Source organism: Sphaerisporangium aureirubrum (assembly GCF_042658925.1).
GTDB lineage: Bacteria > Actinomycetota > Actinomycetes > Streptosporangiales > Streptosporangiaceae > Sphaerisporangium > Sphaerisporangium aureirubrum.
On the sequence record NZ_JBHSRF010000005.1, the window covers coordinates 1 to 230,686 of the forward strand.

General features: G+C 71.8%; 177 protein-coding genes, 1 pseudogene and 1 riboswitch (1 of these 179 cut by a window edge). Of the genes and pseudogenes, 81 read left to right on the forward strand and 97 right to left on the reverse strand.

The window, feature by feature from the left end:
• Window positions 1–719: 719 nt before the first annotated feature.
• Window positions 720–1,181, reverse strand: coding sequence for an ATP-binding protein (locus ACFP1K_RS04920; RefSeq protein WP_380747317.1), 462 nt, complete (start codon window positions 1,179–1,181; stop codon window positions 720–722).
• A 345-nt stretch (window positions 1,182–1,526) separates the two neighbouring features.
• Here ACFP1K_RS04920 and ACFP1K_RS04925 point away from each other — a divergent pair, with 345 nt between their 5' ends.
• The 3 genes from ACFP1K_RS04925 to ACFP1K_RS04935 all read left to right on the forward strand — a co-directional run bounded on the left by ACFP1K_RS04925 (window position 1,527) and on the right by ACFP1K_RS04935 (window position 4,016).
• Window positions 1,527–2,381 (forward strand): helix-turn-helix domain-containing protein, encoded by an 855-nt coding sequence (locus tag ACFP1K_RS04925; protein WP_380747319.1) that lies wholly within the window; start codon window positions 1,527–1,529, stop codon window positions 2,379–2,381.
• Window positions 2,382–2,393: 12 nt separating this feature from the next.
• Window positions 2,394–2,603 (forward strand): DUF397 domain-containing protein, encoded by a 210-nt coding sequence (locus ACFP1K_RS04930; RefSeq protein ID WP_380747321.1) that lies wholly within the window; start codon window positions 2,394–2,396, stop codon window positions 2,601–2,603.
• 207 nt (window positions 2,604–2,810) lie between these two features.
• Window positions 2,811–4,016, forward strand: coding sequence for a pentapeptide repeat-containing protein (locus ACFP1K_RS04935; RefSeq protein WP_380747323.1), 1,206 nt, complete (start codon window positions 2,811–2,813; stop codon window positions 4,014–4,016).
• Window positions 4,017–4,159: 143 nt separating this feature from the next.
• Here the strand turns inward: ACFP1K_RS04935 and ACFP1K_RS04940 are convergent, their stop codons facing one another.
• The 6 genes from ACFP1K_RS04940 to ACFP1K_RS04965 form a co-directional block, all read right to left on the reverse strand.
• Window positions 4,160–5,911, reverse strand: coding sequence for a pectin acetylesterase-family hydrolase (locus ACFP1K_RS04940; RefSeq protein WP_380747325.1), 1,752 nt, complete (start codon window positions 5,909–5,911; stop codon window positions 4,160–4,162).
• On the reverse strand, window positions 5,911–7,491 hold the full coding sequence (locus tag ACFP1K_RS04945; RefSeq protein WP_380747327.1) for a hypothetical protein: 1,581 nt from the start codon (window positions 7,489–7,491) through the stop codon (window positions 5,911–5,913). Before ACFP1K_RS04945 ends, ACFP1K_RS04940 begins: the two co-directional genes overlap by 1 nt.
• Window positions 7,488–8,342, reverse strand: a complete 855-nt coding sequence (locus ACFP1K_RS04950; RefSeq protein WP_380747329.1) for an ABC transporter ATP-binding protein — start codon at window positions 8,340–8,342, stop codon at window positions 7,488–7,490. Before ACFP1K_RS04950 ends, ACFP1K_RS04945 begins: the two co-directional genes overlap by 4 nt.
• Window positions 8,339–9,205, reverse strand: a complete 867-nt coding sequence (locus ACFP1K_RS04955; RefSeq protein ID WP_380747331.1) for a zf-HC2 domain-containing protein — start codon at window positions 9,203–9,205, stop codon at window positions 8,339–8,341. Before ACFP1K_RS04955 ends, ACFP1K_RS04950 begins: the two co-directional genes overlap by 4 nt.
• A gap of 19 nt (window positions 9,206–9,224) precedes the next feature.
• Window positions 9,225–9,770 (reverse strand): RNA polymerase sigma factor, encoded by a 546-nt coding sequence (locus ACFP1K_RS04960; RefSeq protein WP_380747333.1) that lies wholly within the window; start codon window positions 9,768–9,770, stop codon window positions 9,225–9,227.
• 167 nt (window positions 9,771–9,937) lie between these two features.
• Window positions 9,938–11,026, reverse strand: coding sequence for a glycoside hydrolase family 11 protein (locus tag ACFP1K_RS04965; RefSeq protein WP_380747337.1), 1,089 nt, complete (start codon window positions 11,024–11,026; stop codon window positions 9,938–9,940).
• A 606-nt stretch (window positions 11,027–11,632) separates the two neighbouring features.
• On the opposite strand from ACFP1K_RS04965, the gene ACFP1K_RS04970 reads away from it, so the two are divergent.
• A complete protein-coding gene (locus tag ACFP1K_RS04970) occupies window positions 11,633–13,960 on the forward strand; it encodes a hypothetical protein (protein ID WP_380747340.1) in 2,328 nt (775 codons plus the stop codon).
• A 113-nt stretch (window positions 13,961–14,073) separates the two neighbouring features.
• Here ACFP1K_RS04970 and ACFP1K_RS04975 read toward each other — a convergent pair whose 3' ends face one another.
• Window positions 14,074–16,647 (reverse strand): FAD-dependent oxidoreductase, encoded by a 2,574-nt coding sequence (locus tag ACFP1K_RS04975; protein WP_380747342.1) that lies wholly within the window; start codon window positions 16,645–16,647, stop codon window positions 14,074–14,076.
• Between the two features lie 165 nt (window positions 16,648–16,812).
• Between ACFP1K_RS04975 and ACFP1K_RS04980 the strand changes: the two genes are divergently transcribed.
• On the forward strand, window positions 16,813–17,526 hold the full coding sequence (locus tag ACFP1K_RS04980) for an alpha/beta fold hydrolase (protein WP_380747344.1): 714 nt from the start codon (window positions 16,813–16,815) through the stop codon (window positions 17,524–17,526).
• A gap of 116 nt (window positions 17,527–17,642) precedes the next feature.
• Here ACFP1K_RS04980 and ACFP1K_RS04985 read toward each other — a convergent pair whose 3' ends face one another.
• The 3 genes from ACFP1K_RS04985 to ACFP1K_RS04995 all read right to left on the reverse strand — a co-directional run bounded on the left by ACFP1K_RS04985 (window position 17,643) and on the right by ACFP1K_RS04995 (window position 20,603).
• Window positions 17,643–18,662, reverse strand: a complete 1,020-nt coding sequence (locus ACFP1K_RS04985) for a serine hydrolase domain-containing protein (RefSeq protein WP_380747346.1) — start codon at window positions 18,660–18,662, stop codon at window positions 17,643–17,645.
• A gap of 493 nt (window positions 18,663–19,155) precedes the next feature.
• Window positions 19,156–19,764, reverse strand: a complete 609-nt coding sequence (locus ACFP1K_RS04990; protein WP_380747350.1) for a DUF4386 domain-containing protein — start codon at window positions 19,762–19,764, stop codon at window positions 19,156–19,158.
• 101 nt (window positions 19,765–19,865) lie between these two features.
• On the reverse strand, window positions 19,866–20,603 hold the full coding sequence (locus tag ACFP1K_RS04995; protein WP_380747354.1) for a DUF4386 domain-containing protein: 738 nt from the start codon (window positions 20,601–20,603) through the stop codon (window positions 19,866–19,868).
• Between the two features lie 380 nt (window positions 20,604–20,983).
• On the opposite strand from ACFP1K_RS04995, the gene ACFP1K_RS05000 reads away from it, so the two are divergent.
• The 6 genes from ACFP1K_RS05000 (at window position 20,984) to ACFP1K_RS05025 (ending at window position 26,455) form a co-directional block, all read left to right on the forward strand.
• A complete protein-coding gene (locus ACFP1K_RS05000) occupies window positions 20,984–22,312 on the forward strand; it encodes a protein kinase domain-containing protein (RefSeq protein ID WP_380747356.1) in 1,329 nt (442 codons plus the stop codon).
• A gap of 206 nt (window positions 22,313–22,518) precedes the next feature.
• Window positions 22,519–23,361 carry a YihY/virulence factor BrkB family protein gene (locus ACFP1K_RS05005; RefSeq protein WP_380747358.1) on the forward strand — a complete coding sequence of 281 codons (843 nt, stop codon included), beginning with the start codon at window positions 22,519–22,521 and terminating at the stop codon, window positions 23,359–23,361.
• 273 nt (window positions 23,362–23,634) lie between these two features.
• Complete coding sequence (locus ACFP1K_RS05010) at window positions 23,635–23,829, forward strand: UBP-type zinc finger domain-containing protein (protein WP_380747709.1); 195 nt, start codon at window positions 23,635–23,637, stop codon at window positions 23,827–23,829.
• A gap of 17 nt (window positions 23,830–23,846) precedes the next feature.
• On the forward strand, window positions 23,847–24,836 hold the full coding sequence (locus tag ACFP1K_RS05015; RefSeq protein WP_380747360.1) for an acyl-CoA desaturase: 990 nt from the start codon (window positions 23,847–23,849) through the stop codon (window positions 24,834–24,836).
• Between the two features lie 153 nt (window positions 24,837–24,989).
• Window positions 24,990–25,952 carry a LysR family transcriptional regulator gene (locus ACFP1K_RS05020; RefSeq protein ID WP_380747362.1) on the forward strand — a complete coding sequence of 321 codons (963 nt, stop codon included), beginning with the start codon at window positions 24,990–24,992 and terminating at the stop codon, window positions 25,950–25,952.
• 197 nt (window positions 25,953–26,149) lie between these two features.
• Complete coding sequence (locus ACFP1K_RS05025; protein ID WP_380747364.1) at window positions 26,150–26,455, forward strand: GlsB/YeaQ/YmgE family stress response membrane protein; 306 nt, start codon at window positions 26,150–26,152, stop codon at window positions 26,453–26,455.
• A gap of 114 nt (window positions 26,456–26,569) precedes the next feature.
• On the opposite strand, the gene ACFP1K_RS05030 is transcribed toward ACFP1K_RS05025, so the two are convergent.
• The 3 genes from ACFP1K_RS05030 to ACFP1K_RS05040 all read right to left on the reverse strand — a co-directional run bounded on the left by ACFP1K_RS05030 (window position 26,570) and on the right by ACFP1K_RS05040 (window position 29,350).
• Window positions 26,570–27,211 (reverse strand): class I SAM-dependent methyltransferase, encoded by a 642-nt coding sequence (locus ACFP1K_RS05030; protein ID WP_380747366.1) that lies wholly within the window; start codon window positions 27,209–27,211, stop codon window positions 26,570–26,572.
• Window positions 27,212–27,263: 52 nt separating this feature from the next.
• The gene (locus ACFP1K_RS05035) at window positions 27,264–28,253 is read right to left on the reverse strand and encodes a DUF3616 domain-containing protein (protein WP_380747368.1); all 990 of its coding nucleotides are present in this window, start codon (window positions 28,251–28,253) and stop codon (window positions 27,264–27,266) included.
• A gap of 128 nt (window positions 28,254–28,381) precedes the next feature.
• Complete coding sequence (locus tag ACFP1K_RS05040) at window positions 28,382–29,350, reverse strand: carbohydrate kinase family protein (protein WP_380747370.1); 969 nt, start codon at window positions 29,348–29,350, stop codon at window positions 28,382–28,384.
• Window positions 29,351–29,607: 257 nt separating this feature from the next.
• Here ACFP1K_RS05040 and ACFP1K_RS05045 point away from each other — a divergent pair, with 257 nt between their 5' ends.
• The gene (locus ACFP1K_RS05045; RefSeq protein ID WP_380747372.1) at window positions 29,608–30,726 is read left to right on the forward strand and encodes a YVTN family beta-propeller repeat protein; all 1,119 of its coding nucleotides are present in this window, start codon (window positions 29,608–29,610) and stop codon (window positions 30,724–30,726) included.
• Window positions 30,727–30,738: 12 nt separating this feature from the next.
• Here ACFP1K_RS05045 and ACFP1K_RS05050 read toward each other — a convergent pair whose 3' ends face one another.
• The 5 genes from ACFP1K_RS05050 to ACFP1K_RS05070 all read right to left on the reverse strand — a co-directional run bounded on the left by ACFP1K_RS05050 (window position 30,739) and on the right by ACFP1K_RS05070 (window position 36,063).
• Entirely contained in the window at window positions 30,739–32,016 is a 1,278-nt protein-coding gene (locus tag ACFP1K_RS05050) for an ABC transporter substrate-binding protein (protein WP_380747374.1), read from the reverse strand.
• A 1-nt stretch (window position 32,017) separates the two neighbouring features.
• Window positions 32,018–33,484 carry a branched-chain amino acid ABC transporter permease gene (locus ACFP1K_RS05055; protein ID WP_380747376.1) on the reverse strand — a complete coding sequence of 489 codons (1,467 nt, stop codon included), beginning with the start codon at window positions 33,482–33,484 and terminating at the stop codon, window positions 32,018–32,020.
• Complete coding sequence (locus ACFP1K_RS05060; protein WP_380747378.1) at window positions 33,477–34,367, reverse strand: branched-chain amino acid ABC transporter permease; 891 nt, start codon at window positions 34,365–34,367, stop codon at window positions 33,477–33,479. Before ACFP1K_RS05060 ends, ACFP1K_RS05055 begins: the two co-directional genes overlap by 8 nt.
• Window positions 34,364–35,134 carry an ABC transporter ATP-binding protein gene (locus ACFP1K_RS05065; RefSeq protein ID WP_380747711.1) on the reverse strand — a complete coding sequence of 257 codons (771 nt, stop codon included), beginning with the start codon at window positions 35,132–35,134 and terminating at the stop codon, window positions 34,364–34,366. The genes ACFP1K_RS05060 and ACFP1K_RS05065 overlap by 4 nt, the downstream gene beginning before the upstream one ends.
• A gap of 104 nt (window positions 35,135–35,238) precedes the next feature.
• On the reverse strand, window positions 35,239–36,063 hold the full coding sequence (locus ACFP1K_RS05070; protein ID WP_380747380.1) for an ABC transporter ATP-binding protein: 825 nt from the start codon (window positions 36,061–36,063) through the stop codon (window positions 35,239–35,241).
• Window positions 36,064–36,229: 166 nt separating this feature from the next.
• On the opposite strand from ACFP1K_RS05070, the gene ACFP1K_RS05075 reads away from it, so the two are divergent.
• A complete protein-coding gene (locus ACFP1K_RS05075; protein WP_380747382.1) occupies window positions 36,230–37,480 on the forward strand; it encodes a PucR family transcriptional regulator in 1,251 nt (416 codons plus the stop codon).
• 139 nt (window positions 37,481–37,619) lie between these two features.
• A complete protein-coding gene (locus tag ACFP1K_RS05080) occupies window positions 37,620–38,084 on the forward strand; it encodes an ATP-binding protein (protein ID WP_380747384.1) in 465 nt (154 codons plus the stop codon).
• A 54-nt stretch (window positions 38,085–38,138) separates the two neighbouring features.
• Here the strand turns inward: ACFP1K_RS05080 and ACFP1K_RS05085 are convergent, their stop codons facing one another.
• Window positions 38,139–38,939: a hypothetical protein gene (locus ACFP1K_RS05085; RefSeq protein ID WP_380747386.1), complete on the reverse strand. Its 801-nt coding sequence runs from the start codon at window positions 38,937–38,939 to the stop codon at window positions 38,139–38,141.
• 71 nt (window positions 38,940–39,010) lie between these two features.
• Window positions 39,011–39,985 carry a helix-turn-helix transcriptional regulator gene (locus ACFP1K_RS05090; RefSeq protein WP_380747388.1) on the reverse strand — a complete coding sequence of 325 codons (975 nt, stop codon included), beginning with the start codon at window positions 39,983–39,985 and terminating at the stop codon, window positions 39,011–39,013.
• A gap of 128 nt (window positions 39,986–40,113) precedes the next feature.
• Between ACFP1K_RS05090 and ACFP1K_RS05095 the strand changes: the two genes are divergently transcribed.
• From ACFP1K_RS05095 to ACFP1K_RS05105, 3 genes are read left to right on the forward strand one after another with little or no spacing between them, the layout of a single operon-like run.
• Window positions 40,114–41,721 (forward strand): peptide ABC transporter substrate-binding protein, encoded by a 1,608-nt coding sequence (locus ACFP1K_RS05095; RefSeq protein ID WP_380747390.1) that lies wholly within the window; start codon window positions 40,114–40,116, stop codon window positions 41,719–41,721.
• 55 nt (window positions 41,722–41,776) lie between these two features.
• On the forward strand, window positions 41,777–42,703 hold the full coding sequence (locus ACFP1K_RS05100) for an ABC transporter permease (RefSeq protein WP_380747392.1): 927 nt from the start codon (window positions 41,777–41,779) through the stop codon (window positions 42,701–42,703).
• On the forward strand, window positions 42,696–43,598 hold the full coding sequence (locus ACFP1K_RS05105) for an ABC transporter permease (RefSeq protein ID WP_380747394.1): 903 nt from the start codon (window positions 42,696–42,698) through the stop codon (window positions 43,596–43,598). The genes ACFP1K_RS05100 and ACFP1K_RS05105 overlap by 8 nt, the downstream gene beginning before the upstream one ends.
• A 56-nt stretch (window positions 43,599–43,654) precedes the next feature.
• Here ACFP1K_RS05105 and ACFP1K_RS05110 read toward each other — a convergent pair whose 3' ends face one another.
• A complete protein-coding gene (locus tag ACFP1K_RS05110) occupies window positions 43,655–44,437 on the reverse strand; it encodes a helix-turn-helix domain-containing protein (protein ID WP_380747396.1) in 783 nt (260 codons plus the stop codon).
• Window positions 44,438–44,753: 316 nt separating this feature from the next.
• On the opposite strand from ACFP1K_RS05110, the gene ACFP1K_RS05115 reads away from it, so the two are divergent.
• From ACFP1K_RS05115 to ACFP1K_RS05130, 4 genes are all read left to right on the forward strand, one after another.
• Complete coding sequence (locus tag ACFP1K_RS05115; protein WP_380747398.1) at window positions 44,754–45,206, forward strand: DUF2690 domain-containing protein; 453 nt, start codon at window positions 44,754–44,756, stop codon at window positions 45,204–45,206.
• Between the two features lie 102 nt (window positions 45,207–45,308).
• A complete protein-coding gene (locus tag ACFP1K_RS05120) occupies window positions 45,309–45,875 on the forward strand; it encodes a DUF4166 domain-containing protein (protein ID WP_380747400.1) in 567 nt (188 codons plus the stop codon).
• Between the two features lie 84 nt (window positions 45,876–45,959).
• Window positions 45,960–46,691, forward strand: a complete 732-nt coding sequence (locus ACFP1K_RS05125; RefSeq protein ID WP_380747402.1) for a DUF899 domain-containing protein — start codon at window positions 45,960–45,962, stop codon at window positions 46,689–46,691.
• A gap of 322 nt (window positions 46,692–47,013) precedes the next feature.
• Window positions 47,014–47,685 carry a fasciclin domain-containing protein gene (locus tag ACFP1K_RS05130; protein ID WP_380747403.1) on the forward strand — a complete coding sequence of 224 codons (672 nt, stop codon included), beginning with the start codon at window positions 47,014–47,016 and terminating at the stop codon, window positions 47,683–47,685.
• A 46-nt stretch (window positions 47,686–47,731) separates the two neighbouring features.
• Here the strand turns inward: ACFP1K_RS05130 and ACFP1K_RS05135 are convergent, their stop codons facing one another.
• Genes ACFP1K_RS05135 through ACFP1K_RS05145 form a run of 3 tightly spaced genes read right to left on the reverse strand, consistent with a single transcriptional unit; the run spans window position 47,732 to window position 52,013 of the window.
• A complete protein-coding gene (locus ACFP1K_RS05135) occupies window positions 47,732–49,039 on the reverse strand; it encodes a M20/M25/M40 family metallo-hydrolase (protein ID WP_380747405.1) in 1,308 nt (435 codons plus the stop codon).
• Window positions 49,036–50,898, reverse strand: a complete 1,863-nt coding sequence (locus tag ACFP1K_RS05140; RefSeq protein ID WP_380747407.1) for a S9 family peptidase — start codon at window positions 50,896–50,898, stop codon at window positions 49,036–49,038. Before ACFP1K_RS05140 ends, ACFP1K_RS05135 begins: the two co-directional genes overlap by 4 nt.
• Window positions 50,895–52,013 (reverse strand): C39 family peptidase, encoded by a 1,119-nt coding sequence (locus ACFP1K_RS05145; RefSeq protein ID WP_380747409.1) that lies wholly within the window; start codon window positions 52,011–52,013, stop codon window positions 50,895–50,897. The genes ACFP1K_RS05140 and ACFP1K_RS05145 overlap by 4 nt, the downstream gene beginning before the upstream one ends.
• A 121-nt stretch (window positions 52,014–52,134) precedes the next feature.
• Between ACFP1K_RS05145 and merB the strand changes: the two genes are divergently transcribed.
• From merB to ACFP1K_RS05180, 7 genes are all read left to right on the forward strand, one after another.
• Window positions 52,135–52,860, forward strand: a complete 726-nt coding sequence (merB, locus tag ACFP1K_RS05150; protein ID WP_380747411.1) for an organomercurial lyase — start codon at window positions 52,135–52,137, stop codon at window positions 52,858–52,860.
• Window positions 52,861–53,033: 173 nt separating this feature from the next.
• On the forward strand, window positions 53,034–53,810 hold the full coding sequence (locus ACFP1K_RS05155) for a peptidoglycan recognition protein family protein (protein ID WP_380747413.1): 777 nt from the start codon (window positions 53,034–53,036) through the stop codon (window positions 53,808–53,810).
• 344 nt (window positions 53,811–54,154) lie between these two features.
• Window positions 54,155–55,963: a methylmalonyl-CoA mutase family protein gene (locus ACFP1K_RS05160; protein ID WP_380747415.1), complete on the forward strand. Its 1,809-nt coding sequence runs from the start codon at window positions 54,155–54,157 to the stop codon at window positions 55,961–55,963.
• Window positions 55,960–58,134 carry a methylmalonyl-CoA mutase gene (gene scpA, locus ACFP1K_RS05165; RefSeq protein WP_380747417.1) on the forward strand — a complete coding sequence of 725 codons (2,175 nt, stop codon included), beginning with the start codon at window positions 55,960–55,962 and terminating at the stop codon, window positions 58,132–58,134. The genes ACFP1K_RS05160 and scpA overlap by 4 nt, the downstream gene beginning before the upstream one ends.
• A gap of 8 nt (window positions 58,135–58,142) precedes the next feature.
• Entirely contained in the window at window positions 58,143–59,183 is a 1,041-nt protein-coding gene (gene meaB, locus ACFP1K_RS05170; protein WP_380747419.1) for a methylmalonyl Co-A mutase-associated GTPase MeaB, read from the forward strand.
• A 107-nt stretch (window positions 59,184–59,290) separates the two neighbouring features.
• Window positions 59,291–61,294, forward strand: coding sequence for a CehA/McbA family metallohydrolase (locus tag ACFP1K_RS05175; protein ID WP_380747421.1), 2,004 nt, complete (start codon window positions 59,291–59,293; stop codon window positions 61,292–61,294).
• 38 nt (window positions 61,295–61,332) lie between these two features.
• A complete protein-coding gene (locus tag ACFP1K_RS05180; protein ID WP_380747423.1) occupies window positions 61,333–62,232 on the forward strand; it encodes a phosphatase PAP2 family protein in 900 nt (299 codons plus the stop codon).
• 36 nt (window positions 62,233–62,268) lie between these two features.
• Here the strand turns inward: ACFP1K_RS05180 and ACFP1K_RS05185 are convergent, their stop codons facing one another.
• Window positions 62,269–63,030 (reverse strand): class I SAM-dependent methyltransferase, encoded by a 762-nt coding sequence (locus tag ACFP1K_RS05185; protein ID WP_380747426.1) that lies wholly within the window; start codon window positions 63,028–63,030, stop codon window positions 62,269–62,271.
• A gap of 487 nt (window positions 63,031–63,517) precedes the next feature.
• On the opposite strand from ACFP1K_RS05185, the gene ACFP1K_RS05190 reads away from it, so the two are divergent.
• On the forward strand, window positions 63,518–64,489 hold the full coding sequence (locus tag ACFP1K_RS05190) for a hypothetical protein (RefSeq protein WP_380747428.1): 972 nt from the start codon (window positions 63,518–63,520) through the stop codon (window positions 64,487–64,489).
• A gap of 73 nt (window positions 64,490–64,562) precedes the next feature.
• Here ACFP1K_RS05190 and ACFP1K_RS05195 read toward each other — a convergent pair whose 3' ends face one another.
• Together ACFP1K_RS05195 and ACFP1K_RS05200 are read right to left on the reverse strand one after the other, a co-directional pair.
• Window positions 64,563–64,829, reverse strand: coding sequence for a TFIIB-type zinc ribbon-containing protein (locus tag ACFP1K_RS05195; RefSeq protein ID WP_380747430.1), 267 nt, complete (start codon window positions 64,827–64,829; stop codon window positions 64,563–64,565).
• 35 nt (window positions 64,830–64,864) lie between these two features.
• Window positions 64,865–65,800 carry an aminoglycoside phosphotransferase family protein gene (locus ACFP1K_RS05200; RefSeq protein WP_380747432.1) on the reverse strand — a complete coding sequence of 312 codons (936 nt, stop codon included), beginning with the start codon at window positions 65,798–65,800 and terminating at the stop codon, window positions 64,865–64,867.
• A 103-nt stretch (window positions 65,801–65,903) separates the two neighbouring features.
• On the opposite strand from ACFP1K_RS05200, the gene ACFP1K_RS05205 reads away from it, so the two are divergent.
• The 7 genes from ACFP1K_RS05205 to ACFP1K_RS05235 all read left to right on the forward strand — a co-directional run bounded on the left by ACFP1K_RS05205 (window position 65,904) and on the right by ACFP1K_RS05235 (window position 72,126).
• On the forward strand, window positions 65,904–66,806 hold the full coding sequence (locus ACFP1K_RS05205; RefSeq protein WP_380747434.1) for a TIGR03619 family F420-dependent LLM class oxidoreductase: 903 nt from the start codon (window positions 65,904–65,906) through the stop codon (window positions 66,804–66,806).
• 114 nt (window positions 66,807–66,920) lie between these two features.
• Window positions 66,921–67,703 carry an HAD-IIA family hydrolase gene (locus tag ACFP1K_RS05210; protein ID WP_380747436.1) on the forward strand — a complete coding sequence of 261 codons (783 nt, stop codon included), beginning with the start codon at window positions 66,921–66,923 and terminating at the stop codon, window positions 67,701–67,703.
• 39 nt (window positions 67,704–67,742) lie between these two features.
• Window positions 67,743–68,381, forward strand: a complete 639-nt coding sequence (locus tag ACFP1K_RS05215) for a hypothetical protein (RefSeq protein WP_380747438.1) — start codon at window positions 67,743–67,745, stop codon at window positions 68,379–68,381.
• 162 nt (window positions 68,382–68,543) lie between these two features.
• A complete protein-coding gene (locus ACFP1K_RS05220; RefSeq protein WP_380747440.1) occupies window positions 68,544–69,395 on the forward strand; it encodes a hypothetical protein in 852 nt (283 codons plus the stop codon).
• Between the two features lie 23 nt (window positions 69,396–69,418).
• Window positions 69,419–70,021, forward strand: coding sequence for an HAD family hydrolase (locus ACFP1K_RS05225; RefSeq protein ID WP_380747442.1), 603 nt, complete (start codon window positions 69,419–69,421; stop codon window positions 70,019–70,021).
• Window positions 70,022–70,111: 90 nt separating this feature from the next.
• Window positions 70,112–70,387, forward strand: coding sequence for a GlsB/YeaQ/YmgE family stress response membrane protein (locus ACFP1K_RS05230; protein WP_380747444.1), 276 nt, complete (start codon window positions 70,112–70,114; stop codon window positions 70,385–70,387).
• A gap of 164 nt (window positions 70,388–70,551) precedes the next feature.
• Window positions 70,552–72,126 carry an alkaline phosphatase D family protein gene (locus ACFP1K_RS05235; RefSeq protein WP_380747446.1) on the forward strand — a complete coding sequence of 525 codons (1,575 nt, stop codon included), beginning with the start codon at window positions 70,552–70,554 and terminating at the stop codon, window positions 72,124–72,126.
• Between the two features lie 455 nt (window positions 72,127–72,581).
• Here ACFP1K_RS05235 and ACFP1K_RS05240 read toward each other — a convergent pair whose 3' ends face one another.
• Both ACFP1K_RS05240 and ACFP1K_RS05245 read right to left on the reverse strand, forming a co-directional pair.
• Window positions 72,582–74,012 (reverse strand): FG-GAP repeat protein, encoded by a 1,431-nt coding sequence (locus ACFP1K_RS05240; protein WP_380747448.1) that lies wholly within the window; start codon window positions 74,010–74,012, stop codon window positions 72,582–72,584.
• An 80-nt stretch (window positions 74,013–74,092) separates the two neighbouring features.
• The gene (locus tag ACFP1K_RS05245) at window positions 74,093–74,695 is read right to left on the reverse strand and encodes an ATP-binding protein (protein WP_380747450.1); all 603 of its coding nucleotides are present in this window, start codon (window positions 74,693–74,695) and stop codon (window positions 74,093–74,095) included.
• Window positions 74,696–74,950: 255 nt separating this feature from the next.
• Here ACFP1K_RS05245 and ACFP1K_RS05250 point away from each other — a divergent pair, with 255 nt between their 5' ends.
• The 8 genes from ACFP1K_RS05250 (at window position 74,951) to ACFP1K_RS05285 (ending at window position 88,775) form a co-directional block, all read left to right on the forward strand.
• The gene (locus tag ACFP1K_RS05250; RefSeq protein ID WP_380747452.1) at window positions 74,951–76,300 is read left to right on the forward strand and encodes a helix-turn-helix domain-containing protein; all 1,350 of its coding nucleotides are present in this window, start codon (window positions 74,951–74,953) and stop codon (window positions 76,298–76,300) included.
• Complete coding sequence (locus tag ACFP1K_RS05255) at window positions 76,297–77,208, forward strand: phosphotransferase family protein (RefSeq protein ID WP_380747454.1); 912 nt, start codon at window positions 76,297–76,299, stop codon at window positions 77,206–77,208. Before ACFP1K_RS05250 ends, ACFP1K_RS05255 begins: the two co-directional genes overlap by 4 nt.
• Before the next feature lie 15 nt (window positions 77,209–77,223).
• Window positions 77,224–78,480 carry a cytochrome P450 gene (locus ACFP1K_RS05260; protein ID WP_380747456.1) on the forward strand — a complete coding sequence of 419 codons (1,257 nt, stop codon included), beginning with the start codon at window positions 77,224–77,226 and terminating at the stop codon, window positions 78,478–78,480.
• 49 nt (window positions 78,481–78,529) lie between these two features.
• Window positions 78,530–79,666, forward strand: a complete 1,137-nt coding sequence (locus ACFP1K_RS05265; RefSeq protein ID WP_380747458.1) for an aminotransferase class V-fold PLP-dependent enzyme — start codon at window positions 78,530–78,532, stop codon at window positions 79,664–79,666.
• A gap of 367 nt (window positions 79,667–80,033) precedes the next feature.
• Complete coding sequence (locus ACFP1K_RS05270) at window positions 80,034–87,167, forward strand: RHS repeat-associated core domain-containing protein (protein WP_380747460.1); 7,134 nt, start codon at window positions 80,034–80,036, stop codon at window positions 87,165–87,167.
• 10 nt (window positions 87,168–87,177) lie between these two features.
• Window positions 87,178–87,636, forward strand: a complete 459-nt coding sequence (locus ACFP1K_RS05275; RefSeq protein WP_380747462.1) for a hypothetical protein — start codon at window positions 87,178–87,180, stop codon at window positions 87,634–87,636.
• A gap of 91 nt (window positions 87,637–87,727) precedes the next feature.
• Window positions 87,728–88,294, forward strand: a complete 567-nt coding sequence (locus ACFP1K_RS05280; RefSeq protein WP_380747464.1) for an MOSC domain-containing protein — start codon at window positions 87,728–87,730, stop codon at window positions 88,292–88,294.
• A gap of 100 nt (window positions 88,295–88,394) precedes the next feature.
• Window positions 88,395–88,775, forward strand: coding sequence for a nuclear transport factor 2 family protein (locus ACFP1K_RS05285; protein WP_380747466.1), 381 nt, complete (start codon window positions 88,395–88,397; stop codon window positions 88,773–88,775).
• Between the two features lie 37 nt (window positions 88,776–88,812).
• Here the strand turns inward: ACFP1K_RS05285 and ACFP1K_RS05290 are convergent, their stop codons facing one another.
• Complete coding sequence (locus ACFP1K_RS05290; protein WP_380747468.1) at window positions 88,813–90,255, reverse strand: MFS transporter; 1,443 nt, start codon at window positions 90,253–90,255, stop codon at window positions 88,813–88,815.
• 198 nt (window positions 90,256–90,453) lie between these two features.
• Between ACFP1K_RS05290 and lon the strand changes: the two genes are divergently transcribed.
• The 3 genes from lon to ACFP1K_RS05305 all read left to right on the forward strand — a co-directional run bounded on the left by lon (window position 90,454) and on the right by ACFP1K_RS05305 (window position 96,204).
• Window positions 90,454–92,829 (forward strand): endopeptidase La, encoded by a 2,376-nt coding sequence (gene lon, locus ACFP1K_RS05295; protein WP_380747470.1) that lies wholly within the window; start codon window positions 90,454–90,456, stop codon window positions 92,827–92,829.
• Between the two features lie 118 nt (window positions 92,830–92,947).
• A complete protein-coding gene (locus tag ACFP1K_RS05300; RefSeq protein WP_380747472.1) occupies window positions 92,948–94,492 on the forward strand; it encodes an acyl-CoA synthetase in 1,545 nt (514 codons plus the stop codon).
• A gap of 410 nt (window positions 94,493–94,902) precedes the next feature.
• Window positions 94,903–96,204 carry a S1C family serine protease gene (locus tag ACFP1K_RS05305; RefSeq protein WP_380747474.1) on the forward strand — a complete coding sequence of 434 codons (1,302 nt, stop codon included), beginning with the start codon at window positions 94,903–94,905 and terminating at the stop codon, window positions 96,202–96,204.
• A gap of 146 nt (window positions 96,205–96,350) precedes the next feature.
• On the opposite strand, the gene ACFP1K_RS05310 is transcribed toward ACFP1K_RS05305, so the two are convergent.
• From ACFP1K_RS05310 to ACFP1K_RS05325, 4 genes are read right to left on the reverse strand one after another with little or no spacing between them, the layout of a single operon-like run.
• On the reverse strand, window positions 96,351–97,088 hold the full coding sequence (locus ACFP1K_RS05310; protein ID WP_380747476.1) for an ABC transporter permease: 738 nt from the start codon (window positions 97,086–97,088) through the stop codon (window positions 96,351–96,353).
• 55 nt (window positions 97,089–97,143) lie between these two features.
• On the reverse strand, window positions 97,144–98,046 hold the full coding sequence (locus ACFP1K_RS05315) for an ABC transporter ATP-binding protein (RefSeq protein ID WP_380747478.1): 903 nt from the start codon (window positions 98,044–98,046) through the stop codon (window positions 97,144–97,146).
• Complete coding sequence (locus ACFP1K_RS05320) at window positions 98,043–98,414, reverse strand: winged helix-turn-helix domain-containing protein (protein ID WP_380747480.1); 372 nt, start codon at window positions 98,412–98,414, stop codon at window positions 98,043–98,045. Before ACFP1K_RS05320 ends, ACFP1K_RS05315 begins: the two co-directional genes overlap by 4 nt.
• Window positions 98,411–99,052 (reverse strand): hypothetical protein, encoded by a 642-nt coding sequence (locus tag ACFP1K_RS05325; protein ID WP_380747482.1) that lies wholly within the window; start codon window positions 99,050–99,052, stop codon window positions 98,411–98,413. The genes ACFP1K_RS05320 and ACFP1K_RS05325 overlap by 4 nt, the downstream gene beginning before the upstream one ends.
• Window positions 99,053–100,490: 1,438 nt before the next feature.
• Here ACFP1K_RS05325 and ACFP1K_RS05330 point away from each other — a divergent pair.
• A complete protein-coding gene (locus tag ACFP1K_RS05330) occupies window positions 100,491–101,612 on the forward strand; it encodes a beta-alanine-activating enzyme beta-propeller domain-containing protein (RefSeq protein WP_380747484.1) in 1,122 nt (373 codons plus the stop codon).
• Window positions 101,613–101,667: 55 nt separating this feature from the next.
• Here ACFP1K_RS05330 and cydC read toward each other — a convergent pair whose 3' ends face one another.
• From cydC to ACFP1K_RS05350, 4 genes are read right to left on the reverse strand one after another with little or no spacing between them, the layout of a single operon-like run.
• The gene (gene cydC / locus ACFP1K_RS05335; RefSeq protein ID WP_380747486.1) at window positions 101,668–103,392 is read right to left on the reverse strand and encodes a thiol reductant ABC exporter subunit CydC; all 1,725 of its coding nucleotides are present in this window, start codon (window positions 103,390–103,392) and stop codon (window positions 101,668–101,670) included.
• Window positions 103,393–103,445: 53 nt separating this feature from the next.
• Window positions 103,446–105,203 carry a thiol reductant ABC exporter subunit CydD gene (cydD, locus tag ACFP1K_RS05340; protein ID WP_380747488.1) on the reverse strand — a complete coding sequence of 586 codons (1,758 nt, stop codon included), beginning with the start codon at window positions 105,201–105,203 and terminating at the stop codon, window positions 103,446–103,448.
• A 7-nt stretch (window positions 105,204–105,210) separates the two neighbouring features.
• Window positions 105,211–106,020 carry a cytochrome d ubiquinol oxidase subunit II gene (locus tag ACFP1K_RS05345; RefSeq protein WP_380747490.1) on the reverse strand — a complete coding sequence of 270 codons (810 nt, stop codon included), beginning with the start codon at window positions 106,018–106,020 and terminating at the stop codon, window positions 105,211–105,213.
• A 19-nt stretch (window positions 106,021–106,039) separates the two neighbouring features.
• Window positions 106,040–107,224: a cytochrome ubiquinol oxidase subunit I gene (locus ACFP1K_RS05350; protein ID WP_380747493.1), complete on the reverse strand. Its 1,185-nt coding sequence runs from the start codon at window positions 107,222–107,224 to the stop codon at window positions 106,040–106,042.
• A gap of 94 nt (window positions 107,225–107,318) precedes the next feature.
• On the opposite strand from ACFP1K_RS05350, the gene ACFP1K_RS05355 reads away from it, so the two are divergent.
• Window positions 107,319–107,648, forward strand: coding sequence for a helix-turn-helix transcriptional regulator (locus ACFP1K_RS05355; protein ID WP_380747496.1), 330 nt, complete (start codon window positions 107,319–107,321; stop codon window positions 107,646–107,648).
• 55 nt (window positions 107,649–107,703) lie between these two features.
• On the opposite strand, the gene ACFP1K_RS05360 is transcribed toward ACFP1K_RS05355, so the two are convergent.
• The gene (locus ACFP1K_RS05360) at window positions 107,704–108,420 is read right to left on the reverse strand and encodes a permease prefix domain 1-containing protein (protein ID WP_380747499.1); all 717 of its coding nucleotides are present in this window, start codon (window positions 108,418–108,420) and stop codon (window positions 107,704–107,706) included.
• Window positions 108,421–108,809: 389 nt separating this feature from the next.
• On the opposite strand from ACFP1K_RS05360, the gene ACFP1K_RS05365 reads away from it, so the two are divergent.
• A complete protein-coding gene (locus ACFP1K_RS05365; RefSeq protein WP_380747501.1) occupies window positions 108,810–111,218 on the forward strand; it encodes an ExeM/NucH family extracellular endonuclease in 2,409 nt (802 codons plus the stop codon).
• 223 nt (window positions 111,219–111,441) lie between these two features.
• On the forward strand, window positions 111,442–111,840 hold the full coding sequence (locus ACFP1K_RS05370; RefSeq protein WP_380747503.1) for a hypothetical protein: 399 nt from the start codon (window positions 111,442–111,444) through the stop codon (window positions 111,838–111,840).
• Between the two features lie 198 nt (window positions 111,841–112,038).
• Here ACFP1K_RS05370 and ACFP1K_RS05375 read toward each other — a convergent pair whose 3' ends face one another.
• The 5 genes from ACFP1K_RS05375 to ACFP1K_RS05395 all read right to left on the reverse strand — a co-directional run bounded on the left by ACFP1K_RS05375 (window position 112,039) and on the right by ACFP1K_RS05395 (window position 116,595).
• Entirely contained in the window at window positions 112,039–113,202 is a 1,164-nt protein-coding gene (locus ACFP1K_RS05375) for a hypothetical protein (protein ID WP_380747505.1), read from the reverse strand.
• A gap of 89 nt (window positions 113,203–113,291) precedes the next feature.
• Window positions 113,292–113,444 (reverse strand): hypothetical protein, encoded by a 153-nt coding sequence (locus ACFP1K_RS05380; protein WP_380747507.1) that lies wholly within the window; start codon window positions 113,442–113,444, stop codon window positions 113,292–113,294.
• Window positions 113,445–113,483: 39 nt separating this feature from the next.
• On the reverse strand, window positions 113,484–114,101 hold the full coding sequence (locus ACFP1K_RS05385; protein WP_380747509.1) for a DUF5825 family protein: 618 nt from the start codon (window positions 114,099–114,101) through the stop codon (window positions 113,484–113,486).
• Window positions 114,098–115,984, reverse strand: a complete 1,887-nt coding sequence (locus ACFP1K_RS05390) for a RiPP maturation radical SAM C-methyltransferase (RefSeq protein WP_380747513.1) — start codon at window positions 115,982–115,984, stop codon at window positions 114,098–114,100. The genes ACFP1K_RS05385 and ACFP1K_RS05390 overlap by 4 nt, the downstream gene beginning before the upstream one ends.
• A gap of 110 nt (window positions 115,985–116,094) precedes the next feature.
• Window positions 116,095–116,595, reverse strand: coding sequence for an ATP-binding protein (locus ACFP1K_RS05395; protein WP_380747516.1), 501 nt, complete (start codon window positions 116,593–116,595; stop codon window positions 116,095–116,097).
• Window positions 116,596–116,817: 222 nt separating this feature from the next.
• On the opposite strand from ACFP1K_RS05395, the gene ACFP1K_RS05400 reads away from it, so the two are divergent.
• Together ACFP1K_RS05400 and ACFP1K_RS05405 are read left to right on the forward strand one after the other, a co-directional pair.
• On the forward strand, window positions 116,818–117,642 hold the full coding sequence (locus ACFP1K_RS05400) for a helix-turn-helix domain-containing protein (RefSeq protein WP_380747518.1): 825 nt from the start codon (window positions 116,818–116,820) through the stop codon (window positions 117,640–117,642).
• Window positions 117,626–117,853 carry a DUF397 domain-containing protein gene (locus ACFP1K_RS05405; RefSeq protein ID WP_380747520.1) on the forward strand — a complete coding sequence of 76 codons (228 nt, stop codon included), beginning with the start codon at window positions 117,626–117,628 and terminating at the stop codon, window positions 117,851–117,853. The genes ACFP1K_RS05400 and ACFP1K_RS05405 overlap by 17 nt, the downstream gene beginning before the upstream one ends.
• A gap of 514 nt (window positions 117,854–118,367) precedes the next feature.
• On the opposite strand, the gene ACFP1K_RS05410 is transcribed toward ACFP1K_RS05405, so the two are convergent.
• The 3 genes from ACFP1K_RS05410 to ACFP1K_RS05420 are packed head-to-tail and all read right to left on the reverse strand — an operon-like array spanning window position 118,368 to window position 119,898.
• Entirely contained in the window at window positions 118,368–118,775 is a 408-nt protein-coding gene (locus tag ACFP1K_RS05410) for an arsenate reductase ArsC (RefSeq protein WP_380747522.1), read from the reverse strand.
• A gap of 14 nt (window positions 118,776–118,789) precedes the next feature.
• On the reverse strand, window positions 118,790–119,530 hold the full coding sequence (locus ACFP1K_RS05415; protein WP_380747524.1) for an aquaporin: 741 nt from the start codon (window positions 119,528–119,530) through the stop codon (window positions 118,790–118,792).
• Window positions 119,527–119,898: an ArsR/SmtB family transcription factor gene (locus tag ACFP1K_RS05420; protein ID WP_380747526.1), complete on the reverse strand. Its 372-nt coding sequence runs from the start codon at window positions 119,896–119,898 to the stop codon at window positions 119,527–119,529. Before ACFP1K_RS05420 ends, ACFP1K_RS05415 begins: the two co-directional genes overlap by 4 nt.
• Before the next feature lie 89 nt (window positions 119,899–119,987).
• Between ACFP1K_RS05420 and ACFP1K_RS05425 the strand changes: the two genes are divergently transcribed.
• The 3 genes from ACFP1K_RS05425 (at window position 119,988) to ACFP1K_RS05435 (ending at window position 122,136) form a co-directional block, all read left to right on the forward strand.
• A complete protein-coding gene (locus tag ACFP1K_RS05425) occupies window positions 119,988–120,488 on the forward strand; it encodes an ArsI/CadI family heavy metal resistance metalloenzyme (RefSeq protein WP_380747528.1) in 501 nt (166 codons plus the stop codon).
• 545 nt (window positions 120,489–121,033) lie between these two features.
• A complete protein-coding gene (locus tag ACFP1K_RS05430) occupies window positions 121,034–121,414 on the forward strand; it encodes a hypothetical protein (RefSeq protein WP_380747530.1) in 381 nt (126 codons plus the stop codon).
• Between the two features lie 320 nt (window positions 121,415–121,734).
• A complete protein-coding gene (locus ACFP1K_RS05435) occupies window positions 121,735–122,136 on the forward strand; it encodes a thioredoxin family protein (RefSeq protein ID WP_380747532.1) in 402 nt (133 codons plus the stop codon).
• 198 nt (window positions 122,137–122,334) lie between these two features.
• On the opposite strand, the gene ACFP1K_RS05440 is transcribed toward ACFP1K_RS05435, so the two are convergent.
• Both ACFP1K_RS05440 and ACFP1K_RS05445 read right to left on the reverse strand, forming a co-directional pair.
• Entirely contained in the window at window positions 122,335–123,675 is a 1,341-nt protein-coding gene (locus ACFP1K_RS05440) for a class II 3-deoxy-7-phosphoheptulonate synthase (RefSeq protein WP_380747534.1), read from the reverse strand.
• Window positions 123,676–123,753: 78 nt separating this feature from the next.
• Window positions 123,754–124,974, reverse strand: a complete 1,221-nt coding sequence (locus ACFP1K_RS05445; protein ID WP_380747713.1) for an FAD-dependent oxidoreductase — start codon at window positions 124,972–124,974, stop codon at window positions 123,754–123,756.
• Window positions 124,975–125,108: 134 nt separating this feature from the next.
• Between ACFP1K_RS05445 and ACFP1K_RS05450 the strand changes: the two genes are divergently transcribed.
• Window positions 125,109–125,939: an alpha/beta fold hydrolase gene (locus ACFP1K_RS05450; protein WP_380747536.1), complete on the forward strand. Its 831-nt coding sequence runs from the start codon at window positions 125,109–125,111 to the stop codon at window positions 125,937–125,939.
• Between the two features lie 309 nt (window positions 125,940–126,248).
• Here the strand turns inward: ACFP1K_RS05450 and ACFP1K_RS05455 are convergent, their stop codons facing one another.
• The 4 genes and pseudogenes from ACFP1K_RS05455 to ACFP1K_RS05470 form a co-directional block, all read right to left on the reverse strand.
• Entirely contained in the window at window positions 126,249–128,366 is a 2,118-nt protein-coding gene (locus tag ACFP1K_RS05455) for a hypothetical protein (protein ID WP_380747538.1), read from the reverse strand.
• Between the two features lie 103 nt (window positions 128,367–128,469).
• Window positions 128,470–129,711 carry an ATP-binding protein gene (locus ACFP1K_RS05460; protein WP_380747540.1) on the reverse strand — a complete coding sequence of 414 codons (1,242 nt, stop codon included), beginning with the start codon at window positions 129,709–129,711 and terminating at the stop codon, window positions 128,470–128,472.
• Between the two features lie 2 nt (window positions 129,712–129,713).
• On the reverse strand, window positions 129,714–129,950 hold the full coding sequence (locus ACFP1K_RS05465) for a winged helix-turn-helix domain-containing protein (protein WP_380747715.1): 237 nt from the start codon (window positions 129,948–129,950) through the stop codon (window positions 129,714–129,716).
• Between the two features lie 339 nt (window positions 129,951–130,289).
• Window positions 130,290–130,706 (reverse strand): annotated as a pseudogene (locus ACFP1K_RS05470) (response regulator transcription factor); the annotation flags it as partial.
• Window positions 130,707–130,961: 255 nt separating this feature from the next.
• On the opposite strand from ACFP1K_RS05470, the gene ACFP1K_RS05475 reads away from it, so the two are divergent.
• On the forward strand, window positions 130,962–132,056 hold the full coding sequence (locus ACFP1K_RS05475) for an acyltransferase family protein (RefSeq protein ID WP_380747542.1): 1,095 nt from the start codon (window positions 130,962–130,964) through the stop codon (window positions 132,054–132,056).
• 72 nt (window positions 132,057–132,128) lie between these two features.
• Window positions 132,129–132,638, forward strand: a complete 510-nt coding sequence (locus tag ACFP1K_RS05480) for a hypothetical protein (protein WP_380747544.1) — start codon at window positions 132,129–132,131, stop codon at window positions 132,636–132,638.
• Window positions 132,639–132,890: 252 nt separating this feature from the next.
• On the opposite strand, the gene ACFP1K_RS05485 is transcribed toward ACFP1K_RS05480, so the two are convergent.
• The 9 genes from ACFP1K_RS05485 to ACFP1K_RS05525 form a co-directional block, all read right to left on the reverse strand.
• Entirely contained in the window at window positions 132,891–133,877 is a 987-nt protein-coding gene (locus tag ACFP1K_RS05485) for a phosphotransferase family protein (RefSeq protein ID WP_380747546.1), read from the reverse strand.
• A gap of 101 nt (window positions 133,878–133,978) precedes the next feature.
• On the reverse strand, window positions 133,979–134,875 hold the full coding sequence (locus ACFP1K_RS05490; RefSeq protein WP_380747548.1) for an aldose 1-epimerase family protein: 897 nt from the start codon (window positions 134,873–134,875) through the stop codon (window positions 133,979–133,981).
• Window positions 134,876–135,197: 322 nt separating this feature from the next.
• A complete protein-coding gene (locus tag ACFP1K_RS05495; protein WP_380747551.1) occupies window positions 135,198–136,937 on the reverse strand; it encodes a condensation domain-containing protein in 1,740 nt (579 codons plus the stop codon).
• Window positions 136,934–138,373, reverse strand: a complete 1,440-nt coding sequence (locus tag ACFP1K_RS05500) for a 2-oxo acid dehydrogenase subunit E2 (RefSeq protein WP_380747554.1) — start codon at window positions 138,371–138,373, stop codon at window positions 136,934–136,936. The genes ACFP1K_RS05495 and ACFP1K_RS05500 overlap by 4 nt, the downstream gene beginning before the upstream one ends.
• On the reverse strand, window positions 138,370–139,383 hold the full coding sequence (locus ACFP1K_RS05505; protein WP_380747557.1) for an alpha-ketoacid dehydrogenase subunit beta: 1,014 nt from the start codon (window positions 139,381–139,383) through the stop codon (window positions 138,370–138,372). The genes ACFP1K_RS05500 and ACFP1K_RS05505 overlap by 4 nt, the downstream gene beginning before the upstream one ends.
• Complete coding sequence (locus ACFP1K_RS05510) at window positions 139,380–140,306, reverse strand: thiamine pyrophosphate-dependent dehydrogenase E1 component subunit alpha (RefSeq protein ID WP_380747560.1); 927 nt, start codon at window positions 140,304–140,306, stop codon at window positions 139,380–139,382. The genes ACFP1K_RS05505 and ACFP1K_RS05510 overlap by 4 nt, the downstream gene beginning before the upstream one ends.
• Window positions 140,303–141,679 (reverse strand): glycosyltransferase family 4 protein, encoded by a 1,377-nt coding sequence (locus ACFP1K_RS05515; protein ID WP_380747562.1) that lies wholly within the window; start codon window positions 141,677–141,679, stop codon window positions 140,303–140,305. Before ACFP1K_RS05515 ends, ACFP1K_RS05510 begins: the two co-directional genes overlap by 4 nt.
• A complete protein-coding gene (locus ACFP1K_RS05520) occupies window positions 141,679–143,274 on the reverse strand; it encodes a glycosyltransferase (protein ID WP_380747564.1) in 1,596 nt (531 codons plus the stop codon). Before ACFP1K_RS05520 ends, ACFP1K_RS05515 begins: the two co-directional genes overlap by 1 nt.
• A gap of 8 nt (window positions 143,275–143,282) precedes the next feature.
• On the reverse strand, window positions 143,283–143,606 hold the full coding sequence (locus tag ACFP1K_RS05525) for a phosphopantetheine-binding protein (RefSeq protein ID WP_380747566.1): 324 nt from the start codon (window positions 143,604–143,606) through the stop codon (window positions 143,283–143,285).
• A 394-nt stretch (window positions 143,607–144,000) separates the two neighbouring features.
• Between ACFP1K_RS05525 and ACFP1K_RS05530 the strand changes: the two genes are divergently transcribed.
• The gene (locus ACFP1K_RS05530) at window positions 144,001–150,522 is read left to right on the forward strand and encodes an amino acid adenylation domain-containing protein (RefSeq protein ID WP_380747568.1); all 6,522 of its coding nucleotides are present in this window, start codon (window positions 144,001–144,003) and stop codon (window positions 150,520–150,522) included.
• Window positions 150,519–156,149 (forward strand): non-ribosomal peptide synthetase/MFS transporter, encoded by a 5,631-nt coding sequence (locus ACFP1K_RS05535; protein WP_380747570.1) that lies wholly within the window; start codon window positions 150,519–150,521, stop codon window positions 156,147–156,149. Before ACFP1K_RS05530 ends, ACFP1K_RS05535 begins: the two co-directional genes overlap by 4 nt.
• A gap of 13 nt (window positions 156,150–156,162) precedes the next feature.
• Here the strand turns inward: ACFP1K_RS05535 and ACFP1K_RS05540 are convergent, their stop codons facing one another.
• The 7 genes from ACFP1K_RS05540 to ACFP1K_RS05570 all read right to left on the reverse strand — a co-directional run bounded on the left by ACFP1K_RS05540 (window position 156,163) and on the right by ACFP1K_RS05570 (window position 164,902).
• A complete protein-coding gene (locus ACFP1K_RS05540) occupies window positions 156,163–157,488 on the reverse strand; it encodes a GH1 family beta-glucosidase (protein ID WP_380747572.1) in 1,326 nt (441 codons plus the stop codon).
• A gap of 249 nt (window positions 157,489–157,737) precedes the next feature.
• A complete protein-coding gene (locus ACFP1K_RS05545) occupies window positions 157,738–158,757 on the reverse strand; it encodes a LacI family DNA-binding transcriptional regulator (RefSeq protein ID WP_380747574.1) in 1,020 nt (339 codons plus the stop codon).
• Window positions 158,758–158,787: 30 nt separating this feature from the next.
• Complete coding sequence (locus ACFP1K_RS05550; protein ID WP_380747576.1) at window positions 158,788–160,224, reverse strand: GH1 family beta-glucosidase; 1,437 nt, start codon at window positions 160,222–160,224, stop codon at window positions 158,788–158,790.
• Window positions 160,221–161,093, reverse strand: a complete 873-nt coding sequence (locus tag ACFP1K_RS05555; protein WP_380747717.1) for a carbohydrate ABC transporter permease — start codon at window positions 161,091–161,093, stop codon at window positions 160,221–160,223. Before ACFP1K_RS05555 ends, ACFP1K_RS05550 begins: the two co-directional genes overlap by 4 nt.
• 5 nt (window positions 161,094–161,098) lie before the next feature.
• A complete protein-coding gene (locus ACFP1K_RS05560; RefSeq protein ID WP_380747579.1) occupies window positions 161,099–162,076 on the reverse strand; it encodes a carbohydrate ABC transporter permease in 978 nt (325 codons plus the stop codon).
• A gap of 373 nt (window positions 162,077–162,449) precedes the next feature.
• Entirely contained in the window at window positions 162,450–163,763 is a 1,314-nt protein-coding gene (locus ACFP1K_RS05565; RefSeq protein WP_380747581.1) for an ABC transporter substrate-binding protein, read from the reverse strand.
• 458 nt (window positions 163,764–164,221) lie between these two features.
• A complete protein-coding gene (locus ACFP1K_RS05570) occupies window positions 164,222–164,902 on the reverse strand; it encodes a CHAP domain-containing protein (RefSeq protein WP_380747583.1) in 681 nt (226 codons plus the stop codon).
• Between the two features lie 9 nt (window positions 164,903–164,911).
• Window positions 164,912–165,059: riboswitch (cyclic di-AMP (ydaO/yuaA leader) on the reverse strand.
• A gap of 326 nt (window positions 165,060–165,385) precedes the next feature.
• On the opposite strand from ACFP1K_RS05570, the gene ACFP1K_RS05575 reads away from it, so the two are divergent.
• Both ACFP1K_RS05575 and ACFP1K_RS05580 read left to right on the forward strand, forming a co-directional pair.
• A complete protein-coding gene (locus ACFP1K_RS05575; protein ID WP_380747585.1) occupies window positions 165,386–166,372 on the forward strand; it encodes a hypothetical protein in 987 nt (328 codons plus the stop codon).
• A complete protein-coding gene (locus ACFP1K_RS05580; protein ID WP_380747587.1) occupies window positions 166,369–167,589 on the forward strand; it encodes a DUF6716 putative glycosyltransferase in 1,221 nt (406 codons plus the stop codon). The genes ACFP1K_RS05575 and ACFP1K_RS05580 overlap by 4 nt, the downstream gene beginning before the upstream one ends.
• Window positions 167,590–167,626: 37 nt before the next feature.
• On the opposite strand, the gene ACFP1K_RS05585 is transcribed toward ACFP1K_RS05580, so the two are convergent.
• The 4 genes from ACFP1K_RS05585 to ACFP1K_RS05600 form a co-directional block, all read right to left on the reverse strand.
• The gene (locus ACFP1K_RS05585) at window positions 167,627–168,904 is read right to left on the reverse strand and encodes a polysialyltransferase family glycosyltransferase (protein WP_380747589.1); all 1,278 of its coding nucleotides are present in this window, start codon (window positions 168,902–168,904) and stop codon (window positions 167,627–167,629) included.
• Entirely contained in the window at window positions 168,901–169,860 is a 960-nt protein-coding gene (locus tag ACFP1K_RS05590; protein WP_380747591.1) for a glycosyltransferase family 2 protein, read from the reverse strand. The genes ACFP1K_RS05585 and ACFP1K_RS05590 overlap by 4 nt, the downstream gene beginning before the upstream one ends.
• A gap of 43 nt (window positions 169,861–169,903) precedes the next feature.
• On the reverse strand, window positions 169,904–171,967 hold the full coding sequence (locus ACFP1K_RS05595; RefSeq protein ID WP_380747593.1) for an N-acetylneuraminate synthase family protein: 2,064 nt from the start codon (window positions 171,965–171,967) through the stop codon (window positions 169,904–169,906).
• Window positions 171,968–172,123: 156 nt separating this feature from the next.
• Complete coding sequence (locus ACFP1K_RS05600; protein ID WP_380747595.1) at window positions 172,124–173,479, reverse strand: sensor histidine kinase; 1,356 nt, start codon at window positions 173,477–173,479, stop codon at window positions 172,124–172,126.
• Window positions 173,480–173,719: 240 nt separating this feature from the next.
• Between ACFP1K_RS05600 and ACFP1K_RS05605 the strand changes: the two genes are divergently transcribed.
• On the forward strand, window positions 173,720–175,021 hold the full coding sequence (locus ACFP1K_RS05605; RefSeq protein ID WP_380747597.1) for a hypothetical protein: 1,302 nt from the start codon (window positions 173,720–173,722) through the stop codon (window positions 175,019–175,021).
• 139 nt (window positions 175,022–175,160) lie between these two features.
• Window positions 175,161–175,787 carry an amino acid-binding protein gene (locus ACFP1K_RS05610; RefSeq protein WP_380747599.1) on the forward strand — a complete coding sequence of 209 codons (627 nt, stop codon included), beginning with the start codon at window positions 175,161–175,163 and terminating at the stop codon, window positions 175,785–175,787.
• A 46-nt stretch (window positions 175,788–175,833) separates the two neighbouring features.
• Here the strand turns inward: ACFP1K_RS05610 and ACFP1K_RS05615 are convergent, their stop codons facing one another.
• Window positions 175,834–177,138 carry an ABC transporter ATP-binding protein gene (locus ACFP1K_RS05615; protein ID WP_380747601.1) on the reverse strand — a complete coding sequence of 435 codons (1,305 nt, stop codon included), beginning with the start codon at window positions 177,136–177,138 and terminating at the stop codon, window positions 175,834–175,836.
• A 422-nt stretch (window positions 177,139–177,560) separates the two neighbouring features.
• Here ACFP1K_RS05615 and ACFP1K_RS05620 point away from each other — a divergent pair, with 422 nt between their 5' ends.
• From ACFP1K_RS05620 to ACFP1K_RS05640, 5 genes are read left to right on the forward strand one after another with little or no spacing between them, the layout of a single operon-like run.
• On the forward strand, window positions 177,561–178,856 hold the full coding sequence (locus ACFP1K_RS05620; protein ID WP_380747603.1) for an extracellular solute-binding protein: 1,296 nt from the start codon (window positions 177,561–177,563) through the stop codon (window positions 178,854–178,856).
• Window positions 178,857–178,859: 3 nt separating this feature from the next.
• On the forward strand, window positions 178,860–179,855 hold the full coding sequence (locus ACFP1K_RS05625) for a carbohydrate ABC transporter permease (RefSeq protein ID WP_380747605.1): 996 nt from the start codon (window positions 178,860–178,862) through the stop codon (window positions 179,853–179,855).
• Complete coding sequence (locus ACFP1K_RS05630; protein WP_380747607.1) at window positions 179,849–180,712, forward strand: sugar ABC transporter permease; 864 nt, start codon at window positions 179,849–179,851, stop codon at window positions 180,710–180,712. The genes ACFP1K_RS05625 and ACFP1K_RS05630 overlap by 7 nt, the downstream gene beginning before the upstream one ends.
• A 39-nt stretch (window positions 180,713–180,751) precedes the next feature.
• Window positions 180,752–182,365, forward strand: a complete 1,614-nt coding sequence (locus tag ACFP1K_RS05635; protein ID WP_380747609.1) for a glycoside hydrolase family 13 protein — start codon at window positions 180,752–180,754, stop codon at window positions 182,363–182,365.
• Window positions 182,366–182,375: 10 nt separating this feature from the next.
• The gene (locus ACFP1K_RS05640) at window positions 182,376–183,401 is read left to right on the forward strand and encodes a LacI family DNA-binding transcriptional regulator (protein WP_380747611.1); all 1,026 of its coding nucleotides are present in this window, start codon (window positions 182,376–182,378) and stop codon (window positions 183,399–183,401) included.
• Between the two features lie 34 nt (window positions 183,402–183,435).
• On the opposite strand, the gene ACFP1K_RS05645 is transcribed toward ACFP1K_RS05640, so the two are convergent.
• On the reverse strand, window positions 183,436–187,599 hold the full coding sequence (locus ACFP1K_RS05645) for a tetratricopeptide repeat protein (RefSeq protein ID WP_380747613.1): 4,164 nt from the start codon (window positions 187,597–187,599) through the stop codon (window positions 183,436–183,438).
• Window positions 187,600–188,171: 572 nt separating this feature from the next.
• Here ACFP1K_RS05645 and ACFP1K_RS05650 point away from each other — a divergent pair.
• Both ACFP1K_RS05650 and ACFP1K_RS05655 read left to right on the forward strand, forming a co-directional pair.
• Window positions 188,172–188,579: a toll/interleukin-1 receptor domain-containing protein gene (locus ACFP1K_RS05650; RefSeq protein ID WP_380747615.1), complete on the forward strand. Its 408-nt coding sequence runs from the start codon at window positions 188,172–188,174 to the stop codon at window positions 188,577–188,579.
• A complete protein-coding gene (locus ACFP1K_RS05655; protein ID WP_380747617.1) occupies window positions 188,576–192,532 on the forward strand; it encodes a tetratricopeptide repeat protein in 3,957 nt (1,318 codons plus the stop codon). Before ACFP1K_RS05650 ends, ACFP1K_RS05655 begins: the two co-directional genes overlap by 4 nt.
• Here the strand turns inward: ACFP1K_RS05655 and ACFP1K_RS05660 are convergent.
• From ACFP1K_RS05660 to ACFP1K_RS05710, 11 genes are all read right to left on the reverse strand, one after another.
• The gene (locus tag ACFP1K_RS05660; RefSeq protein WP_380747619.1) at window positions 192,498–193,970 is read right to left on the reverse strand and encodes a glycoside hydrolase family 130 protein; all 1,473 of its coding nucleotides are present in this window, start codon (window positions 193,968–193,970) and stop codon (window positions 192,498–192,500) included. The two genes, ACFP1K_RS05655 and ACFP1K_RS05660, sit on opposite strands and share 35 nt — an antisense overlap.
• The gene (locus tag ACFP1K_RS05665) at window positions 193,967–194,971 is read right to left on the reverse strand and encodes a glycosyltransferase (RefSeq protein WP_380747621.1); all 1,005 of its coding nucleotides are present in this window, start codon (window positions 194,969–194,971) and stop codon (window positions 193,967–193,969) included. The genes ACFP1K_RS05660 and ACFP1K_RS05665 overlap by 4 nt, the downstream gene beginning before the upstream one ends.
• Window positions 194,968–196,101, reverse strand: coding sequence for a glycosyltransferase (locus tag ACFP1K_RS05670; RefSeq protein ID WP_380747623.1), 1,134 nt, complete (start codon window positions 196,099–196,101; stop codon window positions 194,968–194,970). The genes ACFP1K_RS05665 and ACFP1K_RS05670 overlap by 4 nt, the downstream gene beginning before the upstream one ends.
• Before the next feature lie 192 nt (window positions 196,102–196,293).
• A complete protein-coding gene (locus tag ACFP1K_RS05675; protein ID WP_380747625.1) occupies window positions 196,294–197,301 on the reverse strand; it encodes a glycosyltransferase family 4 protein in 1,008 nt (335 codons plus the stop codon).
• A 163-nt stretch (window positions 197,302–197,464) separates the two neighbouring features.
• A complete protein-coding gene (locus tag ACFP1K_RS05680; protein WP_380747627.1) occupies window positions 197,465–198,496 on the reverse strand; it encodes an aminotransferase class V-fold PLP-dependent enzyme in 1,032 nt (343 codons plus the stop codon).
• 47 nt (window positions 198,497–198,543) lie between these two features.
• On the reverse strand, window positions 198,544–204,267 hold the full coding sequence (locus ACFP1K_RS05685; RefSeq protein ID WP_380747629.1) for a non-ribosomal peptide synthetase/MFS transporter: 5,724 nt from the start codon (window positions 204,265–204,267) through the stop codon (window positions 198,544–198,546).
• A complete protein-coding gene (locus tag ACFP1K_RS05690; RefSeq protein ID WP_380747632.1) occupies window positions 204,264–206,069 on the reverse strand; it encodes a non-ribosomal peptide synthetase in 1,806 nt (601 codons plus the stop codon). Before ACFP1K_RS05690 ends, ACFP1K_RS05685 begins: the two co-directional genes overlap by 4 nt.
• Window positions 206,070–206,350: 281 nt before the next feature.
• On the reverse strand, window positions 206,351–208,183 hold the full coding sequence (locus ACFP1K_RS05695) for a hypothetical protein (protein ID WP_380747635.1): 1,833 nt from the start codon (window positions 208,181–208,183) through the stop codon (window positions 206,351–206,353).
• On the reverse strand, window positions 208,168–208,923 hold the full coding sequence (locus tag ACFP1K_RS05700) for an ABC transporter ATP-binding protein (RefSeq protein ID WP_380747638.1): 756 nt from the start codon (window positions 208,921–208,923) through the stop codon (window positions 208,168–208,170). Before ACFP1K_RS05700 ends, ACFP1K_RS05695 begins: the two co-directional genes overlap by 16 nt.
• Window positions 208,920–209,525 (reverse strand): TetR/AcrR family transcriptional regulator, encoded by a 606-nt coding sequence (locus ACFP1K_RS05705; protein WP_380747640.1) that lies wholly within the window; start codon window positions 209,523–209,525, stop codon window positions 208,920–208,922. The genes ACFP1K_RS05700 and ACFP1K_RS05705 overlap by 4 nt, the downstream gene beginning before the upstream one ends.
• 73 nt (window positions 209,526–209,598) lie before the next feature.
• Window positions 209,599–210,522, reverse strand: coding sequence for an alpha/beta fold hydrolase (locus ACFP1K_RS05710; protein WP_380747642.1), 924 nt, complete (start codon window positions 210,520–210,522; stop codon window positions 209,599–209,601).
• A 60-nt stretch (window positions 210,523–210,582) separates the two neighbouring features.
• On the opposite strand from ACFP1K_RS05710, the gene ACFP1K_RS05715 reads away from it, so the two are divergent.
• On the forward strand, window positions 210,583–211,116 hold the full coding sequence (locus ACFP1K_RS05715; RefSeq protein ID WP_380747644.1) for a helix-turn-helix domain-containing protein: 534 nt from the start codon (window positions 210,583–210,585) through the stop codon (window positions 211,114–211,116).
• Between the two features lie 325 nt (window positions 211,117–211,441).
• A complete protein-coding gene (locus tag ACFP1K_RS05720) occupies window positions 211,442–214,897 on the forward strand; it encodes an NACHT and WD40 repeat domain-containing protein (protein ID WP_380747646.1) in 3,456 nt (1,151 codons plus the stop codon).
• A 66-nt stretch (window positions 214,898–214,963) separates the two neighbouring features.
• On the opposite strand, the gene ACFP1K_RS05725 is transcribed toward ACFP1K_RS05720, so the two are convergent.
• On the reverse strand, window positions 214,964–215,341 hold the full coding sequence (locus ACFP1K_RS05725; protein ID WP_380747648.1) for a MerR family transcriptional regulator: 378 nt from the start codon (window positions 215,339–215,341) through the stop codon (window positions 214,964–214,966).
• A gap of 90 nt (window positions 215,342–215,431) precedes the next feature.
• Here ACFP1K_RS05725 and ACFP1K_RS05730 point away from each other — a divergent pair, with 90 nt between their 5' ends.
• Window positions 215,432–215,857, forward strand: a complete 426-nt coding sequence (locus ACFP1K_RS05730; protein ID WP_380747650.1) for a hypothetical protein — start codon at window positions 215,432–215,434, stop codon at window positions 215,855–215,857.
• An 82-nt stretch (window positions 215,858–215,939) separates the two neighbouring features.
• Here the strand turns inward: ACFP1K_RS05730 and ACFP1K_RS05735 are convergent, their stop codons facing one another.
• Entirely contained in the window at window positions 215,940–216,896 is a 957-nt protein-coding gene (locus ACFP1K_RS05735) for an oxidoreductase (RefSeq protein WP_380747652.1), read from the reverse strand.
• Between the two features lie 131 nt (window positions 216,897–217,027).
• Here ACFP1K_RS05735 and ACFP1K_RS05740 point away from each other — a divergent pair, with 131 nt between their 5' ends.
• Window positions 217,028–217,435, forward strand: a complete 408-nt coding sequence (locus ACFP1K_RS05740; RefSeq protein ID WP_380747654.1) for a MerR family transcriptional regulator — start codon at window positions 217,028–217,030, stop codon at window positions 217,433–217,435.
• 43 nt (window positions 217,436–217,478) lie between these two features.
• Here ACFP1K_RS05740 and ACFP1K_RS05745 read toward each other — a convergent pair whose 3' ends face one another.
• The 5 genes from ACFP1K_RS05745 to ACFP1K_RS05765 all read right to left on the reverse strand — a co-directional run bounded on the left by ACFP1K_RS05745 (window position 217,479) and on the right by ACFP1K_RS05765 (window position 221,855).
• On the reverse strand, window positions 217,479–218,063 hold the full coding sequence (locus ACFP1K_RS05745; RefSeq protein WP_380747656.1) for a hypothetical protein: 585 nt from the start codon (window positions 218,061–218,063) through the stop codon (window positions 217,479–217,481).
• Window positions 218,064–218,103: 40 nt separating this feature from the next.
• The gene (locus tag ACFP1K_RS05750) at window positions 218,104–218,466 is read right to left on the reverse strand and encodes a hypothetical protein (RefSeq protein ID WP_380747658.1); all 363 of its coding nucleotides are present in this window, start codon (window positions 218,464–218,466) and stop codon (window positions 218,104–218,106) included.
• 129 nt (window positions 218,467–218,595) lie between these two features.
• Entirely contained in the window at window positions 218,596–219,255 is a 660-nt protein-coding gene (locus tag ACFP1K_RS05755; RefSeq protein WP_380747660.1) for a potassium channel family protein, read from the reverse strand.
• Window positions 219,248–220,600 carry a TrkH family potassium uptake protein gene (locus tag ACFP1K_RS05760; RefSeq protein WP_380747662.1) on the reverse strand — a complete coding sequence of 451 codons (1,353 nt, stop codon included), beginning with the start codon at window positions 220,598–220,600 and terminating at the stop codon, window positions 219,248–219,250. The genes ACFP1K_RS05755 and ACFP1K_RS05760 overlap by 8 nt, the downstream gene beginning before the upstream one ends.
• A gap of 223 nt (window positions 220,601–220,823) precedes the next feature.
• Window positions 220,824–221,855, reverse strand: a complete 1,032-nt coding sequence (locus ACFP1K_RS05765; protein ID WP_380747664.1) for a sigma-70 family RNA polymerase sigma factor — start codon at window positions 221,853–221,855, stop codon at window positions 220,824–220,826.
• Window positions 221,856–221,928: 73 nt separating this feature from the next.
• Between ACFP1K_RS05765 and ACFP1K_RS05770 the strand changes: the two genes are divergently transcribed.
• From ACFP1K_RS05770 to ACFP1K_RS05790, 5 genes are all read left to right on the forward strand, one after another.
• Complete coding sequence (locus ACFP1K_RS05770; RefSeq protein ID WP_380747667.1) at window positions 221,929–222,285, forward strand: VOC family protein; 357 nt, start codon at window positions 221,929–221,931, stop codon at window positions 222,283–222,285.
• A 121-nt stretch (window positions 222,286–222,406) separates the two neighbouring features.
• Window positions 222,407–222,889 carry a cation:proton antiporter regulatory subunit gene (locus tag ACFP1K_RS05775; RefSeq protein WP_380747670.1) on the forward strand — a complete coding sequence of 161 codons (483 nt, stop codon included), beginning with the start codon at window positions 222,407–222,409 and terminating at the stop codon, window positions 222,887–222,889.
• 9 nt (window positions 222,890–222,898) lie between these two features.
• Window positions 222,899–224,059, forward strand: a complete 1,161-nt coding sequence (locus tag ACFP1K_RS05780; RefSeq protein WP_380747673.1) for a cation:proton antiporter — start codon at window positions 222,899–222,901, stop codon at window positions 224,057–224,059.
• A gap of 136 nt (window positions 224,060–224,195) precedes the next feature.
• A complete protein-coding gene (locus tag ACFP1K_RS05785) occupies window positions 224,196–225,659 on the forward strand; it encodes an MFS transporter (RefSeq protein ID WP_380747675.1) in 1,464 nt (487 codons plus the stop codon).
• 95 nt (window positions 225,660–225,754) lie between these two features.
• Window positions 225,755–227,200 (forward strand): MFS transporter, encoded by a 1,446-nt coding sequence (locus tag ACFP1K_RS05790; protein ID WP_380747677.1) that lies wholly within the window; start codon window positions 225,755–225,757, stop codon window positions 227,198–227,200.
• A 132-nt stretch (window positions 227,201–227,332) separates the two neighbouring features.
• Here the strand turns inward: ACFP1K_RS05790 and eda are convergent, their stop codons facing one another.
• The 3 genes in view from eda to edd are tightly spaced (each overlapping or abutting the next) and all read right to left on the reverse strand, a layout consistent with a single transcriptional unit that may run on beyond the window.
• Window positions 227,333–227,947, reverse strand: a complete 615-nt coding sequence (gene eda, locus ACFP1K_RS05795; protein WP_380747679.1) for a bifunctional 4-hydroxy-2-oxoglutarate aldolase/2-dehydro-3-deoxy-phosphogluconate aldolase — start codon at window positions 227,945–227,947, stop codon at window positions 227,333–227,335.
• A complete protein-coding gene (locus tag ACFP1K_RS05800) occupies window positions 227,944–228,987 on the reverse strand; it encodes a glucokinase (RefSeq protein WP_380747681.1) in 1,044 nt (347 codons plus the stop codon). The genes eda and ACFP1K_RS05800 overlap by 4 nt, the downstream gene beginning before the upstream one ends.
• On the reverse strand, window positions 228,984–230,686 hold the 3' portion of the coding sequence (edd, locus tag ACFP1K_RS05805) for a phosphogluconate dehydratase (protein ID WP_380747683.1). The gene runs 241 nt beyond the window's last position; the window shows 1,703 of its 1,944 coding nt (coding positions 242–1,944); its start codon lies off the right edge, out of view — the gene reads right to left on this strand; it ends in the stop codon at window positions 228,984–228,986. Before edd ends, ACFP1K_RS05800 begins: the two co-directional genes overlap by 4 nt.

Here is a 230,686-nt window from a genome sequence, read left to right on the forward strand (position 1 = left end):
CCCCCTGCTCCGCCCCCGCGACCCCGCGACGTAGACGGCGAGCCCAGCACCGCCGCACGGCACCCAACCCGCCAGCGGGGAGTGTAGGTCCGATCGAGCAGGCCGCTAGGCGAGGTGTGCCGGACCGCTCAAGGCATCGTCCTCGCCTCCAGGCGCCAGGGCGCCTTCCGGCTCGGGCTGTGTTTCCCAGGGGGCTTCGCCCCCCTCGCCCCCCGAACCCCCGGACAGTTGGCCACCGCACATCCGTACGCACCGCCCTGTCCTTTCGTACCCCCTGCACCCCCAGACCGGCGCAGACCCAGGCAAGACGATGTATGGCGACTCCCGCCGCCGTCGTACGGAGCCCAACCGGGTCAATGAGGGGGTACCGGGGCGTTCAGGACATGGTCCTCGCCTCCAGGCGCCAGGGCGCCTTCCGGCTCGGGCTGTTTTCCCAGGGGGCTTCGCCCCCCTCGCCCCCCGGACGGTCGGCCACCGCACATCCGTACACACCCCGCCCGACCCTCGTGGTCCCCCCGAACCACCCCGTCTCCGGCGCCGGCGCGCTGAGACGTCGTACGGCGGATTCCGGCGCCGGCGTACGGCGCCTAGCCGGTCAGCGAGGAGCGCCAGACCGGTCAGCGAGAGGGGCATGCCGAGCCGCTCAGGCAGTGGTTCTCGCTTTCAGGCGCCAGGGCGCTCTTTCGGCCCCGGACGAGGGACGGCGAGGTATGCGGGAATCATGGCTCCACCTCGCGGTCAGCGATGACGGGAAGGGACTCGTGGAGGCCGACCGGGAGCGGGGCGGTGAGGATGAACCATACGGTCTTGCCGGGCTTGCCACCCGGTTCAGGCCACACCCCCCAACTGGTGGCCAGAGCGCGGATGATCGCGAGCCCCCGTCCACCGGTGTCGTCAGGGCTGGACGCACGTAGGCACAGGGGATCGCCACCCCCGTCATGCACCGTGCCGGCCAGCATCGCAGGCCCGATGACGTTCAGCGCCAGCACGATCGGTGCGGCGCCGTGCACCAGGGCGTTGGTGACGAGCTCGCTCACGAGCAACTCGGCGTCGGAGATCAGAGCGGGCACCCCCCACTCGGTTAGGGCCGCGCGCACAAGGGCACGAGTCTCGGCCACAGCCTCTGGAGCGTGGGGCACGTCCCAGCAGCGGCCGGGATAAACGGCCAAGAAATCGGTCATACGGTCTCCCTGACGATCCCCACGTGGGGGAGGGACAGCGGGGGATCCCCAGAGAGTGAGCGACCGAGCGCCGGTAAGCCGTCCAGATCGCCACCGCGTCGATGCTCTGATGCCGTCCGGTCGCACGACGCACCAGCGAGCACACCGAATCTCATCGAGATACCGAAAGCCCGCAGTTCACCGAACGCCGTGAGTCACCGGTCGTACACTCCCTGTGGTGTAAGGCGAGACCCATAGTGACTTGCAAATTCCGTCAAGCGCAATACCTAAAGCAAGCAATACCCAAATGTCTGTTAGGCTGCATTTCTTCGCCTTTGGTCCCGTAAGACGGCAATGGGAGCCCGCATGTCGCACAGCCCCACGGTCAGGCGCCGTCGGCTTTCTCTGGCACTACTCCAGTTCAGGGACGCAGCAGGCCTGAACTCCAAGGAAGCCGCGAAACAACTCGGCTGGCAGCCGAGCAAACTGACCCGCATCGAACGCAACGAGTGGCGCAAGCCCACCATCGGCGACGTAATGGACATGCTGGATCTGTACGGCGTCAAAGACGAACGCACCCGAACCGCCATGACCCAGCTAGTACGCGAAAGCAACCGCCGCGGCTGGTGGGAGGAAGAATTCCAAGGCATCCTCGGCGGCGCCCTGGTAGGGCTCGAATGGGAAGCAGCCGAGATCAACAGCTTCGAGATCGTAGTAGTTCCCGGCCTACTCCAAACCGAGGCCTACGCAGCCGCCGTCTTCAGAGGCGGCCGCGTACTACGAGAGGAAGAAATCACCCGTCGAGTCGCCGCCCGCCTGGCCCGCCAACGAATCCTCACCCGCGAGGACCCACCCTCCCTAGCGGTGGTCATCGACGAAGCCGCCCTACGCAAGCACGTAGGCGGCCACACCGTCATGCGCGACCAACTGCAACACCTACGCCAACTCGCCGAGGCCCCCAACATCAGCCTCCAGGTACTCCCCGACGCCGTAGGCGCACACGCCAGCATGGAGGGCAACTTCACGATCCTCAACTACCGCGCCCCGAAAGACGACCCAAGCATCGTCTACGTCGGAATTGGAGTCGCCGGCGACCTGTACCTAGAGCAACCCGAAGATGTCGCCCACTATCGCGAAATGTACGGCTACCTCCGCGCCTCTGCCCTGAGCGCAGTCGACTCGGTGTCATACATTGAAGAGCTGATCAGACACCTGAAGTAGACAGGACCCCCCATGGACCTCACCCAGTCCTCGCTCCCCTGGCGCAAGTCGTCTCACAGCACGGCAAACAGCGAAAACTGCGTCGAGGTAGCACAGCTCGCAGACGGCGCCCGGGCCATACGCGACAGCAAGACCCCTTCAGGCCCAGTACTGATCTTTTCCGGCAAAGAGTGGCGCACATTCGCCGAAGACATCAAGCGCGACGGCCATCACCACATCTGACCCGGCAGGGCGTGGGATGGGCGGCCCAGCGCTGTCCGTGAGGACGTTCCCAGCGCCACTCACGCCTGTTCACAGCCGAAGTCGGACGAGTCACCAAAGTGATAGTTCCGTCGAACGGCTTACATTCGGCATTCACCTTCAGGTCGAATGTTTGCTGTGACATCACGGCAAGCGCGTCTGCGGCGGGCCTGGATCTGGTCGGTCAGCGTGGTCGTCATCGTCGTCATCGCCACCGTGGCCTTCTACCTGCTCGCCGGCGCACCCGACTCCGCCTGGTGGCGTCCGATCCTGGATCGGCTTCCCCGCTACATGGTGCCGCCGTACTCCACAGCGGATCTCCCTTCCGTGGCGCTCACCACTCTCGCGGCCGTCGCCCTCCTGATCGGCGTCGGTTGCTGGTTCGCAGGCGGACTGCGTCAACGCCGCGGCCTGCGGCCACTCGTGCCGGGGGAGATCGAAGCCCGCCTGTCTGAGGAATCCTTCGACGCGCTCATCCCCGAACCGGGGACTCTTCTTCGGCGGATGAGCACCTGGGGCCTCGTCCTCGGGTTGCTGCTGGCGGCAGGGGGTCTGGTCTACGCCGACGCCAGGTCTACGAGGACCTCGCAACAAGGAGAGAGCGCCAACAGGTACACCAAGGCCGTGGAGCAGCTCAGTTCCGCGAAGATCGAGGTCCGCCTGGACGCGATCCACACGCTGCGACGTCTGGCGCGGAATTCTCAACGAGATCGCGTGACGACCGTCAATGTCATGGCCGCATACATACGCGAGCACCATTCGATGTCGAAGCTCCCGTCGCTCGGGCAGCCTGTCACAGACGTACAGATGGCTCTGACCGTACTCGGCAGCGTCTACGACGCGCCGAGCATCGAGCTGGGACACGAATGGGCCTGCGGCTGCGACTTGGCGCATATTCGTGTACCAGGCGCGGATCTGAGCGGCCTGAACCTCGGCACGGCCATCCTGACCCAGGCAGACCTGAGTGGGACCCATCTGAACGGGGCCAACCTGGCCTACACGGACCTGTCCGGCGCCAATCTGCACAAGGCGTATCTGGAGCATGCGGACTTGCCCCACGCGGTCCTGTTCATGGCAGACCTCAGCGAGGCGAACCTGAACGCCGCGGACCTGCGTGGAGTGGACCTGTTCAAGGCGGACCTGACTCAGGCGAACCTGAGCTGGGCGAACCTGAGCGGTGTGGACCTGTTCAGCGCCAACCTGCGCGGGGCAGACCTGCGCCACGCGAACCTGAGTGGAGCGAGCCTACGCGGGGCGGACCTACGTGGGGCGGACCTGAAGGACGTGAACCTCAAGGGCGCGGACCTGACGGGTGCGAACGTGACCAAGACGAACCTGAGCGCGGCCGAGACCGACCACGAGACCAAGCTCCCCGCAGAGGCCCCTGGGATGTGAGTGGGAAGGTCGGACCGGGTTCCGGACTGGTGTCGATGCGCTCTTTACGCAGCCAGACGTAGATGGTCCGGCTAAGACAACCCCACCGAGGCTGGGGCACATCGAAGCCTCCAGCGATCCCGGCGCGGTTCAGTTTCAGATTGTCATTGGTGGCATTTGTCGCAGTGGACGTCGTCGGGGGGATGGTTGGTTGTGAGTTGTTTGAGCCAGTCGGTCAGGCGGGTGTCTTGGACCTTGAGGGTGTAGAAGGTGTCGAACTCGAAGAGGCCGTGGCCGTTGCCGGGGGCTGTGTAGCTGTGGAGAGTCACGCCGGCGGTTTCGATCGCGGCTTCGTTGGTGTTGAGGACGGCCAGGAGGTTCGGGGGGGTTCCGGGCAGCCATTGGGTCACCTCTGCTGTGGCGGCGGGGTCGAAGGCGTGGTCGAAGCGGGACAGGACGAGCCGGGGGGCATGGTGGGCGGCTTGGATCCAGAAACGGGGGATGCTCCAGTCGTGGACGGTGACGCCGTCGACGGCCCATGCGGGGACGGCGTCGTAGGCGCCCCATGCCTTGCCGAGGATCTTGGTGTTGAAGTCGGGGTTGTCGGGCCAGGCGCCGGACTGTGCGGCGAACACCGTGACCTTGGCGTGCGGGAGTCGGTCGGTGACCAGGCCACCGTAGAGGGGGGCGGCGATCGAACCCGCGGTCTTGCCTATGACGACGACCTGAGCGGCGCTCGGATAGTGCGTGGCCAGGTGGTCGAGGGCCGCGGTGCCGTTGACGTAGCCGCGGTGCTGGACGGTCAGGGCCGGTGAGTACTTCTGGGCGACGTCGCCCAGGTGCGCGTCGCCGGTGCAGGAGGTCAGGAAGATGATCGAGTATCCGGCGAACGGGTTGTCGGCGCGGGTCAGGTCGAAGAAGCCGGACTGTTGGTCGTACGGTCTCTCGCCGCCTTGGTCGTTCCAGTCGTAGAACTCGTTCTCGCCCGGCTGGCCGGTGCTGGTGAAGGCGCACATCTCGGCGTCCCAGCAGACGCCCCCGCCGTTCAGGAACAGCACGACCCTGGTCGGATCGGCCTGCCGCTCCCAGAAGGAGAACCTGCTGCCGTCGGCGCACCGGCAGTCGCCTCGCGGCACGATCTGCCTCCACGCGTGCGCTGCGGTGCCGACGACCCCCGGCGGCGGCGCGGTGGGCTGGTCACCGGCACCGCGGAAGGCGAACATCATGGCCCCGCCTACCAGCGGCACCAGAGCGGCGATGACGGTGAGCCGCCATCCGCGCCGCCGTTCCCGCTCACGGCCGGCCCACAGGAACGTCACGAGCGCGGTCGCGAGGACGGCGGTCCAGCGGTGGTGCGACGCCGTCCATTGCGGGTCGGCAGGCGGGAGGATCAGTGCCGCCGGGTGCGGCAGGAGCCAGGCGACGGTCGCGAGCAGCAGCACGGCCGGTGCCGCGATGACGCCGGTGTTCCCGTCGGCGGTGCGGCGTTGCGCGACGGCGGCCAGGGCGAGGGCGGCGGCCAGCAGGGCCGCGGCCTCCAGGGTCAACGCGGCGACGGGCAGGTGTTCGGCGGCGGGGTGGCCGGTCGACGTGGCGAGGCCGAGAGTGAGCGTCCACCACAGCGCGACGACCGGTACGGCCAGAGTGACCCGGATCAGGTTGCGGGCCAGGCGCGGGGTCGGCACGGCGGGGGTGCTGCGGGTGGCGGGGTCGTCGAGGAGGAACGCCGTGCCGAGCGCGACGCAGATCGCCGCGACGCGGGCCAGTGTGGTCAGGTGGGTGCCGGTCAGCCGTTCGGTCAGCGCTCCGGGTATGAGCAGGATGACCGGTCCCAGGGCGGCACCGGCCACCATCGGCCGCCACGTGACGGCGTGCGCGGTGGACCGCAGCAGGGGGTAGAGGGCCCGGGGGTTCATCAGCAGGCTGTGCTCGTGGCCGGGGCGGGTACGCCGAGGATCCGCGCGGCCTGCGCGGCGGTGGTGCCGGGTGCGGTCAGCGTGACCCAGGATCGCCGGACGCGGGCGGCGATGTCGGCGTGGGGGCGGGCCAGCGCGTGCGTCGCCACCGTGAGTTCGGCCGCCGGTACGTGGACGGTGGGGAACAGCTGCGTCTCGTAGAACGAGACGCCGTCTCGTTCACCGCGCGCCTCCTCGGCGAGCAGGCGCAGCCCGGTTTTGGCCTGTGCGCCGGTCTGCCCGGTGAGCCAGACGACGAGTACGCCCGCGCCGCCGCAGACGGTGGTGCCGCCGAGTTCCCCGGCGCGTGCCGCGCCGGTCCGGCCGGTGACCAGCCGGTACGCGACCTGCGCGGCGAGGTCGGCGGTGGCGCGGCCGTCACCCCATTGGGTGCCGACGCCGACCGCCCGGGGGGTTCCGGCGGCGGCGTCGTCCGCCTGCCACGCGGCGAGCAGCTCCGCCGGCCCGGTCCCGCGGTCGAAGGCCAGGACCACGACGCGTTGCCGGACGGTCAGCCGGGTGGACCGGGCCGTAGCGGGTACCTGGGCCACGACGGCCTGTACGACCGTGTTCCACGCCGGGATCCAGCGGGTGAATCCCGCGAAGGCGCAGTAGGTGACGTGTCCGAGCTCCTGGCAGGTCTCGTGCTTGGACGGGTGTTTCATGACCGCGGCCCGTCCGGCGGCGACGGCGGCACTCGGCGGGGACAGCTGTGCCGTACCGCCCGCCACCGTGCAGGCCAGCGCCACCGCCCCGGCCACGGCCACCCGGACGCCACGGGCACCGGCGCGCAGCACGGCGGCGGCGGCCAGCAGCCCGGTCAGGCCGAGGAGATACCCGAGGTGGGCCGCGGCCGGACGGGCCATCAGGGATACCGGCGTGGGCATCTCGTGGGCCGGTCCGCCCTGCGGTGCCAGCCACAGGGCCTTTCCGCCGTGGAAGAGCGGTTCGAGGACGACGAGGCCGGTGAGCAGGACCAGCAGTGCCAGGGGCGCGAGGACCGCCGACCGGGTGAGCCGGCCCAGCAGTACGCCGAGCGCGCCGAGCAGCAGGACGGTGGCCGGCCCGATCGCGAGTTCGTACGGGTTCGGGTGGCCCGCGGCCGGAGCGCAGATCGCGAGGACCGCCATGCGGGCGACGATCAGGACGGCGCCGGCCAGGGCCAGTGGGAGCACGGCGAGCAGGTGCGCGAGGGTACGCGCGTGGTCCGGCAGGACGAGCACCTGGCTCAGGCCCGTGGTGCCGTCGCGCCGTGCCCGCAGCACGGCGAGGTTGCCGACGATCAGCGCCGCGCCGCCGAGCAGGATCATCATGCCTATCGCGCTGTCGCGGTCGAGTTCCTGCAGCACGGGATAGCGGGTGGTCCCGATCGCGAACCAGGCGGACACCCAGCTGCCGGCCAGCAAGAGGGTCGCGGCGAGGGTCACCGGGTGCCGGAGCATCCGTACCGACTCCACCCGGGCCAGGGCCAGGACGGCCCGGCGCGGCGCCGTGGCGTCGGCCGCCGGGGTGCCGGGTGCCTCGGTCAGCACGACGGTCATGCCGCACGTCCATCGAGGCTCGCGGAGTCGAGCAGCATCAGGTAACCGTCCTCGATGCTCGGGTCGACCAGCCGCGCGTCAGGCGGCGGGTCGCCGATGTTGTGGTAGTCACCGTTGCCGGTGCGCCACGCGGCGAGCGCGCCGTCCGCGCGGGCCGGGCTCGTCCACACCCGGTCGCGCGCCACGCCGGCCAGCGCCACCGGCTCGCCCTCGAACCGGATCCGGCCCTGGTTCAGGACGATGACGCGCTGGCATACGGTGGCCACGTCCTCGGTCTGGTGGGTGGACAGCAGCACGGTACGGCCCTCGCCGGTATGCGCGATGAGCTCGCGGAACCGCAGCCGCTGCTCGGGATCCAGGCCGACGGTGGGCTCGTCGAGGATCACCAGTGCCGGGTCGCCGAGCAGTGCCGCGGCAAGCCCGACGCGCTGGCGCATCCCCCCGGACAGGGTTTTGATCTTCTTGCCACGCTGGTCGTCCAGGCCGGCCGCGTGCAGCACTCGGCGTACTTCGTCGTGCCGGCCGTCCACGATCTCCTTGAGGATCGCGATGTAGTCGACGAACTCGAACGCGGTGAAGTGCTGGTGGAAGCCGGGGTTCTGCGGCAGGTACCCGAGGCGGCGCCGGACCGCCAGCCGCCCGGCGGCGCCACGTGGGTCCGCGCCGAGGATGCGCAACCGCCCGGCGTCCGCCGGGATCGCGGTGGCCAGGATGCGCAGCAGCGTGGTCTTGCCCGCGCCGTTCGGCCCGAGCAGCCCGGTGACCCCGTCGTGCAGCGTGAACGACACGTCCTCCAGTGCTGCCGTACGTCCGAACCGCAGTGACAGTCCCTCGGCCCGCACCGTCGTCACATCGTCCTCCTCGTGCTCGGGCCGGCGACGCGGCCCAGGTGGTGGGTGGTGTCGAAGGCGGTGCGGACCTTCCACAGGGCCATCGCCGCCACCGCGGCACCGGCCGCGAGCCCGGCCTGGCCTGGCGCGGTGAACAGGACCGACTCGCCGGTGGTTCCATGCACGGTGGCCCCCAGCAGCGCCAGCCAGCCGAATCCCACGGCGAGCGGCGCCGTGACCGGGCCCAACCGGGGCATCAGGGCCAGGCTCAGCAAGGTCAACGCCAGCGACGGCGCGAGCCAGCCGAGCACCACCGCGCCGTACGCCGGCACCGCGACGCTGGCCACGCCGGTCAGCGCCGTGGTCGTGGACAGCACCGCCGCGCAGCGCAGCAACAGCAGGCGGAAGGTGTGCAACGGCGCGACGACGGCCAGCTCGTGACTGGGGTCCACGCGCGGGCCGAACGAGATCGCCACGCCGATCAGCGGGAGCAGCGGGGCGATCGCCAGCAGCGGGATCGGCACCGTCATCGACCGGGCCAGGTGCGCGGCGCCGGTGGTGACCGCCAAGGTGAGGCCCACCGCGGCGAGCCACGAGCTGCGCAGCCCCGGCGTGCAGGCCAGCAGCCGTGCGGTGTGCGCCGCCACACCCAGCCGCACCAGGAGCGCTTCGACGGGGCCGGGCCGGGGTGCGTCCAGTTCGGCGTCCAGCCGTGCCCAGCCGGCGCGGACCGCGGCCGGGTCGGCGCGCCGGGCCAGCCGTCGGCGGCAGCGCGGGCAGGTCCCGAGGTGCGCCTCGGTCGACCACAGCCACGGCGGCCGCGCCGCGCCGTCGGCGTAGGCCCGCAGGTCATCGTCCGAGACGTGCCAGTCATCGGCGCTCATCGCCCACCTCCCGGCGTCGTCATGTCAGGTGCTCGCGTAGTTGCCGCCGCGCTCGCATCGCCCGGGTCTTGACGGTGCCCACCGGGATACCCAGCAGCGCGGCCGCCTCGTGCGTGCTCAGCCCGTCCAGCACCGTGGCCTGCATGACGGCGCGCAGCTCCGGGGACAGGCGGGTCAGCGCTCCGGCCAGGTCGCCGTACTCCACCCCGAGCAGTAGCTCCTCCTCCGCCGAGGGAGCGGTGCGCCGGCGGCGACCGGCCAGCAGCCGCAGCAGCCTGTCCCGGGAGCGTTGCCCGCGGATCGCGTCGACCAGCCGCCGGAAGCCGATCTGCCACAGCCAGCCGGCGACGTCACCGTTCTCCCGATACCTTGCCGAACCACGCCATACCGCCAGGAACGTCTCCTGCACCGCGTCGTCCACCAGGGCGGCGTCCGGGCACCGGTACCGCAGCCGGACCGCCAGCCACGGCCCGTAGCGCCGGTACAGCGCCTCGAACGCGGCGCGGTCGCCGGCCGTGGTCGCGGCCAGCAGCTCCGCGTCGCTGGGCTCAGGTACGGCGCTCACACCCCATCATCGGAACGAGCCCACGTAACGGTTCCCGTTTCGGTACGCGGAAATGCCGGTGGCCGGCCGCCCCATCGCCGTGCCGGGGGACGCGCTCGCGACGCTCGACAGACGCGGACACGAAGGGAGCGGGCACCACCTGGTGCCCGCTCCCAGTGCTATCGCGGTCAGCCGGCGGTGCAGGCCGAGCCGTTGAGGGTGAAGGAGGTGGGGTTGGGGTTGTTGCCGGTGTGGGTGCCCTGGAAGCCGAAGGAGGTGTTGGCGCCGGGGGCCAGGGAGCCGTTGTAAGCGACGTTGCGGGCCGTGACCGACGAGCCGCTCTGGGTGACGGTGGCGTTCCAGGAGCTGGTGATCTGCTGGCCGCTGGAGAAGGGCCAGGTCAGGGTCCAGCCGTTGATGGCGCTGCTACCGGAGTTGGTGACCGTGACGGTGGCGGTGAAGCCGTTGTTCCACTCGTTCTTGACGTAGGACACGCGGCAGGGGCCGCCTCCGGACGTGGGTGTGACCGAAGGCGACGGGCTGGAGGTGAGGGTCGGAGTGGGCGTGGGGGTGGGGCTGGGGGTGGAGCCGCCCACCGTGATGTTGGAGCTGCCGCTGCTCTGGTAGCCCTCGGTGGCCATGATCTGGTAGTCGTGGTTGCCCAGGCTCATCCCGTAACGGGCCCACGCGTCGAAGTGGTTGCCCGCGGTGATGGTGCCGCCGGTCTTCTTCTGCTGCCGGACACTCCAGTACTGGTTGAACGTCTGGTTGCCGTCGATGGAGGGGGCGTTGTACCGGGTCGTCATGTAGACGTCGTAGGTGCCGCCGTCGCTGGTGACCGTGCCCTTGAAGGTGCCCGTGGGCCGGTAGGTGCCCCAGTTGTCGACGATGTAGTACTCCACCAGCGGGCTTCTGGTCCAGCCGTACAGCGTCAGGTACGCGTTGCCGGAGGGGTTGAAGCTGCCCGAGTAGGTCACGGTCCTGCGGGTGCCGGGCTTCCAGCCCTTGCCGGCGACGAAGTTGTTGGTGTTGCGCCACGAGGTGCTGTAGTTGCCGCCGGACCCCAGCTCCATGGAGACCGTGCCCTGGCTGTCGGTCCAGAACGAGAAGAAGTAGCCGTTGTTGGTGCCGGTCTGGTTGGTCGTCACGGCGGCGTCGGCGGTGCCCGGCAGCATCATCGTGACCGCTACCAGGGTCAGCACGCAGGCGCGGCCGATGAGCAGCAGCCTGCTGGGGCCGCGTCCGCGGCGCTTCGGGTGGGCAGGAGCGTCGTTCATGGGCGTGCTTCCTCCTCGTAAACTTCGGCGCGGGCCAGGTGGCGTGACTCGCCCGGCGGGGCCGATGGCGGCCAGGGGACGGCCCACCGCCACGTCGGAGTCGTGGGACACGGCGGGGTCGGCCTGTAGTCGTGCGGTCGGCGGCCGGCGGACCGTGTCGCGGCGGGGTTACCCGGATCGCCGGTAGTGGGTCGAAAATTTCGGGCCGATGGCGAAAGTGTTGGGGTGACTGCGCTGAGCTGTCAAACGGTCAGTCAGCCCGCCAGCAGGGCCGATGTCCATCGGGATCGGTGGGGCCAGGTTGCGACGGATGCCCCCTCCTGGGTGGCGAGCAGCGCGGCGGCGGGATGGTCCAGCATGCCGAGGGTGCTTCCGAGATCGATCAGGTGAGGCTGAGGAGCTGGTCTGCGGTGAGTTCGGGGCAGAAAGTTTCATCAGGCTGAGCGAGGCTGCGGCTGTGTGGGCGATACCAGGTGGTGCCGTCCCACCGGTAGCCACCGGGGCGGAACAGTGGAGCGGCGCCCAGGTAGTAGGAATGGGCGCCCAACTTCTCGGTGACTCGCTAGGGTTAGGCGCTTTGACGGCTTCACCCCAGATGAGATGGCTATGCGTCGCTACCGTTTCGGCAGGATCGCTACCCTGATCGCGCTCGGCTACCTCGCCGTGGTCGCCGTGCTGGGTGTCCTCGCGCTGACCACCGCCAAGAGTGATCTCCTCTGGACGATCGTCACTCATGACTCCGACATGGACTGGTTTCTCGGGTCCGGTGAAGAAACCCTCACCGTGTCGTGGGGGCTGACGGTCGTCCTGATCCTTATCGGAGCGCTTCAGGCGTGGGCCCTGTGGCAGGTGCTGCGGGGGCGCGTCAGGGGCGAGCTGACGCGGCGGGGCAGGAAGGTCGGGTTGCTGCGGCTCGCCCTGTATCTCGGCGTCGGCTACAGCCTGGTCAGCATCGTCAGCATTCCGCTGGTGCGCGCCTGGGAGATCTACTGGGTCTGGTCGGTGACGGGAATCGCCTCCGGGTGTGTCCAACTGGCCATCGTCTGGCTGTTCTTCCTGGTGCTTCGGGACACCGTCTCGCGCAGGCTGCGGCTGTTCTCCCTCGTCGTCGGGACCATCGCCGCTGTGAGCAGCCTCGGGGAGGAGATCGCCGAGCTGCTCGACCTGCACTCCGTCGAGCGGATCTTGACCCTGGCCGGAGGGTACGGCTACGTCTGGCTGGCGTGGTCGGTGTCGATCCTCATCGCTCAGGCCAAGGATGGCCGCTGGAGCGTGGTGACCGTAGGGACAGGCGTCATCGCTCAGGTGGTGTCGGTTCTCCAGCCCGCCGGGATGGTCTCGTTCGGTGGCGGCGGGTTTCCCAGCATCCTCACGGTTTACACGCTCCTCGGTGCTGCCAGTGTCTTCGGGCTGGTCTGGAATGCCAGGACCGCCCACGAGCTGTCGGGCCCCCTTCCGCGGCCGGACGCGGGACACGTGCCGGAGCGGCCGGCGGCCCGGTGGTGGCCGTTGGCCGCCGTCGCCGTGGCGCTGCCGCTGGTCCCCGCCGCCGTCAACATCGCGTACGGCAGGTACCACTGGATCGGCCCCAGAGGCGTGATCGAGCAGTTCGTCCGCGTGGACGGGGGGAGCGGGAACGCTCTGACCTGGCTCGTCCTGGACGTCTTCGTCGGCGTCGGCGGTCCCGCGCTGCTGATCCTGGCCGCTGTCCTGCGCCGGACCCGCGGCATCCTTCGGTTCACGACGGTGGCGCTGATCGTCGCCGCGGCCGTGGGCTTCGTCAGCGCGCTCACGGCGACGCCCGTGCCGGAGGACTTCGGCGGCTTCTACGAAGGCACGCAGATCTACCCGGAGAGCCTGTTCACCGAGAAGCACGGCGGTGAGATCTTCATCGGCATCTCACCGGCGTGGTACAGCGCGGCCTTGCTCGCCTCCGCCCTGCTCCTGCCGTTCGTGTACCCGACCCCGCTGGCCCGGCGCTCGCGCCGCCGTATGCTCGTCCTGGCCCAGGTCGCCACGCTGGTCGCGCTGGCGTTCGTGCCCGTGGCGGACCTGGTCCGCGGGCCGGTCACCGCGGCCGAAGACTGCGCCCCGCGCGAGGAATGGGAAGCCGAGGGGCCGAAGCTCACCCGGAACCAGCGACTCGTGTGCTCCCTCCGGCAGGCGAACGTGATCAAACTCGCCGCCACCACGCCTGACGCCATGGTCCTCGACCACGCCCGCTGGCTGTGCGGCATCTACACCCGCAACGATCCTCAGGAGGTCGCCCACCTCCGGACGGCACTGGGACTGACGCGCGACGCTCTGACCCACCCCCTCGCGGAGATCTGCCCCGGCGCCGGCGCCGCGGTCAAGGCCGCGGCCGCCGCACAGGACCGGGACATGCGGGAGTGGGAGGCCGACGCGCAGCGCATGTGCGATTCGAGGCCGGCCCACCGTCCGCTCATCGAACCGGTCAAGGCGATCCGGATGAAGGAACCCCAGTGGACGGACTACGGGGTCGTGGAGGCGTACGAGCCGACCGGGGACGACAGCGACCCGTACGAGGACGGCCTGCTCGACAAGGCTCAGGACAACGGTCTGGTGGCCGCCCGCCCCGGCCACCTGACGATCCTGACGCACTCCGACTACGAGCTCTGCGTCACCCTGGAGACCTACACCCGCCGCCCGCCGGTGGAGACCAAAGGCTGGGACCACGTCGCCGAGGTCGGCTACCAGAGCCCCACCGGCGGCATCGTGCTCAGGGACGATCTGAGCGGAACCGAATTCCCCGACCTGTCGCTCAACGGCCGGGCGGGGCACTACCGGATCCGCGTGCACTACGACTGGTTCAAGTGGAAGGGAGAGCGAGGGGGTGGCCAACGTCTGCTGATCATGGCGTTCCCCGGGAAGGGCGACAAACCGGTCACGTACCGCAAGCCGCCTCGGCGGTGACACCCTCCGGCCCTGCACCGCCGGCCGCGAGATGCAGGGAACCGGCCAGCGCCACAGCCTCGTTGAGGAGCTGTTTCTCCGCCTGGCTCAGCGTAGGATTGGCGGCCCGTCGCTCAAGGGATGATCATCAGGTCCTCGGTGGGCAGGGTCTGGCAGGCCAGCCGCCAGCCCGCGGCCAGCTCGTCGCCGGAGAACATCCCCCGGGTGTCGGTCTCGTAGGCGCCGGAGAGGACCCGTACTCGGCAGGTTCCGCAGGCGCCTTCGCCGCACGACTGGGGGAGCGGGACGCCGGCGGCGTTGGCGGCGTCGAGGACCGACTGCCCGGGGTGGCAGGTGAACGAGGGCGCGCCGCCGGCCATGCCGACGGTGAACTCGGTAACCCCGGCGGCCGCGGCGGCCAGGGCGATGGCGTGCGCCTTCTCCCGGCGGGTCTCCTTGCTCCGGCCGGACACGAACGCCTCGGTGTGGATGGCCGCGCGCGGTACCCGCAGTTCCGTCAGGTGACCGATCAGGTCCTGCATCATCGACGCCGGTCCGCAGAGGTGGACCCGGTAGACGTCCTCGATGTACGCGCGGAGCACGTCGACGCCGATCCGGCCTTTCCGCGCGGTCACGAAGATCGACACCTGGAGCCCCGGCAGGCGGTCCCGCAGCGCCTCGATCTCCGGCCGGAAGGCGACCTCGTCCTCGGTCCGGAAACTGGCCAGCAAAACGATCCGCCCGGTGTGACCGGCGTCGGCGGCCGCGGCCAGCACACTCATCAGTGGCGTGATCCCCACGCCCCCGGCGATCAGCAGCAACGTCCCGGCGGTGAGGTCGTGTGCGGGATCGCAGGTGAACTCGCCGTGCGGGCCGCTCACCCGCAACGCCTGGCCGACCGCCAGTTCTCTGTGCAGGAAGGTCGAGCCGAGGCCGTCGGGCTCGTGCTTGACCGCGATCTCGGCGAAGCCGTTCTCCCCGGGGCCACTACAGATCGAGTACGAGCGTTCGATCGGCTCGACGGCGACGGGCAGGTCGGCCTTCAGGTACTGCCCGGCGGTGAACGAGAACGGCATCGCGCCGGTGTCCAGGGCTTCGAGGCGGATCCGCCGGACCGTCGGGGTCAGCGTCTCGATCGCGGCAACCCGCAGGTATCCGTGCCAGGGCGTGGCCGGGTCCGGGAGCGTTCCGCCGGAGCGCACGGCTCGCCACATCGTGCCGAGCTGCCGCGGCCTGAGCACCGCGTTCGCGGCCATCAGACCTCCGGCCAGCGCCCCGACCACGCCGGAGCCCCACGCGTCCTGCCCGGCCACGAAGAGGCCTTTGACGGGCGTGCGGCATCCCGCCCGCGGTGACCGCAGCCGCTGGGGAGTCGCCGCGAGACCGTAGAAGGAGCCGAGAACGCTGTGCTGATAGGTCTCGAACGACAGCGGCGTCGCGAGCTCGGCGAACGCGATCGCCTCCCGGAAGCCGGGCCATCGTTCCTCCAGGCGGGCGATCAACCGCCTGGTCAGGTCGTCCTTGAGCTTGTGGTAGCTTTCCGGCCGCTCCTCCTCGGGGATCCCGCGCCACTGGCCGACCACGCCGGGGTCGACGAGTTCCAGCACCTCCACCGTGTGGAACCGTGCGGCCGGGTTGTTAAGCGAGGCGAACGAGACGTACAGCGTGCCTTCCCCGGGTGGGCGATGGAAGCCGTCGTGGTCGTCGAGGTCCGGCATGAACCAGTGGTTCTCCCCGCGTATCCCGAACGCGGCCGGCGACCGGTCCATCCCGAGGAACAGCATGACCGCCGACGGTTCCCCCGGCAGGTCCGCGAGTTCCCGGCTCCTCCCGATCAGGGCGTACGTGTTGCGCACCCCGGCCGCCGAGACGACGGTGTTCGTCCGTACGCGGTAGCGCCGGCCGGTCGCGGTGTCCTCGACGTCGACACCGGTCACCTTGCCCCGCTCGACGACGATCTCGTTGACCCGTTGCCGGGGGCGCAGCAGTACGCCGTACCGTTCGAGGATCTCCAGGATGATCCGGCTGAGTTCCTTGGGCCCGCCCACGGGGTGCGCCGTCCCTTCCATGAAGAAGGTCAGCGGGACCGCGGCGTGGTAGCCGAACGCGCTCGACGCGGGCGGAGTGCCGTAGAGACCCCACCTCGCGGTGAGAACGGCGCGCAGACGCGGGTCGCGGACGCTGCGGGAGACCTGATCCTTCAACGATCGGTACGTGGACGGGAAGAGCCGCTCGACGACGGGCGAACCCATTTTCCGTACGCCGGCGGGGAAGGACGAGAGGACGTTGCGCGCCGCGAGCCCGGACATGGCCCGGCGCGTGGTCCGGAAGAAGCCGTCGATGGCGTCGGCCTCGGCCGGGAACCGTTCCGCGAGACGGGCCCGGAACCGTTCCTTCGTGGCGGGGACGGCGAAATCGAACCCCGGGAAGTGCAGGACGTCGTAGTCGTCCGGCAGCGGCGAGAGCTGCACGCGCCCGTCCGTCATGAACTCGAGGAACGGACCGGCGTTCGCGCTGATGTAGTGCAGCCCGGTGCCGAACTGGTAGCGCCCGGCCCGGGAGAACTCATGTGTCATCCCGCCGAGCGTGTAGTGCTGCTCGAGGACGAGAACCCGTTTCCCGCCGAACTGCGCGATCGTACGGGCCGCCGCGAGACCACCCATACCCGAACCGATCACCACGACATCGGCTTCCTCGTACGCGACCATCCACGCCCCCTGGCTCGTCCGCCCTCCAGGGGTCACGTTGGCAGAGCCGACTTGACGCGGACGGAACGATCTGGGAATCCCCGCGCGGAACGGCGCTCGTCACGTCCATTCCCCGTTCAGTGCGCTGCCGTAGTTTTCCGCTATCACGTCGTGAGAGGTGGAAACATGGCACACAAGAGACCGACGATCGTGCTCGTGCACGGAGCCTTCGCGGACAGCAGCGGCTTCACCGGCATCGTCAAGCGGCTCGTCGCCGACGGCTATCCAGTCGTCGCCGCGCCGAATCCGCTTCGGGGGCTCTCCTCCGACGCGGAGCAGGTCAAGGCGCTGCTGGACAGCATCGAGGGACCGATCGTGCTGGTCGGACACTCATACGGCGGCGCCGTCATCTCCTCCGCCGCCACCGGGAACCCCGAGGTGAAGGCGCTGGTCTACCTGGCGGCGTTCGTGCCGGAGACGGGCGAGAGCGTCCAGCAGCTGGTCGAGAAGTTCCCGGGCAGCACCGTGGGCGAGTCCCTCAAACCCGTGCCGCTGCCGGGCGGGCAGGTCGACCTCTACATCGACCCGCGGGTGTTCCAGCCCAATTTCGCGGGGGACGTGCCCGCCGAGGAAGCCGCGCTCTTCGCGATCACGCAACGCCCGGCCACCGGCGCCGCCCTCGGCGAGCCCGCCGCCGGCCCGCAGGCCTGGCACACGATCCCGAACTACAACCTGATCAGCGGCGCCGACCGGATCATCCCCCCGGCGGCGCAGGAGTTCATGGCCCAGCGCTCCGGCGCGAAGTTCCAGGTGGTCGAGGGCGCCTCACACCTGGTGTTCGTCTCACGCCCGGGCCCGACCGTGGCACTCATCGAAAAGGCGGCGAACGAGAACGCGTAAAAGCGATCGCGCGATCTGCACACCAGCACGGATACAGCACCGGCCGCCTCAGGAGGTGAGCAGTCCACTCGGCGGCCGATGCCATGTCCGTCGCTTCAAAGCCACGAGGTGGGGACTCAGTCGGCGCAGGCGGAGGAGTCGAGGGCCATTGTGGCGAGGGTGCGGGCGATGCCGTTGGTGTTGGTGTTCTCCACGTTGCTGAGGACGGCGACCTCGATGTCGTCGTCGGGGAGGTACATGTTGCTTGCCGCGTAGCCCTGGAGGAGGCCGGGGTGGTAGCGGAGGCGGTGGCCTTCCAGGCGGTCGACTATCCAGCCGAAGGCGTAGGAGGTGGACGGCAGGTTGAGGCAGCCGCTGGGGGGGCATTCCGCCTGGGGTGTGAATGCCTGCTTGACGGTGGGGCGGGGGGCGACCTTGTACGAGCCGAACGCCCGGTCCCAGCGGACGATGTCGTCGACGGTGGAGTAGATGCCGGTCGCGGAGAACGCCTGGGAGCCGCTGGTGGGCGGGGCCGGTGTGCCGAGCGCGAAGTAGCCCTTCGCGTAACCGGGGGGCGGGTTGCCCCTGCTGTAGCCGGTGTTCCGGAGCTGGAGCGGGCCGGTGATCAACTTGTGCAGGACGGTGCCGTACGGCTTGTGCGTCACGTCCTGGATGATCGCCCCGGCCAGGATGTAGCCGGAATTGCTGTACTTCCAGCAGGTGCCGGGCTTGAAGTCCAGCGGCTTGTGCACGAACCGCTGGATGAGCCTCCGGGTCGTGGTCGGTTGGGAGAGTTTTTCGAAGAAGTCGGGCTGTTCCTGGATGTCGGGGATGCCGGAGGTGTGAGTGATGATCTCGCGGATCGTGATGGGACGCCACGCCTTCGGGCACGCCTTGATGTACGAGGGGACGAGGTACGGGCAGATCGGGTCGTTCAGGCCGAGCAGCCCACGGTCGCGCAGCTTCAGCACGAGCATCGAGGTGAACTGCTTGGTGACCGAGGCGATCCGGTAGACGGTGTCCGGCGTGTTGGGGATGTGGTTCTCCTCGTCGGCCTCACCGGCGGCGAAACGCGCCAGCACCACGCCGCGTCGTACCGCCAGCACCGAGCCGGTGAACTCTTTCTTCGCGGCCAGATCCCGCAGGTACTCCAGCATGGCCGCGGCGGTCTGATCATCCGACGCCGCTGGCGAGGTGATCGGCGGGCCCGATTTCTGGGCTGCCGCACCGCGATCGACACCGAGACCGGTCACGCCGGCGCCCCCGGCGGGTGCGGCGATGGCGGGAGTGGCCAAAGGTACGGCCCCGCCGGCCAATGCGGCGCTGATCGCTAGGAACGCGACAACATTAGGAAACTTGGGCATTTCTCCCCCGTGAACGTCCCACTGCCCCGAAATCCCGACATTTCTTCGAATCGGGCGAGTCCAATTCGAGAAAGCCCCGGCGCCTATTCTTATAGAGGCTTGCCTTCCGTCCCTCAGAGTCACAATCGGCGATCGACGCCTTTTTTCCTCCGTATATCTCGTTGTTGACGCTGCTCGATGGTCGCCGGGCTGCCTCAGCCCGAAATGACAGCCTTTCCCGGATTCGGCCGCAGCCGCCCGGAATTGGATCTGGCTCTGGTGATCGAGCAGGAGGCAGGTAGGGCGGCTACGCCGCGCGAAGCCGTGCGGGCGGAGACGGCTGGGGGGAGGTGAAGCCCTTGGCGAAGAGCCAGATGGGGAGGACCAGGAGTTCGAACAGGCCGCCGGGGGCGAGAAGGATCATGCCGAGGCCCGCGTCCATGTTCAGGACGCCGAGGAGGTCCAGGGGCACTCCCAGCAGGAGGAGGGCGTAGCCGACGAGGCCGAGGACGGCGATGGGCCGGGGGACGATTCGTGAGACGAGGAGCAGGTAGGTGAACACGAGGCCGCCGATGGCGGTGGGTACGTATATCCACAGCATCGCGTCGGGGACGGGTTGCAGCTGGGACAGCAGGTAGAAGCCGCAGACGGCGGAGACCGCGAACTCGGCGATCCTCAATATGGGGTACCAGAGGGCCAGCTTCTTGTTGAAGTCCTTCAGGACCTGGTACATGAGGAGGCCGATTCCCACCACGGCGAGGCCCGAGCACATCATGAGCGCGACGCCCGCCGTCAGCGCCGTCCTGTCGGGATCACCGTCGACGAACGCCTGGGTGAGTGTGGTGCCGATCATGGCCGAGACCATCTGCACGATGAACAAGGCTCCGACCACAACAGCGATTCTTCGGGTGGTCATAACCGAGCCGTCCTTTCTGGGTTCCGCCGCGAATGTGAACGGAGCGATGCCGGGTGAGCGGCATCGCGTCGTTCCCATCGGACGATCAGGTGGCAGGTCGCCTAACCGGCGGTGACCCCATCGGCTGCGATGGGGGAGGGTTTGAAGCCCTTGACGATCAACCAGACACCGAGCGACCCCTCCCAGAGGAAGATCGGGAAGCCCGCGATGGCGGAGGGCGCGGAGACCTGGGCGTAGAGGCCGAACAGCACGGCGGTCGTGGAGAACAGGAGCAGGGGGGCGCCGATGAGGCCCATCGCGGGGATGACGCGGGGTACGAGGCGGGATCGGTACAACACGTAGCCCAGCAACAGGGCGTTCAGGGCCGGGATGACGCCGGGGCCGAGGAGGAACGTCCAGTTGTGGAACGCGACGAGCGCGTTGCCCGTGGTGATGAGGGTGGCCGCGTCGGCCCCGGCGGCGCCGTTCTGCCGCAGGGTGACGACGGTGAAGAGGCTGATGACACCGGCGACGATGATGGCGGCCTCGAGCACGCGAGCGGTGACGAAGCCAAGGGCGGCGACCTCGTTCAGGCGTCTGAGCGTCGGGAACAGCACGACCGCGGTGCCTATGCAGGCGAGGAGGCAGATCATCTCCAGGATGCCGCCCCAGAGCACTCCGGTGTCGGGGCCGGGGCCGACGATGAAGTCCGGATCGTTCAGCACGGGGGCGTAGAGGAGGAGTGCCGGGATCGACGTCACGATGGTGATCAAGTAGAGGACTCCCGCGGCGAGCGCGTTTCGTCGCGTCGAGTCCATCGGGGCGCGTTTCGTTGTCCTGGGCTCGGCGGCGATCGCCATGTCGGTCTCTCTTTTAGTGCAGTCCGCCAGACCTGGCGGCCCACGCGGGATCGAGATGCTCATCGAGGTGGATCTCGGTGCCGTCCGGGACCGGCGACGACGGCCGTTCTTCCGGATCGGTCCAAAACAGGGGGCCTGTCCGCTGCGGAAACCGCCGGCACCGGAGGATGAACGCATTCCCCCTGAATCAACACCCATCCGTACGGGAGGGAAACGGGCGATCAGCAAACGGTTCATCAGTAAAACTGATTACCGGGGCGTGCCCGGTGGAAGTTCGCGAACAGCGTCGGCGAGGGCTCCCCGTTCAGGTGATCACTTCGGGCCTATCCCGCCATATGCTGGGACACGTCCGAACTTCTGCGTATACGTGGAGGGCGAGCATGGATGAATCGTTCGCGGGTGGTTCCAGCCTGGACCTCGTCACCACCCGGGAACAGCTCGCCGCCTCCCTGCGCGAGGTGCACGCGCGCGCCGACCGCCCTTCTCTGCGGTCCCTGGAACGCTGGGCGCGGACGGCGGGCAGACCCGCTCTGTCGAGGTCGACGGTGGCCGGCATGCTGAGCGGCCGGCGCTTCGCGAACCTGACCGTGCTGGTGACCTTCGTCGAGGCCTGCGGGGTGCCCGTGGATCAGATCACCCCCTGGCACCGTGCCTGGGAACGCGTCGCGGCCGGTGACCGTGCCGCGGCGGCCGAGGTGAACGGGCTGCGCCGGCGGGTGCTCGCCGACGCCGAAGCCCAGGCCGCCGCCATCGTGGCGCGGGCACGGGCCGAAGCCGACGAGATCGTCGCCAGGGCGAGGGAACACACACAGGCGGTACGTGAGCCGTTCGGCGCCGGCAGGGCTCCCATCATGGTGCTCAACGAGCGCTGGTACCTGTACGCCTCGCTCAACGCCGACTCCAGCGGCATGGCCACGCTCTACCGGGCCTACGAGCGCGCCGACCCGGGCAGGACGGTCGTGGCCAAGGTCTTCCACCAGGCGCAGAACGATCCGCAGCGGTTCCGCACCTTCCTGCGGGAGGTACGCGGCATGCGGCTGAGCAACCCGCACATCGGGGAGATCATCGACTCGGGCCGGGACGAGAAGTCCAAGGCGGTCTATCTCATCTCACCGCTCTACCTGCCGGGCAGTCTCAACCTGCACGTGCAGGGCCAGCCAGGCGTCGGCGCGCCGCTGAGATGGAGTCTCTGGGTCGTCGACCAGGTCCTGGCCGGGCTGGAGGCCGCCGCCAGGAGCAACATGATCCATCTCGACATCAAGCCGCAGAACATCGTGCTGGACGGCCCGAGCAACATCAGGATCATCGACTGGGGGATGTCGCAGCTGCACGAGGCGGGCAGGAGCGTGTCGACGGTCTTCCCCGGCGGCACCAAATGGTTCGCCAGCCCGGAGCAACTCGGCTACACCTCCGCCGCGCCGAGCAGCCTTTCCGACCTGTACGGGGTGGGCGCCCTGGCCTACTGGCTGCTGACCGGCGCCGCGCCGCTCCGGCGCCAGGCCGGCACCGACGACGCCGGCCTGGTGGAGGTGCTGCACCTGATGCAGGCCGGGGTACGGCCCGAGCGGGCGGACCTCGCCGTCCCGGGCGTGCCCGCACACGTGGGCAGGCTCATCGACAGGTGGCTGAGCTACGATCCCGTGGAGCGGGCTCCCGAAGGAATGGGGCCTTCCGCGGCGCTCGGCTGGGCGCGGCTGGAGCTGGGGTGACCGCCGCACGCGGTACCGGTGCGAGGCGCCCCGAGAATCGAGAAGGTGGATGCCGTCCTCACCAGTGGTTGCCCGGCGCCACCCATGACGCGTCCCGCGCGGGGTAGGGCCTCGGTATGTCAGTCAGTGGGTTAGGCATAAGGCTCGCAGCGGGCTGGGCGGGCGCCCGTCGCCGTCACGGCTGGCTGGATCACCTGTGGCGCGCGGTGAAGCGCTACGACGAGGCCGACGGTGGACGGCTTTCCGCCGCGCTCACCTACTACGCCTTCTTCGCCACCTTCGCCTTGGCCCTGCTCGGGTTCGCCATCCTCGGGCTCGTCATGAACGACCCCGTGGTCCTGGCCGCCGTGCAGGACTACCTCACGGGAAACTTCCCTCGCCTCGACGTCCAGGCGCTGCGCGACGCCGGAGGCACGGCGGGCCTGCTCGCCTTGGTCGGGCTGGTCCTGACCGGCCTGTTCTGGATGGACACCATGCGTTCCGCGAGCAGGGCGATCTGGCGGTTGCCGGAGTATCCGGGCGGCTTCTGGCTTCGTCAGGTCATCGACCTCGGCGTGCTGGCCGGTCTCGGCCTCCTGCTCGCCGTCTCGCTCGCCATCGCCTTCGGCGCCCAGACGCTGCTGACCTGGCTGGCCGTCCACTCGGTCGGGGTCGAGGCCGTCCCCGCCCGGTGGCTTCTGGACGGCACCGCCTTCGTACTCGGCGTCGGCGTGAACACCCTGCTGGCCGCCGCGCTGCTCAGTGCCCCGCCGCGGCTGCGGATACCGTTTCGCCGCATAGCCGGGCCGGCGGTGCTGGTCACCGTCGGGGTGGAGGTCATGAAGACTCTCGGCCAGTTCTTCCTCAATCTCACCGCGGCCAACCCCGCCTATCAGGTGGTCGCGGGCGCGGTCGGCATGCTGCTGTTCCTCAAGGTCGTCAACCAGCTCGTGCTGTTCGCCGCCGCGCTCGCCGCCACCAGCGCGTACGGCGACGTCACCGACCTGGCCGTCGTTGATCGCGAAGGGACGGATGCCGGCGTTCCGAGCGAGGCTCGTCGACCTGGCTGATCACGACGCGCACCGGGCGGGCCGTGTTCTGGCCCGCTATCACGGCTGGTGATAGAGCTTGCTGGGATTGGCCGTTTCCGTCGATGCGCCTGTCGCATTGACTGGTGAGTAACCAGTCGATGCGTCTGGCATCGCTGTCATCGTTAGGGGGGCGGAATGCCCCTGAACATAGAGAGCATGAACGCCGCCGTGGGCGTCAGGCTGAACGGCCAAGCCCCACGTTGCGACCACGCCGACGGGCTCCCGATCGTGGAGCTCGGACTGCCCGAATGTATGGAATGCCGGACCTTCGGCTGGACCTGGAAAAGATTGATGGCGTGCCTGACCTGCGGGTGGGTGGCCTGTTCCAACGATTCGCCGGGCAGACACGCCCGGGAGCACTACCAGGAAACCGACCACCCAGTGGCCGCCTCACTAGAACCGGGAGCGCCCTGGCGCTGGTGCTACGTGCACGGCCGGCCCGTATAAGCGACGAGAAGAGACCCATGACCATTTCCGTACGGCCGGTGGAACACCGGCCTGATTACGACGGCGAATCGCCGTTTCCCGAAGCCGGTGAGCACACTCCGGTCGGCGGATCACAGGCCGGGCTGACCGCGGCGATCGTGGTGCTGCCGTTCGTCGCGCTCGGTGCCGCGATCTTCCTGGCATGGGGACGGGGAATCACGCTCACCGACCTGATCATCGCGGCGGTCCTCTACATCGTGACCGGGCTGGGGGTCACGGTCGGGTTCCACCGGCTGCTCACCCACGGCTCCTTCACCACCCGCCCGTGGGTGCGCGTGGCCCTCGGGGTCGCCGGCTCGATGAGCTTTCAAGGCAATCTGATCGACTGGGTGGCGGTCCACCGCCGCCACCATGCCTTCACCGACCGGCCCGGCGATCCCCACTCGCCCTACCGGTACGGCACCAGCCTGCGTGGGCAGTTGCAGGGGCTTGCCCACTCCCACCTCGGCTGGCTGTTCATCAACGATCAGACCCCCGCCGAGCGCTACGCCCCCGACCTGCTCGCGGACCCGGCGATGGTCAGGGTGGGGCGCGCCTTTCCGCTGCTCTGCGCTCTCTCGCTGGCGTTGCCGTTCGGGCTCGGCTGGGCGATCAGCGGGACCCTGTACGGCGGTCTGACCGCCTTCCTGTGGGCCGGCCTGATCCGTATCGCGCTGCTTCAGCACGTCACCTGGAGCGTCAACTCCCTGTGCCACGTGGTCGGCAGCCGGCCGTACAGGACCCGCCGCCACGACCGCTCGACCAACGTGTGGCCGCTGGCCCTGCTGTCCTTCGGCGAGAGCTGGCACAACGGTCACCACAGTGAGCCCACGTGCGCGCGGCACGGCGTGGAGCGCGGCCAGATCGACCCGTCGGCCGGACTGATCCGCCTGCTCGAACGGCTGGGCTGGGCCGCCGACGTGCGCTGGCCCGACCAGGCCCGCCTCCGTCATCGCCGCGTCGATGTTCCGCCGCGGGCCGGAGACTAGACCGATGTCGCCCGGTGCTCACCTGCGCCGGGACGAATAGTAAGATCGACTACTCCTGTCGTCGTTTGCGGTGTGGCTACAGGGCAGCATGACTATCTAGGCTGGAGTTGACGGTCCACGTTTGCGCCGCCCGGGCGGAAAGGGGTGGCGTTCATGGAGCTACGCCAACTCCGTTACTTCGTGACGCTGGCCGAGGAACTGCACTTCGGCCGCGCCGCGGCGCGCGAGCGCATCGTGCAGTCCGCGCTGAGCCAGCAGATCCAGCGACTCGAACGCGAGCTCGGAGTGCGGCTGCTGGACCGCAGCACCCACCACGTGGCCCTCACCCCTGCCGGGGCCGCCTTCCTCGTGGAGGTGCGCCAGATCCTCGACCATCTGGGCCGGGCGACGCAGATCGCACGCAGCGCTGCGGCGGCCGCGCCCACGCTACGGGTGGGGATCATCGACGCCGGCTACGACTCCATGCCGCTGATCCTGCGCGAGGTTCAGCGACGGCATCCGGACCTGACGATCCATCAGATCGAGGCCAGCACTCCCGAGCAGTACCGGCAGCTGGCCGACGGCCGGCTCGACATCGGGATCGGCCGGGCCTCGCAGACCCCTGCCGACGTGGCGTCCGAGCTGATGAGGCTCGATCCGCTCGGTGTGCTGGTTCCCGACGGTCACCGTTTCGCCGCGCTGGAGGCCGTGCCGGTCGCCACTCTGGCCGACGAACTGCTGTTGATGGGGGAGGACGCGGAAACACCGGAGTTCAACCAGTTCGTCCGCGAGATGTGCCTCGCGGCCGGATTCGTGCCCACTATCTACGAGGGCACGGTGGCGAGCAGCCGCGCGGCGGCCGACCTCGTGCTCCAGCACCGGTGTGTGCTCTGCATCCCCGCCTCCTCGCGCACCTCCAACCGGCCGGGCACCGTGTGGCGACCCCTGATCGAACCCGCCACGCCCTACCCGTGGTCGCTCCTGTGGCGGACGGGCCAGACGCCCCCCTACGTCGTCGCCGTCATCGACACCGCCCGCCATCTGGCCCGCGAACTGGGCTGGCTGGGCCCGCCCGGCGACATCTCTGCCGGACAGCGAGCGCCGACGATCACCGGCCGGACCGACGAGCAGTCCTGAGCCGGTCGTACTCATTCCCCGGCTCGATCGGACGGCGATCGGTTCTGGTGATGGACCTTTCCGAGATCGCCTGTTTCCCCCGCGGCGAGAATGGGATTGGCTCGGGAGCGTGCGGGCCTGATGTTCAGGTCCCCTGCTCCGACCGGTCCGGAAGACCGATCCTTCGCAGACATTCGCTGCAATCTAGGAGTTCGGTCATGGGCATCATCGCCTGGATCATCCTGGGACTCGTAGCCGGGATCGTGGCCAGAATGCTGGTTCCCGGCAAGGACACCCAAGGACTGCTCATCACACTCCTGCTCGGCGTCGCCGGAGCGCTGGTAGGGGGCTTCGTCGCCACCGAGCTCTTCCACGTCAAGGGCATCCAGGGCTTCTTCAACCTCTCGACCTGGATCACCGCCATCGTGGGTGCCGCGATCCTGCTCGTGGCCTACAACCTGCTCACCGGACGGAAGCGCGGCCTCCTCGGGCGGCGGTCCGGCCGCGGCGCCGGCCGAAGGTGACGGTTCCCGCCTAGGCGGGAACCGTCACCCGCCTAGGCGGCGGGACGCGCCGCCGCCGGGACGCCCGGTAGCCGGTTCCCGGCGGCACGGCGGCACGGCGGCACGGACCGCCGGTCAGCGTCGTGCGGAGAAGAACGCGACGGCACCGTCGCGCTCGACGCTGATCTCGCCGAGGCCGGCCGCGGCGAGCCGCGACGAGAGATTCTCGGCCGATCCCACGTCGCCGAAGACCCCGCCGCGCCGGAACAACGAGATCACCGTGTCCTGCCGCAGGCCCCCGCCGCTTACGACCGTGGTCCCCTGCAACCGCCCACCCGGCCGCAGGACGCGGGCCATCTCCGTGAGAGCCGCCTGCGGATCGGGGAAGCAGTGCAGGCCGAAGTAGCTGAGGCACAGATCGAAGCCGCCCTGCCGGTAGGGCAGCGCGGTCACGCTCGCCTGGACGAAGCCGATGTCCCGCAGCCCGTGCCGCCGCGCGTTGGCCCGCGCCCGCCGCAGCATCACCGGCGACAGGTCGAGCGCCACGTAGCGATGGGGACCTTCCTCCGGCAGCCCGCGGAAGGCGGTACCGCCGCCGCAGGCGACGTCGAGGATCCGGCCGCCCTCCAGCCGCGTCCGCAGGTCGTGGATGTCACGGTAGAAGCGGCTCAGATCCGCCCCCCACACCAGCCGGCCGCCGATCCGGCCGAGCCACTCGCGCTCGATGCCGAAGTCGTAGACAAAAGCAGTCAGCCGCGCATGCCGCCAGTCATCCATGTTCCGACCTTCTTTGGCGCGACCCACATCGAGTCAGGTGAAGGCATGTCTTTCAGTCGAGACGAATGAGATCAGCGTAGACGCCCTCCGCGGTCCGCCTGGCCGGGGAGGGGCTGTCGTAGACCACGATCAACCGCCCGTCCTCCAGTACGGCCAGCCCTTCGGGATGGTCGTCCCCCCGACCGAAGGGAAGCTCGGCCACGAGCTCCAGATCCCGGCCCGTGACGATGTCGCCGACGGAACCGGTCCGCCAGCGCACCACCCGGACCGGCCCGTCGAGGGCCATGCTCGGGCCGGTGAGGATCAGCAGATCGTCGCCGTACGGGCACAGGTCGCGGATGCCCAGGCCGTCCAGATCCAGGAAATGCTTGCGGTACGGCTCGGCCAGCCGCAGCCTGGACGGGTCACGCGGATGGGTCACGGGCCGGATCTCCAGCAGCACGGCCCAGCCGCGCAGCACCGGCCCCCGCAGCCCCACGAAGAGCCGGTGGCCACGCTCGTCCGAATGGGCGGCGATGCCCTCGATGTCGAGCCCGTTGTCCTTGCCCGGCAAGGCCAGGAACGGCGCCAGATGGGGATCGCCGGAGAGCATGTCGGCGAGGTTGTCGTGCCCGGCGAGGATGGCGGCCCTGCGCTGCCCGTCCTCCCGCACCGGTACGCCGCCTCGGACCGGCAGCCGCACGAGCACGAACCGGTTCTCCTCCCGGACCACCGTGGCCAGCCTCTTACGGGCCTTGTCGGCGGATTGCCCAGACTTCACCCGCCTGCGCTTGAGACTGTGCGACCCGACCGCCCACAGCCACCCGTCGGTCCTGGCCAGCCCCTCGATGTCGGCCTCCGCCTCCGGCCCCGCCGGGAGGTCCACGAAGTCGTCCAGGTTGAAGGTGCGCTGGTCGTCGTAGACGCCGTCACGTAACGTCAGCCGCTCGATCGTCGCCGTCTCGTCGCCCGCGATCCACAGGTAGGGCCCGTCCTGGCGGATCGCCGAAAGGTTCTCATGGGTACGGGCGCTCTGCGCGCCGGCGTGAAAGCGAAGCTCCACGCGGTCTTCATGTCGCACCCCTCCCATCATGACCTCCGAACCCTTCGAATGAGCGGCTTCCACCGGCGAACCTCAAAGGACCACCCGGGACGGGCGGGAGGCTCTACGGGCCCCCGGCACCGGGACGGTCACGGGGAGGGGGGAAGCAGGGCGCGAGGGGTGAGGTCGCGGGACCACGGGGGGTCGGCGCCGGGGGAGGCGCAGGTCAGGGATGCGACGTGGGCGGCGAAGGTCAGGGCCTCGCGTAGGCGGTCGGAGGGGATCTCGGGGAGGCGGGAGCCGAGGAGGGCGTCGGCGGAGAGGTTGTGGAGGAGGGCGGCGGTGAAGGCGTCGCCGGCGCCTATGGTGTCGGCCACGAGGGTGAAGGGGGCGGGGACCGAGATGCGGGTGCCGTCCAGGGAGGCGGCGGCGCCGGTCTCGCCCCGGGTGACGATGACCAGGCGGGCGCCGTAGCCGTGGCAGATGTCGAAGGCCTCGGCGATGGACATGCCGGGCAGGACGAAACGCAGGTCCTCGTCGCTCATTTTGACGATGTCGGCCAGGGCGCACCAGCGGGGGAAGCGGTCGCGGTAGACCTCGGCGGGGACCAGCCCGGTGCGGACGTTCGGGTCGACGCAGATCGTGAGGTGCGGGCGGGCCGCGGCGATGAAACCCTCCACCAGCGGGCCGCCGGGGTCGCGGGCCAGGGCCAGCGAACCGGTGTGCAGGCAGATCGCGCCGGTGAGCCGCCCGAGGTCGAGCTCCGCCGGGGTCCACTGCCAGTCGGCGGTGCCCTCGGCGTAGAAGGAGTAGCTCGCGCGGCCGTGGGCGTCGATGTCGGCGACGGCCAGCGTGCTCGGCTCGACGGCCGCCACGCACATCGACAGGTCGGTTCCGGAGGCCGCCAGATGGTCGGCGAAGAGTCTGCCGAACCGGTCCCCGGACAATCGCCCGAGGAAGCGTGCCGGGGTGCCGAGCCGGGCGAGCGCCACGGCCGTGTTCGCCGGGCCACCCCCCGGCAGCACCCGCAGGGTGAGATCGTACGGGCCGTTCCCGGCCGCCGTGACCACGGCGTCCGCGACGCATTCGCCGAGCACGGCGATGGGACCAGAGGACATGGACGTGCTTCCTTGCATGGTGCGGGCGGCCAGGGGGAACGCGGAGCGGGAGCTGACGCTGGATTGGCCGTCCCCTGACCTTAGTGCTCCTAGCGTGACCGTAGCCGGTGCCGAGCCGGACACGGACGACGAAGGGCCGGGGTATGCGAAGGCGGACATCGGTGGGTGGGCCGGGGTGGGGCGGGGCCGGTGGGTGGAGGCGGATCGCGGTGGTGGTGGGGGTTCTGGTGGGTGGGGTGGGATGTTCGGGTGAGGACGTGCCGCGGGCGACCGCGACGCCGTCCGCCGGTGTGACGCCGTCCGCCGGCGCCGAGGACGGCAGGGCTGAGAAGGGGGCGGGCCGGGGAGCCGCGGCGGCGCACGGGGTGGGGCGGGGGCGGAGGGTGGATGTCTATCGGTTCGACCGGCCGGGGATGCTGAGCCCGGCGGTGGCGGGGTTCCCGGATCTGGTCTACGTGCCCAACAGCGACAGCGGGACCGTGAGTGTGATCGATCCGAAGACCTATCGGATCGTGCGGCACTTCAGGGTGGGGAAGCGGCCGCAGCACGTGGTGCCGTCGTGGGATCTGAAGACGTTGTGGGTGAACAACAACGAGGGGAACACGCTGACGCCGATCGATCCGGCCACGGGGGAGCCGGGGGCGCCGATCGCGGTGGACGATCCGTACAACCTGTACTTCAGCCCGGACGGGACCACGGCGCTGGTGATGGCGGAGCGGCTCAACCGGCTGGACTTCCGGGATCCGCGCACGTTCGGGCTGCGGCACTCGATGGACATGCCGTGCCGGGGGATCAATCACGCGGACTTCACGGTGGACGGGAACACCATGCTGGCCAGCTGCGAGTTCTCCGGGCACCTGGTGGCGATCGACCTGGCGGCGCGCAAGGTGCGCGAGCGGGTGGTGCTGCCGCATCACAGCATGCCGCAGGACGTGAAGCTGTCGCCGGACGGGACCACGTTCTACGTCGCCGACATGGCCAAGGGCGGCGTCTGGCTGGTGGACGCCGGCCGGTTCGAGGTGGAGCGCTTCGTGCGCACCGGGGCCGGCGCCCACGGTCTCTACGTCAGCCGCGACTCGCGCGAGCTGTACGTGTCCAACCGGGGCGCAGGCTCGGTGTCGGTCGTGTCGTTCGCCAAGCGCAAGCCCGTTGACACCTGGCGCATCCCGGGCGGCGGCTCGCCCGACATGGGCGGTGTCTCGGCGGACGGCCGCCGCCTCTGGCTGGCCGGGCGGTACCACGGCGTGGTGTACGTCTTCGACACCGTCAAGGGCCGCCTGATCCGCACCGTCCCGGTCGACGCCGGCCCGCACGGGCTCGCGGTGTACCCGCAGCCGGGGCGTCACTCCCTCGGCCACACCGGCGTCTTCCGGTGACGGGACGGCGCGTCAGCCCACGGGGACCTGGTACTCCTTGGCGAGGTCGGACGCCGCGGCCTGCTTGAAGATGACGGACCCGCCGATGGCGTCCTTGTCGGGCTTGACGATGTAGGAGTTGCGCGAGGCCGGCTGGTCTACGTGGGAGAAGTCCATCGGCGAGCCGAACCCGGCGTCCCACGCGGGTGTGGACCGGTGCGCCTTGACGATGCCCTCCCGGCTGAGGTCCTTGCCCTCGCACGCCTTCTTCAGCGCGTCCCCGACGATGTTCGCCGCCCAGTACCCCGACGTCACGCCGCTGTCGAGCTGCTGGCCGGGGTACTTGGCCTTGTAGTCGGCGACCAGCTTCTTGATGGCGGGCAGGTCCGCGCTGAGCGGGGTGCCCGCGGTCATGATGTAGTAGTCCTTCAGCAGCGCGGGCGCCGCCGGGGTGGCGAGCAGCTGCGGGCTGTAGGCCGAGTTGCTGCCGATGAACGGCACGTCCATGCCCTTGGCCAGCGCCACACCCACCAGGGACGCCGCCTGCCGCGGGCCGACCGACACCATGATCGCCTTCACGCCCGCCGCCTTGAACGCCGACACCTGCGCGCTCATGTCCTGGTCGGTCGCCTTGATCTTCTGCTCGACCACCGTCAGCCCGAGCTTGCCCGCCGCGTACTTGGAGCCGTTGAGCGCGCTCTCGCCGTAGTCGCCCTCGAAGTACAGGTGCCCGATCTTGTCGCCGGACTTGATGCCCTTCTCCTTCGTCAGGAAGTCGACGCCGTTGATCATGTCGATGTCGTACGTCGTGCCGGTGACCTGGATGGCCTCGGTGCCGAGCAGGCCGGTGGCCCACGCCATGGGCAGCGTCAGCAGCTTGTCGCCCTCGATGCGCTGCTTGAGGGCCGCGACCATCGGCGAGCCGACGAACTGGCTGATCGCCGCGGACTTCGGCGCGATCTCGGTGTACGCGGCCACCGCCTTCTGCGCGTCGTAGCCGTGGTCGCGCACGATCGCCTCCAGTGAGCGCCCGCAGACGCCGCCCTGCGCGTTGACCTGCTCGAAGTACAGCTGCTGTGCCTGGGTGAGGCTCTTGCCGAGCGAGGCGTACGGGCCGGTCAGGTCGGTGAGGACGCCGATGGAGATCTTGTCGGCGGTGACGCCGGGGCCGGTCTTCACGCCGTCGCCCGCCGAGGCGGTGGCGCCTTCGCCGCCGGTGGCCTTGCCGCTGGCGCAGCCGGAGACGGCGAGCGCGAGCGCGGCCAGTGTGGCCACGGTCGCCGCGCCGGTACGGATGCCGAATTTGCCCATGTCAGCTCCTGGGGTCGGGGGAGGGGGACGGATCGGTGGAAGGTGGGGACGCCGTCCGGCGCCTGACGACGGCGCGCAGCCGGCCCGCCAGCCCCATGAGGCCGCCGGGCAGGAACAGCACCACGCTGACGACGGCGGCCCCGTAGAGGATGCGGGCCGCCTCGGCGGGCGACACGCCGCCGGAACCGGGTTCGGCGATCATGGGGAGCGAGTCGCTGTAGCGGGTGAGCAGCTGGGGGAGCATCGAGACGAACACGGCGCCGAGGACGGCGCCGCCGACCAAGCCGAGGCCGCCGATGACGATCATCGCGAGGTAGTCCAGGGACAGCAGCACGCCGAAGTAGTCGGGCACGGTGCGCTGGAACACCAGGGCCAGCATCACCCCGGCCAGCCCGGCGTACATCGACGACAACACGAACACCCCGGCCCGGTAGCGGGCCACCGGCACGCCCATCACCCCGGCGGCGATCTCGTGGTCCCTGATGGTGTTCATCGCCCGGCCCGGACGGCCGCGCAGCACGCCGCGCGCGAACAGCGCGGCGCCGAGCAGCAGGAGCAGCCCGAGGAACCACAGCCGCTCCAGCGCGCCGAACGGCACGTTCAGCAGCACCAGCTCCGGGGTGTCGGCGAAGCTCAGCCCGAACAGTTCCATGGGCGGCACCGCGCGGCCGTTGTAGCCGCCGGTGACGGGCTCGGCGTTGAACAGCAGATGCTGGCCGAGGAAGATCAGCGCGATGGTGGCGATGCCGAGGTAGGCCCCCTTCAGCCGCCCCGCGATCGGGCTGAACAGCCCGCCCGCCACCCCCGCCGTGCCCACCGCCAGCACGGCGGCGATCGGCGTCGGCAGCCCGAGCCCGAGCAGGTCCCCCTCGTCCCCGGCGTCGGCGAAGTACACGTACCCGTACGCCCCGACCGCGAGGAAGAAGGCGTGCCCCATGGACAACTGCCCGGTGGAGCCGGTGAGCAGGTTGATACCGATGGCCCCCACCGCCGCCGACATCGCGAACAGCCCCGTCTGCAGCCAGAACCCTTCCAGATAGAACGGAATCGCAACCGCCACCACCACGACGACCGCCCACACCACGCCCCGCACCATCCGAGCCCGCGTGACGCCCCCTGGCCGTTTCACCACCTCACTCCGCACAGGCACGAATGCCGAAATATCGGAAATGTCGGTGGTGGGGGAGAGAGAGTGGGGCGCGGGGGAGGACCGGGAGGTGTCCCCGGCGCCGGGGGCTCCGGGAGTGCCGCCAGCCTGGCCGGTCGCGGCCCCGTCGGTGCCGGAGGCCCCGGGGGTGCGGTCGGTCGTGCTTTCTTCGGTGCCGGAAGCCCTGGGGGTGCGGTCGGTCGTGCTTTCTTCGGTGCGGGGAGTCCCGGGGGTGCGGTCGGTGGCGGGGGTCTTCGGGGGGTGGGTGGTTGTGGTTTCTTCGGTGGCGGGGTGGGTTGTGAGGTCGCGGGGGTCAGACACGGGCGGTCTCCCTTGTGCCGAAGAGGCCGGAGGGGCGCCACAGGAGGATGAGGATCATCACCAGGAAGGGGGCCACGTCGCCTATGCCGCGGCCCAGGAAGGCAAGCTGGTTCTGGTAGCCGGTCATCAAGGCTTCGGTGACGCCTACCAGCAGGCCGCCTACCAGGGCGCCTGTGGTGGAGTCGAGGCCGCCGAGGATGGCGGCGGGGAAGGCCTTGATGGCCACCAGGGCGGTGCCGCGGTCGAGGCCGGGGGTGGGGAAGACGCAGAGGAAGACGGCGGCCACGGCGGCCAGGGCGCCGGCCACGGCCCAGGCGCTCAGGGAGATCCTGCCGAGGCGGATGCCCATCAGGGCGGCCGTTTCGGCGTCCTCGGCGGTGGCGCGCATCGCCACGCCCCAGCCGGTGAACTTGAAGGCCAGCAGGAACGCGCCTATCAGCGCGGCGGCGGTGCCGAGCGCCACCAGGCGCACCTCGGCGATCGTCACCCCGCCGACGCTCACCACCGAACTGCCCCACGGGTCGCCGAGGGCCAGGATCTCGGTGCCGATCTGGCGGGTGAGCTCAGTGGTGAGCACGATGTCGACGCCGATGGTCACGATGGCCAGCACGCTGTGGGACAGCACGTTGGCCCGCCGGATGACGAGGAACTCCACCAGGGCCGCGACCACCGCAGCGGTGGCCACTCCGGCCAGCAGCGCGAGCCAGAAGCCGATGACCGGCTGGGTGCGGGCGACGACGTAGCCGCCGGCGAGCAGCAGGGAGGCGTGCGCGAAGTTCACCACCTCGGTGGCCTTGAAGATGATGACGAAGCCGAGCGCGATGAGGGCGTACACCGCGCCGATCGAGACGCCGTTGACCAGGAGCTCCAGGAACGTGATCACGCGCTCTCCTCGCTCGCGCCGAGGTAGGCGCGGATGACCTGTGGATCGCCCTGCACCTCGGCGGGCGGGCCGTCGGCGATGCGGCGGCCGAAGTCGAGGACGGTGACCTGGTCGGCCAGGCGCATCACCACGCCCATGTCGTGCTCGACCAGCACGATGGAGATGCCGAGGCTGTCGCGCACCGCCGTGATCAGCTCGGCGATCTCGGCGCGCTCGCCGCCGTTCATCCCCGCGACCGGCTCGTCCAGCAGCAGCAGCCGCGGCTCCATGCACAGCGCGCGGGCCAGTTCGACGCGTTTCTGCACGCCGTACGGCAGCAGGCCGACCGGCGTGGCCAGCAGGCCGCCGATGCCGACGAACTCGGCGATCTCCGCGACCCGCGCCCGGTGCCGCACGGCCTCGCCGCGCGCCGCGGGCAGCCGCAGCCCGGCGGCGACGAAACCGGCCTTGGTGAGCCGGTGCCTGCCGAGCATCAGGTTGTCCACCACCGGCAGGTGCCGGGACAGCGCGATGTTCTGGAAGGTGCGCGCGACGCCGAGCGCCGCGATCCGGTGCGGCGTCAGCGCGGTCAGCTCGGCGTCGCCGTACCGGACGCTGCCCGACGTGGCCCGGTACACCCCGGACAACACGTTGAAGCAGGTCGACTTGCCCGCGCCGTTCGGCCCGATGACGGCGTGCACGGTGCCCGGCGCCACGGTGAAGCTCACCCCGTCCAGCGCCGTCAGCCCGGCGAACCGCACGGTGACGTCCCGCACCTCCAGCGGCAACGGCACCGGCGCGGACTCGTGCGGCGGCGCGTGGTCACCGGGTTGGCGCGGTACCCCCGCATCCGCGGAGGAATCCGACATACCGTCCGGTTGGTATGAACCCGTCATGCGAACCACCTCGTCAGAGTCCGGCGCGGTGGCGCGCCTCGGGGACGGTCCCGCGCGGCGTCGGCCATGCCGAGGTAGCGGCGCCTGATCTCGTCGCCGGCGGCCAGGTCGGCGGTGCGGCCCTCCAGAGCCACCTCGCCGACCTCCAGCACGTAGGCGTAGGAGGCCAGGGACAGCGCCAGGGCGACGTTCTGCTCGACCAGCAGCACCGAGGTGCCCGCGGCGTTGATCTCCTTGACGGTCTCGCCGATCCGGGCGGCCACCAGCGGCGCTAGCCCCAGCGTCGGCTCGTCCAGCAGCAGCAGCGACGGGCGGGCCATCAGCGCCCTGCCGATGGCGAGCATCTGCTGCTCGCCGCCGGACAGCAGCCCGGCGCGCTGGTGCGCCCGCTCGGCCAGCACGGGGAACAGCGTGTGCACCCGTTCGCGGGCCAGCGCCGCCTCCCTGGCGCCGCCGCCCTTGGCGCCGAGCGCCCCGGCGCGCAGGTTCTCCTCCACGGTCATCCGGGCGAACACCCGCCGCCCCTCGGGGACCTGTGTCACGCCCCGGGCCACCACGCCGGGCGCGGGCACCCCGGACAGGCGCGTGCCGCGCCAGGTGATGTCGCCGCCGCCGATGCCGCCCCGGTGGAAGCGGAGCGTGCCGGAGACGGCCCGTAACAAGGTGGACTTGCCCGCGCCGTTGGTGCCGAGCACGGCGACGACCGCGCCCGCCGGGACCCGTAACGAGACGCCGCGCAGGGCCCGAACCGGGCCGTATCCCACCACCAGGTCGCTGACCGCCAGCCCGCCGTCTCCGGCCGGGGGCGCCGTGGCCTCCATCGTTCCTCCCGCAGAGCCGGTGCAGGCACACCAAAACGCCGCGCGCGCACCGACGTCCAGATCCGCAGGTGAAGTCGGGACAGGTGCCCACCGGCGCGGAAAGGCCGTTGTGCACGAGCACAACGGCACGTCACGAAACGAGAACCGAACCTTGTTCCGGAGGGGGGTGGGTGGCAGTCTGGTGAAGATGGCCGTCAAGCGCAGTGAGCACGTGGGTGAGGACGTGCGCCAGGTGTTACGGATCGCCGCCACGCGGCTGCTCCGCCAACTTCCCGAACTCACCGAGGAGCTGGTCGCCCGCGTGCGGGAGGGCGACGAGGCGTACCGCAGGTTCGTCACGCCCGACGACCACTGGCAGAGCACCGAGGAGGGCCTGCGCGTCGGCATCGAGGCCATCCTGCAGAGGCCGGACGAGCGCCGTGACCTGGAGTTCGCCCGGCGCATGGCCGGGCGCCGCGCCGAGCAGGGACTGCCGCTGGAGTCCCTGATGCGCATGTACCGCCTGGCGGCCCAGGTCACCTGGGGCGCCTTCGTCGACCTGATCGAGCGCGAGCACGCCGAGCTGCTGCCGGCGCTGGTGCGCACCGCGACGCACGTCTGGCACGCCATCGACCGTCAGGCGCTGATGGCGGCCGACATCTACCGCAGGCGCGAGAAGGAACTGCTCGGCCGCAGCACCGAGCGGGTGAACGCGCTCCTGGACGAGTTGCTCGAAGGAGTGGCCGACACCGCGGTGGCCCGGTCCGCCGCGGCCGGTCTGGATCTTCCCGAACGCGGCCGTTATGCGGTCGTCACAATGAGGCTCGCCGTGCGTCATGATCACGACGGTTCGCGCCCCAACGGGTACGGCACGCCGGGCGTGGACGGCCGCCCGGAGGTGCTCGGGCCCATGCGGCTGCTGTGGCGGATGCGCGCCCAGTACGAGGTCGCCGTCGTCGCCCTCGGCGAGGCCACCCTGGAGGAGCTGGCCGAGGGCATGACCGCCGTGGCGTACGGCCCGGCGGGCGTCAGCCCGGTCGTCGGCGGCCTGGTGGAGCTGGCCGCCGCGCGGCGGCTCGCCGAGCTGGCCATGCGCACCTGCGAGGGCTGCGGCCCCGAGATCGCCCGCCTGGACCGCAGGCTGCCGTCCGCCCTGGTCATCTCGCAGCCGGAGCTGTCGGGCCGCCTGGTGTCGGAGGTGCTCGGCGCGCTGCTCGGCCTGGACCCGACCGACCGCGAGGTGCTGCTGGCCACGCTGGCGGCGTGGCTGCGCTGCGAGGGCTCCGCCGCCCGCGCGGCCGGGCAGCTGTACTGCCATCGCAACACCGTGTTCAACCGGATGCGGCGGCTGGAACAGCTCACCGGCCGGTCCCTCTCCCGCCCGCGCGACATCGTCGAGCTCGCGCTCGCGCTGGACGCCACCCGGCTGCTGTCCTGATCCGCCACTCGGGTCCCAGCGGCCCCACCAGGGGGTCTCGCCGACGGGCGGGGAGCAGGTTCCTACCTTTTGGCGACATCTCACGGGGGTGGTGCCGCGTCCTAAACAGGGTGCGGGCTGAACACTAACGGGGGGTCACATGACTTCATCGGGGTACGTCAGGGCACAACCGCCGAGCGACCGGGTGATGCGCCTGGCGGGCGACCCGGACGCGGTGGCACGCGCCCGGCGGCTCGTCTCGTCCGCCGTCGGCGTCGCGCATCCGCTGCACGACGACTGCGTGCTGCTGACCAGCGAGATCGCCACCAACGCGGTGGTGCACTCCGCGTCGGCCAACGGGGGTGCCTTCACCTTGTCCGTCTCCTACTCCAGCGAATGGGTGCGGGTGGCCGTGCAGGACGCCGGCTCGGCCGAGCCGCCGTTCGGCTGGCGTCCCACCTCGCCGCTGGACACCGGCGGCCGGGGACTGCAACTGCTGGAGGCGCTCGCGCACCGCTGGGGGTTCATCAGGGAGTCCGGCAAGAACAACGTGTGGTTCGAGATGCACATCGACCTGGCCACGCCGGCACGCGTCAGCACCAACGGCAGACGCGCGGCCCGCTGACCCGGACGGCCCGAGGAGGATCGAGGTGGGAAAGGCTCCGCGCGACCGGGTGTTCTAGGGGAAGCCGTCACCTGGCGCCGGCGGCCGGCTGACCTCCCAGAGGCGCTCCCATTCGGCGTGGAAGTGCTCGTACCATCGGCGGTCCCGCCGGGCGGCGAGCGTGAACACCGGGTCCGGGCCGGGCGACCGGTGGGAGTAGAGGTCGACGTGGATCCGCCCCTCCTCGGTGTCCGGGTCGATCAGTGTCAGCCCGAAGGCCGGGACGAACGGCATGAACCTCACCTCGAGCCGCCCGGTGGACGAAGGCGTCGCGGCGAGATGCCGCAGCAGGTCGATGGTGGGTTTGAGCCGGTGCTCGTAGATCTGCGGGTCGTCGGGGATGGTGCTGCGGCGCGCCGCCTCGTGGGGCGTGCTCGTGGCGGGATCGATGATCGCCACCCTGACCGTCGCCCCGCTCATGAGCCGCCGCTGCAGGTCCCCGATGTGGGTGCGGACGGTCCGGCTCAGGGTCACCCCCGCGATGCGGATGTCGTCGGCACCGCCGATCTCCCGTTCCAGGTCCTTCTTGTCCGTGGCGAGGAACGCGTCGGCCGACACCTCACCGGCGATCCTCTCCTGCACCAGTCGCGTCAGCGCGGAGACCCGCGCCTCCAGCCCCGCCACCTGGTGACGGGGACCGAGCGCGTTGACGGCCAGCAGCCCCAGCGTGGCCAGCGTGGCCGCACCCACGACCTTCGGACCGACCAGGTCGAACACGCCGAGCACACCGACGACGGCGGCGATCGAGGCCGTGACGTAGATCTCGATGTTCCTGCCCCCGGCGAGATCGCCGCGTAGCCGCTCCACAAGGCGCACCACCCAACTGTTGTGTCCCTTCCACACCGGAGTCAATGCCGCGGCCCCGCCGGCGAAGGACACCACCGGTGTCAGGGCAGGTCGAGGTGGCACAGGCCTTCGGAGAGGACCTTGGTGGTCAGGCGGGTGCGGCTGTCGCAGCCGAGTTTGGCGAAGATGTGCTCCAGGTGGGTGGTCACGGTCCGGACGCTGAGCACCAGGGTCGCGGCGATCTGGGGGTTGGAGTCGCCGAGCGCGACCCGGGTCAGGACGTCCACCTCGCGGGCCGTCAGGTCGTACGGCAGCGTGCACGGGCGCTCGGCGATCACCGCGCCCTGGATGGCGCCGTTGAAGCCGACGCCGGCCCGGTGGACCCGCACCTCCCGCCACCTGCCGGTGCCGTCCAGCCACAGGCCGCGGCGCGACAGCTCGCGCGAGTCGATGAAGTCCCTGGCCAGGCCGGCCATCGCCGCCTCGCCCTCGATCGCCTCCGACGCGGGCCAGCCCGCCACGGCGCGCCGCCGCCCGCACCGTTCGAAGGCCATCGCGTGGAAGCCGGGGGGCAGGCCGAGCGGGTCGATGACGCAGCGGGTCAGGTCGGTGATGTGCGCCAGCGCGCCGGAGACCGCGATGAGCACCGTCGAGGTCTGCGGCGGGAACGTCTCGCGGGAGTTGACGTGCAGCAGGCCGGTGTAGCGGCTGCCGTCCACGAACAGCGGCGCCGTCAGCCCCGCCCGCCAGCCGTACGGCGCGAGGTGCCTGCTGAACCAGACCTCGGTGCCGGGCGACCCCATGGCGAGCGGCACCCGCGACACCATGGCACGCCGGTAGGGGTCGAGCCGGGCGTACTCCTCGGCGGCCTCCTCGTGGATCCGCGCGTAGCCCGACGACACCAGGCTGCGGTGACGGCCGGTGGCCGGGTCGAACGCCACGAAGTCGTACGCCTCGATCGGGATGATCGCGCGCAGTGCCGTCATGGCGCCGTGCGCCCCCGACCCGCCGGCCACCTGGAAACCGACTTCGGTGAACGCATGGAGGTGGCGGGTGTTCAGGGTGATCTGATCCATCACTCCTCCGCGATCATCATGACCGACGGGCCGGACCGCCGGAATACGTAATCCTTCCGATGTAGAGCCTTGCCTCGCTATTTAGCCTCTCCGGCATCACGCCCGAGCGACGGAGAGGCAGAGGAACAGTGACGGTCGTCAGCAAGGCGCGAGGTGCCGCCGTCTTCCTCGCCGCGGCGCTCGCGTTGAGCGCGTGTGGCGGTTCCGGTGGCTCCGGCGGGGACACCGGCGGCGGTGACCAGGGACCGAAGCGGTTCTCGGTCGCGCTCACCGAGCCGGACCACCTCACCCCGGGCAACACCTCCAGCAGCTACTCGATCACCGTGCTCCAGGCGTTGTTCGACACGCTGGTGGTGATCGGCCCGGACGGCACCGCGCAGATGCGGGCCGCGGAGTCGGTGACCAGCAAGGACCAGAAGACCTGGACCATCAAGATCAAGCCGGGGCAGAAGTTCCACAACGGCGAGGAGGTCACCGCGGGCAGCTTCGCCGACGCCTGGAACGCCGCCGCGTACGGCCCGAACGCCTGGACCAACAACTACTACTTCGCCAACGTCGAGGGCTACGACAAGCTGAACCCCGAGGCCGAGGGCGCCAAGCCGTCGACCGACAAGCTGAGCGGCCTGAAGGTCGTGGACCCCGTGACCCTTGAGGTGCGGCTCACCGCGCCGTTCAGCCAGTTCCCCATCACGCTGGCCTACACCGGCTTCGCGCCGATGCCGAAGGCCGCGTTCGCCGACCTCAAGGCCTACGACCAGAAGCCCATCGGCAACGGGCCCTTCGCCCTGGACGGCGAGTGGCAGCACAACCGGCAGATCGCCCTGAAGAAGTTCGACGGGTACGCGGGCCCGCGCGCCGCCAAGGCGGACGGCGTGCTGTTCAAGATCTACGCCAGCCGCGACACCGCGTACACCGACCTGCGGGCCGGGAAGGTCGACCTGCTGCAGACCATCCCGCCGGCCAGCGCCCCCGAGGCCAAGAGGCTGCTCGGCGAGCGGTTCGTGCCCACCGCCAGCGGCACCATGGACTACCTCGGCTTCCCGGTGTTCGACAAGCGGTTCCAGAGCGCCGACCTGCGCAAGGCCGTCTCCATGGCCATCGACCGGCAGGCCATCGTGGACGCCGTCTTCAACGGCGCCTTCAAGCCGATGAGCTCGCTGGTGGCGCCCCTGGTGCCCGGCTACCGCGAGGGCGCCTGCGGTGAGACGTGCGTGTACGACCCCGCCAAGGCCAAGGCGCTGTACGACAAGGCGGGCGGCCTGTCCGGCACGCTGAACCTGTACTTCTCCAACGCCGACCCGAGCTACGAGCAGTGGATGACCGCCGTGGCCAACCAGCTCAAGCAGAACCTCGGCGTCGCCGACATCAAGTTCCGCAAGATCCCCGCCGCCGACTACCTCTCCACGCTGCGTGCGAAGAAGGAGGACGGCCCGTACCGCAACAACTGGGTGATGGACTACCCGAGCCCGCAGAACTACCTGGAGTCGATGTGGGGCGCGGGCAACCGGATGGGCTGGGAGAACAAGGAGTTCACCGACCTGATCGCGCAGGCCAACGCGGCGCCGAGCATGGAGGCCAGCATCCCGCTCTACCAGCGCGCCGAGGACGTCGCGCTCGCCGAGATGCCTATGATCCCGCTGTGGAACTGGCAGGACCAGGCTGGATACTCGGCCAACGTCACCGGTGTCGCCATCGACGCCTACAGCCCCAACCTCGACACGATCTCGGTCAAGTAGGCATGCACGCCACGGGGACCCCGGCCCGTCCGGGGTCCTTGCCGGGAGGCGGCGGGTGAGGTACGCCGCCCAGCGCCTGCTGCAGGCCGTCCCGGTGTTCGTGGCGACCACCTTCCTCATCTACGCCATGGTGTGGGCGCTGCCCGGCGACCCCATCCTGGCGCTGGCGGGGGACAAGCCGCTGCCGGACGCGGTGATCCGCACCCTGCGCGCCCACTACCACCTGGACGAGCCGCTCATCGTGCAGTACGGCCTGTACATGGCGGGAGTGTTCCTGCGCGGCGACCTCGGGGAGACGTTCAACGGGCAGCAGGTCTCCGAGCTGCTCGCCGACCGCTGGGGGGTGACCGCGCAGCTCGCCCTCACCGCGTGGGTGTTCGAGCTGGTCGTCGGGATCGGCCTCGGCGTGCTCGCCGGGCTGCGCCGCGGGAGGCTCGCCGACACCGCGGTGCTGGCCGGGACGACGTTCGTGATCGCGGTCCCGGTGTTCGTCGTCGGGTACACCGCGCAGATCGTGCTCGGCCTGAACCTCGGGCTGTTCCCGACCGCCGGCACCGACGAGGGGTGGCCGGTGAGCTACCTTCTGCCGGGCATGGTGCTCGGGTCGTTCGGCCTGGCGTACGTCGCCCGGCTCACCCGCACCAGCGTGGTGGAGAACCTGCGCGCCGACTACGTGCGCACCGCCGTCGCCAAAGGCATGCGCCGGTCCCGGGTGGTGGGCAGGCACACCCTGCGCAACTCGCTGATCCCGGTCGTCACCTACCTCGGCGTCGACTTCGGCAACCTCATGGCGGGCGCCGTGGTCACCGAGGGCATCTTCAACCTGCCGGGGATCGGGCAGCAGGTGTTCCAGTCCATCCAGCTCCAGGAGGGCCCGGTGGTGGTCGGCGTCACCACCCTGCTGGTGATGATCTTCATCGTGGCCAACCTGCTCGTCGACCTGCTGTACGGCGTGCTCGACCCGAGGATCCGCCGTGGTTGACGTGAAGGCCGCCGCCGAGTCCACCGCCCCGGAGCCGGACCGGGACGCGCCCGCCTCGCTGTGGCACGACGCGTGGCTGGACCTGCGGCGCCGCGTGCTGTTCTGGGTGTCGGCCGCGATCCTCCTGGTGGCCCTCGCGATGGCGGCGTTCCCCTCGCTGTTCGCCGCGCTCGGCCCCAACGAGGGATGCGAACTGCGCAGGTCCAAGCACGGGCCCGGCGCGGGGGCGGTCTTCGGGTACGACCTGCAGGGCTGCGACTACTGGTCCCAGATCGTGCACGGCACCCGCGCCTCGGTGCTGATCGGGCTGGCCGTCACCCTGTTCGCGCTGTTCATCGCGGTCGTGCTCGGCCTGCTCGCGGGGTACTACGGCGGGGTGCTCGACGCGCTCGTGTCCCGGGTCACCGACGTCTTCTTCGGCATCCCGTTCGTGCTCGGCGCCACAGTGGTGCTGGTCGCCTTCCCCGGGCAGGGCATCTGGGCCATGACGCTGGTGCTGGTGCTGCTCGGCTGGACCACCATGACGCGGCTGATGCGCGGCCAGGTCATCGCCGTCCGGGACTCCGACTACGTGCTGGCCGCCCGCGCGCTCGGCGCCGGGGACATCCGCGTCATGGTCCGGCACATCCTGCCGAACTCCCTGGCGCCGGTCTTCGTGGTCGCCATGCTGAACGTGGGAAACGTCATCTCCGGCGAGGCGATCCTGGACTACCTTGGAGTGGGCCTGCAGTACCCGGACGTCTCCTGGGGACTGCAGCTGAACGTCGCTCAGTCCTTCTTCGCCGAGTATCCCCACCTGTTGCTGTTCCCGGCGCTGTTCCTCACCGCCACCGTGCTCAGCTTCCTGCTCCTCGGCGACGTCGTCCGGGACGCCCTGGACCCGAGGCTGCGCTGACCCGCACCGGCGTCCCGGCCGGGCCGTAGGAGGGGACCGGCCGGGACGTGCGGGCACTACTCGCAGGCGGGCAGTGCGGGGTGGTCGCGGGTGCGCACGGCGGGCAGCCAGGCGACGACGCCGGGGCCCTCGCCGACCTGGACCCTGAACCACCGCGTGGTGCCCACCCCGGTCTCGTCCGCCACGCGCTCGCCGTCGTACAGGATGCAGTCGGCGCGCAGCCGGTCGTCGTGCCACACCCGGCGGGCCACCACGTTGCCGGCGTCGTAGCTCAGCCGCGGGTCCCGGGCCAGCCCCATGCTGCACGCGGGCACCCGCCCGGCCCGCGTCCCGCAGTCCCCCTCCACGTTGTACACCCGCACCGTGGCGGCCGTCGCCGTGGGCACCACACCCCCGGCGACCCGCGGCTCCCGCCCGCTCCACCACAGGGCCCCCGTGGCCACCCCGGCGACCGCGAGCGTGGCCGTCACGACGAGGAGCGGCCGTACGAGCCCTCGGCGCCGCCCCTTCCGGGAAGGCGCACCGTCCGCCTCCTCCGAGACGGCCTCCCGCGCGGCCTCACCGGACGAGACCCGGGCGCCGTCGGACGGGACCCGGGAGGCGTCCGCGACCGCCCACAGCCGGTGCAGGTCGCGTAACTCGTCACCGCTCGCGCCGCACGCCTTGCCGAAAGCGTGCACCACGCCGTAAGTGACCGGAATCTTGGCGCCCGAGCAGTATCGGTGAAGACTGGAACTACTCGCCCCCGTCCGTTTGGCGAGCTCCTCGAAACTGACGTCCGCGCGATTCTTCAGTACGCGCAGCCGGGCGGCGAACCTTTCCGATTGCCCCGTTTGCATGATCGGATTCTCCTCGTGCGGGCTGGAGCTGAACTCGTCCGTTCCGACCGCTGAGGACATGTCCCACCCGTATCCCAGGCAGCGTGCGAAACGGCAGCTCAGGTGGATGACTGTCTCCCATTATCCCTACCGGACCGGATTTGTGGCGAGGCTTTACGCCGTGCTGCAAACCTTGGTCCCGCCTCCGGTTCACACGGCCGGGAAAACGGGGTGAAGCTCGATGCGGATACTCCATTTGCCGACGGCCCGAAAACCGGAGGTGACGGTATGTGAAAGCGGCCGCGTAATGGCCGCGACCTACGGAAGGAATGATGGCGTGAAACTCTCCACACTGGTGACCTCGGGAATCCTTGGCGCGTCGTTGATCGCAGGCACGGCGCTGACGGCGTTGCCGGCCTCCGCGGGCGTGCTGGCCTGCTCGGGCTCCGCGTGCGACGGCCTGGACCCGCAGGGCAACTGCTCGGGTGACGCCCGGACGGTCGACAGCCTCACCCTCGGCCAGGCGATCCTCGAACTCCGCTACAGCCGCGCCTGCCGCGCGACCTGGGCCCGGATCAGCAACGCCCCCTGGGTGGTGAACGACACGTTCGCCTCGTTCGCCCGCGTGGTGCGCAACAGCGACGGCCGCACCTACAGCTGCACGGTCCCGAGGGACGGCACCAGCTGCTACACCCGCATGGTCAACGACGCCAACGTCACCTCCTACGCCTACGGCGAGTGGGACTCCGGCGCGCGTGTCTACTCGGGGCGAACCGGCTCCTACTTGTAAGGCCCACCGAACGGGGATCCGCGGACGCGGGGACCACGTCCGCGGATCCCGCCGTGCCCGGCCCCCCGCGTCCGGATCCCCGGCGCGGGGGATACCGGGACCATGAGCGACACGGGGAGCGTGAGCGGGTCGGAAGAGTGGATGCGCCGTTTCCACCTGGGGACCGGGACGGTGGCCGGCACGGGGGAGCTCACCGTCCGGCGGGGGCCGGGGATCCTCGCCGGGGTCGTCTGCGCTCTGCTGCGCCTTCCGCGCACCGCCGAGGGCGTGCCGATCACCGTCGTGGTCCGCCGCCGTCCCGCCCACCACGGGCCCCGGGACGACGGCCGCGCCGTGGTGGAGCACTGGACCCGTCGCATCGGCTCCCATCGGCTGGTCACCACCCAGCTGCGCACCGGGTCCCACGGCTGGGAACGCCACGGGCCCTTCGTCCTGCACACCCGCACCGTCGCCACGCCGGGGGAGGTGGTCGTGACCCAGGACCGCGCCGTCCTCGGGGTGGGGCCGCTGTCGGTGCGGCTGCCGGTGTGGTCGGCGCCGCGGGTGTGGGCGCGGGCGCGGGCCGAGCCGGGGGAGGGGGCGCGGTTCCATCTTGAGGTGCGGGTGACGCTGCCGGTCCTCGGGTCGCTGCTGTCCTACTCCGGGCATCTGGACGAGACGCCCGCGTGATCACCCCAGAATCGGCCGCGCGCCCTGGACGGCCGGAGGTGAGGGCGATGTCATGAAGGTCGGATTCGAGTGGAAGGGGCCGGCATGGAGTTACCCAGGGTCGTGTCGCGGGACGAGTGGGTGGCGCAGCGGGTGGCGCTGCTCGCCAAGGAGAAGGAGGTGACGCGGGCGCGGGACGCGGTGAGCGCGGCGCGGCGGGCGTTGCCGATGGTGGAGGTGGACAAGGAGTACGTGTTCGAGGGGGCGGGCGGGAAGGCCGGGCTGGCGGAGCTGTTCGAGGGGCGGCGGCAGCTGATCGTCTACCACTTCATGTGGCTGCGGGACGCGGGGCAGGGGTGCGGCAGCTGCTCGTTCCTGGTGGACAACGTGGGGGAGCTGCGGCACCTGCACGCGTGCGACACGACGCTGGCGCTGGTGTCGCGGGCGCCGTTCGCCGAGATCGAGCGGTTCAGGGCGCGGATGGGGTGGAGCGTGCCGTGGTACTCGTCGCAGGGCAGTGACTTCAACTACGACTTCCACGCCACCAACGACTCGGCGGTGGCGCCGGTGGAGTACAACTACATGGACAAGGCCACGCTGGAGAGCAAGGGGCTGATGTTCCTGGCGGCCGACGGCCAGGACGGGCACGGGGCGAGCGTGTTCCTGCGGGACGGGGACCGGGTGTTCCACACCTACTCGACCTTCGGGCGGGGGCCCGAGCTGTTCCTGACCACCTACAACTACCTCGACGTGACGCCGCTCGGGCGGCAGAGGTACGTCAACGAGTTCCCGTACCACGACACCTACGGGGAGGACGCGGGCCCGGCCTGCCACTGATTCCGGCGAAAGCCGCAAAACCGGTTAAATCCCCTGTGGGTGTATAGCGCTGCGAGATCAGCGGGACGTTGTGTCCCGGTCCGGAGGATGCTTCCCCGGCGTGGGTCAAAGGCCGACCCCACCGCCGGGGGGTACCCGGGATGGCGGGGTACGGGTGGGGTGAGGCGGCGGGAGAATCTCCCGCCGGTTGCGATCGACATCGCCGGCCGTCAGGGGGGCTGACGGTCATGTGCCCCGCCTTGCGGCCGGCCACCGCCGGTCCGGGGAACCAGGTCACTCACCACGTGGCCGTTCACCACACCCACAAAAGGGGACAGACGCCATGAAATCTCGTCTTCTCGCCCTTCCTCTAGCGGCAGCGACCCTGTCGATCTCCGCGACGTACGCCGCCGCCACCACCGGTGGCGGCACAGGGACGGCCTACGTGCCGGCGACGGCCGGGGTGCGCGTCCAGCCCACCGAACCGCCCGAAGACTCGCCGACCGCCACGCCCACCGAGTCCACCAGCGCCTCGCCGGGCATGGCCCCCGTCGGCCCCGGCTGCGGCAGTCTCCCGAAGTCCGGCCCCGGCAGCCCGGCCGACCTCGCCGGCCAGCCCGTCGGCACCGCCCTGTCGCAGATCCCCGAGCTGTCCACCCTCTCGCGGGCGGTGGAGAAGGCGGACCTGAAGGACACGCTCGACTCGGCCGAGGACATCACGGTCTTCGCGCCGGTCGACAAGTCCTTCGAGAAGATCCCCAAGGAGACGCTCGACAAGGTCATGGACGACAAGGAGACGCTGCAGGAGCTGCTCAAGTACCACATCGTCAAGAAGCGCCTCGCCCCGGCGGACCTCGCCAACGGCAACTTCACCTCGGTGCAGGGCGGCAAGATCACCACCAGTGGCTCCGGCCAGGACTTCAAGGTGAACGACGCCAAGGTGCTGTGCGGCAACATCCAGACCAAGAACGCCACCGTCTACCTCATCGACGCGGTGCTCAAGCCGCGCGGATAAAGCCGATGCGGAACCGCGCCGCGGGTGCGGCGCGGTTCCCGTCCGCTCAGGCGGGGGCGGTCAGCAGGCGGTCCAGCACGCGGACGCCGAACTCCAGCCCCGCGACCGGGACGCGCTCGTCCACGCCGTGGAACATGCCGAAGTAGTCCAGCCCCGGGTCCAGCAGCAGCGGCGCGAAGCCGTAGCCGCGGATGCCGATCTTCGCGAAGGACTTGGCGTCGGTGCCGCCGGTCATGACGTACGGCACCGGGCGGGCCCCGGGGTCCTCGGCCGTCAGGGCGGTGCACAGGTCGTCGAACAGGCCCGTCGTGGGGGAGGCGACGGCGTCGTCGGAGGTGACGAACTCGCGGGTGATCTTCGGGCCGAGCAGCTCGTCGATCGTCGCGAGGAACTCGTCGCGGAAGCCGGGCAGGAAACGGCCGTCGACCTGCGCCTCGGCGGTCCCGGGGATGACGTTCACCTTGTAGCCGGCGTTCAGCATGGTGGGGTTGGCCGAGTTGCGGATGACGCCCTTGAACAGCGTGCCCGCCCGGCCGAGCCGGACGGCCTCCTCGTCCAGCCGGTCCAGGTCGACGGTGGTGCCGAGCGCCTTGCCGAGGTCGGCGATGAGCGTGGCGACCGCCGGGGTGAGCCGCACCGGCCAGCGGTGGTCGGCGATCCGGGCCAGCGCCCGGCACAGCTCGGCCACGGGGTTGTCCACCGGCGGCTTGGACCCGTGCCCGGCCACGCCGTGCGCCGTGACCTTCATCCAGGCCGTGCCGCGCTCGCCCACCGCGACCGGGTAGACCCGCCGGGACGCGCCGTCCGTGCCGTCCGCGCCGCCGGGGACGGTGACGCTGAAGCCGCCGGACTCGCTGATCGCCTCGGTGCAGCCCTCGAACAGCTCGCGGCGCCGGGTGACGGCGTACCCCGCGCCGTACTCGCCGGTGGCCTCCTCGTCGGCGAGGAACGCCAGCACGACGTCCCGCTTCGGCCGCCGCCCCTCGCGGGCCCACCGGCGGACCAGCGCCAGGGTCATGGACAGGGTGCCCTTCATGTCGACCGCGCCGCGCCCGTGCACGCAACCGTCCTCGATCTCGCCGGAGAACGGGTGGATGCGCCACTCGGCGGGGTCGGCGGGCACCACGTCCAGGTGCCCGTGGATCAGCAGGCCGTCGGGGTCCTCGCCGGGGATCCGGGCGACGACGCTGGTGCGGCGGGGCGCGGACTCGAAGATCTCCGCTTCGACACCGGCCTCGGCCAGCAGCCCCGCGACGTACTCGGCCGCCGTGCGTTCTCCTGGACCGCCCGGCGTGCCGTCGTTGGTGGTGTTGATTCTGAGCAGGTCCGAGCAGATGCCCGCCACCTCGTTCACGTTCTTCCCTTCAGGGTCAGCGGCGGCACCTCGGGAGTGGGGACGTCGAAGATGAGCCCGTAGAACGCGAGCTCTGCCTCCAGTGCCGCGACGATGGTCTCCTTCTTCCTCCAGCCGTGCTGTTCCCCGGGAAAGGTCAGGTAGGCCCACCGGCCCCCGGAGGCGTCCAGCGCGGCGAGGAAGCGTTCGGCCTGCCCGTGGTCCACGATGGCGTCCTCCAGGCCGTGCAGCAGCAGGGCCGGTCCGGACGCCCGGGCGGCGTGCAGGGTGGGCGAGCGGTCCAGGTACCGCCGGCGCGTCCCGGGCAGCGGGCCGATCAGCCCGTCCAGGTAGCGGGACTCGAAGTCGTGGGTCTCCCCGGCCCAGGCCTCGGGGTCGGTGATGGCGTACCGCGCGACCGCGCCGCGGAACACGGTGCTGTGGGTGAGCGCGGCGAGGGCCGTCCAGCCGCCCGCGCTGCCGCCCCTGATGGCGATCCGCGCGGGGTCGGCGAGTCCGGCGGCGGCCAGCCCGCGCGCCACGGTCTCGCTGTCGCGCACGTCCACCACGCCCCACCGGTGGCGCAGCCGCTCGCGGTAGGCCCGGCCGTACCCTGTGGAGCCGCCGTAGTTGACCTGCGCCACGCCGATGCCCCTGCTGGTGAAGTACGCGGCCTCCAGGTCGAACACCAGCGGGCTCGCGCCGGTCGGCCCGCCGTGCACGAAGATCGCGTACGGGGCGGGGCCGCCCCCGGCCGGGGGGTACACGTGGGCGTGCACGCCGTCGAAGACCATCGCCTCGGGGCACGGCAGGGCCTCGGCGGGAGGCAGCCGCTTGGGCGGCGACACCACCTGGTGCTCGCCGGTGGCGAGGTCGGTCACCACCACCTCGAACGGCCGGTACGGCGTCGCGCCCACCCCCGCGACGGCCGTCCCGCCGGGGGACACCGACAGGGTGGGCGCCCAGTAGGTGTACGGGTCGCCGAGGTCGGCGATCTCGCCGGTGGCCGGGTCCAGCACGGCGAGGCGCCGCCCGCCCGCCGTGCCGTAGATCACGGCGACCCGGTCGCCCGCCGGGGCGAACCAGGTGTAGCCGAGCTTCCAGGCGGCGTCACCGAACTCCAGCGGCATGTCCGCGAGGTTCCGCGCCGGGCCGCCGTCCAGCGGGACCAGGTGGAGGTTCCACCAGCCCGTCGGGTCGGTCACCGCGTACAGCGCGCCCTCGTCGCGCCACTCGGCCTGCGCCACCGCCTCGGCCGGGCCGCCCGCCACCACGTGGTGCGGCCCCGCGGTGCCGTCGGCGCGCAGCGGCGCCACGCACAGCTCGGTGCCGTCCCACGGCATGGCCGGGTGGTCCCAGCCGATCCAGGCGATCCACCGGCCGCCGGGGGACACCCTGGGGTTCATCACGAAGTGGTGGGCCGTCACGACCTCCCGGGCCGGGCCGCCGTCCAGCGGCACCGCCACCACCTGGCGCCGCTCGTCGGTCTCCCGCACGCACCAGACCTCGCCGCCGCGCACCATCAGGTCGGCGTACCGGTCGGGGCCGGGCGGGGTCAGCGGCTCGGGCTCGCCGCCGGGGGAGAGCTGGTACAGCCGCCGGTCGTCCCAGTGGGTGAACACCAGGCCGCCGCCGGGCAGCGGGCGCCAGGAGCGCCCGCCGTACTCGATCACCCGGTTGCGGGCGTTCCAGCCCCGTGGCAGCACGTCCCGCACGGCGCCGGACACCTCGCGCCGCACGACGCAGCGCCGCCCGCCCTCGGCGGGCCGGGGCTCGTCCCACCAGATCTCCTCGCCGCCGGGCACCGGGACGATCTCCACCCACTGGGGGCGGTCGTCCACGCGCGCGACGTCGTCGGCCGTGATGGGAGAAGGGATCACCAGTTGCCCTCTGAAGGTGGTAGCGCGATGCCGGGCGGGTGGACGACATGGACGATTCCCGCGCTCCCCGTGCCGCGTAACCAGACGTTCTCGAACGCTGCCCGGGGATAGGTTCTCTTGACCGTCTCGTCGGACGGTCCCGCCGGATCGTTGGCGATCACATCGCCCTCGGCGGTGAACCCGGTCACCACCATGATATGGCCGCGGGTGGAGTACCCCGAGCCCGGGAGCTCGTGCTCCTTGAACGACTGCGAGGTGATGACCGGCACGCCCGCCAGGATGAACCGTTCCATCTCCCGCAGCGAGCGCAGCCGGGTGACCAGTCCCCGCAGCCCGTACCGCCCGGCGTAGGCGACGCCGAAGGGCCAGTTCCCGGTGCCCTGGTAGCTGTGGTCGTACATGTCGCGGGCGGCGTGGTCCACGGCGGGGCACGGGTCGGCGGGGTCCACGAAGGCCAGCTCGGTGGGCTCCGGCCCCCGTCCCCAGTACCGCAGGACCATGGTCATGGAGGCCGGGCTGCACCACGCCTCGCCCCCGCCGCCCCACTGGGGGTGGTGCCCGGCGTGGATCCGCTGCGAGTGGGGCGGCACGTCCAGCTCGGCCCCCCGCCCCTCGCCCGGCGCGCTCGGCGGCACCGAGGCACGTCCGGGCACGGCCGAGGCCATGACCCCCGCGCAGTGCACGGCCGCCCCGGTGCCGTGCAGCGTGAGCCGCAGCCGGTACGCGGTCACCGGCCGGGTGGCGACGAAGGTGTCGACCGCCACGTCGCCGTGCTCGTCGCCCTGACCGGGCAGCGACGTGCGGTGGATGTCGTCGCCGCCCTCGGCCCAGCGCCCCATGTCGTACCACTTGGTCGTCTCGCCGGTCGCGGTGCGCGCGCGCAGCTCGACCCGCAGCCAGGAGCCCTTGGGGGCGGACGCGGTCCACGAGGGGACGAGCTGGGTGGCGGGGAAGCCGATCTCCTGCTCCGCGGAGGTCCACCGCGTGTACGGCCAGGTGGTGGTCTCGGTGCCGAAGGGATCGAGATAGGTGGTCACGCCGTCCTCCGCCGGGACGACGCCGCTCCAGCGGCGGAAGTTGATGAGGCCGGGTTCTGCCGGTGTCGGAGTGACCACCTGGCCGATTGTGCTTTGGGGGTCTGTGCGGCACATCGGATGGTTTACGTATCCGGGGGGCGGTTCCCCCGGGGGCGGGCGGCGCCGCATCGACCGAGGTCAGGATGGGTAAAGGCCCCGCATGCTCGATCTGGCCGACGTGCGGATGTTCGTCTACCGGCGGTTCGCCGAGCGGGGGTCGCCACCGTCCCCCGAGGAGGTGGCCGCCGAGTTCGGCGCCGAGCCGGAGGTAGCTCTCGGCGCGCTGCGGGGGTTGCACGAGGCGCATCTGCTGGTGCTGGACGGCGCGCGGCGGCGGATCGTGATGGCCCACCCGTGGTCGGCGGTCCCGCTCGGCTTCGTGGTGGCGGGCCGCGAGGTGATGTGGTGGGGCGGCTGCGCCTGGGACTCGTTCGCGATCCCCGCGCTGGTCGGCGAGCCGTGCCTGGTGGCGACCCACTGCCCCGGCTGCGGGCGGGCGGTGGCGCTGGACGTGAGCCCCGACGCGCCCCCCGCCGCCTCCCTGGTGGCCCACTTCCTGGTGCCGATCCCGCGCATGTGGGACGACGTGATGTTCGCCTGCGGGCACCAGTCGCTGTTCTGCTCGGAGGAGCACGTGGGCCGCTGGCTGCGTGAGACGCGGTATCCGCGGGGGGTGCTGCTGGACATGCGCACGTTGTGGCTGCTCGCCACCCGGTGGTACGCCGGGCGCATGACCCGGGGGTACCGCCGGCGCACCCCGGACGAGGCGCGGGCGTTGTTTCGTGGCCTAGGGCTTTCCGGCCCGTTCTGGGGGGACGAGGCTGATTCCGGAGGGTCGGCCGCCGAGCCGATGGATCGATCTAATACGCCGCCATATACCCGTTAATCTCGGTATATGGCTGCTGCACATCGCGGAACCTGTACTTAGTGGTTAGCCGCAATGGTTAGGGTAGTCATACGGATTCGATCCACTGTGATCCGTTATATGCGGTTTGCGGGTCCCTGATCGGGACAGTGGGTTAAAAGTTCTGCAACGTCCGTTTCCCCCTGGAGAAGTTCGTGGCCATCGACCTCGTGACGCGCAATGCCTGGGGTGCCCGGGCGCCGCGCGGCTCCTATTCGAATCTTTCGTCCACCAAGGGCGTCAAGGTGCACTACACCGGCGGCCGGGTCGACCCGGCGATCGTCAACGACCACGCCAGGTGCGTCGCCGTGGTGAAGTCCATCCAGAACCAGCACATGGACGGGAACGGCTGGATGGACATCGGCTACTCGATGGTGGCCTGCCCGCACCGCAAGGTGTTCGTCGGGCGCGGCCCGCACCACCTGCCCGCCGCCAACGGGCCGGGCCTCAACTCCGGGCACTACGCCGTGCTCGGGCTGGTCGGCAACACGGGGCTGGTCAAGCCGCCGGACGCCATGCTGCACGGCATCGTCGACGCGATCGAGTACCTTCGCGCCGAGGGCGGCGCCGGCCGGGAGATCAAGGGCCACCGCGACGGGTACGCCACCGAGTGCCCCGGCGCGGAGCTGTACGCCTGGGTCAAGAAGGGCGCCCCGCGCCCCGGCGGCGACCCCGACCCCGGGCCGCCCGGCGAGCAGCACCCCAAGTGGTCCGGACGGCTGCTGAAGTACCCGCCGGTCATGCGCGGCGAGGACGTGCGCACCTGGCAGGGCCAGATGGACAAGCGCGGCTGGACCATCGACGTGGACGGCGCCTACGGCGAGCAGTCCCGGGACGTGTGCATCGGCTTCCAGCAGCAGCAGGGCCTCGACGACGACGGCGTCGTCGGCCGCCTCACCTGGAACGCCGCCTTCGAGGCCCCCATCACCTGACCTTTCTCCCGCGTACACCGCCCGCCGCCGCCCCCGCTCCGGGACGGCGGCGTTCGCGTGCCCGGCCCCTGAGCCGCGTGCCCCGCGGACGGGCGGGCACGGGCCGTGGCCGGGGAACGCGGGCCGGTGCCGCCGGGCGGGTGCCGCCGGGCGGGGGACGCGGGGCGGTGCCGCCGGGCGGGGGACGCGGGGCGGTGCCGTTGGCCGGGGGACGCGGGCGATAACGTGGGCTCGGGGGCGTACGCGGTGCGCTTTCCGTCCGGGATGGGCGGGATCGCCGCGATCTTCGTGTCGTGGGCGCCCCGGCGGCTCCACGGGGCCGCGCAACGCTTAGCATCCAGGACATGACGGTGCAGCCTGACCGGCTACGGCCGGATCCCGGTTTCCCGGCCGCGACGCGGGAGGAGTGGCGGCGGCTGGCCGCCGCCGTGCTCCGCAGATCCGGGGCCGAGGCCGGATCCCCCGAGGAGGCCCTGGCCTACACGACCTACGACGGCGTTGTGGTGCGGCCGCTGTACGACCCGGGCGACCTGCCCGTCGACCCGGGCCTACCGGGTTTCGCCCCCTACGTCCGGGGCGGCCGGCCGGTGAGCGGCGCGGAGCCCGGCTGGGACGTCCGCCAGCGGCACGCCCACCCCGACCCCGCGACCTCCCGCGAGGCCGTGCTCGCCGACCTGGAGAACGGCGTCACCTCCCTCTGGCTGGTCCTCGGCGACGACGGCCTGGATCCCGCCGCGCTCCCCGAGGTGCTGGACGGCGTCCTGCTCGACCTCGCGCCGGTCGTCCTGGACGCGGGCGCCCGCACCGCCGAGGCCGCCGCGACGTACCTCCGGCTGGCGGCCCCCAAGGGCGCCGCCCCCGGCGGGAACCTCGGCGCCGACCCGATCGGCCTGCGGGCCCGCACCGGGGCCACGGCCCCGCTGGACCTCCCCGCCCTCGCCGGACTCGCCGCGGAGCACGGCCTGCGCGCGATCACCATCGACGCCACGCCGTACCACGACGCCGGCGGCGCCGACGCCGAGGAGCTCGGCTGCTCGATCGCCACCGGCGTCGCCTACCTGCGCGTCCTCACCGATGCCGGGCTGACCGAACGGGAGGCGTTCGAGCAGATCGCGTTCCGGTACGCCGCCACCGCCGACCAGTTCCTCACCATCGCCAAGTTCCGCGCCGCGCGGCGCCTGTGGGCCAGGGTCGCCGAGGCTTGCGGCGTGCACGACGGCGCCGGACAGGTGCAGCACGCCGTCACGTCCTCGGCGATGATGACCGCCCGCGACCCGTGGGTGAACATGCTGCGCACCACGCTGGCCTGCTTCGCCGCGGGCGTCGGCGGCGCGGACGCCGTCACCGTCCAGCCGTTCGACGCGCGCCTCGGCCTGCCCGACGCCTTCGCCCGGCGCATCGCCCGCAACACCCACGCCCTGCTGGTCGAGGAGGCCGGGGTGGCCCGGGTGATCGACCCGGCCGGCGGGTCCTGGTACGTCGAGCGGCTCACCGCCGACCTGGCCGGGCGCGCCTGGGAGTGGTTCCAGGAGATCGAGCGCGCGGGCGGCGCCGAGGCCGCCCTGGACCGGCTGATCCCCGAGCGCCTCGCCGCCACCTGGGAGCGCAGGTCCCGCGACATCGCCCACCGCGCCGCCCCCCTCACCGGGGTCAGCGAGTTCCCCAACCTGGACGAACGCCTGCCCGTCCGCGAGCCCGCCCCCCGTCCCGCGGGCGGCGGCCTGCCCCGGGTGCACTACGCGCGGGGCTTCGAGGACCTGCGGGACCGCGCCGACCGCGCGCCCACCCGCCCGGCGGTGTTCCTCGCCACCATCGGCCCGGTCGCCGCGCACACCGCCAGGGCGTCGTTCGCCGCCAACCTCTTCCAGGCGGGCGGCCTCGCCACCGTGACCGGCGGCACGGGCACCGACCCCGCGGAGATCGCCGCGGCGTTCCGCCAGGCCGGGACCACCGTGGCGTGCCTGTGCTCCAGCGACGCGCTCTACGCCGAGCACGCCTCCGCCGTCGCCGCCGCGCTGCGCGGGGCAGGGGCGAAACGCGTCTGGCTGGCGGGCCGCGGCCGTCACGACGGGGTGGACGCCACCGTGCACGCCGGATGCGACGCGCTCGCCGCGCTGAACACGACGTTCGACGACCTGGGAGTGGCCCCGTGATCCCCGACTTCACCGCCGTCGCCCTGGACTCCGGGGCGCCGGACACCGCGCCGGAGCGCTGGGAGGCGGCCGTCCGGGAGCTGACCGGCGCCGACCCCGCCGTGTGGGAGACCCCCGAGGGCATCGCGGTCAAGCACCTGTACACCGCCGCCGACCTCCAGGGCCTGGACCACCTGCCCGGCTACCCCGGCGTCGCGCCGTACCTGCGCGGCCCCTACCCGACGATGTACGTCAACCAGCCCTGGACCATCAGGCAGTACGCCGGGTTCTCCACCGCCCGCGACTCCAACGCCTTCTACCGCCGCAACCTCGCCGCGGGGCAGAAGGGCCTGTCGGTGGCGTTCGACCTCGCCACCCACCGCGGCTACGACTCCGACCACCCCCGCGTCGCGGGCGACGTCGGCATGGCGGGCGTGGCGATCGACTCGATCTACGACATGCGGCGGCTGTTCGACGGCATCCCGCTGGACCGCATGAGCGTGTCGATGACCATGAACGGCGCCGTGCTGCCCGTGCTCGCGCTGTACATCGTGGCCGCCGAGGAGCAGGGGGTGCCGCCGGAGAAGCTGGCGGGGACCATCCAGAACGACATCCTCAAAGAGTTCATGGTCCGCAACACCTACATCTACCCGCCCGGCCCGTCGATGCGGATCATCTCCGACATCTTCGGCTACACCTCCGAGCGGATGCCGAAGTTCAACTCCATCTCGATCTCCGGCTACCACATCCAGGAGGCCGGGGCCACCTGCGACCTGGAGCTCGCCTACACCCTCGCCGACGGCGTCGAGTACCTCCGCGCCGGGGTCGGCGCGGGCCTCGGCATCGACGCGTTCGCGCCGCGGCTGTCGTTCTTCTGGTGCATCGGCATGAACTTCTTCATGGAGGTCGCCAAGCTCCGCGCCGCCCGCCTGCTGTGGGCCCGCATCGTGCGCGGCTTCGGCGCCGCCGACCCCAAGTCGCTGTCGCTGCGCACCCACAGCCAGACCTCCGGCTGGTCCCTGACCGCCCAGGACGTGTTCAACAACGTGGTCCGCACCTGCGTGGAGGCCATGGCCGCCACCCAGGGCCACACCCAGTCGCTGCACACCAACGCCCTGGACGAGGCGCTGGCCCTGCCCACCGACTTCTCCGCCCGCGTCGCGCGCAACACCCAGCTGCTGCTCCAGCAGGAGTCGGGCACCTGCCGGGTGATCGACCCCTGGGGCGGCAGCGCGTACGTCGAGCGGCTCACCGCCGAGCTGGCCGGCCGGGCGTGGGAGCACATCGAGGAGGTGGAGCGGGCCGGCGGTATGGCCAAGGCCATCGACGCCGGGCTGCCCAAGCTGCGCATCGAGGAGGCCGCCGCCCGCACCCAGGCCCGCATCGACTCCGGCAGGCAGCCGGTGATCGGGGTCAACAAGTACCGCCCGGCGGCCGACGAGCCGATCGAGGTGCTGCGGGTCGACAACTCGGCCGTGCGCGCCGAGCAGATCGAGGGCCTGCGCCGCCTGCGGGCCGAGCGCGACCAGGCGGCCTGCGACGCCGCGCTCGACGCCCTCACCCGGGGCGCCGCCGGGGACGGCAACCTGCTCGCCCTCGCGGTGGACGCGGCCAGGGCCATGGCCACCGTCGGGGAGATCTCCGACGCGCTGGAGAAGGTCTTCGGGCGGCACGCCGGCCAGGTCCGTACCATCACGGGCGTGTACCGCGACGAGGCGGGAGACTCCGCCGGCATCGAGAACGCCCGCGCGGCCTGCGCCGCGTTCCAGCGCGAGGAGGGCCGCCGTCCCCGCATCCTGGTCGCCAAGATCGGCCAGGACGGGCACGACCGCGGCCAGAAGGTCATCGCCACCGCCTTCGCCGACCTCGGGTTCGACGTGGACGTGGGCCCCCTGTTCCAGACGCCCGCCGAGGTGGCGCGCCAGGCCGTGGAGGCCGACGTGCACATCGTCGGGGTGTCCTCGCTGGCGGCCGGTCACATGGCCCTGGTGCCCGAGCTGCGCGACAAGCTCGCCGAGCTGGGCCGGGACGACATCATGATCGTCGTGGGCGGGGTGATCCCGCCGGACGACATCCCGGCGCTGCGCGCCGCGGGAGCCGCCGCGGTCTTCCCGCCCGGCACGGTCATCGCCGACGCCGCGCTGGACCTGCTGCGCGACCTGTCCGCCCGGCTCGGACACGCCGCGTCTTGAGCCCCGGCATGCCGCGTCTCGACGAATACCTCCACGGCGTGCGGGCCGGTTCGGTGGGCTGGATCGCCCGGGCCATCACGCTCGTGGAGTCCACCCGGGCCGACCACCGCGAGCTCGCCCAGCGGCTGCTCGTCGAGCTGACCCCGCTGGCGGGCAAGGCCAGGCGGGTCGGCGTCACCGGCGTGCCCGGCGTCGGCAAGTCGACGTTCATCGACGCGCTCGGCGTCCACCTGACCGGGGAGGGGCACCGGGTCGCGGTGCTCGCCGTCGACCCGTCGTCCACCCGGACCGGCGGCAGCATCCTCGGCGACAAGACCCGGATGGCCCGCCTGGCCACCGACCCCGCCGCGTTCATCAGGCCCTCGCCGACCTCGGGCACCCTCGGCGGCGTCACCAAGGCCACCCGGGAGGCGATGGTGGTGGTCGAGGCGGCCGGGTTCGACGTCGTGCTGGTCGAGACCGTCGGCGTCGGCCAGTCGGAGACCGCGGTCGCCGAGATGGTGGACACCTTCCTGCTGCTCGCCCTGGCGAGGACCGGCGACCAGCTCCAGGGCATCAAGAAGGGCGTGCTGGAGCTGGCCGACGTCATCGCGGTGAACAAGGCCGACGGGCCGCACGAGACGGACGCCCGCCGGGCCGCCCGCGAGCTGGCCGGCGCGCTGCGGCTGCTGCGCGGCCCCGGCGGCGGATGGGACGTCCCGGTGCTGACCTGCAGCGGGATGGAGGGCACCGGCCTTTCCGAGCTGTGGCGGCACATCGTGCGCCACCAGGACCTGCTGGAGTCGTCCGGCGAGCTCGCGGGCAAGCGCCGCCGCCAGCAGGTCGGCTGGACCCGCACGCTGGTGCGCGACCGGCTGCTGGCCCGCCTGGCCGAGGACGCCTCGGTCGCGGCCGTCGCCGCCGAGGCGGAGCGCGAGGTGCTGAACGGCACCCTCACCCCCGCGCTGGCGGCCGACCGGGTGCTGGCGGCCTTCACAGCCGCACTCGGCTCCGGTGCGCCCCCGGTGTCAAAGATCCCCTCCGATCGGGACAGAGAGCCAACCGAGTAGAAGATTTCCATTGCCGGCCGAAGGCATCCTCACCCTCCCGTGGACCCCGGTGGTGTCACCATTACGACACGTCCGGTCACAGGAGGTGCACGATGAGCGGCGATCCGATGCTTCCACGGTCAGTGGCACGGGCGCTCGGCGCCTACCGCGCCTCGCTGGCCGAGTACGGCATGGGCTGGGGCGAGCCCCTGATCCCGTACGTGCGGCTGATGAGCCTGTCCCGGTTCGTCAGCGAGGAGGCCTTCTTCCGCGCGGCCTTCGCCCGGGTGCGGGCCCAGGAACCGGACGCCTCGGCGGCCGAGCACGGCACGCGGGTGCTGGACCTCGACTTCGACGAGGTGCTGCGCGACGCCGTCGGCGGCGACCCGCCGGACGGGCTCGCGGTGGTGCGCCTCACGCCGTCCGGGCCCCGCCTGACCGGCAGGCCGGTCACCGTGCTCGACGGACGGCCGATGCCGCTGGCACTGCTGCTGGACAACGCCGGCCCCGGCGAGGCCGAGGCGGGCGTCGGCGGGCAGGAGGTGCGGCTGCCGCCCGGCGGCGCCCGCCTGCTGGACGTCGACACCGCCACCGAGGTCACCGCCGGCGGCACCCGCCTCGCCCTCGGCACGCTCACCCGCCCCGCGCCGTCCGTTCGGCTGCGGCTGCGCGCCGGGTTCCCCTGCCGGTGGAGCGTGTGGAGCGAGGACGGCCAGGGCTGGTACCCGCCGGGCGCCCCGCCGCGCCGCGACTACCACGGCACCCCCTACTTCCACGGCGACGACCTGCTCCTGGAGGTGCCCGCCGGGCCGCTCACCGTCCGGGTGACCCGCGGCATGGAGTACGGCATCGCCGAGACCGCCGTCACGCCCGCCCCGGCGGGGGAGACCCTGGTCGAGCTGGCCCCCGAGCGGCTGTACGACGCCGCGGCCGGCGGCTGGTACGGCGCGGACCTGCACGTGCACCTCAACTTCGCCGGGGACGTGGTCGCCACGCCCGCCATGGCCGCCGCCATGCAGCACGGCGAGGACCTCCACGTGCTCAACCTGCTGGCGTCCAACATCGCCGGGGACCGCGTGTTCGACCGCGAGGCGCTGGAGCACTGGGCCGGGCAGGACCTTCCGTGGTCGGACGGCACGCACGTGGCGCGGATGGGGTTCGAGTACCGCAACGACCTGCTCGGCCACCTGCACGCGTTCGGCACGACCGCCCCGCCGAGTGTGTACCACTCGGGGTTCGGCGGGGCGCCCGACTGGCCGCCGAGCGGCGCCGTCTGCGAGGAGCTGCGGCGGCGCGGCGCCGTCATCGGGTACGCCCACGCCTTCAAGACGCCCATCGAGACGCCCGAGCAGATCATCGGCGACGGGGCGCGGCAGTGCACGGCGCGGATGGCCGTGGTGGACGCCGCGCTCGGGCTGGTGGACGCCATGGAGGTGCTCCACTACGCCTCGGCGGTGGGCTCCTCGTCCGTGTACCGTCGGCTGCTCGGCGGCGGCAACCGGCTGGCCGCCGTGGCGGGCACCGACGCCATGCTGTCGTTCACCCGGCAGCGCATGGAGATGGTGTCCAGCCCGCTCGGCTGGGAACGCACCTACGCCCGGCTCGCCGGGCCGCTCACCGCCGACGCGTACGCCGAGGCCGTCCGCCGGGGGCGCACCTTCGCCACCACCGGCCCGTTCCTGCGGCTCACCGTCGACGGCGCCGAGCCCGGCGACACCGTCGAGCCACGCCCCGGCGACCGGATCCGCGTCACCGCGCACGCCGTCGGCCCCGAGGTCGAGCGCCTGGTGATCCGCACCGCGGACGGCGTCCTCGCCGAAGGCCCGCCGGACGAACTCACCGCCGAGTTCGTCGTCCGCACCCCCACCTACGTGGTCGCGGTGGCCGACGGCGGCTCCCACCCGAGGTCCCTGTTCACCGGCGTCTACGCCCACACCAGCCCCGTCTACCTGGACGTCGCCCGCCGCCGCGTCGCCCGACCCGAAGACGTCCGCTGGTGCCTCGACTGGATCGACCGCCTGGAAAAACTGGTCCGCGACCACGCCGACCTCCACACCCGCGCCCAGCTCGAAGACCACCTGTCCTACATCGACGAGGCCCGCCGCGTGTACATGTCCCGCCTCACCCGCTAAGACGACTGCCCAGCCCCCCGCTGGGCATTGATCCCGTCATGCACGAAGGCACCAACCATCCACCCCTCGGGACCCCCCGGGAGCAGGAGACGCTCACGCCCCCACCGTCCACCCAGCCGCCCGGCCGGCATCCCCTCCGCGCCGTCCGTGAGCGCGAACCCGTCGGCTTGGACGCGGCCCGCGCCGTCCGCGAGCGCGTGGCGGTCAGGATGGGGGCGGCACGCGCCGCCCACGGACGCGTACCGGCCGAGCCGTCCGCGTGGCGCCTCGGTTTCGCCAAGGGGGCGAACACGGGGCGGGCGTGGCGCGGCGTGCCTGCCGTCTTCCGGCCCAGCCTGCGCGGGCGGGTCAAAAGGCGGCTCAACGCGCTGGACAAGCGACTGTTCCGGCAGGTGGCCAGCGCGCATCTGCCGGGGTTCGACCGCGTGCTGCCACCGCTGTCGCGGGCCGCGGACAACTCGGTGCTGTGGGCGGGGATCGCGGCGGCGCTGGCGTCCACCGGGCGTGTCCGGCTGCGGCGCGCCGCCACCCGTGGTCTGCTGGCCATCGGCCTGGCCAGCCCGCTGGTGAACCTGCTCGGCAAGCAGGCGTTCGCCCGCAACCGCCCCTCCATCGCCGACTTCCCGCTGGCCCGTCTGGGCCGCGTGCCCACGTCCCATTCCTTCCCGTCCGGCCACTCCGCCTCGGCCGCCGCGTTCGCCGCCGGCGTCGCCCTGGAAGCCCCGCCCGAGATAGCCGTCCCCGTGGCGGTCGCCGCCGGCGCCGTCTGCTTCTCCCGCGTCTACACCGGCGTCCACTACCCCGGCGACGTCCTGGCCGGAGCCTCCGTGGGCATAGCCGCCGCCATACTCACCGGCCGCCTGATGCCCCGCACCACCCGGGACCACCCCCGCCTCCCATCCGGGCCCGACCGGTCGTCTCCCGCGCGAACGGACTGAACCCGTGCTCGTCGCCGTCGTACTCGGCGGTCGGCGTTACTCGTGCCGTTCCAGGGTGAGGAGCGGCTCGGAGAAGACAGGCGCCGGTGCGTCGGGATCGGCGGCGACGACCTGCTCCAGGCGGCGGAAGCCGGTCTCCACCTCATTGGGACCGAGGTGCGCGAAGAACGAGAGGGTGCGCAGGCGCAGCCGCTGGAGCATGTCACGGCGGGTGCCGGTGGAGGGCTCGGTGACCGTGCCGAAGCCGGTGACGCGCCAGCCGGCCGACGTGAACATCGCGATGGCCTCATGCAGCGGCTGGAACTGCGAGGTGTCCACCTCAAGGCCGCGCGGGAAGTGCTCCAGCCACCACGGGCGGGGATGGTGGTCGCTGAAATTCGCGCGCAGCAGCAGCCGCCCGGCGGGCTTGAGCACCCTGGCCAGCTCCCGGACCGCCCGCGGCTTGTCCTGGACGTGGTGCCAGGACAGGAACATGAGGGCGTAGTCGGCGCCGCCGGACGGGACCGGCATGTCCTCGGCGGAGCCTGCCAGATACCGCACGCCGGGATGCGAGGACTGCGCCTGCGCTATCTCGCGCATCCGGACCGCCGGCTCGACCCCGGTCACCGGCCCGAACTCTCGCGCCAGCGCGGGGGTGAACCTGCCGGTCCCCGACCCGACGTCCAGCCCCGCCAGCGGACGGCGCTCGGGGAGCACCGCTTCGAAGGCGTCGATCCATGTCCGCAGTTGCCGCTCGGTGAGCGCCCGTCCACGCGCGTAGTTCTGGTACTGCTCCGTGTCGTAGTCGATCCGTCTCATCGCGGCTCCCAAAGGTCAGCCGGGCCACGGCGATTGTCAGCCCGATATATCGGCCCGATACATTGGCACGATAGGTGGCGTCGCCTCATGCCGCAAGCGAGGGATGGCGGCCGGGCATGCCCGCATCGCGGTGATCAGCCAGGTCAAAGCAGGGCTGGACATGGGCGAAAGCTGTCGCACAAGCGGACTGCGCGCTTCGCGCGCCGAGGCGGGGGGGTGTTCTCGTGCGGGGGACCACCCTCCGCACCCCTGGACCTGCGGCGATCCCCGGCGCCGATGCGATGGGTCGTGGCGCGGGCGGATTCGGCACCGGCTTACGGCGGAAACGTGTCCGGGGTGGAACGGGCCATGGACGCGGCGGCTTGTGCCGGGGCGGGCGGGGGGCATGACCGGAGGACTTAACCGAAGTGGTGCGAGCTGTATGACCTCTGCCGTATCGGGCGCCGAGCGCCTTGACAGCGGCAGGGGACTCCCCGATCATCGGCAGGTGAACGCCCCCCGGAGCTTACCCACCGTTCTCGCCCTCACCCTGGCGCTCGCCGCATGCAGTCCCGGTTCGGGAACCACGCCCCCGGTCATCGGGGAGGGCGGGCCCGCGACCGGCAGTGTGGGAGGCGCGGGCTCAGGGGCCGGAGCGCAGACACCGGCCGGTGTCACCCCGGCCGAGTACGGCACGGCGCTGGAGGCCGCCGTGGGGCCCGTGGGGTCCTCGCTCGGCGACATCTCCAAGTCCCGGTCGCTGAAGTCCCTCGGCGGGCGGGTGGAGCGCGCCCGCAGCGCGGCGGGCGACGCGGTGGACCGTCTCGCGACGGTCGTGCCGCCGCCGGAGGTCAGCACCGAGCATTCCGACCTCGTCGCGGCACTTCGCGGCCTGGAGGGCGACCTCGACGGCGTGCGCGACTCGGTCGAGGGCCGCTCGCTGTGCACGGCCCCGGCCGTGCTGGCCCGGCTCGGCAAGGGCGACGGCCTCGGCGCGGTGAAGTCCGCGGGCGACGACCTCGCCGCCAAGGGCGACTACCCCGCCGACGTCGTGGACGTCAAAGCCCCCAAGGAGCAGAGCCGCCGCCTGTCCAACGGCACGCTGGTGCGCTCGGGCAGCCGCAACGGCCGGGGGACCCTGACCGTGGACAACGGCGGCTCGCAGGACGCGGTGGTGACCCTGGTGCGCGGCAAGGCCAAAGGCACGAGCGTCTACGTGCGCAAGGGCCGCAAGACGACGGTCAGGGGCGTCTCCGACGGCTCCTACCGCGTGTACTACACCGTCGGTGCCGACTGGGACCGCGGCCGCCGGGCCTTCACCCGCGACTGCTCCTTCAGGCGTTTCGAGAAGTCGATCGGGTTCGTCACCACCCGCTCCGGCGGCTTCATCCGCTGGAAGACCTGGACCATCACCCTGAACGCGGTGGCGGGGGGCAACGCCCGCACCAACGACGTCGACCCCGACGACTTCCCCACCTGAGCGAGCCCGGGCACGGGCGCGGCGCGGGGCCCGTCGAGGGCCACCGCGCCGCGTGGAGTCCGGACGGAGCTTGTCAGCTGGAGAAGAGCATGCCCACCCAGCTGCGGTTGCGGTGGTGGCCGTGGTGGCCGTAGCCGCCGTGCGAGCCCCCCCAGGCGGGACCGGCGGGCGGGGCGGGCGGCGGGGCGTACTGCTGCTGCGCCCACTGGTTCTCCACCCGGGACAGCGTCTCGAGCTCTCCGTAGTCCAGGAAGACGCCGCGGCAGTTTTCGCACTGCTCGATCTGGACACCATTGCGGTTGTAGGTCCGCATGGAACCGTGGCACTTAGGACACTGCATCTGAGTCGGTCTCCTTCGACGGGCTTGCGGCGACCCTACCGTGACGACGTGAGCCGGGCGATCCTCCCGCAGGAGGACACCAGAGCGTCTTCCACTTCGTCGAGCGGACGACCCTCCCCGCGCGCCGCCGCCACCGCCGTGGCCGCCAACTGGACCGTCAACGCACGAGCCGGCACGTCGAGTTCCCGCCACGGATCGTCCGCCGAAACCGCCGTCCCGCCGGCCGCGAGATAGGCGCCGATGAACCGCCCCCACCACTCCGGCTCCAGCAGCCCGGACGCGAACCACGCCGCCGGCCGCGCCAGATCCCACGCCGCCACCCCCACCCCCAGATCGTCCACGTCGATCAGCACCCACTGCCCGCCGTACCGCACGACCTGCCCGAGATGCCAGTCCCCGTGCACCATCCCACCGGCACGATCGCCGGCGTGCCCCTCCGGCCCGCCCGCGCGGTGGCCGATCGCGTCGAGATCCGACTGCGCGTAGGCCGCGGTGATCGTCCGCACCGCGCTCGCGTACGGACCGTCGTCTCGCTCGGTCAGTGCCGCGACCGCCCGCCGCACGCGGGCGGGGCCGCCGTGCCGGGGAAGGGACGGCGGATGGATCGGCGCGGCGTGCAGCCGGGCGAGCAGCGCCGCGCCCTCCTCCCAGGGCGCTCCGCCGGGATCGGCGGGATCCACCGGCTCACCCGCGGGCCAGAGCGTCACCGGCCGCCCCTCGACGAGCCGCACCCGCTCCGACAGCGGCGCAAGCAACACCCCGGGCAACGCCCCCGCCGCCACCAGCCGCGCCCCGAGCTCCACGACATCCGTCTCGGACGGGTGGGCCTTCACCACGACCTCGCCCGCCCGCACCACCGTCACCCGCGTGTCCTTGAGGACGACGATCCCCGCGCTCCCGGCCGCCCATCCCGCCTCGGCGGCCAGCAGTCCGGCCAGCCCTTCAGCCGACGTCTCGTCCCGAACACTCACCGATCCACCCTAGTGCGGCCCTCCGGACCCCGCGTGCGGGCGAGGACACGTGGGACGGAGGGTGGAGGGGGGGACGCTGGGTGGGGGCAATATGGTGGGGGGCATGGAGATTGGGTTCGGGGTTCCGGTCGCTGGGGGTTGGGCTACGGCGGGGAACGTCGTGGCGGTGGGGCGGCGGGCCGAGGAGCTGGGGTACGCGTCGCTGTGGGGGTTCCAGCGGCTGCTCTATCCGGTGGGGCACCCCATGGGGCCGGTGTATCGGAGTGTGCGGGATCCGCTGATGACGCTCGGGTTTCTGGCGGGGGTGACCAGCCGGATACGGCTGGGGGTGGCGGTGGTGAACATGCCGTTCTTCTCGCCGGTGCTGCTGGCCAAGCAGTTGGCGACGCTGCAGGAGCTGTCGGGCGGGCGGGTGGACGCGGGGCTCGGGCTCGGGTGGCTCGAGGAGGAGTTCGTGGCCAGCGGGGTGCCGTTCGCGGCGCGGGGGCGGCGTGCGGTGGAGTTCCTGCACGTGCTGCGGCTGATGTGGTCGGAGGAGATCATCTCGCACAAGGGGGAGTTCTACGAGGTGCCGCCCTCGTACGTGGACCCCAAGCCGGTCACGCCGCCGCCCGTGCTGCTCGGCGGCACGGCCGCTCCGGCGCTGCGCCGGGCCGGTGAGCTGGCGGACGGGTGGATCAGCTCCAGCCGCGCCGACCTGACCACGCTCCCGGAACAGATCTACATTGTAAAGGAAGCCGCCCGTGCGGCCGGCCGCGATCCCGAGGCCCTGCGCTTCGTCTGCCGCGGCGTGACCAAGATCGGCGCGCCGGGCGGCCCGGACCGGACGCGGCTGACCGGCTCGGTGGACCAGATCAGGGCCGACATCGAGGCCCTGTCCGCCACCGGGCTGACCGAGCTGTTCCTGGACCTGAACTTCGACCCCGCCTTCTCCGCCGTGGACGCCGACCCGGCCGACTCGCTGCGCCGGGCCGAGGAGGCACTGGAGGCGTTCGCCCCCCGCTGACCCGGCCCGCCGCTCCCGATCGGTGACATCCTTGGTTCCGTAGAACGAGCCAATTTTGTTCCGAACGCCTGGACGCCTGAGACGTCCCACGGCCGGTCGAGACGCGGGAGAACTGTGAACGAGCGCAAGTCCATCGAGTGCTGGTTGTCCGACATGGACGGCGTGCTGGTCCACGAGGGTCGCCCCGTGCCGGGCGCCGACGAGTTCATCCGCAGGCTGCGCGACTCCGGCAAGCGGTTCCTCGTGCTGACCAACAACTCCATCTACACCCCGCGCGACCTGTCCGCCCGCCTGCGCGGGGCTGGCCTGGAGGTGCCGGCGGAGTCGATCTGGACCTCCGCCCTGGCCACCGCCCGCTTCCTGGAGGACCAGCGGCCTGGCGGCTCGGCGTACGTCATCGGCGAGTCGGGCCTGACCACGGCGCTGCACGAGTCGGGATACGTCCTGACCGACACCGACCCGGACTACGTCGTCCTCGGCGAGACCCGCACCTACAGCTTCACCGCGATCACCCGCGCGATCAGGCTCATCGAGGCCGGCAGCCGTTTCATCGCGACCAACCCCGACCCGGTGGGCCCCTCCGCCGAGGGCTCGCTGCCCGCCTGCGGCGCCGTCGCCGCGATGATCACCAAGGCGACGGGCGTGGAGCCGTACTTCGTGGGCAAGCCCAACCCGATGATGATGCGCAGCGCCCTCAACGCCATCGACGGGCACAGCGAGAGCACCGCGATGATCGGCGACCGGATGGACACCGACATCGTGTCCGGCATGGAGGCGGGGCTCTACACGATCCTGGTGCTGACCGGGGTGACCACCAGGGAGCAGATCGACCGCTACCCGTTCCGGCCCTCCCGGATCGCCGCGTCGGTGGCCGAGCTGGTGGACCTCGTCGAATAGCTGACGGAACCTGTCAGGTACCGGGGGAAGGATGGTGCCATGACCGACGTATATCTGGAGATCGGACCCAAGAAGGTCTTCGCCTGCTCGTACGACTGGCCGGGCCTGTGCCGTATCGGCAAGGGCGAGGAGGCCGCGCTGGACGCGCTGGCCGACTACGTCCCGCGCTACCGGGTGATCGCGGAACGGGCCGGCCTGTCGTTCGCGCCGGACGCGTTCACCGTGGTCGACCGGGTGCCGGGGGACAGCACCACCGACTTCGGCGCCATCTCCGCCATCCCGCCCGCCGACACCGCCCCGGTGGACGCCGCGGTCGCCGAGCGCGACACCGCGCTGCTGCGGGCCTCCTGGGAGGTCCTCGACGAGGTGGCGGGCGTGACGCCGCAGGAACTGCGCAAGGGCCCGCGCGGCGGCGGCAGGGACCGCGACAAGATGATCGACCATGTGATCGGCGCCGAGCGCGCCTACGCCCGCAAGATCGGCGTCCGGCACCGGCCGTTCACCCTGGACGACCACGCCGCCCGCGAGGCGATGCGCCGCGACATCGCCGACGTCCTCAGCAAGCCCTCGGACGGCGCCCCGCTGACCCCCGGAGGCTGGCCCGCGCGCTACGCCGCCCGCCGCATGACCTGGCACGTCATCGACCACATCTGGGAGATGGAGGACCGCCGCACCTGACGGCCGCCGCCCACCGGACGTCCCCGCCGGCCGTCCCCGTGTGTGGCCCCTGGGAGGAACGGTCCCACGGCGCCCTTGTGGTGATCGCGGGGCTGGGGCAAAGTGTCGGTGTCCCTCCGGCCGGGCACGCCGGAGTCTTCTCCTTCCCAGGGAGGCCGCTCGGTGGCGACGATCGTTGGAGTGCACGGCATCGGCAAGTACCGCTACTTCGAGGCCGCCGGGTCGGCCGCGGGCGCGGCGGAGGTCATGCGGGGCAAGTGGGATCGCTACCTGCACGCGGGGCTGACCCGCGGCGCCCCCTACGACGGCCGGTCGTACGTCGGCGAGGTGGCCTACTACGCCCACCTGCTGCGCGACCAGGTGCCCGCGGCGGCCAAGCGCGACCTGCGCAAGATGGACGCCGCCTCCCAGCTGGTGCTCGCCGACTGGATGAAGCAGCTCGGCGGCGCGGGGTCGGTGGCCGGTGAGACGCTGACCGGCCTGATCCACCGTTTCGCCGGATGGCTGCTGCTGAAGCTGGGCCCGCACGCCAAGGACTTCGCCGAGGACTTCTGCCCCGAGGTGGCGGCGTACTTCGCCGGCGGCCGGGCCGCCGCGCGGGTGCGGGCGCGCGACGTGGTGGCGGACGCGGTGCGGCGGCACCGGCCGAAGGTGCTGATCGCCCACTCCCTGGGCAGCGTGGTGGCCTACGAGGCGCTGTGCGCCCACCCCGAGCTGTCGGTGGAGCTGTTCGTGACGCTCGGCAGCCCGCTCGGCATGCGCGGGGTGGTGTTCGACCGGCTCCAGCCGCTGCCCGTGGCCGACCGGGGCACCCGCCCGCCGGGAGTGCGCCGCTGGGTGAACATCGCCGACAAGGACGACATCGCGGCCATCCCCGGCGCGTTACGGAGCCGGTTCAACGGGGTGGAGCTCGACCAGAAGGTCAACATCGACTGGGCCGACTTCCACACCGTGCGCAACTACCTCGGCTGCGGCGCGCTCAACGATCACGTACGGCCGTTCCTGGGCGCCTGAGCCCGCCGGGTAATATCCCGATCATGAAATGGCTGCTGTTCGACTACGGGGAAGTCCTCTGCCACGCGCAGCCGCAGGCCGACCGCGACCGGCTGGTCGCCGCCTCGGGCGCCGACGCGGGCCCGTTCTGGGAGGGCTACTGGCGGCACCGGCTGGAGTTCGACCGGGGCACGCTGACCCCGGGGGAGTACTGGTCCCTGGTGCTCGGCCGCGCCGCCGGCGAGGCCGAGACCGGCACGCTGGTGGAGCTGGACGTGCGCGGCTGGACCCACCAGAACGACGACAGCGTGGCCGTCATGGAGGAGCTGGCCGCCGAGGGCCGCGCGGTGGCGCTGCTGTCCAACGCGCCGGACTGCGTGGCCGACGGCGTCGAGCGCCTCCCCTGGATCCAGGCGATGCCCGCCCGTTTCTACAGCGCGCGCCTCGGCCTGGTGAAACCGGACGTGGAGATCTACCTGCGGGTCGCGGCCGAGCTCGGCGCCGACCCGGGCGAGGTGGTCTTCGTGGACGACCGGCTGGTCAACGTCGAGGGCGCCGAGAAGGCGGGGATGGCGGCCGTGCACTACCGCGACCCGGAGACGCTGCGCGCCGACCTGAGGGCGGTGCTCGCCGGGCCGTCCCGCTGACGGACATTCCCTTCCGCTGACCTGCGCATATGTCTCGTTTGCCGTGCTCGCGGGCATACGCCTGACAACGGGACGCGAGGGAGACGCGAAATGGAAGTCACCGGAATCATCAGCGCCATCATCGTCGGACTGGTGATCGGCGTGCTCGCGCGCCTGCTCGTCCCGGGCCGCCAGCCGATCCCGATCTGGCTGACCATCCTGATCGGCATCGTCGCGGCCCTCATCGGCACCGCCATCGCCGCCGCGCTCGGGGTCGCGACCACCCGGGGCATCGACTGGATCGAGCTGATCATCCAGATCGTCCTCGCGGTGATCGGCGTCATGCTCGCGAGCTACGCCTACGGGAGGAGGAAGGTGAGCCGATGACGGTGCCGCCTTCTGGATTTCGCCGGGTGTGCCGCAAGTCGTCGCCCTCCCTTAGGCAGGGATTCAAATACGGTGGGTAACCCGCATGTCTGTGCCGCAGCTGTTCACGTGACCGACATCGCCCACTCGCCCGCAGGTCAGGCGGACCGACTGCACTTGGTGGCGTGGAGCAGAACCCGTCACGCAGAGTGTTCCTGGTCGCCGCCGCCACGGGGGCCGGCGGCCTCGTCCTCTCCTCGTCCGCCGCCGCGTCCGCCGCGCGGCAGCCCCCCCTCCCGGCCGTCCGCCCCGCCCGCACCGCGCCGGACCCGTTCACGCTGGGGATCGCCTCCGGGGACCCCGCGCCGGACGGGTTCGTGCTGTGGACCCGCCTGGCGCCCGACCCGCTGGCACCCGACGGGCACGGCGGCATGCCGGCCAGGGACGTCGCGGTGGAGTGGCGCATCGCCGAGGACGAGCGGTTCCGCCGCGTCGTGCGCTCCGGCGAGGCGACCGCCCGCTTCGGATCCGCGCACACCGTCCACGTCGAGGCCGAGGGGCTGGAGCCGGGACGGGAGTACTTCTACCGGTTCCGCGCCAACGGCCACCTGTCGAAGGTAGGGCGCACCCGCACCGCGCCGGACACCGTCAGCCCGTTCACGTTCGCCGCGGTGTCCTGCGCGCAGTACGAGCACGGCTTCTACACCGCCTACCGGCGCATGGCCGAGCAGGAGCCGGACGTGGTGGTGCACCTCGGCGACTACATCTACGAGTACTCCAGCGGCGTTTACACCGCCGCGCAGGGCAACGTGCGGCGGCACGAGGGCGGCAAGCTGCAGACGCTCGCCGACTACCGGGTGCGGCACGCGCAGTACAAGACCGACCCCGACCTCCAGCTCGCCCACCAGGGCAGCCCCTGGCTGGTGGTGTTCGACGACCACGAGGTGGAGAACAACTGGGCGGCCGGCAACCCCGGCACGACGGCGCCCGCGTTCGACGCGCGCAAGGCCGCCGGGTTCCAGGCGTACTACGAGAACATGCCGCTGCGCCGCTCCGCCGTCGCCAAGGGCACCCGGATCAAGCTGAACCGCCGGGTCGAGTGGGGCCCGCTGGCGACGTTCCACATGCTCGACACCCGCCAGTTCCGCGACGACCAGCCCTGCGGCGACGGCATGCGTTCCGGCTGCGACGAGCGCCTCGGCCAGGAGCGCGTGCTGCTCGGCTCCGCCCAGCGCGAGTGGCTGGAGCAGGGCCTGCGGGACTCGGACGCCGGGTGGAACCTCATCGCCCAGCAGATCATCGTCGGCCAGCGCGACTACCACCTCGGCCCCGGCCGCGAGCTCAGCGTGGACGCCTGGGACGGCTACCCCGCCGAACGCGACCGCCTGCTGGGCGCCCTCTCCGCCTCCGGCGCCGCCAACCCCGTGGTCCTCACCGGCGACGCCCACGTCGGCTCCGCCTCCGACCTGCTGCTGGACTTCGACGACCCCGACTCCCCCCGAGTAGGCGTGGAGCTGGTCGCCACCTCCATCTCCAGCGACGGCGACGGCTACCACGACCCCGTCCGAGACGCGACCCTCCGCGCCGAGAACCCCCACCTGAAGTTCGTCAACGAACGCCGCGGCTACATCACCTGCGCCGTAACCCCCGACAACCTAACCGCCGAGTTCCACACCCTGGCCTACATCAGCCGCCAAGGCGCCCCCGCCAAAACCGCCGCCACCTTCACCATCCCCGCCGGCGAACGCATCCTCACCTGAGACCACTCCCCCCAGGCGCCCGGCCCCTCCACTCCCGCGGAGGCGCCGGGCGCCTCCTTCCCCGCCCAACGGCGACCGGCCGACCACCCGGCACGGCGCGCGCGGCTTGAGCGGCTGACGGCGCAGCACACCGGCCGCCGCCGCCGTGGCCCCGCGGCGGCCCGTGCCGGCGTGGCCGGGTGACGGCGAAGCCGGACACGGCGCCCGCGGGGCCCGAGAGGGTGGTGGACGCCTAGGGCGCGGGCCGGTGTGAGATCTTGCGGACCGCCAGTACGACGCGGACGGGCGCCGAGAGCCCCCGGCCACAAGCTGGATGGCGGCGCGGCGCGCCGGCCGTCAGCGGGTGACGGCGAAGCCGGACACGGCGCCCGCGGGGCCCCAGAGAGTGATGGACGCGGTAGGACGCAGGCCGGTGCGAAGCATCGCGGACCCGCGGAGGGACCGAGGCAAAGGCGTCAGCGGGTGACGGCGAAGCCGAACAGGGCGCCCGCGGGGCCCGAGAGGGTGGTGGACGTCGCAGGCCGCAGGCCGGTGTACGAGCCCTTGCGGACCGTGGAGGGAACCAGGACGACCCGGCCCCCGCCGGGAGCGCCCACCACCAGCCCGGACGGCGTGATGGCGACCGAGGTGCCGTAGGCGTCGCCCGGATGCCCCTTGCGGCCGGTGACGGTCAGGTTGTGGTTGGCGGTGAGACCACCGGTCCGGGTCCCCGCGAGGACCAGGACGGCGTTGCCGCCGGGCACCCCGATCGCCAGCTCCGCGTCCCCGTCCCCGTTGAGGTCCCCGGCGGCGAGCGCCGAGCCGAGCCGGTCGGTGGGCCGGTTGCGCCCCGACACCCCGGCGGTCTTGCGCGACCAGAACTCCCCCCCGATCGCGGTGAGCCCGCCACGCCGCCCGTACAGCACGTGCACCGCGCCGTCACCGTACATCGGCCCGTCCTGAAAGGCGTCAAGCCCCTCCCCGGGCACCCCCGCCGCGAGATCCGTCCGCCCGTCCCCGTTGAAGTCCCCGGCCGCCAGCGTCCCCCCCAGCCCGTCGTACTTCTCCGAGTCCCCAGGCATCCCAGGGCTGTTCTGCGTGTACATCCCCGCCTGGCGAGCACGCGGATCGGCGATGGTGAACGACCCAGCGGCCGCCTTGTCCCCCACGTCGTCCCCAGGGGCGCCGATGGCAAGCTCGGCCTTCCCGTCCCCGTCGAAGTCCCCGGCCGCCACCGCCGCCCCGAACTGGTCCGACTCCGCCCCGTCCTGCCCGACCCACCGCGTGCCCTGCGTGATGAGGCTCCCCGTGCCGTCCGGCTCGCGCCCCCGCATGCCGAACAGCGCCACCCCGCCGCCCCCTTCGAGCCCGGGCACGCCGACGATCAGCTCGTCGTCCCCGTCCCCGTCCAGATCGGCCGCCACGAGCGCCGCGCCGAAACGATCGGTCCCCCGCGTCCGCCCGAGATGGGTGACGTCCAGCGTGCCGGACGGCCGAAGCCCGCGCGACGTGCCCCGCAGCAGATGCACCACCCCGTTGCCGTCGGCCCCGTCCGGCACCGGCGTCCCCGCGAACTCCTCCGAGGCCCCGATCGCCAGGTCGGCGCACCCGTCCCCGTCGAAGTCCCCGGTGGCCACGGCGGATCCGAACGAGTCCCCCCGCTCGGGCGTGTCCGCGATCCCCTCGGTGCCCTGGGTGAGGGTGACGGCCGCCCGGTTCCCCTGGTACAGGGTGACCGACCCGGCATGCGTCTGACCGTCCACCGTCGCGTACGGCGCGGCGACCGCGAGCCCCGGATCCCGGCACGCCGCCACGGAGGCGGCGGCGGGGGAGAGGGCGGCGGACATCGGCAGGATCGCCACGGCCGCGGCGGCGGCGAGCAGGCGGGACGCGCGCGAGGCACTCATACTCCGGATGGTCCACGCTGATCCGGACACCTGCCCCACGACCGGATGAAGTTCCCGCGTCGGGGACCTGAACGTCGACGTCAGACAGGCGACACGGCGCTCGGCAGGGCGAACGCGACCGCCTGCCCGATCCCCCCGGTGGACAACGTGGTGGGATACGCGCAGCAGCGCCCGCCGGACAGCAGATGCGCCAGCAGCAGCCCTCGCCCTCCCTCGCTCATCAGCTCCAGGGGGTCCGGCCCGTCCGCCCTCTGCAGCCGGGCCAGCAGGCTCGCGACCGCCCCCGGCTTCTCACCGCCGTCCACCATCTCGCACCACATCGGGATGCCGCTCAGGCAGTGCACCCGCAGCTCGTACGGCCCCGGCGCGTGCTTCTCGGCGTTGGCGGCGAGCTCGGCCACGATGACCTCCGCCTCCCCGGTGCACTCGGCTGTGACTCCCGTCGCCGCCAGCGCCTCCCGGACCGCGGCCCGCGCGGCCCGTGACGCCGACCCGGCGCTCAGCCGGGTGACCAGCACGCGGAAGGTGCCCGCGTACCGCAGGGGCCACTCGGGGCACACGAGGTCGCCCTGCCGCGGGACGTCGGGCCGTTCGGCCGGTCGTGCCGGGGCGGCCTCGCGCAGGCGGGCGTGGCCCCGGAGGTGCTGCGGGGACTGCTTGGGGGCGGGCTGCTCGCCGCGCATGAGCCGATCACTCCCTGGGTCGCACGACGACGGAGGGCCGGCGGGAGGAAGGCGCGGTCGACCTCCGCAGGTTGCTTCCGATGGTGGAATAACCCGACCCGTGGCGGTAAGCCGTGACACCGATACCGAAGACGGGTACCCGGCGATCGGCGGGACCGATCGGCTTCACCGATCGGTCCGCCCGAAAACCCCGCAGGACCCCGTGTGACCTGGTTATCTGGGATTCCCCTCCGACATGACCGCTGGAAGGTCGGCATGAACGTCACACATGTGAACGAGCAGGCCATCAGCTTCACCATCTGGGAACGTCCGGCGATGCGCCGGGCACTCGCCGAGCGTGACGTGGCCACCGTCTACCTCATGCTCCAGCACAGCGGCGTGTCCCAGCGCCGCCTCGCCGCGCTCACCGGACAGTCCCAATCAGAGATATCGGAGATTTTGAACGGCCGTCAGGTGATGGCGTACGACGTCCTCGTGCGCATCGCGGACGGCCTCGGCGTGCCCCGCGGCTACATGGGCCTCGCCTACGACGACGGCCCGAGCTACCTGGTCCCCGAAGAGGACGCCGACGACGACGAGCGGGTGCGCCGCCTGCTCGCGCACGCCGCCCAGGTCACCATCGGGGCGGTCACCCCCGAGACCGGCGACTGGCCCCGGCCGCTGGCCCGCTCCGGCACGCCGGTCCCCGCCCGGATCGGCGAGGCCGAGGTCGAGCAGGTCGAGACCGTCACCGAGACGCTGCGCGCCCTCGACTACCGCTACGGCGGCGGCGCCTGCCGGGACGCGGTGGTCGCGCAGCTCGCCTGGTCGCAGAACCTCCTGCGCGCCGAGTGCAGCGAGCCGGTGCGCCACCGCCTGCACCGCGCGCTGGCCGACCAGCACAACCTGGCGGGGTGGACGTCCTTCGACACCGGCCTGTACGACGACGCCTGCCGCCAGTTCACCCGTGCGCTGGAGCAGGCCAAGTACGCGGGCGATCCGTCGCTGGCCGCCAACGTGCTGTACCGCCTCGGCCGGGTCCACCTGCACCGCTCCCGCATGGCCGACGCGCTGCGGTTCTTCCAGCTCGGCCAGATCTGCGCCCAGGACGCCAGCTGCGAGCTCACCGTGGCCCTGCTGTGCGCCAACGAGGCGTGGGCGTACGCCCTGCTCGGCGACGAGCGGCTCGCGCTGAAGTCGATCCGCCGCGCCGAGGACGAGTTCGCCCGCAGCGACCGTGCCGCGGCGCCCGGGTGGGTGCGGTTCTTCGGCGAGGCCGACATCCAGGCGGCGGCCGGCATGTGCCACGCCGGCCTCGCCGACGCCGACGAGAGCCACCTGGCCCCCGCCGCCGACCTGCTGCTGCGCAGCGTGGCCGGGCGCGACCACGACATGGCGCGCAGCAAGGTCTTCGAGCTGATCGCGCTCGCCACGGTGCGCTTACGCCTCGGCGACGTCGAGGCCGGGCTGCGGGACGGGCACGAGGCCGTCACCCTGACCGCCCGGGTCCGCTCGGTCAGGGCGCTGGACCGTCTCTCCCCGCTGGACTCGGCCGCCGCCGCGCTGCCCGGCCGTACCGACGCGCGGGAGCTGCGGCGGCGCATCGCGGATCTGCGAGCCGTATGAGCCTCGCGACGGTAGGCCCTTCCGGCGGGCTCACCCGCGACGCCCTCGACGCGCTGCTCGGCGTCGTCTGCGCCGAGGCGGGGCTCGACCCCAGCGGTGCCGAGCTGATCAAGTTCACCAACAACGCGGTGTTCCGGCTGCGCGCCGCCCCCGTGGTGGTCCGCATCGCCGGGTCCGGCGCCGCCCGCGCCCGGGTGGACAACGTCGTCCGGGTCGCGCGCTGGCTGGCCGGCCACGACTTCCCCACGGTCCGCCTGCTGACCGGCGTCGAGCAGCCCCTGTGGCTGTCCGGCCAGGCGGCCACCCTGTGGGAGGAGGTCCCGGACACCGGCCCGCGCCCCGGCGGCGCGGACCTCGCCGTCCTGCTGAGACGCCTGCACACCCTGCCCGACCAGCCCCCGGGCCTGCCCGAGTGGCGTCCCATGGACGAGATCCGCCAGCGCCTCGCCGAACCCGAGGACCTCGCGGACGCCGACCGCGACTTCCTCCTCACCACGTGCGCCGAGGTCGAGGACGCGATGTCCCGCCTCTGTTACGAGCTTCCCCCCGGCGTCATCCACGGCGACGCCTTCACCGGCAACCTCATCCCCTCCCCCCGGGGCCCCGTGCTGTGCGACTTCGACAGCACCGCCGTCGGCCCCAGGGAATGGGACCTCACCCCCGTCGCCGTGGGCCGCCTCCGTCTCGACTACCCCGTGGACGACCACACCCCCATGGCCGCCCGCTACGGCGCCGACATCACGCGCTGGCCGGGCTTCCCCGTCTTCCGCCGCCTCCGCGAGCTGAAGCTGGTCACCAGCGTCCTGCCCATCCTGCGCAGCCACCCCACCGTCCGCGCCCAGTGGCAGCACCGCATGACCAGCTTCCGCGCGGGCGACCTCACCGTCCGCTGGCAGCCCTACCGCTGACGTGGCCGTGCCAGGATGGTTGCCGTGACGACGGCGGTGGAGACCGGTATCGACTTGGCGGATCTGGCGTTCTGGGGGAGGGCGCCGCAGGAGCGTGAGCGGGACTTCGCGCGGTTGCGGGCGCTGGAGCGCCCGGTGTTCTTCCCCGAGCGGCGCGTGCCGTTGCTGCGGTCGGGCAAGGGCTTCCACGCGCTGGTGCGGCACGCCGACGTGGTGGAGGCGAGCAGGAACGCCAAGGTGTTCTCCAGCGAGCCCGCCGTCACCAACCCCGAGCCGCCGGGATGGGTGAAGCACGTGTTCGGGGACTCGATGGTCAACCTCGACGACCCGAGGCACGCCCGGCTGCGGCGCATCGTCTCCCGCGCGTTCTCCCCCAAGATGCTCGCCAAGCTGGACGACGACATCGTCCGGGCCGCCGAGCGCATCGTGGACGACGTGGTCGCCGAGGGCCCGCGCGACTTCGTGGCGCAGGTGGCGGCCAGGCTCCCCATCCACGTGATCTGCGACATGGTCGGCGTCCCCGACGAGATCCGCGCCCGGGTGCACCGCCACGTGGACGTCTCCACCGAGTACACCGGCGTCCGGATGAGCCTGCCCCGCACGGTCGCGATGGCGGGCCGCAACATGGCCGCGCTGCTGGCCCTGCAACGCCTCGTCATCAAGCTGGGCCGCGAACGCGAACGCGATCCCGCGGGCGACCTGGTCTCCGCGCTGGTGACCGCCAACGTCGACGGCGAGCGCCTCACCCCCAGGGAACTCGGCTCCTTCTTCACCCTCCTGCTGGTCGCCGGCAACGAGACCGCCCGCAACACCATGGCCCACGGCCTGAAACTCATCACCGACACCCCCGACGCCCGCGACCGCCTGGTGAGCGACTTCGACACCCACATCGCCGGCGCCATCGAGGAGACCGTCCGCCACGTCTCCCCGATCATGCAGTTCCGCCGCACGGTCACCCAGGACCACGAGATCAGAGGCGTCCACCTGGCCCCCGGCGACAAGGTGGTCCTGTTCTACGGCTCCGCCAACCGCGACGAGGAGGTCTTCCCCGACGCCGCCCGCTACGACATCACCCGCTCACCCAACCCCCACGTGGGCTTCGGCGGCCCCGGCCCCCACTTCTGCCTCGGCGCCAACCTCGCCCGCCAGGAGATCAAGATCATGTTCCGGGAGCTGTTCACCCGCCTCCCCGGCATCCGGGCGGTGGGCGAGCCGGAGCTGCTGCTGTCCAACTTCGACAACAGCGTCCGGCGGCAGGCGTTCGCGTACTGACCGGGGGCGGGGGCGGGTCAACGGCCGGAGTCCGGGTTAAGGTCCGGGGGTGGACATCGAGGACTTCAGCCTGGACCCGTCGATCGCTCATCTCAACCACGGTTCGTTCGGCGCGGTGCCCTGCCGCGTGCGCGACCGGCAGGACGAGTTGCGCCGCGAGGCGGAGCGCAACCCCGACCTGTTCGTCTCGACCCTCTTCGACCGGGTCGCCAAGGCCCGCACCGAGGTGGCCGAGTTCCTCGGCGGGGACCCGGACGGCACGGCGTTCGTGGCCAACGTGACCGAGGGCGTGGCGGTGGCGCTGCACTCGGTGCCCCTCGGCCCCGGCGACCAGATCCTGATGTGCGACCACGCGTACGGCGCCGTCGACATCGCGGTGCGGCACACGGCGCGCCGCACCGGCGCCGAGGTGGTCACCGTGACGCTGCCCGGCCAGTACGACGGCGAATGGTCGGGGGAGGACGCGGCGCGGGCGTTCCTCGACGCGGTCACCCCGCGCACCAGGGTGGCGGTGTTCGACCACATCACCTCCAACACCGCGCGCCTGTTTCCCGTCGAGCGGATGTGCGAGGAGCTCTCCGCCGCCGGCGTGGTGACCGTCGTGGACGGCGCGCACGCCCCCGGCATGCTCGACCTGGACCTCAATCGCATCGGCGCCGACTTCTACACCGGCAACCTGCACAAATGGGTCTTCACCCCCCACTCGGCCGGAGTACTGGCCGTGAGCCCGGAGTGGCGCGACCGCGTGGTGCCCCTGATCCCGTCCTTCTTCCTGGACGACGGCTTCCCCCGCTCCCTGGAGATGCAGGGCACCCGCGACCACACCGCATGGCTGGCCGCCCCCCACGGCGTCCGCCTGCTCACCGACCTCGGCGCCCGGAAGGTCCGCGAGCGCAACGCCAGCCTGGCCGCCCGCGGCCAGGAGATCCTCGCCGAGATACCCGGCCTCACCCCCTGGCGCGCCGACCCCGAGCTGTCCATGCGCATCCTGCGCCTCCCCGAAGGCATGGCGACCGGTTACGACGAGGCCGAGGAACTGTCCGCCGAGATCTACCACCGCCTCCACTGCCGCGTAGGCATCAAACCCTGGCCAAGGGCCGGCCTCCTGCGCATCTCCGCCCAGGTCTACAACCGCGAGAAGGACTACGAACGCCTGGCCGCCGGCCTCCCCGCGATCCTGAACTGACGGGGGCGGCTCGGCGAAATCCGGCTTGAGCGCCCGCAGAATCCATATCGCCGGATAACGTGCCACCTTTGTTACCTGATGCAGAATTTGAGCCGGCAACAAAACGCGACGGCCGCATCGGGAGGCCGTTTCCGGGTCTCCCTGGCCGCTGCTCTCCTGTGACCTAGCGTCTTTACGCAACGTGACACGGTGCTCGCGAACACGGCATTGACAGGCGGCGAGGCCTTGGCGAGCATTAATCCCGTTTAGTCGCTTTATAGCTGCTTTATGTGGGTCATCGATTAATAGCATCGATTGACGACGGGGTTTTCGGGGGAGTGTCGTGCTTCTTTCGCGTGTCAGAAACCGGCTTTTAACGCTTCTTTCGTTGGCGTTGCTGGTCAGTGCCATAGGTGTGATCACCGACCTGGTGTCTCCACCGTCTCCGGACGCGGCGGGGTATGGGCGGTCGGTGGAGGGGCGGCCGATTCGCGAGGTCGCCGGTGTGACCGGGGTGGAGGACGCGCCGGCTCCGGCCCGCAAGGCGGTCGCGCCGGTGCGGCCGGCCGCCGGGACGGCCGAGGTGGCCGTCGGCGCCTCGGTGACCAAGGCGGCGGGTCTTCCTGTGTCGGTGGCGCGGGCGGGGGCGTCCTCGCCGGGCCGGGTACGCGTGGAGACGCTTGGCGCCGACGTGGTCCGGCGACTGGGCGGCACAGGGCTGGGCGTCCGGCTCGTCCGTTCCGACGGCGGGACCGCGGCCGGCCGCGTGCGCGTGGCACTGGACTACTCCGCTTTCGCCCCGGGGTCGCCGGGTGCCGCGGCGCGGCTCGGTGTGATCGAGATGCCGGCCTGTCTGCTCGCGGAGCGCCCGGACACCACGTGCGCGAAGGCGGCGGAGAAGGCGAGGGTGGTGCCGTCCCACAACGACGGTTCCGCCCGGCAGGTGGTGGCGGAGGTAGAGGCCGCCGCCGCGGACACGCCGTCGGTGGGGAACGTGTACGTCCTGGCCTCGGCCGCCGCGGCGGAGGACCCGGGCGCGGGGACGACGAACTTCGCGGCGACCGATCTGAAGGCGGCCGGATCCTGGCAGGTGGGATTGTCCGGGGGCGGATTCTCCTACTCATATCCGATTCCGGTTCCGCCCGCCGTGGCGGGCGACGCGCCGGACCTGGCGCTGTCGTACTCCTCCTCGGGGGTCGACGGCCTGACCAACTACACCAACAACCAGGCATCGGTCGCGGGCATGGGCTGGGAGGTCTCGACCGGTTTCATCGAGCGGCGGTTCCGGGCGTGCTCCGACGACACGGCGGAGACGACCAAGAACACCGAGCAGCGCAACTGGAAGCATCAGTGCTGGGAGTCGCCGGACGAGAACGACGGGGACCCGGCGACCACCGATCACACCACCTCGTACCTGACGCTCTCGGTGGAGGGCAAATCATCGCCGATCGTCAAGGACCGGGCCGGCGGCGGCTGGAAGACGGTGGAGGACTACGGCTGGAAGCTCGACTACGTGCTGGACGTCCAGTCGGGCCTGTCCTCGTGGGTGGTGACCACCACCGGCGGCACCCGGTACCGGTTCGGTGCCGTCCGTGACTCCAACTGGCAGACCGCCTACGTGGGCGACGACCCCGGAGAGCCGTGCAACTCCAGCTATTCGAGGACGGGCACGCCGGGACTGTGCAACGCCACCTGGCGGTGGAACCTGGACCAGGAGATCGAGCCGCACGGCAACGTGACCGACTACACCTACACCAGGGAGGAGAACTGGTACTGCAAGGTGGTCGGCGCGCTGTGCCAGCCGGGGCCGCTGGGGGACGGGCGGGCGTTCCGGGTGGCCTACGACCGGGGCGGCTACCTGGCTCAGGTCTCCTACGGGCGTAACACCGGCGTGGCCGGGTCGGCGCACACCGCCAAGGTCGTCTTCAACGCCGTCGACCGCGGGCAGCCGCCCGCCTCGGGCGTGCCGTGGGACGACGACACCCCCTCCGACCTGAACTGCCCGTCGGGCCCCGCCGACGTGATCACCGCCTGCGACACGCCGGGACCGGCGTTCTACATCTCCAAGCGGCTGCACACCATCGTGACCTCGGCCCTCAAGCAAGGGGGCGGCTGGGACGAGGTCTACCGGCTGGAGGCCGGCTACAAGTGGGTGTACACCCAGATCCTCCAGGGACTACCGCCGGCCGGTCCGGTGTTGTGGCTGGACACCCTTCGTCCGGTCGGCCTCGCGGGCACCGGCCCGGACATCCCGCTGCCGCCGGTCGACTTCGAGGCCACGCTGCTGGACAACCGGGCCGACCACAACGACGCGCAGGGCAAGCCACGCCTGCGGCTGCCGCGCGTCTCGGCGGTGTACAACGGGCTGGGCGGCCGTACCGACGTGTACTACGGCCAGGCCAACCCGTGCCCCATCCCGTCGGGGTATCCCACCACCGGCTGGGACACGGGTGCCCGCGACTGCTACCAGGCGACGCTGGGCACCTACTACGACTCCGGCGGTATCCAGCGCACCAGCCGCGCCGTCTACATGAAGTGGCTGGTCACCCAGGTCGTCGACAGGGATCTGGTCGGCGGCTCTCCCGACGTGCCGACCCGGTACGAGTACGTGGGCACCCCGGCCTGGGCGCGGCCGTTCAACTACATGCGCGCCACCACGATCTCCGGCGTGCTGTGCGGCCAGCCGTCCGGCACCTACTGCAAGACACTGAGCGAGGACTGGGACGAGTTCCGGGGCTACCAGACCGTGCGCACCATCAAGGGTGCCGGCACGAGCCCCGACGACTTCGGTGTCACCACGACCACGTTCTTCCGCGGCATGTACGACGACCCGCGCGCCGACGGCACCCCCAAGGGCACCCGGATCACCGACTTCGACGGCAACGGGTACGACGACTCCCGGGTGCTGGCCGGGCGCACGCTGCAGGAGCAGACCTGGCGCGCCACCACCGTCAGCGGTGCCACCCTCGCCGGGGCGGGGCCCGCCGCGCCCGGCGGCCTCCTGGTCACCGCCGCGATCACCCCCGCCAGGACCCTGGCCCGAGGCCTCGCCCGCCTGCTGGGGACGGCGACGCTGGCCTGCACCCATCCGACCTGGCAGCGGTTCGCGTCCTACTCCAAGGGCGCCAAGGTCACCTGGACCGGGCACCACTGGGAGGCGCTCCAGGCCAGCGTCAGCGCCGAGCCCGGCAAGGTCACCAACGCCTGGAAGGACCTCGGGGACTGCACCGCCGCCCCCACCCCCACCCCGACGACCCCCGTCACGCCGACCCCCACACCGTCGGCCACTCCGCCCGGCGGCCCCACCCCCGGCGGGTACACAGAGATCGGCTCGACCCGCTACGAGTACACCACCCGGGCCGCGGGTGACGGGCCCGGCATCTACGACCCGCTGCTGATCGGCACCACCCGCCAGGTCACCAGGGAAGCCGTCACCGGCGGTTTCCGCTACAGCGATCAGCGCACCGCCTACGACTCCTACGGACTGCCGACGAAGGTCAACGACTACGGCGACACCTCCACGGCCGCGGACAACACCTGCGTCACCACCACCTACGCCCGGAACGCAGCCAAGTGGCTGCTCGACTATCCGGCCGTCGTCGAGCGCCGCGCCGGGGACGCCTGCACGGCCGGCGCACTCCTCGCCAGGACGGTCACCCTGTATGACGGGGCCGTCGATCCGGCGGGCAACACCCCTTCGGTGGGGGACGCCACCGAGACGCGCACCTACACCGGCGACAGTGACTTCACCAAGGTCAAGGCGGAGTTCGACGGCTACGGGCGAGACGTGTCGACCACCGACGCCCGCGGCAAGATCACGAGAACGGCGTATCTGCCGGCGACGGGATTCCCCTTCGACGGCGTCACGGTGACCAACCCCATAGGGCACACCGCGACGACGTGGTCCTCGCCGCTGCACGGCCAGGACCTGAGGATCCGGGACGCCGCCGGCAACGACGTGGTGATCGACTACGACGCGCTCGGGCGCACGCTGAGGTACTGGACCCCCGAACGGCCCGTCAGCGGGGGGACGCCGGCGGCGCGGGTGGACTACACGATCCCCTACGACGGGAACCTGGGCCAGCCGGGCTCGGTGGCGAAAAGCACGATGAACACCCTGCGGTCCGGTTCGGGCGGGTCGGCCGTGTGGCTGAGCACCCACACCTACGTCGACGGCCTGGGGCGTCCGCGTGAGACGCAAAGGACGTCTCCCGCCGGCGGGAGGATAGTCACGGTCAAGACCTACGACGCGCGTGGGCTTCCGTCGGCCACGTCCGCGCCCGTCCACAATTCCGCCGCGCCGGGATCGTCGCTGCTGAATCCGGCGCTGACCGATCTGCCGCAGTGGTCGCGCTCGGTGTACGACGGGGCCGGGCAGACGGTGGCCCAGGTCGAATACGGCGCCGGCGCCGAACTCAGCCGGACCACGACCCGTTACTTCGGTGACCGTGTCGAGGTGCAGCCTCCGGGCGGGGGGAAGACCGTCTACCACTCCGACCTCAAGGATCATGTGACGAAGGTCGAGGAATGGGCCGACGGGGTGACCCACCACGACACCACCTACGCCTACGACATCGACGGTCACATGACGAGGATGACCGACGCCAACGGGAACGTCCGCACCTTCACGTACGACTCGGCCGGTCGCCGCGTAGCCTCGCAGGACCCGGACACCGGCGTGGGCGAGGACCATTACGACGCGACCGGGCTGCTGGCGTGGACGAAGGACGGGAGAGGGCAGAAGCTCTCCTACGACTACGACGACCTCGGCCGCAAGACCAGGCTGTGGTCGGGCGACTCGGGCACCGGAACCAAGCTCGCGGAATGGGTGTACGACACTCTGGCGCCTGGGAAGCTCACCTCGTCGACCCGGTTCGCGGGCACGGAGGCCTACAAGGAGCAAGTCACCGGTTACGACGTCATGGGGCGCCCGCTCGGCACCAAGGTCACCGTCCCGACGTCGGAGGACCTGCTGGCGGGAAGCTACACGTTCACGGCGGAGTACGACACCGCGGGCGCGGTGAGCGCGGTGACGATGCCCGCGGCCGGTGGGCTTCCCGCCGAGAAGGTCACGTCCACCTTCGACGACCTCGGCCTGGCGAGGCGCGTGACGTCCGACCTCGGAGGCGGATACGTCTACGTCGACGACACGCGGTACACGCCGACGGGACGGCTCGCCGAGCGGGCGTACGGGGCCGGCGGGAAGATCAAGCGGACCGTCAATTGGGATGACACCACAGGCTGGATCTCCCGTGTCACCACGCTCGTCGACGCGCAGACCACGACGCCGAGGACCGCGCAGGACGACCAGTACTTCTATGACGTGTCCGGGCGCGTCACGCGCGTCCTGGACGCCGCCTCCGCCGTGGGGGGCGGCACGCCCGGGCAGTCCGAGTGTTTCGCTTATGACGGGCTGCGGCGGCTCACGGCGGCGTGGACCACGACGGTCGCGTCCTGCGCCGGCGGCCCGGGCGCGGCGGACAGCCTGGGCGCCGACCCGTACAAGCAGCAATACGGATACGACGCGGTGGGCAACATGTCCACTCTGACCGACAGGGGTCAGACAGCCGCCTACCACTACCCGTCGCCCGGTCCCTCCGGTGTCCGTCCCAACGCGGTCACCTCGATCACCAGGCCCGGAGGCGGTACCGACACCTACGGCTACGACGGCGCGGGGAACCTGACATCGCGTTCCGTGGACGGGAAGGCCGGGGTCTTCCAGTGGAACGAGCTCGGTGAGCTGAGCAAGGCAACCGTCGACGGCCAGGAGTCCACGATGGTGTACGACGCCGACGGTGAGCGCCTCATCAGGCGTGATCCGGGCGGCAAGGCCACCCTCTACCTCGGCTCCATGGAGATCGAACTGGCCGGGGGGCGGCTCACCGCCAAGCGCTACTACTCGGCTCCCGGCGGGGCCACCGTCGCCATGCGCGCCGGCGCCGCGGGGGTGACGTGGCTCGCCTCGGGCTTCCACGGGTCCCAGCAGCTCGCGGTCGACGACACCACCGGTGTGGTGAGCCGCGAGCGTTACCTGCCCTTCGGGGCGCGCCGGGGCGTCGACGACCTTCCCTTCACCGATCGCGGCTTCCTCGGCAGGGTGGAGGACGCGGCGACCGGGCTGGACTACCTCTCGGCGCGGTACTACGACCCTTCCATCGCCAAGTTCATATCAGCCGATCCGCTGCTGGACGCGGACAAACCCCAGTGGGCGAATCCCTACAGCTATGCCGGGAACAATCCGGTCGGCATCTCCGATCCCGGAGGGCTCAAGCCGTGCCTCAACAACACCCCGGAGTGCGACAGCTACAACCAGTACGAGTGCAAGCGGAATCGCACGGCATGGTGCGAGGAATACTTCAAGCGGCAGAGACTCGCCAAGCGGGCGATCGAAGAGGCCGAGCGGTGGCGCCAGGCGGTCGCCGATCTCCTCATCCGGCGTACCCAGTGCGCGGTCTATGAATGCCTCGCCGTGATCGACCAGCAACTGGAACAGCTGCTCGGATTCGATCCGTTCGAGTACTACGACGACAGCGTCATGTCGAAGGTGGCGCATTTCACCCTCGACGTCGTCAAATTCGTGATGGAAGACGCGGTCAAGTGCACGGAGGGCAACGCCGGATCGTGCGCCATGTTCGCGGCCAGTTTCATCCCGGGCGAGAAACTCGTGGTCGGCGGGCTGAAACTGGCCGGCCGGTCGGGGAAGGCGGCGCAGAAGCTGGGCGGCTATCTGGGCAAGTCGATCAAGTCGTGCAGCAGCTTCCCTCCCGGTGTACGCGTACTGATGGCCGACGGCACGCGTAAGCCCATCGAGGAGGTCGAACCGGGCGACGAGGTGGTCGTCTACGACCCGGAGACGGGTGAGCGCGGTGTGCGGGCGGTCCTGGCGACACCCGGCGGCCGCGGGGAGAAACACCTGTACGAGATCGGGCTGCGGGCTCCCGGGGGTGCGATGGCGGCCCTCACCGCGACGGACACGCACCCCTTCTGGGTGGACGGCCAGGGGCACTGGTTCAACGCCGCCGATCTGCGGCCCGGAATGCGGCTGAGGACCTCGGACGGCACGACCGTCGAGGTGGCCGGGGTACGGGGGTACCTCCGGGCGGACCAGCGGGTGCACAACCTGACGATCGAGGGCGTCCCCACGTTCTTCGTCGAGGCGGGGGACGACGACGTCCTCGTGCACAACGGCAACTGCCTGCCGGTGTTGCGCGGCTTCAACAGCGTGCGCATGCGATTCGGCAACGAGACCTTCCTCCTGGACAAGAAAGGCATGGATCACATCCTCAAACGCCATCATCCGAAGTATTGGGACGGGTCGCAGAAGGCTGAGCAGACATTCTTCGACGAGAGCATGTCCGTCGAGGACGTGACCAAGGCCATCGGGGCGATCATGCGGCAGAACCGGTCTGTCCTCCTGCAAAAGGGGACCAGCCGAACCTTCCAGATCACCGGTAAGATCAACGGCATCACCTACGTGCTAGGAATAAAGAACGGGCGGATAGGCCAGTTCTATCCGAAGTGAGGGTTCACCCATGATCAATGTTCGGAGCTATCTTCGGACGTCCGGCGGCGAATTCGTGGCGGTGGACGAGTTCGCCGGGTCACTGGGCGACCCCGACTACGTCGAGGGCGCGATCGAGGTGGAGGTCGACGGGCGGGCGATCCTGGGGAAAGATCAATGGGACTACGTGGACGAGCTGTGGTTCTACATCACCGACATGGTCGAGGAGATGCGGTCCACGGGGCAGGCCGCGACCTACTTCCCCGATCAGCCGATCAGCCTGTCGTTCCGCCGGATCGCTCCCGCCGGTCGGGTGATGCTCACGTGCGAGTTCGAAGTCTCGCGCGAACGCCGTACCGCGACCCTCACCGAGGAGGAACTGCTGGCGGAACTGCGGCGTTCGGGGGGTGTCTTCTTCGAACGGCTGGCGGCCCTGCTCCCCGGCCACAGCCGGAGTTACTCGGAGGCCCTGGAACGTCTTCGCGCCTGACCGGCTCGCCCGGGCGGCTCACCGTCCGCCGCCGAAGTCGAGCGCGCTGAAACGTTGGACCGGTCTTGGCCGTCTCTATAAGGTCGGACATGTGAGTGGCCATGTCGCCGGGCCCCGGCCGGTGGAGATCGTGGCTCTTCACGTCTCGCCGGTGCACGCCTTCGAAGGGCGGCCCGGGGACGGGCCGCGGCCGGATCCGGAGCCTGCCGGGCGAGAGCGCGTCGTCGTGCGGGCGGGGCTCGGCATCGTCGGGGATCGGTACTTCAACCGCCGCGCGCACCAGCGGGCGGCGGTCAGCCTGTTCGCGGCCGAGTCGCTGGACGAACTCGCCCGGCGGCTGGGACTGGCCGGCCCGCTCGATCCGCTGCTCACGCGCCGCAACATCGTCCTGCGTGGCTTCCCGGTCGACGAACTGGCCGCCCGGCGGCACCGCGACGGGACCTCGTCCGACGGCGCGCTGTTCGGCCTGGACTCCGGAGACGGCGAGATACGGTTCCAGGCCTACCGCCCGGCCGCCCCCTGCGCGTGGATGGACGCCGTCCTCGCCCCCGGCGCCTTCCGCGGGCTACGCGGGCACGGGGGAGTGCGCTGCGCACCACTGGACGACGGCGAACTCCGCCTCGGCCCGGCCACCCTGACCGTCCACCCGCCCGCTTGACGGACGTGCGGACGCGCGGGTGATCGGATACGTTTCCTGACGGCGGCTCATGGAGAGGTCATGTGTTCATGCGGATTCCGCTGATGTCGCGAGGTGGACGGTGAGCGGGGCGGACGGCCTGACCGTCGAACTGCGGGAGGCCGAGCGGCGCCTGCAGGCCGCCCAGTTGGCCGCCGACGCGGCCGCGCTCGATCTGTTGATCGACGACCGGCTCGTGTTCACCGGGCCCGACGGGCGGCTGTACTCCAAGGCCGACGACCTGGAGATCCAGCGCACGGGTGAGCAGCGCCTCACCCGGGTCGACGAGGAGGACCTCCAGGTCCTGGTGGACGGCGGGACCGGGGTCACGTGGTTTCTCGGGACCCTGGAAGGGGTGTTCAAGGGCGAGGCGTTCACCGCCCGGGTGCGTTACACGCGTACCTGGATCCACTCGGACGGTCACGGCTGGCGACTGCTCGCGGCCCATGTCAGCTCTGCCTAGGAGTGGACACGCCGCGGCGGGGCCACGAGCCCGGGGGTCAGGTGCGTTCGCCGAGCTTCTCGCCGGTCTCCAGTGGCGGGGCGCACAGGTCGCAGGACGTCTTGCGGGCCGGGACGCGTTCCGGGTCGCGCAGGGCGTTGGTGCGGATGGTGACGAAGGTCAGGACGGCGGCGGCGGCCATCATGGCGGCGGAGATGAGCATGGCGGAGCGGAAGCCGGCGGTGAAGGCGGCCGGTGAGGTGTAGGCGGCGCCGGTCAGGCCGACCAGCGGGGGGATGGCGGCCACGGCCAGCAGGCCTCCGGTGCGCGCCACGGCGTTGTTGACGCCGCTGGCCACCCCGGCGTAGCGCTCGTCGGCGGTGGCGAGGACGGTCGCGGTCAGGGGGGCCACGGCGGCGGACAGGCCGAGGCCGAACAGGACCACGGCGGGTAGCACGTCGGTGAGGTACGAGGCGCCGGGGCCGACGCGGCTGAGCAGGACCAGGGCGCCGGCGACGGCCAGGATGCCGCCCGTCAACGGCAGGCGCGGCCCGATGCGCTTGGCCAGTTCCCCCGAGCGGGGCGACAGCACCAGCATCAGCAGCATGACGGGGAGCATCGCGCTGCCCGCGGCGATGGGGGAGAACCCGGCGGCCACCTGGAGCTCCACCACGAGCAGGAAGAACACCACGCCCATCGCGGCGTACATGACCAGCGTCACCGCGTTGATCGCGGTGAACTCCCGGGAGGCGAACACCCGGACCGGCACCAGCGCCCCCACCCCGCCGCCGTGCGAGCGGCGCGTCTCCAGCACCACGAACGCGACGCCGAGCAGCACCCCGGCGATCACGGCGGCCAGCGCCAGCGGGGAGCCGACCTCGATCAGCCCGTAGGTCACCCCGGCGAGGGCCAGCGCGGCCAGCGCCGCGCCGAGCACGTCGAACCGGCCGGTGGCGGCCTCGTCGCGGGTCTCGGGCACGTGCTTGGCGGCCACCGCCACCACCAGCGCGGCGATCGGCAGGTTGATCAGGAACACCCAGCGCCACCCGGCGGTCTCCACCAGCCACCCGCCGAGCAGCGGCCCCACCGCGCCCGCGACGCCGCCGAGCCCGGACCAGGCGCCGACGGCCCGGGGCCGGTCCGCACGGGCGAACGACGCCTGGATGATCGCCAGCGACCCGGGGGCGAGCAGCGCCCCGCCGATGCCCTGCAAGGCGCGCGACAGCACCAGCACCTCGACGTTGGGCGCGAGCCCGCACAGCGCCGAGGTGACGGCGAACCACACCACGCCGATCACGAAGATCTTGCGGCGGCCGAACCGGTCGCCGAGGGAGCCGCCGAGCAGGATGAGCCCGGCCAGCGTGAGGGTGTAGGCGTTCACCGTCCACTGCAGCCCGGACATGGAGGCGCCGAGTTCCCGTCCCAGTTTGGGAAGAGCCACGTTGACCACGGTGCTGTCAAGGAAGGCCATGCCCGAGCCCAGCACAGTGGTGAACAGCACCCACCGCCCTTGGGGGGATTTCATGCGAATGCCGCCGTTGTCCATGCAGCCCATCATGGATTACCCCGGTGACCGCCTCGGCCGCCCGGGGGGTGCTGATTACAGAATTACGATCGCTCACAGCGAACAGGCGCAGGGTTGGGAACAATCGTGGGCTCTCATTAATTGAGTGCATGTAACTCAACCCTTGGAGTTCGCATGAGTCAGAGCTTGATCCTCCCGGTTCTGCCGCTAGACGACGAGGTCGTCCTGCCCGGCATGGTCGTCCCGCTCGACCTGTCGGACACCGAGGTGCGCGCGGCCATCGACGCCGCCAGGGCCTCGGCTGAGCAGGGCAAGGCGCAGGTGCTGCTCGTGCCGCGCCTGGACGGCAGGTACGGCGCCGTGGGCGTCGCCGCCGTGATCGAGCAGGTCGGAAGGCTGCCCGGCGGCGGCCCCGCCGCGGTGCTGCGTGGTGTGGAGCGCGTGCGGGTGGGCTCGGGCACCACCGGCCCCGGTGCCGCCCTGTGGGTGGAGGCGACCCCCATGGAGGTCGTGCCCGCCGACCACCGCGCCGAGGAGTCGGCCAAGGAGTACAAGTCGCTCGCGGCCACCATCCTGCAGAAGCGCGGCGCGTGGCAGGTCGTGGACGCGGTGAACCAGATAAAGGACGCCTCCGAGCTGGCCGACAGCTCCGGATACGCCCCGTGGCTCAGTACGGCCCAGAAGGTCGAGCTGCTGGAAGAGCCCGACCCCGCCGTGCGGCTGGCCCGGCTGGTCGAGTGGGCCCGTGATCACCTGGCCGAGCTGGACGTCGCCGAGACCATCCGCAAGGACGTCCAGGAGGGCATGGAGAAGCAGCAGCGGGAGTTCCTGCTGCGGCAGCAGCTGGCCGCCGTCCGCAAGGAGCTGGCCGAGCTGAACGGCGACGCCGCCTCCGAGGAGGAGGACTACCGCGCCCGCGTGGAGGCCGCCGACCTGCCGGAGAAGGTCCGCGAGGCCGCGCTCAAGGAGGTCGGCAAGCTGGAGCGCACCTCCGACCAGTCGCCCGAGAGCGGCTGGATCCGCACCTGGCTGGATACCGTCCTCGACATGCCGTGGAACACCCGCACCGAGGACTCCTACGACATCTCCGCCGCGCGGGCCGTCCTGGACGCCGACCACACCGGCCTGGACGACGTCAAGGAGCGCATCGTCGAATACCTCGCGGTGCGCAAGCGCCGCGCCGACCAGGGCCTCGGCGTGGTCGGCGGGCGCCGCAGCGGCGCCGTGCTGGCGCTGGCCGGGCCTCCCGGGGTCGGCAAGACCTCGCTCGGCGAGTCGGTGGCCCGCGCCATGGGCCGCAAGTTCGTCCGGGTCGCCCTCGGCGGCGTGCGGGACGAGGCCGAGATCCGCGGCCACCGGCGCACCTACGTCGGCGCGCTGCCCGGCCGCGTCGTGCGGGCCATCCGCGAGGCGGGCAGCATGAACCCCGTCGTGCTGCTGGACGAGGTCGACAAGGTCGGCGCCGACTACCGCGGCGACCCGACGGCGGCGCTGCTGGAGGTGCTGGACCCCGCGCAGAACCACACGTTCCGCGACCACTACCTCGAGGTCGAGCTCGACCTGTCGGACGTGCTGTTCCTCGCCACCGCCAACGTCCTGGAGGCGGTGCCCGGCCCGCTGCTGGACCGCATGGAGATCGTCACCCTCGACGGCTACACCGAGGACGAGAAGGTCGCCATCGCGCGCGACCACCTGCTGCCGCGCCAGCTCGACAAGGCGGGCCTGACCGCGCAGGACGTCACGTTCGACGACGAGGCGCTGCGCGGGCTGGCCGGGGAGTACACCCGTGAGGCGGGCGTGCGCTCGCTGGAGCGGGCGATCGCCCGGGTGCTGCGCAAGGTGACCGCCAAGGCGGCCCTGTCGGCCGGCGCGCTGCCCGTGCGGGTGGGCGAGGCCGACCTGGTCGGCTACCTCGGCAGGCCCCGGCACGTGCCGGAGTCCTCGCTGCCGGAGTCGGCGCAGCGCACCGCCGTGGCCGGCGTGGCGACCGGCCTCGCGGTCACCGGGGCGGGCGGCGACGTGCTGTACGTCGAGGCGTCCCTCGCCGACCCCGAGACCGGGTCCACGGCGGTCACGCTGACCGGGCAGCTCGGCGACGTGATGAAGGAGTCCGCGCAGATCGCGCTGTCCTACCTCCGTTCGCGCGGCGTGGAGCTGGAGCTGCCGGTAGGGTCCCTGAAGGACCGGTCCGTGCACATCCACGTCCCGGCCGGGGCGATCCCCAAGGACGGCCCCTCGGCGGGCGTCACGATGACCACGGCCCTGGCGTCGCTGCTGTCCGGCCGCCCCGTGCGGTCCGACGTGGCGATGACCGGCGAGGTGTCGCTGACCGGCCGGGTGCTGCCCATCGGCGGCGTGAAGCAGAAGCTCCTCGCCGCGCACCGGGCGGGCATCACCACGGTGCTCATCCCGGCCCGCAACGAGCCCGACCTGGACGACGTCCCCCGGGCCGTCCGCGACGAGCTGACCGTCCACACGGTGAGCGACGTCCGCGAGGTCCTGGCCATCGCCCTCACCCCCGCGACGGTCCCGGAACCCGCCGTCGCCTGACCCCTGCCCCGCCATGACCACGGCCCGCCTTCCGGACTCCGGCCCGGACGGCGGGCCGCGGCGTGCCCGGCCCGCTGATCCTTTCGTGCCGACCACAAACCGAGTAATGTTCGGTTTCATGCATCCGGGTGCCGTCGCCGCAGAAAGTCCCGACAAGCCCGCGGTGGTCATGGCGGGGTCCGGGCGGGTGGTCACCTACCGGGAGCTGGACGAGGAGTCCAACCGGCTGGCCCGGGTGTTCCGCGCGGCGGGGCTCGAGCCGGGGGACCACATCGCGTTCATGCTGGAGAACCACCCCCTGTTCCTGGTGGTGGCCTGGGCGGCCCACCGGTCCGGCCTGTACTACACGCCGATCAGCTCCCGGCTGCGCTCGGAGGAGCTCGCCTACATCGTGGACGACTGCGAGGCCCGGGTCTTCATCTCCTCGGCGGCGCTCGCCGAGGTGGCCGTCTCGGTCACCGGCCGGACCCCGAAGGTCGGCCTGCGGCTGATGATGGACGGCGTCGCCCCGGGCTTCGGCTCCTACGAGGAGGCCGTGGCGGCGCACCCGGCGACTCCGCTGGACGACCAGTGCCACGGCGCCGACATGCTCTACTCCTCGGGCACCACCGGGCGGCCGAAGGGCGTCAAGCCGCCGCTGCGGCTGGCGCCGCTGGACACCCCGGGCCCGCTCCTCCAGCTGATCCAGGCGCTGTTCCGGCCCTCGGCAGACTCGGTCTACCTCTCGCCCGCGCCGCTGTACCACGCCGCCCCGCTGCGGTACTGCATGTCGTTCCAGCGGCTCGGCGCCACCATCGTGGTGATGGAGCGGTTCGACCCCGAGCAGGCCCTCGCGCTGATCGAACGGCACCGGGTCACCCACTCGCAGTGGGTGCCCACGATGTTCATCAAGATGCTGAAGCTCCCGGACGCCGCCCGCGCCCGCTACGACCTGTCCTCGCACGCCTGCGCCGTCCACGCCGCCGCGCCCTGCCCCGTGCCGGTCAAGGAGCGCATGCTCGGCTGGTGGGGCCCCATCGTGCACGAGTACTACGCGGGCACCGAGGGCAACTGCTTCCTGTACGCCTCGCCGCAGGACTGGCTCGCCCACAAGGGCACCGTCGGCCGCCCCCTGCTCGGCCACCCGCACGTCCTGGACGAGGACGGCGACGAGCTGCCGCCCGGCCGCGACGGCACCGTGTACTTCTCCGGCGGCCCCCGCTTCGAGTACCACGGCGACCCGGGCAAGACCCGTGCCGCGCAGGACCCCGGCGGCCGGGGCTGGACCACCCTCGGCGACATCGGCCACCTCGACGAGGACGGCTTCCTGTACCTCACCGACCGCCGCTCCTACATGATCATCTCGGGCGGGGTGAACGTCTACCCGCAGGAGGCCGAGAACGTGCTGGCGGTGCACCCCAAGGTGGCCGACGTCGCGGTGTTCGGCGTGCCGGACGAGGAGATGGGCGAGACGGTCAAGGCCGTCGTGCAGCCCGCCGACCCGGCGGAGGCCGGCCCGGAGCTGGCGGCCGAGCTCATCGAGTACTGCCGCGCCCACCTCGCCGCCTACAAGTGCCCCCGCACCGTCGACTTCCGCGACGAGCTGCCCCGCCACCCCACCGGCAAGCTCCTCAAGCGGCTGCTGCGCGAAGAGTACCGGCGCGACGTCACCCGGGAACGCTGAGCGGGCTTAATGCGGCACTAGGTCCCGGTTTATCGAAGATTTTCCGGAAATCCCCCGCCGGGCGGGTCCAGGAAATGCGGAAATAAGCTCGGCGTAAGCCGGAGACCGTTTCCGGAAATGACCGGAGCCTTGACTCCGTGCGTCCGGGGAAATCGCCTCCCCGTCCTGCGCCACTTTACCCCGATCCGGGCCGTGCGGCGGCCCGGCGTGTGCTCTGACCAGCGGGGGAGCCTGGCTAGACCGGCTGCGGAGCCCGGAGTACCCGGCGGGCCGAGATCGTACGCGGGCGTTCAGGAAACCTTCAGACAAGACTTAGGCAGCTCTTATCGCGGGTTTGTCATCATTGTTTTACCGGCCCCGACCAGGAGTGGCCGAAAGGGCCGCACAGTGCGGATGACCATGGGGGAGAGATGAACACCGAGGACCCGCGCACACAGACACAGGTAATGGCCGTTCCGGGTGGGGAGCCGCAGCCGCGAGGCTGGACGCAGTTCGGCCGCACCCCTCCGCAGCACGGCGGGTACCAGCCCCCGGCCGGCGCCGAGCCGCCGACCGTGGTGCCCCCGGGCCCGCCGCCCACGGGCGCGCTGCCCCCGCGGGGCAACTTCGGACGCAAGGCGCTGGCCGGGCTCGCGCTGGCGGCGGTGGCCGTCGGCGGCGGGGTGGCCGGGGCGCTGGTCGCCACGGCCGGGGACAGCACCCCGGCGGCGGTCAGCCCGATCATGCGGCCCGCCTCCAACGCCGCGGGCGCCACCGTGGCGGACGTGGCCCGCGCCGTGCAGCCGTCGGTGGTGTCGATCACCGTGACCGCCGCGCAGGGCCAGGCCGAGGGCTCCGGGGTGATCCTCTCCGCGGACGGGCTGATCCTCACCAACAACCACGTGGTGGCGGGCGCCGGGCAGGGCGGGCAGGTGCAGGTCAAGTTCACCGACGGCAAGACCGCCGCGGCCACCATCGTCGGCACCGACCCCTCCACCGACCTCGCCGTGATCCGCGCGCAGAACGTCTCCGGCCTGACCAAGGCCACCCTCGGCGACAGCGACAAGCTGAACGTCGGCGACGCGGTGCTGGCCATCGGCAGCCCCCTCGGCCTGGAGGGCTCGGTGACCGCGGGCATCATCAGCGCGCTGGACCGCACCGTCACCGTCGGCGGCGCCCCGTCCCAGCAGGACCCCGGCCTCCCGCCCGGCTGGGGCCGCCCCGGGCAGCAGCAGCAGAACGCCTCCACCACCATCGGCGGCGCCATCCAGACCGACGCGGCCATCAACCCGGGCAACTCCGGCGGCGCGCTGGTCGACTCCTCCGGGCAAGTGGTCGGCATCAACAGCGCCATCGCCACCAACGGCGGCGACGGCAACATCGGCGTGGGCTTCGCCATCCCGATCAACACGGCCAGGCAGGTGGCCGACCAGCTCATCAAGAGCGGCAAGGCCTCGCACGCCTTCCTCGGCGTCAACCTCGCCGACGCCACGGGCGACGTCGAGGGCGCCGTGATCGGCTCGGTGCAGGCCGGCGGCCCGGCCGAGCAGGCGGGCCTCAAGGAGGGCGACCTGATCACCAAGATCGACGGCACCCAGGTCGGCGGCGCCGACACGGTGGTCGGCGCGATCCGCGCCCTCAAGCCCGGCACCAAGGTGGTCCTCACCTACGAGCGCGGCGGCAGCACCTCGACCGTCACCGTGACCCTCGCCGAGCGCACCACCGAGAGCTGACACGTCGCGGGAGCGGAACACGTGACCGGAGCGCGGCGCGGAGAGGCCGGGATGTCACGCCCGGCCGAGCGCGCCGCCCGGCGACGCCACGAGGCCGCCGCGGGGACTCCCCGCGGCGGCCTCGGCGCTTCCCGTGGCCCCCGCCGTCAGGAGAAGCGCCGCCCCTCGTCCCGGCGGAACGCCCACGCGGCCAGCGCGCCGGCCGCGGCCGTCCAGACCGCGAGGGAGATCAGCGAGGTCACCTGGGGCGTGAAGTCCGCGACGGCGGCCCAGACCAGCTCCACCGCGCCCCGGGTCGGCAGGTACGGCGCGATGATCTCGATGAACGCCGGGCTCTGCTGGGGGTTGGTCAGCAGGCCCCCGCCGAACGCGAGCGGGAAGAACACCACCTGCGCCACGGCGATCGCCGCCTTGGACGGCAGCGTGTAGCCGATCAGCAGGCCGAGGAAGGTGAACGGCAGCGCCGCGACGGCGAGCGCGCCCAGGCCGAGCAGCAGGCCGAGCGGGCTGACCGTCGCCTCGGTGAACAGCGCCGCGATGATCAGCACCGGCACCAGCGCGATGCCGATCATGACCAGCCCCGCGCAGATCCGTCCCCCCATCCGCGGCCACGGCCCCGCGGGCAGCGTGCGCAGGTAGGGGTCCCACGGCTGCGCGCGGTCCTCCGCCACCCCGATCCCGTAGGAGAACAGGCAGGTCGACATGACGGCGAACGTCACCATCGAGCCGGTGGCGAACGTCGCGGCCACGGGATCGTCACCCGTGAACGGGACGACGAAGAACAACATGATCGCGGAGGGGAAGAAGACGTTGCCGATCACCGCGATCGGGATCCGCACGATCTCCAGGATCTGGTACTTGGCATGGGTCAGGACGAGGGACACGAGGACTCCCTGAAGGGGGTGGGACGAGGGGATGGATGCGAGGGCCCGTGCGCGATCAGGCGGCGGCGACGGGCGGGGCTTCGCCGGTGGTGAGAGCGAGGAAGGCGTCCTCGAGGCTGGTGGGCTGGATCTCCAGGCCGGAGAAGGCCACGCCGGAGCGGACCAGGACGCGGACAAGCTCGTCGGCGTCCGAGGTGAGCAGGTGGACGCGCTCGCCGTCACGCTCCTCGCGCAGCAGGCCCGGCAGCTCGGGCAGGTCCGCGGCGGTGAGCACGACCTTGCGGACCCCGGCCATGCCGCGCACGGCGCCGAGGGTGTCGTCGGCCAGCACCCGGCCCCGGCCGATCACGATGACCCGCTGCGCCAGGGCCTCGATCTCCTCCAGGTAGTGGCTGGTCAGCAGGACGGTGCCGCCGTCGCCGTGGAAGTCCCGGACGGCGTCCCACAACGCGCGCCGGGCCTCCACGTCCAGCCCGGTGGTCGGCTCGTCCAGCAGCACCAGGCGCGGGCGCCCGGCGAACGCCAGCGCCACCGCCAGCCGCCGCTTCTGCCCGCCCGACAGGCCGCCGATCTGCCGGTCGCGCAGGTCGCCGAGCGAGAAGCGCTCCAGCAGCTCGTCCCGGACGGCCCGCTCGGGGAAGTGGGCCGCCACGAAGTCCACGCATTCGCGGACCCGCAGCGTCGACGGCAGGCCGGTCTCCTGCGGGGTCATGCCGAGCCACCGGCGCCTGGCCGGGTCGCGGGGGTCCCCGCCGAACAGCGTGACCGTGCCCGACGTGGGCCTGCGCAGCCCGGCGAGCAGGTTGACCAGGGTGGACTTGCCCGCGCCGTTCGGGCCGAGCAGGCCGATCAGCTCCCCGGCGCGGATCTCGAGGGAGGTGTCGTCCAGCGCCGTCACCTCGCCGTAGCGGCGGGTGACCCGGGTGGCGGAGGCCATGATCTCTGCGGACTGGGTCATGAGGGGTGCCCCGTTTCTTCGTTCTCTGTGTTCCCGCCGGCCGGTGCCGTGCGCGGGCCGGCCGTGTCGAGCAGGGCGCGTATCGCGGTCGTGTAGTCGTCGAACGCCAGCCGGCCGCGGCGGGTGAGCGAGACGTAGGTGACCGGGGTGCGTCCCTTGTGGGTCTTGGCGATGCCGACGTACCCGGCGTCCTCCAGCTTGGCCAGGTGGACCGACAGGTTGCCGGCGGTCATGCCGAGGATGTCCTTCAGCCTGGGGAAACTGATCTGGTCGCCCTCGGGGAGGATGGACAGCGCGGTGACGACCCGCAGGCGTGCCTGGGCGTGGATGACCGGGTCCAGCTCCGGCAGCTCCCCGGGGAAGCTCACAGCGTCACCCCGCGCAGCCGCAGCACCCCGCCGATCACGATGAACCCGCCGCCCACCACCACCGAGGCCAGCAACGCGTGCCACCCCGGCCCGAGGACCACACCGAGCAGGTTGACGGCCGCGAGCGCGACGCCGACCGCGAACATCGGCCGGGTCCCGAAGACCGCCCCGCCCGCCATGAACAGCAAGCAGACCACGAGCATGGACAACGAGGCCCACAGCAGGTACGACTCGGCCTCCGGCAGGTCCTTTCCCGCCCGCACCGCGATCCCCGTCATCGTGACGAACCCGACCGACCACGACAGCCCGTACATGGTCCCCCGCTCCTGCGAGGCCCCCCGCACCTGACTGCCCTGCCGCCAGGCCAGCAACGCCGTGAACGCCATGGCCAGCGCCAGCGACACGAACAACGTCACCAGACAGGCCCCCCGCGAGATGTTCACATACGCCCGCCCATCCAGCCCGAGCCGCAGAAAGAACGCCCCGAACCCGACCAGCCACGCCAGCCCCCACGCCAGAAAGAACGGCAACGGATCCCCCCCAAGCCGCTTGGAGGTCTCGGCCTTCTGCCGCTCAATCACCGCGAGCGACTCCGCCGGACTCATCACCGTCTCGTCGTCCCCGTCACCGCTACCCATGACTTCTCCTCGCGAGCGTGCCTCTCAAACTGGTTTGTAATATAAACCCAACTGGTTTGAAGCGCAAACCGGTTTGCGACGGTCCGTCACTCCGTCGGCTCCGGCTCCGGTGCGGCGGGAAGGGGTACGGCGAATCCCGCGCCGTCCTACGGCGGACAACCCGCGGTGTGTGCGGCGCCGCCTGAAATGGTCCTCGCGGAGGGCGCGCTCCGCGCGGGAGCCGCAAGGGCTGTTCTCCTGCGGGGGACACCCCCGCACCCCCGGGCCCTGCCGGGCTCATCGTTCCCGCCCTCCCGCCGTTCCCGCCGTTCCCGCCGTTCCCGCCGTTCCCGCCGTTCCCGCCGTTCCCGCCGTTCCCGCCGTTCCCGCCGTTCCCGCCGTTCCCGCCGTCCCGCCGTCCCGCCGCACCCTGCGGCCCGCGCGAAGCGTGCCCGCGTGCCGCCCACGGCCATTTCTCCGGCGCCGATGCGGCGGGTCGTGGTGTGGTGCACTCGGCGCCGCCTTACGGTGGGTAACCCGTGGTGTGTGCCGAGCCGGTGAAATGGTCTTTGCGGGGGCCGCGCTCCGCGCGGAAGCCGCAAGGGCTGTTCTTTGCGGGGGACACCTCCGCGCCCCCGGGGGCCAGCCGGGCTCATGGAGCTCCGCCGCGATGGGTTTCGCTGGGTCGGTGTCTCGCCGTACGGCGGCGGCCGTGTTCACGGCAAATAGATTTGGAGCTTACAAGGAAGGTTTTTCATCCCCCGATGGCGGTCGGCGGGTCACGGCATGATCGCGAGCGCGGGTAGACGGGTTGATCACCGCAATCTGTCCGCCATCACCAGGAGCTTCGGGTGCTGTTCTATCGCGCTGCCGTCGATTTGTCGCGTTCAAGGCCGAACTACGTGGCCGGCCTCATTCGGAGGCGACGCAAAGATGATCGGGTCGAAGTGGCGGCTGCTGAACCCCGGACAGTAAACGCTGCTCACACTGGTCTACCTGCGCAAAGGCGACACCTTCAGCGAGTTTTGAGCCGGGTCAGGGGTGCCGGACACGACCGCTTGGCGGTATGTCCAGGAGGCGGTGACACTGCTGTCCCATACTGCAGGGCGAATGCCATACAGAAAACCACTATCCGTGGCAAGCCGCTCGGGGATATGTCCAAACAGACAAGCCCGATATCCTGATTTATCAATCTGGTCACAACCCGAGCACAGATGCCGCGCAGCAGGACAATGTAGGAGTGAACGATTGGTGGCACCGGTGGCGCTGGCCCACAGCAGGGCTGCTACTTGGAGCCACAGCACTGGCGATCGGATTCGCGCTACGTGCAGGAGGACTCGAATCCGCCGCCAACCTGGCCCAATTGCTCTCGCTACTCCCCTTAGCAGCGGTAGTGATCGCCTGGGCCCAGCACGCCCGGCAGACGCCCCCTGCCGACACCCGTCCCGGACGCGGTTTCGTGAACCGGACAGCGATCATCGGTGTAATCGCCATCACCGGAACCCTCCTGATCGCGGGTCTACTTCTGCAACCACTCCTCGCCGGTCCTGAGACGGCCCCCCGCGCGGGCAGCACCGGCCCCCCTAGCCCCGCTGGTTCTCCCGCCCGCGACAAGGGCTGGCCTTACACCACCGGCAACGCCATCTACTCCAGCCCGCTGATGGCCAACGACACCGTGTACATCGGTAGCCACGACAAGAAGGTGTACGCGCTCGACGCTGTCACCGGCGGTGTTCGATGGACCTACACCACCGGCAACTACGTCACTTCCAGCCCGGCGATAGCGGGCGGCAATGTCTACGTCGGCAGTTACGACGACAAGATGTACGCGCTGGACACTGCCACCGGCAATCTCCGATGGACGTACACCACCGGCAACTACGTCACTTCCAGCCCGGCGATAGCGGGCGGCACCGTCTACGTCGGCAGCCGTGACCACAAGGTGTACGCGCTGGACGCCGTCACCGGCAGACTCCGATGGACGTACACCACCGGCAACTACGTCACTTCCAGCCCGGCGATAGCGGGCGGCACCGTCTACGTCGGCAGCCACGACCACAAGGTGTACGCGCTGGACGCCGCGACCGGCGAACTCCGATGGACGTACACCACCGGCAACTACGTCTACTCCAGTCCGGCAGTCGCAAACGGCACCGTCTACGTCGGCAGCCACGACGGCAAGGTGTACGCGCTGGACGCCATGACCGGCGAACTCCGCTGGGCCTACACCACCGGCAACTACGTCTACTCCAGTCCGGCAGTCGCTAACGGCAATGTCTACGTCGGCAGCTACGACCACAAGGTGTACGCGCTGGACGCCGTGACCGGTAGCCTCCGGTGGGCCTACAGCACAGGAGGCTCTGTCACTTCCAGCCCAGCGGTGGCAGGTGACACCGTCTACGTCGGCAGCAATGACGGCAAGGTGTACGCGCTGGACCCTGTCACCGGTAGCCTCCGGTGGGCCTACGGCACCGGAGATTACGTCGTCTCCAGTCCGGCGGTGGCAGGTGGCGTGGTCTACGTCGGCAGCCGTGACGGCAAGGTGTACGCGCTGGAGGCCACGACAGGACGACCGGACTAGCGAGCGCTCATTCGGGACCGTGACAGCGGGCAAGGCGGTGCGGGTGAGGGACGCTCTAGTGGCGGGTGGTGGGGTCCGGGTCAGGGGTGGGGGTGGTGAGGGATTCGGAGTGCCAGAGGTCTTGGTAGTAGCCGGGGGTGGAGATTAGTTGGGGGTGGGTGCCGCGTTGGGTTATGTGGCCGTCTTCCAGGACGATGATTTCGTCTAGGTGCTCCAGGCCGTGGAGGCGGTGGGTGACCAGCAGGGTGGTGCGGCCGTGGGTGGCGTCCAGTAGGTCCGCTGTGAGGGCGTCGGCCGTGGTGGCGTCGAGGGACTCGGCGGGCTCGTCCAGGAGTAGTACCTCGGGGTCGCGTAGCAGGGCGCGGGCCAGGGCCAGGCGCTGGAGTTGGCCGCCGGAGACGGTGCGGCCGTCCTCGCCCAGTGTCGTGTCCCAGCCGGTGCGGTCCACCCACTCGTCCAGCCGCGCTCGGCGCACCGCCCGGGTCAGGTCGTCCTGGTTCGCTTCGGGGCCCGCCAGGAGCAGGTTGTCGCGCAGTGAGGCCCGGAAGACGTACGGGTCCTGGGTCAGGCCGGTGATCCGCGCACGGACGTCGTCGGGGGACATCTCGCGTACGTCCACGCCGTTGACCAGCAGTGATCCGGACTCGGGGTCGACGTCGCGCATCAGTGCCGCGAGCAGCGTGCTCTTGCCGGCGCCGCTCGGTCCGACCACCGCGACGCGGCGTCCTGGGGTCAGGCTCAGCGAGACGCCGTCCAGCGCGGGAGGCAGGCCGGGGCGGTGGCGGACGACGAGGTTCTCGGCCCGCACCGTGAGCGGTCCCTCCGGCATGGCGACGGGTGCGGCGGGCTCCGGGACGGCGGGGGGAGCGGAGCGCACCTCGCGGAGCCTGCGCAGGGCGGCCGTCACTCCGGCGAACCGCTCGCCGGCGGCGGCGAGCGGCAGTACCGGCTCGAAGGCGACCAGGGATGTCAGGGCCAGCACGGCGGTGGGCACCTGGCCGAGGGCCGCCCGTTGCGCTACCAGCACGATCGCCGCGACGGTGAGGCCTTGGACCAGGGTGCCGAGGGCGAGGGTGGTGGCGTTGGCCCGGGCCTGCCGCCGCTCCAGTGCCGCCAGCCGCTCACCGGCCTCGGCCGCGGCGGCCAGCGCGCGGTTCCCGGCGCCGTAGGCGGCCAGGTCGGCGGCGCCGTGCACCAGGTCGGCCACCCTTGCGGCCAGCTCTGCGCGGGCGGGTGCCAGCGCGGCCGACCAGCGCCGCGCCGCGGCCACGGCCGCCGAGGGCAGCAGCACCCCGGCGACCGCCAGCCCCGCCAGCAGGGTGAGCGCGGCCGCGGGCAGCAGGGCCGCGCCCAGCACCACGGCGGCGACCGCTGTCACCGTGGCCGCGACGGCGGGCAGCAGGCATCGCACCAGCAGGTCCTGTACGGCGTCGGTGTCGTCCACCATGCGGCTCAGCGCGTCGGCGCCGCCGAGGCGCGACGGACCGGCCGGGACCAGCGCCTCGTACAGCTCCTCCCGGGTCGCCGCCTGCGCCCGGAGCGCCACGTCGTGCCCCGTCAGCCGTTCGCCGTACCGGAACACTCCCCGGCTGGTCGCGAACGCCCGCACCGCCACGATCGCCACGCTCAGCGCCGCCAGCTCAGGCTGCTGCGCCGCCCGCGTGATCAGCCACGCCGCCGCCGCGATCAGCCCCAGCCCCGCCAGCTCCGCCGCCGCCCCCGCCAGCGCCGCCACCAGCGCCCGCCGGACCATCCCTTCCTGCCGCCAGACTTGACGCATAGTGCGACCGTTCCTCCCGTCGCCGGGCCCCCTCCCGTCGCGGTATGCCCGGCTCACTGGGCATCTCCGGAGGTGGTCATGTGGCTGGCCTCCAGGGCGTCCGGGGGAGCGGTGGTGTGGTCGGAGATCACCCGGCCGCCGTGGAGGCGGACGACGCGGTCCGCGAGGGCGATCATGGCGGGACGGTGGGCCACGATCACGGCGGTGCGACCGGTGGACAGGGCGCGGGTGGCCTCGACGACGGCGGCCTCGCTGCGGCCGTCGAGGCGCGCGGTGGGCTCGTCCAGCAGCAGTACCTCGGCCTCGGGGCGGCAGAACGCGCGGGCCAGGGCGACGCGCTGGCGCTGTCCCGCCGACAGGTTCGCACCGCGCTCGCCTAGGACCGTCGCGTACCCATCGGGCAACGCCTCGACGAACTCCGCCGCCCGCGCGGCCGTCGCGGCGGCCCGGACGTCCCCCGCGGTGGCGTCCGATCCCATCCGGATGTTGTCGCCCACCGTCCCGGCGAACAGGTGCGCCCGCTGCGGCACGTACGCCAGCCTGCGCCGCCATCGATCGAGATCGACCGCGGCCAGCTCCACCCCGCCGACCAGCACCCGTCCCGACTCCGGCGCAACGAACCCGAGCAATAGTCCGAGCAACGTGCTCTTCCCCGCTCCGCTCTCTCCCACCAGCGCCACCCGCTCACCCGGTGAGATCACCAGCGACACCCCGTCCAGCGCCGCGTCCTCCCGCCCCGGATACCGGACGGTGACCCCCTCCAGCCGAATCTCCGGCATCTCTCCCTCCATGTCTCCGATATCGGAAATGTCCGATGCGCCGATGGTTCCTGGCTTCGTGGCAGCGGAAGCGGTGGGGGGTGGGGGTTCGACGGGGGTGGAGGGGTTGTTCAGGACGGTGAAGGTGTCGTCGGCGGCGGCGACGCCCTCCATGGAGGCGTGGAACTTCGTGCCCATCGCGCGGAGGGGGAGGTACGCCTCGGGGGCGAGGAGGAGGACCAGTAGGGCGGTGCGCAGGTCCAGGGAGCCGGAGAGCAGGCGGAGGCCTACGGGAACGGCGACCAGGGCGAGGGAGAGGGAGGCCACCAACTCCAGGACCAGGGAGGAAAGGAAGGCTACGCGCAGGGTGCGCATGGTGGCGGCGCGGTGGGCGCCGGCGACGTGGTGGATCACGGTGGTCTGGTAGCGGGCGCGGCCGAATGCCCGCAGGGTGGGCAGGCCGCGTACCACGTCGAGGAAGTGGCCGCCCAGCTGGGACAGCGCCCGCCACTGCCGTTCGGTGACCGCCTTGGTCTGCCAGCCGACCAGCGCGCCGAAGACCGGGATGAGCGGCAGCGTCACCAGCACGATCAATGCGGTGGCCAGATCGGCGGCGAACAGCCGGGCCAGCACCGCGATCGGCACCACACCCGCCACCGCCACCGCGGGCAGGTACCCGCCGACGTAGGGGTCCAGCGCGTCCAGGCCGCGCCCGGCCAGCGTGACGAGCTCCCCGGAACGGTGCGCGGTGAGCCGCGCCGGGCCGAGGTCGCGCAGCCGGGCCAGCAGCCGGTGCCGCAGCACCGCCTTCAGCGCGGTCGCGGTGCGGCCCGCGGCGGCGCCCTGCGCCCGCCCGAGCAGCGCCCGGGCCACCACCACGGCCACCAGCACCGGCAGCGCCGAGACCGTCAGGGCGCCGGACAGCACCCCGGACAGCACCTCGGCCTGGGCCAGCACCAGCAGCCCGGCGAGGACGGCGGCGGCCAGGCAGACCAGCAGGTGGCGGCGGACCGCCGGTTCGGTCCGCGCCAGCCGCAGCAGTTCTTTGTGCATCGGTTCCCTAGAAGAACGACGGAACGCGGGCGGCGCCCGTGCCGATCACGCCCCGGCCGGGGGTGAACGTGCGCCATACCCATACTTGCGCCACCACGAGGATGGGGAGGACCGGCAGCGTGATGATACTGAGCACATTCAGCGTGCCCGATGACACCGTGTGGTCGAGCAGTGACGGTGCGGCGACGGCCAGCGGCACCGCGACCGGCAGCACGGCCAGCGCCGCGGTCAGGGCGAGACGCCGTCCGCCCCGCCCCGTCTCCCGGGGGCCGGACAGCCGCCACGCGGCGAACGCGCGCCCGTGCGCGGCGAGCACGGCGGCGACCACCAGGCCGTACAGCAGCCCGGCCAGGTCGAACGGCTGCCCGGGCAGGCCGCGGACCACCGACGCCAGCGCCACCCCCCAGCTCAGCGCGAGCCCCCACGACCCGGCGCACAGCACCGCGTCCCAGAACGCCCGCCACGCCCCGCCGTCCATCCTGCGCCGGAACCACAGCCCGGCGTCGCGCAGGATCCAGGACGTCACCAGCAGCACCACCACCGGATAGAGGCCGTCGAACAGGCGGCCGTCCAGCACCGGGTACACCCCGAGCAGCGTCCCGGCGACGGCGACCAGCCACACCTCGTTGGCCAGCACGAACGGCGCCATCGCCGCCACCAGGTGGTCGCGCTGGTCCTGGCGCGTGCCGGGCTCCCCGGCGCGTTCACGGGCCCGGGCCAGCGCGGGGAGCAGCATGCCGAGGCCGATGTCAAAGCCTTCCAGGGCGAAGTATCCGATCAGCAGCGCCGCGAGGATCGCGAGCCAGATGATCTCCATGAGGGAGCTCCTCAGCGGGTCAGAGGGCGAGGGCGGGGGAGGGGGTGGGGTCGGCGGGCGCCGGGGCCCCGAGGGCCACCTGGCCGGGCCCGCGCCGCACGGCCCGCGCGATCAGCAGGTAGTCGACCAGCGCGAGCAGGCCGAGCACCCCGGCGAAGGCCACGAAGGACACCAGGACGTTCTGGTACGTCAGCCCCGGGGACATCGCGTGGGCCACGTCGAGCTCGCCGTACACCACCCACGGCTGCCGCCCGGCCTCGCGGGCGAGCCAGCCGAGGGCGGCGGCGATGAACGGCAGCGGTGTCAGCAGCATGAGCAGCGGGTGGATCCAGCGCCAGCGGGCCAGCAGGTTCCTGATCAGCAGGGGCGCCAGGATGAACGGGAAGACGAGCTGGCAGAGCTCCCCGACGAGACGCATGTTGCTCAGGGCCTGGCCCGCGAGCTGGGTGTCGAACTTGCCCGGCTGGATGTCATTGACCACGCCCAGCTGGAGGTATCCGGACGCGACCGCCAGCAGGACGCCGATGGATCCCCACATCACCCCGGTGCGCAGCGAGCGGCGGAAGAACTCCTGGTCGGCGGTGCGCCGGAACAGCTTGTAGGCGCTCGCCCCCGTGAGGACGGTCCCGCCGGCGAACAGCCCGGCCCCGACGACGTGCGGGAAGGCCGCGACGAGGCTGGGGTTGGACAGCAGCGCGCCGAAGTCGGTGAGCACCAGGCGGCCCTCCCGCAGCACGGCGCCCGCCGGGTGCTGCAGGAACGAGTTGGCCACCATGATGAAGAACGCGCTCGCGTAAGCGGTGAGCGCCACCAGCCAGATGCACGCCAGGTGCAGCCTCTTCGGCAGGCGGTTCCAGCCGAAGATCCACAGCCCGAGGAACGTCGACTCCAGGAAGAACGCCACCAGCGTCTCCATGGCGAGCGGCGCGCCGAACACGTCCCCGGCGAAGTGCGACAGCCCGCTCCAGTTCAGCCCGAACTGGAACTCCATCACCAGACCGGTGAACACGCCCACGGCGTAGTTGATGACATAGATCTGCCCCCAGAAGCGGGTCATCCGCTCGAAGACCGGTTTGCCGCTGAGCAGACTCCGGGTCTGCATGATCGCCACGAGGGGGGCCAGGCCCAGCGTCAGCACGACGAACAGGAAGTGAAGGCTCCCCGTCACCGCGAACTGCAGCCGGGCCAGGTCGAGCACATCCATGATGCCTCTTCCAGGTTCCGGTAATTGTGCCTGCCTACATATAGAGAGCCTACATGTAGACTGCCTACATGCGACTCCCGGCTAGGCTTGTACGGTGAACACCGACGCTCTGCGCGGCCACATGGACGCCCTACTGCTCTCCGTCCTGGAAAACGAGCCACTGCACGGCTACGCGATCATCGAAGCCCTGCAGCAGCGCAGCGGTGGCGCCCTGACCGTCCCCACCGGCACCGTCTATCCCGCCCTCCGCCGCCTGGAGCGCGTCGGCCACCTCACCAGCGAGTGGGCCACGGTGGCCGGCCGCAAACGCCGCACCTACCGCCTGACCCGCTCCGGCCGCACCGCCCTCGCCGGCGAGCGCACGGCCTGGACCGACTTCACCGACGTGATGACGAAGATCCTCACCCCGCGCTCCCAGCCCTGACCGACGGAGCCGCGCGCCGATGAACTCGTCGGCGGCCCGCGGCCCGCGGCCCGCGTCAGCCGAGGATGCGGCGCCGGGCCGGTAGCGGCGTGGTGGCGCCGCGGGTGGTGATGAGGCAGCGGGTCGCGGCGTACAGGAGCCAGACGTGGGACAGGGTGGTGGCGATGGTCAGGACGAGGCCGGGGGTGTACCGGTGGAAGCCGTCGAGGGCGGAACCGGCGCCGACGGTGAGAGCGGCGGACATCAGGAAGATGACGGGGGCCTGAATCCACAGCAGGGCACCCAGGGCCCGGGTGAGGGTCTCGGGGCGGCGGACGCCGCGCCATTTGCGGCTCAGCAGGAGCAGCGCGGCGGCGCCCAGCAGCCCCATGGCGAACTGGACGAAGTCCAGGAAACGGGCGAGCGGCATGAACCACGACGGCTTGCCCTCGTAGGTGGGCGGTGGCAGTTCGGGGTAGACGTGCCAGACCATGGTCCACAGGACGGTGATGACCGGGACGGTGAGGAACATCATGGCGGCGGTCCTGCGGCCGACGGACGCGGCGAGTTCCTCCTGGTAGCCGGGCGCGACCTCGGCGATCGGGCCGAACTCGGCCACCGCCATGCGTTCGGCCGCCACGGGGTCGGTGCCCTCGGCGCGGTACGCGGCGGCGGCGTCCTCCAGCCCGTCGCGCGCCTCGGCCACCATGTCGCGCCGCAGCCGCCCGGGGCCGCGCAGCGTGCGGGCCAGCGTGGTCACGTAGTCGTCGATCACACCGGTGCCCGCCATCATCTCCCCAGCCCGCCGTATGCCGCCCAGGACGGACGGCCGGATGTTCCATTGTCCAGGGACACCCCGCCGGTGGCATCGGGGGAACCCCGGGATCCACCCTGAGATTCGCGCGGTGCGGCGCCCCGGACGCCGGTGAAACGCGAAGCGGCGGGTCGGGCGGGACGCCGGAGGGGTGATAAAGCCGTCCTGAATAGAGAGTAAAGTCCGGTTCTAGGGTGATCGGCGGCGTGCGGTATGTAACCGTGAGGCCGTTTGCAACGTTCCCGCTAGGTCAAGGGGCGCCAACCTTCCGACCTATGGTGGCCACCATTTGTCAAGATTCCGTCATTTCATCTTCTATAAAGCTCTAGGTGGAGATACCGGGGTTTAATCGCTCTACGCTCCCGGTCATGCGTGGTCTATCCCGGGCGCTCGCCGCCCTGCTGGCCACCGGCGTCGCGATCGCCGGTGCTGCCGCACTATCTTTGTCCCCGGCCTCGGCCGAACCCGGGACCGTGGTGATCTCTCAGGTGTACGGCGGCGGAGGCAACTCCGGTGCGCCGTTCACCAACGACTTCGTGGAGCTGTTCAACCGCAGCGGGTCGGCCGTCTCCCTGGACGGCTGGTCGGTGCAGTACGCCAGCGCCACCGGCACCGGGGCGTTCGCCTCCAACAAGGTGAACCTCTCCGGCTCGCTCGCCCCGGGTCAGTACCACCTGGTGCAGCTCGCCCCCGGCGCCACCCCGAGCACGCCGCTGCCCACGCCCGACACCACGGGCAACCTCGCGCTGAGCGGCACGGCCGGCAAGGTGGCCCTGGTGCGCTCGGCCGACGGCCTGGCCTGCAACGGCGGCTCCATCCCCTGCACCGCCGAGCAGCTCGCGCTCATCGCCGACCTGGTGGGGTACGGCAACGCGAACTTCTCCGAGGGCACCCCGGCCCCGGCGCTGACCAACTCCACCGCGGCGATCCGCGGCGAGCAGGGCTGCACCGACACCGACACCAACTCCGCGGACTTCACCGCGAGCGCCCCGGCCCCGCGCAACACGGCCACGACGCCCGCCCCGTGCGGCGGCGAGCCCACCGAGACCCCCACCCCGACGCCCACCCCGACGGCCAGCCCCACCCCGTCGGAGACCCCCACCCCCACTCCCACTCCCACGCCGACGCCCACCCCCACCCCCACGCCGGACCCGACGACGTGCGCGACCCCCGTCACCCACCAGATCGCGCAGGTGCAGGGCTCGGGCGAGACCAGCCCGCTGTCCGGCTCGCAGGTGCGCGTCGAGGGCGTCGTGACCGGTGACTTCCAGGCCACCGGCGGCCTCGGCGGCTTCTACATCCAGGACGCGACCCCGGACGCCGACCCGGCCACCTCCGACGGCCTGTTCGTCTTCACCACCCGCCCGGCCGCCGTCGGCGACCGCGTGCTGGTGAGCGGCACCGCGGTCGAGTTCAACGGCCTCACCGAGATCTCCCCGGCCACGTCCGTGGACGTCTGCGGCACCGGCACGATCAAGGCCGCCAAGGTGAACCTGCCGCTGGCCACGGGCATCACCTTCGAGCGCTACGAGGGCGTGCTGGTCACCTTCCCGCAGGACCTCACCGTCTCCGAGGTCTTCAACCTCGGCCGCTTCGGCGAGATGACCCTCTCCTCGCAGGGCCGCCTGTTCCAGCCCACCGACCGCGAGGGCGTAGACCCCGCGCTGGACGCCCGCCGCCGCATCCTGCTGGACGACGGCTCCAACGTCCAGAACCCGCCCGCGCTGCCGTACCACACCGCGGGCTCCAACACGGTCCGCCTCGGCGACGAGATCGACGACCTGACCGGCGTCCTGACCTACGGCTTCAACCTGTACCGCATCGAGCCCACCCAGACGGTCTCCGTGCAGTCCGTCAACCCCAAGCCCGTCAAGCCGGAGAAGGTGGGCGGCGACGTACGCGTGGCCAGCTTCAACACCCTGAACTGGTTCACCACGCTGGGCTCCCGCGGCGCCACCACCGCCGAGGAGCGCGACCGCCAGCTGCCGAAGCTGGTGGCCGCCCTCAAGGGCCTCAACGCCGACGTGGTCGGCCTGATGGAGGTCGAGAACAACGGCACCACCGCCCTGAACGCCCTGGTGAACGCCCTGAACGCGCAGGTCGGCGCCGGCACCTACAAGGGCATCGTCTCCCCGACCCCCGGCACCGACGCCATCCAGGTGGCCCTGATCTACAAGCCGGCCGTCCTGCGGCCGGTGGGCGCCACCCAGTCCTCCGCCGACCCGGTCTTCCGCCGCCCGCCGCTCATCCAGATGTTCCAGCGCACCAAGGACGACGACGACGGCAGCGTCTTCACGATGATGGTCAACCACTTCAAGTCCAAGGGCTGCGACGGCGCCACCGGTGCAGACCAGGACCAGGGTGACGGCCAGAGCTGCTTCAACGACGAGCGCGTCCGCCAGGCGCAGGCCATCCTCGGCCTGATCGGCACCTACAACCTGCCCAACCCGGTGGTCATCGGCGACCTCAACGCCTACGGCGAGGAGGACCCGATCGACACCCTGGAGACCGGCAACCTGGTCAGCGTCACCAAGAAGCACATCTCCAAGAAGGACCGCTACAGCTACGTCTTCGAGTCCCTCTCCGGCGAGCTGGACCACGCCCTGGTCGGCAAGAACCTCGCCAAGAAGATCACCGGCGCCACCATCTGGCACATCAACGCCGACGAGGGCCGCTTCATGGACTACAACACCGAGTTCAACCCGCCGTCCCTCTACGCCCCCGACGCCTACCGCTCCTCCGACCACGACCCGCTCCTGTTCGGGCTCAAGCTGTAGGATGCAAGCCGTCCTGATCACGGTCGCCTGGACCCTGACAAGAGACCTCTGCGGGCCGCCCGGCCCGCAGAGGTCTCGTCACGTAAGGGGGCGACGCCGGGACACCTTTTTTATTTCGGTTGCCCGGCGACAAGTCCATCCAGGAGATCGGGTCGCCGCTAATTCGAGCAAAGCCAAGCAAATTCGTTTCCATTCGACAGCGCGGGCTCCTACCGTCATGGCCATGGCGAACGGACAGACGGCCACAGGCCTCCGCGCCGAGTGGCATGAGGACGACGCGGTATCCGAGTCGGCGGCGGAAGATTTCAGTGAAGCGCTGGCGGGTGTGCAGCGCCTGTTGAGCAGGCTGGGTGTCCGGTCCTTCCGGATTCAGACCATCCGCCTGCGGTTGGCCGGTGAGAGTTCGTCTCGCCGGATCCACATGCGCCTGGCCCCTGAGCTGGTCATTCCGGCCGGGGACGGCAGGCCGATCGCGGTGGTGACCGTGGGGGCGCGTTCCGGCAGCTGGCTGGTGAGCGTACGAGGCCCGCTGCCGGACGTGCTCACGACCGACCGCAGGAAACCCGAGGAGATCGCGGACGTGGTCCTGGGGGCCCTGGCCCTGACGCGGGAGGTCTCGTGACCGAACTGGCGGCGTTAGTGGCCGTATTCAGTTACAATTTTGTCAATATACGGCCACTGGACAGCCCGAAACCCCACCAAAAATAATCGCTTCAACGCGACATTCGTCGAAGAGAGAGCGAGAAATCGGTGGCACGTTTTTCGCGGTTCCTCACCCGCGCGGGAACGTGACGCGCGGCCTCGATCTTGTGGCGGTGGACTACTGGCAGTCCCGCATCTGGAGGAACTCGTTCTTGGCGCGGGCGACCTCGCTGGCGATGAGGCCGCAGCAGTCGCCGTCGATGTCCTCCTCGTGCAGGCCTTCGGTCAGGGGGGCCGGATGCACTTCGCCGGCGAAGCCCATGAGGTCCGTGCTCCTGATCTCGGTGTGGCCGTCGACGACGATGGTCGCGTCGGAGGTGATCAGGTCGAGGTGGATGTCGGACCAGTACTCCACCACGTCGAGGCGCTGCCCGTGCATGCCCAGGCCGAGGTGGACGCCGGGGTGGCGCTCGTTGATGTGGGAGTTCAGCGGGATGAAGCCGGTGGTGCCGACGTTGGTGCCGAAACCGAGCTCTCCGATGCGGTCGGCGTTCTCCAGTTTCAGGCAGCGGTCCATCAGGCGGGTCACCATCGGGTCGGCGCACGCGACATCGACGACCCGGCCGTTCTCGATGTCGACCGTGACCGGGTGCTCGGCCAGCCGGGCGTCGTGGCTGGTGTAGGAGGTCACGTTGAAGGCCCCGTCGGCGACGAGGACGCCGTTGATGTCCGCCGGGTACGTGCTGACCTCACCCGGCGGCAGGACGAGGAACGCGCCCTCCCGCCACACACCCCGGTTGCTGAGCCACCGGTACCGCCGGGAGTCGACGGCGACCTCCAGGTCCGTGCCACTGCTGGAGGTGATGCGCAGGCGCGACGCGGGCATCATCCGCGTCAGCAGCGCCCCGTTCAGCGCCGACAGCAGCGTGGGCGTGACGCTCATCGAGTGGCGGAAGAACTCCGCCGACGCGTTGATGATCCGGTACGTCGCCCAGCGGTCCTCGGCGTAGGGGGCCAGCGCTCGCCGGAGCTGGAGCACGTGCGACATCGAGTTGAGCTCCATCGTCAGCAGCACGATGCGCGGATGCGGGGCCGCGGGGTCGGGGAGCGCCGCGCGCAGCCGCGGCTCCACGGTGTCGTCGTCGACGGCGTTCATGCCGAGCAGCGCGGGCTTGATGCCGCGGACGGCCAGCTCGGCGGCGACCCACGCGGCCGGCTCCCGGGCGTCCGCCGTGTACAGGATGAACACCTGGTCGTCGGCCTGTATCCGGAGGTACCGGTCGAGCAGGTTGGACACGCCGTCCCACACGGCGTCGTCGGGGATCATGGCTGTGGTCGTCATCGTCTTCGCCTCTGGGGTCTCACCGAACGCGGCAGGTTCCGGGTGCCGCCGTCGGCCGGCGGCACCCGGAGAGGATCGAACGCCTGGGATCAGGCGATTCCCCAGACCCTTTCGTCCGGGGCGTCGATGTCGTCGCTGACGATGTCGACGCGGATGCCGTCGGTCGTGGTCAGGTTGTCCACGCTCATCTGCTCCAGCGCCGAGCGCAGCGCGTCGTCGCGTGTCATCTCACGGTCTGTCATGTCACACCTCCTCTCCTTTCGAGGTTCTTCCACGGATCATCAGAGGGTGCTTCTTCCTGCCGGCCACTGCCGCACGCGGTACGGCAGCCACCAGGCCGTCCCGCCGAGAAGATGCACGAGTCTCATCGTGATGAGATCGCGCAGTATCGGCGGGGGGACCGCCGAGGCGGGGCAGCCTTCGAGCAGGTCGTCGATCGCCGCACGGTGCACGGGGCCGTCCACGGTGATCTTGCGGAGTACGTCGGAACGCCGGTCCCGTACCTGCAGGAATCCCGGCCCGCGACGGTAGACGCACTTGAAGAAGTGATAGCCGTCCCGCCACTCGCGGCGGACGTCCTCGGCGCCGGCGACCTCGCCGGGCGGGTAGAGATGGCTCATCGGCCGCCATCGTTCGTCACCCAGGCGCAGCCGCCAGTCGACGGCGATGCCGTACGCGGTCAGCTCCCGCACCAGCACGAGCGCGCGCACCGCGGACTCCTGGCCGCCGGCGCTCGTCAGGTCCACCGTGTCGGCCAGCGCGACCCGGCGCACGCCGTCCTCGAAGAACGCGCGGCTCGCCTCCGCGGCGGGACCGGACACCACGCCGGTCCCGGCGAACATGTCAGGCCGGTCGAGCTCCTCGTAGTCGCGCCACAACGTCACCGGGACCGGGGTCATCGCGGCTCCCCGACCAGGTCCGGCGCCGGTGGCACCGCGTGGCCGGCGCGCCGGCTCGCCCAGCGCAGCTTCTGGTTGGTGGGGCTCACCGCGGTCAGGACGACCTGGCCGCCGTCGGCGAAGATCAACCCCAGGTCGCGCCAGCGCCGGAGCAGGTCGGTGACGACGCCTTCGGGGACGGCGAGCTTCCGGGCCAGCGCGGCCGGCTGGTAGGGCCGGTCGAGCAGGCGCAGGGCGGCCATCTCCACGGGATCGTCGACCCGCAGCGTCGTCCAGTCGTACGCCGGGCGCCGGTTCACCAGGGCGATGTGGTCGCCGAGGTCGGACTGGGTCAGCCGGCTGTCCGGGTACGCGGCCTCCCACTCCGCCGCCGCGGCGGCGAGCCGGTCGGCGACCGCCGCGTCGATCCCGCGGGGCGGCGCCTCGAAGAGGTAGCCCAGGTCGAACAGCTCGGCCTCGGGGAGGTCGTAGATCAGCGAGTACTGAGGATGCGGCCGTAGCTCGGCGAAGCCCAGCTCGGGCCGGTTGAAGAACGGGCTGAAGCGCTCGATCGCCAGCCTCCCCACCATGCCCGGCGGGGGAAGATGATGCAGCGCGGGGAACTGCTCCATGACGGACGTGTAGTCGTCGGCGGTCTCCCCGGGAAAGCCGAACAGGTAGTTCCACTCCACCCACACGCCGGTCGACTCGGCGTCCCGCATCATCCGGACGTTCTGGCAGCCGGTCACGCCCTTGTCCATGATGCCGAGGACGCGGCTGCTGAGGCTCTCGATGCCCGCCTGGACCCGCACGACGCCCGCGTCGGCGAGAGCCTGGACCTGGCTCCGCCGCAGGTTGGCCTTGACCTCGTAGAACATGCGGAAGTCGTGGTCCGCCGCGGCGAGGGCGGGCAGCACCGTCGTCAGGTAGTTCATGTCCAGGATGTTGTCGACCATGAACACGTCGAGAACCTGGTGGCGCTCGGCCAGGCCGATCAGCTCGTCCAGGAACCGTTGCGGGCTCTTGCTGCGGAACTCCATGAACGACCCGTTGAGCCCGCAGAAGGTGCAGTGATGCTTCTCGCCCCACCAGCAGCCGCGGGAGCTTTCCAGGACCAGCCGCGGATCCGCCCACATCCGCGCGGAGGAGGTGGCGTACCGCCGGAAATAGTCGTCGTAGTCCGGGGCGACGATCTCACCCGGCGACAACGGCCGCGCGCTCATCGCGTTGGCGACCGAGGTCCCGGTGCCGTCCCGCCAGACCAGCCCGGGTATCGCCGCGAGATCGCCGCCGTCCATGGCGTCGAGGAACCGCGGGAAGGTGACCTCCCCTTCACCCCGCAGGACGAAGTCCACGAACGGAAAGTTGCGGTGCAGCGCCGCGCCCTGCGGCCCGTCACAGCTCGCGCCGCCGAATATCGTCGCGGTCCCCGGCCGCAGGCGCTTGATCTCCTTGGCCACGGACAGCGCCGCGACGTTCTGCTGAAATGTGGACGTCAGCCCCACTACGTCGGGCGCCGAATCGGCGATGCGCCCCGCCAGCTCCGCGATGAACGCTGGCGCCAGCTCGTGCAGACGGTGGCACAAGGCCATCTGCCGCTCGGTCTTGCCACCGCTCATCCGCTCGTCGAACTGCCGCCGCCGCCAGCCCGGATCGTCGTAGAGCGCGGACGAGAAGACCCAGTCGCCGTTCCCCTCGGTGAAGGACTGCTGCGCGAAGAAGTCGTAGTCCTCCATCGCCAGATCGACGTGCTCCCGGACCCAGTCCACATAGTCGACGTTGGCGTACACCACCTCGACCTCGGCCCCGGGAACCCGCTCCATGACGGCCCGCTTGAGGATGCCCAGCGCCAGCGAGGGAACGTCGGTGGAGCCCCACGGCATGTTGACGAGAAGTACCCGCATCACGCTCCCCTCAGCGGTGAACCACGACCCCGGTGGCACCCTCATAGTGCTCTGAGGGCCAGAACCCCGACAACCAGCCGTCTGGTGAGTGTTTGACCTCGCTTGAGTACTTACGGTAAGGCGCGCTGGTTGTGCCCTATTTCACCCGGCAGCTCGTGGCCCACATCGGCCAGATGAGACCCCTCAGGAGTGGAAATCTCGCACCAGACCACGCAGCCGAGGGAGCCACTCAGATATTCGACCCCCCAGCGCGCGGAGCATCGCTCCACGATGAACAGCCCTCTGCCCCCTTCCCGCGACGAGTCCTCGGCGCCGCCGCATGACGCCTCCACCACCGGGCTCGTACGGATGGCGCCTGGGTCCCGTACTTCGACGCGTATCAGCCCGGCGAGGTCGTACAGGCGGAGCCGTACTCCGTCCGGCGCGGGGACGTCGGAGTGCCGGACGGCGTTCGTGACCAGTTCGGAGACGACCAGCCGGACGTCGAACCCGGCGGGGTGGTCCGCCCCGAGCCACTCGTCGACGGCGCTTCTCGCGTCGCCGGGGGACCGGGGCAGCCGGGGAAGTTCCAGCTCTCCGATCAGCGTCGCGCGAAAAGGAATGGGATGCATCGGAAATCGTCCTGTCTGCCCTTATTGTAATTACGGGCTATAAGCGATCGGCGGGAACTCCAACCATGCGCTGTTCGGGTTTTCCACCCGTCAGACGATTTCCAGGGTGCATGCTGGGATTCGAGTCCGCCCACCGAAGTGCGACCACACCCGCATGACACTTGAGTGGCGTCATCCCCGGTGGTGGGGACCACAGGTGTAGCCGAGAAGGGAGAATCCGCGATGCCCCGGAAAAAACGGGATATGTCGAATACGCCCGAGTCTCGTCTCGGTGAGGAATTACGCCGATCGCGGGAGGCGCTCGGCTGGACTCAGGACGACCTGGCGGAAAGGATTCAGTTCTCCGGCTCCATGGTCGGTTTCGTGGAGCGCGCCGAACGCTCCCCGACGGAGGATTTCATCCTGCGCTGCGAGGCCGCGCTCGGAGCGGACGGCAAGCTCGTCCCCTTGCTGGCCGGCTGTGAGAAGTCCTCCCCACGCTGGTTCCGTCCGTGGACGAAGATCGAGGCGGAGGCGAGGGTACTCCGGCTGTGGGAGCCGTTGGTGCTGCCAGGTCTGCTGCAGACGGCGGAGTATGCCCGTGCCGTCCTGCGGACCGAACCCGGGGTGCTGGAGAGGGACGTCGAGGAACTGCTCGCCGCCCGGATGCAGCGGCAGAAGGTTCTAGATCGTCCGGACCCACCTATCGTCGCGGCGATCATCGACGAGGGTGTCCTGAACCGCCCGGTGGGCGGGCGGGAGGTGATGCACCGGCAAATGGAGCATCTGCTTGTGATGGTCAAGCATCCGCGCGTCACGGTGCAGGTCGTGCCGGTCAGCATCGGAGCGACCACCGGGCTTGCGGGAGCGTTCGCCCTCGCACAGGTGGCCGGCGCGCGAGACGCGGCTTACCTGGACGACTCCCTCAATGGCCGAGTAACCGATCGTGCCGACGAGGTCCACGCCATTAGCCTCAAATACGACGCCGTCCGCGCATGGGCACATCCCCTTCATGTGTCCGAGCAGTTGATACGAGAGATGAAGGTGAAGTATGAGTCTCAAGGATGAGCTGTCCGACGAGCTGGCGACAGCGGCGTGGCGTACCGCCACCAAGAGCAGCTCCAACGGTGGTAACTGTGTCGAGGTAGCCCCACTGTCCGGTGGCCGGGTGGCCCTTCGTGACACCAAGGACGAGGGCCGGGGGCCTGTCCACGTGTTCACCCCCGGTGAGTGGGACGCGTTCATCGACGGCGCCAAGAAGGGCGAGTTCGACTTCTAAGCGGCGACGACGAACATCCGCCGGGCGGGCCGCCGCACGTCCGCCGGGCGGGTCGCCGCACTGCGGCGCCGCCGAAGCCCCGTCGCCCTGTCGGGGTCGTCTTACCGGCGCCGCGGCGGTGGGACGTGGGACGGCGAACACGGCGCCGCCGTACGGCGAGGAACCCGCCACGAGTCGCTGTTCCAGGAATAGCTGACATCAAGCGATCGAAGACATCAAACCCGCTCCGGCCGGGGTTGAGGGACCCACCCGTTGTCGATATCCACCATGTCGACCACAGCCCACCCGATTCACTGCGTATCCATCACCGCACGTGGACGCCGCCCCGCGAGGGGCGGGACGCTCGCGTGATCCCGGCGACGCCCCGGGGGCCCTGTCGCCTACCGCCCCACCGCCCTACCGCCCGTCGGGTCCGTCTTACCGGCGCCGGGGCGGCGGGACGTAATACGGCGAACACGGCGCCGCCGTACGGCGGGACACCGGCCGTGCCGTGTGCTCGCGTTCCGTACTCGTGCTAGGGGATGGAGAGTTCGGAGATCAGGGCGCGGATGCGGGTTTCGATCTCGTCGCGGATCGGGCGTACGGCGTCGATGCCTTGACCGGCGGGGTCGGTCAGTTGCCAGTCCAGGTAGCGTTTTCCGGGGAAGTACGGGCAGGCGTCGCCGCAGCCCATTGTGATTACCACGTCGCTGGCTTGGACGGCTTCGACCGTGAGCACCTTGGGGATCTCGGCGGTGATGTCGATACCGGCCTCTTTCATGGCTTCCACCACCGCCGGGTTCACGGCGTCGGCGGGGGCCGAGCCGGCGGAGCGGACCTGGATGCGGCCTTCGGTCAGGTGGGTGAGGAACGCGGCGGCCATCTGGGAGCGGCCGGCGTTGTGGACACAGACGAACAACACAGAAGGTGGAGCGGTGTTCATGGGCGGGGACGTCCTCACTCGGCGATAGCCTCGGAAGTTTCCAAAGATCGTGTGTTCACGGTGGGGGGCGCGGGACGGCCGAACACGATGGCGGTCAGGGCCAGGCCGGCGGTCGCGCCTGCGAGCTGGGCGGCGATGAACGGTCCGGTCGACGCCGGGGCGATGCCCGTGTAGGTGTCGGTGAACGCCCGGCCGATGGTCACGGCCGGGTTGGCGAAGCTGGTGGAGGAGGTGAACCAGTACGCCGCCCCGATGTAGCACGCCACCGAGACCGGCGCCATGCGGGCACGGCCGGTCCGGGCCAGGCCGGAGATCACCATGATCAGCCCGGCGGTCGCCACCGCCTCGGCCAGCCACAGGTGACCCGCCTGGCGGTCCTGGCCCGACCACGTCACAGGCGCACGGGCGAACATGACGTTGGCCAGCACCGCGCCGCTCACCGCCCCGCCCAGTTGTGCCGCCGCGTAGGCCGCCACCTCACCCAAGGGCAGGCCCCGGCCGTCGCGGCGCCCGCTCCACCAGGACGCGAGCGAGACCAGCGGGTTGAAGTGCGCACCCGAGACCGGCCCGAGAACCGCGATCAGCACACCCAGCCCGAAGACGGTGACCAGCGAGTTGGCGAGCAGCACGACCCCGCCGTCTCCTGAGAGCCGGGCGGCCTGAATACCGGAGCCGACCACCACGGCCACCAGCGCCCCGGTGCCGACCGTTTCGGCGGCCAGGCGCCGACCCAGCGGGAACATCGGTGTGCTCACGCTTTGGCCTGCTCCGGGATCGGCGCCTCTAGCAGGGCCGACAGCTTGTTCAACGCCGCAGGAACCACCCAGTAGTACACCCACGTTCCACGGCGCTCGGAACCGACAAGACCCGCCTCGCGCAACACCTTCAGATGATGAGAGATCGTCGGCTGGGACACCTCGAAAGGCCCGCTCAGATCACACACGCACGCCTGCCCACCCTCGTAGGAGGCGATCAGCGACAACAGCCGCAGCCGGACCGGGTCGGACAGCGCCTTGAACATCCGCGCCAGCTCGCCGGCGTCCGCCTCGCCCAGAGGCTCACGCGCCATCGGCGTACAGCACACCTCGGCGGACCGGAGAACAGCCACATCCTGTTTCGACATAAGTCTATCTTGACAGACATCGAATCAGGCGGCAATCTCGCTGTATCGACAACCGTCGATACACGGACCGTTTCCGGATGGAGAGCGCCATGTCCCGAGTTCAGCTCGCCCTACGCGTCGCCGACCTGGAAGGCTCGATCGCCTTCTACACCAAGCTCTTCGGCACCGAACCAGCCAAGCTACGCCCCGGCTACGCCAACTTCGCCATCGCCGAACCGCCCCTCAAGCTGGTGCTCATCCAAGGCGAGCCCGGCCAGGACACCCAGATGGACCACCTCGGCGTCGAAGTGGAGGACACCACCCAGGTGGACGCGGCCACCCAGCGACTCAAGGACGCCGGTCTGGCCACCTTCTCCGAGAACGACACCTCCTGCTGCTACGCCGTGCAGGACAAGGTGTGGGTCCGCGGCCCCGGCATGGAACCCTGGGAGGTCTACGTGGTCAAGGCCGACGCCGACAACCTCGGCAAATCCGCCATCGACCAGCAGAACCCGCAGGCAGCGTGCGCCTGCGGCCCGTCGAGCTCCGACCAGACCGCCGGCCGGACAACGCAGCCGGTCACCGCCGCGACCGTCCCCGGCTGCTGCTGACGATCCCGCGAAACCCGACATCCGCCCGGGATGCTTCCGCCCGGGATGCTTCCGCCCGGGATGCCTCCACCCGCGAGGCATCCACCCGCCAGGCATCCACCTACGAGGCATCCACCTGCGAGGCATCCGTCGGGATCGACGGCTATGCTCCGCGCGCTTACGGCACTGATCCAGTCGTCAGGGTCGTGGCCATGATTCGACCACGGGTGCGCCGTACCCGCACGAGCGAGGGAGAGCGGCGGCCGAGGCGGCGCGGGGGTGACGTCCACGTGCGGTGGTGAATACTCCGGTATCGGGTGGGCTGTGGTCGACATGGTGGGAATCGACAACGGGTGGGTCTATCAGTCTCGGCCGGAGGGGTTTGATGTCGTTGTCCACCCGTGTCGGCTATTTCTGGTCTGGTGGCCTGTGGTGGGTTTCTCGTTCGTCTTGTGGGAACCCACCTGCAGGTGGGGGGCGGTTGGGTGCAGGTGGGATGTAAGCGGGCTGTAAGGCGGGGGCACTAGCTTTTCCAGTGCGACAGAGATCACTAGGAAAGGCACATAATGTCCATCAACCTCTCCCGCTACGCTCTCGCCGTGTCCGCGGCGGCGATCCTCGTCTCGCTCACGACGGCGTGTGGTGGCGGTGCTCAGCCGGTGTGTCAGGACGCGGTGAAGGCGTTCAACGATTACAGCACCCAGGCCGCTGCCGGGGCCGGCAACCTGGAGGCCTTCAACAAGGCGAACGCCGACCTGGCCGCCAAGCTGAAGGATCTGTCGGACAAGGCCGACGGCGACCTGAAGGCCACCCTGGCCGACCTGTCGGCGACCTGGGGCGGCATCAAGGTCGACCCGTCGAACCCGGCCGCCGCGGCGACCGAGCTGTCGAAGCTCGGCACCCAGGCCACCGACGCCACCCAGAAGCTGGCGAAGAACTGCTCGTAGCGGGACCCGGCGGACGCGGCTCGGGCACGCCCCACCGAGCCGGCACCCGCCACGACCCGCCGCTGAGAAATTGATTTCCCAGCCAACAGGCCAAAAGGGAGCCCCCGGCGCACGCCGGGGGCTCCCTTTTCGTATTCGATCGAGTCTGAAAGATCAACCGCGTCGCGCGGGGGCTCCGCGCGTTCCCGTGAGGAGCGTCCTGTACCGCCTGGAAGGCCGGTGGGAGGCGGGTTTCCGGGGCGGGAGGCGGTGAGGAATCAACGGATGGGGTATGTGGTTATGCCAGCCGAGACGACGAGATGAGAGACGAGGAGCCTCCCGTGGCGACCATCGCGGTGACCGAGAACAACTTCAACGAGATCGCCGATCAGCAGGGGATCGTGCTGCTCGACTTCTGGGCCGCCTGGTGCGGGCCGTGCCGGACGTTCGGGCCGATCTTCGAGAAGGCGTCGGCCAAGCACGGGGACATCACGTTCGGCAAGATCGACACAGAGGCGGAGCGGGGGCTGGCCGCGGGCTTCGAGATCACCTCGATCCCGACGGTGATGGCGATCCGGGACGGCATCGTGGTGTTCGCCCAGCCAGGAGCGCTGCCCGAGCCCGCTCTTGAGGACCTGATCCGTCAGGTGAGGGCGCTCGACATGGAGGCCATCCGCAAGGAGATCTCCGAGGACATCGAATCCGGCCAGGCCGAGGGCCCGGAGGACGGCAGCCGCCCCTGACCCCACGCGCCGCGCCGACCGGGCCCTCCCAGCGGGAGGGCCCTTTGGCGTATGCGGGGCAGGCCGGCCCTCGGTGGCCGGGAAGCCTGCCGACGCTCCGTGCCGGGAAGCTTGCCGACGCTCCGTGCCGGGAAGCCTGCCGACGCTCCGTGCCGGGAAGCTCGTCGGCCCTCCGTTATGGGAGGGCCGGGGCCGCGGTCAGCTGGAGCGGTAGAGCTCGGCCACCCGGAAGGCGAGGTCCAGGGACTGGCCGCGGTTGAGGCGGGGGTCGCAGGCCGTCTCGTAGCGGAGGGCGAGGTCCTCCTCGACGATGGGGTGGCCGCCGCCGACGCATTCGGTGACGTCGTCGCCGGTGAACTCGATGTGGATGCCGCCGGGGTGGCTGCCCAGGGCGTGGTGCACCTCGAAGAAGCCCGTGACCTCGTCGATCACGTCGTCCAGCCTGCGGGTCTTGTGGCCGCTCGGCGCCTCGAAGGTGTTGCCGTGCATCGGGTCGCAGATCCACGCGATCTGGGCGCCGCTCGCCCGGACCTTCTCCACCAGCGGGGGCAGCGCCTCGCGCACCCGGGAGGCGCCCATGCGGGCGATGAAGGTGAGGCGGCCGGCCTCGTTGGCGGGGTTGAGCCGGTCGATCAGCGCCAGCGCGTCCTCGGGGGTGGTGGTGGGCCCGAGCTTGACCCCGATGGGGTTGCGGATGCGGCTGAAGAACTCTACGTGGGCGCCGTCGAGCTGGCGGGTGCGCTCGCCGATCCAGACCATGTGCGCCGAGACGTCGTACGGCAGGCCGGTGCGGGAGTCGATGCGGGTCATCGCGTGGTCGTAGTCGAGGATCAGCGCCTCGTGCGAGGAGTAGAACTCGACGGTGTGGAACTCTTCGGGATCGGCCCGGCAGGCCCGCATGAACGCGAGCGCCTGGTCGATCTCCCTGGCCAGCTGCTCGTAGCGCCGCCCGGCGGGGGACTCGGCCACGAAGTCCTGGTTCCAGGCGTGCACCTGACGCAGGTCGGCGTACCCGCCCTTGGTGAAGGCCCGTGCCAGGTTGAGCGTCACGGCCGAGGAGTGGTAGGCCCGGATCAGGCGTCCCGGGTCGGGGTTGCGGGCCTCGGGGGTGAAGTCGAAGCCGTTGACCATGTCCCCGCGGTACGCGGGCAGCTCGACGCCGTCGCGCACCTCGGTCGGCTTGGACCGCGGCTTGGCGAACTGCCCCGCCACACGGCCGATCTTGACGATCGGCACCCGCCCGGCGTAGGTGAGCACGATCGCCATCTGCAACAGCGTCTTGAGCTTGTTGCGGACGTTGTCGGCGGTGGCGCCCGCGAAGGTCTCGGCGCAGTCACCGCCCTGCAGGACGAACGCCTCTCCCCGCGCCACGGCGGCCAGGCGGTCCTTCAGCTCGTCGCACTCGCCGGCGAACACCAGCGGAGGCAACTCGCGCAGCTCGCTGACGACCCGGTCGAGCGCGGCGCGATCGGGCCAGTCCGGCTGCTGGGCGGCGGGGAGTTCCCGCCAGGAATCCAGATTGATGGGTTCGGCGCTCACGCTAGAAGGCTATTGCACGCGGGGCGCTGTGACCGATGCCTGTCCAACTGGCGAGAAAATCGCATCGTGAGAATCCCCTCACCCGCTGGGGGGATGCGGCCGGGTGCGCACGTGCTCGGGCAGGACGCCGAGGCCGAGGAAACGGCGGGCGACGGCGGTGAGGAGGGGGACGCGGGACGGGTTGAACGGCAGTCGCGTGGGGCCCCGGGAACCGTCCAGCGCCGGGCGGATGAGGCGGTTCTGGACGAACTGCTGGGCAGACTGCGTGATCACCGTGGGGAGGGTCCTGCGGCGCTGGATCTTGCGGAGCAGCGCCACCGGGACGTGGCCCTCGCGCAGGGGCTCGGCCAGGATGTTCGCGGTGGCGACCGCGTCCTGGACCGCCAGGTTGATCCCCACGCCGAAGATCGGGGACATGGCGTGGGCGGCGTCGCCGATCAGCAGCAGGCCGGGGCGGTACCAGTGGCGCAGGCGGTTCAGGGCCACCCGCAGCACCCCGACCTCGCCGAAGCCCTCCAGCTCGCCCGTGCGGGGCGCTAGGAACGGCAGGAGGCGGGCGACCGACGCCCGCAGCTCCTCGATGCCCTGGGCCTTCAGCTTCTCGAACGCGCCCTTGGGGATCAGGTAGGCCAGTTGCCAGTAGGTCTCCCGGTTGATCGCGACCATCATGTTGCCGGAGGAGACGCGCAGGAACGAGTCCTCGAAGTCGCCGGGTTCGCGCGGGAGGCGGAACCACACGACGTCCATGGGCGCGCCGCGCTCCACGGGCACCAGCCCGGCCGCCCGGCGCACGTCCGAGCCGCGGCCGTCGGCCCCGACGGTCAGTGTGGCGCGCAGCTCGTGCTCCCCGGCGGCGTCGCGGTAGCGCACGCCCTTCGCGGCCCCGCCCTCACGGATCACCCCGGTGACCTCGGCCTCCATGATCAGGCGGAAGTTCGGGTACTCTCTGGCCGCCTCGGTGACCAGGTTGAGGAAGTCCCACTGCGGGACGAACGCGATGTACGGGTATTTGGACTTGAGGCCCTTGAGGGAGGCGACGGGGGTCCTCCTCCCGTCGTCGGTGAACAGCCAGAAGGCCGTCGTCTTGCGGTGCGGCAGCGCCGCCACCCGGTCCGCGAGCCCGAGTTCGTCCATGACCTGGAGGGTGGACGGGTGGAGCGTGTCCCCGCGGAAGTCCCGCAGGAAGTCCTTGTGCTTCTCCAGCAGCGTCACCTCGATGCCGGACCGGGCGAGCAGGAGTCCCAGCACCGCCCCCGCCGGGCCCCCTCCGGCGATCACACATGTACCAGACATATTCATCACCCGTTGAAATCATTTCACACCGGGGAGTGCTTCGTAAAGAAAATCCTGCCCCCGGGACCGATGACTCCACCCTGGGGCGGGAGTCCAACTCTCGAACGAACGTTCACACGCGCATACGCAGGAGGATCCTGATGACCACCTTTAGTGTTCCCGCCACGACCGGCACCCTCAAGGTCCCGGACGCGACCCTGTACTACGAGGTGCGCGGCGCCGGGCCCCTCGTGGTGCTCGTCGGCGCCCCCATGGACGCCGCGGCCTTCGCGCCGCTGGCCGACCTGCTGGCCGGCACCCACACCGTGCTCACCACCGACCCGCGCGGCGTCAACCGCAGCCCGCTGGACCGGCCCGGCCGGGACTCCACCCCCGAGATGCGGGCCGACGACCTCTCGCACCTCATCGCCCACCTCGGCGCCGGTCCCGCGGCGATCCTCGGCTCCAGCGGCGGCGCCGTCAGCGCCCTGGCCCTGGCCGAGGCCCATCCGGAGCAGGTGAGCACCGTCGTCGCGCACGAGGCTCCGCTGATCGAGCTGCTCGACGACCGCGAGCGGCTCCGCGAGCAGACCGAGGACCTCATCGCCGCCTACCTCGCGGGCGACGTCACCGGAGCCTGGAAGAAGTTCATGGCCCAGGCGAACATCCCCATGCCGGACGTCGTGATCGAGCAGATGTTCGGCGGGGAGCGCGACCCTCAGGTGGTCGCCGACGAGCATCACTGGTTCGCCCACGAGATGCGCCCCACCGTCCGCTGGCAGCCGGACGTGGCCACCCTGCGCGCCGTCTCCGCGCGGGTCGTGGTCGGCATCGGCGAGGACTCCGCCGGCGAGATCTGCGACCGCACCTCCCGGGCCCTGGCCGCCGCCCTCGGCACCGAGCCCACCTTGTTCCCCGGCGGCCACATCGCCTTCGCCGAGGACCCGGCCGGCTTCGCCTCCCGCCTGCGCGCGGTCCTGGGCGAGGGCTGACCGCCGGGCGGGCCGCCCGGTCCGGGGATGACGCGCGGTGCCCCGCCGCCGGTCGCGACGGGGCATCCGGCGTCGATTCGGCGCGCACACGGAGGTTGGGCGCGCACACGGAGGTGTGGAGGCCGGCCGGCCGGAGGAAGGCTCGGGAGCTGGATGCCGGCGGCGCCTTGCGGCGCCGTCTGGAGTCGAACCAGGAGAAGGAAGCCCTCGAATGGCCTCGCGGCCGGGGTGCGAGGAAGGCGGGAACGCTGGATGACATTTTGCAGATGTGGAAGGAAGCGCTCCCATGGCCTCGCGGCTCCGACCGTATCAGGCGGGGATCAGCTCGTGCAGCGTGCCGGGCGTGTACACCCGCGTGCCCGCCGGGAGATCGGCCGGAGCCCGTAAGCCGATATAGGTGGTGGGCCCGCCCGGGGACCCCTTGGCGCGCAGGAGATCGGTCAGGTAGCGGACCGGCAGGTAGTCACGCTCGACGATCGAGCGCACCAGCAGCGACGCGGTGATCCGGTCGCCCTCGACCTGGTTGAAGTTCGGGTGCCCCTTCAGGTACAGGTGCAGCCACTTCGCCCGCCACGTCCCGTCGTCGCCGCGGAGGAAGGCCATCGGCAGCGCGATCCGCCCGGAGCCGCGGAGATCCGACTTCATGCGCACGGTGCGCGGCTCGAACGGCATGCCCCGCTGCCCGGCGTCGCGGGTCATGAACCCGAAGAACGCCTCGGCCGCCTCGTCGAACCGCTCGCCGGCGTAGATGTGCACCTGCGGGATGACGATGGGCCGGGTCGCCGCGGTGAGATCGACGTCGATGAACTCGGTCGCGCCTTCGGGGGCGCTGGTGATGTCCCCGGAGTACGTGGCGAAGCGGTTGGTGTGGCTGGTCCACGAGATGTGCCTGGGACTGCCGTAGGAGGCGTCGAGCATGAGCGCCGACAGGTCGTAGTCGGTGCGCTGCGCGGTCTGGCGCCAGTGGACGAAGAACCTGAGCAGTTCCCCGTTCACCGGGGACCACGAACCGCGGGGAAGCACACCGAGGCCGGGCGCGACGGCCTTGCCCGACAGCGGCAGGGCCACGTCCAGCGCGTCGGGATCGACGACCAGCTCCCCGAGGCCGGGCAGGCGGCGCGCGATCTCCTCGTCCAGGACGCCGATCACCGGCTCCAGCGCCTCACGCGCGATCGGCGGACGGGTGTCGGGCGACGTCCACGCCCGGCCGTGGCGGTTGGCGAACACGCGGCCCGCGGCCGGGGTGAGCCGATTCTGGAGGTGCTCGCGCAGCGACAGCAGGACCCGGCCGGAGGCCCCGGGCACGGCCCTCGCCACGGCGTCCAGCACGGCCGGCACGGACGGGCCGGTCCGCAGCAGGTGGTCCAGGCGGCGCAGCAGCGCACCCGGCGCGTTCCCCAGCAGCTCGACGGCGTCCGCGGTACGGCCGGCGGCCAGGGCTTCCTCGACCCGGCCGTCGAGACCGGGCGCACGGCGCGCGCCCCGCGCGACCTCGAAGACGTGGGCGGCGCGCGGGAAACGCGGGTGCTCGTGCGGGTGCAGCCGCTCGCCGAGCCGCTTCCACTGCTCCCGGTGACGGTTCACGTCGCCGAGCCGGGCCGGCGTCGCGACCGCGTCCAGGGCCTGGAGAAGGGCGCGGCGCTCGGCACGGCGGAACGACCGGAACCGGGCCGGGGCGGCCAGCGTGACGTCGCCGCCGGAGCAGCCGGCGGCGAGCCGCAGCACGTCGGTCACCGTGTCGACGAGCAGGGGGCGGCCGGCGGCCAGCCGCACCTCGTTGACGACGGCGCGGTTCTCGCGCACCGGGATGCGCTCCGGCTCCGCGGCGCAGGACGCGGCGAGCGTCCGCAGGACGGCGAGGTCCTCGGCGGCGAGCGGCGCCTCCGAGCCCGCCAGGGAGAAGTACAGCTCCCGGACCTCCGACTCCAGATCACCGCCGAGCTCCAGCACGGTGACCCGGTCCCCGGCGAGCGGGATCAGTTCGGCGTGCGCGGCGAGAAGGTCGGCGTAGGTGTGCCGGTATTCGCCGTAGCCGGGCAGGCTGAGCAGGTTCAGCGCCGGCCCCGTCGCCTGGAGACGCTCGGCGCCGACCGGATCGAGCATGGCCTCGCGCAGCAGGCCCGCCCAGAAGTCCAGCGTGGCCGGGACGTTCGCCGGGAAGTCGACGAAGTAGGAGTTGTGCCGCACGTGGTCGCCCACCAGGCGGCGCACCGTGGCCAGGACCCGCGTCCCGAGGTCGATCACCGTCTCACCGGGCAGCCGGGACAGCCGTGCGAGCAGAGCGGGCGAGCAGGTGAAGCCGACGCTCAGCAGCGCGGCGTCGAGCTGGCGCGCGGCCACCTCTCCCCACCCGGGCGTGGCGTCGTCCGGGACGTCGAGGGGGACGCGTAACCGCTTGGCGACGACGAGGGTTTCCAGGGTGTCCACGTTCGGGGCCCTTTCTCCGGGGACCCCGCCAGATTAGTGATCGTGGTGAGGGGCGGCGCACAGGTTTTCCGCACGCACGCTCTTAGGCCGGTGAGGGGACGGCTCACAGGCGGACGGTGGCGGTGGCGCCGCCCTCCGGGGGGTTGGTGAAGGTGAGGGTGGCGCCGATCACCTCGGACTGGCCCTGGGCGATGGTGAGGCCGAGGCCGTGGCCCTGGCCGCGTTCGGGGGCAGCGGTGCGGAAGCGCTGGGGGCCGTGGGCGAGGAGGGGCCGCGGGAAGCCGGGGCCGTGGTCGTGGACGGCGATCGTGTTCCCGGTCACGGTGATCTCGACCGGGGGGCGGCCGTGGCGGTGCGCGTTGACGATCAGGTTGGTGACGATGCGGTCCAGGCGGCGCGGGTCGGTGTCGGCGGTGGGGGAGCCGGTGACCTCGACATGGGCGTGCAGGCCCGTCTTGGCCAGGGAGGCCTCGACGACGGCGGCCAGGGGGACGGGACGCGGGTCGGCGTGCTCGGCGCCCGCGTCGAGGCGGGAGATCTCCAGCAGGTCCTCCACCAGGGCCCGCAGCAGCCGCACCCGGTCCTGGACCAGCTCGGTGGCGGTGCCGTCCGGCAGGAGCCCGGAGGCGGTCACCAGGCCCATGAGCGGGGTGCGCAGCTCGTGCGCGACGTCGGCGGTGAAACGCTGCTCGGTGCGCAGCCGGGCCCGCAGGCTGTCCGCCATCGTGTCCACGGTGGCCGAGATCTCCGCGATCTCGTCCCCGCCCCGGGCCCGGAGGCCCTCCGCGGTCCGGGCGTCCAGGTCGCCCGCCGCGATGCGGCGGGCCGTGCGGGCGACGCGGCGCAGGCGGCGGTTGGGGAGTTCGGCGGTGAGGGCGGCGAGGGGGACGACGACGGCCAGGGCCGCCAGGGCGGCCAGCACGATGTGGCGGTCGAGGGCCTGGCGGCTGCGCAGATCGGTGCCCATGTCGACCTTCAGGGCGAACACCCGGCCGCCGACGCGCCTGGCCGCCCACATCCACGGGACGTCGGGGCGGCGGTCGTCGTACCAGGTGACGGGCTCTCCGTCGCCGGCCGCCTGCTCCAGGGCGGGCGGGAGCGCCCGCGGGTCCTCGGCGGCGGGGAAGCGGCCGGTGCGGAGGTAGGTGTCCACCTCGGACGTCAGGGCGGTCAGGGCCCGCTCGCCGCCCGCGCTCATGGACAGCTCGTAGGTGCTGCGGTGGACCAGCACCCCGACGGCCAGCGCCACCGCGCAGCACGCCACGGTCACCAGCGCCGCGATCTTCCAGCGCAGTGATCTCGGGTTCAGCAGGGCGTCCGCCGCGTCCTTCAAGGAGTCCCACATGGTCAGCGCCGGAGCTTGTAGCCGAAGCCGCGGACCGTCTCGACCCGGTCGGCGCCGATCTTCTTGCGCAGACGCTGCACGCACAGGTCGACCACGCGGGTGTCGCCGTCCCAGCCGTAGTCCCACACGTCGCTCAGCAGCGTCTGCCGGTCCAGCACGATCCCCGGGTGCGCCGCGAACTCCAGCAGCAGTCGCAGCTCGGTGGGGGACAGGGCGATCGGCGCGCCGTCCCGGAACACCTCCAGGCCGGCGGGGTCGATGGCCAGGTCGCCGAAGACCAGCAGCCCCCTGGGGTCCCCGGTGTAGAGGTCCGGTCCGGCGGCGGAGCCCGGCGCCGGTTCACGGCCAGACCCAAGACCTGGGTGGCGGGCGGAGCCGGCCGGTTCACGGCTGGACCCAAGGCCGGGGTGGCGGGTGGAGCCGGCCGGTTCACGGCCGGACCCAAGGCCGGGGTGGCGGGTGGAGCCGGCCGGTTCACGGCTGGACCCAAGGCCCGGGTGGCGGGCGGAGCCGGCCGGTTCACGGGCCGGCCCCGGGCCCGGGTGGTGGGCGGAGGCGGCCGGTTCGCCGGGGAGGCCCGGTGACGGTTCGGGCGGGAAGGCGGCCCGGCGGAGCAGGGAGCGGATCCTGGCCACCAGGACGGGGGTGTCGACGGGCTTGACGACGTAGTCGTCGGCGCCGGCCTCCAGGCCCGCCACCACGTCCAGCGCGTCGCCCCGGGCGGACATCATCAGGATCGGGGCCGTGCTGGACTCCCTGATCCTGCGGCACAGCCCGATGCCGTCCAGCCCCGGCAGCATCACGTCGAGCAGCAGCAGGTCGGGCCGCCGCTCCCGGAACAGCTCCAGCCCGTCCAGGCCGTCGCCCGCCACGGCCACGCGGTAGCCGTAGCGCTCCAGCGCCATCGCGACCGCCGTGCGGATCACCTCGTCGTCCTCGACGAGCAGCACCAGGACGGATGCCGCCGACGCCTCCCCGGTCCCCAGGTCCGACATTTCCCCCCAGATGCGAAATACGACCCATCCGACCCTACAAGGGGCGGCCCGATGAGCACGCCGACCGGCCACAACCCCACCACCCTCCCCGTACGGCGGTGGGTTCCGGGTGGGGCGGCGCGCGCTGATACACGGCTGAGACGTGGCCGAGCGGTGGTGGATACACGGTGGCGGCCGGGTGGAGAACCTTTCCGCCCAGGGTGAGGCCGGAGCGCGCCGGAGGCGGCGCGACGGTTCCCCGGAGGTGGTTCGGCGATGTCCTCGCCCGTGTGGCCCGGCGGCCGGGAGGCGGTCCGGCGGGAGGTGTGGGCGGACGCCGCCAAGGGGGCGTGCATCCTGCTGGTGGTCCTCTGGCATGTGATCACGAAGGACTACCTGAGGATCGGCTGGCGGGTGGAGGTGCCGGTACCGGGGGCCTGGGGGACGCTGGGGGACCTGCTGCTGACCCTGCGGATGCCGTTGTTCTTCACCATCTCGGGGATGTTCGCGGCCCGCGCGCTCCGGCGGCCCTGGGCGACGGTGGCCCGGACGCGGGTGGCGCGGTTCCTTTACCTGTACGTCCTGTGGGTGTCGATCCACACGGTGCTGCTCGGCCTCACGCCAGGCTTCGACACCACCCGCGCGCACGACCCCGCCGGGTTCGCCGAACAGCTGATCATCACGCCGCCCAACCTGTGGTACCTCTACGCGCTGGCGCTGTACTTCACCCTCGCCAAGGCACTGCGCCGAGTCCCCGCCCCGCTGCTGATCACCGCCGCCCTCGCCCTGTCGATCGCCGTGGCGGCCTGGCCGGCGCCCCTGCCGGGCAACCGCGCCTCGCTGCTGCAGAACCTGGTGTTCTTCCTGGCGGGCCTGTACCTGCGCCCGCACCTGGAACGGCTCGCCGCCCCCACGGGCGCCCGGCGGGCCGCCCTGCTCGGCGCCGGGTACGCGGCGGCGCTCGCCGTCATGACGGTCGCGGGCGCGCAGCGCCTGCCGGGGGTCTGGCCCGCCGTCTGCGCCCTCGCCGTGGCCTTCGGGGTGTCGGCCGCGCCCCTGCTCGCCGCCGTCCCCGCGGTGGGCGAAGGGCTGGCCCGGCTCGGCCGCAGGACGCTGCCGGTCTACGTGATCCACATGCCGGTGCTCGCCCTGCTGGACCACGCGCTGGCCGGGCCGCTGTCCGCCGCGCGGGGCCCGGCGTCGTGGTACGTGCTCGCGGCCCTGCATCCGATCCTGATGACCGCGCTGGTCGTGGTCCTGTGCCTGCTCGCCGAGACGGCGCTGCGGAAGGCCCGCGCCACCTGGTTGTTCGACCTCCCGAGCCGGACGCGCCGCGCCGCCGCAGAACCCGTGGGTGATCGCCAGGCATAAAAGGCGTGCTCGCGGGCAGTCGGTGCGCGGCAGCGAAAGCGGCCGGCACCGAGCGACGTGGAGTTGAGGCACATGATACTGCTGGGCCTACTGTTGATCGTGATCGCCGGCGCGGCTCTGGTCGCGGTGGCGAACGACGGAACCGGTGGCGTGGCGACGTCCGTCACCGTCTACGACCGTGTTCTCCAGTTCAACGAGCTGGAGCTGTTCCTGGCCGGGGCCGCGACCGCGGCGGTCTTCCTTCTCGGCCTGATGTTCTTCACCATGGGCATGCGCCGCGCCGGCGTGCGCCGCAGGAAGCAGCTCGCGGCCCGCGCCGAGTCGCGGGACCGGGTCCGCCGGCTGGAGGAGGAGAAGCGCACCCTGCAGCAGCGCCTCGAGGCCACCGCCCCGCGTCCCCGGACCGCCCCCGAGGCGGCGCCCGCCACCGACGAGGCCCCCGCGCCCGCCGGGCGGCACGCGCTGGACCGTGACGGCGACGGCGTGGACGACAGGGCCGAGCACACCGGCCCCGACACCCACCCGACGCGGCACCCCGACGACCGGCTCGTGGCCGGCAAGTCCGAGCGCGCCGACGCCTGACATGGGGACGTACGACAGCCGGACGGCCGCCCAGGGAACCTGTCCCGGGGCGGCCGTCCGGGGTGCCGAGCAGGGGAGCGCGGCACGGGAACCGCGCCCGGCCGGATGCGGGCCGTGGACGGCCGGGCGCGGATCATGCGTCGCGGGCCCCGGGCCGTGGGCGGCGCTGCCGACGAGGCGGCGCTGGTCGCGGCCGGTGGCGCACCGTTGCGTGGGGTACCGGCGGGCGAGACGCCCCGGCGTGGTCCGTCATCACTGCTTGAGGAACGCCAGGCTCCTGGTCAGCCCGGCCGTCGCGAGGTCGCGGATCCGGGCGTAGGACTCCTCGGGGTACTGCCGCGGGCCGTCCTCGATCAGCAGGATGAGGTACAGGTACACCCGGTACAGCGCGTCGCGCTTCATGGCGTCGGGGGTGAGGTCGAGCCGCCCGCCCGCCTCGCGGTAGCCGGCCAGGATCGGATCGTCGTCGCGCAGCTCGCCGAAGATGGTGGGGGTGACGAAGTCGGCCAGCGGATCCCCCCAGAAGGCCCTCTCGTGGTCGATCAGCGCCTGGACGCGCGGCGGCCTGCCGGGGGTCAGGAACACGTTGCCGGGCCAGATGTCGAAGTGCACCAGCGTGGGTGCGGTCACCGCCTCCAGCGCGAAGGCGTTGGAGTGGATCGCGCCCGCGATGTCCACCAGTGAGTTCGGCAGCGGGGTGCCGTAGCGCACCGCGTCGTCCAGCAGGGCCCCGGACATCACGAGGAACGCGTCACGCCACGTCGGCCCGGTGAGCCCGGCGTAGGGGTAGCCGTAGACGCCTTCGCCGGGGACGGTGTGCAGCGCCGCGATGTGGCCGCCGAGCTCGTGCCGCAGCGCCGCGTCGTCCTCCGGCGGGAGGGACGCCTGGTTCCACGGCACGCCGTCCAGGGCGGACATGATCAGGTAGTCGCTGCCCAGCTCGGGGTCGTCGAAGCCCGAGTGCAGCAGGCGGGGCAGCGGCACGCCCGCGGGGGCGGCCAGGTGGTACACCAGGGCCTCGGTGCGCAGCAGGGCCCGCTCGTAGCGCAGGAGGTCCAGATCGGGCGGCGGCGCGACCTTCAGCACGACCTGGCGGCCGTCGCCGAGGGTCAGCAGCCACACGGCGTTGGCGAAGCCGTCGACGAGTTCTTCGGCGCTCGTCACCTCGGTGCCGAGCGCGCCGCGTATCAGCGTGCCTAGTTGCGCGGTCGTCAACCGCTGCTTGGTCCGGCTATCCATCGTTTCCATCACTTCGGCTCGGGGGTGGTCGGGTCAGGCGGCCACGTGCCCCGCCGGCGGCGGAGGTTCGGCCATGAGCGCGGCGGGGGGGTCGCCTTCGGTCACAGCACGGATACGGTCCAGCTCACCTCGTGCTTGTCTCCCGGGCTGAGCACGACGAGGTCGGTGCCGGAGTTGAAGGCGTCCGGCGGGCAGGTCATCGGCTCCACCGCGATGCCGCGGTGGCCGAAGCCGGTGCCGGTGCAGACCTGGACCCAGGGCATGGCCGTGGCGTCCCAGGCGATCTGCACCCCGCCCGCGGCGCCGCGCAGCCGCACCTGTGTGGTGCCGCCCGGGGCGGTGTCCAGGCCGGTGAACGCGTGGTCGAGCACGGTGTCCGCCAGCTCGCGCGGCACCCGGAAGTCGTACGGCGTCCCGTCCACGGGCCCGAGCGACAGGGGCAGCAGGGTCTCGTCGGTCAGCAGCACCCGCTCGGCGGGCAGCTCCAGGGCCCAGCCCGTCTCGGCGCCGCCGTCGGCGATCAGCCAGGGGTGCGGGCCGCAGCCGTACGGGGCGAGCCGGTCGCCGACGTTCTCCGCGGTCAGGGTGGTGGTGAGGCCCTCGGCGGTGAGGCTGTAGCCGACCTGGAGGGCCACCCGGAAGGGATAGCCGGGGGTCGGCTCGATGACGTGCTCGAACCGCGCGAGGCTCTGGTCGTCCTCGACGGTGCTCACCTCGACGGCCTCCCAGTCGGCGAACGCCACCAGGCCGTGCAGCGCGTGGCCGCGCTCGGGCTCGTTGATCGGCACGGTGAGGGTCTCGCCGCCGAAGGTGTAGCGGCCGTTGCCGAGGCGATTCGGCCAGGGGGCCAGCAGGGTCCCGCTGTAGTGGGGGACGGGGCCGGCCTCCGGCCAGGTCGCCACGACGTCGCGGCCGGCGTGCCGGAGCACGCGCAGGGCCGCGCCCCGCTGTGTTATCTCGGCGTGGAAGTCGCCACCGCGGAGGACGTACTGAGGCACGGGGGAATCCTCTCATCGACGTTGTGAACGCTTTGATCCGGGTGACACAGAGTGCGGGGAACGCCCGTACGGGCCCTCCGCGATCGGTGCCGATCCCGGAGCGCGACGCACGGTGGGAGCGCTCCCATAGCGTGCCAAGTTAAAGGCTTTCGATGGGAGCGTCAACCATTTCGGTCAATATCAACTGGAGTCGCGGCTCATGACTCGGGTGGATATATCTGCAGTTCGGACGATATGAGGGCAGCGGGCACCGAGCCCCGGTCCCACGCCTCCCCACCAGTCCCCACGGGCCGCCGGCGTGCGGCTTGACAGCCCGTGGGTGTCAATCGCGCGCCGCGGGTCTCCCTCGTGACACGGCGAGCGCGACGGCCAGTCCTGTGACGGTCGGTGCCTCGAAGACGGCCCACGCGGGGATCTCGACCCCGAGGCGCTCCTTCACGAGCGCCGCGATCCGGGTGACCGCCAGCGAGTCGCCGCCGAGCTCGAACAGATTGGCGTCCGGCTCGGCCCGCGGCACCCCGAGGACCTCGCACCAGATCCGGCCCGCCTCCGCGGCCAGGGCCTCGTCCACCACGACCTCCGCCGCTGGTCGGGCCGGGCCCTCCACGGCCGCCGGGGCCCCGCCCAGCCCGTCCAGGTCCGGGAGGGCCAGATCGTCCACCGGGACGTCCGGCGAGATCGACAGGGCGGTGAGCAGCGTCTCGAAGGCGGTGGCGAGCGCGGCGGCGGCCCGCCGGGACACCCGGTCCAGGCGGTGCGTGAGGATCAGGTCGTGGCCCGCGTGGTGCGGTGTCATGGTGAGCGTCAGGTCGTAGGCCGTGTCGTCCACCTCCTGGCCCCACTCGAAGGCCAGCAGGCCGGGCCAGTCGTCCGGCGGGCGGGGGTCGTCGCGCTGGATGAACGCCATCTGGAAGACCGGGTGCACGCCGGGCCGCCGCCGGCCGCCGAGGCCGGACACCAGGGTGTCGAACGGGATCTCGTTGGCCAGCGCCGCGCCGAGCTCCTGGCGGGTGGTCTCCACCAGCGCGCGGAAGCCGAGGGCGCCGTCCACGCGGACGTGCACCGGCACCATGTTGGCGAAGCACCCGACGATCGGCTCGAACTCCCGCCGCGACCGGCCCGCCGCCGCGGTGCCGACCGTGATCCCCGGCCCCGCGCCGCCGCCCGTCTCGGCGCGCACGCGGTTCAGCAGCACCAGGAAGGCCGCGAACACGGTCACGAACGGCGTCGCGGACCCGCCGCGCAGCGCGTCCATCAGCGCCGCCCCCACCGGGAGCGAGACGGTCCCGGTGCGCCGGGTCTCCCGCGCCTCGGCCTGCTCCGCCGGGAAGCGGGCGCACACCGGCGGGTCGCCGCCGAGCCGCTCCCGCCAGAACGGCAGCCGCCGCTCCGCCAGCGGACGGGCCCGCCCCGCCGCCCAGGCCGCGTAGTCGGCGTACCGGACGGCGGGTGGTGGAGGCGGGGCGCCCCCGCCGTACAGCGTGGCCAGGTCGCCGGCGACGACGCCGAGGGAGCCGCCGTCGCACGCGATGTGGTGCAGGACGAGCAGGAGCCGGTGCTCGGAGGGCGACAGCCGGTAGACGGTGAGGCGCAGCAGGGGGCCGGTGGCGAGGTCGAACCGCTCGCTGCCGGCCGCCAGGGCCATTTCGCGGGCGGTCCGCTCGCCGTCCGGGTCGCCGGTCAGGTCCACCACGGTGAACGGCGCCTCGGCCCTGGCGAGGACCATCTGGCGCGGCTCGCCGCCGGAGTTCACGAAGACGGTGCGGAGGGTCTCGTGCCGGTCGGTGAGGGCGGTGAGAGCCCTGGCGAGGGCCGCCAGGTCCAGCGGCCCGGCGAGCCCGAGGCCCATCGTCACGTTGGGCGTGGCGGAGTGCCGGTCGGCCTGCGCGGCCAGCCACAGCCGCCGCTGCTCGGGCGAGCACTCCAGCAGGCCGCCGTCCCTCGGCACGACGGGCACGGCGTCCCCGGCGGGCCTGCGCCGCGCCGCGAGCAGCCGCGCCGCCAGCTCCCTGCGGTGCGCGGGCAGCCCGGCGGGCCACCGTTCCGTCTCGTCCACCGTCATGAGGCGGCTCCGCCGGTCGCGCCGTGCTCCGGGAAGGACAGCGCGTCGCGCAGCGCGGTGAGGAAGAGGATGACGTCGCGGCCGTTGACCACCCGATGGTCGTAGGCGGCGCCGACGTGCACCACCTCGCGCACCGTGAAGCCGCCGTCCTCGGCCGGCACCACCTCGGGGTAGGGGGCGGCCAGTGACAGCGCGCAGGTGTGGCCGGGGAAGACGATCGGCACGGCGAGCACCACGCCGGGCTCGTTGTGCAGGGCGAGCACGATGTTGGCGCCGCCGAGGTCGCGTTCCCGCAGGCCGCCGCGCATGGCCCGCATCCGGAGGTCCAGCAGCGCGCGGGAGATCTCCTTCAGCCCGAGCGACGAGACGTCCTTGACCACCGGGATGACGAGGCCCTTGCCGACGTCGAAGGTGACGCCCACGTGCGCCGCCTCGGACGGCCGCACGGCGCCGCCGTCCACCGGGGAGGCGAAGAAGAGCGGGAAGCGCTCGTGCAGCCCGCCGATCGCGTGCACCAGCAGCTCGGTCAGCCCGACCAGCGTGCGCAGCTCCCTGGTGCGGGCCCGCCCGGCGGCCAGCGCGGCCCCGATGTCGACCTTCATCACGGTGTACGCGGGCGGGATGGTCCGGTGCGACAGCTCCACCACGGCCGCCGTCCGCCGCTGCGCCCGCGACAACGGCACCGTCCCCGCACCGCCCCCACGGGACGCGTGTCCGTTCGCGGCGTCCGCGGCGAAACCGGGGACCGGGGTGGAACCGGGGACCGGCGCGGAACCGGGGATCACGGCGGCACCGGCCCCGGTGGCGGACCCTGGCCCGGTGGTGGGCCCTGGCCCGGTGGCGTGGCCCGGTGCGTCGGCGAGCGCCTCGATGTCGTACTCGCGCACGATCTTCTTTCCCAGGGCGCGTACGGCGTCGTCGCCGATGCCGTGGCGTTCCATCAGTGCCCGCGCCTTGCTCGTGATCACCGGTCCGCCCGCCTCCCGGGGGGCCTCCATCGGGGGAAGGTCCACCGGCGCGAGCCCGGCGGGGCTGCTGGGGACCGGCGGGAGGTCCGCGGGGGACAGGACGGCGGTGGGCACGTCGGCGGGGGGCCGGTCGGTGGCGGACAGGATGGTCGCGGACACGTCGGCGGAGGTCCGGTCCGCGGGAGACAGGACGGTCGCGGGCAGATCGGCGGGGGTCCGGTCGGCGGGCAGGACGACGGCGGGGGTGAGGTGGGCGATGAGCTGGCCCGGTTCGCAGTCGGCGCCTTCCAGCAGCAGGTGACCGAGCAGGCCGTCACCCTCGGCGGTGATCTCCTCGGCGGCCTTGGAGGTCTCCAGGACGGCCAGGGGGTCGCCACGGCGCACCGCGGCGCCGTCCTTGGCGATCCACTCCAGCAGCACGTACTGCGTGTCGTTGTTGTTGAGCTTCGGCACGCGGATCTCGGTCATCTCAACGCCTCCAGCACCGCCTGGCGGATGGCGGTGTCCTCCACGAGAACGGCGCGCTCCAGGTGGGGCGCCGTCGGGATCACCTCCGGCGCCGAGTGCACCAGGCGCACGGGGCCGCGCAGCGAGTCCCACAGCCGCGCGTGCAGCACGTGGGCGACCTCGCCGCCCCACGTCCCGCCGCCGGTGCTCTCCTCGGCCACGCACACGTGCCGCGACCCGGCGAGCAGCGGCATCAGCGGCTCCGCCTCGAAGGGATACAGCCGCGCGGGCACCAGCAGCCGGGTGGTGATCTCGTCCTCCAGCAGCAGCATCCGCATGGCACGCAGCGCGTGGTGCGTCACCCCGCCGGTCGCGATGATCGTGCAGTCCGGCTCGGCGTCGTCGTCCAGCCGCACGCACGCGGTGTACGGCGGCGGCCCCACCAGCTCGAAGGTGAACAGGTCGTCCACCTCGTCGCCGTGGAAGCGGCGCCGGGTGTACAGCACCTTGTCCTCGAACAGCAGGCACGGCTCGCCGAGCCCGAGCAGGTGCGGCAGCAGTTTGCGCGCGTCGTGGAAGGGGCTCATCTCGAACACCGACAGCCCGGGGATGCCGATGAAGTGCTTCTGCAGGCTCTGGCTGTGCGTCGGGCCGTAGCCCCGCCCGCCGCCGGTGGGGCAGCGCACCACCAGCGGGATCTCGACGCGGCGGCCGTACATCCGGGTGGACTTGCTGGCGAAGTTCAGCAGCTGGTCGAACGCCAGCCCGGCGAAGTCGCCGAACATGATCTCGACGATGGCCTTGTCCCCGGCCAGGGCCAGGCCCGCGCCGACGCCGACGATCCCGCCCTCGCTCAGTGGCGTGGTCATCACCCGCGCGCCGTACTGCGTGGACAGCCCCCGGGTGACCTTGAACGCCCCGCCGTACGGGTCGGCGATGTCCTCGCCGAGCAGGTACAGCGCCGGATCGGCGGCCATCGCCTCGTGCAGCGCCCGGTTCAGGTTGTCGACGATCCGCTCCGCGCGGGTCACGCGAGCTCCCCCGTGACCGGCGGCCGGGCCGCGACCTCGGCCACGATGCCCGCGACCGTCTCACGCTGCCGCGCGTCGGCCTCGGCGAACCGTTCCGGGAACGCCTCCTCGTACGCCCGGTGCCAGCCGGACAGCTCGGCGTGCGCGCGTTCGGCCGCGGGACGGGAGTCGTCCCCCTTGCTGTGCGGGCCGATCCGGTGGGTCATGAACTCCACGATCAGCGGCCCGGAGTTCTGCCGCACCGAGGTGACCAGCGGGCCGAGCTCGTCGCGGATCCACGCCAGGTCGACGGTGGTGACCCGGTGGTACCCGATCCCGAACGCCGCCGCGCGCCCCGCCACCGTGCCGGACATCTGCCGGGAGGTCGGGGTGGACTGCGCGATGCCGTTGTTCTCCACGACGACGAGCAGGGGCACCCGCCACAGCCTGGCCATGTTGAGCGCCTCGTAGACCGAGCCCTCACCGAGGGTGCCGTCGCCGATGTAGGCGCAGGCCAGCGCCCCGTGACCGGTCCGCTTGAGGCGCAGGCCGACCCCGACGGCGACCGGCAGGCTCTCGCCCTGCACCCCGGTGGACAGGAACCGCTCGTGGTAGATGTGCTGGCTGCCGCCCACGCCGCCGCACAGGGCGCCCTCGCGCCCCATGATCTCGGCGAGCAGGCCGCGCGGGTCGGGGTAGCGCGCCAGGAAGTGGCCGTGCCCCCGGTGGTTGCTGAAGACGAAGTCGTCCTCGCGCAGCAGGCCGCGCAGGGCCACGGGGATGTACTCCTGTCCGAGGCAGGTGTGCGTGGTCCCGTTGAGGGCGCCCTTGCCGAACAGGTCCAGCAGGGCGAGCTCGAAATGCCGGATGAGCAGGAGGAGCTCCAGGTCCTCGTCGGCGATTGCGGCGATGGGCGGTCGGTACGCCTGCGCGATGCCGGTCACGGTGCGTTGTCTCCTTGCTCCGAGGGGGGCGGGGGAGGGGGCTTCGGCGGATCCTGCGCCGAGTGCGCGGCCAGCAGCGCCGCCAGCGCGGCGCGCCGCTCGGGGGTCAGTGCCTTGGCCCGGCGCCGGGCGACGGTGGCGAGCGACCGGGCGGACGGGGGGTCGCCGAGGCCGGAGGCGGCCGGGGAGGTGACGGGAGCCTCGGCCGGGGTCAGCGTGGTGAGGTAGCGGTCGAGCGCGTCCTCGTCCAGCGCGGCGACGAACGCCGCGGCGGCCCGCTCGGAGCGCTCGGCGACGTCGCGGTGGTGCGCCGGGTCGGTCAGCAGCAGGTCCAGCGCGTCCAGCCACGGCCCGGCGTCCTGCTCGGGCACGATCGGCACCGGGCGGGCGTGCGACCCGGCCTCGTACCCGCTGATCCGCCGCACCGGGAGCAGGTACGGCACGCCGAGCTTGGCCTCCGACAGGCCGCCGACGTCCGACGCCAGCACCGGCACGCCGCGAAGCATGGCCTCCACCGCGGTGTAGCCGAACGTCTCGTCCCACAGCGACGGCATCACCAGCACGCGGGTGCGCGCCAGGACCTCGCCGATGTCGTCCACCGGGTCCATCAGCTCGATGTTCGGCCTGCGGCGCAGCGCCTCCAGGTCGTCCTCGGTGGCGCCCCACGTCGGCACCGCGAGGAACCGCACGCCGGGGCGCGCGTCGGCCAGCGCCAGGAAGATCGGCAGGCCCTTGTACGCGCACGGGTTGACCATCGTGACCGCCCCGCCGGCCGGGCCGGGCGCGGCGGCCGGGCCCCGCTCGTACACCTGGGGGTGGATGAGGGTGGACTCGACGGCGGCCCAGCGCAGCAGGTGGTCGCGGGCGGCGCGGCTGACCGCGACGACGCCCGCGGCGCTGCGCACCAGGCGGGTCCCCGCGCTGCTCGGGTAGAACGCGCCCGGGCCGAAGGGGAGCTGCTGCAGGGTGTGCGCGAGGTACACGATCCGCCCGGGTGCCGCCCGCGACGCCGCGCCCAGCATGATGAGCCCGGGGTCGTCGGACGGCACCAGGATCCAGTCCGGGTTCAACGCGTCGGAGACCATGCCCACCCACCGGGCCAGGTGCGACGGGTTGACGACGGCGTGCGCCACCACGCCGCGGTACTCGTAGGTCACCGCTTCGTCGGTCACCGAACGGATCAGCGCGCCCGCGTTCTCCAGATAGGCCAGATGCCTGGCCAGGGAGGTGCGCCGCAGCGCGCCGGACAGCGGCGCCACCACGCGGCAGGTGTGCCCGCGGGCGGCGAGTTGTTCGAGCATGATGCGGTTGGACTTGTTCGCCCCGCCGTGTGTGGGCAGGTGGAACATGTTCTGGGCCAATAGGATCCGCATCACGCCTCCCGTCCGGACAGCCGTCCGCGCAGCCGTTCCGCGACGGCCCGCCGCTGCTCCGCCGACAGCCGGTCCAGCTGCCGCCGCGCCGCCTCGACCGCCGCCCCGCCGCCCGCGCCCGCCGGGCGGGTCCCCGCCGGCGCCGCGACGGGGGCGAGCACCCCGGACGCATCGGGTGCCGCGACGTTCGCGGCGACCACCGGAAGGCCGGGCCCGGCGCCCGCCGGGAGACCGGTGTCGTCGTCCGGCGGGTAGGACGGCGGGGCGACGGCCAGCGACGAGATCAGCCACGCCGCCCGCCGCAGCCCGTCCTCCCGGCCCTGCCCGCCGGCGAGCCCGGGGTCCGGCCGGGAGACGGACTCGTCCCGCTCGGCGACGCCAGGCTCCAGGCTCGTGGCAGCGTGGCCGGGATCCAGGCCTGCGGCGGCGCCGGCGGTCCCCTGGCCTGTGGCGGCCACGGGGGGATCCGGTGCCGTGATGAGGTCCTCGGGGACGGCGTCCGGGGAGAGCGGGCCCTTCGAGGTGGCGGCGGTGACCAGGACGGACACCTCCTCGGGTGTCCAGCGTGGGGCGTGGAGCCAGGTGGCGAGGCCGCGGCGGCGCAGGCGCTCGGCGTTGTCCGGGCGGTCGACGCCGTGGGCGAGGATGATCTGCGGCACTCCGGCGCGCAGGGCGCGGCTGAGGGTGCCGATGCCGCCGTGGTGGACCACCGCCGCCACCCGCGGCATGACGGCGCGGAACGGCAGACGCGGGTACCACGTCACGCCGTCCGGCAGGGGATCGGGCACCAGGTCGCGGTGCCGGACGACCAGCAGCACCGGCCGTCCCGCGCGCCGGGCCCCCTCGACGGCGGCGGTGTAGAACCGCTGGTGCAGCATGCGACCCGTCCCCCCGGTGACCAGTACCGGCGCCACCGGCCCGCGTAAGACCTCCTCGGCCTCGGCGGGCAGGGTCGCGTCCTCGGCCTCGTCGGGCAGCGGGAACCCGGTCAGCCGCACCCGCCGCGGGGACCGGGACCCGGCCCGGTCGAACCACTCCGGCCACAGGCCGACCTGCAGCGTGGCCGAGTCGAACCAGGCGTCCCAGTCCTCGACCGGTTCGAGGCCGAGCCGCCGCCGCACCCCGGCGATGCCGTCCCCGAGCAGGTGGCGGTAGGCGTGCAGCGCGCCGCGCGCGGCCATCAGCTGGATCGGCGCCACCGCCACCCAGGCGGACGGCGCGCCGAGCGCCTCGGCGGCGAACAGCACGGAGAGCGCCGAGGTGTGCCGCCCCACCAGCACGGTCTCCCCGGCGCGGTACCGCGTGGCCATCGCGGCGAACTCCAGCTCCATCTGGCCGTACAGCCCGTTGCGCTCGTAGAACTCCGGCCACCCGAGACCGTCCAGCAGGCCGGGGGTGTCGACGAGGGTGCGCTCGAACTCCGCGGGGGTGTCGATCGGCACGAAATCGAGACCGGCCTCTTCGGCGTGCACCCCGTAGTGGGCGTGCGTGATCAGCGTGACCTCGTGGCCGCCGGCGCGCAGCTCGTGGCCGAGCCGGACGAACGGCAGCACGTCGCCGTCGGTGCCGTGCGTCACCAGCAACATGGTGGGCATGGCGGCGGTCAGTCCTCCTCGGCGAGGAGGGCGAGCACGTCCTCGTCGGACATGCCCTCCAGCTCGGCGAGCAGCGCGGCGATCTCTTCGTCGCCCGCGGCCTCCAGCCGGCCGCGGTCGATCGCCGCCGCGGCCTCCGCCACGGTGAAGTCGCCGCCGAAAAGCAGATCGATGGGCAGCTCGATTCCGTAGCTCTCCTGCACGCGCGCGAGGAACTGGACCATGGCGAGCGACTGGCCGCCGAGTTCGAAGAAATCGTCGTCGGGGGAGGCGGGGGAGACGCCGAGCAGCTCAGTCCACATCGCGGCCACCGCCGCCTGGGTAGGGTTCATGATCGCCCACCCGGAGTGTTTCGAGGTGGTTTCGGCCTATCCGGCCGGAGTGGATGCGACACGGGACCTCCAGCGCGGCGTTCCGAGGGGGAGCAGCATATGGGAGCGCTCCCAAGACCCTAGGGACGTGGCCGAAGAAGTGTCAAGAACGATCAGGTCTTTGCGCTGTTTCGGACATGGCACCTGCCGTAAATATGCTGGTAAAAAGCCCGTTACGGACGAAACATGTACGACATCTTGACGTCGCCAAACCCTATCCATAGCCTTTCGAGGCGTGGGAGCGTTCCCACCATCACTGAGACCTATGCATTTCGCCCAGGTAGCCCTTGTCTGACGGGACAAAACGGACAAGAGCCCCTTTTCCTGCCTTAGTCCGGCCAGAGGTGTCGACGTAATGCGCGAGCAGATCCCGCTTTCGTATGGCCAGGAGCGTTTGTGGTTCCTGGACCAACTACAACCCGGTGATCCTTCGCATCACTTGTTCAGCACTTTAAGGTTAAGTGGCCCACTAGATGTGGAAACGCTGGAAAGAGCGCTGGGTGAAGTGGTGTCCCGGCACGCTCCCCTGCGCGCCCGATTCCCCGTCCGGGACGGCGGCCCGGCGCAGACCGCCGAGCCACCCGGGACGTTCGCCGTCGAGCGCGCCGACCTCACCCCGGACGAGGTGCCCGCGTTCCTCGCCGAGCGCACCAACCGCCCGTTCGACCTCGCCGCCGGGCCGCCGCTGCGCGCCGCCGTGGCCACGCTCGGCCCGCACGACCACGTGCTGTGCCTGGTGGTGCACCACATCGTCTGCGACGGCTGGTCGCTGAAGCTGCTGCTCGACGAGGTGGCGCGGCTGTACGCGGCGTTCACCGAGGGCAAGCCCTCGCCGCTGCCGCCGCTGCCCGCCGTCTTCGCGGACTTCACCCGCGCGCAACGCGAGCATTTCGGCGACTCCGGCGCCGGCGACCTCCCCGGCGGGCGGGACGAGGCGCTGGCCTACTGGAGGGAGCGGCTCGCCGGGGCGCGCCCGCTGGAGCTGCCCACCGACCGCCCCCGCCCGCCCATGGCCACCACCAACGGCGCCGCGCTGGTCGTGCCGCTGCCCGACGGCCTGATGAACGGGGTGCGGCGGCTGGCCGCGGCCGAGCGCTGCACCGCCTTCATGGTGCTGATGGCCGCCTACCAGGCCCTGCTCTCCCGGTACAGCGGCCAGGACGACCTGTGCGTCGGCTCGGCCGTCGCCGGCCGGGACCGGCTGGAGTACGAGCCGCTCATCGGGTACTTCTCCGGGACGCTGGTCCTGCGGGGCGACCTGTCGGGCGACCCGGCGTTCCGCGAGCTGCTCGCCCGCACCCGCGCCGCCGCCCTGGACGCCTACCGGCACCAGCACGTGCCGTTCGAGCGGCTGCTCGCCGAGCTCGGCGTCGAACGCGACCTCAGCCGCCCGCCGCTGTTCCAGACGATGCTGGTCCTGCACGACATGGGGGAGTCCCGGCTGGCGCTGCCCGGCGTGCGCGCCGAGGTGCTGGACGCCGGATACCTGCAGGTGCACCACGACCTGGTGCTCGACGTGTTCGGCGAGGACGGCGGCCGGCGGCTGGTCCTCACCTACAACACCGACCTGTTCGACCGGGAGACCGCCGAGGGGTACGCCTCGGCGTACCTGTCCCTGCTCGCCCGCGCCGTCGCCGACCCCGCCGCCCCCCTGTCCGGCCTGCTCGCCGTCGACGCCGCCGAGCGCGAGACCCTCCTGCGGCAGGGCGGCCACCCCCCGGTGCCGCCCGACGGACTTCCGACGGTCGTCGGCATGTTCACCCGCCACGCCGCCACCACCCCGGACGCCGTCGCCCTCGTCGCCCCGGCCCCGGAGTCCCGCGAGTTCCCCGGAGCCGCGGTGTCCCCGGGTTCCGCGGCCACCGCCGGCTCCGCCGAGTCCGCCGCCACCCCCGGTTCCCCGGCGTCCGCGGCCACTCCCGGCTCTCATGCAGGCTCCGCGCGCCCGTCCTGGTGGTCGGCGGACGGTGAGGTCGCGCTGACCTACGCCGAGGTGGCCCGGGCGGCGGACGGGGTGGCGCGGCGGCTGCTGCGCGCGGGGGCCGGTCGGGGGAGCGTGGTGGCGGTGTTCGCCGAGCGGTCGGTGGCCACCGTCGCGGGTTTCCTCGGCACGATGCGGGCCGGGGCCGCCTACCTGCCGCTCGACCCCGGCTACCCGCCGGACCGGATCGCCATGGTGCTCGGCGACTCCGGCGCCGCCGTCGTGCTCGTCCAGCCGGATCTGGCGCACCTGCTGCCCCCGCACGACGCGCTGGTGATCCCCCTGGACCCGGGCACGGCGGACGACTCCGCCGATCTCGCCGACCACGGCGACGTCCTCGCCCCGGATCCCCGGCCGGTGGACCGGCTTCCGGAGGGCCCGCGGCCGGACGACCCGGCGTACGTGCTCTACACCTCGGGGTCGACCGGGCGGCCCAAGGGCGTCGTGGTGCCGCACCGCGCGCTCACCGCGTTCCTGCTCGCGATGCGCGACCTGCTCGGCGCCGCCAGGGACGACGTCTGGCTGGCGGTCACCTCGACGTCCTTCGACATCTCCGGCCTGGAGATGTACCTGCCGCTGGTCACCGGCGCGCGCGCCGTGGTCGCCGGCCCCGGCGTCGCCCGCGACGGCGCGGCGCTGGCCCGCCTCATCGAGGACGGCGGCGTCACCCACGTGCAGCTCACGCCGTCCGGCTGGCGCGTCCTGCTGGCCGCCGGGTTCACCGGCCCCCGCCTTTCGGCCCTGGTCGGCGGCGAGGCCCTGCCGAGGCCGCTCGCCGCCGAGCTGCGCGCCAAGGTGGGACGGCTGTGGAACATGTACGGCCCCACCGAGACCACGATCTGGTCCACCGCCTGGGAGGTGCCGCGGGACCCGGCGGCGGTGTCCATCGGCGCCCCGATCGCGGGCACGAGCGTGCACGTGGTGGACCGGCACCTCGACCTGGTCCCGCCCGGCGTCCCCGGCGAGCTGGTCATCGGCGGCGCCGGCGTCGCGGACGGCTACCTGGGCCGCCCCGGGCTGACCGCCGAACGGTTCGCCCCCGACCCGTTCGGCCCGCCCGGTGCCCGCCTGTACCGCACCGGCGACACCGTGCGCCGCCGGGCGGGCGGCGCCCTGGAGTTCCTCGGCCGCTCCGACGGCCAGGTCAAGCTGCGCGGCCACCGCATCGAGCTCGGCGAGATCGAGGCCGCGCTGGAGTCCCAGCCCGGCGTGCGGCAGGCGGCCGTCGCGGTGCGCGACCAGACCCTGGTGGCCTACGTCGTGGGCGAGCCCGACCGGGACGCGCTGGCCGCCCGGCTGCCGTCGTTCATGGTGCCCGCCGTGTTCGTCGCGATGGAGCGGCTGCCGCTCACCCCCAACGGCAAGCTGGACCGGCGCGCCCTGCCCGCGCCCGCCCCCGTGGAGCCGGGCGGGGGCCGGCCCCCGGCAACCCCCGCCGAACGGCTGATCGCGGCGGTGTTCGCCGAGGTGCTCGGGCTCGACCACCCCGGCGCGCCGCCCGTCGGCGCGGACGACGACTTCTTCGCCCTCGGCGGCCACTCCCTGCTCGCCACCAAGGTGGTCGCCCGCGTCGCCGACGCCCTCGGCGTGCGGGTGCCGGTGCGCGAGCTGTTCGCCGGGCCGACCGTCGCCGCGCTGGCCGCCGCCGCGGGCCGCGCCGAGGAGAGCTCCGCCCCGTACGAGCCGAGGCCCGCGGGCGTCCCCGCCCCGCTGTCGGCGGCCCAGGAACGGCTGTGGTTCCTGCACAGGTTCGACCCCGGGGACGCCTCCTGGAACGTCTACCTGGTCCGCAGGATCCGCGGCCCGCTCGACCCGCACGTGCTGGACGGCGCGCTGACCCTGCTCGCCGCGCGGCACGAGGGCCTGCGCACCCGCTACCCGCACGACGACGGCCGCCCGCTCGCCGTGGTCGAGCCGCCGTCCACCACGCGGTTCGAGCGCGTCGAGGCCGACGGGGAGGAGGCGGCCCGGGAGGCGGTCGCCGCGCGGGTCAACGCCCCCTTCGACCTCACCGCCGCCGCGCCGCTGCGGGCGGCGCTGATCAGGCTGTCGCCCGCCGACCACGTGTTGTGCCTGGTCACCCACCACATCGCCGCCGACGGCTGGTCGCTGAACGTCCTGTTCGACGACCTGTCCCGCCTGTACGGAGCGGGACGGCGCCGGGTGGACGGCGACCCGCTGCCCCCGCCGCTCCAGCCGGGCGACATCGCCTACCGGGAACGGCTGCGCGAGGACTCCGGCCGTCACGAGGAGTCGCTGGCCTACTGGCGGGAGCGGCTGCGCGGGCTGCCCGCGCTGGACCTGCCCGCCGACCGGCCGCGCGGCGACGCCGCCGTCCGCCCGGCCGGCCACCACCGCGTCACGATTCCCGGTCATCTGGCCGCGGCGCTGGAGCGCACCGGCAGGGAGCACGGCGCCACGCTGTTCATGGTGCTGCTCGCCGCCTACCAGGTGCTGCTCGCCCGGCACAGCGGCCAGAAGGACTTCGCCGTCGGGTCCCCGACGGCGGGCCGGGACCGGGTGGAGCTGGAACGGGTCGTCGGCTACCTCACCGACACGATGGTGCTGCGCGCCGACCTGTCCGGCGACCCGCCGTTCTCGGCGTCGCTGGCCGCGGTGCGCGAGAGCGTGCTGGACGCGCACACCCACCGGGCGGTCCCCTTCGAACGGCTGCCAGGCCTGCTGGAGGCGGGCAGGGACACCAGCAGGACGCCGCTGTTCCAGACCATGTTCATCCTGCACAGCGAGGAGAGCGGCGCGCGGGAGCCGTTCGACGGCCTGCCGTCCGAGCCGTTCGAGGCGCGCAATGACCACGTCAAGCTGGACCTGGCGCTGGACGCGTGGCGGCACGCCGAGGGTGTCACGCTGGAGTTCGCCTACGACGCCGCTCTGTTCGAGGCCGCCACCGTGGCGGACATGGCCGCCCGCCTCGCCGTCCTGCTGGAGGCGGTCGCCGCCGACCCCGGCACCCCGGTCACGGCCCTCCCGCTGCGCACCCCCGCCGACGACGCCGCGCTGTCCCTGCCGCCCGTCACCGCCCTGTCCCCCGGCGACGGCGTGCCGTCCCCCGGCGTGGAGCGGGTGTGGCCGGACGCGCCCACGGTGCCCGCCATGATCGCCGGGACGGTCCGGCGCGCGCCGGACGCGGTCGCGGTGGAGTGCGGCACCGAGCGGCTCACCTACGCCAGGCTGGACGCGCGGGCCCGGCGGCTCGCCGCGCTGCTGCGCGGCCACGAGACCGTCGGCGTCTGCCTCGGCCGGTCGCCCGCCTCGGTGGTCGCGCTGCTCGCCGTCTGGCACGCCGGCGCCGCGTACCTGCCGCTCGACCCCGAGCACCCCGCCGGACGGCTGTCCGCGCTGATCCGCGACGCGGGCCTGCGCCTCGTCGTCACCGACCACGAGACCCGCCACCTGTCCCTCCCCGGCGTCGTCACCGTCGACGTCAACGAGGCCGAGCACACAGCCGGCCCGGACCAGACACCCCCGGGCGCCTCCGGGCCGCACGCGCCCGTGGGGGCCGCCGGGCCGGAGGAGCGGGACGCTGCGTACGTCCTGTACACCTCCGGCTCGACCGGCGTCCCGAAGGGCGTGGTGGTCGAGCACGGCAACCTGGCGTCCCGGGTGCGGTGGATGCGCTCCGCCTACGGGCTCGGCCCCGGCGACAGGGTCGTGCAGTTCGCCTCCCTCGGCTTCGACACCCACGCCGAGGAGATCCATCCCGCCCTCGCGGCGGGCGCCACCGTGGTGACGCTGCCGGACGGCGGCGCCACGCTGCCCGACGTGCTGGCCGCCACGCCCGGCATCACGGTGCTCGACCTGCCGACCGCGTACTGGCACCGCCTGGTGGAGCTCATCGACGAGATCCGCTGGCCCGCCGCGCTGCGCCTGGTGATCCTCGGCGGCGAGCAGGCCCACGCGGCGGCCGTGTCCCGCTGGCGCGCGCGGTTCGGCGGCCGGGTGCGGCTGCTCAACACCTACGGCCCCACCGAGACCACCGTCATCGCGACCGCCGCCGAACTCGGCGACGACCCCGGTCCCCGCCCGCCCATCGGCCGCCCGATCGCCGAGACCACCGTCCACGTGATGGACGAGCGCGGCGAGCCCGTGCCGCCCGGCGTGCCGGGCGAGCTGTACGTCGGCGGCGCCGGGGTGGCCCGCGGCTACCTCGGCCGTCCCGCGCTCACCGCCGAGCGGTTCGCCACCGACCCCGCCGGGCCGCCCGGCGCGCGGCTCTACCGCACGGGGGACCGGGTGCGGCTGCGCCGCGACGGGCGGCTGGAGTTCCTCGGCCGCCTGGACGACCAGATCAAGGTGCGCGGCCACCGGGTCGAGCCCGCCGAGGTGGAGGCGCGGCTGCGCGCCTGCCCCGGGGCGGGCGAGGTGGCCGTCGTGGTCAGGGACGACACGCTGCTCGCGTACGTCACCGGCCCGGCGCCGGTCGAGGAGCTGCGCGCGCACGCCGCCGCGGCGCTCCCGCCGTACATGGTGCCCGGCGTCTGGACGCGGCTCGGCCACCTGCCCCTCACCCCGAACGGCAAGGTCGACCGCGCCGCGCTGCCGGACCCCGAGCCGGAGCGGGACGCCCCGCCGGTGCCGCCGCGCACCGACGCCGAGCAGCTGATCGCCGAGGTCTGGGGCGAGGTGCTCGGCCTCGCGGACGTGGGGGCGTTCGACGACTTCTTCGCGCTCGGCGGGCACTCGCTGCTCGCGGTGCAGGTGACCGCGCGGCTGCGCTCCGGGGTCGGCGTGGACGTGCCCATCAGGGCGGTCTTCGCCCACCGCACGGTGGCGGCGCTGGCCGTCGTCGTGGAGGAGCTGCTGCTGGAGGAGCTGGCCGGGCTCTCCGACGAGGAGGCCATGCGGCTCCTCGGCGCCGACGACCAGGAGGGCCTGTGACCACCGACCTGTCGCCGGCCAAGCAGGCGCTGCTCGCCCAGCGGCTGCGCCGCCGCGCGGCCGTGGCGACCGTCACGCCGCGCCCCCCGGGCACCCCACCGCCGCTCTCGCACGCCCAGGAGCGGTTCTGGTTCCTGGAGCAGTACCTGCCCGGCACGGCCGCGTACGTGGTGCCGTTCGCCGTGCGGCTGGAGGGCCCGCTGGACGAGGACTGCCTGCGCTCCGCGCTGCGCGACGTCACCGCCCGCCACGAGAGCCTGCGCACCCGGTTCGTCACCACCGCCGACGGCCTCCCCGAGGCCGTCGTGGACGCCGAGCCACGCACCCCGCTGCGGGTCGCGGACCTCGCCGCGTCCGGCGACCACGCCGGGGACGGCGTGATCGGCGCCGCGCGGGAGCTGATCCAGCAGGAGACGGCCAGGCCGTTCGACCTGGAGCGGGGCCCGCTGCTGCGGGCCCTGCTGGTGCGGCTCGGGCCCGGCGACCACGTGCTGCTGCTGACCATGCATCACGCGGTCACCGACGGGCGGTCCTGCGACGTCCTCATCGGCGAGATCCTCGCCCTGCACGACGCCCACGTCTCCGGCGCGCCCGCGGCGCTGGACCCGCCCGCGCCGGTCGGGTACGGCGACTACGCCGCCTGGCAGCGCCGCCGCGTCGGCACACCCGAGTACCGCCGCGACGTCGAGTACTGGACCGCGCGCCTGGCGGGCGTGCCCGCGCTGGACCTGCCCGCCGACCTGCCGCGCCCGCCGGTCCACGGCTTCGACGGCGCGACGCACGGCTTCCCCCTCGACCCCGCGCTGGCCGCCGCCGTCACCCGGCTGAGCGCCGCGCACGGCGCCACGCCGTACATGACGCTCATGGCCGTACTCCAGATGCTGCTCGGACGCCACGCCGGGGCCGAGGACTTCGCGGTGGGCTCGCCGGTCAGCGGCCGGTCGCTGCCCGAGCTGGAGACGGCCGTCGGGGTCTTCGTCAACACGCTCCCCATGCGCGCCGACCTGTCCGGCGACCCGGTGTTCACCGACCTGCTCGCCCGCTGCCGGGAGACGGCGCTCGACGCCTACGCCCACCAGGAACTGCCGTTCGACCAGATGGTGAACGAGCTGGCGGTGGAGCGCGACGTGAGCCGCTCACCGGTGTTCCAGGTGATGTTCGCGCTGCAGAACTACCGCGGCAAGGACGGCCACGCGCCGCGTCCGGCGGGCTTCACCCTGACGGGGTTCCCGTTCCGCACGGCCGTCACGCGGTTCGACCTGGCGCTGTACGTGCACGAGACCCCCGAGGGCGGCCTGTGGGGCGACCTCGCGTACAGCACGGCGCTGTTCCTGCCGGAGACGGCGCGGCGGATGGCGGAGCACTTCGAGAGCCTGCTGCGCGCCGTCGTCGCCGACCCGGGGCTGCCCGTCTCGCGGTACCCGCTGCCTCCCGGGGACGCGCCGGAGTTCGCCGCCTCGCCCGCTCCCGAGCCGCCGGCGTACGAGCTGCTGCACGACATCGTCACCGCGCGGGCGGCCCTCGACCCCGGCGCGGCGGCCGTCGTGCACGGCGAGGTGTCGCTCACCTACGCCGAGCTGGACACGCGGTCCAACCGGCTGGCCCACCACCTGGCCGGGCTCGGCGTGGGCCCCGGCGAGCGGGTGGCGGTGTTCCTCGAACAGTCCGCCGGCCTGGCGGTCGCGGTCGCGGGCGTGCTGAAGACCGGCGCGGCCTACGTGCCGCTCGACCACGAGCATCCCGCCGAACGCCTCGCGCACGCCCTCGCGGACGCGGGCGTCCGCGTCGCCGTCACCACCGCCGCGCTCGCCCCCGGGCTCCCCCTGGCGGACGGCGCGCGGGCCGTCCTGCTCGACGGCGGCCTGCTGGACGGCCCCGACCCCGGCCCGCTCGCGAGCGGCGCCACCGGCCGGGACGTGGCCTACGTCATCTACACCTCCGGCACCACCGGCAGGCCCAAGGGCGTCGCCGTCCAGCACCGCGAGATCCTCCGCTATCTCTCCGGCGTCAGGGAACGCTTCGAGGACGCCATGCGGCGCACGCCCGCCGCGCCGGGGAAGAGCGCGGGCCCCGCGGCGGGGACCGGTGAGGGCTTCGCGTCCGGAGCGGCGGGGGCAGGTACCGGAAACGGGTTCGCACCGGGGGACGGGTTCGCGTTGCTGCAGTCCCCGGCGTTCGACTTCGGGGTGACCGTGTTCTACCTGTCGCTGCTGACCGGGGGCACGCTGCACCTGATCCCGTCGCGGACGGCCGCGCCCGACCTCGCCGCGTACTTCGCGGCGCACAGGATCGACCACCTGAAGATCACCCCGTCGCACCTGGCCGCCCTGCTGGCCGAGTCCGAGCCGGACGCGCTGCTGCCGCGCCGCCTGCTGGTCCTCGGCGGCGAGGCGTCCCCGTGGGCGTGGGCGCGGGACCTGGCCGCGCGAGGGCGGTGCGCGGTGGTGAACCACTACGGGCCCACCGAGGCCACCGTGGGCGTCACCACCTTCCGGGTGGACCCCGCCGTGCCCGCGGCCGGGCCGGTGCTGCCGATCGGGCGGCCCATGCCGGGCGCCCGGGTGTACGTGCTGGACGAGCACCTGCGGCCGGTGCCGCCGGGCGTGCCCGGCGAGATCCACCTCGGCGGGGAGCGGCTGGCCCGCGGCTACCTCGGCCGTCCCACCACCACGGCCGAGCGTTTCGTGCCCGACCCCTACGGCGAGCCCGGGGCGCGGATGTACCGCACCGGTGACCTCGGCCGCTGGACCCCGGACGGCGACCTGCGCTTCCTCGGCCGCCGCGACCTGCAGGTCAAGGTGCGCGGCCACCGGGTGGAGCTCGGCGAGATCGACCACACCGTCCAGGAGCACCCCGCCGTCGCCCAGGCCGTCACCGACCTGCGCGAGCGCGGCCTGGTCGCCTACCTGGTCGGCGCGGACGAGGACCCGGAGGCGCGGCCCGGCACGGGGGAGCTGCGGGCGTGGCTGCGCGAACGGCTGCCCGACTACATGGTCCCGGTCCGCTACGTGTGGCTGGACGCGATCCCGCTGAAGTCGCACGGCAAGGTGGACCGCGCCGCGCTGCCCGAGCCCGGCGACGCCCCGGCCGGCGAGGGCGCGGAGCACGCCGCGCCGCTAGGCCCCTTGGAGGAGGCCGTGGCCGCGATCTGGGCCGCGGTGCTCGGCGTGGAGCGGGTCGGCGCCCTCGACGACTTCTTCGACCTCGGCGGGCACTCGCTGCTCGCCATGCAGGTGATCGCCCGGCTGCGCGGCCTGGAGGCCCGCCCGGTCACCATCATGGACCTGTTCGCGCACCCGACGGTCCGCGCGCTGGCCCGCCTGATGGGCACCGAGGACGACGGCCCGCGCAAGCTGCTGCACCGCCTCACCCCCGCCCGCCCCGCCACCGCCACGCTGGTCTGCGCGCCGTACGGCGGCGGCAGCGCGGTCATCTACAAGCACCTCGCCGACGCGCTGCCCGGCGACTGGGCGCTGTACTCGATCGCGGTCCCCGGCCATGAGCTGGGGGAGGAGGCGCGGCCCATCGAGGAGGTCGCGGCCGGGTGCGCCGAGGAGATCCTCGCCGGGATCGAGGGCCCGCTGGTGGTGTACGGCCACTGCGGCCTCGGGGTGATGCTGGTCACCGAGATGGTGCGCCGCCTTGCGGCCGAGGGCCGCGAGGTGGCCGCCGTCTACCTCGGCGGCATCTTCCCCTTCGCCCGTCCCCGCGGGTTCAGCAGGCGGCTGTCGGACATGATGGAGCACCTGCGCAGCGACCAGATGATGGCCAACGCCCTCACCGCGGCGGGGATGGACCTGGACGAGGTGGACCCCGAGCAGGTGCGGCTGATCATCCGCAACCGGCGCAAGGGCACCCGCGAGGCCGAGGCGTACTTCGGGCGGCTGTTCGAGGAGGGCGCGCCGCCGCTGCGCACCCCGGTGATCGCGGTCGTCGGCGAGCGCGACCCGGCCACCGAGTTCTACCAGGAGCGTTTCCGCGAGTGGCACTGCGTCACCCGCTCGGCGTCCCTGGTGGTGCTGGACGAGGCGGGCCACTTCTTCCTGAAGTACCGGGCCGCGGAGCTGGCGGCCGTGCTCACCGAGATCCACCCCGCCGTCGCGACCGGCGACGTCGAGCCGTACCTGCGCCGCGAGGACTCCACCTGGTGGCTGCACGGCACCTCGACGCTGACCCCGGAGAGCCCCGAGAGCCCGCAGGACGAGCCGGACGGCCCGGGGGCCCCGCCGCCTCCCGAGGCCCCCCGGAGGGCCCAGGCGTGGTCCACCGGGCCGCGGCCGAGCATGGGGCGGTTCGCGGTGGTCGCCGCCGGGCAGCTGGTGTCGATCACCGGGTCGGCGCTCACCGAGTTCGCCATCCCCATCTGGATCTACCTGACCACCGGCTCACTGGCCGACTTCGCGTTGTTCGCGGTGCTCGGGCTGGTGCCGGGCATGCTGGTGTCACCGCTGGCCGGGGCGATCGTCGACCGCTCCAACCGCCGCCTCGTCATGCTGGCGGGCGACGTCGGCGCGGGCGGCACGCAGCTCGTCCTGGGCCTGCTGCTGTGGACCGGCAACCTGCAGATATGGCACATCTACCCCCTGCTGGTCGGCCTGTCGATCGCGCTGACCTTCCAGCGGCTGGCGTACGGGTCGGCGATCCCGCAGCTGGTGCCGAAGCGCTACCTCGGGCACGCCAACGGCGTGGTGCAGATGGTCACCGGCACCGCGCAGCTCATCGTGCCGCTGGTCGCGGCCGGCCTGATGGCCACCATCGGCCTGTCCGGCATCCTGATCGTCGACGTGGCGAGCTACGCGGTGGCGATCATCAGCGTGGCGCTCACCCGGTTCCCCGCCGCCATGGCGTGGCGGCGCCGCGAGTCGGTGCTGGCCGAGATGATCCAGGGCTTCCGCTACTCGTGGGGCAACCCGTCGTTCCGGGCGATGCTCGGCTTCTTCGCGGTGCTCAACATCTTCCTGTCGCCGCTGTTCCTGATGATCTCGCCGCTGGTGCTGTCCACCGGCACGTTGGCCGACGTCGGCCGGGTCGCGTTCGCGGGCGGCCTCGGCGCGTTCATGGGCGGCCTGGTGATGACGGTGTGGGGCGGGCCCCGGCGCCGCCGGATGCGCGGCGTGCTGCTGTCCACCCTGGCCCTCGCGCTGTTCTGCATGATCACCGGGCTGCGGTCCGACCTGCTGGTGATCGGGATCGGGGCGTTCGGCATGTCGATGTGGCTGGCGCTGCTGAACGGCGTCTACGCCACGATCATCCAGGTGAAGGTGCCGCAGCGCTTCCACGGCCGCGTGATCGCGCTCAACACGCTGGTCGCGTGGTCCACCCTGCCGCTCGGCTTCGGCCTCGTGGCGCCGTACGGCACGGCGGTGTTCGAGCCGCTGCTGGCGCACGGCGGGCCGCTGGCCGGGACGGTGGGCACGGTGATCGGCGAGGGTCCCGGCCGCGGCATCGGCTTCATGTACGTCTGTTTCGCGCTCGCCATGGCGGTGACCGCGCTGGTGGCCCTCCGGGTCAGGGCGCTGTCCCGCTTCGATGACGTGGTGCCCGACGCCCTCCCGGACGACCTGGTCGGCGTCGAGGCGCTGCGGGCCCGCTCATCCGTCCGCCGGTCCGGGCCGGCGGACGGATGAGCGGGCAATCCGCTCAGCCGAGGCGGCCGGTCGCGATCAGGTCGCGGTACCACAGGGCGCTGTTCTTCAGGGTGCGCCGCTGGGTCGCGTAGTCGACGTGCACGATGCCGAACCTCGGCTCGTAGCCCTCGGCCCACTCGAAGTTGTCCAGGAAGGACCACACGTAGTAGCCCTCCACCGGGACGCCCTCGGCGAGGGCGTCGCCGACCGCGTCCAGGTGGTCGCGCAGGAACGCGATCCGGCCCTGGTCGTCGACCCGCCCGTCCTCGCCGACCTCGTCCGGCGCGGGCACGCCGTTCTCGGTGACCAGGAGCGGCACGGCCGGGTACTCGTCCTTCAGCCGCACCAGCAGGTCGTACAGGCCGCGCGGGAAGATCTCCAGCCACTCCAGCTGGGCCGTCGGGTACTTGAGCACCCGTTCGCCCCGCCGGTCCAGGAAGTGCGAGGTGTAGTACTGCACGCCGAGCACGTCGACCGGCTCGCCGATCACCTTGAGGTCGCCGTCGCGGATGTGACTCGGCATGGGGCTGCGCTCGGCGATCCACTCCAGTGTGTCGGCCGGGTAGGCGCCCTTGAAGATGGGGTCGAGGTACACCCGGTTCTCCAGCCCGTCCCGGTGCCGCACGACCTTCGCGACCTCCGGGTCGTCCGGGTCCTCGGCGGCGTAGGTGGGGTGCAGGTTGAGCGCGGGGCCGATGCGGCGGCCGGGGTGGTGCTCGTGCAGCACCCGGGAGGCCAGGCCGTGGGCGAGCAGCAGGTGGTGCAGCACCACGAAGGCCCGGCTCTCGTCCTGCACGCCGGGGGCGTGGATGCCCCAGCGGTAGCCGCAGTCGACGACGGTCTTCGGCTCGTTGATGGTGAGCCAGTCGCGGATGTCCAGCGCGTCGAACATGATCTCGGCGTACTCGGCGAACCGCTCGGCGGTGTCCCGGTTCTCCCAGCCCCCGGCGTCCTGGAGGGCCTGGGGGAGGTCCCAGTGGAACAGCGTGGCCATCGGCGCGATGCCGCGCTCGCGCAGCCCGTCCACCAGGCGCCGGTAGAAGTCCAGGCCGCGCTGCTCGGGCCGCCCCGAGCCCGCCGGCTGGATCCGGGGCCAGGCGATGGAGAAGCGGTAGCCGCCGAGGCCGAGCCCGGCCATCAGGTCGAGGTCCTCGGGGTACCGGTGGTAGTGGTCGACGGCCACCGCTCCGGTGGCGCCGTCCTTGACGTTGCCGGGGGTGGCGCAGAAGGTGTCCCAGACGGACGCCCCCCGCCCGTCCTCGGCGACGGCTCCCTCGATCTGGTAGGCGGACGTGGCGGCGCCCCAGGTGAAGGCGCTCGGGAAGCGTGGGTCAGGCACGGTGGTTCTCCTCGCACGGGTGGGCGGGCGGAAGACGCCCGGACGGTGACGCGGCGGCTCCTGAAGGCCCGTAGGACGCCCGGAGGGGTGACGGGGCGGCTCTGGCAGGCCGTGGGGCGCCCGGAGGTGGCAGGGCGGCCCTGGAGGATGGGGCGCCCCTGGAGGGCGGGAGCGCCGCGCGCCGGGCATGGCTGAGCACCGGATCGGCCGCCCTTGTCGCGGGCGGCCGGGTCCGGGGCCGGGACACGGTCAGGCCGAGCCGCGCTCGACCAGATGGGTGTCCAGGATGACGACGGGCTGCTCCAGCCGTTCGCCGTTGATCCGGGCGACGAGGAGCTGGGCCATCTGGCGCCCCATGTCCTCCGACGGCTGGTGCACGCTGGTGAGCGGGGGCATGCAGTGCGCGGAGATGGGTGAATCGTCGAAACCGATCACCGCCACGTCGCCGGGGATGGACTTGCCGCGGTCCTTGATCACCCGCATGGCGCCGATGGCCATCGGATCCGAGGCGGTGAACACCGCGTCCAGGGTCGGGTGCTCGTCGAGCAGCCGTCCCATCGCCTCGGCCCCGCTGGGCTCGCCGAAGTCGCCGAACGCGACGAGTTCGGGCATGCCCGTGGCCAGCAGCGCGTCGCGGTACCCGGCCAGACGGTCGACGCCCACGCCCATGTCCTGCGGACCGGCGATGGTGGCGATGCGGCGCCGCCCCTTGGCGAGGAGGTACTTGACCGCCTGCCGGGCACCGGCCCGGTTGTCCATGTCGACGAAGCTGTAGGGGGTGAACCCCACGGGCCTGCCGCCGAGGACGGTGGGCACGCCCATCTCCTCCAGCCGCCCGGGCAACGGGTCGGCGCCGTGCAGCGAGATCAGCAGCACGCCGTCGACGTGCTGGCCGGTGAGATAGAGCTCCAGCCGCTCGTGCTCGTCCCTGGACTGCGCCATGGTGAGGATGAGCTGGAGCCCTGTCTCCGACAGCGACGAGCCGATGCCGCGGATGATGCCCGCGAAGAACGGCTCGTCGAAGATCCGCTGCTCGGACTCGGACACGACCAGGGCGATCGTGTCCGTTCGCCTGGTGACCAAGGTGCGCGCCGCTCGGTTGGGTACGTAGCCCAGCTCGTCGATCGCCTGCTGCACCGCTTCCCGTGCCTTCTCGCTCACCTTGGGTGAGCCGTTGATGACACGCGAAACGGTGCCCCGGCCGACGCCGGCGCGAGCGGCGACGGCCTCCAGGGTCGGTCGCGCTTCCGAGCGGCGGTCCCCGTTCATGAAAGGTGCCCCCTCCTTTTCACCTAGGCCTTATTCTGCCGGAGCGCGGAGACCGCCCTGGCGGATGGTGTCGGCGTACCACGCCGCGCTGGCCTTGGGGGTTCTCCGCTGGGTGGGGTAGTCGACGTAGACGATCCCGAACCGCTTGCCGTACCCCCACGCCCACTCGAAGTTGTCCATCAACGACCACGCGAAGTATCCCTTGAGAGGGATTCCCGCCTCAATGGCGGCGTGGCAGGTTCGCAGGTGCGCCTCGATGTAGGCCAGGCGCTCCAGGTCGTTCACCTGCCCGTCCTCCTCGACGACGTCCTCGAAGGCCGCGCCGTTCTCGGAGATGACCAGCGGGATGCCGGGGTACTCGCGGTGCACGCGTTGCAGCACCTCCAGCAGGCCGGCGTCGTCGATCTCCCAGCCCATAGCGGTGACCGGCCGGCCGCCGTTGACGAACGACACGTCCTCGCTGCCCGGCCACGGCGACCCGGCCCCGGTGGGGGCGGCGGCGGCGGACGCGGCCCCGCCCGGCTTCCCCGAGACGGTGAAGCGGCTGTAGTAGTTCACCATCAGCGTGTCGAACGGCGTGCCGATGGTCTTCATGTCACCGTCCTCGATGAAGTCGATGGCGGCGACCTTGCTCAGGTCCTCCAGCACGTCCTCGGGGTAGGAGCCCTTGAGCAGCGCGTCGAGGAAGAACCGGTTCTGCAGCCCGTCGATGCGCCGGGCGGCGTCGAGGTCCTCGGGGGTGTCCTCGGCCGGAGTGATGGCGTACAGGTTGACCGAGCCGCCGATCTGCGCGCCTGCCCCCTGGGCGCGCAGGGCCTGCACGGCGAGGCCGTGCGCCAGGTTGAGGTGGTGCGCGGCCCGTACGGCCGACTGCGGGTCGCGGCGCCCGGGGGCGTGCTCGCCGGAGGCGTAACCGAGGAACGCCGAGCACCACGGCTCGTTCACGGTGCTCCAGTTGCGGACCCGGTCCCCGAGAGCTTGGTGAACGCAGGCTGCGAAGTCGGCGAAGCGCTTCGACGTGTCGCGCACCGGCCAGCCGCCGAGATCCTCGAGCGCCTGAGGCAGGTCCCAGTGGTAAAGGGTCAGCCAGGGGGTGATGCCGTGGTCGAGCAGCTCGTCGACCAGGCGGCGGTAGAAGTCGAGCCCGGCCTGATTCACCTCGCCGGCGCCCTTCGGCTGGATGCGCGGCCAGGAGACCGAGAACCGGTACGCGGTCAGGCCGAGGTCGGCCATGATCGCCACATCTTCACGATACCGGTTGTAGTGGTCGATGGCGACGTCCGCGTCGTCGCCGCCCAGCACGCGGCCGGGCTGCCGTACGAACGTGTCCCAGATGGAGGTGCCGCGCCCGTCGGTGCTGGTCGATCCTTCGACCTGGTACGCCGACGTGGCGGCGCCCCAGACGAAATCGGTCGGGAAGACCAGGGCGGGGGCGTCGATCTGGGGTTGAGTCTGCTGCGTGGTCACGCTTTGACCGCACCTTCCATGAGTCCGCCGACGATCTGCCGGCCGAACGCGATGAATACGACGATGAGCGGTAGGACGGATAGGGCCGTTCCGGTGAAGATCAGGACGTAGTCCGTGGTGTGCGCCGCAGTCAGGAAGCTGATGGACACCTGGACGGTGGGGTTGTCCGGGGTGAGCACGATCAGCGGCCACATGAACTCGTTCCAGTTGAGCATGAACGTCTGCAACGCCAGCACGGCCATGCCGGGCCGTACCGCGGGCAGGATGACGTTCCACCAGATCCGCATGGTGGAAGCGCCGTCGACGCGGGCCGCCTCGACGAGCTCCTCCGGCACGGCCTGCTGCGTGTACTGCGTCATCATGAACACGCCGAAGCCGTTCAGGAGATACGGCAGGATGACGGCCTTGAGGGTGCCGACCCAGCCGAGGTCCACCATGAGCTGGTAAAGCGGGACGATGCCCATCTGCTGCAGCGGCACCATCATGGTGATCAAGATGGAGCCGAGCAGGATGTTGCGCCCGCGGAACTGCAGGCGGGCGAAGGCGAAACCCGCGAACGTCGAGATGATCACGACGGAGATCGTCACCGTGCTGGTGACGATCAGCGAGTTGAGCAGCCCCTGCAGGAAGTGCGCGTCCTCGGTGGCGAGCACCCGGGCGATGTTCTCGCCGAGGTTGCCGCCGGGGAGCAGGATGGGCGGCACGTTCACCGCGTCGGCGTTGGTGCGCGACGCGATGATGATCATCCAGTAGATCGGGAAGATCGACAGGATGACCGTGACGCCTAGGGCGATCTTGGTGAGCGGTGTCGCGAGAAAGGGGTCGCGCTTGTCGGCGCGCCGCCGCGACGTGGTGCCGCTCTGGGCGATGGCGGTCACTTGGTCCCTCCGATCCGGCGGACGAACGTGTAGTTGATCGCCACGCCCACAAGGATCAGCACGAACAGCAACCACGCGGCCGCCGCCGCGTACCCGTAGTCGAAGTCCCGGAAGCCCTCTTTGACGATATACATGGCGATTGTCTGGAATTGTCCGGTACTACCACCTTCCATTCGGTTGCTGCCGAACATCACCGGTTCGGCGAACAAGGTGAGCCCGCCGATGGTGGAGATGAAGACGGTGAAGATGATCGTCGGGCGGATCATCGGGAGCGTGATGCTCCAGAACTGCCGGCGGGGGGACGCCCCGTCGATCGCCGCCGCCTCGTACAGGTCGCGCGGGATGGTCTGCATGCCGGCCAGGTAGATGATCGCGTTGTAGCCGGTCCAGCGCCAGTCGACCATGGTGGCGATCGCGGTCCACGAGGACCACTTGGCGTTCTGCCAGTTGATGTTCTCCACGCCGAAGGAGCCGAGGATCCAGTTGATCATGCCGAAGTCGCGGCCGAACAGCTGGGTGAACACGATGGCGACCGCGACGACCGAGGTGACCAGGGGGATCAGCACGCCGAGGCGGAAGAAGAGACGCCCGCGCAGCCGCTTGTTCAGCGCGTTGGCGAGCATCAGGGCGAGGACCAGCTGCGGCACCGTGGCGAGGACGAAGATGCCGACGGTGTTGATGACGGCGTTCCAGAACGCCTCGTCGGTCAGCAGGCTGGTGTAGTTGGCGAGGCCGGTGAACTCGGCGTCACCGCCGGCCAGCTCGTAGTCGTGCAGCGACACCCACAACGTGAAGATGAGCGGGAACAGCCCGAAGATCGCGAAGAGGATGAAGTACGGCGAGATGAGAAAGTACGGGGTGGCTTTCAGGTCCAGGTTCGACAAGAAGCGGCGTGTCGGCCGGTTCTGATGGCGCCCCGGCCGGGGCCGCACCGGCGCCGGATCCGCCCGCTGCGTGTGTAGGTTGACGCTCATCGGAATTCCGGGGCGGGGATCCCTGGCTCACGGCCATGGGAGCGCGGCCCCTTTCTCCTTCGCTCGTGGGTGGCAGTCGGTGGCCCGTCCACCACGCCGCCGCGTCCGGTGGCGGCGTCGCGGGGCCGGAGACGTAGACGCTCGGCCGCTGCGGAAGGCCGTCTCGCCGGACGCGGCGTAAAACCGCGTGCGACCAGCCCTGTCACAGGGAGGTCTTCGGAGGTCGTCCGTGCGGAAAAGGTCAATGAAGTCGTCCTTTCGGCGGTCGGCGCGAAGGGCGGCAGCGCGTGTCCCGCTGCCGCCGCTCGCTCGACGGAAGGTCACCGGCCCGCTGGAGGGTCGCCACGGCGGGCCGGTGACGTCGATGGGAAGATCAGCCCGCCGCCTTCTGCCCGGCCTCGACGAACTTCTGCCAGGCCTGGTCGTAGGGCACCGCGCCCTGGTCCATGCCGATGACGACCTGCTCGACCGCGGCCTTCACCTGCGCGTGCTTCTCACCGAGGAAGGTCGGCTGGAGGCTCTTGATGGACGGGCCGAAGATCTCGCCGATCGGCGCGTTGTTGAAGTACTCGTTCTTGGCACTCTGCAGCTCAGGGTTGTCCTGGGCCGGGATCGTGCTCGGGAGGTTGCCGCCCTCCTTGAACGCCATCAGCTGAGCCTCGGGGCTGGTCAGGTAGCTGGCCAGCTCGGCGGCCTCCTTCGGGTGCTTGGACTGCTTGGGCACGGCCAGCCAGGAGCCGCCCCAGTTGCCGCCGCCACCGGGCACGGTCGCGACGTCCCACTTGCCCTTGAACTCGTCACCGGCGGTGCCGGAGACCACGCCGAGCATCCAGCCCGGGCAGCCGAGCGTCGCGAACTGCGACTTGACGAATCCGGTGTTCCACGGGTCGGTGAAGTTCTGCAGCTTGGCGGTGAGGCCCGCCTTGCTGATCTTCTGCGTGAAGTCGAACGCGGTCTTGACCGCGGGGTTCTTGTCGGCGATCAGCTGCTGGTTCTTGTCGAAGTAGGTGACGTTGCCGTTCTTGGCGGCCTCCTGCGACAACACCACGTTGTAGATGGTGTTGACGCTGTCGACGAACTTCGCGCCCTTGGCCTTGCCCTGGAACTGCTGGCCGACCTTGATGAAGTCGTCCCACGTCTTCCACAGCCCGGACACCTCGGCCCGGTCGGTGGGCAGGCCCGCCTTCTCGAACAGGTCGGTGCGGTAACAGATGCTCATGCCGCCGACGTCGGTGCCGAGGGCGAAGAGCTTGCCGTCGGCGTTGATGCCGTTCTCCCACTTCCACGCGGGGAAGTCGGCCTGGCGGCTCTGCACGCCGTACTGGCTGAGGTCGGTGAAGAACTGGGGACGGGCCTTGGCCAGACCCATGCCGCCCTCGTCGATGCCGACGACGTCGCCGGCACCGGTGCCCGACTGAAGCCACTGCAGCATCTGCGGCCAGTACACGTTCTCGAAGCTATCGGTCAGGTTGTTGTACTTGACCTGGACGTTCGGGTGTTCCGCGTTCCACTTCTCCACTGCGGCCTTGTAGCCGAAGTTGGTGCCTCCGCCGAAGGTCTGCAGAGTAAGGGTGATCTTCTCCGGCGCCGCTGACGACGCGCCGCCTCCTTCGCCGGAGCCTCCGCCGGACGAGCATGCGGCAGTGATGCCAAGCGCGACCGTCATCACCGATGCGACCGCGAGCATCCTGCCGCGGCGCATTGTGTTCATCATTCCGGACCCCTCTCAAGGTGGTTGCCCGATCATTGGGAGATGCATCGAGGGCCGGCCCCGACAGTCGGGCCCCGCGATGTGCTGGATCCCTCAGTCGTGAACCGCGGGTGGCATGGTCCCGCGGGCGAGATTTGGGAGCGCTCCCACGAAGGGTCCCCGACGGGCAACGCTGGCGTCAATATGCCGAAACCTAACTGTTACTCCTGAGGTTCCCAGAAGCATGGAATGTGATGATAAGCGGCAAAAAGGCCATTGCCGGTATTGGGAGCGCTCCCATCGCTACCGGCACAGTCCTCCGCAAAAGACAGACAAGAAGGTGCCGCCGCACGGCCGGTTGCGGGCTGGTTCGGCCGTGCGGCGGCGGGAAGGGCGGGCGTCCCTGGGAGTGGGTGATCTGGAACGCCCGCCCGGTTCGTGCGGGGGGTCCGCGGTCAGGCCGCCGCGTAACTCGGGTAGCCGTAGCCGGCCACCTGGTAGGTCGGGCGGGTGCGGATCTCGACCACGCCGTTCCCGGTGTTGCCCTCGACGGTCTTGATGGTGCCGTCACCGTTGTCCTGGACGACGAACCCGACGTGGTCGATGCCGTCGATGCCGCCGCCGTTCCAGTCGAAGAACACCACGGCGCCGGGCTTGGGTGCGGTGCCCCAGCGGCCCTGGGCCTCGAACCACTTGGCGTGCTGGACGGTGTAGGCGTCCTGGCCCATCGTGTCCTGGATGCCGAGCTGCTCGCCGACCCAGGAGACGAACATGTCGCACCACGCCGCGTTGGCGTAGTCCGAGATCTTGCCGGTGTCACGGGCGATGGTCTGCTGCGCCCGGGGGCTCGCCATGTACCATGCCTGGAACTTGGTGCCACCCCCCGCGCTGTCCTCGGAGATGCCGACCTGGGACTCGGCCAGGCGGAGCACCTGCTCGGCGGTGACCTTGCTCACCGAGCGAGGCTCGCCGTGCGCCTCGGCGGAGGCGACCTTGGCGATGGCGTCGGACGGCGGGCCGTCGGCGTGGGCGAGCGCGGTTCCGGTGACCACCTGGGCCATGACGAGGCCACCGAGGGCCAGCCCGATCACGCGATGTCGTGGGGCGTCCATGAGTCGCTGCGTGAACGTTGACAAAGGGAGAGCTCCTTCTTCCAAAGGCGCCTACCGGGTTAGCTGACGGGTTCGGGCCTGGAAGTCGCCCTACGGCGCGCCTGTGGGAACGGCGCTCCGATTCACCCCGGAAAGGTGGGTCCCCGGCTCCGCGTGGGAGCGGACTCGGCGTCCGGAGCGTGATGGCGGGAGATGGATCTCCGCGGCGGACCTGTCTCGCTCCGGCCTGCTCCCGGACCAGGAAGTTACCTGTTCAGGCGTTTCCTAGACCAGGAGTCCCCTCACAGTAATACATCGGACAAAGAGGCGCAAACAGGACAAACCACTTAGGCTGCTCCGGCCTGGAGACGGCAAACCTATGGGCCTCACCAGGGGCCCCGCGCCGCATGACCTTCGCCTGTTGTCCGCCGTTCACCGGACGTTACCCGCCGCGTAGGGTCGTGGCACTAGGTTGCCTACGTCGTGAACGTCTCATTACCCGGCGTGGAGAGGATCGGTCGAAGCCGCGTGCGGGAGCAGGGGTCGGCCGTCGCCTGGGTGGAGTCGCCCCTCCAGCTGCTCTGCGCGGTCGAGGCGAGGTACGCCGGAGTGGTGGGGCCCGGTCTCCAGGTGATGGCCAGGGCGAAGTTGCCGGGGCTGCGGGTGACCCGCAGGGAGCTGGCGTCCCTCGCGCTGCCCGAGGGCCTGCGCCTGGACACCGCCGAGGAGCGCATGCCCCGGCCGGGCCGCCGCGAGTCCTGGGTGCTCGGCGACGCCTTCTCCGGCCGCATGCAGCTCACCGCGCTCGGCTCCGTGCCGCGCCGCATGGTCGTGGTCGACGACGGCCTCGCCACCATCCGCCTGCTCGAACTGCTCACCGCCCGGCCGGGCACGCCCCTGCTGCGCGCCCGCGCCGACGCCACCTGGTCGCGCCGGGCCCTCGGCACCGCCGCCGCGCTGCGCCTGCGCGCCGCCGCCCGCGCCGGCAGGCTGACGATATTCACCGCGCTGCCCGTCCCCGCCGCGCTGGCCGCGTCGGTGCGGAGCCTCGGGGCCGAGCTGATCACCCACGACTTCGCCTGGCTGCGCTCCCAGCCCGCCGCCGCGCACCCCCGCCCGCCGGAGAGCACTGTCGTGCTCGGCACCTCGCTGGTGCGCAACGGGCTGATCCACCGGGATCGCTACTTCTCGTGGCTGTTCGCCCTGGAAGGCCCGGTGGCGTACTATCCGCACCGGCGGGAAGATCCCGGAGATCTCGCCGCGGTGCGCGACCATCCCGGGGTCACCGTGTACGACGGCGGAGCGCCGGTCGAGATGACCCTGCGTGACCTGCGGCCGGGCCAGCGCGTGCTCAGCCTGCCCTCCACCGCCGTGACCTCGCTGCGCGTGCTGCTGTCCGCGCGCGGCGTGCCGGTGGAGACCGTCGACGTCCCGGACGACTGGTGGACCCCCACGGCCACCGACTCGCTCCGGTCCCACCTGCAGATGTTCGCGCACGAAAGGGCTGCTCCTTGACCCGGGTTCTCGCCGTCGCCGACTCCGACAGCTATCTGAAGTGGGCGGCGGGCCTGCTCGACCAACTCCCGGCGGACTGGACGCGGACGCTCGCCGTCGTGCGGACGCCGATCACCCCGTCCGAGGCGCAGATCGCCGCCGCGGTCAGCGGCACCGGGTACGCCGCGGGCGACCCGCCGGCCGTGGCCTCCGCGCGGGGGCTGCGGCGCCTCGCCGAGCGGACCAGGCCGGACGTGGTGCTGGTCGCCTGCACCGGGCCGGTGGTCGACGTGCTGGTGAGCGGCGTGTTCGACGGGATGAGCCCTCGCCCGGTGTTCGTGTCCGGCCTGCCGGGCATCTCGATCCCCGCCACCGAGAAGGCGTGGCTCTTCCGCGGCGGCTGCGACCTGTTCGTCGTGCACAGCGGCAAGGAGGTCGACGAGTTCGGCCGCATCGGCAAGGAGCTCGGCGCCACCGGGACCGTCGCGCTGGCCCGGCTGCCCTACCTCGACCACGCCACCGCCCGCCCGGCGTTCTCCGCGGCGGGCGACCGGGTGGTGTTCGCTACCCAGGCCAAGGTGCCGCGGCGGCGCGAGGAGCGCGAGGGCATCCTGCTGGCGCTGGCCGCGCTGGCCGCCCGCCGTCCCGACCTGGACGTGGTGGTGAAGCTGCGGGCGCTGGAGACCGAGCGCCAGACCCACAACGAGCGGCACCACTACGAGCGGCTCTGGCGCGACCTCGCCGAGGCCGGGACCGTGCCCGCCGGGGCGGTGCGGTTCGCCGCCGGCGCGATGCACGAGCACCTGGCCGCGGCGGCCGGGTTCGTCACGGTCAGCTCCACCGCCGCGCTGGAGGCGATCGCCGCCCAGGTGCCGCTGCTCGTGCTGTCCGACTTCGGGGTCAGCGCCGAGATGATCAACCTGGTGTTCGAGGACAGCGGCTGCCTCGGCACCCTGGACGAGCTGACCTCGGCCGACTTCCGCAGGCCGTCCCCCGCCTGGTGCGACGCCAACTACTTCCACGCCCAGGGGGCCAGCGACTGGGTGCCCCGGCTGGCCGCGCTGGTGACCGAGGCGCGGGCCGGGCGGCTCGCCCCGGTGCGCCCCCTGCTGGACGGCCCCGCCCACGCCGCCGCCCGCCGCAGGGCCCGGCTGCGGGTGGAGCTCCCGCCGAACGTCCTGCGCGCCGGCTACCGCGCCAGCCGCCGGGTCCGCCGGTACCTGAAGGCGCTGAGCTGAGGAAAGGCGCCGGTCCCCGCGGGGGACCGGCGCTCGATCAGCGGGCCAGCGCGCGGCGCAGCCGTCCGAGCGCGCTCGGACGGCCCGCGCGGCAGGGCGGCGGTGCGTCGGCGAGGCCGAGCGCGGCCAGGCGCCGGTTCTTGAAGTAGCGCGGCTGCGCGCCGTGCTCGGCGAGATAGCGCGCCGTGGCCTCGCGCAGCTCGGGGTGCTGCTCGCTCTGCATGCAGTACCCCACCGCCTCCACCAGCCCGGGCAGGTCGGCGGGCGGCGGGTCGGTGATCGTGCCGTCCTCGGCCAGCCGGGGCAGGGTCGCGTCGATGATCGTGGCGGGGACGCGGTTGCTGTTCTCGTACGGCGCGAGGCGCTCCAGCACCGTCTCGCACCCCATCGTGGCGACCTGCGCGCCGAACAGCCGGTGCGAGGTGATCAGCGCGGTGGAGAAGCACCCCACCACCAGCCGCGGGCGCAGCGCCTTGACGCACACCTCGGCCGGCACGGTCTCCCCGGCGACCCGCAGGTCCACCCCGAGGTCCGCCGCCGCGGCCCGCATGCGCCTGGCGTGCCGCCGCCCCGCCGCCGGGTGCGGCTTGAACAGCACGGTGGTGTGCCCGCGCGCCGCCACCGCCCTCAGCATGGCCGTGTGCATCGCGGACTCCTCGTCGCCGGTGAGGATGCCGAGCGCCGACAGGTACTGGCCGAGGATCACCGCCTCGCCCTCCAGGTCCGCGGGCGCGTGGATCGCCCCGATGACCTCGGCGAACGCGGCGTCCGGCACCGCCTGGGGCGCGACGCCCGCCTCCCGCAGCAGCAGGGGGGCGAGGCCCGGCACCAGGTCCAGGTGGAGCAGCCGGGTGATCCGCCCGGCGATCTCCGAGGGCAGCGGGTCGCGGGTCGGGCCGTAGCTCATCAGCCCGTCGGAGTACACCGTGATCGGGCAGTCGCGGATCAGCGCGGCCAGCGTGCGGGACGGCGGGACCGCGATCGACTCCACGATCAGTTCGGCGGGCCCGTCGCCGAGGCCGAGGTCGGAGCGCAGCAGGCGGCCCAGCATGGGCAGCTCGGCCTGGCGGGCCTTCCAGTCCGACGGGTGCAGCGGCGCCACGATCTCGTTCCAGGACCGCACGTCGTCGAACCTGGACCGGATCGCCGCGAAGCCCTCGGTCTCGTCCACCCCGGGGGTGATCTCCGGGATGGCCGCGTTGTTGGACACCAGCAGCAGCCGCCGCCCGGCGCGCGGCCCGAACCGGCCGTCGTCGATGGCCGCGGCCAGCGTCATGGCGCCGAACAGCGTCGAGCTGTAGAAGACCTGGGTCACGGCTGGCGCACCTCGGCATACGCGTCGTCGGGGAGCAGGGGCCGCAGCAGCGCGGCCCGCTCTGGTTCCAGCCCGCTGCCCGCCACCAGCTCCGCCGGGAGCCCGGCCAGCAACTCCCCGGCCCGCGCGGTGAAGCGCCCGCGCAGGTCGGGGGAGAACCGGTCGATCAGCTCCAGGTGGTGGGCCAGCAGCGCGCAGAAGCTGCGCACCGCCTTCGGCAGCAGGTCCTCCTCGGCGCGGACCTGCGCCAGCACCATCTCGAAGGCGTCGAAGAAGTGCAGCTGGCGCTCGTCGCCGATCTGGGTGAGGGAGTTCGGCACCAGCCGCCGGTAGAACACCCCGGCCAGCGAGACCGCCGCGAACGACCGCGCCTCCCGGTGCAGCCGCCAGATCCACGGCCGGTCCTCGGCGGTGTGCAGGTGGCCGGGGAACGTCAGCAGTTCGCCGAGGTCGCGCCGGTAGATCCCCGCCCAGGCGTAGGGGTAGTCGACCATCGTCTTGGCGTTCAGCGGCAGGATGCCGTCCCGCGGCTTGAGCACCACCCCGCGGCGGTGCTCGGGCGCGCGGTTCAGCGTGCGCTTGCGCCCCTCCACCTGCACGTGGTCGACCCGGACGAAGTCGCAGCCGAGCCCGTCGATCGCGGCGACCAGCTGGGTGAGGTACCCGGGGGCCAGCCAGTCGTCGCCGTCCAGGAACGTCACGTACCGGCCGGAGGCCAGGGACAGGCCGAGGTTGCGCGCGTCGGCCAGCCCGGCCGGCACCGTGTTGCGCAACACGGTGAGGCCGGGCAGCTCGTCCCGGACGTCCTCCACGATCAGCGGCGTCTCGTCCGCCGAGCCGTCGTCGACCACGATGAACTCGAAGTCGGCCCGCGCGTTGCGCACCAGGGAGGTGAGCGCGTCGGAGATGTACGGCTCGGCGTCCCGCACCGGCACGATCACGGACAGAGTGATCACAGGCGGCCTCCGCCGAGGGTCACGGGTCTCCTCGTCACCCCGGTCAGACCGTCACGCGGCGCAGCCGGGCCTTGGGCGCCTCCTCGCCGGGGAACACCCGCTTGACACCGTCGCCGAGGGCGGTCTCGATGATCCGGATGTCGCGCACCAGGTGCTCCAGGCCGCTCGGCTCCAGCGAGGCGGCGTGGTCGGAGCCCCACATCGTGCGGTCCAGCGTGATGTGCCGCTCCACGGTGACCGCGCCGAGGGTGACGGCCGCCAGCGAGATCTGCAGGCCGCGCTCGTGGCCGGAGTAGCCCACCGGCACGCCGTACCGCTCACGCAGCGTGACGATCGCCCGCAGGTTAGCCTCCTCGGGGGGCAGCGGGTAGGTGGAGGTGGCGTGCATCATGACGAGCTTGGACGTGCCGAGGATCTCCACGGCCGCGTCGATCTCCTCGATGTCGGACATGCCGGTCGACAGGATGATCGGCTTGCCGGTGGCCGCCAGCCTGCGCAGCATCTCGTGGTCGGTGACGCTGGCCGAGGCGACCTTGTGCGCGACGACGTTCATGTCCTCCAGGAAGTCGACCGACGGCACGTCCCACGGGGAGGCGAACCAGTCGATGCCGCGCTCCTCGCAGTACTTGCCGATCTGGGCGTACTCGTCGGCGCCGAACTCCACCCGGTGCTTGTACTCCAGGTAGGTCATCTCGCCCCACGGCGTCTGCCGGATCAGGTCGCGCTGCTCGACCGGCACGCAGATCTCCGGGGTGCGCTTCTGGAACTTCACCGCCTGGCAGCCCGCGTCGGCGGCCACGTCGATGAGGCGGCGCGCGATGTCCAGGTCGCCGTTGTGGTTGATGCCGATCTCGCCGATGACGTACACCGGCTGCCCGGCGCCGACCAGCGAGCCGCCGATGGCGACCGGGGCGCCCTTGATCCGCGGCACGGGGGGCGCGGCGGTCACGGTGGGCGTCAGGGCGCCGGCGGGGCGGGCGGCCACCACGCGGTCGCACAGCTCGCGCACGGCGCCCGCGCCGCCCTTGCGGGTCAGCACGACCCGGGCGGCGGCGCGCACCTCGGGATGGGCGTCGGGGACGGCGATCGGCCAGCCGACCAGGTTCAGGCAGCCGAGGTCGTTGACGTCGTTGCCGACGTACGCCACCCGGGCCGGGTCCAGGCCCTCGATGCTCAGCCAGTCGCGCAGCGCGGTGTGCTTGGCCGACAGGCCCTGCAGCACCGGCACGCCGAGCTTGCGGGCCCGGGCGGACACCACCGGGTTGCGCTCGGTGGACAGCACCAGCACCTTCACGCCGGCCCGCTTGAGCAGGTCGAAGCCGAGCCCGTCGGAGCGGGAGACGGCCACGGCCTCGCGGCCCTCCTGGTCGACGTACACCAGGTCGTCGGTGTGCACGCCGTCGAAGTCGGTGATCACGGCGTCCACGTCGATGGGCCCGGGCCGGTCCACGACCGGCGCGAGCGCGCGCACGATCCGCAGGTCCTCGGGGGTGTCGACCTCCACCGCGTGCCCGGCCGGGACCGGCTGCACCGCGACGGTGCCGAAGAAACGGTGCCCGTGCTCACGCAGGCCGGCGGCGCGGATCACGTAGAACGCGCCGGTCTCCCGGTACTCGGGGGCGCGGTCCTGGCGGCGCGGACGGTGCGCCGGGTCGTGGTTGACCCCGCCGACGCCCTCGCCGGCCTGGTTCCACACGAACTCGTGGGTCTCCAGCGCGGAGAACACCACGTCGGCGCCGCCCGCGAGGACCTTGGCCACCGCGGAGTCCAGGTCGGCCGGGTCGATGAAGGCGCTGGTGCACTGCACCAGGACGACGACCTCGGGGTCGTCGTCGAGCTGGTCGAGGGCGTGCAGCACGGCGGACTCGCTGGAGGCGGTGGCGCCGCTGAGGTCGGCGGGGCGGTTCACGACCCGCGCGCCCGCCGCGACGGCGGCGTCGGCGATCCCGGCGTGGTCGGTGCTGACCACGACCTCGTCCACGAGCCCGGCCGCGACGCAGGAGTTCACCGCGCGGGTGACCAGGGGCACGCCCCCCACCTTGGCCAGGTTCTTGAGCGGAACGCCCACGGAACCACCGCGGGCGGGGACGACGGCCAGGACTCGCACAGTAGTGACTCCCTGATAGGCGATAGCGAGCGCTCGCCTCTTAGGCACGCTCGTGGGTGTCAGGCACGCTAACCACCGGTCCCCTCCGGTAAGGAAAGCCCGAGCTGAACACCCAACGTCGCTCCTGTTAACTCTTGGGGAGCGCGCCGCCCGCCGTCATTCCACGATCGGCAGTCTCAGGACGAATCTCGTGCCCGCCGCGGCGTCCTCCACCTGCAGCGTTCCGCCGTGCGCGATGGCCACGTCCCTGGCGATGGCGAGCCCGAGCCCCGTGCCGCCACGGTTCCGGCCGCGGGCCTCGTCCAGCCGCGTGAACCGCTGGAAGATCCTCTCGCGTTCCGCCACGGGGATGCGGTCGCCGTCGTTGGTCACCGAGAGCAACGCCATCCCGCGCACGCCGCGCACCTCCACCGCCACCACCCGGTCGGCGTGCCGCTCGGCGTTGTCGAGCAGGTTGGCCAGCACCCGGCAGAGGTGGGTCGGCACGCCGCGCACCACGACGTCGTCCTGCAGGTCCGCGGTGATCGGCACCCGGCAGCCCCGGCGCCCGATCTCGTCCGCCGCGAGCCGCCCGAGGTCGACGCACTCCTGCACGGCGGGGCCGCTGGAGCCCAGCCTGGCCATGAACAGCAGATCGGTGACGATGGTCTCGATCCTGTCGGTGTCGCGCAGCGCCCCGGCCACCAGGCCGTTCAGGTCGGTGTCCTCCGGGTGCAGCCGGGCGTCCTCCAGCTGGGCGCGCAGGCCCGCGATGGGGGTCCGCAACTCGTGGGAGGCGTCGGCGGCGAAGCGGCGCTGCTGCTCCACCGAGTGCTCCAGGCGGGCCAGCGTGGAGTTGACGGTCCGCGCCAGCCCGGAGATCTCGTCGTCGCCGGGAGGCTCGGGCACCCGCCGGGACAGGTCGCTCACCGTGATGTGGGCCAGCTCGGCCTGGATGTGGTCGATGGTGCCGAGCGCCCGGTCGGCGGCCTTGGTGGCGACCCAGCCGATCAGCCCGACCAGCAGGGCGATCTGGATGCCGATCGTGACGTCCACCAGGTGCCCGCTGAGCAGGCCGGGAGTGGGGAAGGCCGCGTACACCACCGGCGCGTCGGCCGCGGCGCCGGTGAGGAGCGCGGTGGCGTGGTAGCACTCCTCGTGCACGCGCGGACAGGTCCAGAAGTCGATGGCGTGGTCCTGCCTCCCGCCCGGGGGGTGCCCGAGCACGGGGAGCCCTCTGGCGGACTCGCTGGAGGCCAGCACGTGGCCGCCGGGCCCGGCCAGCTGCACCACGACCCGCGACGCGGCGGGGACGGCGATGGGGTTGCGCAGGGTGCCCTCGTGGTAGTCCACGACGGTGCGGGCGGCGGCGGCCCGGGTCTCGCGCCAGAGCGACTCGGCGACGGCGTTCCTGATCACCGTGTCCGCGGCCAGGCCGAGGGGGGTCAGGAAAACCGTGGTCAGCACGAGGGTGAGGAAGGTGACCTGCCCCCTGATCGTGCGGGGCCACAAGGCCGCCCATCGGCGTGACATTGGCAAAGGCTACTGCCCGCACACCCACTCAAGATCCCACGAGATGGGAAAGAGCTATCCAAGCGCTGGCAAACTCCCGCGAGGCGCGGGCGGGGCCGCCTAACGTCCGCCGTGGCCGATCTTCCGGACACCGGTGGCCGTCACCCCTCGCGGACCGGGGGCCGGGCCGCTACCGTGAGCGGCAGCGATCATCTGATTACCGAGTGTGGGGTTATGGCGCCGAAATTCTGGCGGGCGGGCTTGTCGTTACCTTTGATCTCCGTGCTGCTCGCCGACCCGGCGGCACGCCCCCTGCCCGAGGAAGGCGCCCTCGCTCGCGCGGGCGCGTCGCAGCACGCGGCCGGGGCCTCCTACGCGAGCAGGACCTACTACGTGGACGCCTCGCGGGGTGACGACGACGCGCCGGGTACCTCCCCGAAGAAGGCGTGGCGCTCGCTCGCGCGGGCCGGCGAGCGGGCCCTGCGGCCGGGGGACACCCTGCTGCTGCGCCGGGGCGGCCGGTGGAAGGGCACGCTGGAGCTGAAAGGCAAGGGCACCGCCGCGCGGCCGGTCGTCGTCGGCGCGTACGGCTCGGGGGCGCGGCCGAGGATCACCTCGGGGGACGACGACTGCGTCGTGGTGACGGGCTCCTACATCCGGGTGTCGGAGCTGCGGGCCTCCCGGTGCGGCTGGGCCGGGTTCCGGGTGGAGGGGCGCCACAACGACCTGTGGGACGTCTACGCGGACCGCAACGTGACGGGGGTGTGGATCACCCCGGGCGGGGCGCGCAACGTGCTGCGCAACAGCCAGGTGGCCGGGAACGACCGGATGAGCGTCGACGACGACGCCCCGGACAACGACTCGGGCGCGTTCGGGGTGCTGCTGAACGGCGACGACAACCGGGTCGTCGGCAACCTGATCACCGGCAGCTACGCCCGCAGCCACGACTACGTCGCCGACGGCGCCGCGGTGGAGGTGTACGGCGGGGACCGCAACGTGGTCGCGCACAACGTCGCCAGGGACAACGAGACCTTCGCCGAGCTCGGGCACGCGCCGGGCGGGACCGCCACCGGCAACCTGTTCGCGCACAACGTGGTGACCTCCACGCGCCCGCGTGGATCGTTCCTCATCACGCGCGGCTCGGGGCACTCGGTCGGGCCGGTGCGCGGGACGGTGGCGGTGCACAACTCCGTCTACCTCCCCGCGCGCACGACCATCGGGTTCTCCTGCGCCGACGGGTGCTCAGGGCGGATCCTGACCCTGCGCAACAACGTGGTGAGGGTGGGTGGGACCATCGGTTTCGAGGACGGTTCCGGCATCGACGACGCGGGCGGGGTGTACGACGGCAAGCTCAGCGACTTCTCTCCGGGGCGCCGGTCGGTGCGGGCCGACCCCCGCTTCCGCAGCCGGCGCGACCTGCGGCTGCGCGCGGGGTCGCCGGCGATCGGCCGCGGGGTGCCGCTCGGCCCGTCGTGGTTCGGCGGGGCGGGGCTGGCGTACGACGCGGCGGGGCGGGCCATCCCTCGGGCGAAAAACCCGGACGCGGGCGCATATCAATACTGAGTACGACTTATTCCGGACATAACTTCGGAACATGGTCGAAATCTCTATCCGCCACGCTGTGGCGTGAGCCGGTGATCGGCCTGGGCGGGGCGTGTGGTCCGGCGCGCCGAGCCCGGCCCGGGGACATGGAGGTACGTGGATGGTGCTTCGGGTGCGGGTGTCGCTGCCCGACCGTCCGGGGGTGCTCGGTCAGGTGGCGCGGGCCTTCGGCGTGCTCGGCGCGGACATCCTCCAGGTGACGGTGCTGGAACGCGAGGCGGGGCGGGCGGTGGACGACTTCACCGTGTCCTGGCCGGGGGGCTTCTCCGCCGAGGACCTGCGCGACCGGCTCGGGGTGGTGCCGGGGGTGCGGGTGGACGGCGCGTGGCCGACCCGTGAGGTGCCGGGGAGCAGCCCGGACTACGACCTGATCGGCCACGTCGCGACCGACTCCGACCGGGCCTTCGTCACACTGGTCGACGCGGTGCCCGACCTGGTGGGCGCGCAGTGGGCGGTGGCCGTCGACTCCGACACCGGCGAGGTGGTGCACGGCAGCTGGCAGGCCCCCGGCCTGGACGACATGCCCGACCTGACGCCGCTGCGTCCCTCCGCCTTCAGTGAGGGGTCGCTGCACCTGCTGAGCATGCCGGTGCGCCCGGCGGGGCTGCATCTGGTGGTGGCGCGCACCGAGGGCCCGCCGTTCCATCAGGTGGAGCTGGACAAGGTGCTGCGCGTGGTCGAGATCGTCGCGCTGCTGGTGGCCGCGACCGACCGCACGGTGGCATGACCGCCCCGGCCCCCGGCCGGTCGGACGACGCCTCGGCCGCCTGAGGTCAGCGGCGGGGCGGGTCGATGCGCTCGCCCGTCGTGGTGAAGAGCATGATGCGGCTCAGGTCCACCGCGACGCGGCCGTGCTCGCCCGCGCGCCAGACCGGCCGGCCGCCGAGCCGCACCACCAGGTCGGACCGGCGGTGGTGCCCGCTGCCGGTGATGGGCGGGGCGTCCTCGGCGGGGTCGGGCTCGCCGTTGCCGATGAGGCGCCGCACCATGGAGCGCATCCGGGCGGCCGTGCCGTGCCCGTTGCCGTTCCCGTTGGTGTAGCCGTTGACGTACCCGTTGGCCAGCTTCGGCATCGGCTCGGGGGCCGACACCGCGGGGATGCCGACCTCCAGGTAGGCGAGCCACTCGTGGCCGTGGTACTCCAGCGTGCGCACCCGGCCTGCGAAGTGCGGGCCGTCCACGCCCTCGGGGATCGGCGTGAGGCCGTCGGAGCGGATGCCGACGATGATCTGGCTGCCGGTGTGCTGGGACACCGCGTACGCCCGGGGGTCGGTCCACGGCATGGTGATCTGGTGGAGGCCGAAGTCCAGCAGTATGTACTGGTTCTGCGGGGTGCGGACCGTCGCGGACAGCAGGTTGAGCTGCTGGGAGCTGAGGAACGACGCGACGAACGCCGTCGCGGGGTCGTTGTAGATCTGCGCCGGGGTGCCGACGTCCTGCAGCACGCCACGGTTGAGGATGGCGATGCGGTCGGCCAGGGTCAGCGCCTCGACCTGGTCGTGCGTGACGTAGATGGTGGTGACGCCGAGCGCGCGGACCAGGGAGGAGATCTCCATCCGCAGTTCGGTGCGCATCGAGGCGTCGAGGTTGGACAGCGGCTCGTCCATCAGGAACAGCGACGGCTGGCGGACGATCGCCCTGCCCATCGCCACGCGCTGGCGCTGGCCGCCCGACAGCGTCCCGGGGCGTCTTTCCAGGGTCTCGTCGATGTGCAGCGCCCTGGAGAGCTCGACCACCCGCTCCCTGACCATGGCGGGGTCGGCTTTGGCGATCTCCAGCGGGAAGGCGAGATTTCCGCGGACGGTCCGGTGTGGGTAGAGCGCGCCGTTCTGAAATACCATCGCGACGTCCCGGTCACGTGGCGCGAGATCGTTAGCAAGTCCCCCGTGAAGGTACAAATCACCTGCGGTGATTTCCTCAAGTCCCGCGATCATCCGTAGAAGTGTCGATTTTCCGCACCCGGACGGCCCGAGCAGGACGAGTAACTCACCTTCCTCCGCGCGCAAGCTCAATCGATCGACCGCGAGAGTGCCCCCTGGGTACACCTTCGTCACGTTGTCGAGAACGACGGTACTCATCGTCACTCGTTCCTCCCGGGCGGCATCGCCCGGATCCCAGCCGTCATTGTGATTGATGAGGTAGTACATCGCGTCCGGGGCGTTGTGTCCATACGTGCAGTGAGAAATCGCACATCCACCAGTTACTTGACCGATACACGTCTGCCGACGTCAGGACGGTTGCAACCATTGAGGTCACAAGCGCCTGCCCGGGTCTGTGCGGCCGGGGGGAGGGGAGGGGCGGCACCTGTCCTGGTCCGGATGGGTAAGGCCGGGGTAATGGCGAGCATGTCACAATTTGCAGAAAGTTTCCGAAAGGTCTTTCACGAGCGTTCACATGACTGTTACGTTCCGCGTACCCCGGTGCCGCCCGCCCACTCCCGGGGACGCGGGCGGCGGCGCCGACCCTCTGGGCAATGACGCTTTGAGCAAGGAGTGCACACATGCGGCGAGCCATCTCGGCCGCGGCGGCGGCCGCGGCGCTGGCGCTGGCGGTATCCGCCTGCGGCGGCGGGAACACCGAGCCATCGGCCGCTCCGGCCACCAGCGCCGGTGCCGCGGAGGTCTCCGGCCAGGTGACCTGGTGGGACACCTCGGACGCCACCAACGAGGGGCCGGTCTTCAAGGAGCTCATCGACGAGTTCCAGAAGCAGTACCCGAAGATCAAGGTCAACTACGTCAACGTGCCGTTCGCCGACGCGCAGAACAAGTTCAAGACGGCCGCGCAGAGCGGCTCGGGCGCACCCGACGTGCTGCGCGCCGAGGTCGGGTGGGTCGCCGAGTTCGCGTCCCTCGGCTACCTGGCTCCGCTCGACGGCACGCCGGCGGTCGACAAGCCGGAGGACTTCCTGGCGAGCCCGGCGAGCAGCGGCAAGTTCAACGGCAAGACCTACGCCGTGCCGCAGGTCACCGACACCCTCGGCCTCCTCTACAACAAGGCCCTGCTGAAGAAGGCCGGGCACGACGCCCCGCCGAAGACGTTCGCCGAGCTCAAGCAGGTCGCCCTGGACGTCAAGTCCAAGGCCGGCGCCGAGGGCCTCGCGCTCAACGTCGACGCCTACTTCCTGCTGCCCTTCATCTACGGCGAGGGCGGCGACCTGCTCGACGTCGCCGGCAAGAAGATCGCCGTCGCGTCCCCGCAGGCGGTCGCCGGGGTCAAGGTGGTGGAGGACCTCATCAAGTCCGGCGCCGCCGCCAAGCCCGCCATCCAGGACAGCTACACCAACGCCGAGACCGCCTTCAAGGAGGGCAAGGCGGCCATGATCTTCAACGGGCCGTGGTCCAACACCGACAACCTCGGCGGCAAGGTCTTCAAGGACGACCCCGGCAACTTCGGCATCGCCCCGGTCCCGGCCGGCTCGGTCAAGGCGGGCGCCCCCACCGGCGGCCACGACTACGCGGTCTACGCCGGCTCGCAGAACCTCGACGCCTCCTACCTCTTCATCAAGTTCATGGACTCCGCCGAGAGCCAGGCCAAGATCGCCGGCAAGCTCGGCCTGCTTCCCACCCGCCAGTCCGCCTACACCATGCCGGAGGCCACCGCCAACGACATGATCGCCAAGTGGAAGGACCCGATGGCCACGGCCGTCGAACGTCCCTGGATCCCCGAGGGCGGCCAGCTGTTCCAGCCGCTCCTGGAGGGCTACCAGAAGCTCGCCGCCGGTCAGAAGGGCACCGAGCCCGTCCTCCAGGACGTCGCCAAGGCCTACCAGGGCCTGCTCAAGGGCTGGAGCCTGTAGCCGATGACGGCACAGGTCGTCGACGGGACGGCCGCGGGCGCCTCCGCCCGCGGCCGGGCCCGCGACCCGATGCGCGGCGGCCGGGCGGGCCGGTTCGTCTCCCGGCACTGGTACGCGTGGGCGATGTGCGCCCCCGTGGTGATCGTCACGCTGGTCCTGGTCGGGTACCCGCTGGTCCGCGGGATCTACCTGTCGCTCACCGACGCGACCGAGGCCAACCTGGGGCGGACCATCGGGATGAACGTCATCCCGTCCACCTATGAGTTCGTCGGCCTGTCCAACTACACAGCGATCGTCACCTCCGCCGAGTTCCTGTCCCGGCTCGGCTGGACCGTCACCTGGACCGTCGCGTGCGTCGCCCTGCACTACGGCCTCGGCCTCGGGCTGGCGCTGCTGCTCAACCGGCCGATGCGGCTGCGGTCCTTCTACCGGCTGCTGCTGGTGCTGCCCTGGGCGGTGCCGGCGTTCGTCTCGGCGTTCATCTGGCGCTTCCTGCTCAACGGCGAGTACGGCGTGGTCAACGCCATGCTGCGCGCCGTGGGCCTCGCCGGGATCAGCTGGCTGGACGACCCGTTCTGGGCGAAGCTGTCGGTGATCGCGGTCAACGTCTGGCTGGGCGTGCCGTTCATGATGCTGGCGCTGCTCGGCGGCCTGCAGGCCATCCCGCGCGAGCTCTACGAGGCCGCCGAGGTGGACGGCGCCACGCCGTGGCAGCGGTTCCGGCACATCACGCTGCCCGGCCTGCGCCCGGTGTCCAGCACCGTCGTGCTGCTCGGCACCATCTGGACGTTCAACCAGTTCCCCGTCATCTTCCTGGTCACCCGGGGCGGTCCCGGCGGGTCCAGCGAGATCCTCGTCACCTACGCCTACCGGCAGGCGTTCGAGGGCATCCGCAACTACTCGGGGTCGGCCGCGTGGGGAGTGCTCATCCTGGCGCTGCTCATCGTCATGGCCGTCGTCTACCGCCGCGCGCTGCGCCGGGCAGGGGAGGCATGGTGAGCAACGTCGCGATCCGTACCAGGGGGCGCTCCTCGCGCTCGCCCGCCGCCTCGATCGCCCTGCACGTCACGCTGATCGCGGCGAGCCTGACGGCCGTCTTCCCGGTCGCCTGGCTGGTGCTCACCTCGATCAAGCCGAGGGACGCCTGGCAGAGCACCACGGTCAAGCTCTTCGACAGCCCCACCCTGGCCAACTATGCGCAGGTGCTCGGCGACACCGCCTTCCCGCGCTGGCTGTTCAACTCCCTGCTGGTCGCGGCGCTGACCACCGTGCTCGGCGTGATGATGTCGGCGAGCACCGGCTACGCGGTCAGCCGGTTCCGCTTCCCCGGCTTCCGTTCGGTCATGTGGATGCTGCTGATCACCCAGATGTTCCCGGTGGCCATCCTGATCGTGCCCATCTACAACCTGCTGGCCGGGCTCGGGCTGATCAACCAGTTCCCCGGCCTGGTCATCGCCTACCTCACCTCGGCCGTGCCGTTCTGCGCGTGGATGATGAAGGGGTACTTCGACACCGTCCCGGTGGAGATCGACGAGGCCGGGCGGGTCGACGGGCTCACCCACTTCGGCACGTTCTGGCGGCTGATCCTGCCGCTGTCCAAGCCGGGGCTCGCGGTGGCGGCGTTCTACTCCTTCATCACCGCCTGGGCCGAGGTCGCGTACGCCACCGCGTTCATGACCGGCGACGACAAGTACACCCTGGCCGTGGGGCTCGCCCAGTTCGTCGGCCAGCACAAGGCCGAGTGGGGCCTGCTCACCGCCTCCTCGGTGCTGATCGCCGCGCCCGCTGCGGTGGTCTTCCTTCTCGTGCAGCGCCACCTGGTGACCGGCCTGACCGCCGGGGCCACCAAGGCGTAGTAGTTAGGTCCTGAAATTTCGGAGAATCGGGGGTCCTGAATGACCGACGTCGCCCGCGCAGCCCGACCGGTGACCGCCGCCACCCGCTGGTGGCGCGACGCGGTCATCTACCAGGTCTACGTCCGCAGCTTCGCCGACGGCAACGGCGACGGCGTCGGCGACCTGCTCGGCGTGCGCAGCAGGCTCGGCTACCTGGCGGAGCTGGGCGTGGACGCCATCTGGCTGACGCCGTTCTACACCTCCCCGATGGCCGACTTCGGGTACGACGTCGCCGACTACCGCGACGTCGACCCGATCTTCGGCACCCTGGCCGACGCCAAGGCCCTCATCGAGGACGCCCACCGGCACGGCCTCAAGGTCATCACCGACGTGGTCCCCAACCACACCTCCGACCGCCACGCCTGGTTCACCGCCGCCGTCGCCGCCGGCCCCGGCGCCCCCGAGCGGCACCGCTATATATTCCGCCCCGGCCGCGGCCCGGCGGGGGAGCGGCCCCCCAACGACTGGGAGTCCCTCTTCGGCGGCCCCGCCTGGACCCGCCTCCCCGACGGCGAGTGGTACCTCCACCTGTTCGCCCCCGAACAGCCCGACCTCAACTGGGACCACCCCGAGGTGCACGACGAGTTCGCCGCCGTCATGCGCTTCTGGCTGGACCTCGGCGTCGACGGCTTCCGCGTCGACGTCGCGCACGGCATGGTGAAGGCCCCCGGCCTGCCAGACATCGGCGCCGCGAGCCAGGCCGAGATGCTCGGCACCGCCGTCCTGCCGTACTTCGACCAGGACGGCGTGCACGAGATCCACCGCTCCTGGCGCCGCCTCCTGGACTCCTACCCCGGCGAGCGCATCGGCGTCGCCGAGGCCTGGGCCCCCACCCAGGAGCGCCTCGCCCGCTACGTCCGCCCCGACGAGCTGCACCAGGCGTTCAACTTCCACTTCCTCAAGGCCCCCTGGGACGCCGCCGCCCTGCGCGCCGTCATCGACGAGTCCCTCGCCACCGTCGCCCCCGTCGGCGCCCCCTCCACCTGGGTCCTGTCCAACCACGACGTCAAACGCCACGTCACCCGCTACGGCGACGGCGCCGCCGGCCTGCGCCGCGCCCGCGCCGCCGCCCTGCTGATGCTCGCGCTCCCCGGCTCGGCGTACATCTACCAGGGCGAGGAACTCGGCCTCCCCGAAGTCCTCGACCTCCCCGACGAGGTCTGCCAGGACCCCCAGCGCCTCCGCGCCCCCGGCGACGGTCGCGACGGCTGCCGCGTCCCCCTGCCCTGGGCCCACACCGAGCCCCCCTTCGGATTCAGCCCCCCCGGCATCGACGACACGTGGCTCCCCCTCCCCGCCACCTGGGCCCCGCTGACCGTCGAGTCCCAGCGCGCCGACCCCGCCTCCACGCTGTCCCTGTACCGCGAGGCCCTGCGCATCCGCCGCGACCACCCCTCCCTGGGCGACGGCCTCCTGCACTGGCTCGACTCCCCGCCCGGCACCCTGGCCTTCACCCGGGGCGACGTCGTCTGCACCGTCAACGTCTCCGCCCACCCCGTCGAGGTACCCCTCCCCGGCACCCTCCTCCTGGCCACCGCCCCCACGGCGCCGGAGGCCCGCACCGTGCTCCTCCCCCCGGAGTCCGCCGCGTGGTGGACGGCCAGAAGTGCGTAAAGTACTCAGCGTGAACGGAAACGCCCGCCTGTCCGATATCGCCGCCCAAGCAGGCGTAAGCGAGGCCACGGTAAGCCGCGTCCTCAACGGCAAGTCCGGCGTCTCCGCCCACACCCGCCAACTCGTCCTGACGGCTCTCGACCTGATGGGCTACGAACGCCCCCAGCGCCTCCGCCAGCGCAGCAACGGCCTGATCGGCCTGGTCACCCCCGAACTGGACAACCCCATCTTCCCCGCCTTCGCCCAAGCGGTGGAGAAGTCGCTGACCCAGCACGGTTACACCCCCGTCCTGTGCACCCAGAGCCCCGGCGGCGCCCCCGAGGACGAGTTCACCGAACTCCTCCTGGAACGCGACGTGAGCGGAATCGTCTTCGTCTCCGGCCTCCACGCCGACACCACCGCCCGGATGGACCGCTACACCCGCCTCACCGACCGCGGCCTCCCCATCGTCCTGGTCGACGGCTACAGCACCCACATCGAGGCGCCGTTCATCTCCCCGGACGACCGCATGGCCGCGAAACTGGCCGTCCAGCACCTGGTGACCCTGGGCCACCAGCGCATAGGCCTCGCCGTAGGCCAGCGCCGCTTCGTCCCCGTGATCCGCAAAATCGAAGGCTTCACCCAAGCGATGTCCTCACTCCTGGGTGTGGCCGACTGCGAAGACCTGATCCAGCACTCGTTGTTCTCCGTAGAAGGCGGCCAAGCCGCCGGCACCGCCCTCCTCGCCCGCGGCTGCACCGGCATAGTCTGCGCCAGCGACCTGATGGCGCTGGGCGTGATCCGCGCCGCCCGCTCCCAAGGCCTCTCGGTCCCCGGCGACGTCTCGGTAGTCGGCTTCGACGACTCCCCACTGATCGCCTTCACCGACCCCCCACTGACCACCATCCGCAAGCCCATCGGCCCCATGGCCACCGCCGCCGTCCAAACCCTCCTAGAAGAAATAAACGGCGCCAAACCCAAAAACACCGAATTGATCTTCCAACCCGAACTGATAGTCCGCGGCTCCACAGGCTCCGGCCCACTACTCAACCGCTGACCTCACACCCTCCGGGAACCACCCTCGACCGACGTCAATCACCGGACTCCAGCCGAGCGATGACGGCGTCGACCGTTCCGCTGTCGAGTTGTTCCGCGAGCAGCCGCCGAAACTCTCCCTCGCCCAACACTCGACGCTGCTGGTTCAGCCAGTACAGGTCAGTGGACACCTGCGGTGACCCCAATTGTTCGCGGATGCTCAGGCTGCGAAGGTTGTAGACGACTGCCTCGGCGGCCCGGCCGATCTGGGTGTACAGCACCCCGATCTGACTGAACGATATGGCCATGCCGGCACGGTTACCGAGTTCCTCGTTGATGGTCAGGGATTTGCGGTACCACTCCAGCGCCTGGTCGTACTCCCCCCGCTCCTGGGCGATCATGCCGAGCTGGTGGTAGCTGCTGGCCATGCCAGCACGGTTGCCGATTTCCTCTTCGATGGTCAGGGACTTGCGGTACCACTCCAGCGCCTGGTCGTACTCCCCCCGCTCCTGGGCGATCATGCCGAGCTGGTGGTAGCTGCTGGCCATGCCGGCGCGGTTGCCGAGTTCCTCTTTGATGGTCAGGGAGTTGCGGTACCACGCGAGCGCCTGGTCGTACTCCCCCCGCAGCTCGGCGATTCTGCCGAGCTGGTGGTAGCTGCTGGCCATGCCGGCGCGGTTGCCGAGTTCCTCGTTGATGGTGAGGGACTTGCGGTACCACGCGAGCGCCTGGTCGTACTCCCCCCGCAGCTCGGCGATTCTGCCGAGCTGGTGGTAGCTGGCGGCCATGCCGGCGCGGTTGCCGAGTTCCTCGTTGATGGTGAGGGACTTGCGGTACCACGCGAGCGCCTGGTCGTACTCCCCCCGCTCCTGGGCGATCAAGCCGAGCTGGTGGATACAGGCGGCTTGTTCGCGGCTGTTGTCGGGAAGCCACGAGGAGGTCTCCACGTAGAGCTGCTGCTCCCAGCTCCACGCCCCCCAGGTATGCAACCGCTGGCATACCCAGTGGGTAGCGCCGGCTGCGGCGTCCAGGTCGCCTGAGCGGTGGTGGTGATAGCGGGCCTCCACCATGTCCTCCAGATCCTGTCGCGGGCCCTGCGGCCGGACCTGGACCCGCCAGCGCCAGTACCGCGCTGCAGCCGCATGCGCCTCCCGCACCTCATCGCCCGGGGTCAGCGGCGGACGGGCCAGCGCCTGCGCCGTCCACCGATGCACCACAAACGTCCCCTGATCATCTATCCCCGGGACCAGCAACCCCAGTCCCGCCAGCACCCCCACCGACACATCCACCCCCACCGGCTCCACCAACGGCGCCACCCGCTCCGCCGCCACATCCCGCCACACCTGCGACACCTCACCCGGCGACAACTCCAGATCCTCCACCCCAGCCTGCGGGTCCTTCTGGCGCGCCCGGGTCAGCAACTCGCTCATCTGATCCAGCCGCTGCTCCCGTTCGGGGTCTGGATCTATTTGGGTGCTGACCGGCCAGGCCAGACCCGCCCGGTCCACCGGACGCCGATACACCGACACCCCCACCAGCACCCGCCGCGCCAACCCATCCACCAACCCCACCAACTCACCCACCAACGCATCATCCACCGCCAGCGTCACCGCCTCCGCCTCCGCCAACGCACCATCCAACCCCCGCCCCTCACCCAGCCACCCCGCAGGATCATCAACCCCCCGCTCCCGCACCAAACGCTCCAACCGCTCACCCACATCCACAAAACGCGCACGCCCACCCCGCAACAACGCATCCACATACTCCAACGCCCGCGGATGACCCCCCACCACCGTCCACGCCCGCCGCTGCTCCTCATACGACAGCACATCCAGCCCCGGCAACCGCCACATCAACTTCCGTGCCTCAGCCCACGACAATGGACCCAGATGACGGACCACCAACCGCCGATGCGCATCCTGCGGCAATGCGAACGGAAATCGGCTGGTGATGAGCAGCCGAACGTTTCGTCCTCGCTGGATCCACGCGGCAAGGAACGCCGCCAGTTCCTGGTCGAGGAAAGCGAAATGGTCGCCATGAGCGAGATTGTCCTCGAAGTTGTCCAGCAGCACGGTGAGCGGGGGAGCGGCGATCCTTCGGTTCAGCTCGGTGGAGACGGTACCGAGTACCAGCGTCAGCGCATCGAGTCGTACCTGCCAGGGATAGTCCAGGCGGCGCAGGAACTGGGTGAGTTCGCGTAGAGGTTCACCAGAGGCGCCGACGGTGGCGGTGGTGGCGAGGAGCTTGTCCGCGATGCCGCCGAGGATCTGGTCGGGGGAGGTGCGGCCGACGAGGGAGACGACCAATCCGGCGTCGGGTCCGAGCCAGCCGATGAGCTCGGCGGCCAGGCTGCTCTTTCCGACGCCGCCGATGCCGTGCAGCAGCGCCCCGGTGTGGTTCCGTAGAGCGGCACGCAGGGCGCGCAGTTCGGTGCGCCGTCCGACGAAGTCGCCGACGGCCCGCACGACGACGCCTGGGTCGAGGGGTACGGCGGACGGGGGGCTGACGTCCGCGTCCACGCCACGGCTGACGTCGTACAAGGGGATCGACGGGCCGCGCAGGAACAGTGCGGGGGTGGCCCACTCGGCCAGGGCGGTGTCTCGGTCGCCGTCGGGCGCCGTCCGGCGGGCGGCTTCCAGGGTGCGGCGTGCCTCCGACAACGCGGTGAGTACGTCTGGTTCGGGGCGGATGGCCAGTTCGCGGTAGAGGGCGGCGGTGAGGAGGCTGGCGTAGCGGTCGGTCACCGGTGCGGTCATGGCCAGCACGGCGGGGACCCCGGCGGCCGAGAGCCCGCGCGCCAGCCCGCTCAACGCCGTTTCTGCCTGTTCGGCGGACGTGTCGTCGGACGGGGACTCCCGGGTGTCCAGAGCGGTCGAGCACCCCGACAGCACGACCAGTGGCACGCCTCGGTCACGGGGGATAGCCCGGACGAGCCGATCGGCGGTGACCTTGTCGACACCGCCCTGTTCGTCCTCCAGATGCAGCACCCCAGGCCCGGCGTGGCAGGAGATGTGCAGCACATGGAACCGCTCCTGCTTGAGCGCGTCCACGATGGCCGGCAGGGAGCCCTGGTTGAGGATCCGCACGTGGGCGGCCGCGTGGCGCCGGGCGTCGTCCACCGCGTCGAGGATGCGGCGCAGTTCCGCCTCGAGATCCAGCAGCGGCCCACCCTCCGGCCCGTCCGGGGCGGCGGCCACGGCGAGGATGCGCAACGGCGCCAGGATGCCGATCGCCGGGGTGTGCCCGCCGGTGGGCAGGCAACGGAACAGATCCACGCACGGGTGCAGGGCCAGCGGCTCGACCTCCCCAGGCCGGCTCGGCGGCCGGGCCTCCCCGGTGCCGGTAGGCGTCTGGACCCCCCAGGCTCCGGCCGGCGTCCGGACCGCTCCGGGCAAGGTCAGCGTCTCCCACGGCAGACCGGCCAGCTCGTCGTCGACCTGTACGCCGAGCCGCAACGTACTGTTCCGCCCCGCCGCCTCGGCCACCGCGCCGGCCAGCGCCTCCCCGGCCGCCCCCGACAGGAACGTCTCACCCAGCCCGGCGCCGACCTCACGCGAACGCGTGTCCAGCAGAGCGGCCGGGCGCCCGGCCGGGCCGTCGTTCTTGGTGAGCAACTCCTGCGCCCGGCCCGTACGGGCGCGGTCGAGCTGCCATAGCCGTTCTTCCAACGCATGCGTCAACGGCGCGGGCACATGGGTCGCCTCAGGTTCGCCGCCGACCGGCCCGAACGCGACCATGTCCCGTCCGATGCGCAGCAGAACCTCCCGGGCCCCTTCCGGCCGGTGGTGCTTGTAGGACTCCAGCGGCACACTCGAGGGCCGCTGACCTCGCAACACGTCGAGCAGCTCCCGGTACGGCCTCTCCTGGTCCTCCCCCCGGAAGTCCAGCGGACGTCGGGAGGCGGCGAACGCGCCGACCGGCACGTCTTCCAGCAGCGCCGGGATGAACCGCCGATCCTCGGGCCCCGAGAGCAGAGCCGCGTACTTGGCGGCACTCATCGGATCGGCCTCGGTGCTGTGGCTGTAGACGAAGACAACACTGGCCGAAGCACTGATGAGGTCTTCGATCCGGCGGACGATGATGTCGCCCGGCAGGTAGTTCTCCAGCGCCGCCCGCACCCCGTCCCCGGATAATCGGGCCTGAAGCCGTCGCGCCCACTCCAGGTCGGCCTGGGCGTGCACGACGAACACCTCGTAGGTGGTCCCAGCCGGTTCGCTCACCCTGCCTGCCCCGCGTCCGTCGTCCCCGACCCCCTTGACCGCTAGGACGCTCATCACCGGGCGGAGGTTTGCCGCAGATCCAATAGTCGACCACAATCGGCTACATAGAGCCACGACACGCCTACGCACATTAGCCTGTTTGGTATGGACATGGCCGGGTTCGCCCTTACCCTCATCGGCACCCTGGCCGGCCTCGCTGGCGCCTTCGCGTGGGTCCCCGTACGCGACCAGCTGTCGCGCCGGAGCGCCAGGCGGACCGCGGGCCCGCCGTCCCCACCTCCTCGCCGGCCTCGTGGGCGCCTACTTCGCATGGGTCCTCGTGCGCGACCAGCTGTCGCGCCGGAGTGCCAGGCGGATCGCGGGCCAGCCGTCCCCACCTCCTCTTCCAGAAGCGGGCAAGACAGGCGCCATGACATACGACGAGTTCGTCTCTGCTCATCGGCACCCCGGCCGGCATCGCGGGTGCCTGCTTCGTATGGCTTCCGGTGCGCGACCGGCTGTCGCGCCGGCGTGCCAGGTGGAAGGCGGGCCCGACTTCTCACCTCTCCCCTCAAGCGGGCAAGACAGGCGCTATGACATACGACGTGTTCGTCTCCTATTCGCACGATGACAAGAACCTGGTGAAGGACCTGGTGGAACGCCTCGGGCGGCGCGGTGTCAGGGTCGTGCGAGACGAGGTGGTGATGCGGCCGGGCACACCGCTCGTCCACGCGGTGGAGCAGGCCATCCGGGACGCGGCCCATGGCCTGCTGGTCTTCAGTGAGGCGTCGATGGCGAGCGGCTGGGTGACCAACGAGTACTACGTCCTGATGCAGCGCTCCATCGAGAACGGCCAGTTGTTCATCCCGGTGCTCGCCGACGACGTCCCGCTCCCCGAGCTCGCCCGCAGCCGCTTCTACAGCGACCTGCGCGACGTCACCGGCGAGGTGTTCGACCAGCGTGCCGACGCCCTGGCCGAGGCACTGCGGGTCGCTCCGTGACCGACGCGTTCATCGCATACGCCCCGCAGGACACCACCTGGGTCCGCTGGCTCGCCGACCGATTACGGGCGGCGGGGCTGACCGTCGCGTACAAAGAGGTGCTGGAGTCACCGGGCGCGCTGATCGTGGACACGATCGAGCGGGCGATCGGCGCCGCCGCGCACGGCATCCTGGTGTTCAGCCGCGCCGCACTGGCCGACGGCTGGGTCCGCGAGGCGTACCAGAGCCTGATGCGCCGCTCGATCGAGGACCAGCGGCGGTTCATCCCGGTACTGATCGAGGACGTCGAACTCCCGGAGTTCGCCGCCAACCGCTTCCACGTCGACCTCTCCCAGGCGGACGGCCCGGAGGCCGACCGCCGGTTGGCCGACCTGATACGCGCCTTGCGCGACCAGGCACCCCAGCCGGAACCCGGCCCGGAGGGACGCCCGGGAAGCAACGTCCGCCCGGACAACCCCCACCACTGCACCCTGCGGATCACCCCCGGCCAGGTCACCCTCCGCACCAGATCAGGCGAGACAGTGAGCCACCCGCCGGCCCCCGGCCCCCGCCTGGCCGACCTGACCTGGCGCCTGGAGTCCGCTCGCGCACGCGGCACACTGGTCACCCGAGGGACGGACAAGGGCGGCGGCATGGGAGCCCTGCTCACCGAGTACGGCCGCGAACTCGGCACCGCGTACCTGTCCGGCCCCGCCGGAGACGCGCTCCTCACCGAGCTGAAAGCGGCCCGAGCCCAGAACGCGGCCCTGCGCCTCGGCCTGGAACTCGCCGACGAACTGGCCGACCTCCCCTGGGAGACCCTGATCGCCCCCGGCGAGCCGGAACCGCTGGCACTCCAGCCCCGGGTACAGATGTTCCGCAGCGTCCCCGCCACCACCGCCACCCCGCTCATGCCCATCCGGGGCCCGCTACGCATCTTGGTCGCGATGGCCGCCCCCGAAGGCCCCGGCGGCGGCGCCGTACTCGACCTGGAGGCGGAACTCGCCAAGATCCTCGACTCGGTGCAGTCCGCCCGCAAGGGAGGCCGCGACCGCCCGGGCGCCTACGTCCGCATCCTCAACCAGGGCACCCTGGACGCCATCCGCGACGCCCTCCTCCAGGAGCGCTACCACGTCCTGCACATCTCCTGCCACGCCAAACCGGGCGTGCTGCTCCTGGAGGACGCCGACGGCCGAGTGGACGAGGTGACCACCCGCCGCTTCATCGACGAGGCCCTCCCGGCGAACAGAGGCGTCCCCCTCCTGGTCCTGTCCGGCTGCTCCACCGCCCTCACCCAGCCTGCCTCCACCGAGGACGACCCCGGTGAGCAGGAGCCTCTGACCGGCCTGGCCCGCGGCCTGACCGCCGCCGGCCTACCCGCCGTCCTGGCGATGACCGCCCCGGTGACCGACCCGTACGCCACCGCCCTGGCCAGATCCCTCTACTACGAGCTGTCCGTCCGCGACACCCCCGAGGTGCTCCCCGCCTTCTGCGACGCCCGCCGCCGCCTGGAGCAGGCTCGCCGCCGCCTCCCCCCGGCGACCCTGGAGGCGTCCCTGGTGGAATGGGCCACCCCCGCACTGTTCCTCCGCGGCCCGTCCCTACCGCTCTACACCCCTGCCGACGGCTTCGACCAGATCACCGCCCCACCGGAACCCCAGTTCGCCGACGGCGTCCCACTCCGCAAGGTGGGCGAGTTCGTCGGCCGCCGCACCGAGCTCCGCACCGCCCTGACCGCCCTGCACGCGGACGGCCCCGGCGTCCTGCTCCACGGCATCGGCGGCGTCGGCAAGAGCAGCCTGGCCGCCGAACTACTCCGCCGCCTCGGCCCCGACACCGGCGTGCTGGTCTCCGCGATCAGCCAGACCAGCCCCGACCAGCTGCTGGACGAGATCGGCCGCACTCTGCTGACCGCCTTCGAGGACGAGCAGGTACGGCGGCTCGCCACCTACGTCCGCCGGCCGAGCGAGGAGTGGTCCGAACGTCTTCAAGCCCTGGGTCCTCTGTTCGCCCAGGTACCGGTGACCTTGCTGCTGGACAACTTCGAGGACAACCTCGACAACGACCAGGCCCGATGGACGATTCGTGACCCAGGTCTCGCCGAGTTCCTGACCGCGTGGATCCGTCTGCGTGGCACGCACAAGTTGCTCATCACCAGCCGGTTTCCTTTCGTGTTGCCACAGGATGCGCATCGGCGGTTGGTGGTCCGCCATCTGGGTCCGTTGTCGTGGGCTGAGGCGCGGAAGCTGATGTGGCGGTTGCCGGGTCTGGATGCCCTGGGAGCAGAGGACCAGCAGCGGGCATGGACGGTGGTGGGAGGTCATCCACGGGCGTTGGAGTATGTGGACGCGTTGTTGCGGGGTGGGCGTGCACGTTTCGCTGATGTGGGTGAGCGGTTGGAGCGTTTGGTGCGCGATCGGGGGGTTGCTGATCCTGCGGGGTGGCTGGGTGCGGGGCGGGGGTTGGACGGTGCGTTGGCTAAGGCGGTGACGCTGGCGGTGGATGATGCGCTGGTGGGTGAGTTGGTGGGGTTGGTGGATGGGTTGGCGCGGCGGGTGCTGGTGGGGGTGTCGGTGTATCGGCGTCCGGTGGACCGGGCCGGGCTGGCGGTGGCGCAGGTGTGGCGGGATGTAGAGGCGGACCGGGTGGCTCCGTCGACGGAGCCGGTGGGGGTGGATGCGGCGGTGGGGGTGCTGGCGGGTCTGGGGTTGCTGGTCCCGGAGGTGGACGACCAGAACCAGGGGACGTTTGTGGTGCATCGGTGGACGGCGGAGGCGCTGGCCCGTCCGCAGCTGACCCCGGGCGATGAGGTGCGGAAGGCGCATGCGGCGGCGGCGCGGTACTGGCGCCGGCGGGTCCAGGTCCGGCGGCAAGACCAGCGACAGGCCCTGGAGGACATGGTGGAGGCCCGCTACCACCACCACCGCTCAGGCGACCTGAGCGCCGCAGCCAACGCGACCGACTGGGTGCGTGAGCGGTTGCACACCTGGGGCGCGTGGAGCTGGGAGCAGCAGCTGTGCATGGAGACCTTGTCGTGGTTCCCCGACAACAGCCGGGAACAAGCCGTCGGTTTCCACCAGCTCGGCATGATCGCTCAGCTGCGGGGGGAGTATGACCAGGCGCTGGAGTGGTGCCGCAAGTCCCTGACCATCAAAGAGGAACTCGGCAACCGCGCCGGCATGGCCAGAAGCTACCACCAGCTCGGCGTGATCGCTCAGGAGCGGGGGGAGTACGACCAGGCGCTGGAGTGGTACCGCAAGGCCCTGACCATCAGCGAGGAGCTCGGCAACCGCGCCGGCATGGCCAACGGCTACCACCAGCTCGGCGTGATCGCCCAGCAGCGGGGGGAGTATGACCAGGCGCTGGAGTGGTACCGCAACTCCCTGACCATTGAAGAGGAACTCGGCAACCGCACCGGCATGGCCATCAGCTACTACCAGCTCGGCAGGATCTCCGGGGAGCGAGGGGAGTACGACCAGGCGCTGAAATGGTGCCGCAAGTCGCTGACCATCAGCGAGGAGCTCGGTAACCGCGTCGGTATGGCCAACGGCTACCACCAGCTCGGCGTGATCGCCCAGCAGCGGGGGGAGTATGACCGGGCGCTGGAGTGGTACCGCAAGGCCCTGACCATCAGAGAGGAACTCGGCAACCGCGCCGACATGGCCGCATCGATCAGTCAGATCGGGGTGCTGTACACCCAGATCGGCCGGGCCGCCGAGGGAGTCGTCTACAACCTTCGCAGCCTCGGCATCCTTGTACAACTGGGGTCACCGCAGGTCTCCCGCAACCTGTACTGGTTGAACAGACAGCGGCAGGAGTTGGGAGAGACGGAGTTTCTTCGCATTCTCGCCGACCACCTCGACGCCGATTCCATGCACGACCTTCTCGCCGCGCTGTCCGATGAGGGCGGGCCGACGTGCGCCGTGGGCACGCAGGGGCTTATGCCGGAATCATCGCCTCGACGAGGGTGGTGAGAGGGATGCGGGCGAAGCCGATGCGGGCGTCGCTGGCGCCGTAGGGGATCCAGATCGCGGCGGCGTGGAGGAGGCCGCCGCAGGAGTAGACGACGTTGGGGACGTAGCCTTCGCGTTCGGTTTCGTTGGAGGTGAGGAGGGTGCCGGGGAGTTCGGCGATGACCCGGTGGGGGTGGTGGATGTCCAGGAGGAGGGCGCCCATGGCGTAGTCGCGCATGGGGCCCACACCGTGGGTCAGGACGAGCCATCCGTGGTCGGTCTCGATGGGGGAGCCGCAGTTGCCCACCTGGATCAGTTCCCAGCCGCGGTGGGGGGCGTGCAGAGGCACGGGTGACTGCCAGGTGTTGTGGCGGTCCAGGGTGGTGAGGCCGATGGTCTCGCCGTCGGAGCGGCACAGGGCCAGGTGGTGTCCCCCTACGGGGCGGGGGAACAGGGCCATGCCTTTGTTGGCGGAGGCGGGGCCGCGCAGGGGGGTCATCTCGAAGTGGCGCAGGTCGTCGGTGGCGATCTGGTGGGAGCGGATGTGGCGGCCGTCGTAGGCGGTGTAGGTGGCGCGGTATGACGGGGTGCCTTCCTCGTCGACGACGCGGACGAAACGGGCGTCCTCCATGCCGTTGCTCTCGGCGGCGGTCGCCGGCCAGAGCACCCGGCGGTGCAGGGGGAGTCCGGCGGGGAAGGTCACGGCGTATTCGGAGTGCGTCTCGCGGCGCATCTCCTCCAGGGTTCGCTGCGTGGTGGCACGGGTGAGCAGGTCGGTGGGCAGCCGGGCGATCGACTGTTCGAAGTCGTCGTCGTCGAAGCGTTCCGGCAGGGATCCCAGGATGGCGGCCGAGACCTCGTTGTCCCAGGACTCGTCGGAGAGCCCGGCGGCGAGCAGGTCGCGCCGGTGACGGGTCCCGTGGCGGCGTCCGACCGACAGGGCGCCGGAGCGGCCTGTGACCGTCAGGCCGGAACCGGGGCCGAGCAGCGCCGTGGCGAAGCCGATGGAGGACAGGTGTCCCTCGCCGATCTGCCGCAGGCTGATCGCCACGCGGAGCTGCCCGGGGGCCAGCCCGGACTGGTCGGGGTGGGGGACCATCGAGGGGTTGCACACGGCCGCGCCCTCGACGGCGTACTCGTGGCTGAAGTAGGCGCCCACCAGGAGGCGTCGCGGCGGGGACAGGCCCGCGTCACGCGGGATGCGATGGCGGACCAGGTCGTGATGGTGGGCGAACGTCGCCTCCAGGTCGTCGTGCCGCCCGCCGAATCGCCGCAGGGTCTCCTGGAGCAGGAGGGTCGCCGCGTCGTCGTCGAGGCGCGTGATCCGGTCGATGAGCGTGGCGGCCCGGCTACGGGTGAGCGCGGCGTCCTCCCCGGGCACGAACAGCTTGACGATCACTCTTCGCGGGTCGGGGGAGAGCGTCGGTCCGAGCCGGGTGGCCAGGTCGCCGCCGGTCATGAGAGCCGTCCGGCGTGCTGCATGGTGGAGATCAGCGCGAGGGTCGACTCCGCGCCCTGGTTGAGGTTGGGGCCGTGCTCGGTCAGGCCGTCGTAGCCGCCGCCGGTGGCGGGGTCCCACATCGGGACGCCGGCGTCGTTGCGGCCCTGGAACCACGCCGCCGCCCGCCGTACCCCCTTCTGCCACGAGGGCTCGCCGGTCGCGAGCGCGGCGACGGCGCAGGCGTCGGCGAGCGCGGCCACCTCGATCGGCTGCTGGTCGTAGCGGTCCGGTGGGGTGCCCGGCCGACGGCCGGTGGCGGGCACGACGCGGAGCCGGTCGTTCTCCGTCTGGACGGCGCACAACCAGGTGAGCATGTGCAGGCCGGTGTCGAGCTGCTGCCGGTCGCCGCTCAGGTCTCCCGCGGCGATGACCACCTCGGCGAGGGCGGCGTTGGCGTAGGTCAGGGACGGCTGCGGCCACGGCCAGGAGGGGTCCTCCGAGGGAGCGCCGATCGCGCCCGCGGCGTCCTTCAGCAGCGCGGCGGCCACGTCGTCGTCCGGGGCGGTCCGCAGGATCTCCGCCGCGCCGAGCCCGGCGAAGACCATGGCCCGCGGATGCGGGGAGCGCCGCACGGCGCCGAGGGCGAAGGCGAGCCGCGCCTCCTCCCGGATCCACGGAGAGTGGTTGCGGGCCGCCGCGGTGCCGAGGCCCCACATCGCCCGGCCCCACCAGTCGCCGACGCCCGGCTCGTCGCGCCAGCGCCGGTCGAAGGTGAGCCTGTTGCGGAACGCGCCGGAGCCATCCTGGGCGTGGGTGAGAAAGGCCAGGTAACACTCCGCCAGCCGGGTCAGCCGGCGCGACGGGCGTTGTTCCCGGCTGGCGACGACGAGCCCGCGGGCCACGTCGTCGGTGCAGTAACCGTGGTGCCGTCGGACGACGGCGTGCCGCGCGTGCTCGAACAGGCCGGTGTCGTCGCTCAACCGGGCCAGGTGCCGGTAGTCGGGCGCGGGGAAGCTCATTGCATGGCGGGGGCCACCGCGGCCGGTTCGGCGGCGAGGAGCGACCGGGCGATTCCGGCGTAGCGGGCCGCGACCGCGGGCCACAGCAGCGTCGGGACGAGGCCGTGGGTGCGGCCGGCGAGGTCGCGTGCCAGGCCGGGTTCGGTGAGGATGCGGCGTACGGCACCGGCGAGCGCGGCGGGGTCGCCGTGCGGGACCAGCAGTCCCGGGCCGTCGGAGAGCAGTTCCACGGCGTGCGGGAACGAGGTGGCGACGACGGGCACGCCCGCGGCCACGGCCTCGATGAGGACACCGGACGTGACCTGCTCCGCCGAGTCGTAGGGCAGCAGGACGACGTCCGCCGAGCGGATCAACCGGCTCAGCGACGCCTGTTCCCGGTACACGGGGTCGTGCCGCACGGCGGCGGACACCCCGAGCCGGGCGGCGAGGTCGTGCAGGCTGTCACGGTAGGCCTCCCCATGGAACTCCAGCACCTTGGGGTGGGTCTTCCCGGCGATGGTGTAGGTCGGCCTTATGTCTCCGAGCAGCGCGAGCGCGCGCAACGCCCACTCGACGCCCTTGCCGGGGCCGAGCAGCCCCCAGGTGAGCAGGTGCGGGCGGAAGTGATGCCGGGCGGGGGTCCGCGTGTGGTCGGCGGTCCCGTGGGGGATGAGGAACACCTTGCGGGGGTCGACCAGATAGCCGTTCAACAGCCGGTCACGGGCGGTGCCGGTCATGACCACGATCGCGTCGGCGGCGGCGCCGATCTCCTCGAGCAGGGCTTTCTGCCGGGAGGTGGGCATGGTCAGGACGGTGTGCATGACCACGACGGCGGGTACGGCGAGGGACCGCAGCAGCGGCAGGACGTCCTGGCCGTCCTGGCCCGGGTAGATGCCGTACTCGTGCTGCACGATGGCCACGTCGAAGCGCTCCAGGGCGGCGGCCGCGGCCCGCCAGCCACCGAGGTCACCGGAGGACCAGGTGTGCACGACGCCGGCCGCGGGGCGTTCGTCGTCGCCGTCCGTGGTGACACGGACGATTCCGCCGGACACGCCACCGTAGGTGAGGTGGGCGGCCAGGGCGGAGTTGAAGGTCGCTAGTCCGCACCGGGTGGGCGGATGGGTGCTGAGAAAGCCGTATGTGCAGGCCAACTGTCATGCCTTCCAGTGAGCGCCCGCACCAGAATGTGTGCAATACGGGCTCGCGCGGTGAGGACTTGCTGTCCGTCTGCCTGTGCGATGAGATCCCGGGCCTGTCGCCGGGGGCCCGCCCTCGTGCGGGGGCCCGGCCGTCGCGACCTTCAGCCGATGGCGAGGTCCGCGCATGACCGACACTACCAGGCGCTAATTACGTTCATATATCCCGGCATACACGCGCAGGTAGCCGTCGACCATTTGATCTACGCTGAATCGGCGCCCGGCCTGCGCGCGGCAGCCCGCGCGATCGATCGTCGCGACGCGCGCCACCGCGGCGACGGCCTCGTCGAGCGAGTCCACCAGGAAACCCGTGACACCCTCGTCGACGACTTCGGCCATGGATCCGCGCCGGTACGCGACGACGGGCGTGCCGCAGGCCATCGCCTCGACCACCGACAGGCCGAACGGTTCGTCGAACGCGATGGGATGCAGCAGCGCGGCGCCGCCGCCGAGGATCTCGGCTCGCCGATCCGGGCCGACCGACCCGAGGTACCTGACCTGCTCCCCGTCGACCAGCGGGGCGACCTGCTGCTCGAAGTACCGCTCGTCCTGGACGATCCCGCAGATGGTGAGCGGCATCCCGGCCCGCCGGGCGATCTCGATCGCCGTGTGCGTTCCCTTGTCGGGATGAACACGGCCGAAGCTGATCAGCCGCGAGCCCCCCGACGGGGAGAAGGGAAACGCGCTGAGATCGATCCCGTGATGGACGGTGGCCACGTAGTCCAGCTCCGGGCTGCGGTCCGAGTCCGAGATCGAGACGTAGGCGGACCGGGCACGGGCGTACGCGGGCAGGATGCCCGCCCCGGAGAATCCGTGAACCGTGGTGAGCAACGGCGCCCGGCAGTGCGCGGCGAACGCCAGAGGCAGCCAGTCGAGGTGGCTGTGCACGATGTCGAACTCCCCCGAGCGGCTGAACGCGTGCGCGACGTGCATCGCCTCCCACACCCGCCCGTCCAGGGACGGATCGTCCGCGTACCCCCGGGGGCACACCCCGTCCAGCGTCCCCGAGGTGACGGAGTCCAGGGTGGCGAACAGCGTCACGTCGACCCCGCGAGCCGTCAGCCCCTCGGCGAGCAGGCTCGTCACCTGCTCCCACGGCCCGTAGTGAAGCGGAGGCGTGCGCCAGGCCACCGGCCCCAGCAGCGCGACCCTCACCGGCCGCCGGCGTACGAGAACTCCTCGCGCCGTCCGGTGCGCCGGCGCCCGTCCCGCCACTTCGGGCACCGTGACGCCCGGATATCGGGACAGCTCATCGCCCACCTCCTGGTGTGCTCGCCACTGCGGACGTTACACCCCGGGCCGCCCGCGCCCGTCACGGTCAGGCGGTGAGGGCCTTCACGGCCTGGTCGACGTCGTCGGGGGTCGTGTAGAGGTGGAACGACGCGCGGACCTTGCCCGCGCGGACGGAGCTGCGGATGCCCGCGGCCTCCAGGCGGCGTTCGGCGTCCGGGAAGTCGACGGTGACGATGGCGCTGCCGGTGGGCTCGCGGTCGAGGGCGGTGAGGAAGCGGGCGGCGAGGGCGGTGTCGTGCGCGTGGACGGCCTCTATGCCTATCTCGTTGAGCAGTTCGAGGGCGGGGGCGGCGCCTACCTGGCAGAACCACGCGGGGGAGAGGTCGAACGCGCGGGCGTCCTGCGCCAGGCGCAGGGGCGGGCCGTAGAAGGAGCCGCCGGGGTCGGATCCGGCGTACCAGTTGGCGGCGGTGGGGCGCATCCCGGCGCGTGCCCGGGGCGACAGGTAGCCGTACGCGGCGCCGCGCGGGGCCATCAGCCACTTGTAGGCGCCGCAGACCAGCACGTCGAAGCGGGAGGCGTCGACGGGGAGCCAGCCGCAGGCCTGGCTGGCGTCCACCGCCACCAGCGCGTCATGGGCGCGGGCGGCGGACAGGATGTCGTCCACCGGGGCCAGGCGGCCGTCGGCGGACTGCACCAGGCTGAACGCCACGACCCGCGTGCCGGCGTCCACGGCCTCGGCCAGGTGGTCCAGCGGGACGGTGCGCACGTCGGCGGACACCGCCCAGGGGAACAGGTTGGAGGTGAACTCCTCCTCCGGCAGGACGACGCGGGACCCGGGAGGCAGGCTGGAGGCGACGGGGGCGAGCATCTGCGAGACGGTGGCGCCGACCATGACGTCCTCGCCGGGCACGCCCATCATGGTGGCGAAGGCGGCGCGGGCCCGGGTGGTGGCGTCGTTCCAGGGGCGCCAGCTCGTCCGCCCCACCCGCCAGTCGGCGAGCGCCCGCTGCAGGTCCTCGAAGGCCGGCCGGGGCGGCAGGCCGTAGCTGGCGGTGTCCAGCCAGCCCGGCATCGGATCCCACAACCCCTGAACGCCGGCGATGTCCATGCCCATGGGAAGTACTGTACGTCCGCGTGATCCGCCCGACGCGCGGTCCTCCGTCACTCCTTCGCCGCCTCCCGCCGGGCGTCCCAGCCCGGCGGCGGCCCCTCCAGCCGGGCGTCCGAGGCCTGTTGCAGCGCGTCCCTGTCCCAGGTGACGACGGCGCCGGGGATCGCGTCCGGAAGGACGTCCTCCATGCGGCGCAGCGTGCGCCACCGCAGCCCGGTGAGGGCCAGGACGACCTGCGCGGCGCCCAGCAGGACGATCATGAGGGCCATGCCGCGTCCCGGGCCCGTGCCGAGCAGGCCGCCGGCCGTGTCACCGAGGGGGCCGCCGCCGGCCATGGCGGGTTCGAACAGCGCGTCGGCCAGCCAGCCCGCCGCGAGGTAGCCGAGGGGCTCGGTGAGGTTGGCGGTCATGCGGTTGGTGGCCAGGATCCGGCCCTGGAGTTCCATGCCGACCTTGAGCTGGATCATGGTCTGCCAGTGGCCGTTGATCAGCGCGATGGAGGACATGACCAGGGCGAGGCCGATCACGGGGAACGGCGGCTCCGGCCGCAGCCCGGCCACGACCATTCCGAGGCCGGTGAGCGCGGCGAACCCGACCATGCCGGTGGCGCGCCGCTCGAAGCCGCCCCACAGCGCCATCACCGTCCCGCCCGCCACCCCGCCGAGCGCGCCGGCCATGGTGGCGAGGCTCAGCGTGCCCGTACCGGCGAACGACAGCACCATCGGCGGGAACAGGGCCAGCGCGAAGCCCAGCAGCAGGTTGTAACCGAGGAAGAACGCCACCATGGCGACCATGCCGGGACGCCGGGCGATGTACCGCAGGCCGCCGCCGATCTCCTTCGCGATCGACTCCTCGCGCCTGCGGAACAGCAGGTCGGGGAAGCGCACCGCGAGCAGGGTGGCCGTCGCCACGAGCGTCGTCGCCAGGTCGGTCAGCATGGCGCCCGTGAGCCCCGCGAACGCGATCAGCACCCCGCCGAGCAGTGGCCCCGCGGCCTGGCTCAGTGCCATGACCACCTGGAGGACGCCGTTGCTCCTGGCCAGGTACTGCTTGGGGATGAGCTGCGCGGCGGCCGCCAGGTACGCCGGCTGCTGGAAGGACGTGGCGACCGAGCCGAGGGCCGCGGCGACGTAGACGTGCCACACCTGCAACGACCCGGCGGCGAACATCACCAGGCAGAACCCGGTGCCCACGGCGTTGATCGCCTCGGCGGCGACCAGCAGCAGCCGCCGGTTCCACCGGTCGGCCGCCGCCCCCGCGAACGGCAGCGCGAGCAGCCCCGGCAGCAGCGCGACGACCAGGATCACGGAGAACTGGGTGGCGCTGCCCGTCCGCAGGTAGACCCACACGCCGAGCGCGAACGCCAGCGCCCTGCTGCCGGTCATGGACAGCAACTGGCCGAACGTGACGAGCGCGAATCCCCGCAACCTCGCCCCGGCCCCGCGCGCCCCGGGGTCCGGCCGGTCCGGCACGGCCGGGGCGTCCGGCGGGGCTCCGGGCGGGACAGGGGGGCGCCGGGCAGGCGTGGCGGCCGGGGCCGGAGGCGGGCTGACCGCGACAGGGGCAGGGGCGTCTGGCGCGCCGGGGGCGGGGGCGCCTGGCGCGCCGGGGGCGGTGGTGGGCTCAGGCGTGCCGAGGAGGCGGTTCGTCCAGCCGGTGATGGCGCCGGCGAGCGCTTCGGGCTGGTGCTTGATGAAGTAGTGGCCGGCGTCGGGGATGACGGCGAGGTCGGTGGTCGCGCACAGCAGGTCCCACTCGCGGTGGCGCTCCTGGTGGAACTCGGTGATGCGGTCGCGTTCCCCGACCACGCTCAGCGCCCGCAGCGTGCGGTGCCCGGGAGCGGCGCACAGCCGGGTGTACAGCTCCTCGGACTCGCGGGCGTCGTGCCGCACCGCGCGCAGGGTCAGCGCCTGCTCCCGCGGGTCCAGCTCACCGGTGAGCCCGCCGATCCCGCGCAGCATGTCGCGGTACAGCCGGTCGGATCGCCAGCGGTCGCTGGGGAACAGCCTCGCCCACAGGTCGAACAGCCGCCCGGGCAGGCGGGGGGCCGGGAACGCCCCGCCGAGCACGACGCCGGCGACCTCGCCGCCCTCGTCCTCCAGCCGCCGGGCGACGTCGTACGCCAGCGCGGCGCCGACGCAGTGGCCGTACACGACAACGGGCCCGTCGACGGTCTCGCGGATCTCCCGCACGGCCCGCGCCGCGGTCGTGGCGAACGGCTCCAGCGGCTGCTCGGGCCGCGCTGGGTCGTGGCCGGGGAGGTCGACGGCGTACAGGGGGAACTCCGGCGGCAGCGCCCTGGCCAGCTCGGCGTACGCCGCCGCGGTCCCCCCGCCGAACGGCACCGCGACCACCGTGGCCGTGGCCCGGGCCGCCGCGGGCCCGGCGGAGGGCAGCCGCCACAGGTAACCCCCGGTGCCGTCCTGCCCGAGGAAGTCGGCGAGCCGCCGCACGGTGGGGTGCTGGAAGATCGAGATGACCCGCACGCCCTCGCCGATCCGGCGGGCCAGCCGCATGGCGGCGAAGGAGTCCCCGCCCGACTCGAAGAAGTCGTCGTCGACGCCGACCTCGTCGAGTCCCAGCACCTCCCCGAAGGCCTGGGCGATCCGCGCGTCCCTGGCGTCGCGCGGCGCGGCGGCGGGCGTGTGCCGCCGCGCCGGGCCGGGCTCCGGCAGCGCGTTCCAGTCGACCTTCCCGTTCGGGCTCAGCGGCAGCCGGTCCAGCTCGGCGTAGGCGGACGGCACCATGTAGGGCGGCAGCGCCGAGCGGGCGAACTCCACCAGGTCCCGCACCTCGCCCCCGGGGGCCGGCACGTAGTAGGCCGCCAGCGACGCGTGGCCGCCGCGGTCCGCCCGGACGGCGACCGCGACGTCCGCGACACCCGGGTGGCGCCGCAGCACCGCCTCCACGTGGGAAGGCTCGACCCGGTGCCCACGGATCTTCGCCTGCCGGTCCAGCCGCCCGAGGAACTCCACCGAGCCGTCCGCGCGCAGGCGGGCCCGGTCCCCGGAACGGTAGGCACGCGCTTCGAGGGAGAAGGGATCGCGGACGAACCGCTCGGCGCCCTCCGCCGCGAGGTACCCCCGCGCCACGCTGCCCCCGCTGATCAGCAGCTCACCGGCCGCGCCCCGGGGGACGGGCCGCAGGTCATCGTCCACGACGTGCACGCGCACGTGGTCCAAGGGGAACCCCAGCGGCACGGCCACGCCGGGCCGCGGGTCCGCCGGGATCTCGTACGCCAGCACCGAGACCGTCGTCTCGGTCGGCCCGTAGTGGTTCCACACCGAGACCCCGGGACGGGCCGCCCGGACGGCCTCGACAAGGTCCGGCGGGCAGGACTCCCCGGCCAGCACGAGGAACCGCCCCGGCACGGCGTCCGCCAGCAGGCCGGCCTCGGCGACGGCCCGCAGATGGCTCGGCACCATCTTCACGAAGTCGATCCGATGCCGCCGGAAGTACGCGGCGAACCGCCCCGGGTCGGCCGCCCACTCGTACGGCAGCACGTGCAGCGTGCCACCGGTCGCCAGCGCCCCGAACAGGTTGGTCAGCCCGAGGTCGGCGGCGAAGGTCGACACGAGCGCGAAGTCCAGCCCCTCCGGGATCCGCATCCGCGAAAGGAGAGAAGCCAGGTAGGCGGAGAAGTGCCGGTGCTCGACCACCACCCCCTTCGGCCGCCCCGTCGACCCCGAGGTGAACAGCACGTACATCTCGTCCCCGGCGTCCCCGGCGTCCCCGGCGTCCCCGGCGTCCCCGGGGTGCTCGGCGTCCCCGGGGTGCTCGGCGTCCTCGGGGTGCTCGCGGTGCTCGCGGTCCCTGGCGTCTCCGGCGTCCCCGGCGTGATCGGCGTGATCAGGGTGATCGGGGTGATCGGGGTGCTCGGGGTGATCAAGGTGCTCCGCGTGGGCGTGCCCCGTCAGCTCCTCCAGGGACACCACGGTCACGCCATCGGGCGGCGTCACCCCCTCCACCTCGGCGTGGGTGAGCAGCACCCCTGTCTCCGAGGCGCCGAGCACCGCCGTGAGGTGCCCGGCGGGCATCGCCGGGTCGAGCGGCACGTAGGCCACGCCCGCCTTCAGCGCGGCGAGGATCGCGACCACGTAGTCGGCGGAGCGCTCGAACAGCAACGCGACCCGGCCCGATCCGGCCTGCTCGCGCAGGTACCCGGCCACCCGGCCGGACCGCTCGTCGAGCTCCCGGTACGTGACGGTCTCCTCGCGGCACCGGACGGCGACCCGGCCGGGATGCGCCAGCGCCTGCGCCCGGAAGCGCGCGATCACCGGCACGTCGCCGCGCGCCGCGGGCGCCGGGGCGGGCGCGGGATCCCCCGGCGGGACGGGGGGCAGGGTCGCCGCCGGGGCGTCCAGATCGGTGAGCAGGGCGTCCAGCACCGCGGCGAAGTGCTCACCGATCCTGGCCGCCTGGTCGCCGTCGAGCAGGTCCGTGGCGTGGTTGACCGTCACCCGCAGCGTGTGCCGGAGGTCGACGACCGTGCAGGTCAGGTCGAACTTGGCGCGCGCCCGCACCACGTCGAAGGGTTCGACCTCCAGCCCCGGCACGGGTGCGGTCACCTCCGTGGCCGGGTAGTGGTTGATCATCACCTGGGCGAGGCTGCCGGCGCTGAGGTCGCGGTCCGGGCCGAGCTCGGCGACCAGCCGCTCGAAGGGCACGTCCTGGTGGTCGAGGTCGTCCAGGGTGTGCCGCCACACCCGCCGCACCAGCTCACGCCTGCTCTCCGGCCCGCCGAAGCCGAGCCGCAGCACGACGGTGTTGACGAAGCACCCGATCAGCTTCTCGGTCTCCACCCGCTCGCGTCCCGACACCGGGGTCGCGACCACCACGTCGCCGGTGGCGCAGTGCCGGTGCAGCACATGGCCGAACGCGGTCAGCAGCAGGGCGAACGGCGTCACCGCGGCGTCCCGCGCGGCCGCGTGCAGGCGGCGCCGGGTGCCCCCGCCGAGGTCGATGTGCAGCTCGGCGCCCCGGTCGGACCGCACCGGCGGCCGCGGGTGCTCCAGCGGCAGCTCCAGGACCGGGGGCATGCCGGACAGCCGCTCGCGCCAGTAGGCCAGCCCCGCCCGCGCCTCCTCGCTCCCGAGGCGCCCGCGCTGCCAGGCCGCGTAGTCGGCGTACTGGATCGGCAGCGGGTCCGGCGCGGTCGCCGTGCCCGCGACGGCGGCGCCGTAACCGCGGAAGAGCTCCTCCAGCAGCAGCCGGCACGACCACGCGTCCGACGCGATGTGGTGGACGACCAGCAGCAACGCGTGGTCGTCCTCGCCCAGCCGCGCCAGCGTCACCCGCAGGGGCGTCTCGCGGTCCAGGTCGAAGGGTTGTTCCACCAGCCGGGCGAACAACTCACCCGCGGTCGCCGCCCCGCCCGGGGCGAGGTCGGCGAACTCGAACGGCGGCGCGGCGCCCGCCTCCTCGGCGACCAGCATCGGTTCGCCGTCCCCGCCGGGACGGCACCTCGTGCGCAGGACCTCGTGCCGCGCGACCGTCGCGGCCAGGGCCGCGCGCAGGGCCCCGGGGTCGAGGGGGCCGCGCAGGCGCACCGCCTCGACGTTGTTGTACGCCGGGCTCTCCGGCCGCAGGGTCTGCAGGAAGTAGTGCCTGCGCTGGGCGGACGACATCGGCAGCGCCCCGGACGAGCGGTCGAGCACCGGGATGGGCGGGGGCGCCGCCGGGCCGGCCGGCTTGTCGCGCATCATGCGGCCGAGACGGGCCCGCTGCTCCGGCGACAGACGGCTCAGCCGCTCGGCCAGGGACGGCTCGGTCACGACGTCCCCCCGGCCTGGAGCCCGCCGTCGCCCTCCAGGGCGTCGAGCAGCGCCCGCAGCTCGTCGGGGTCCTCCGCGAGGAGCCACCGCTCCATGATCAACGCGGCGATCCCGGCGACGGTGGCGGCGGCGAACACGTCGCGCTGCGACAGCCGCACGCCGAACTCCTGCCAGAGCCTGGACACCAGCCGGGTGGCCGTGATCGAGTCGCCCCCCAGCGTGAACAGGTCGTCGGCCGCCGACACCCGCTCGGCGCCGAGCAGCTCGGCGAACTGCGCGGCCACCCGCGGCTCGACGTCCCCGGACGGCGCCACGAACCCGGCCGCCCGCTCGGCGAGCCCGGTCAGCGCGGCCCGGTCGACCTTCCCGGTGCGGGTGCGCGGCAGCTCGGCCACCTCGACGAAGCGCGCCGGGATCATCGCGGGCGGCAGCGCGTCCAGCAGGTCGCGCCGCAGGTCCACGACGCTCAGGTCCCCCTCGGGCACGACGTACGCGGTCAGGTGGGCCCGCGTGCGCGTGCCGTCCGCGTCCTGCTCCGCACGGGTCGCGGTGACGAACGCGTCGCGCACCGACCGGTGTGCCCGGACGGCCCGCAGCACCTCGGCCGGGTGGACCCGCACGCCGTTGATCTTGATCTCGTCGTCCGCGCGGCCGACGACCACCAGGTCGCCGCCGGCGTCGACGTGGCCGAGGTCGCCGGTCCGGTAGGCGGTGACGCCGTCGCCGAGGTCGGCGAACCGCGCCGCGTTCTCCTGCGGCATCCCGAGGTAGCCGTGGCTGCACGAACGGCTCACCAGCACGATCTCGCCGCCGCTCGCCGGGTGCTCCAGCCGCTCGCGCACCAGCCCGGCGTCGAGCACGGCGCCGGGCTCGACGAAGCAGTACCGGGTCCCGGGCACCGGGCGGCCCGCCGGTACGGCCGCCGCGCGCTCGTCGTCCGCGATGCGGTTGTACACGGTGGCCTGCCCGCTCTCGGTGGATCCGTAGGAGTTCACCCGGAGTGTCGTGTTCGGGAACAGGGTGCGCCACCCGCCGAGCAGGTCGGCGCCCGGCGGCTCGCCCACGAAGAACACCGCGCGCACGGCCGGGCAGACCGTCCGCCCGTGCGCCAGCCAGGCGCGGGCCGTCGACGGCACCACCGTGACCACGCTGACGTCCCGCCGGGCGAGCCACGCGACCGCGGCCTCCGGCTCGTCTGCCGCGCCCTCCTCGGGCAGCACCAGGGTCGCCCCCGCCACCAGCGGCGGGAAGACGTCCCGCAGCGCCGCCTCGAAGCTGAGCCCCGTCAGGAACGCGAACCGGTCACGCGGCCCGGCGCCGAACTCCGGCCCGAACCACTCGGCGAACCCGGCCACCGCCGCCGCCGACCCGAGCACCGGCTTGGGCGTCCCGGTGGACCCGGAGGTGAAGTAGACGAACGCCGCGTCCCGGGGCACCCCCCGGTCCCGGGGCCCGCCGAGGCGCAGCACCCCCGTCTCGCCGAGGAGGAACTCCGGCGCCGCCAGCTCCAGGAAGACCGCCCGCCGGTCCGGCGGGGTGTCCGGATCGACCGGCACCACGGTGCCGCCCGCCGCGAGGACGGCCAGGAAGTCCACCACGAACTCCACCGACTTCGAACGTTCCAGCGCGACGAACGTGCCCCGCACCCCGAGGGCCTCCAGCTCCAGGGTCCGTTCTCCCGTGAGTTTCCCCAGCTCGCGGTAGGTGACGGCCCTCCCGCCCTGTTCGAGGGCGGTTCCCGAGCCGGGGTCGTCCGCGTGACGGTGGATCAGCTGAACGAGACGGCGCTTGGTGTCTGTCACAGGTTGCCTCACAAATCGCACGACCCGGCGGCGGCGGGCGGGGGTTCAGGGGCGCGTCGATTCACGGCGGCAGGGCAATCCAATACCGCCTTATACGACCAAGGACTTGGATACGCGACATAAAGGCATACGTTTAGCGGCAGTGCCTCCCGGGTCCATGTCCTAACGTCGGAGAATAGGAATGGTGAGATGGTTTTGCGGCGATAGCGGCCTTCACGGCAGATGTAAGTTAAGCAGCCATCTGTCGCGGATGCGAGGAAAAGTGGGGGAAAGGGGAAGGCTCAGGTGGCCGGGACTTCCGCGGGTTCATCGGCGTTCTGTTGGGATTCGCCTGCCTTGTAGCGAAATGGGATGATTACCCCGGTGGCGTAGATGGCCAGCCCCAGCGCGATCATAAAGAAGATCGTGGGCCACTGCAGCCCGGGCGGCAGGTACATGGCCAGGAACCACGCGCGGGTGTCCCCGCCGTTCAGCTTGATGATGGCCGGGACCACGCCCTGCGGGAACAACGGGAGCGCGCCGATCGAGTAGCAGACGCCGACGATGATCCGCTCGCGGCGGGGGAGCGCCTCGTAGCGGGTCCACTTGCCGGGCCTGCCGGTGGCGACGGTGACGGCGGGGCGGCGGCCGGTGCGCATCGTCTCCAGGAGCTCGGGGCCCCGGGCGAGCAACCGGCGCTCGGCGAGCAGGCCGAACCACCAGTAGCAGGCCCAGCCCGTCACGGCCGCCAGGACCACGCCCGGCCAGCCGGTCAGCACGGCGACGACGGTGGCGGGGACGGCGGTGAGCGAGGCCAGCGCCAGCACCGCGTACACCATGCCGGTGACGGCGCCGTCCTCCTCGGTGGAACGCAGCGGGTTGCCGCCGCGCCGGTGCGGGTCGGTGCCCGGGATCAGCGCGTAGACCGACGCCAGCGGGACCAGCCCGGCGCCGCCGCCGAGCAGCGCGACGAGCAGGGCGAGCATCGCGGGCCAGGAGCCGTCCGCCACCGCGGTCAGCGCCACCGTCAGCACCACGGCGATCGGTGCGACGGTCAGCAGCCACGCGTGCTGCCGCCCCCGCACATCGGCCGCGCCCGGCGTCATGACGGTGAGCCACAACGCCGTGCCGTCGGTGCCGTACAGGTTGGCCGACAGCGCGGCGGCCATCACGACGAAGATCGGACCGGCCAGCGGCAGCATGACGGGGATGCCGATGATCAGCGGGGCCCCGGCGAAGAACACGCCGTACGCGAGGGCGAAGGTGAGCTGATGGGTGCGCACCAGGTCCCGCGACCAGGTGCGCAGCTCCTTGGCCAGCACGGCGCCGGACGCGGTGGTGGCCCGCATCGGCGCGCGTCCCCCCGGGGCGGTGCGCGCCGACCCCGCGCGCCGGGTGAGCAGGGCCGCCCACGCGGCCAGCAGCAGCACGACCAGCACCGCCATCGCGGCGAGCGCCGCGGCCGTCCTGCCCCAGTCGCCGGACGCGGCGGCCTCCACCGCCGCCACCCCCCAGCCCGACGGCAGGTAGCGGGCCACCGTGCCCACCACGGGGGGCACGCCGCCCGACTGGCCGAGCGCGACGAACACCACCCAGATCTGGCCGAGGAGCGCCAGGACCAGGCCGTTGGCCAGCCCGGCGCCGACCGCGCCCACCCGCGACCGCAGGGCCACGCCGAGCAGGGCCACCGCCACCCGGGAGAGCAGCACGAACACCGCCAGCTGCAGCACCAGCGCCGGCAGCGAGACCAGGGCGGCGGCGAGGCCCTGCCGCGCCCCGAGGACGGTCAGGCCCACCAGGGCGAGCAGGCTGATCGCGGGCGCCACGCCGACGAACGCCGACACCAGCAGCCCCGCGGCCAGGCGGCGCGGGGGCAGGCCGAGCAGGGTGAAGAACTCCGGGCGCAGGGTCTCGTCGCCGCCCCCGGCGAACGCGGGCCCGAAGATCCACCCGAGCATCCACACGGCGTACGTGGCCGCCAGCACCTCGGCCCCGGACAGCCCGAGCCAGATGGTCGCGCCCGCCAGGACGAGACCGGTCACCGCCCCGATCGCCACGAAACCGGCCCGCTGGCCGCTCATGGAGTGGCGCAGCACGGCCACCTTCATCTGGACCATGGTCAGCGCGACAGCCATGCCAGCTCCTTGCTCCCGCCGTCGGCCGAGCCGACCAGGCCGACGAAGGTCTCCTCCAGGCTGTGGCCGCCCCGCACGTCGTCCAGAGTGCCGGCGGCGGCGACCCGGCCCTTGTCGATCACCGCGACGTGGTCGCAGAGCTGCTCGACCAGGGCCATGACGTGGCTGGACAGCACGATCGAGCCGCCACCCGCCACGAAGCCGCGCAGGATCGTCTTGATCGTCGCGGCCGACACCGGGTCCACGGCCTCGAACGGCTCGTCCAGCACCAGCAGCCTCGGGGCGTGCAGCAGGGCGGTGGCCAGCCCGATCTTCTTGCGCATGCCGGTGGAGTACTCGATGACCAGCGTCTTCTCCGCCTCGTCCAGCTCCAGGACGGCCAGCAGCTCCCCGGCGCGCTCGTCGACGACCTCGCGTGGCAGCCCGCGCAGCAGGCCGAGGTAGGTCAGCACCTCGCGGCCGGTGAGCCGCTCGGGCATGGCCATGCCGTCGGGCAGCACCCCGACCAGCGCCTTGGCCCTGGCGGGATCGGACCAGACGTCGGCGCCGAAGATCCGCGCGCTGCCGGCGTCCGGGCGCAGCAGCCCGACGGCCATGGACAGGGTGGTGGTCTTGCCGGCGCCGTTCTGGCCGACGAGCCCGTAGAAGGAGCCCTGGGGGATGGACAGATCGATGTCGTCGACGGCGACCTTGTCGCCGAATGCCTTGCGCAGGCGTGACGTGTCGAGTGCGGGGGTCATGGCGTGCTCCGGGTGGCGAGCGTGAAAAGGGTGGTCAGTTCGCGGGCGACGTCCCGCAGATCCAGCTCGGGGTTCTTGATCATCTCAGCGGGGACGGCGTCGATGGCACCCCGGACGGCGAGCGCCATCGGCCGCAGGGCGAAGTCGCGGAACTCCCCGGTGCGCCGCCCCCACTCCAGCACCTTCTCCAGATCGGTGAGCGCGATCTCGTGCTGGGCGGCGTAGGGCCCCGGCCCGCCGTCCTCGGCCCGCCCGTGCCCCACGATCTCGACGAGCGCGATCAGGGGCCGGGGGTGCAGCCTCATGAACTCCAGGTTCGTCTCGATGTACGCGCGCAGCGCGTCCGCCGCCGTGGTCTGGGCCATGATCCGCGGCACCATCATGCCGGTCGCGATCCGGGCCACCTCGTCGACCACGGCCCGGATCAGCTCGTCCTTGCTCCCGAAGTGATAGAGGATCACCCCGGTGCTCACCTTCGCCAGCTTGGCTATCTTCGCCAGCGAAGCGTTGCCGAACCCCAGCGTCGCGATCGTCTCGATGGCACACGCGACGATCTGCGACCGCCGCGCCTCCTCGATGAACGTCCGCGACTCTGATGACACATGCAGAAATCTAAACGCCCGTTCAAACGATCACAAGGGCTCCGCGCGTTTCCGGGTGGAGCGGCCTGTGATCCTACGGCCGGCGGTCCGCTCTCGCCAGGAGGTCGCGGAGTGCCTGGACGACGGCGCCGGGCTGCTCCACGTGGAGGTACTGGTGGGAGGCGCCCGCGAGGACGCGGTGCTCGCCGCGGGGGACGGAGGCGGCGATGGACGCGTGGAGGGTCTCGATGCCCGCGTGGGCCTCGCGCATCTGGTCCTCGGTCATGAACTGGGCCCAGTACGGGTTGCGGGCGGCGGCGGTGAGCACGATGAGAGGGACGTCGGGGAGGGGGCCGCCGTGGCGTAGTTCGTCGTAGATCTCGGTCTCGAAGTTCGCGGTCTCGTGGAGCTGGGTGCGCCAGTCGGTGAGGTGGTGGTCGACGAGCGGCTCGCGGATCTCGGCGGGCCATTCCGCGAGGAGGCCGGTCAGGGCGGTCCGGGCGGCCTGGAGCTGGTCGGCGGTGAGGTCGGGCATCCCGCCGGGGTCCGGCCTCATGCGTTCGCCGAGCTCGGCGGCGCCCTCGGGGAGGTGGTCGAAGATGTCCTCGTGGCCGGGGTCCAGCAGGAGGAGGGCGGCCACCTCGCCGGGGAACAGCTGGGCGTGGCGGCGGGCGTAGAAGGCGCCGAGGGAGTGGCCGGCCAGGACGTACGGGGCGGGGACGGCGACGGCGCGGAGCAGCTGCCGGAGCTCTCCGGCGACCTCGGCGGCGCTGCGGGGGAGGGGTGCCGGGTCGCTCCAGCCGGTTCCGGCGCGGTCGTAGATGACGGCGGTGGTGTGCTCGGCGACGCGGTCGCGGACGTTCAGGAAGTCCAGGCCGACCAGGCCGGCGCCGGGGAGGAAGACCACGCTCGGGCTCCCGGAGCCTGAACGGTCGAGCATCAGGCGCCGTCCGTCCACGTCGTGGAGGCGGCCGAGCGGCGGTGCGGGGTCGAGGCTCACGGGCGGATTGTCGTGCATCGCGGCTCCTTCGATTGGTCGCAAGTTTGAGAATGGTATCGCATATGAGACCATTCGCCCATGGACACGTTGGAGCTGCTGGTGCATCCGGTGCGCCTGCGCATCGTGCACGCCATGTCGGGCGACCGGATCCTCACCACCGCCGACCTGTGCGACCGCCTCCCCGACGTCTCCAAGGCCACGGTGTACCGCCACGTGGCACTGCTGGCCGACGCGGGCCTCCTGGAGGTGGCCGGCGAGCAGCGGATACGCGGAGCCGTCGAACGCCACTACCGCCTGCGCCGCGAACGCGCCGAGGTCACCCCCGCCACCGCCGCGTCCTTCCCCCCGGAGGACCACCGCCGCGTGTTCGCCGTGGCGATGGCCACCCTCCTCGCCGAGTTCAACGCCTACCTGGACCGAGATCACGCCGACCCCGCCGCCGACATGGTCGGCTACCGCCAGCACGCCATCTGGCTCACCCCCGAAGAACGCATCACCCTCATCGAGGGAATGCGCGACGCCATCCTCCCCCTCCTGGCCAACCCCCCGGCCTCCGGCCGCACCCGCCACCTGCTCAGCCCGATCCTGTTCCCCAGCGAGGAGCCGTCCTGACGGTCACCGGGCGCGGGCGAGCCGCGAGGGATCGCGGAGGTTCACCGCCGTTCATGTCCGGGCGTGCCCTCGGTAATGGCATTCACGCGTGGTGGCCGCCGTGGTCATTGCGCCACCGTCGAATTCCTCACAGGAAAGGCCGGCGGAGAGGTGAGGCGCCGGTCCCCGGACGGTGCGGGCGGGGGCCGGGGAAGTGATATCAGGGTGAGACCTGCGGCAATACCCGGTCGCTTATGATCGCTCCATGCCCGGGAGAAAACGGAGGAATATCCGTAATGCGGCTATTCTGGCGTTTGGAGTGGCGTTTCTGGGATTAGCGGGATGGTTGATCAATGCCGACCTTCCCGACAGGGACTTCCGGGTCAGTCTGATCAGCCTCATCGCCGGTCTCGCGGCGCTGACCGTGTCGATCGCCGACTACCTCCGAGGGGACGACCGGGTGCTCGGGCCCGCGGAGCTGGCCGACGACCTCGCCGCGACCGTCCGGGGGCAGTGGCTCGACGAGGCGCGGGGGCGCGGGCTGCGCGACACCGGGGTGCTGCCGCTGACGTGGGCGGCGACCGCGCGGGACGTGGGGGAGGCGGCGCGGCCGGACGCGGGGCGGGTGGTGCGGCTGCGGCTCGACGGGCGGCTGGAGGGGGAGTTCGAGCTGGCCACCCGGCAGCTCGCCGCCGAGTACCGGCGGGTGCGCAGCGGGCGGCTGGTCGTGCTCGGGGAGCCGGGCGCGGGCAAGAGCGTGCTGGCCATGCTCCTCACGCTGGGGCTGCTGGACGGCCGCGCCGAGGGCGCCCCGGTGCCCGTGCTGCTGCCCGCGTCCTCCTGGGACCCGGTCGCCGAGTCGATGGACGAGTGGATCGTCCAGTCGCTCGCCACCTCCTACTACAACGGCCGGCCGGACATCCCCCGGCTCCTCGCCGGCCGTGACCTGCTCCTGCCCATCGTCGACGGGCTGGACGAGATCCCCGAGTCGGCCAGGCGCAGCGCCGTCCGCGGCATCAGCAGGGCCATCGGCAGGGAACGCCCGGTCGTGGTGACCTGCCGGTCCGCCGAGTACGAGGACGTCATCCAGGGCGGGGTCCCCGCGCTGCGCCGCGCGCCCGTGGTGGAGGTCGCCCCGGTGCCGGTGGACGACGTCGCCGGCTACCTCGCGGAGATCGACTGGGCGTCCGGGACCGACTGGGGCCCGGTGTACGCCCACCTGCGCGCCGAACCGGACGGCCCGGTCGCCGCCGCCCTGTCCACCCCGCTGATGATCTCGATGGCCCGCCGGGCCTACCAGCGGGGCGGCGACCCGGCCGAGCTCCTGGACCCCGCGCGCTTCGACTCCCGCCACGCCGTCGAGGACCGGCTCGTCGACGGGATGATCGACGCGGCGTACGTGCCGGAGCGCCCCGGCGCCGGGCAGGCGTGGGACCCCGGCAAGGCCCGCCGATGGCTCGTCTTCCTGGCCCGCTACCTCCACCAGCACCGCGAACGCGACCTGGCCTGGTGGCTGCTCAGCCAGCGGCTGCTGTCACCGTGGGTCGCCCCCGGGATCGGCCTGGTCTGCGGCCTGACGCTCCTGCTCGCGATGGGCGGCACGCTTCTGGTCGCCGGCCGCGGCGAGAACATCGGCGCCGGTGTCGCCCTCGGCCTGGCGCTCGGCATCCTCTTCGCGATACTCGCCGTCGTCGCCTGGTTCGTCGGCTCGGGCCGCGCGCCCGGACGTCTGTCGTTCGCAGTGGCGGGGACGTGGGGCCGGTCGCGCCGCGGATTCCGCACCGGCGTGGCGCTGGCCGTGACCTTGATGGTGCCGACCATGATCGGGGTCGCCGCGATCACGGTGCTCAACGGCGCCGACCAAACACCTGACGCTTTCGCGAACTTCTGGCTGGAACTGGTGATGGCCGGAGCGGTCATCCTGGTCACCGGCATGGCCCTGGCCGCGCACAGCTGGCTCGACGCGCCGCCCGCGCGGTCGGCGCAGGCCAGCCCCCGCGCCTTCGTCGAGCAGGACCGCCGTTCTTCGCTGGTCGGCGCGGTGGCCGCGGGGACGGTGATGGCACTGGCCCTGGTCCCCGCCCTGACGCTCGGCACGATCGTCGCGGGCGTCACCCAGGCGCTCGGCACCGGCTGGGCGGGGGAGCCGGGGCCGGGTGACCAGGCGCGGGCCGGCGACGTCGGCAACGCGATCATCAACGTGTTGTCCGTCCCGGTGACCGTGTTCATCGGCACGGGCTTCGCGACGCTGATCCTGCTCACCCGAGCCTGGCCGCGTTTCGTGGTGGCCCGGCTCGTCCTCGCGGCGCGTGGACGGCTGCCCCTGCGGCTGCTGGGCTTCCTCGCGCACGCCCGGGAACAGGAACTGCTGCGCCAGTCGGGAGGCATGTACCAGTTCCAGCACATCCGCGTGCAGGAATGGCTGGCCAACCAGCCCCCCGAGCCCCCGTCCCGCACCTGGGCCGGCGCGGCCCGATGGCGGCGGCGCGCGGTGCTCGCGGTCTCCCTCGCGGGAGTCCTGGTCGCGTGGAGCGCCCTCACCGGCGTGCTGCCTCCCGACCTCTCCCGGGCCACCCTGGTCGCCGGGACCGACACGGCGTTCAGCGCGGACGGCCACACCCTCGCCACGACCAAGGGCGACAGCGGCACGGTCCTCGTCTGGTGGTGGGACGCCCCCGGCGGCCCCGTGCCGCAGGCCACCGTCTTCGCGGGCTCGGTGCACGGCATGTCCCTCAGCCCGGACGGCAGCCTGCTCGTCACGGTCGAGGACAGCGAGACCGGCTCCGACGGGGCCGAGTCCGATGTGTGGCTGTGGGACACCGCCACCGGCCGGCTCCGTCACCGGCTCCGCGTGCCCGGCAGTCCCGCCTTCAACGCCGCGTCACCGGCGTTCAGCCCGGACGGCCGCATTCTCGTCCTGGCCGGCGGAGGTTGGTCCTTTCAGGACCGCAGGGTCACGTTGTGGGACGTCACCACAGGACTCCGGCTCCCATGGCCCGCCACCACGCCGCAGGCCCATGTCGCCTCGGCCGCCCTCAGCCCCGACGGCCGCACGCTCGCGGCCGTGAGCTCGACCGTCGGCACCGTCTGGCTCTGGGACACCGCCACCGGACGCCCGCGCCACCGCCTCATGACGGGCGCCGCCCCGCTGTACCTGGTCTCCTCGCTGATATTCAGCCCCGACAGCCGCATCCTGGCCACCGTGACCGAGGACGGCACCGCCTGGTTGTGGGACACCGCCACAGGCAGGCGACGTCAACGCCTCGACACCGAGGCCGGTAAGCCGTTCGAGGTCACCCTGCTGGAGTTCAGTCCCGACAGCGGGACGCTGGCCATGATCGCCAACCCGGACGACCATCTGTGGGATCTGGCGACGGGCCGTCGCCGGCATCCGCTCCGCGACGGCCGGAGGGAGTTCTCCGAAATAACCTCGCTGGTGTTCACTCCCGACAGCGACACCCTCATCACCACCAACAGCGGGGACGGCACCTGGTTGTGGAACACCCGCACCGGTGAGCCGCGGGGGACGCTCGGGGTGCTCGGCGCGCCGGACGGCGGCTTCGAGATCCTGATCAGCCCGGACGGCGGCACCATCGCCACCATCAGCGGCGAACAGTACTTCCAGGACCCGATAGACCTCTCCGCGCGCGTGTGGGACGTCTCCACCGTCAAGCAGGTCCGGCGGCTCACCGGTCACACCGAAGCCCTGACGCACGCCGAGCTCAGCGCGGACGGCCTGTCCCTGGCCACCCTCGGCTTCGACGGGACCATCAGGGTGTGGGACATCGGCGGCCCGGACTGACGCGCGGCCGGTCCTCGGACCGCCGCCGGTCGCTATACCGCCGACCGGTCGCCGGCCCGGCGACGATCACCGCTCCAGGTCCGGCACCAGCCTGCACCGGCCGGACCGGCAGTCGTCCAGGGCCGTCGCGGCGTCGTGCCGGGCGCGGGTCAGCTCCGCGATCCGGGCGTCGATGCGCGCCACCACGGCCTCCAGGCGCCAGCGCTCGCTGTCGCAGGTCGCGGTGCCGGTGTCGTGCGTGCGCAGGGCGTCCACGACCTCGTCCAGGGTGAGGCCCAGCTCCTGCAAGCTCTTCGCCATGCGGATGCGGTCCACCGCGGACGCGCCGAACTCGCGGTAGCCCGAGGGCCTGCGCTTGGCGGGGGGCAGCACGCCGCGCCGCTCGTAGAAGCGGACCGTGTCCACGCTGACCCCGGCTTCCCGGGCGACCTGGCCGATCTTCACGGTTCACCTCTTGACTCTGGACCTAGGTCCAGACTCTAGGGTCCTGGTGACGGTGACACAACCGGCGACGAATCCCTTTGAGGAGCAACCATGGACCTTCCCCCCGCGTCGACCCCCGTCGTCTGCGACATGACCGGCGCCCCCGACACCGCCGAGGAGCGCCTGGCCGAGTACCGGCGGCTGTTCGACCGGGCCCTCGTCTCGCGGGAGGACACCGCCGAGGGCGTCCGCTTCCGCCTGCGCGCCGAGCCGGGACTGGAGGAATGGGTGCGCGACCTGGCCGCCAGGGAGAAGGCGTGCTGCGCGTTCTTCGCCTTCGACGTCCGCACCGAGGCCGGCCAGGTGATCTGGGACGCCGCCGTGATCGACGACCCCGCCGCCCGCGCCGTCCTGCGGCAGTTCGTCCTGCTGTCCGAAGGCGCCGTCCAGACCCCCGCCGACCTGCGCGACCAGTTCACCGCCCTGGGCCTGAACCTCGTGTCCGACCCCACCGGCACCGTTCACCGCGCGATCTGAACCTCACCCCCACATCAACCCGTGAGCGGGGCACACGGCTGCTCATCGGTTCGGCGGCCCGGACGTCCGCGGGCGGTACGGGTCACGCTTCGGTGGGGTGCCAGCGGATGCCGGTCAGTTGCTGCGAGCGGTCCCACAGGCGGCGGCCGAGTTCTGGGTCCTGGGCCGCCGCGGACACCTGTCCGAGTGTGGGATACCCGGATCGTCCGCCCCGGCCGTCGGGCCCGATGTAGGAGCCGGCGGTGAGGCCGGGCTCGGTCGCCGCGTAAAGCTGGGGGAGGGCTCCCATCTCCGGGGTCTGCGCGAACAGCTTGCCGGCGATGCGCATGGCGACTCCGGTGATCCCGGTGCCTTTGCTCTGCATCGGCGTGTTGCTGTAGCCGGGGTGCGCGAGAACGCTGGTGATCGGCGGCGACGACGACCGCTCGCGCCGGGCGAGCTCCACGCCGAAGACCGCGTTGGCCAGCTTCGACGCCGAGTAGGCGGCGAGAGGGGTGTACTTCTGCGACCACGCGACGTCGTCCAGGTCGAGTTCGCCCTTCTCGTGCATGTACGACGTCACGGTGACCACCCGCGGGGCCGGCGACCGGCGCAGCGCCGGTTCCAGCAACGCCGTGAGCGCGAAGTGGCCGAGGTGATTCGCGGCGAGATGGCGCTCCGCGCCCTGCGCGGTCACGGAGTGCTCGACCATGGAGATGCCGGCGTTGTTGACCAGTACGTCGACGGACTCCTCCTCGCCGATCCGCTGCGCCGCCCGGCGGATCGACTTCGGATCCAGCAGGTCGACCTGGCGCACCTCCACCTCGGCCCCGGGATACGCCCCGCGCAGCGAGGACGCCACCTGTTCTCCCCGTGCCGCGTCACGGACGGCCAGCAGTACCCGGCCGCCGTGCGCCGCGAGCTCGCGCGCCGTCACCAGGCCGAGACCGCTGGTCGCACCCGTCACGACGAAGGTGCGGCCCTTCTGATCGGCCATCCGGTCCGCGGTCCATCCGCCGCCGCCCGGCTTGCTCGCGTTCGTTCTGGAACCCGTCGTCATCTCTTGATCTCACATTCTCGTCGACGCGGTCGATCAACCCGCTGGGGCAGGTCTGGGGGACGTGCACGACGCTAAACCTTTCCATTAATGTGAAGGTCAAGCCGCACCGGCGACGAGTCGAGGAGAGCGATGTGAAGATCGGGGACCTGGCCGCGAAGACGGGTGTCGCGCCGCGGCTGCTTCGTTACTACGAGGAGGTCGGCATCCTGCACCCGTTCCGGAGCGGCAACGGATACCGCAGCTACGGCGAGCCCGCCGTCGACCGGGTACTGCAGATCCGCGAACTCCTCGAAGCCGGCCTGACGACGGAGATGATCCGCGAGGTCCTGCCCTGCCTGGAGGCCGCGAAGGAGAGCACGGAGCCTCCGGTGTGCCCGGCGGCGAAAGATCTGGACGGACTGCGTCGTCAGCTCAGCAGCATCGAACGACGCATCGACGTCTTGCAGCGCAACCGGAACGCGATCCAGAGATACCTGCGCGCCTGGGAGGACGCCACGCCCGCGGCCGCCGACGGAGTCCCGGGCCCGGCCGCGGGGTGACGGAGGCGAATGCCGGGATAACCGGCAGGCGGGACCGGGATTGTCACATCGAGGGATTCGCGAGGCACTGCTGGAAACGCGGATCCTCCTTGTCGAACGGCGCGCCCTCGTAGCCGCGGCGTCCGTCGGCTTTGGAGGAATCGCCGGAGTAGTCCTTCGGTGCCAGGCCTTTTCGGACGAAACACGCGGCGCGCAGCTCGTCCAGGTCCCGGTGGCCCGGGTTGGTGATGATCTCGGTGTACAGGCTCTCGATGAGGAAGGTGGTTCCGCGGCGGCACACGAGGTGGATCGCGTCGTGGCGGGGACTCGACGGGGTCTCCACATAGGTGTAGTAGCCGTAGTCGCCGAGGACGGCCTCGAAGCCCAGGCCGTGCGCCTTCATGCAGGAGACATAGCGGCGTACGGCCTCGTCGTATTCGGGGCGCGTGATTTCGCGGTCGGCCAGGACCTGTTTCTCGAAATCGGATACCGCCTGCTTTCGGGCCCGTTCGAGATCTCCGGCGTACGGGTCGCCCGGTGGGGTCCCGGGGGAGCAGGAGACGGCGATGAGGATTCCGGCCGCCAGGGCCAGCGCGGCCCTGGTGGAGCGGGTGACCGTTCGGCGGGTCAGGGTGCGCGGCCGTGTCATCCGGACGTCTCCACAGGGCGGGGGCACGCGCCGTCGGCGGTCAGAAGTAGATGTAGCTCGTCCAGTGCTTGCCGGGGTCGCCGCTGTTGGCCACGTAGAAGCGGGCGGCGTTGCCGATCAAGGAGCCGTCCGAGGCGGTGACGGAGGACGTCGTGCTGGTCTCGGGGCCGTAGTAGGACCTCGGCAGGCCCGCGTAGTAGCGGTCGATGCGCGCCTGGGCCTTGAAGCAGCCCCCTATGTACGCCGTGGTGGACGTCGAGGTCTTGGTGGCCTCTCCGCCGCAGGACGGGTAGAGCACCTGTGCCGAGGCGCCCGGCACGCCGACCGTCGAGAGGACGACGACCGCCGTGCCGAGCACGGCCGATCCGCGTAATGCCCACCGGCGGTATGTCATTGAAATCATCGCCGCGATTCCTTCACTGGATCGGACTTGTCATGGTTTCGCCCAGTATCACGGTGAAGAGAATTGCCGGTAAGAGCCTTTTGATGGAGGTAAAAACCCCGAGGTGACAGAACGGGAGGGTGGCGGAGATCAGAGTTCGGAGAAGCGTTCGACCTGTTCGGTGCGGCCGGAGACGAGAATGGTGTCGTCGTAGGACAGGACGGTTTCGGAGTCGGCGTAGGTGAACTGCTCGTCGCGGCTCTTGACGGCGACGATGGTGACGCCGTATTTACGGCGGAGGTTGGACTGGCCGAGGGGGATGCCGACGTAGTCCTTGGGGGGGCGGGTCTTGACGAGGGCGAAGTCCTCGTCCACCTGCATGTAGTCCAGCATCCGGCCGCTGACCAGGTGGGCGACGCGTTCGCCCATGTCGTGCTCGGGGAAGACGACGTGGTGCACTCCCAGGCGGTCCAGGATGCGGCCGTGCTGGCGGCTGATGGCCTTGGCCCAGATGGCGTCGATCTCCAGCTCCACCAGCAGGGACGCGGTCAGGATGGACGCCTCCAGGTCGCCGCCGATGCCCACCACGGCGCGGCGGAAGTCGGGGACGCCGAGCTGTTGCAGGGCCTCCATGTCGGTGGCGTCGGCGGTGGCGATCTGGGTGATCTGGCCGGCCAGTTGCTGGGTGACCTTGGGGCGGTGGTCGATGGCCAGCACCTCGTTGCCCCGGCGGATCAGTTCCAGGGCCAGGGCGGTGCCGAAGCGGCCCAGCCCGATGACCACCACGGGGTCGTTCGATCTGTCAGCCAATGATCACTCGCTCCTCGGGGAGTTCGTAGCGGCGGCTTCGTTCCTTGAGCGCCAAGGCCGAGCCGAGGGTGAGGGGGCCGATGCGGCCGATGAACATCAGCACCACCATCATCACGTGCCCGGCCGTGCCGAGCTCGGCGGTGATGCCGGTGGAGATGCCGACCGTGCCGAACGCCGAGATGACCTCGAAGAGCACCTGGTCCAGGCTGTGCGGGGTGATGACCAGCAACAGGTAGGTGGACACGACCACGATCCCGGCGCCGAGCGCCATGACCGCCACCACCTGGCGCTGCGCGCCCTCCGGCAGCCGCCGGTGGCCGATGTTGACCCGCGGCTCGCCGCGCAGCTCGGCCCACACGATGAAGGCGAACAGCCCGAACGTGGTGACCTTGATGCCGCCGGCGGTGCCCGCGCTGCCCCCGCCGACGAACATCAGCAGGTCGGTGACCAGCCAGCTCGACGGGTACAGGTGGGCCAGGTCCAGGGTGTTGAAGCCGCCGCTGCGCGGCATGACGGCAGTGAAGAACGCCGCCAGCCACTTGCCCGCGTCGTCCAGCGGCCCGAGCGTGCGGGGGTTGCTCCACTCGGCGGCGATGAACGCCACCGTGCCGAAGATCAGCAGGCCCACGGTGGTGGCCAGGGTGATGCGCGTCAGGATGCTCCAGCGGCGGGGCCGCCGCCACGAGCGCATCAGCTCGAACACCACCGGGAAGCCCAGCCCGCCGACGATGACGGCGACCGCGATGGTCAGGCAGATCCACGGGTCGCCGACGAAGCGCATCAGGCTGTCGCTCCACAGCGCGAAGCCGCCGTTGTTGAACGCCGACACCGAGTGGAACACCCCGAGGTACACCGCGCGCCCTATCGGCTCGCCGTACCCGGCGGCGAACCGCGCGGTCAGCACCACCGCCGCGACGGCCTCGCACACCAGGCTGAACACCACCACCCGCGCCACGATGCGCCGGACGTCGGCCAGGCTCAGCGTCTTGGTCTCCATCTGCGCCAGCATCCGGGCCCGCACCCCGAGCCGCTTCGACACCAGCAACGTGAAGACGGTGCCGAGCGTCATCACGCCGAGCCCGCCGACCTGCATCAGCAGGGCGATCACCACCTCGCCGAACACCGACCAGTGCGCGGAGGTGTCCACCAGCAGCAGCCCCGTCACGCACACCGCCGAGGTGACCGTGAACAGCGCCGTCAGGAAGGGCGCCGACTCTCCCGTGGTGGTGGCGATGGGCAGCGACAGCAGCAGCGTCCCCACCGCGACGGCGAGCCCGAACCCGGCGACGACGACCTGCGCGGGATGGTGGAACCGGTCCAGCAGGATCGAACCGCTCCTCGTCACGAGGCCCCCTCGCCGTGGGACGGGGACGCGGCGGGGTGACGGGCGGCGAGCCCGAGGTTCCGCTGGGGGACGGCGATGCCGGGGGCGATCACGAGTAAGACCGTAAACGACCAAGCCGACGCGCGGGCGGCAATGCCCCGACCCGGCACCTGGATGGACTTATCGGGGGACGGCGGTATTCGGACGGCGGTACCGGTGGCCATGGGAGGAAAGCCCGGTGAGCTCAGGGCAACGAGGCGGGCAGGCCGAAGGGGATGAAGTGCTCGGGGCCGACGAAGGAGGTGATCGCGGCGACGCGGTCGCCGCGGAGGGTGAGGACGTTGACGGACCAGGGCAGGTGCGGGCCGGTGCCGGCGTTCCTGAGGTAGCAGGCGACCGCGGGCTGGGCGTTGGCGGTGACCGGGATGTGGCGCCAGGAGCCGCAGGCGGTGAGGGGGACCCGGGTGGCGAAGTCGGTGACGGCCGTAAGGCCCCGGTACCAGCGGGGGAGTGGCGGCATGGACCAGGTGACGTCCTCGGTGAGGAGGGCGACCAGGGCGTCGGCGTCGCCGCGTTCCAGGGCGGTGGAGTAGCCGGCGACGATCTCACGCAGGCGCGCGTCGCCCAGTTTGCGGAGCGTGCGCTGCTGGGCGGGGGCGGGGATCTTCTCGGCGACTATGGCGCGGGCGCGTTGCAGGGCGCTGTTCACCGACGCGATCGTGGTGTCCATGGTGGCGGCGATCTCGGCGGCGGAGAAGCCGAGGACCTCGAACAGCAGCAGGGCCGCCCGCTGGTTGCCCGGCAGGTGCTGCAGGGCGGCGACGAAGGCCAGCTCGACGGCCTCACGCTGCTCGTAGCGGGCGTGCGGCCCGGCGGGGCCGCCGTAGAGGCCCGCGTCCGGGTAGGGGCCGAGCCAGGCGACGTCGGTGCGCGGGGTGTCGCCGAGCACGGCCCGCTCGCTGGACGGGCCGAGGTCCACCGGCAGGGCCCGCCTGCCGCGGGTCTCCACGAGGTCCAGGCAGGTGCGGGTGGCCACGGTGTACAGCCACGACCGCAGCGTGCTGCGGCCCTCGAACCGGGACAGCCCCCGCCACGCCCGCAGCAGGGCGTCCTGCAGGGCGTCGTCGGCGTCGTGGACGGAGCCGAGCATGCGGTAGCAGTGCGCGTGCAGCTCCCGGCGCAGCGGCTCCATCAGGCGGGTGAACGCGGCGCCGTCCCCGTCGCGTGCACGGGCCAGGTCGGAATCGTCCGCCGTCCGGACCGAAATATCGCTCACGACAGATGATTCTGCCCCACCGAGGCGGTCTGTTGTTCGAATGAGACACGGCTCACCCATCCAGGAGGACCCCATGACCTCGCATTCCCCCACGCCCGCGTGGTTCGACGTCTCCAGCCCCGACGCCCCCCGCGCCCGGCGCTTCTACCAGGAGATGTTCGGCTGGCCGGTGACCGTCCTGGACGAGACCTACGCCCTGGTCGGCACCCCGGACGGCCCGCCCGCCGGCGGCATCGGCCAGTCCGGCCCCGGCAGCCCGTACACCGGCTTCGTCGTCTATTTCCGGGTCGACGACGTCGACGCCGCCCTCAGCCGGGCGGAGAAGCTCGGCGGCGCCCGCACGCTGGAGCCGCAGACCCTGCCCGGCATGGGCCGGATGGCCGTCTTCACCGACCCGGACGGCAACCCCATCGGGCTGCTGAGCCCCTGACAGCCCCGGCCGCCACGGAAAGGATCTCCGTAAGGGCCGCCGTCGTGATCGGCTTCATCGATCGTTCAGATTGGTAGGGTCGGGGGCAGAACAGGCGAATCCCGGCGGTGGAGGTCGTGCGGTGGAGGTCGAGCAGACGGCGTTGCCGGGGATCGGGCTGCGGCATGAGTTCACGACGCGGTCCGGCAGGCGGGTCGGGGTGGTGTCCCACCGGACCGGGCAGCGGGATCTGGTCATCTACGACTCCGGCGACCCGGACCGGGCCTGCGAGAGCGTGCGGCTGAACGACGAGGAGGCGGACGCTCTGGCAGAGTTGCTCGGGGCGCCGCGGATCGTCCAGCGGCTCAACGACCTGCACAGGGAGGTCGAGGGGCTGGTCAGCCTGCAGCTGCCCATCGGGCCGGGCTCGCCGTACGCGGGACGGCCGATGGGGGACGCGCGGGTGCGGACCCGCACCGGGGCGTCCATCGTCGCCGTGGTGCGGAGCGGGCAGGTGTTCGCCAGCCCGGGACCGGACTTCTCGCTGGAGGTGGAGGACGTCGTGGTCGTCGTGGGCGGGGCGGACAGCACCGCCGCGGTCGTCGAGATCCTGGCCAAGGGGTAGGTTCGCGAGTTGCACCACACGGCGATCCTGTTCCTGGAGTTCGGCGCGGTCCTGCTCGGCCTCGGCATCCTCGGCGCCCTGGCGCTGCGGGTGGGCATCTCGCCCATCCCGCTGTATCTCGTCGCCGGGCTGGCGTTCGGCACCGGCGGCATCCTGCCCCTGGCCACCAGCGAAGAGTTCACCGCGGTCGGTGCCGAGCTCGGCGTCATCCTGCTGCTGCTCACCCTCGGCCTGGAGTACAACGCCGACGAACTGGTCACCAGCCTCAAGGGCAACGCGCGGGCGGGCCTGGTCGACCTGGTGCTCAACGCGGCGCCCGGCGCGATCTGCGCCCTGCTGCTCGGCTGGGGCCCGGTCGCGGCGGTGGCGATGGCCGGCGTGACCTACGCCACCTCCTCGGGCATCACCGCCAAGGTGCTGTCGGACCTCGGCTGGATCGGCAACCGGGAGACCCCGGTCGTGCTGTCCCTGCTGGTGTTCGAGGACCTGACCATGGCCGTCTACCTGCCGCTGCTGACCGCGCTGCTGGCCGGGCTGACCTTCGCCGCCGGCGCGGCGACGGTGGCGATCGCGCTCGGCACCGTCAGCGTCGTCCTGCTGATCGCGCTGCGCTTCGGCAGGTTCATCGAGGCGTTCGTGTCCAGCCCCAACAACGAGGTCCTGCTGCTCAAGGTGGTCGGCCTGGCCCTGCTGGTGGCGGGCGTCGCCCAGCAGCTCCAGGTGTCCGCCGCCGTCGGCGCCTTCCTGGTCGGCATCGCCCTGTCCGGCGAGCTCGCCGAAGAGGCCCGCACCCTGCTCATCCCGCTCCGCGACCTGTTCGCCGCCGTCTTCTTCGTCTTCTTCGGCCTCCAGACCGACCCCACCAAGATCCTCCCCGTCGCGGGCCTGGCCGTGGCCCTGGCCTTCGTCAGCATGGTCACCAAACTCCTCACCGGCGCCTACGCCGCCCGCCGCGCCGGCATAGCCCGGGCCGGCCGCGCCCGCGCCGGCATAGCCCTCATCCCCCGAGGCGAGTTCAACATCGTCATCGCCGGCCTGGCGGTGGCCGCCGGCGCCCACCCCGACCTGGGCCCCCTGGCCGCCGCCTACGTCCTCATCCTCGCCGCCTTCGGCCCCCTCGCCGCCCGCCTCGTCCAGCCCTTCATCACCGCCATCGCCAAACGCGCCTGACCTCGGCACGCCGAGGGCCGTTCACTCCCCGCCGAGAGGGCTGTTAGGAGCCGCCCGGCGGGGGCAGGGGGCCTCGCCGTAAGTGGCCGTCAGGGGCGGGCGGCGCCGGAGGCTTTTCGAGTAGGGCGGTGGCTTGGTGGCTGCTGATGGGGTGGTGCGGACGCTGGTGCCGGCGCGGCTGGACCGGTTGCCCTGGTCGAGGTTCCACACGCGGCTGGTGGTGGCGCTCGGGGTGGCGTGGGTGCTGGACGGGATGGAGATCACGATCGCCAGCGCGATCGGGTCGGTGTTGCAGGACAAGGGGACGCTGGGGCTGTCGGCCGTGCAGGTCGGATTCACGGCGACGGTCTACCTGATCGGGCAGGTGGCGGGGGCGCTGGTGTTCGGGCGGCTGTCCGACCGGTTCGGGCGGCGGAGGTTGTTCATCCTCACGCTCGCGCTCTATCTGGTGGCCAACGGGATCACGGCGTTCTCGCCGAACCTGGCGTTCCTGCTGGTGTTCCGGTTCTTCGCGGGGGCCGGGATCGGCGGGGAGTACGCCGCCATCCACTCGGCGATCGACGAGCTGATCCCCTCGCGGTTCCGGGGACGGGTCGACCTGGCGGTCAGCGGGACGTACTGGCTGGGGGCCATCATCGGCACGGCCAGCACCTACATCCTGCTGAACCCGGACATCCTGCCGATCGACCTCGGGTGGCGGCTCGGGCTGCTGATCGGGCCGGTGCTCGGCGCGATGATCTGGGTGCTGCGGCGGCATCTGCCGGAGAGCCCGCGGTGGCTGCTGATGCACGGCAGGCACGAGGAGGCCGAGGAGGCCGTGGCCTCGGTGGAGGCGGCGGTGGCGAAGAGCGGGAAGGAGCCGCCTCCCGTGGACGAGGACAAGGCCCTGTACCTGCGGCCGCACGGGTCGCCGTCCTACCGGGAGATCATCAGGGTGGTGCTGCGGGAGTACCCGAGCCGGACGTTCCTCGGCCTGACCATGATGATCAGCCAGTCGTTCCTGTTCAACGCGATCTTCTTCACCTACGTGCTGGTGCTCAACACCTTCTACGGGGTGTCCCCGAACGACGCCTCCAAGTTCCTGCTGGCCTTCGCGGTCGGCAACCTGGCCGGGCCGTTCATCCTCGGGCCGCTGTTCGACACCGTCGGCCGCCGTCCCATGATCTCCAGCACCTACATCGTCTCCGGCGTGCTGCTGGCGATCACCGGATGGCTGTTCCAGCAGGGCGTGCTGAACGCCGTGACCCAGACGCTGCTCTGGTCGGTGATCTTCTTCGTCGCCTCGGCCGCGGCCAGCTCGGGCTATCTCACGGTCAGCGAGCTGTTCCCCCTGGAGATCCGCGCCCTCACCATCGCGCTGTTCTTCTCCGTAGCCCAGGCCTTCGGCGCCCTCGGCCCGGTCGTCTTCGGCGCCCTCATCGGCGACCAGGACCACCCCGACCCGAACGGCCTGTTCTACGGCTACCTGTTCGCCTCGGTCCTGATGGTCGGCGCCGGCCTGGTCGCCTGGTTCTTCGCCGTCAAGGCGGAACGCCGCTCCCTGGAGGACCTCGCCCCATCCCTGTCCATGCGGGACGCCAAGCCCACCGTGGCGGGCTGATCGGCCGGACGTGACGCCCGGTCCCCGAGCGGGGACCGGGCGCCGTCGTGCCGGGGAAGGTTAAGCGTTCCCGCAGGTGGATAACGTCTCGCGGCATGGGGGACGTCGTGCGGAGCCTGGTGCCCGCGAGGTTGGATCGGTTGCCGTGGGCCGGGTTCCACACGCGGCTGGTGGTGGCGCTCGGCGTGGCGTGGGTGCTGGACGGGATGGAGATCACGATCGCCAGCGCCATCGGGTCGGTGCTGCGGGAGCGGGAGACGCTGGGGCTGACGGCCGTGGAGGTGGGGCTGACGGCCACGGTGTACCTGATCGGGGAGGTGGCGGGGGCGCTGGTGTTCGGGCGGCTGTCCGACCGGTTCGGGCGGCGCAAGCTTTTCCTGGTCACCCTGTCGCTGTACCTGATCGCGAACGGGATCACGGCGTTCTCGCCGAACCTGGCGTTCCTGCTGGTGTTCCGGTTCTTCGCGGGGGCCGGGATCGGCGGGGAGTACGCCGCCATCCACTCGGCGATCGACGAGCTGATCCCCTCGCGGTTCCGGGGACGGGTCGACCTGGCCGTGAGCGGGACGTACTGGCTGGGGGCCATGATCGGGACGGCGGGCACGTACGTGCTGCTCGATCCGGACCTGCTGCCGGTCGATCTCGGATGGCGGCTCGCGCTGCTGCTCGGACCGGCCGTAGGGCTGCTCATCTGGTGGCTGCGGCGGCACCTGCCGGAGAGTCCCCGCTGGCTGGTCACGCACGGGCACGTCGCCGAGGCCGAACGGGTGACCGGTGAGGTGGAGGCCGCGGTGGCGGCCGGCGGGCGGGAACTGCCGCCGGTGGACGAGTCGAAGGGCATCGAGCTGCGGCCGTTCGGCGCGCCGTCCTACCGCGTGCTGGCCCGGGTGGTGCTGCGGGACTACCCGAAGCGGGCCGTGCTCGGCGCGACCCTGATGATCAGCCAGTCGTTCCTGTACAACTCCATCTTCTTCACCTACGTGCTGGTGCTGGACACCTTCTACGGCGTCACCCCGCACGACGCGTCCAGATACCTGCTGCTGTTCGCCGCGGGGAACCTCGCGGGCCCGGTCCTGCTCGGCCCGCTGTTCGACATCGTCGGCCGCCGCCCGATGATCGCGGGCACCTACATCGTCTCGGGCACCGTGCTCGCGGGCACCAGCTGGCTGTTCCGGCAGGGCATGCTCACCGCCACCACCCAGACCCTGCTGTGGTCGGTGATGTTCTTCGTCGCCTCGGCCGCGGCCAGCTCGGGCTACCTCACCGTGAGCGAGCTGTTCCCCCTGGAGATCCGCGCCCTGGTGATCGCGCTGTTCTTCTCGATCGCTCAGGGTTTCGGCGCGCTCGGCCCGGTCGTGTTCGGCTGGCTGATCGGCGACCATCCCGACCCGGTCCGCCTTTTCTACGGCTACATCGGCGCGGCCGCGCTGATGCTGGTGGCCGGTGTGGTGGCCCTGCTGTTCGGGGTGAACGCCGAACGCCGCTCGCTGGAGGATCTGGCCCCGTCGCTGTCCATGGCGGAGGCACGTGTGGACCGCTGAGGACGGGCCCGTGGCCGCCGGGTGAGGCGAGCCACGGGCCCAGGTCCATGAACGTCGATCGGATCGCGGCGACTTCATGGCGTTCACCCGCGCTCCGAGGGAGGAGGGCCGCGGGCGGATCCGGGGGCCGGGTCAGCCGCGTAGCGCGGCGGCCTCCGCGGCGAGTTTCTCGATGCGGCCGTAGTCGCCGGAGGCGAGGGCGTCCGGCGGGGTGAGCCAGGTGCCGCCGACGCAGCCGACGTTGGGCAGGGCCAGGAAGTCGGGGGCGGTCTCCCTGCGGATGCCGCCGGTCGGGCAGAAGCGCACCTCGGGCAGCGGGCCGCCGAGCGCCTTCAGGTACGGCACGCCGCCCGCCGGGACCGCGGGGAAGAACTTCAGCTCGGTGAGGCCGCGCTCGGCGAGCGCCATCACCTCCGAGGCGGTGGCCGCGCCCGGCAGGTACGGCACGCCGGAGCCCGCCATCGCGTCCAGCAGCGCCGGGGTGGCCCCCGGGCTGACCAGGAAGCGGGCGCCGGCCTCGGCGGACGCGGCGACGTCGCCGGGGGTGCGGACGGTGCCCGCGCCGACCACCGCGCCGGGGACCTCGGCGGCGATCCGCGCGATGGCCGCGAGGGCGCACGGGGTGCGCAGCGTCACCTCGATGGCGGGCAGCCCGCCCGCCACCAGCGCGCGGGCCAGCGGCACCGCGGTGTCCACGTCGTCGATGACGACGACCGGGACGACGGGGGCCAGGTCGAGAATGCTCACGGTGCGATGCTCCTCGGTCGCGGGGACGCCGCCTCGCCGCTGCGCGCCGGTGGCGGCAGGGGCGTCCGGTCGGCGTGGCGCTGGCCGAGCCATGCGGCGGCGCCGGTCAGTGCGGGCTGTTCGGCGACGATGGCCGTGGTGGCGATGCCGCTCAGGTAGCCGGACGGCACGAGGTTGGCCTCGAAGCGGCGCCGGAAGTCGCTGTCCCGGATGCGCCGGACGATACGCGGCACGATCCCACCCCCGAGGTATACCCCACCGTGTGCTCCCAAGGTCAAAGCGACATTAGCCGCGAAGCTCCCCAGTAGACCACAGAACACCGAGACGGTACGCGAGCATAGCGAATCATCCACTCGGGCCACGATCTCCGCGGCCGGCAGCGGAGCCGCCGCCACCCCCTCCACCAGCGCCAGGCCGTGCCGCAGCCGGGCCAGGCCGGGCCCGGACAGCAGGTGCTCGGCGTCCACGAACGCCATCCCATCGGCCCGCAGCGCCCGGATCACCTCGATCTCCAGGTCGGTGACGACGGGCGCCGAGACGTGCCCGCCCTCGCCCGGCACCGGGACCCAGCCGCCGCGCGCGGGCACCAGCGCGGCGACGCCGAGACCGGTGCCCGGCCCGAGCACCGCCTTCACCATGCCGGGCGCCGGGGCGGGGCCGCCGAGGGACGCCAGGTCCTGCTCGCCGGCCAGCCGCGGCAGGGACAGCGCGAGCGCCTCGAAGTCGTTGAGGAGCTCCACGTACGGGATGCCGAGTCCGGCCCCCGTCCCCGCCCAGTCCGTGTTGGTGAGCCGGTACCGGTCGCCGTGCACCGGCCCGGCGATCGCCAGGCACGCCGCCCCGGGCCGCACGCCCCCCGCGTGCAGCCGCAGGTAGTCGTGCACGGCGTCCGCGAGGCCGTCGTACTCGCCCCCACGAACGACGACGACTCTCTCCGGCCGGCCGCCCGGCCGGGTGACCAGCCCGAACCGCGCGTTGGTCCCCCCGACGTCGGCGACCAGCCACGGGTCGCGCGCCGACGGGGTCTCGATCGCGCTCACGCGCGCCCCTCCGCGAACTCCGGCACGACGTCCAGGACGTCCCGGGGATCCGGGACGCCTTGGGAGTCCCGCACGACCGGCAGCCCCCCGAAGGTGGCGGGCTCGGCGCCGCTCATGGCGAACACCCCGGCGCCGCGCTCGGCGGGCGCGGCCGTGCGGCGGAAGGCGGTGAACAGCTCGCGGCCGGTGCCGACCCACTCGTCGTCGGCCAGGGGACGGCCCGCCGGGGTGCGGGCCGCCAGCTCCGAAGCGGGCACCAGCAGATCCAGCGTGCCCGCCGCGGAGTCCAGGCGGACCAGGTCGCCCTCGCGGACCAGCGCGATGGGCCCGCCGTCGGCCGCCTCGGGCGACAGATGGATGGCCGCGGGTACCTTGCCCGAGGCCCCGGACATGCGGCCGTCGGTGACCAGCGCCACCTTCTGGCCCCGGTCCAGCAGCACGGCCAGCGGCGGGGTCAGCTTGTGCAGTTCCGGCATGCCGTTGGCGCGCGGCCCCTGGTAGCGGATCACCGCGACGAAGTCCCGCCCGTCCAGCTCGCCCGCCTCGAAGGCCGCCATCAGCTCGGCCTGGTCGTCGAACACCTTGGCCGGGGCCTCGATCACCAGGTGCTCGGGCTTGACCGCCGACACCTTGCTGACCGCCCGGCCGAGGTTGCCGTGCAGCATGTGGATGCCGCCGTCGGCGGAGAACGGGGCGGCCACCGGCCGCAGCACGCCGGGGTCGGTGCCGGCCGGCGGGACCTCCGTCCAGACCAGCTCGCCGTCCTTCAGCGACGCCGCGCCGCGGTAGAGCCCGAGGCCGTGCCCGGCGACGGTCAGCACGTCCTCGTGCAGCAGCCCGTTGTCCAGCAGGTCGCCGATGAGCGCCTGCATGCCGCCCGCCGCGTGGAAGTGGTTCACGTCGGCCTGCCCGTTGGGGTACATCCGGGTGAGCAGCGGCACGTGCGCCGACAGGGCGGCCAGGTCGTCCCACAGCAGCTCGATGCCCGCCGCGGCGGCGATGGCCACCAGGTGCATGGTGTGGTTGGTGGAGCCGCCGGTGGCCAGCAGCGCCACGGCCGCGTTCACCACGGCCTTCTCGTCGACCACCTCGCCGACCGGGGTGTACTCCGGCCCGTGCGCGGTGATCTCCACCGCGCGCCGCCCCGCCGCCGCGGTGAGGGCGTCGCGCAGCTCGGTGCCCGGGTTGACGAACGTCGACCCCGGCAGATGCAGGCCCATGACCTCCATCAGCACCTGGTTGGAGTTGGCGGTGCCGTAGAAGGTGCAGGTGCCGGGGGAGTGGTACGACTTCGCCTCGGCGTCCAGCATCTCGCCGCGCCCGATCTTCCCCTCGGCGAAGTGCTGGCGGGCCCGCGCCTTCACCTTGTTGGGCAGCCCGGACGGCATCGGCCCGGCGGGCACGAACAGCGCGGGCAGGTGGCCGAAGTGCAGCGCGCCGATCAGCAGGCCCGGCACGATCTTGTCGCACACGCCGAGCAGCAGCGAGGCGTCGAACATGTCGTGCGACAGCGCGATCGCGGTGGCCATCGCGATGACCTCGCGGCTGTAGAGCGACAGCTCCATGCCGGGACGGCCCTGGGTGACGCCGTCGCACATCGCGGGCACGCCGCCGGCGAACTGCGCGACGCCGCCCGCCTCGCGCACCGCCCGCTTGAGCAGCGGCGGGTAGGTCTCGTAGGGCTGGTGGGCCGACAGCA

Coding starts and splice junctions, on each gene's coding strand:
- ACFP1K_RS04920 (WP_380747317.1), bottom strand. CDS start 1,181: ATGACCGATTTCTTGGCCGTTTATCCCGGCCGCTGCTGGGACGTGCCC.
- ACFP1K_RS04925 (WP_380747319.1), top strand. CDS start 1,527: ATGTCGCACAGCCCCACGGTCAGGCGCCGTCGGCTTTCTCTGGCACTA.
- ACFP1K_RS04930 (WP_380747321.1), top strand. CDS start 2,394: ATGGACCTCACCCAGTCCTCGCTCCCCTGGCGCAAGTCGTCTCACAGC.
- ACFP1K_RS04940 (WP_380747325.1), bottom strand. CDS start 5,911: ATGAACCCCCGGGCCCTCTACCCCCTGCTGCGGTCCACCGCGCACGCC.
- ACFP1K_RS04945 (WP_380747327.1), bottom strand. CDS start 7,491: ATGACCGTCGTGCTGACCGAGGCACCCGGCACCCCGGCGGCCGACGCC.
- ACFP1K_RS04955 (WP_380747331.1), bottom strand. CDS start 9,205: ATGAGCGCCGATGACTGGCACGTCTCGGACGATGACCTGCGGGCCTAC.
- ACFP1K_RS04965 (WP_380747337.1), bottom strand. CDS start 11,026: ATGAACGACGCTCCTGCCCACCCGAAGCGCCGCGGACGCGGCCCCAGC.
- ACFP1K_RS04970 (WP_380747340.1), top strand. CDS start 11,633: ATGCGTCGCTACCGTTTCGGCAGGATCGCTACCCTGATCGCGCTCGGC.
- ACFP1K_RS04975 (WP_380747342.1), bottom strand. CDS start 16,647: ATGGTCGCGTACGAGGAAGCCGATGTCGTGGTGATCGGTTCGGGTATG.
- ACFP1K_RS04980 (WP_380747344.1), top strand. CDS start 16,813: ATGGCACACAAGAGACCGACGATCGTGCTCGTGCACGGAGCCTTCGCG.
- ACFP1K_RS04985 (WP_380747346.1), bottom strand. CDS start 18,662: ATGCTGGAGTACCTGCGGGATCTGGCCGCGAAGAAAGAGTTCACCGGC.
- ACFP1K_RS04990 (WP_380747350.1), bottom strand. CDS start 19,764: ATGACCACCCGAAGAATCGCTGTTGTGGTCGGAGCCTTGTTCATCGTG.
- ACFP1K_RS04995 (WP_380747354.1), bottom strand. CDS start 20,603: ATGGCGATCGCCGCCGAGCCCAGGACAACGAAACGCGCCCCGATGGAC.
- ACFP1K_RS05000 (WP_380747356.1), top strand. CDS start 20,984: ATGGATGAATCGTTCGCGGGTGGTTCCAGCCTGGACCTCGTCACCACC.
- ACFP1K_RS05010 (WP_380747709.1), top strand. CDS start 23,635: ATGGAATGCCGGACCTTCGGCTGGACCTGGAAAAGATTGATGGCGTGC.
- ACFP1K_RS05015 (WP_380747360.1), top strand. CDS start 23,847: ATGACCATTTCCGTACGGCCGGTGGAACACCGGCCTGATTACGACGGC.
- ACFP1K_RS05020 (WP_380747362.1), top strand. CDS start 24,990: ATGGAGCTACGCCAACTCCGTTACTTCGTGACGCTGGCCGAGGAACTG.
- ACFP1K_RS05025 (WP_380747364.1), top strand. CDS start 26,150: ATGGGCATCATCGCCTGGATCATCCTGGGACTCGTAGCCGGGATCGTG.
- ACFP1K_RS05030 (WP_380747366.1), bottom strand. CDS start 27,211: ATGGATGACTGGCGGCATGCGCGGCTGACTGCTTTTGTCTACGACTTC.
- ACFP1K_RS05040 (WP_380747370.1), bottom strand. CDS start 29,350: ATGTCCTCTGGTCCCATCGCCGTGCTCGGCGAATGCGTCGCGGACGCC.
- ACFP1K_RS05050 (WP_380747374.1), bottom strand. CDS start 32,016: ATGGGCAAATTCGGCATCCGTACCGGCGCGGCGACCGTGGCCACACTG.
- ACFP1K_RS05070 (WP_380747380.1), bottom strand. CDS start 36,063: ATGGAGGCCACGGCGCCCCCGGCCGGAGACGGCGGGCTGGCGGTCAGC.
- ACFP1K_RS05080 (WP_380747384.1), top strand. CDS start 37,620: ATGACTTCATCGGGGTACGTCAGGGCACAACCGCCGAGCGACCGGGTG.
- ACFP1K_RS05090 (WP_380747388.1), bottom strand. CDS start 39,985: ATGGATCAGATCACCCTGAACACCCGCCACCTCCATGCGTTCACCGAA.
- ACFP1K_RS05110 (WP_380747396.1), bottom strand. CDS start 44,437: ATGCAAACGGGGCAATCGGAAAGGTTCGCCGCCCGGCTGCGCGTACTG.
- ACFP1K_RS05120 (WP_380747400.1), top strand. CDS start 45,309: ATGAGCGACACGGGGAGCGTGAGCGGGTCGGAAGAGTGGATGCGCCGT.
- ACFP1K_RS05125 (WP_380747402.1), top strand. CDS start 45,960: ATGGAGTTACCCAGGGTCGTGTCGCGGGACGAGTGGGTGGCGCAGCGG.
- ACFP1K_RS05130 (WP_380747403.1), top strand. CDS start 47,014: ATGAAATCTCGTCTTCTCGCCCTTCCTCTAGCGGCAGCGACCCTGTCG.
- merB (WP_380747411.1), top strand. CDS start 52,135: ATGCTCGATCTGGCCGACGTGCGGATGTTCGTCTACCGGCGGTTCGCC.
- ACFP1K_RS05160 (WP_380747415.1), top strand. CDS start 54,155: ATGACGGTGCAGCCTGACCGGCTACGGCCGGATCCCGGTTTCCCGGCC.
- meaB (WP_380747419.1), top strand. CDS start 58,143: ATGCCGCGTCTCGACGAATACCTCCACGGCGTGCGGGCCGGTTCGGTG.
- ACFP1K_RS05175 (WP_380747421.1), top strand. CDS start 59,291: ATGCTTCCACGGTCAGTGGCACGGGCGCTCGGCGCCTACCGCGCCTCG.
- ACFP1K_RS05180 (WP_380747423.1), top strand. CDS start 61,333: ATGCACGAAGGCACCAACCATCCACCCCTCGGGACCCCCCGGGAGCAG.
- ACFP1K_RS05185 (WP_380747426.1), bottom strand. CDS start 63,030: ATGAGACGGATCGACTACGACACGGAGCAGTACCAGAACTACGCGCGT.
- ACFP1K_RS05195 (WP_380747430.1), bottom strand. CDS start 64,829: ATGCAGTGTCCTAAGTGCCACGGTTCCATGCGGACCTACAACCGCAAT.
- ACFP1K_RS05205 (WP_380747434.1), top strand. CDS start 65,904: ATGGAGATTGGGTTCGGGGTTCCGGTCGCTGGGGGTTGGGCTACGGCG.
- ACFP1K_RS05215 (WP_380747438.1), top strand. CDS start 67,743: ATGACCGACGTATATCTGGAGATCGGACCCAAGAAGGTCTTCGCCTGC.
- ACFP1K_RS05225 (WP_380747442.1), top strand. CDS start 69,419: ATGAAATGGCTGCTGTTCGACTACGGGGAAGTCCTCTGCCACGCGCAG.
- ACFP1K_RS05230 (WP_380747444.1), top strand. CDS start 70,112: ATGGAAGTCACCGGAATCATCAGCGCCATCATCGTCGGACTGGTGATC.
- ACFP1K_RS05240 (WP_380747448.1), bottom strand. CDS start 74,012: ATGAGTGCCTCGCGCGCGTCCCGCCTGCTCGCCGCCGCCGCGGCCGTG.
- ACFP1K_RS05245 (WP_380747450.1), bottom strand. CDS start 74,695: ATGCGCGGCGAGCAGCCCGCCCCCAAGCAGTCCCCGCAGCACCTCCGG.
- ACFP1K_RS05250 (WP_380747452.1), top strand. CDS start 74,951: ATGAACGTCACACATGTGAACGAGCAGGCCATCAGCTTCACCATCTGG.
- ACFP1K_RS05255 (WP_380747454.1), top strand. CDS start 76,297: ATGAGCCTCGCGACGGTAGGCCCTTCCGGCGGGCTCACCCGCGACGCC.
- ACFP1K_RS05260 (WP_380747456.1), top strand. CDS start 77,224: ATGGTTGCCGTGACGACGGCGGTGGAGACCGGTATCGACTTGGCGGAT.
- ACFP1K_RS05275 (WP_380747462.1), top strand. CDS start 87,178: ATGATCAATGTTCGGAGCTATCTTCGGACGTCCGGCGGCGAATTCGTG.
- lon (WP_380747470.1), top strand. CDS start 90,454: ATGAGTCAGAGCTTGATCCTCCCGGTTCTGCCGCTAGACGACGAGGTC.
- ACFP1K_RS05300 (WP_380747472.1), top strand. CDS start 92,948: ATGCATCCGGGTGCCGTCGCCGCAGAAAGTCCCGACAAGCCCGCGGTG.
- ACFP1K_RS05305 (WP_380747474.1), top strand. CDS start 94,903: ATGAACACCGAGGACCCGCGCACACAGACACAGGTAATGGCCGTTCCG.
- ACFP1K_RS05315 (WP_380747478.1), bottom strand. CDS start 98,046: ATGACCCAGTCCGCAGAGATCATGGCCTCCGCCACCCGGGTCACCCGC.
- ACFP1K_RS05325 (WP_380747482.1), bottom strand. CDS start 99,052: ATGGGTAGCGGTGACGGGGACGACGAGACGGTGATGAGTCCGGCGGAG.
- cydC (WP_380747486.1), bottom strand. CDS start 103,392: ATGCGTCAAGTCTGGCGGCAGGAAGGGATGGTCCGGCGGGCGCTGGTG.
- cydD (WP_380747488.1), bottom strand. CDS start 105,203: ATGCACAAAGAACTGCTGCGGCTGGCGCGGACCGAACCGGCGGTCCGC.
- ACFP1K_RS05345 (WP_380747490.1), bottom strand. CDS start 106,020: ATGGAGATCATCTGGCTCGCGATCCTCGCGGCGCTGCTGATCGGATAC.
- ACFP1K_RS05350 (WP_380747493.1), bottom strand. CDS start 107,224: ATGGATGTGCTCGACCTGGCCCGGCTGCAGTTCGCGGTGACGGGGAGC.
- ACFP1K_RS05360 (WP_380747499.1), bottom strand. CDS start 108,420: ATGATGGCGGGCACCGGTGTGATCGACGACTACGTGACCACGCTGGCC.
- ACFP1K_RS05365 (WP_380747501.1), top strand. CDS start 108,810: ATGCGTGGTCTATCCCGGGCGCTCGCCGCCCTGCTGGCCACCGGCGTC.
- ACFP1K_RS05370 (WP_380747503.1), top strand. CDS start 111,442: ATGGCGAACGGACAGACGGCCACAGGCCTCCGCGCCGAGTGGCATGAG.
- ACFP1K_RS05375 (WP_380747505.1), bottom strand. CDS start 113,202: ATGACGACCACAGCCATGATCCCCGACGACGCCGTGTGGGACGGCGTG.
- ACFP1K_RS05380 (WP_380747507.1), bottom strand. CDS start 113,444: ATGACAGACCGTGAGATGACACGCGACGACGCGCTGCGCTCGGCGCTG.
- ACFP1K_RS05385 (WP_380747509.1), bottom strand. CDS start 114,101: ATGACCCCGGTCCCGGTGACGTTGTGGCGCGACTACGAGGAGCTCGAC.
- ACFP1K_RS05390 (WP_380747513.1), bottom strand. CDS start 115,984: ATGCGGGTACTTCTCGTCAACATGCCGTGGGGCTCCACCGACGTTCCC.
- ACFP1K_RS05395 (WP_380747516.1), bottom strand. CDS start 116,595: ATGCATCCCATTCCTTTTCGCGCGACGCTGATCGGAGAGCTGGAACTT.
- ACFP1K_RS05400 (WP_380747518.1), top strand. CDS start 116,818: ATGCCCCGGAAAAAACGGGATATGTCGAATACGCCCGAGTCTCGTCTC.
- ACFP1K_RS05405 (WP_380747520.1), top strand. CDS start 117,626: ATGAGTCTCAAGGATGAGCTGTCCGACGAGCTGGCGACAGCGGCGTGG.
- ACFP1K_RS05410 (WP_380747522.1), bottom strand. CDS start 118,775: ATGAACACCGCTCCACCTTCTGTGTTGTTCGTCTGTGTCCACAACGCC.
- ACFP1K_RS05420 (WP_380747526.1), bottom strand. CDS start 119,898: ATGTCGAAACAGGATGTGGCTGTTCTCCGGTCCGCCGAGGTGTGCTGT.
- ACFP1K_RS05425 (WP_380747528.1), top strand. CDS start 119,988: ATGTCCCGAGTTCAGCTCGCCCTACGCGTCGCCGACCTGGAAGGCTCG.
- ACFP1K_RS05430 (WP_380747530.1), top strand. CDS start 121,034: ATGTCCATCAACCTCTCCCGCTACGCTCTCGCCGTGTCCGCGGCGGCG.
- ACFP1K_RS05445 (WP_380747713.1), bottom strand. CDS start 124,974: ATGAATATGTCTGGTACATGTGTGATCGCCGGAGGGGGCCCGGCGGGG.
- ACFP1K_RS05450 (WP_380747536.1), top strand. CDS start 125,109: ATGACCACCTTTAGTGTTCCCGCCACGACCGGCACCCTCAAGGTCCCG.
- ACFP1K_RS05460 (WP_380747540.1), bottom strand. CDS start 129,711: ATGTGGGACTCCTTGAAGGACGCGGCGGACGCCCTGCTGAACCCGAGA.
- ACFP1K_RS05475 (WP_380747542.1), top strand. CDS start 130,962: ATGTCCTCGCCCGTGTGGCCCGGCGGCCGGGAGGCGGTCCGGCGGGAG.
- ACFP1K_RS05480 (WP_380747544.1), top strand. CDS start 132,129: ATGATACTGCTGGGCCTACTGTTGATCGTGATCGCCGGCGCGGCTCTG.
- ACFP1K_RS05485 (WP_380747546.1), bottom strand. CDS start 133,877: ATGGATAGCCGGACCAAGCAGCGGTTGACGACCGCGCAACTAGGCACG.
- ACFP1K_RS05495 (WP_380747551.1), bottom strand. CDS start 136,937: ATGACGGTGGACGAGACGGAACGGTGGCCCGCCGGGCTGCCCGCGCAC.
- ACFP1K_RS05500 (WP_380747554.1), bottom strand. CDS start 138,373: ATGACCGAGATCCGCGTGCCGAAGCTCAACAACAACGACACGCAGTAC.
- ACFP1K_RS05515 (WP_380747562.1), bottom strand. CDS start 141,679: ATGCGGATCCTATTGGCCCAGAACATGTTCCACCTGCCCACACACGGC.
- ACFP1K_RS05520 (WP_380747564.1), bottom strand. CDS start 143,274: ATGCCCACCATGTTGCTGGTGACGCACGGCACCGACGGCGACGTGCTG.
- ACFP1K_RS05525 (WP_380747566.1), bottom strand. CDS start 143,606: ATGAACCCTACCCAGGCGGCGGTGGCCGCGATGTGGACTGAGCTGCTC.
- ACFP1K_RS05530 (WP_380747568.1), top strand. CDS start 144,001: ATGCGCGAGCAGATCCCGCTTTCGTATGGCCAGGAGCGTTTGTGGTTC.
- ACFP1K_RS05545 (WP_380747574.1), bottom strand. CDS start 158,757: ATGAACGGGGACCGCCGCTCGGAAGCGCGACCGACCCTGGAGGCCGTC.
- ACFP1K_RS05560 (WP_380747579.1), bottom strand. CDS start 162,076: ATGAGCGTCAACCTACACACGCAGCGGGCGGATCCGGCGCCGGTGCGG.
- ACFP1K_RS05565 (WP_380747581.1), bottom strand. CDS start 163,763: ATGCTCGCGGTCGCATCGGTGATGACGGTCGCGCTTGGCATCACTGCC.
- ACFP1K_RS05600 (WP_380747595.1), bottom strand. CDS start 173,479: ATGTCACGCCGATGGGCGGCCTTGTGGCCCCGCACGATCAGGGGGCAG.
- ACFP1K_RS05610 (WP_380747599.1), top strand. CDS start 175,161: ATGGTGCTTCGGGTGCGGGTGTCGCTGCCCGACCGTCCGGGGGTGCTC.
- ACFP1K_RS05615 (WP_380747601.1), bottom strand. CDS start 177,138: ATGAGTACCGTCGTTCTCGACAACGTGACGAAGGTGTACCCAGGGGGC.
- ACFP1K_RS05620 (WP_380747603.1), top strand. CDS start 177,561: ATGCGGCGAGCCATCTCGGCCGCGGCGGCGGCCGCGGCGCTGGCGCTG.
- ACFP1K_RS05625 (WP_380747605.1), top strand. CDS start 178,860: ATGACGGCACAGGTCGTCGACGGGACGGCCGCGGGCGCCTCCGCCCGC.
- ACFP1K_RS05630 (WP_380747607.1), top strand. CDS start 179,849: ATGGTGAGCAACGTCGCGATCCGTACCAGGGGGCGCTCCTCGCGCTCG.
- ACFP1K_RS05635 (WP_380747609.1), top strand. CDS start 180,752: ATGACCGACGTCGCCCGCGCAGCCCGACCGGTGACCGCCGCCACCCGC.
- ACFP1K_RS05650 (WP_380747615.1), top strand. CDS start 188,172: ATGACATACGACGTGTTCGTCTCCTATTCGCACGATGACAAGAACCTG.
- ACFP1K_RS05660 (WP_380747619.1), bottom strand. CDS start 193,970: ATGACCGGCGGCGACCTGGCCACCCGGCTCGGACCGACGCTCTCCCCC.
- ACFP1K_RS05665 (WP_380747621.1), bottom strand. CDS start 194,971: ATGAGCTTCCCCGCGCCCGACTACCGGCACCTGGCCCGGTTGAGCGAC.
- ACFP1K_RS05680 (WP_380747627.1), bottom strand. CDS start 198,496: ATGGGCATGGACATCGCCGGCGTTCAGGGGTTGTGGGATCCGATGCCG.
- ACFP1K_RS05695 (WP_380747635.1), bottom strand. CDS start 208,183: ATGGCTGTCGCGCTGACCATGGTCCAGATGAAGGTGGCCGTGCTGCGC.
- ACFP1K_RS05700 (WP_380747638.1), bottom strand. CDS start 208,923: ATGACCCCCGCACTCGACACGTCACGCCTGCGCAAGGCATTCGGCGAC.
- ACFP1K_RS05710 (WP_380747642.1), bottom strand. CDS start 210,522: ATGCACGACAATCCGCCCGTGAGCCTCGACCCCGCACCGCCGCTCGGC.
- ACFP1K_RS05715 (WP_380747644.1), top strand. CDS start 210,583: ATGGACACGTTGGAGCTGCTGGTGCATCCGGTGCGCCTGCGCATCGTG.
- ACFP1K_RS05730 (WP_380747650.1), top strand. CDS start 215,432: ATGGACCTTCCCCCCGCGTCGACCCCCGTCGTCTGCGACATGACCGGC.
- ACFP1K_RS05735 (WP_380747652.1), bottom strand. CDS start 216,896: ATGACGACGGGTTCCAGAACGAACGCGAGCAAGCCGGGCGGCGGCGGA.
- ACFP1K_RS05745 (WP_380747656.1), bottom strand. CDS start 218,063: ATGACACGGCCGCGCACCCTGACCCGCCGAACGGTCACCCGCTCCACC.
- ACFP1K_RS05750 (WP_380747658.1), bottom strand. CDS start 218,466: ATGATTTCAATGACATACCGCCGGTGGGCATTACGCGGATCGGCCGTG.
- ACFP1K_RS05770 (WP_380747667.1), top strand. CDS start 221,929: ATGACCTCGCATTCCCCCACGCCCGCGTGGTTCGACGTCTCCAGCCCC.
- ACFP1K_RS05790 (WP_380747677.1), top strand. CDS start 225,755: ATGGGGGACGTCGTGCGGAGCCTGGTGCCCGCGAGGTTGGATCGGTTG.